A 197,994-nucleotide genomic window follows, 5' to 3' on the forward strand; every position below is an offset into this window, starting at 1 on the left:
CGGGCTGTGCGGCCGGGCTGTGCGGCCGGGCTGTGCGGCCGGGCTGTGCGGCCGGGCTGTGCGGCCGGGCTGTGCGGCCGGGCTGTGCGGCCGGGCTGTGCGGCCGGGCGGGGGTACGGGCGGGGGTACGGGCGCGGGGGGCGCCGCCTGCGGGTTACCGCGACCGCAACGACGTCGCCACCGCACGCACCAGGGCCTGGGCCCTCGGGTCGGCTGTCACGCCGGTGCGGAAGCCGTTGGTGACGTAACCGAAGGCGATGCCCGACTCCGGGTCGGCCAGGCCGAGGGAGCCGCCGCGGCCGGGGTGGCCGAAGGAGCCGGGGGCCAGGAGCGGGGACGCGCTGCCGTGCAGCATGTAGCCGAGGCCGAACCGGGTGCTGACCACGAGCACGCGGTCCGCTCCCGCGGAGTGCTCCGCGCGGGCCAGTTCCATCGTCTGCGGGGTGAACAGGCGCCTGCCGCCGTCCACTTCGCCGATCAGCGCGGCGTAGAAGCGGGCCAGGCCGTCGGCCGTGGCGATGCCGTTGGAGGCGGGCAGGACCGCGGCCCGGTAGGCGGGGTCGTTCTCGTCGGGCAGCGGGGTGATCGCGGCGAAGGCGCGCCGGGTGAGGGAGTCCGGGTCCGCGTACGCCTCGGCCACCGACCGCTTCGGGCGCAGCTTCAGGCCGTTCGCGGGGTGCGAGGACTCGACCGGGCCCACCCTGCCCACGCGTCCGGCCTCGCCCGCCGGCAGCCCCACCCACAGGTCCGCGCCGACCGGCCCGGCGATCTCGCGCGCGATCCACTCGCCGACCGACCGGCCCGTGACCCGCCGGACCAGTTCGCCCGTCAGCCAGCTGTACGTCTGGGCGTGGTAGCCGTGGGCCGTGCCCGGCTCCCAGGCCGGTGCCTGCGCGGCGACCGCCTCGGCGCCGAGCACCGGATTGGCGGCCTGCGCCGGTGTCAGCGGCCGGTCCAGCACCGGTACGCCCGCGCGGTGGGCCAGCAGATGCCGGACCGGGGTGTGCTCCTTGCCCGCCGTCTTGTACTCCGGCCAGTAGGCCCCCACCGGCGTGTCCAGGTCCAGCTCGCCGCGCTGGTGCAGCAGGAGGAGTACGGCGGCGGCGACGCCCTTGGTCGCCGAGCGCACGATCTGCGCGGTGCCGCGCTCCCAGGGCGCCGAGGCGGCCGCGACGCCGACGTCCTCGCCGTCGGTGTACTTGTGGTCGGGGTCCGTGTGGTCGGTGTCCGTGCCCGCGGTGTCCGTGCGGTCGGCGTCCTTCGTACCGGCCCACAGGTCGACGACCTTGTGTCCGTCCCGGTAGACGGCCACCGCCGCGCCCCGCTCGCCCCGCATCGCGAAGTTCGCCGCGAACGCCTCCCCGACCGGCTCGAAGCCCTCGGCCACTGTGCCGTGCACGTCCACGTCCACGTCCGTATCCTCTCCGCCTCGCCTGCGACGGCGGGTGCAACAAGCACCTTTGGCCTGCGATTCCTGGGTGCGGCTACCCCAGCACGATCGTTACGTCGATGTTGCCGCGCGTCGCGTTCGAGTACGGGCACACCTCGTGGGCCGCGTCCACCAGCTTGGCCGCCACGTCCGGGTCGAGGACCGGCAGTGAGACGCTGAGGGCGACCGCGAGGCCGTAGCCGCGGTGCTTGTTGGGCCCGATGCCGACTTTCGCGGCCACCGTCGAGCCGGCCAGATCGTAGCCCTCGCGGTTGCCCACCAGGATCAGCGCGTTGTGGAAGCAGGAGCTGTAGCCGGCGGCGAACAACTGCTCGGGGTTGGTGCCGTGGCCGCCGCCGCCCAGCTCCGGCGGCATGGCGACCTTGAGGTCGATGTGTCCGTCCTGGCTGGTGACGTAGCCGTCGCGGCCGCCGTGAGCGGTGGCCTCGGCGACGTACATGATCTTCGTCGGACGGGTGTCGGCGGCGGTGCCGTCAGTCATGGTCGGCCTTCCACGAAACTGGTGCGCGCAAGTGGATCGTGCACAAGGTACTGGCCGGTATGTCGGTTGTCGCCACCAGGGGGCCCCAACCGCGGGTAAGTGCGGGTGGGGCTGGGTCAGCGGCGCTCCGCGGCCGTGCCCGCCCGTTCCGCGAGCCGCCACAGCTCCTCGCGCAGTCGCGCGACCTCCGCCGCGCCGAGCCCTGTCGTCGTGAGGAGCGCGCCGGGCACGCGGGCGGCGCGCTCCCTGAGTTCCTCGCCGCGCCCGGTGCACGCCACGAGCACCGAGCGCTCGTCCCGCATCGAGCGCTCCCGGCGCACCAGTCCCGCCGCCTCCAGCCGCTTCAGCAGCGGCGACACCGTCCCGTAGTCCAGCCGCAGCGCGGCGGCCAGCTCCTTCACCGTGGTCTCGCCACGCTCCCAGAGGACCAGCAACACCAGGTACTGCGGATAGGTGAGCCCGAGCTCGTCGAGGAGCGGGCGGTACGCGGCCGTCACCGCGCGCTGGGCGGCGTACAGCGCGAAGCACAGCTGGTCGTCCAACAGTGGCGACCCGGCGGCCCCTTCTTCCTCTTGATGCGTCACGCGCCCATTGTCACGGACCGCGGGTCCGGGCGGGTCCGGCCGTAGGGCGGTGCCGGGCGGTGGGCGCGCATCGGCCGGCCGCGCAGAGCGGTTCGCCGGTCGTGGGGCGTCGATGAATCCGACCGTGTGCGGGCCGGAGGGTTCGAGAGGCGCAATACGGGAAATATGCGACATTGAAAGGAAAGTGGATGCTCAGCTTTCGCAGAGGTGACATGGCGTAAGGGGTCGTCCGATGTCGGTAGTCGAACAGTACGCACGGGCCCACATAGTCACGGACCACGACATCCAGGACGACGGCGCCGTCCCGGTCGTCCTGCGCTACGACCCGCAGGACGACCGGGACTCGGTGCGGGTCGGCCTCCCCGGAGCCCATGAGTGGACCTTCTCGCGGTCGCTGCTGGAGCAGGGGCTGCGCGCCCCGACCGGCACCGGCGAGGTGCGGGTGTGGCCGTGCGGCCGGGTCCAGGCCGTGGTCGAGTTCCACTCCGCGCAGGGTGTCTCGGTGGTGCAGTTCGAGAGCAGGGCGTTGCTCAGATTCCTGCGCCGCACCTACATGGCCGCGGCGACGACCGCGGCCGTGGCTCACCGGTGAGACGGTGCCCCGCGGACCGGCCTCAGCCGCCCATCTTCAGCAGTGACGCCACGATGGGGCCGGCCGTGTCGCCGCCGTGTCCGCCCGCCTGGACGACACCCGCGGCCGCGAGGTCGCCGCGGTAGGCGGTGAACCAGCCGTTGGGCTTCTTCTGGCCGTCGACCTCGGCGGAGCCCGTCTTCGCGCCGTAGTCCGGGCCGAGGCCGGACATGGCCTGGGCGGCGGTACCGTACGCGGCGGTGTACCTCATCAGTTCGCGCAGCTGGGACAGCGTGTCCGCGGACAGGGTGCGGGAGGCCGTGGCGAGACTGCGGTGGTCGACGGACGGGGACACCAGGTACGGCTGGTGGAAGCTGCCCGACTTGACCGTGGCGGCCACCGACGCCATGTTCAGCGGGTTCATCCGTACCCCGCCCTGGCCGATGAGCGAGGCCGCCATCTGGGCCGCCGACTGCACCGGCACCGAGCCGTCGAAGGACGGGACGCCGATCGCCCAGTTGTCCATGGACAGACCGAAGACCTGCTGGGCCTGCCGGGTCAGGTCGGCGTTCTTCAGCTTCGTCGCCTGGCTGATGAAGGCGGTGTTGCAGGAGCGGGCGAAACTCGCCTTGAAGGTGCCGCCCTTGATCTCGAAGTCGTCGTCGTTGTGGAACTTCCACCCGCCGTAGGTGAACGTCTTCGGGCACGGGTGCTGCTTGTCCACCGACGCCAGCTTCTTCTCGATCAGCAGCGAGGAGGTGATGACCTTCATCGTCGAGCCGGGCGCGAGCGAGCCCTGGAAGGCGGTGTTGAAGCCGTGGTTGGTGTTCGCCACCGCCAGGATCTCGCCGGTCGACGGGCGCACCACCACGACCGACGCCCGGTCCTGCTTGGCGACCTGCTTCTCGGCGGCCGCCTGGAGGGCGGGGTTCAGGGTCGTCCGCACCGTGCCCGGAGTGCCCTTGCTCAGCTCGACGAGGGTCTTGTCGGACAGCTCGGCCTTCTTCGAGGCCGAGCCGCGCACCACGCGCAGTTCGACGCCCGCCTTGCCGCCGGCCGTCTTGCCGTACTTCTCGCGCAGCCCGTCCAGCACGGGGCCCAGCGAGGGGTACTCGGCCGCGGTCACCTCGCCGCCGTCCCGGTCCAGGGCCTTCACCGGCGGGGTGCCGGACTCGCCGGTGACCAGGGTGTCGCCGTCCTTGAGATCGGGGTGGACGACGGAGGCGTGCCAGTCGACGACCGGCTTTCCGTCCGTGGCACGGCGTACGACGGTCAGCGCGCTGTCGTACGTGAGCGGCTTGGCCATGCCCCTGTACGACACGGTCGCCCTGACGGAGAACGGGACCCTGGCGCCACTGCGGGCGCCCGCGGTGAGCGTGACGTCCTTGAGGTGGGCGTCCTTGGTGTAGCCGGTGAGCAGGGCGGTGGCGGCCGCGGAGTCGCTCGTCGCGGTCGCCGCCTCGGCCGGCCTGCCCTCCTGCCAGGCCGTCAGGAACCGCTGAGCCGTGCTCTGCACCTCGGTGGCCGACAGGGGGCCGGCAGGCACGGCCTTGTGCGCGCCGCCCGCGGACGTCGTCCGCGTCCCGTCCTCGGCCGCGGCACCGCCGCCGTACAGGGCGTAGACGCCGATGGCGGAGCCGCCGACGACCGCGGCGATCATTCCGCCGACCACGGCGGGAGACGTCTTCCGTCGCTCGGCGACGCGCCTTCTCTTGCCCACTGCCTTCCGTCCTTCGCAATCCCCAGGGCCCAGCTGCCCCCCCCGCCGCCCTCGTAGCCCTCACGCTCCCCAACGACGGCACCCACCCTAGAGTCCCGTCCTGAGCGGGTGACATCAGCCACCTGTCCGTAGCCAAGCTGCGACAATCGGCCGTACGGCGCGACGGCGGAACCCGGCGGGCCCGGCTGCCGGTCAGCCACCCGTGCGTAGCACGGCCGCCACGATAGGGCCGGCCGCTTCGCCGCCGTGGCCTCCCTCCTGGGTCATGGCCGCGGCCGCCATGTCACCCCGGTAGCCGGTGAACCAGCTGTTGGACCTGGCCTGCCCGTCGACCTCGGCCGAGCCGGTCTTCGCGCCGATGCTGCCGCTCAGCCCGGACATCGCGGCGGCGGCGGTGCCGCTGGTGGCGGTGCGGTTCATCATCTGCCGCAGCTGGGCGACCGTACCCGCGGGCAGGCCCTTGGCGTCGGCCAGCTCGCGGTCGTCGAGGCCGGACGGGACGATGACCGGCTGCCGGAACCGGCCCGTCATCGCGGTGGCCGTCACCGACGCCATGTCCAGCGGGCTCATCTGGACCTGGCCCTGCCCGATCAGGTTGGCCGCCTTGTCCGGGCCGTCGACGGCGGGCACCGAACCGTCGAAGGACGGGATGCCCGTCTTCCAGTTGTCCCGTCCGAGCCCGAAGCGGTCCTGTGCCTCCCGGGCGAGGGAGTCCGTCCTGATGTCGTCGGTGAACTTGATGAAGGCGGTGTTGCAGGAACGGGCGAAGCTCTCGGAGAGGGTGGCGTGCTTGTTCGGCGTCATGTCCTTGAGGTTGTGGAAGGTCTGCCCCTCCCACATGGCGTCCGGGGTGCAGGGCGCGGGCCCGGCGGCCGTCGTGATGCCGTCGTCGATGAGGGTGGCCGCGCTGATGATCTTCATCGTCGAACCGGGGGCGAGCCGCCCCAGGAATGCCGCGTTGAAGGCGTCGTCGCGGTGGTTGGCCACCGCCAGCACCTCACCGGTGGACGCCTTCACGGCCACGACGGAGGACTCGGCGAACTTCTGCACCGCCCGCTCGGCCGCCGCCTGCGCGCTCGCGCTGAGGGTGGTGTGCAGCTTGCCCGCCCGGCCCTTGGCGAGGGTGATGAGCGGGGTCTCGGCGGCGTTGGTGTCCGTGTGCCGGATGCTCAGCTCGACGGCCGGTGTGCCGCCCGACTTGTCGCCGTACTTCGCCCGCAGCTCGTCCAGGACCGGCCCGAGCGAGGGGTACTTCTCCTTGGTCAGCACGGCGCCGTGGCGGTCGACGGCCTCGATCGGCGGGGCCGCGGACTCGCCGGTGACCAGTGTGTCGCCCTTCTTGAGCCCGGGATGGACGACGGAGGGCTGCCAGTCGACCAGCGGGCGGTGCGTGTTGGTGCCGCGCACCACGGTCAGCCGGGAGCTGTAGGCGAGCGGCTCGGACCTCCCGCCGTAGGAGACGGTGGCCCTGACCGAAAAGGGCACGGTGGTACCGGCGGCGGCCCCGGGCGTGATCCTCACGTCCGTGATGTGGGCGTCGTGCCCGTAGGCCGACAGCAGCTCCCGCGCCGCGTCGGGGAAGTTGGTGTACGAGGCGGCCGTCGACGCCTGGTCCTTCTCCCAGGCCGCGAAGAACTTCGCCGAGGTCTCCTTCACCTCGTCCCGGCCGGGCGGCCCGGTCCTCACCGGCGCGTCGGCGCCCGCCGTCGAGTTCAGCGCGGACACGAAGGTGTACCCCCCGTACGCCGCCCCGCCCACCAGCACGACGAACACACCGCCGACCACGGCGGCCTTGCCCCCCTTGCGCATGAAAGCGCTCCCTCCCCGCTTCGTCCTTCGACTGTAAGTGGCGTGAGGGGACACTGTGAGGGCTGTTTCCGGATGTTGTCCGAAGAGAGATCGGTGGCCGAATCGCCCGCCACCGCCCGGCCACGCGCCGGTGGCGGACCCGCGATTCCCGCGGTCGCAGCACTAGACCCAAGTGTCCAGCCACATCCGCGCCCGCCAGTCGTCGATCGGGATGGCGGTGCCGGTGTACAGGGGCCAGAAGTAGATGAAGTTCCAGGCGATCAGCAGGACCAGGACGCCCGCGCCCGTGGCGCCGAGGACGCGGCGGGTGTCCTTGGCGCCGGGTGGGCCGACGAGCGCGCCGATCAGCATGGTGACGGCCAGGCAGAGGAACGGGACGAAGACGACGGCGTAGAAGAAGAAGATCGTGCGCTCCTGGTAGAGGAACCAGGGCAGGTAGCCGGCCGCGACACCGCAGGCGATGGCGCCGGCGCGCCAGTCACGGCGGAAGAACCAGCGCCACAGGACGTACAGGAGCGCCGCGCACGCCACCCACCACAGCATCGGCGTGCCGATGGCGAGGACCTCGCGGGCGCACTTCTCGCCGGCGTTCGCCGGGCAGCCCGCCGTGCCGGGGGACGGGGACTCGTAGAAGTACGACACCGGGCGGCCGTCGACGATCCAGCTCCAGGGGTTGGACTGGTAGGTGTGCGGCGAGGACAGGCCGACGTGGAACTTGTAGACCTCGTGCTCGTAGTGCCACAGGCTGCGCAGCCAGTCCGGCAGGAAGGTCCAGCTGCCGCCCTTGCCGTCGGTGGCGGCCCAGTTGCGGAAGTAGCCGCCGGTGCCGTCGGTGGGGGAGAGGATCCAGCCGATCCAGGAGACCAGGTAGACCGCGATCGCGACCGGGACCGTGGCCAGGAAGGTGATGCCCACGTCCCGCTTCAGGACGGCCGCGTACGGGTGCCGGGCGCCGGCCACCCGGCGGGAGCCGACGTCCCACAGCACGGCCATCACGCAGAACGCGGCCAGGATGTACAGGCCGTTCCACTTGGTGCCGATCGCCAGGCCGAGCAGCAGGCCGGCCGCCCAGCGCCACGGCCGCAGGCCCAGGCGGGTCGTTTCCGCAGTGTGCGCGTCCGGGCGGACCCGGGCGTCCGCGTCCACCGGGAGCGCGGCGGCGAGTTTCTCCCGGGCCCGGTCGCGGTCGATCAGGAGGCAGCCGAAGGCCGCCAGCACGAAGAACATCAGCACGCCGTCGAGCAGCGAGGTGCGGCTCATCACGAAGTGCAGGCCGTCGACCGCCATCAGCGCGCCCGCCAGGCAGCCCAGGAAGGTGGAGCGGAACAGCCGGCGGCCGATCCGGCACAGCAGGAGCACCGAGAGCGTGCCGAGCAGGGCGGTCATGAAACGCCAGCCGAACGGGTCGAACCCGAAGACCAGCTCGCCCAGGCCGATCACGTACTTGCCCACCGGCGGATGCACGACGTACGCCGCGTCCGACGGGATCGTGACGTGGCCGCCCGTCTTCAGGATCAGGTCGTTGGCGTTCTTGTCCCAGTTGACCTCGAAGCCGCGGTGGACGATCGCCCACGCGTCCTTGGCGTAGTACGTCTCGTCGAATATCACCGCCTTCGGGCTGCCCAGGTGCCAGAACCGCATCACGCCGGCCAGCAGCGTGATCAGCAGCGGGCCGCCCCAGCCCGACCAGCGGGCGAGACGGTCGCCGAACGTCCGCGGGATGCCGAGGGCCGCCCACAGACGCGGGCTGGGCTGCGCATACGGCGGAGCCAGACGTTCGATGACACCGCTGGCGTCGCTTGCGGGCCCCGCCGGGTCGGCCGAGTAGCCGTAACGGCGCAGCCGCTGCTGCCACGACGGCCGCTGGTCGTGCGGGGCCAGGTCCTGCCGGGTGTCCGTGGAGGACGCGGTACTGGTCACCGCGCCATCGTAGGGAACGGGGCTGTGTGAGTCCCGTGCATGGGTGGTACCGGCCGGGATGCGCCTGCCCCGGGCGGCGCTTGAGAGGATGGGGCGCGTGACTGGAACCCTTGTTTTGGCGGGCACTCCCATCGGCGACGTCCAGGACGCACCGCCCCGGCTCGCCGCGGAGCTGGCCGGCGCGGACGTGGTCGCCGCCGAGGACACCCGGCGGCTGCGCAGGCTGACCCAGGCGCTGGGCGTCACGCCCAGGGGCCGGATCGTGTCGTACTTCGAGGGCAACGAGTCCGCCCGTACACCGGAGCTGGTCGAGGAGCTGCTCGGCGGCGCGCGGGTGCTGCTGGTGACGGACGCGGGGATGCCGTCCGTGTCCGACCCGGGCTACCGGCTGGTCGCGGCCGCCGTCGAGAAGGACGTCCGGGTGACGGCCGTGCCCGGGCCGTCCGCCGTGCTCACCGCGCTGGCGCTGTCGGGGCTGCCGGTCGACCGGTTCTGCTTCGAGGGGTTCCTGCCGCGCAAGGCGGGCGAGCGGCTGTCGCGGCTGCGCGAGGCCGCGGGCGAGCGGCGCACGCTGGTCTACTTCGAGGCCCCGCACCGGCTGGACGACACCCTCGCGGCGATGGCCGAGGTGTTCGGCGCGGACCGGCGGGCCGCGGTGTGCCGCGAGCTGACCAAGACGTACGAGGAGGTACGGCGCGGCGGGCTGGGCGAGCTGGCCGCGTGGGCCGCCGAGGGAGTGCGCGGCGAGATCACGGTCGTGGTCGAGGGGGCGCCCGAGAAGGGGCCCGAGGAGGTCGGCGCCGAGGAGCTGGTGCGGCGGGTGCGGCTGCGCGAGGAGGCCGGGGAGCGGCGCAAGGAGGCCATCGCGGCGGTCGCGGCGGAGGCCGGGGTGCCCAAGCGCGAGGTGTTCGACGCGGTGGTCGCCGCCAAGCGCGCGGGGGCGTGAGACACCGCTCACACCGCCTCTGAGCAGGTCGTATCTCTCATGAGCGTGCGCCCCATGAGGGGGCAAAGGGCTGTCCGGAAAGGCAAAGCAACACCTGCCGTCCGGGGGACCGTTTGGCAAGCAACGCCCAAATCGCCTCCAACACTCGGCAGGCCCGGTGCGTTCGGGCAGGTGAAGGCGTCCACTGGGGAAAGGGACGTACCCGTCCCTACGTCCAGCGGACACGAGGAGCTGGCATGAGCGAGATCGCAGGGCAGACCGGCCACCGCGGTGCGGCCACCGCCGTCGTCAACGAGTCGTACTCCTTCGCCTGCATGCGATGCGGGCACGGATGGGAGCAGTCGTACGAGATAGAGCACCACACGGACGGCGACGGGAACGAGTTCGTGCGGTACGTGGCGGAGGGCAGGGTCGTTCCGTCCCCGCTGAGCCGGCCCAGCTGCCAGAACTGCGACGGTCACGTCGTCCGGATCATGGCGGCCGGACAGGTGTCCTCCGTGCAGAGCCATCTGCACGAGGCGGAGCACCGGCAGCAGCGTCCGGCGGGGCCCGCGGTGGACCCGGCGTCCGAGTCCCCGTCCGGGGAGGAGGCGGCGGCCAGGAAGCCGGGGGACCACCACTGGCACCTTGCGGACCTGCTGCACCCGTTCCAGCGCAAGGCCGGCTGACGCCCGGCCGCACCGGCGCCGGTACGCCCCTTTCGTAGGATCGGGGCATGCCTTCGAACGCCGACAGGGCCGACAAGAACGCGGCGCCCCCGCTCCCGGAGCCCCTCCGGATACCGGTCGCCGACTCCCACACCCACCTCGACATGCAGTCCGGCACGGTCGCGGAAGGCCTGGCCAAGGCCGCCTCGGTGGGGGTGACGACGGTCGTCCAGGTCGGCTGCGACATCAAGGGCTCGCGCTGGGCCGCCGAGACGGCCGCCGCGTACGACAACGTCCACGCGGCGGTCGCGCTGCACCCGAACGAGGCCCCGCGCATCGTGCACGGCGACCCCGACGGATGGTCGCGGCAGGGCGCCCGGGAGCCGGGCGGGGACGCGGCCCTGGACGAGGCGCTCGCCGAGATCGACCGGCTGGCCGCGCTGCCCCACGTCAAGGGCGTGGGCGAGACGGGACTGGACTACTTCCGCACCGGGCCCGAGGGCAAGGCGGCCCAGGAACGGTCCTTCCGCGCCCACATCGAGATCGCCAAGCGGCACGGCAAGGCCCTCGTCATCCACGACCGGGAGGCCCACGCCGACGTGCTGCGGGTCCTCAAGGAAGAGGGCGCCCCGGAGCGGACGGTGTTCCACTGCTACTCCGGCGACGCGGAGATGGCCGAGATCTGTGCCCGGGCCGGCTACCACATGTCCTTCGCCGGCAACATCACCTTCAAGAACGCCGGGAACCTGCGGGACGCCCTCGCCGCGGCCCCGCTGGAACTGGTCCTGGTGGAGACCGACGCGCCCTTCCTGACCCCGGCGCCGTACCGCGGACGGCCCAACGCCCCGTACCTCGTTCCGGTCACGGTGCGCGCGATGGCCGCCGTGCGGGGCATCGACGAGGACGCCCTGGCGACGGCCCTGGCGGCGAACACCGCACGGGCCTTCGGGTACTGATCCGCCACTGATCCGAGGGCCAGGGGTCCCGTGACGGTGCGTGGTCGTGCGGCTTTGGAGAGTGACGGTTGCTCCGCTAGGTTCTGGGGGCCCGATCCGGGCCCCCGGACTCCTCGGCCCTCTGGAGCGTGTCGGTGTGAGCAACTCGCCGTACGAGACGTACGCGACGTACCAGACCCGTGAGCCGTACGGCGGCGGTGTGCGCGGCGGTGTGCGCGGTGACTTGCGCGAAGACGTGCACACCGCCGACACGCTGCCGCACGGCGACACCTACCGGCCCGCCTACGAACTCGCCGGAAACGGAGACCGGGCGGGGTACCGGGAGCACGGCGGGTACGGCGGGTACGGGAGGCACGGCGAGTACGGCGCATCCGGACCCACCGAGCCCGTGCTGCTGCCCCGCCAGGCGGCCGGCGGCGGGCGGCGGGGCGCGCGTCGGCGCCGGGCGCGGTACACCCGGCGGCCGGAGGCGAACGTGCGGCGGCTGCTGCCGCGGGCGCTGGTCGTCGCCTTCCTGGCGGGGGGGACCACCGCCTTCGTCGTCAAGGACAAGGCGATCGAGCTGAGTGTCGAGGGCAGGCCGCGCACCCTGCACACCTTCGCCGACGACGTCTCCGAGCTGCTCGCCGAGGAGGGCGTGCGGACCGGGGCGCACGACGTGGTGGCACCCGCCCCCGGCACGGCGCTCGCCAGCGGCGACGAGGTCGCGGTGCGCTACGCGCGGCCGGTGCGGCTCACCCTCGACGGACACCGGCGCGAGGTGTGGACGACGGCGCGCACGGTGGAAGGGGCACTCAGGCAACTGGGGGTGCGCGCGGAGGGCGCGTACCTGTCGACTTCGCGCTCCCAGCCCATCGGGCGCGCCGGGCTCGCGCTCGACGTGCGCACCGAGCGCTCGGTGACGGTCATGGCGGACGGCCGTGCACGCGCCATCCGCACCAACGCGGCCACCGTGCGGGACGCGGTCGAGGAGGCCGGAATCACCCTGGAGGGCCAGGACACCACCTCCGTGCCGCCCGACAGCTTCCCGCGCGACGGGCAGACGGTCACCGTGCTGCGGATCACCGGGTCGCGGGAGGTCCGCGAGGAGCCGATCCCCTTCGCCGTACGGCGCACCGCGGACCCCACGCTGTTCAAGGGCACGGAGGTCGTGGAGCAGGCCGGGCAGCCGGGGGTGCGCCAGGTCATGTACGCCCTGCGCACGGTCAACGGCGTCCGGCAGCGGCCGCGGCGGCTCGGGTCGGAGGTGGTGCGCGAGCCGCGCCCGCAGATCGTCAAGGTCGGTACCAAGCCGCATCTGCCCTCGGTGCGGGGCGCGGACCACCTCGACTGGAAGGGGCTAGCGGAGTGCGAGTCCGGGGGCCGGGCGGACGCGGTCGATCCCTCTGGGACGTACGGGGGCCTGTACCAGTTCGACACGGACACCTGGCACAGCCTCGGCGGCACGGGCCGCCCCCAGGACGCTTCGGCGGAGGAACAGACCTACCGCGCGAAGAAGCTGTACGTACGGCGGGGGACGAGCCCCTGGCCGCACTGCGGCGGGCGGTTGCATTCGTAGCAGTGGGACGGACGCGTTCGCAGCAGTGGGACGGGGCGCGTTCCTGGCCGTGGGACGGGGCGCGTGCGCAACCCGGTCCCGCCGCGTGCGCGCCCCGGGCCCGGCCGCTGTCCGCTGCCACCGTGCTCCGGGCGCGGCCGGCGGCCCGCGGCGGCCGTGCTTCGGCGCGCCCGTACCCTTGTGCCGTGAGCAGCCCCACCCCCGACGCCCTCCTGGGCCCCGCCGACGTCCGTGAGCTGGCGGCGGCCCTCGGTGTGCGTCCCACCAAGCAGCGCGGCCAGAACTTCGTGATCGACGCGAACACCGTCCGCCGTATCGTCCGCACCGCCGACGTCCATCCCGAGGACACGGTCGTCGAGGTCGGGCCGGGACTCGGCTCCCTCACCCTGGCGCTGCTGGAGGTCGCCGACCGGGTCACCGCCGTCGAGATCGACGACGTGCTGGCCGCCGCGCTGCCCGCGACCGTCGCCGCCCGTATGCCCGACCGCGCCGGCCGGTTCGCCCTCGTCCACTGCGACGCGATGCACGTCACCGAACTGCCGGGCCCCGCCCCGACCGCGCTGGTGGCGAACCTGCCGTACAACGTCGCCGTCCCCGTGCTGCTGCACATGCTCGACACCTTCCCGAGCATCGAGCGCACCCTCGTCATGGTGCAGGCCGAGGTCGCCGACCGGCTCGCGGCCGCGCCCGGCTCGAAGGTGTACGGCGTGCCGTCCGTGAAGGCGAACTGGTACGCCGAGGTCAAGCGGGCCGGCGCCATCGGCCGCAACGTCTTCTGGCCCGCGCCGAACGTCGACAGCGGACTGGTGTCGCTGGTCCGGCGGAGCGAGCCGATCAGGACCACGGCCACCAAGGCCGAGGTCTTCGCCGTCATCGACGCCGCCTTCGCCCAGCGGCGCAAGACCCTGCGGGCCGCGCTCGCCGGATGGGCCGGGTCGGCGGCGGCGGCGGAGACGGCGCTGGTCGCCGCCGGGGTCTCGCCCCAGGCACGAGGCGAGTCGCTCACCGTCGAGGAGTTCGCGCGTATCGCAGAGGCCGCATCAACGCGGGAGAAGACCCCCGCACCCCCGACACAGGAGCCCGGCAACCAGTGAGCGCCGCCACCGTCACCGTCACCGTCCGCGTCCCGGCCAAGGTCAACGTCCAGCTCGCGGTGGGCGCCGCCCGCCCCGACGGCTTCCACGACCTGGCGAACGTCTTCCTGGCCGTGGGCCTGTACGACGAGGTCACCGTCACCCCGTCCGCGGACGGGCTGCGCGTCACCTGCGAGGGTCCCGACGCCGGACAGGTCCCCCTGGACCACACCAACCTGGCCGCCCGCGCCGCCCTCGCGCTCGCCGAGCGCCGTGGCATCGAGCCGGCCGTGCACATCCACATCGCCAAGGACATCCCGGTCGCCGGCGGCATGGCGGGCGGCAGCGCGGACGGCGCGGGGGCGCTGCTCGCCTGCAACGAGCTGTGGCAGGCCGGCGCCTCCCGCGCCGAACTCCTCGCCATCTGCGCCGAGTTGGGCAGCGACGTACCGTTCGGCCTGGTCGGCGGGGCGGCCCTGGGCACCGGGCGGGGTGAGCAGCTGCGGGCGCTGGAGGTGGGCGGCACCTTCCACTGGGTGTTCGCGGTCGCAGACGGCGGGCTGTCGACCCCGGCGGTCTACCGCGAGTTCGACCGGCTGAACGAAGGCGTGCGCATCCCCGAACCGGCCGCCTCCGACGACCTGCTGGCCGCCCTGGCCAAGGGGGACGCCGCGGCCCTCGCCGCGACCGTCTCCAACGACCTCCAGCCCGCCGCGCTGTCCCTGCGTCCGTCCCTCGCGGACACCCTCGCGACGGGCCGCGCCGCCGGCGCCCTGGCGGGCCTGGTCTCCGGCTCGGGGCCCACGACGGCGTTCCTCGCCCCCGACGCGGAGGCGGCGACGACCCTGGCCCGGGCCCTGGTCGCGTCGGGGACCTGCCGTGCGGCCCGGATCGCCGAGTCCGCGGCACCGGGGGCGAAGGTGCTGTGAAGGCGGACCCCGGCGCGCTACAACTCGTCGATCGCGGTGAGGCCGATGTCGATGTCGTACGGCACGCCGACCTTGACGCGGTCGTGGTAGATGCCGGTCGGAGCGTACGTACCGGTCGCCTGCCCGCGTTCGTGGACCTGGACGACCGGGTGTCGTCCTGGCCGGTCATGTCCACGAGCCAGTAGTGGGGATCCCCGCCGCGGCGTACTTGTGCGGCTTGGTGCCGCGGTCACGAGCCTCGGAGTCCGGTGACACGACCTCGACGGCGAGCCGGACATCGGCGACGGTGAAGTATGTCTGATCACGGCTCTTGACGGCTTCCCCGCGGACCACCGGGACATCGGGCTCGGGGCCGTTGCGGCGGTCGATGACCACGGTCGTCTCCCGGCGGACCCGCAGTTCCGGCGGCACGGTGCGGCGCAGCTCGCTCACCAGCAGGTCGATCACGACGCTGTGGAAATCCCGCTGCGGACTCGCGAAGAGCAGGCTCCCGTCGATCACTCGGTGTGCGGCGGGAGATCCGGCAGAGTGAACAGGTCGTCCACGGTGCAGCCGTCCAGCGGCGGCACCGGCCACTGGACGCGGTGCTCTGCGGACTCGGCGGTCGTGGTTCCTCCCATGACGGGATCCTGCTGCCTGCCATCCACGGGGGCGGCACGTTCCCGATCAGGTCATCACAAAGAGTGACCATTCCCTCGCCCCCCGCTCCCAACCCCCGAGGCCCTACGCTTGAAGGCTGATCCATCCCCCCGGGCAGGAGTGAAATGGCCGTCAATCTGGTCAATGTCGAGAACGTCAGCAAGGTGTACGGCACGCGTGCGCTGCTCGACGGTGTGTCGCTCGGCGTGTCCGAAGGGGACCGGATCGGGGTCGTCGGGCGGAACGGGGACGGGAAGACCACGCTGATCCGGATGCTGGCCAAGCTGGAGGAGGCCGACACCGGGCGGGTCACGCATTCCGGCGGGCTGCGGCTCGGGGTGCTCACCCAGCACGACTCCCTCGACCCCGAGGCGACCGTGCGGCACGAGGTCATCGGGGATCTGGCCGACCACGAGTGGGCGGGCAACGCCAAGATCCGGGACGTGCTGACCGGGCTGTTCGGCGGGCTCGACCTGCCCGGTTTCCCCAAGGGGCTGGACACCGTCATCGGGCCGCTGTCCGGCGGTGAGCGGCGGCGGATCGCGCTGGCCAAGCTGCTCATCGACGAGCAGGACCTGATCGTCCTCGACGAGCCCACCAACCACCTCGACGTCGAGGGCATCGCCTGGCTCGCCCGGCACCTGCGCGAGCGGCGCTCGGCACTGGTGTGCGTGACGCACGACCGGTGGTTCCTGGACCAGGTCTGCTCCCGCATGTGGGACGTGCAGCGCGGCACGGTCCACGAGTACGAGGGCGGCTACTCCGACTACGTCTTCGCCCGCGCCGAGCGTGAGCGCATCGCCGCCACCGAGGAGGTCAAGCGGCAGAACCTGGTCAGGAAGGAGCTGGCCTGGCTGCGGCGCGGCGCGCCCGCCCGGACGTCCAAGCCGCGCTTCCGCGTCGAGGCCGCCAACGAGCTGATCAAGGACGTGCCGCCGCCGCGGGACAGCTCCGAGCTGATGAAGTTCGCCTCCTCGCGGCTCGGCAGGACCGTCTTCGACCTGGAGGACGTCACGGTCCAGGCCGGGCCCAAGGTCCTGCTCAAGCATGTGACCTGGCAGCTCGGGCCCGGTGACCGCATCGGTCTGGTCGGTGTGAACGGGGCCGGCAAGACGTCCCTGCTGCGGGCCATGGCCGAGGCCGCGCGGACCGGGGGCGAGACGCAGCCCGTGGGTGGCCGGATCGCCGTCGGCAGGACGGTGAAGCTGGCGTACCTGTCCCAGGAGGTCGCCGAACTCGACCCGGACTGGCGGGTGCTGGAGGCCGTGCAGCGGGTGCGCGAGCGTGTCGACCTCGGCAAGGGCCGGGAGATGACCGCCGGTCAGCTGTGCGAGACGTTCGGCTTCGGCAAGGAGAAGCAGTGGACGCCGGTGGGCGACCTGTCCGGCGGTGAGCGGCGGCGGCTGCAGCTGCTGCGGCTGCTCATGAGCGAGCCCAACGTCCTCTTCCTCGACGAGCCCACCAACGACCTCGACATCGAGACCCTCACCCAGCTCGAGGACGTCCTCGACGCCTGGCCCGGTTCGATGATCGTCATCTCCCACGACCGGTTCTTCGTCGAGCGCACCACCGACACGGTGTACGCCCTCCTCGGCGACGGCACGCTGCGGATGCTGCCGCGCGGCATCGACGAGTACCTGGAGCGGCGCCGGCGCATGGAGGAGCGGGCCGCGGCGGCCGCCCCGTCCCCCGCGCCCGCCCCGGAGGGGGCCGCGCCCGAGAAGAGCGCGGCCGAGCTGCGCGCCGCGAAGAAGGAACTGCAGAAGATCGAGCGGCAGTTGGACCGCATCTCCGAGAAGGAGTCCAAGCTGCACGGCCAGATCGCCGAGCACGCAACCGACTTCGGGAAGGTCGCCGAACTCGACGCCGAGCTGCGGGAGCTGGCGGGCGAGCGCGAGGAGCTGGAGATGCGCTGGCTCGAACTCGCCGAGGACGCCCAGGGCGTGTGAAACGGGGCGCGTGCGCCGCGTGAAGGGGGCGTGAAGGCTCGTAACGGCGACATCACGGCCCGGTCCTCCCTTGGGAACAGGGGCGGGCACGGGCCGGTGGGTCGTCGGTGCCGGGTGATAGAAAGAGCCGTCTGAGAACCGTCTGAGTACGACTCTGGGTCCATCGCGTGCCTCAGGGCGTGGCTAAAAATCAGTGAACGAGGGGGAGAGGCGCTGATGACTCAGCCGCCCAACCAGCCGCCGCAGGGCGGCTTCGGAGCGCCGCAGGACCAGCCTTCGCAGTCTCCGCAGCCGCCTGCGCAGCCCGGCGGTGGCTTCGGGGCCCCTCAAACCCCGCCCGCGCAGGGCGGTTTCGGCGCCCCCCAGGACCCGCGCCTGACCCCGCCCCAGTCTCAGCCCCAGCGACCGGGCACACCCCCGCCCCCGGCCCAGCCGCCGGCCCCGCAGCAGCCCCAGCCCGGGTACGGCCACCCGCAGCAGTCCCAGCCCGGGTACGGCCACCCGCAGCAGCCCGGTCCCTACGGCGCTCCCACCGCGCCCGGCCCCTACGGGCAGCCGCCGCAGCCGGGGCCGTACGGGCAGCCCGGACCGCAGCAGCCCGGATACGGCTACCCGCAGCCGCAGTTCCCGGGCGCTCCCGGCACACCGCCGCCCAGCGGCTCGCGCAACCCCTTCAAGGGCAGGCCCGCGGTCGTCATCGGCGCCGCGGTGGCCGCGCTGCTCGTCGTCGGCGGCACCGTGTGGGCCGTCACCAGTGGTGACGGCGGCGGGAAGAAGCCGGTCGCCGGGAAGAGCGGCGACGCCAAGGACTCCGCCTCGGACGCCCCCGTCAACCCCGGTGACGGCAGCGGCGACGGCGGCAAGGACCCGGACAACCTCAATGCGGGCCGCAAGCCCGGCGAGGCGAAGGTGCTCTGGTACAAGGAGGCGCCCGACGCGCCCGGTTCCGGTGCCGACGCCCCCGGAATGTGGATCACCGGCAAGACCGCGGTGAAGGCGGCGTACAAGCAGCTCTTCGCCTACAACGTCGGTGACGGCAACCCCACATGGGCCCCACTGGCCTTCCCGCAGAAGATCTGCGCGGTGACCGCGCAGAAGTCCGCCGACGACAAGGTCGTGGTGGCGTACATGAGCGGCAGCAGCGACCGCGCCAAGTGCAACCGGCTCCAGCAGATCGACCTGAACACCGGCAAGAAGGGCTGGAGCGCCGAGGTCCCCGACGGCGAGCTCTTCGACAGCACGATCAGCATCGAGCTGTCGCTCACCGGCAAGACGCTGATGGTGGGCCGCTCGCAGTCGGGCACGGCGTACGACATCGACAGCGGCAAGCACCTCTTCGACAAGCAGCACTACGGCCAGGCCTGCTACCCGGCCGGGTTCGCGGGCGGCGCGCGGCTGATCGTGGTCTCCTGGTGCAGCGCCGGAGGCACCAACGAGCACGACGAGGTCCAGGAGCTCGACCCCGCCACCGGCAAGGCCAGGTGGACCAGGAAGATACCCAAGGGCTGGTCGGTCGAGCGCGCCTACTCCGTCGACCCGGTGATCCTGTACTCGACCGACAAGAACAAGAAGCACTGGAACATCTCGACCCTGAACAACGACGGGTCGATCCGTTCCCAGGCCGACACCAAGGCGACCTTCAACGCCCAGTGCGGGTTCGCCGTCCTCGACCGCGACCTCCAGGGCTGCCAGGCGGTCGCCGCCGACGCGGCCACCCTCTACCTGCCCACCGAGACCACCACCGGCCCCAACGAGATCGTCGCGATCAACCTCGCCACCGGCAAGGAGAAGTGGCGCGCCAAGTCCCCGCAGGACACCTCGATGACGCCCGTCAAGGTGGAGAACGGCAAGCTCATCGCCTACGTCGCGCCGTCGTACGACACGGGGGGCCAGATCGTCTCCGTACCGACCGCCGGAACGAGCCACACGGCGACGAAGCTGCTGCAGAACCCGCACGGCACCGCGGAGATCGAGAACGGCTTCTACTCGAAGGACGTCGACTGGGTCGACGGGCGCTTCTACATCTCCACCACCCGGCTGAACGGCAATGACAAGTCGAAGGAGAAGTTGATGCTCGCCTTCGGCAGGTGACGCCGGCGGCCGCCGAGCGCGGCCGGCCCCGCCGCGCCGTTTCGAACAGCCCACTTCTCCTTCGTCCCCGTCCCCACGAGGTGCAGCCGTCATGACCCAGCCGCCGTCCCCGCCCCCCAACCAGCCCCCGCAGCAAGGCGGTTTCGGCCCGCCCGAGGACCAGCCGCCCCAGCCGTCGCAGCAACCCCAGCCACCGCAGCAACCCCAGCCACCGCAGCAACCCCCGTCGCCTGCACCGCCCAGCGGGCCCCCGCAGCCGGCACCGGGCTACGGCTACCCGCAGGCCCCCCGGCCCCCGCAGCAGCCACAGCCTCAACCGCCCCGGACGGCCCCGCAGCCGCCCGCCGGTTACGGCTACCCCGCCCAGCAGCCGGGCCCGTACGGCGCCCAGCAGCCCGGTTACGGCTACCCGGGGCAGCCCGGCCAGCAGGGATACCCGAGTCAGCCGGGTTACCCGGGCCACCCGGGCCACCCGGGTCAGCCGACCGTGCCGATGCAGCCGCAGGCCGGACAGCCGGGTGGCGGCGGGCGGAAGGTGAACACCCAGCTGTTGATCATCGTCGCGGCCGTCGTCGCGATCGCGCTGATCATCGGCGGCGGCGTCCTGTACGCGAAGTCCTCCGGCGGCGGCAAGAAGGACACCGCGAGCTCCAGCGGCGGTACCGGCGGCCAGAACGGCAAGGACGGCGGCGGCACCGGCGGCACCTCCTCCGGCGGCAAGGAGAAGGTGCCCTCCGACCCGGCCGCCAAGGTCCTCTTCCAGGTGCCGATGCCCGCCGTGAGCGACACCGTCTCCACCCCCGGCTCCTGGCTCACCGGCAAGGTGTACGCCAAGACCGGTGTCGCCGAGATCGTCGGCTACGACCCCGACAAGGGCACCAAGCTGTGGACGGTCAAGCTGCCCGGCCCGGTGTGCCAGGCCTCCCGCCAGACCACCTCGGACGACCGGACGGCGATCGTCTACGAGCCCGCCATGCCGACCAAGGCCAAGCCCTCGCACGGCTGCAGCCAGGTCGCGGCGATCGACCTCGACGCCGGCAGGAAGCTGTGGACGCAGACCGTCAAGTCCGGTGACCAGCTGATCGGCCTCGACAACGTCACCGTCAGCGCGAGCACGGTCGCCGTGGGCAGCACCAGCGGCGGCGCCGCCTTCGACGTCTCGAGCGGCAAGCCCCTGTGGACCCCCAAGCCGGACGACACCTGCTACGACGCCGGCTACGGCGGCGGCGCCAAGCTGGTCGCGCTGCGCAAGTGCGGCCAGTACGGCCAGCGCCAGCTGCACGTCCAGACCCTCGATGCGAAGTCCGGGAAGGTGATCTCGGACTACAAGATGTCGCCGGGCATCGAGTACGCGGCCATCGTCTCGACCGATCCGCTGGTCGTGGCGGCCGACGTCGGCGACAGCGCGGGCGACGGCAGCGGGATCTCGGACTTCTTCTCCGTCGACGGCAAGACCGGCAAGCTGCGGGCGCACATCTCGGCACCCGGCGACCAGTACGCGGCCCGCTGCGACGACATCACCCGGATCGAGTTCTGCACGGGCATCGCGGTCGGCAACGACAAGCTGTACGTGCCCACCGAGGAGCACGACGGCTCCGGCCAGAGCAGCCAGACCAACGAGATCGTGGCGTTCGACCTGGGTACCGGCCGGCAGACCGGCCAGCGCGCGGACGCCGGCGACGGCTACCAGATCTACCCGCTGCGCATGGACGGCGGCAACGTGATCGCCTACAAGCGCCCGCCCTACGACAAGGGCGGCCAGATCGTGAGCATCGACGGCGCCGGCTTCAAGGAGACCAAGCTGCTGGAGAACCCCGCCACGGAGGCGGTGCGGAACGCGGAGACCGCCATGTCCCCGGACTCCGCGGAGATCCGCTACGCCCAGGGGCACCTCTACATGTCGGCGGTGTTCGCCCACAAGTCGACGTCGGCCTTCGGCAAGGAGTACCTGGCGCTGGCCTTCGGCGCGGGTGGCTGATCCCGCCGCACGGCCGCCAACCGACACGGCCCCGCCCCTGCTCAGGGGCGGGGCCGTGCGCATCTTGCTCATCTCTGCTCGAATGTGATGATTTTCGGCGATCTGGGGCACTTCTCGCCGGTAGGGGCAGCGCGATGTCGAACTAGCGTGTAGCTTCCGGGGGCATGACGGGCGGGTGTGCCGGGGGGCCACCTCCCCGTGGGGCTGTTCGTGCGGGTGTCCGAGGGCCTGTCCGTCGGATCCGGTGGGCAGCCATAGTGGGCATCCGTTGGGGGGACTGGGGGGTTGCTCGATGGGAGTGCGGCTCATGGTGGTCGACGACCACCGACTGCTCGCGGAGGCGCTTGCCTCGGCGCTGAAACTGCGGGGGCACCGGGTGCTCGCCGCGGCGGCGCCGGCCGCGGGCGCCGCGGAGCTGGTGATCAGCAGGGCGCCGGAGGTGTGCCTGCTGGGCACGGCGACACCGGCCGAGCCGGGCACGTTCGACCCGGTGGTGCGGATCAAGCGGGAGCGTCCGCAGGTGGCGGTGGTCGTGCTGGGCCCCGTGCCCTCACCGCGCGGCATCGCGGCGGCCTTCGCCGCGGGCGCCTCCGGTTACGTACGCCACGACGAGCGCATCGAGGGTGTCGAGCGGGCGATCATGAAGGCCCGGGCGGGCGAGGCCGCGGTGGCTCCGCAGCTGCTCCAGGGCGCCTTCGGTGAACTCTTGAACCCGGCCGCGCAGCCCGACGACGAGGGCCAGCGGCTCCTGCAGATGCTCACCCCGCGGGAGGTCGAGGTCCTGGTCAGGGTGGCGGAGGGGGAGGACACCCGGCTGATCGCGGCCGGCATGGGTATCGCCCCGAGCACGGCTCGCACCCATGTCCAGCGGGTGCTGATGAAGCTCGGCGTGGGCTCGCGGCTAGAGGCCGCGGCGCTGGCGGCCCGCACCGGCCTGCTGGACCGGGCGGGCCCAATGCCGACGGCGCCCGCCGAGTGACGTGGTCGCGCCCGCCGAGTGGCGTGGCCGAGGGCGCCTGGTGGCGTGGCCGCGGGCGGTCGGCGGTGGCGCCCGCCCTGGTGCTCGATGTCCGGGGGACCCCCGGGGCGGCACGGGACCCGGGTGGGCGCTCACCCCGCGGGTGTGGTGGGCGCCCGCCCGCTCCTCGTCACTCGTTGCGCTTCTGTTCCTCCAGCAGCTCCTCCGCCGGCGGGTGAGGCACCGGCCGGAGCTTCATCCACACCAGGAAGAAGATGCCGAGGAGCAGCATCCCGATCCCGGTCCACAGATTGATGTTGACGCCCTGGGCCTTGTCGATGGCGGCCTGGGAGTCGGTGATCCCGGTGATCGTCACGATGATCCCGTACAGCACGAACAGGCCGCCGATGATCCGCCGCAGGTCGAAGAGGCGCGCGGCGCTCGCGGACTTGTGCTCCAGCTCGGTGACTTCCTGCTGGAGCTCCTTCTCGGTGAAGTGCTCGAAGCCGTCGTAGCCGTCGAATTCGGACTCTGACATGGTCTCTCAATCCTCCCGCGATCAGAACGAGAACGGGATGTAGCACAGGGCGGCGATGACGACGGCGCCCCAGCCCAGCAGCGCGGGCCTGCGGTACCAGGCCTCGTCGCCGGGGGCGGGCGGCTCGGCCATGCCGGGCGAGCGGGTGCCGTAGACCAGGCCCTGGAGCTCGTCGTCGGGCTTGGGCCGGGTGAACAGCGACACCGCGACCATGACCACCGCACCGGCGGCGAAGCCCGCGATCGCGGAGACGAAGTTGGCGCCCTGGTCGGTGGGGATGCGGATGATGCCCTGCTTGTAGATGACGAAGTAGTTCACCATCGCCGCCGTGGTGCCGGCGAGCAGGCCCCAGAAGCCGGACTTCATGGACGCCCGCTTCCAGAACATGCCGACGATGAAGACCACGAACATCGGCACGTTGAAGAAGGAGAACAGCGTCTGCAGGTAGGCCATGATGTTGGAGAACGACGACGCGAGGAACGCCGTGCCGATCGAGGCGAGCACGCCGACCGCCGTGATGAGCCGGCCGAAGCGGACGTAGTAGCCGTCCTCGCGGTGCCTGATCACGTACTTGGCCCAGATGTCGTTGGTGAACACGGTGTTGAAGGACGACACGTTGGCCGCCATGCCCGCCATGAACGCGGCGAGCAGACCGGTCACCGCGATGCCGAGCACGCCGTTGGGCAGCAGCTCCTGCATCAGGTAGGGGATGGCGTCGTTGTACTGCAGGCCCGAGGCGGAGCTGCCGAGGTTGGGCACCAGCGCGGCGGCGACCAGGCCCGGGATCATCACCAGGAAGACGATGAAGATCTTGGGGTAGGCCGCGATCAGCGGGGTGCGCTGGGCGGCGGAGAGGTTCCTCGCGGACAGCGCGCGCTGCACCTCGGCGAAGTTGGTCGTCCAGTAGCCGAAGGAGAGCACGAAGCCGAGGCCGAGCACGATGGTCAGCCAGTTGGCGCCCAGCGGGTTGGCGTGGCCGATGCCGGTGCCGCCCCAGGCGGTGGTGAAGTCCGCGCCGTGGGCGCGGGTGAGCTTGTCGGTCAGGCCGCCCCAGCCGCCCACCCGCTTCAGGCTCAGCGCCACCAGCGGGATGAGGGCCGCGAGGATCACGAAGAACTGCAGCACCTCGTTGTAGATCGCGGACGACAGACCGCCCAGGGTGATGTAGGCCAGCACGAAGAAGCCCGCGACCACGATCGCGACCCACTGCGGCCAGCCCAGCAGCGCCTCGACGACGATCGCGAGGGCGTAGAGGTTCACCCCGGCGATCAGGATGGCCGCGAAGGCGAACAGGATCGAACTGAGCACATGGGCTCCCCGGTCGAAGCGCATCAGCAGGAACTCGGGGACGGACCGGACCTTGGAGCCGTAGTAGAAGGGCATCATCACCAGGCCGAGGAAGACCATGGCCGGGATGGCGCCGATCCAGTACCAGTGCACGGTGTAGGCGCCGTACTGGGCGCTGTTGGCGGCCATGCCGAGGATCTCGGTGGCGGCCAGGTTGGCGGAGATGAACGCCAGACCGGTGATCCAGGCGGGCAGGGAGCGCCCGGACAGGAAGAAGTCGAGGCTGGTCTTCACCGAGCGGCGGGCCGCGAAGCCGATGCCCAGGACCACGACGAAGTAGATGCCGAGGATCGTGTAGTCGAGCCCGTTCGTGGGGAGCCGTAGCCCCGCCGCCAGCTCCGCGGGGGCATATGTGGGGGTTTGCATGAGAACTCGCTTCGTTGCGCGAACTGATCCAGCGGGGAACCTACGCCTCCGCGTTCAGCAATTGAACACTTATGTTGGTCGCCTTTGTTTGATTGTGATGCGGACGGTCGATGGTGAGTTGTGATGTGTTATGTTTGATTGTGTTGGGTGTTTGGTGATTGAGTGCGGGCCCGGGCGTGCGTGCGGACCGTGGGGCCGGTAGGACCAGTAGGGAGTCCGACAGTGAAGAAGACCTCGACCCGGCTGGCCGACGGTCGTGAGCTCATCTACTACGACCTGCGCGACGACACCGTGCGCGACGCGGTCGACCGGCGCCCGCTGGAGCGGACCGTCACCACCTCCGGGATCCGCCGGGACGTGCTGCTCGGCGACTCGGTCGCCGTCGCCTCGCACCGACAGGGCCGCACCTACCATCCGCCGGCCGACGAGTGCCCCCTGTGCCCGTCCCGGGACGGGCGGCTGAGCGAGATCCCGGACTCGTCGTACGACGTGGTGGTCTTCGAGAACCGCTTCCCGTCGCTGGCCGGCGACTCGGGCCGCTGCGAGGTCGTCTGCTTCACCTCCGACCACGACGCCTCCTTCGCCGACCTGAGCGAGGTGCAGGCGCGGCTCGTCCTGGACGCGTGGACGGACCGGACGTCGGAGCTGTCGCATCTGCCCTCCGTCGAGCAGGTGTTCTGTTTCGAGAACCGTGGGGCGGAGATCGGCGTCACGCTGGGTCATCCGCACGGTCAGATCTACGCCTACCCCTTCACCACCCCCCGCACCGCGCTGATGCTGCGCTCTCTGGCGGCCCACAGGGACGCGACCGGTGGAGAGAACCTGTTCGACGCCGTCCTGGAGCGTGAACTGGCCGGCGAGCGCATCGTCCTGGAGGGTGACCACTGGGCGGCCTTCGTGCCGTACGCGGCGCACTGGCCCTACGAGGTCCACCTGTACCCCAAGCGCCGTGTCCCCGACCTGCTCGCGCTCGACGAGGCGGCGCGCACAGAGTTCCCCAAGGTGTATCTGGAACTGTTGAGGCGCTTCGACCGGATCTTCGGCGGAGGGGACGGAGGAGACGGAGGGGAGACCGGTGTGCGGGACGGAGGGAGGAGCTGTACGGGTGAGTCCCCCACGCCCTACATCGCCGCCTGGCACCAGGCCCCGTTCGGCCGGCCGACGGGGTTCGACGGTGTGACCCGGGACGACTTCGCGCTCCACCTCGAGCTTTTCACCATCCGCCGTACTTCCGGCAAGCTGAAGTTTCTCGCGGGTTCCGAGTCCGGCATGAACGTGTTCATCAACGACGTGCCGCCGGAGCGCGCGGCCGAGCGACTGCGAGAGGTAGCGAGTTCATGAGCGGGAAGTACCTGGTGACGGGCGGGGCGGGTTACGTCGGCAGCGTGGTCGCCCAGCACCTGCTGGAGGCCGGCCACGAGGTCACCGTCCTCGACAACCTCTCCACCGGCTTCCGCGAGGGCGTGCCGGCGGGCGCCTCCTTCATCGAGGGCGACATCCGCGACGCCGCCAAGTGGCTGGACGCTCCCGCCGGCTCCGCCGGGGGGACCCCCACCTACGACGCGGTGCTGCACTTCGCCGCCTTCTCGCAGGTCGGCGAGTCGGTGGTCAAGCCGGAGAAGTACTGGGACAACAACGTCGGCGGCACCATGGCGCTGCTCACCGCCATGCGCGAGGCGGGCGTGCGCACGCTGGTCTTCTCCTCCACGGCGGCGACGTACGGCGAGCCCGAGCAGGTGCCGATCCCGGAGACCGCCCCGACCAGGCCCACCAACCCCTACGGCGCCTCCAAGCTCGCCGTCGACCACATGATCACCGGCGAGGCGTCGGCCCACGGCCTCGCCGCGGTCTCGCTGCGCTACTTCAACGTGGCCGGCGCCTACGGCACCTGCGGCGAGCGCCACGACCCCGAGTCGCACCTGATCCCCCTCGTCCTCCAGGTCGCCCAGGGCCGCCGGGACGCGATCTCCGTCTACGGAGACGACTACCCGACCCCGGACGGCACCTGCGTGCGCGACTACATCCACGTGGCCGACCTGGCCGAGGCCCACCTGCTGGCCCTCGAGGCCGCCCGGGCCGGCGAGCACCTGATCTGCAACCTCGGCAACGGCAACGGCTTCTCCGTGCGTGAGGTCGTCGAGACCGTCCGGCAGGTCACCGGCCACCCCGTACCGGAGGTCGTCGCCCCGCGCCGCGGCGGCGACCCGGCGGTACTGGTCGCCTCCGCCGACACCGCCCGCGAGCGGCTCGGCTGGAACCCGTCCCGCGCGGGCCTCGCGGGTATCGTCGCGGACGCCTGGGAGTTCGCGCAGCACATCGCAAGGGAGCACTAGTGGGGGCACAGCAGGTCAGGGACGGCTTCGCCGAGCTGTACGGTGCCGAACCGGAGGGAGTCTGGGCGGCGCCGGGCCGCGTCAACCTCATCGGCGAGCACACCGACTACAACGACGGCTTCGTGATGCCGTTCGCGCTGCCGCACGTCACGGTCGCCGCGGTCGCCCGCCGCACGGACGGCGTCCTGCGGCTGCACTCGGCGGACGTGCCGGGCGAGCCCGTCGAACTGCGTGCCGACGAACTGACCCCCGAGTCCGACAAGGGCTGGACCGCCTACCCGGCGGGTGTGGTGTGGGCGCTGCGCGAGGCCGGCCACGCGGTGACCGGCGCGGACGTGCACCTGTCCTCGACGGTCCCCCCGGGCGCCGGCCTGTCGTCCTCGGCCGCCCTCGAGGTGGTCGTCGCCCTCGCTCTGAACGACCTGTTCGAACTGGGTCTGAGGGGCTGGCAGCTGGCCCGTCTGTGCCGGCGCGCCGAGAACGTCTACGTCGGCGCACCCACCGGCATCATGGACCAGACGGCCTCGGCCTGCTGCGTGGCCGGCCACGCCCTCTTCCTCGACACCCGTGACCTGTCCCAGCGCCAGATCCCCTTCGACCTGGCGGCCGAGGGCCTGCGCCTGCTGGTCGTCGACACCCGCGTCAAGCACGCCCACAGCGACGGCGAGTACGGCAAGCGCCGGGCCGGCTGCGAGAAGGGCGCGGCCCTGCTCGGCGTGGACGCCCTGCGGGACGTGCGGTACGGGGAACTGGACGCGGCGCTGGCGCGGCTGGGTGACGAGGAGGAGGAGGTCCGCCGCCTCGTCCGGCACGTGGTCACCGAGGACGAGCGGGTGGAACGGGTGGTGTCGCTGCTCGGCAGGGGCGACCCGCGCGCCATCGGCCCCGTCCTGACGGAGGGCCATGTCTCGCTGCGGGACGACTTCCGCATCTCCTGCCCGGAGCTGGACCTGGTCGTCGACACCGCGAACGCCTCCGGCGCGCTCGGCGCCCGGATGACCGGCGGCGGTTTCGGCGGCTCGGCGATCGTCCTGGCCGAGGAGGCCGACGTGCCGGCGATCACCAAGGCGGTCGAGGAGGCCTTCGCAGCGGCCGGCTTCACGGCCCCGCGCGTGTTCGAGGCGGTGCCGTCGGCGGGGGCGCGGCGGCTCAGCGAAGGGGTTTGATCAGGGTGTACTCGGTGATCCCCGGCGGGTAGTCGGGGATCGCGCACACCACCTTGTAGCCGTGCGAGCGGTAGAACTCCGGTGCTTGGAAGTCCCAGGTCTCCAGGCGGGCGCCACGGCAGCGGCGTTCCTCGCGGGCCAGCCGCTCCGCCCGGGCCAGGAGCCGGGAGCCGAGGCCGGCGCCGCGGTGCCGTTCGTCGACCCAGAGGTACGCCACGTGCAGCCAGGTCGTCCAGGTGTGCCCCACCAGCCCGCCCGCGAGGGCGCCGGCGTCGTCCAGGGCCCAGACGTGCAGGGGGAGTTCGCGCTCGGCGGGGGTTCCGCGCAGCGCGGCGAGCACCGGGGAGGCCGCCGTGTTCGTGTCGCGGAGGCGGGAGCGGAGCAGATCGCGCCGCTCTTTGTCGACTTCTGCCTCAATACGAAACATGCGGCACACCCTAAACGCGCTCGACGGCCAGTTCTGCGAATTGCCTTCCCCTCCGGGCCCCCGTCCGTACTCTGAGGAACGGTGCCGGTGGGGGCCGGTGCCGTTCAGGGGGCGAGACAACCGGGTACGACGCCCGAAGTGGGGGTAGCAGTTCCGCATGGCGGCGGCCGTGCGGTCGGGCCGCCCCGGGCGTCGTGCCCGTGCCGGCCGGTGTCTCCGGACAATGGGGAATCCCCTGCTCCGCGAGGAGCCTGGGGAAGGGGGTTTTCAGTGGTTCGCATCCGAGTCCTGGTCGTCGACGACCACCGCATCTTCGCCGAGTCGCTCGCCGCGGCCCTGGCCGCCGAGCCCGACGTCGACGTCTCCGCGGCCGGCTCCGGCCCGGCGGCGCTGCGCTGTCTGGAGCGGGCGGCCGCGGAGGGCCGCCGCTTCGACGTGCTGCTCGTCGACGCGGACCTCGGTGGCAACGTCATGGGCGGCCGGGCCGCCGTGCCGGTGCAGGAGGGCAACGCGGACGGTCTGGTCGACGGCATCTCCCTGGTCGTCGGGGTGCGCGGTGCCCAGCCGGGGGTGCGGACCGTCGTACTCGCCGAGAAGGACGACCCGCGGCGGGCCGCGCTCGCCCTGCAGGCCGGCGCCTCGGGCTGGGTGGCCAAGGACTGCTCGCTGTCCCGGCTGCTCACCGTCATCCGGGGCGTGCTGCGCGACGAGACCCATCTCCCGCCCGCCCTGCTCACCGGCGTACTGCGCGAACTGACCGCCGCCCGCAAGCACCGCACCGAGAGCGAGCGGCTGGTGGAGTCGCTGACCCCGCGCGAGCGCGAGGTGCTGCGCTGCATGGTCGCGGGACTCGGCCGCAAGGCCGTCGCCGAACGCCTCTACCTCTCCCCGCACACCGTCCGCACGCACATGCAGAACGTCCTGGGCAAGCTGGGCGTGCACTCCACCCTGGCCGCCGTGGCCCTGGCCAGGCGGGCCGGAGTCGGACCGGTGGACCTAGCCGGGGATGTTGTCGAACGGGGCGGTCAACTGGCGTAGCAGTCCGGCCAGTTCGGCGCGCTGGGCGGACGACAGCTCCGCGAGGATCGCCCGCTCCTGGTCGAGCAGCCCCGCCAGGGACTGGTCCGCGCGGTCCCGGCCCTCCTCCGTCAGCCGGACCAGCACACCACGCCGGTCACTGGGATCGGGGAGGCGCTCCACCAGGCCCTTCTTCGCCAGCCGGTCGATGCGGTTGGTCATCGTGCCCGAGGTGACCAGGGTCTGGGTCAGCAACTGTCCGGGCGAGAGCTGATAGGGCGATCCGGCGCGCCTGAGCGCGGTCAGGACGTCGAACTCCCAGGGCTCCAGGCTGTGCTCGGAGAAGGCCAGCCGGCGTGCGCGGTCCAGGTGCCGGGCCAGCCTGCTCACCCGGCTCAGCACCTCGAGCGGTTCCACGTCGAGGTCCGGGCGCTCCCGGCGCCACGACGCGACCAGCCGATCGACCTCGTCCTCCATGACGATCAGTGTAGTGGTTGTGTCGACGTGAAGTCTCTTGATGTCGACTCTCTTGACATCGAGATATCCTCCCGGGGAGAGTGGCGATCACAGAGGTGTACGACGTCCGCGACGTCTTTACGTCCACGAGTGTGCGAGGAGGCCACCATGCCCGCCCCCACCCCCGCCTGGGACCCGGCCCAGTACCTGCGCCACGCCGGCCACCGCGCCCGCCCCTTCACCGACCTCCTCGCGCGTGTCCCAGAGCTGCCCGGTGCGCCGCCCCGCATCGCAGACCTCGGCTGCGGCCCCGGCAACGTCACCGTCCTCCTCGCCGGCCGCTGGCCCACCGCGCACATCACCGGCTACGACAACTCCACCGAGATGCTCGACAAGGCGGCGGTGGACCACGAGGGCGGCACCCCGGGCGGCGGCCGTCTGGACTTCGCCCACGCCGACGCCCGCACCTGGACGCCCGCCGGGCCGCAGGACCTGATCGTCAGCAACGCCACGCTGCAGTGGGTGCCGGGGCACGTGGAGAGGTTCGCCGACTGGGTCACGGCCCTGAGGCCGGGCGGCACCTTCGCCTTCCAGGTCCCCGGCAACTTCTCGGCCCCCAGCCACCGGCTGATGCGCGACCTCGCGGGCTCCGCCCGCTGGAAGCACCGCCTCGCGGACGTTCTGCGCCACGACGACGCGGTCCTGACCCCCGAGGCGTATCTGGAGCGGCTGACGGCCCTCGGCTGCGCGGCGGACGTCTGGGAGACGACGTACGTCCATCTGCTGCAGGGCGAGGACCCGGTTCTGGACTGGGTGAAGGGCACGGGCCTGCGACCGGTCCTCACGGCGCTGGCCGACGACCCGGAGGCCCGCGACGGCTTCCTGGCCGAGTACCGGGCGGCCCTCCGCCGGGCCTACCCGGCCGGCCCGCACGGCACCGCGTTCCCGTTCCGCCGCGTCTTCGCGGTGGCCACGAAGGGGGTGTAGGAGATGCTGACCGCCGTCGACCACGTGCAGCTGGCGGCCCCGCCGGGCTCGGAGGACGACCTCCGGGCGTACTACATCGGCGTCCTCGGTATGACGGAGATCCCCAAGCCGCCGGTCCTGGCCGAGCGCGGGGGCTGCTGGTTCCGGGCGGGCGCCGTCCAGCTCCACCTGGGCATCGAGGACGCCCCCGCCGGAGGCGGAGAATGTCACTTTCGCCCCGCCCGGAAGGCCCATCCGGGCCTGCGGGTGACGGACATCGGGGCGTACGCCGCCCGGCTGGAGGCGTGTGGCGCGAAGGTCACCTGGGACGCCCACCTTCCGGGCCACCGGCGCTTCTACTCCGAGGATCCGGTCGGCAACCGGCTGGAGTTCCTGGAGCCGGTCAGGATGGCCGGCCGAGGCGGGTGACGAGGATGTGGATGACGTCGTTGCCGATGACATGCAGAACGCGGTACCCGCCGACACGGAGCCGGCGGATGTCCGGACCGTACGGCGCCGACCCTGCTGGGCGCGGATCACGGGCCGGCTCGTCGATGGCGTCCAGGACCACCGAGAGGCCGTTCGGGTCCTCCTTCGGGAACCGTGCCGGGGCGTCGAAGGCATGTGGTTCGAAGATGATCTCGTGGGTCACGGCTTTTCGAGCCCCAGCCGCCTGCGTACCTCCGTCATGGGGACGCCCTCCCCGAGCGTGCCCTCGGCCTTGCGCCGCCGGTTTTCACTCCTTGGAGTGATCTCAGCTCTTCCGGTGCCCGATCAACCGCGGCTTCGGCTCCAGTCCGTCCAGGCCGTGCCAGGCCAGGTTCACCAGGTGGGCCGCCACCTCCGCCTTCTTCGGGCGGCGGACGTCCAGCCACCACTGGCCGGTCAGGGCGACCATGCCGACCAGGGCCTGGGCGTAGAGCGGGGCCAGCTTCGGGTCGAACCCGCGGGACTTGAACTCGCGGCCCAGGATGTCCTCCACCTGGGTGGCGATGTCGGAGATGAGGGAGGCGAAGGATCCCGTGGACTGGGGGATGGGGGAGTCGCGGACCAGGATGCGGAAGCCGTCCGTGTACTCCTCGATGTAGTCCAGGAGCGCGAAGGCCGCCTGCTCGCACAGCTCGCGGGGGTGGCCGGCCGTCAGCGAGCTGGTCACCATGTCCAGCAGCCGCCGCATCTCGCGGTCCACCACCACCGCGTACAGGCCCTCCTTGCCGCCGAAGTGCTCGTACACCACCGGCTTGGACACCCCGGCCTTCGCCGCGATCTCCTCCACCGAGGTGCCCTCGAAGCCCTTCGCGGCGAACAGGGTGCGACCGATCTCCAGCAGCTGCTGGCGGCGCTCGGCACCGGTCATACGGGTGCGGCGCGCACGCCGCGGCTTGTCATTGCTCTGGGTGCTGTTGGAGTCGGTCGCCACGGCGTCAATCATGCCGCCTCGGCGGTCTCCTTCCGGCGCCGGGCGCCGCCTTCGCCGGTGTTCCGGCGGGAATCGATACGCGAGCGTGACGGCCAGCGCACGTCGTACGCCCAGCCGAGCTGCTCGAACCAGCGGATGATCCGGGCGGAGGAGTCCAGCTGGCCGCGCTCCACACCGTGCCGGGCGGAGGTCGGGTCGGCGTGGTGCAGGTTGTGCCAGGACTCGCCGCAGGACAGGATCGCCAGCCACCACACGTTGCCCGAGCGGTCCCGCGACTTGAACGGGCGCTTGCCGACCGCGTGGCAGATCGAGTTGATCGACCAGGTCACGTGGTGCAGCAGGGCCACCCGGACCAGCGAACCCCAGAAGAACCCGGTGAACACGCCCCACCACGACATCGTGACCAGACCGCCGATCAGCGCCGGCAGCCCCAGCGAGACGGCCGTCCACAGCACGAACTGGCGGGAGATCGCCCGGAGCGTCCGGTCCTTGATCAGATCCGGCGCGTACTTGTCCTGCGGGGTCTGCTCCTCGTCGAACATCCAGCCGACGTGGGCCCACCACAGGCCCTTCATCAGCGCCGGAACCGTCTCGCCGTAGCGCCACGGGGAGTGCGGATCGCCCTGGTGGTCGGAGAACCTGTGGTGCCTGCGATGGTCGGCGACCCACCGGACCAGCGGGCCCTCGACCGCCATCGAGCCCGCGATCGCCAGCGCGATCTTCAGGGGCCGCCTGGCCTTGAACGAACTGTGGGTGAAGTGCCGGTGGAAACCGATCGTGATGCCGTGACAGCCGAGGAAGTAGAAGAACACCAGCAGGCCGAGGTCGAGCCAGCTCACCCCCCAGCCCCACGCCAGCGGCACCGCCGCCAGCAGCGCGAGGAACGGAACGGTGATGAAGAGCAGCAGCGTGATCTGCTCGATCGAACGCTTCTGCTCGCCGCCCAGAGTGGCCGAGGGCACTGCGGTGTCGCTCGCCTTCGGGGCGTCGTCGATCACATCGGAGCTTGTGGTCATGGGCGTCCCCTGTGGGGTCTGAGGTTTGAGACAGGTGCCGCAGGCACCGGGAACCGGCCGATTCCCTACGGTTCCGTAACCTACGGCGTCGTAAGTATGGCAGCGCGTCGCCCCGCGGCAAGAGCCCGTGGCCTGCGCGTCCCGCCCGACAACTAGACTCGGTATCGGTCGGACAGCGCGGTCCGCTCTGAAGATTCCTTCCCGGATGCCCGGCCCGTATGCGGCACCCGCCGCGCGGCACCCGTCCGGGTTCCCTCCCAGACGAGCTCAACACTGCAAGGAGCCGCACCTGTGAGCAGTGCCGACGACCAGACGACGACCAGCAGCGAGCTGCGCGCCGACATCCGCCGACTGGGCGACCTCCTCGGAGAGACCCTGGTGAGACAGGAGGGCCCCGAGCTCCTCGACCTGGTCGAGAAGGTCCGCCGTCTCACTCGCGAGGACGGCGAGGCCGCCGCCGAGCTGCTGCGCGGCACCGAACTGGAGACCGCGGCCAAGCTGGTCCGCGCCTTCTCGACCTACTTCCACCTCGCCAACGTCACCGAACAGGTGCACCGCGGCCGCGAGCTGCGCGCCAAGCGCGCCGCCGAGGGCGGCCTCATCGCCCGCACCGCCGACCGGCTCAAGGACGCCGACCCCGAGCACCTGCGCCAGACCGTCGAGCACCTCAACGTCCGCCCGGTGTTCACGGCGCACCCCACCGAGGCCGCCCGCCGCTCGGTCCTCAACAAGCTCCGGCGCATCGCCGCGCTCCTGGAGACCCCGGTCATCGAGTCCGACCGCCGCCGCCACGACACCCGGCTGGCCGAGAACATCGACCTCGTGTGGCAGACCGACGAACTCCGCGTCGTCCGCCCCGAGCCCGCCGACGAGGCCCGCAACGCCATCTACTACCTCGACGAGCTCCACGCGGGCGCCGTCGGCGACGTCCTGGAGGACCTCACCGCCGAACTGGAGCGCGTCGGCGTCAGGCTGCCCGACGACACCCGCCCCGTCACCTTCGGCACCTGGATCGGCGGCGACCGCGACGGCAACCCCAACGTGACCCCCGAGGTCACCTGGGACGTGCTGATCCTCCAGCACGAGCACGGCATCAACGACGCCCTCGACATGATCGACGAGCTGCGCGGCTTCCTGTCCAACTCGATCCGCTACACCGGCGCCACCGAGGAACTGCTCGCCTCCCTCCAGGCCGACCTGGAGAAGCTGCCCGAGATCAGCCCCCGCTACAAGCGGCTCAACGCCGAGGAGCCCTACCGGCTCAAGGCCACCTGCATCCGGCAGAAGCTCGTCAACACCAAGCGGCGCCTGGCCAAGGGCACCCCGCACGAGGCGGGCCACGACTACCTCGGCACCGCCGAGCTCCTCGCCGACCTGCGCATCGTCCAGGACTCCCTGCGCGCGCACCGCGGCGAGCTGTTCGCCGACGGCCGGCTGAACCGCACCATCCGCACCCTGGCCGCCTTCGGCCTCCAGCTGGCCACCATGGACGTCCGCGAGCACGCCGACGTCCACCACCACGCCCTCGGCCAGCTCTTCGACCGGCTCGGCGAGGAGTCCTGGCGCTACGCGGACATGCCGCGCGAGTACCGCGCCAGGCTGCTCGCCAAGGAGCTGCGCTCGCGCAGGCCGCTGGCCCCCACGCCGGCCCCGGTCGACGCGGCCGGCGCCAAGACCCTCGGCGTCTTCGAGACGGTCAAGCGGGCCCTGAAGGTCTTCGGGCCCGAGGTCATCGAGTCCTACATCATCTCCATGTGCCAGGGCGCCGACGACGTCTTCGCCGCCGCCGTCCTCGCCCGCGAGGCCGGACTGCTCGACCTGCACGCCGGCTGGGCGAAGATCGGCATCGTGCCGCTCCTGGAGACCACCGACGAGCTCAAGGCCGCCGACACCATCCTGGAGGACATGCTCTCCGACCCGTCCTACCGGCGCCTGGTCGCGCTCCGGGGCGACGTCCAGGAGGTCATGCTCGGCTACTCCGACTCCTCCAAGTTCGGCGGCATCACCACCTCCCAGTGGGAGATCCACCGCGCCCAGCGCCGTCTGCGCGACGTCGCCCACCGCTACGGCGTACGGCTGCGCCTCTTCCACGGCCGCGGCGGCACCGTCGGCCGCGGCGGCGGCCCCACCCACGACGCCATCCTCGCCCAGCCCTGGGGCACCCTGGAGGGCGAGATCAAGGTCACCGAGCAGGGCGAGGTCATCTCCGACAAGTACCTCGTCCCGTCGCTGGCCCGGGAGAACCTGGAACTGACGGTCGCGGCCACCCTGCAGGCCTCCGCCCTGCACACCGCCCCCCGCCAGTCCGACGAGGCGCTGGCCCGCTGGGACGCGGCGATGGACGTGGTGTCGGACGCCGCCCACGCGGCCTACCGCCGCCTGGTGGAGGACCCCGACCTGCCGGCGTACTTCTTCGCCTCCACCCCCGTGGACCAGCTCGCCGACCTCCACCTCGGCTCCCGCCCCTCCCGCCGGCCCGACTCCGGCGCGGGCCTGGACGGCCTGCGCGCCATTCCGTGGGTGTTCGGCTGGACCCAGTCCCGGCAGATCGTGCCCGGCTGGTTCGGCGTGGGCTCCGGACTGAAGGCGCTGCGCGAGGCGGGCCTGCGGCAGGAAGGTGACGCCGTGCTCGACGAGATGCACGAGCAGTGGCACTTCTTCCGCAACTTCATCTCCAACGTCGAGATGACGCTCGCGAAGACCGACCTGCGCATCGCCCGGCACTACGTGGACACGCTCGTCCCGGACAACCTCAAGCACATCTTCGAGGTCATCCAGGCCGAGCACGAACTCACCGTGCGCGAGGTGCTGCGCGTCACCGGAGAGAGCGAACTGCTCGACGCCCAGCCCGTGCTGAAGCAGACCTTCGCCATCCGCGACGCCTACCTGGACCCGATCTCCTACCTCCAGGTCACCCTGCTCAAGCGGCAGCGCGACGCGGCGGCCGCGGGCGAGGAGGCCGACCCGCTGCTCTCCCGGGCCCTGCTCCTCACGGTCAACGGCGTGGCGGCCGGTCTGCGCAACACCGGCTGACCGCCTGCCCGCCCGGACATCGCAAAAAAAAGGGGGGTGCCCCCGAGCCGCGCCACGGCTCGGGGGCACCCCCCTTTGACATGTCCCGCGGGGCGTCAGCCCCGTCGGGTCGTACGGCGGCGGAGGACCAGGTAGCCGCCGGCGGCCACCAGCGCCGCCGCCGCACCCGACAGCAGACCGACCGGGGCGCCGTTGCCGGTCTCGGCCAGACCGCCCGAGCCGCCCGGGGACGAGGGCGAGGGCGAGGGGGCCGAGCCGGTCCCGGAGGATGCCGTGGCCGTCGGCCCGGTCGTCGGGGAGCCGGACGGACCCGACCCGGCCGACTCGCTCGGCGAGGCGGACGGCGAGGCGGAGGCGGAGGCGGACGGCGAGGCGGACGGCGACGACGTCGAACCGCCGCCCTGCTCGTCCGCGCAGTCCGACCAGAACACCTTGTGCTTGGCGGCGCCCTTCTCACCGTCGAAGTTCCAGAACAGCTTGTAGTGCCCGTCGGGCAGCGACATGTCCTGGGTACGGCCGTGACCCTCGGCGTCCAGCGTGATGGCGCCCGACTTCGCGGTGGCGCCCTTCTTGCCGGTGGTCGGAGCCCACACCTCGATGTGCCAGGCCACCTGCTGGACGCCGTCGAAGCCGAAGGCGTCCAGATAGAACGAGCACACGTGCGGTTCGTTGCGGCGCAGCTCCGCACCCGTCTTGGCGTCATGGATCTTCACCGTGCCGTTGTCGCCGGGCGGCGCGGTGTGAGGGGCGGCGTGCGCCACCGGGGCGACCAGGAGCGCCGCCGAGACACCGGCGGCCAGCGCGCCGGCACGGAGAGAGGTACGCATGGGGCGGTCCATCTTCGAGAAGGGAACAGGAAGATGTGGAGGGGGCGGCTCAGCTTCCAGCCGCAGCCCTGGCCCGGTCAATCACGAACAAGGAACGAACGGATATCCCACAGAAACGGAGTCGCCCCGAACCGGTTCAGAGCACGACGAATGCAGCCGTCAGCAGGGCCACACCGGACCCCGCCAGCACCCAGGCCGCACGCGTGCGCCGCAGACCACCCGCCACCACCACGGAAGACAGCAACAGCGCGCCCCCCAGCGGAGCCCAGGCATACAGGATCCCCGCCGGACCCGAACGCACCACCTCGTCCGTCCCCGGCTTCACGACGACCGTGTACGTCCGCCCCTTCTTCACCGCGACCGTGTGCGCGATGACCACCCGGCCCCGCGACGCCGACCCCTGCGAGATCGGCGTGTACGGCCCGCTGCACGTCGCGCCGCCGCACCGCACCACCTCGATCGTCCCGCGCTCACGCCCCTTGGTCAGCATCACGTACGGCGCGGTCTCCCAGGACGCCCACACACCGGCGATCAGGATCAGCGCGGCGACCGTACCCATCGCCGCGACCCGCCCGAAGCGGAGCGCGACGGACGAGGCCCGGCCGGCGGACGAGGCCTGGCGGGACCGGCGGGACTGGCGGGCCTGGCGGGAGCGACGGGCGGTGGCGGCGGCAGGCATGGCCGGGATCATTGGCCATACCCCCGCGGCCGGTCAACTCCGCGGAGCCCGGCCGGGCGGACAAGTCAGGAGTTGTACGAGCTTTGCGCCCGCTCGAGACCCTCCTCCAGCAGACACTCCACCGAGTCCGCCGCCCGGTCCACGAAGTAGTCCAGCTCCTTGCGCTCCGCCGGCGAGAAGTCCTTCAGCACGTAGTCCGCCACCTGCATCCGGCCCGGCGGACGCCCGATCCCGAACCGCACCCGGTGATAGTCCGAACCCATCGCCTTCGTCATCGACTTCAGCCCGTTGTGCCCGTTGTCGCCGCCGCCCAGCTTCAGCCGCAGCACGCCGTAGTCGATGTCCAACTCGTCATGCACCGCGACGATGTTCGCCACCGGCACCCTGTAGAAGTCCCGCAGCGCGTTCACCGGACCACCGGAGAGGTTCATGTACGACATCGGCTTCGCCAGGACCACCCGGCGGCTGGCCGGCCCCGGCGGACCGATCCGCCCCTCCACCACCTGGGCCTGCGCCTTGCCCGCCCGCTTGAAGCGCCCGCCGATCCGCTCGGCCAGCAGATCCACCACCATGAACCCGACGTTGTGCCGGTTCATGGCGTACTCCGGTCCGGGATTGCCGAGGCCGACGATCAGCCAGGGGGCGTTCGCGGGGGTGGTCACGGCAGTGTCTCCTTGGTGTCCTTGATACGCACCGGCCGCTGCCCCCGTACCCGAGTACGGAGACAGCGGCCGGCGAAACGACGAGCGGAAGGCGCGGGGATCAGGCCTCCGCGACCCCTTCGCCCTCGGTCTCCTCGCCCTCGGCAACCTCCTCCGCCTGGGCGGCGAGGACCTGCAGGACCACCGCGTCCTCCTCGACGGCCAGCGTGACACCGTTCGGCAGGGTGATGTCCTTGGCGTGGATGGAGGCACCGGCCGACAGACCCTCGACGGAGACGGTGACGGCCTCCGGGATGTGCGTGGCCTCGGCCTCGACCGGCAGCGCGTTCAGCACGTGCTCCAGCAGGTTGCCACCCGGGGCCAGCTCGCCCTCGGCGTGCACCGGGATCTCGACCGTGACCTTCTCGCCGCGCTTGACCAGCAGCAGGTCCACGTGCTCCAGGAAGCCCTTCAGCGGGTCGCGCTGCACGGACTTCGGGATCGCCAGCTCGTTGGACTTGCCGTCGATGTCCAGGGAGATCAGGACGTTCGGCGTACGCAGCGCCAGCAGCAGGTCGTGGCCCGGCAGGGTCAGGTGCAGCGGGTCCGAACCGTGCCCGTACAGGACACCCGGAACCTTGTTGTCACGGCGGATACGGCGCGCGGCACCCTTGCCGAACTCGGTACGCGTCGCGGCGGTGATCTTCACCTCGGACATGCTCTTCACTCCTCGCAGTAGTAAGGGAACTGGTCACCCGGCCACACGAACGGCCTGCTACGAAGAGCGCGTCGATTACGGACCGCCGGACCCGCGCAAACGGATACGGCCTCCCTCGCCGAGCAACTGCAGCAGTCTACTCGGCGAGGGAGGCCGAACCCAAAACGATCTACGACGGTCGGCAACGACCAGCGAGGGTGGTCGTCACTGCTCGTCGAACAGGCTGGTCACCGAACCGTCCTCGAACACCTCGCGCACCGCGGACGCGATCGTCGGCGCGATCGACAGCACCGTGATCTTGTCGAGCTCCAGCTCGCCCGGAGTCGGCAGCGTGTTCGTGAACACGAACTCGCTCACCTTCGAGTTCTTCAGCCGGTCGGCCGCCGGACCGGACAGCACACCGTGCGTCGCGGTCACGATGACATCCTCCGCACCGTGCGCGAACAGCGCGTCCGCCGCGGCACAGATCGTGCCACCGGTGTCGATCATGTCGTCCACCAGCACACAGATCCGGCCCTCCACATCACCGACGACCTCGTGCACCGTGACCTGGTTCGCAACGTCCTTGTCCCGGCGCTTGTGCACGATCGCCAGCGGCGCGCCCAGCCGGTCGCACCAGCGGTCCGCCACCCGCACCCGGCCGGCGTCCGGAGAGACCACCGTCAGCTTCGAACGGTCCACCTTGCTGCCCACGTAGTCCGCGAGCAGCGGCAGCGCGAACAGGTGGTCCACCGGCCCGTCGAAGAAGCCCTGGATCTGGTCGGTGTGCAGATCCACGGCCAGAATCCGGTCCGCACCCGCCGTCTTCATCAGATCGGCGACCAGACGCGCCGAGATCGGTTCACGTCCCCGGTGCTTCTTGTCCTGCCGCGCGTAACCGTAGAACGGCACGATGACCGTGATGGAGCGGGCCGACGCACGCTTCAGCGCGTCGATCATGATCAGCTGCTCCATGATCCACTTGTTGATCGGAGCGGTGTGGCTCTGGATCAGGAAGCAGTCCGCACCGCGGGCCGACTCCTGATAACGCACGTAGATCTCGCCGTTCGCGAAGTCGAAGGCCTTCGTCGGGACGACCCCGACACCCAGCTCGTGGGCGATTTCCTCGGCAAGCTCGGGGTGGGCGCGGCCGGAGAAGAACATCATCTTCTTCTCGCCGGTCGTCTTGATCCCGGTCACAGCAGTGTCTCCTCAGAGGGTGTTCGCAGCTGGATGTCGAGATGACCTCGTCAACCGTGTCAACCGTGCGCGAGAGGCCGTCTCAGCTGGTGGGGGTGCGGTGTGCACTTATCACGGTACGCCGTGTCCGGCGCACCCGTTCCCCCTCACGCTCCCTCGCCCGGCTCCCGGGACGTCGCCTCGGCCGCCTTCGCCGCCGCGCTCCCCGGCCGCTTGCGAGCCACCCAGCCCTCGATATTCCGCTGCTGGCCACGGGCCACGGCCAGCGAACCGGGCGGCACATCCCTCGTGATCACCGACCCGGCGGCGGTGTAGGCACCGTCCCCGATCGTGACAGGAGCCACAAACATGTTGTCCGAACCGGTACGGCAGTGCGACCCCACCGTCGTGTGGTGCTTGTCCTGCCCGTCGTAGTTCACGAACACACTGGCCGCACCGATGTTGGTGTGCTCCCCGATCGTCGCGTCACCGACATAGGACAGGTGCGGCACCTTCGTCCCCTCGCCGATCGAGGCGTTCTTCGTCTCCACATACGTACCGACCTTGGACTTGGTCCCAAGCCGCGTCCCCGGCCGCAGGTACGCGTACGGCCCCACCGACGCCTCCGGACCCACCACGGCACCGATCGAGACGGTGTTGTCCACCCGCGCACCCGCCCCGACCCGGGTGTCGGTCAGCCGGCTGTTGGGCCCGACCTCGCAGCCCTCCCCGAGGTGCGTGCGCCCGTGCAGCTGGGTCCCCGGATGCAAGACGACGTCCTGCTCGAAGGTGACCGTCACATCGACCCACGTCGTCGCCGGATCCACCACCGTCACCCCGCCGAGCATCGCGGCGGTCAGCAGCCGGTCGTTGAGGATCCGCCGCGCCTCGGACAGCTGCACACGGTTGTTGATCCCGGCGATCTCCCGGTGATCACCCGCCACACACGCCCCGACCCGGTGACCGGCCTCACGCAGGATCCCCAGCACATCGGTCAGGTACTCCTCACCCTGGCTGTTGTCGGTCCGCACCTTGCCCAGCGCATCGGTGAGCAGCCGCCCGTCGAACGCGAACACCCCGGAGTTGATCTCCCGGATCGCCCGCTCCGCCTCCGTCGCGTCCTTGTGCTCCACGATCGCCGTCACGGCCCCCGACGCACCGTCGCGCACGATCCGGCCGTACCCGGTCGCGTCCGGCACCTCGGCGGTCAGCACGGTCACCGCGTTGCCGTCCTCGCGGTGCGTGGTGGCCAGCCGCTGCAGCGTCTCACCGGTGAGGAGGGGAGTGTCCCCGCACACCACGACCACGGTCCCGTCCACGGACCCGCCGAGCTCCTCCAGCCCCATGCGCACCGCGTGCCCGGTGCCCTTCTGCTTCTCCTGCACGGCGGTACGCACCTGGGAGTCGACCTCGGCGAGATGCCCGGTCACCTTCTCCCGCGCGTGCCCGACCACGACGACCAGGTTCTCCGGCTTCAACTCGCGTGCTGCCGCCAGCACATGACCGACCAGGGAACGGCCACAGATCTCGTGCAGGACCTTCGGTGTGGCCGACTTCATACGGGTGCCCTCACCCGCTGCGAGAACGACGACGGCTGCCGGGCGAATGGCGCTCACAGGATGCCCTTCGGCTTTTGGGTGGGGTGGACATCCGCAGGATACCGGGGCGGTTCGAGGGGGAGACGAGAGCGGGCCCCGACCCATGAGGGCGGGGCCCGAACACAGGTGTGCCGTGCGGTGGCTCCCGGAGAAGGATTCGAACCCTCATTCAACGGACCAAAACCGTTTGTCCTGCCCTTAGACGATCCGGGATGGTTTGTGGGCTATGTCCGATTTCGTTGATCGGCTTCGCGCACGGACACCACTATGCCGTACGGGGGCGCCTCGATGCGACGGTACAAGGCGGCGCTCCGACGCCGCCTGCTTCCCGGCGCGTTCGAGGGATATCGGCGGGTTTTGCTGTTATTCGATTACGGAGGGTGGTGTAGGGCGGTAGCGGAAACTCGCCGGAAAAGCCGGAGGGGGCGCCCGTAGGCTGGAGGCATGACCAGGACGGGGGAAGACCACTCGGCGGCCGTGACCGGGCCGTGGTGGTGGGTGCGGTGGCGCAGTGCGGTGCTGGACGGGAGCCTTGCGCTGGTGTCCGCGGTGGAGTGCGGGGCGGAGGGGGTGCCGTTCGCGCGGGACGCCGGGATTCCGGTGGCGGTGGGGGTGGTTTTCGGCCTGCTGGCCGGGTCGGTGCTGTTGATCCGGCGGCGGTGGCCGATTGCCGTCGTGCTCGTCGCCATCGCCGTCACGCCGGCCCAGATGGGCTTCCTGATGGGCATCGTCGGGCTGTACACGCTCGCCGCGTGCGAGTTGCCGCGGCGGATCATCGTGGCGCTGGCCGGAATGTCGTTGTTCGGGACGATGATCGTGACGTTCGTGCGGGTGCGGCAGGACATGGCGCGGGGGGATCTGACCCTCGGGGACTGGTTCGTGCCCTTCGCCGCCGTCACCACGTCGCTCGGGCTCACCGCTCCTCCGATTCTCCTCGGCCTGTATGTCGGGGCGCGGCGGCGGCTCATGGAGTCGCTGCGGGAGCGGGCGGACAGCCTGGAGCGGGAGTTGCAGCTGCTGGCCGAGCGGGCCGAGGAGCGGGCCGAGTGGGCGCGCAGCGAGGAGCGGACGCGGATCGCGCGGGAGATGCATGACGTCGTCGCGCATCGGGTGAGCCTGATGGTGGTGCATGCCGCCGCGCTTCAGGCCGTGGCCCGCAAGGACCCGGAGAAGGCCGTCAGGAACGCCGCTCTGGTCGGGGACATGGGCCGGCAGGCGCTGACCGAGCTGCGGGAGATGCTCGGGGTGCTGCGCAGTGGTGAGGGGCAGGAGCTGCAGCGCCGGGAGCGGGCTGCTGAGCGGGCTGCTGAGCGGGCTTCTTCGGTGCCGTTGGCCGCGGTGGGTGCGGCGGCGGCCGCTGCCGCGTCCCGGGTGGCCGGCGTTGAGGGGTTCTCCTCGGCGGAGGGGCCGTATCTGTCCGAGCTGGAGGAGCTGATCGGGCAGTCGGCGGCCGCCGGGATGGTCGTGAACCTGTCGGTGGAGGGGGAGGTCCGGTCGTATGCGGCGGCGGTCGAGCAGACCGCGTATCGCGTGGTGCAGGAGGCGCTGACGAACGTCCACAAGCACGCGGCGGGTGCGAAGACCCATGTGCGGCTGGCGCACCGGGCGTCGGAGATCGCGATGCAGGTGGAGAACGAGCCGCCGCCGGAGCCCGCGTCGGCGTCGGCGGCGCGGCTGCCGTCCGGCGGAAACGGCTTGCTCGGGATGAGGGAGCGGGTCGCCGCGCTGGGCGGTGTGTTCGTGTCGGGGCCGACGGATGCGGGGGGTTTCCGGGTGTCGGCGGTGATTCCGGCGTCGTAGGGGCCGGGCCGGGTTTGGGCCTGGTGTGATCCGGTTTGGCCCTGGTGTGGCCCTGGTGTGGTCCGGTGTGGTCCGGTGTGGTCAGGTGTGTCCGGGCTGGGGCCGGCGGTGGCCCGGGGCGCGTGTTCAGCCTGCTGTGAGGCGTACCGGTTCTATGCCGGTGATGAGGGCGGACAGGGCCCGGTCGATGTCGGGGCCGAGGTACCAGTCGCCGGTGTGGTCGAGGGCGTAGACGCGGCCGTCGGTGTCGATGGCGAGCAGGGATTCGGTGCCGGTCTCGGTGCCGACGGGGCAGACCTCGGTGTCGAGGGCGCGGCCGAGGTCGCCGAGGGTGCGGGCCATGTGGAGGCCGTGCAGCGGGTCGAGGTGGAGCGCGGCGGGGGCGATCTGCCGGCCGGGGACGGTGGGCGAGACGCGCAGGCCGCCGAATTCGGCCCAGGCCTCGACGGCGGCGGGGAAGACGGCGTGGCGGTGTCCGGCGGGGGAGGCGTGGTCGCGGAGGGTGTCGGCCCATACTTCGGCCTGCTTTATGTTCCACCGCCCGGGTTGCCAGCCGGCGGCGCGCAGTGCGGCGTCGACCGGTACGGCGAAGCGGGACGGGGGTCCCCCCTGCTCGAGCGGAGCCGAGGGCTTGGGGGAGAAGGTGCGGTCGGGGTGCATCTGCCCTTCGATCGTTCGTGCGTGCCGTTCGGTGGTGGTGCGGGGGGTGGGGGTGTGCGGCCGTCAGCTGCCGCCGGCCGCCGGGTCGACGATGCGGACGCCGAAGTGGGCGCTGAGCGCGGTGCAGGCACGGCAGGGGGCGGCGAAGCCGCCGTGCAGGGGGTCGCCGTCCTCGCGGATGCGGCGGGCGGTGAGCTTGGCCTGCTTGAGCGCTTTGCGGGCCTCGCCGTTGGTCATGGGTTTGCGCGCGGCGCGTTTGCTGCGGGCGGTGTCGGCGGCGGCGATGTGCCGGGAGATGAGGATGGTCTCGGCGCAGCGGCCGGTGAAGCGGTCGCGCTGGGCGCTGGTGAGGGTGTCGAGGAAGTCCTGCACGAGGGGGTGCAGCGCCGGGGGTTCCTCGCCGCGGGCGGCGGTGCCGGTGAGGGTGGCGCCGCGGACGGAGAGGGCGGCGGCGACGGTGGGGAGTATGCCGTCACGGCGGTGGCGGAGGGCGGGCGCATGGGCCGTTTCGATGTCGCTCCAGCCGATTCGCGGGTCGCCGGAGGCGCTGGTGTGCGGTCCCGTCTGCGTCACGTTCATGATCGTCGTCCCCTCCCGGGCGTCCCCCCGAAGGACACAGAGTGCCAAATGCCGTGGCTGGTACGGAAGCTGGGGCGGTGCGACACGCCCGGGTCGGGGCAGTGCGTCACGGTGGGGTGACGGCTGGTCACGGCGGGGTTGGCGGCTGGTCACGGCGGGGCGGGGCCGGTGGGCGGTGGCCCGGTGACCGGTGTCGGTGTACCGCATAGGCTGTCGGCACGCCGCGATGCGCGCGGCCGACGCGTTGGAGAGAAGTAGTCGATACGGGCCTTGGTGAGCCGGAGCGGAATGCCGGCTCCCCGTGGGCCGTACAGAGTGCCGCAGGGGGCAACCGCCATGACGACAGGTCGGCTCGGGCTCGGGGTACCACCCGGCCGCCAGGCCGGAGGACAGGCCGCGCCGCCGAACGCGGCCTATGCCGGACAGGTCGTGCACTTCCCGGATCCGGTCCGGGCCGCCCGTCACCCGAGAGGGGTACGGATGGACGAGCACGGTCACCCCGACTTCTCGCCCTACGCGCGGGCGGCCGCGGAGATCGCGGAACCCCCGGAGGGTTTCGGTGTCGACGAGTTGCGGCTGACGGACTACGTCTCGGCGAACGCGGCGCTGGCGGCCTCCGGGCACGAGTTGTGGGACACGGTGCCGAGCGTGGCGACGCCGCACGGCTGGACCTGGCACCACGTGGCGGGCGCCCGGCGCCTGGAGCTGGTCCCGGTGGAGGTGAAGGCGCTGCTGCGCCATCACGGCGGGATCGCGACCGCGAACGTCGACCAGGGCAAGCGGGGCACGCGGCCGTTGCAGGAGACGCGGCCGGCGCACTTCGGCCTGCCGAAGTCGGGTGTCGCGGTGTCGGAGCAGCAGGTGCAGGGCGTCGAGGAGGACCTGGGGTACCGGCTTCCCGGCGCGTACCGGTCGTTCCTGAAGGCGGCCGGTGGTTGCGCGCCGGTCGGGACCGCGCTGGACGCGGAGTTGGGGCTCCTGATCGACCAGCCGTTCTTCACGGTGCGTGAGGAGGCGGCGGTCAACGATCTCGTGTACGTCAACAAGTGTCTGCGCGACCATCTGACCAAGGACTATCTGGGCGTCGGTTTCGTCCAGGGCGGCCTGCTCGCGGTGAAGGTGAGGGGCGGCCGGCCCGGTTCGGTGTGGTTCTGCGCGTACGACGACGTACGTGACGCCGATCCGTCCTGGTCGCAGGCGGAGCGCGTGGAGCGGCTGCTGCTGCCGTGCGGTGCGGACTTCGACGCGTTCCTGTCCCGGCTGGCGGGTTCTCCGCCGGAGTTGGAGACGGTGGCGAACTTGATGGTGGACGGCGGGTTCGCGAAGGCCGTCCCGGTTTCTTCCGGCTCGTCGGTGGGGGAGTGAGCTGAGCGATGGTGACGTTCGCGCAGGCGCAGGAGCGCGCGGAAGAGTGGATCAACGGGGACGTACCGGCGTATCAGCACCGTGAGGTGCGGGTGCGGGAGTTCGAGCTCGGCTTCGTCGTCTGGGCGGAGGACCGCGAGGGCGGGCCGCGCTCGGAGGGCGGTGCGCAGCGGCTGGTCATCGCCCGTGACAGCGGGGAGGCCACGCTGTGGCCCGCGCTGCCGGTGGGTGAGGTGATCCGCCGGTACGAGGAGGAGTACGGCCGCCCGGAGCCGGTCGAGGACGCCATTGCGGCGCCGCCGGCCCGGGTGGACCTGAACCAGACGTCGTTCCTGCTGAGTCCGCCCGAGTGGCTGCAGGAGGCGGCGGACAAGTTGGGGATCCCGGATCGGCGCGCCGGGGCCGGGGCCGGTGCCGAGGCCGGGAGCGGGGCTCCCGCGGCCGGTGCCGGGTCAGGGTCCGATGCAGGGTCCGGTGCAGGGGCCGGGCTCGGTTCCGGGCTCGGTTCCGGTGGTTCCGGTACGGCTGCTGCTTCGTCCGCGGGTGCTGCGGCGGGCGCTTCGCTTCCGCAGACGCAGCCCGGGGTGCCGACGGGTACGCCGGCCGGAGCGACCCCGTGGGCCGGTACGGACACCAACGCCGATGGCGGCGAGGACCGTTCCGTACCGCTGCCCGCGACGGTGTTCGCGCCGCCGCTGAGCGACTCCGGCGACGACGCGCCGCCCGCTGCCACGCCGGACGCCAAGACGGCACTGATGGCAGGCGGCAGCCAACTCCCGCGCACGGCACTTGCACCGGTGCTGGACGACGCCAACGCCGCGGGTGGCCCCGGTTCTTCACCTGGCGCGGCTCCGGGTGTCCACGGCGCGCCCGGGGGCACCACACCGCCGCCTCCGCCGGGCGGGCCGTCGTACGGGTATCCGCAGGGGCCGGATGCCCCGGGTGCCATGGGCGTCCCGGGGACTCCGTCTCCGCCACCGGTTCCTGGCGGTCCGGGGACTCCGCCTCCGCCGCCGTTCCCGGGTGGCCCGGGGACTCCGCCTGCGCCGCCGGGCGGGCCGTCGTACGGGTATCCGCAAGGGCCCGGTCCGGCCGGTTCCGGTGTTCCGGGTGGCGCGGCGGTCCCCGGCACTCCGCCGGCGCCGGCTGCCCCGGGCGGGCCGCAGGCTCCCGGCGGTCCCGCTGGTCCCGGGCGGCCGCTGCCGCCGAACGCCGGTGACATCGCCGACGCCGCGACGAGCAAGGCCGCGCCTCCGCCGCGCCGTGGACGGGGCGGCTCGACCGCGCCTCCGCCGCCGGGTGCCCCCGGGGCACCGGGCGCGCGGCCGGGCGGCGCCCCCCTCTCGCCGCCGCCCGGTGCGCCGGGTGCCGGGGCGGGCGGATACGTGCCGACCCAGCTCGTCTCATCGCTCGGTCCCGACGGCCCCGAAGGTCCTGCCGGTCCGGGCGCACCGGGAACTCCGGGCGCACCGGGAACTCCGGGCGCGCCGGGAACTCCGGGCGCGCCGGGAACTCCGGGCGCGCCGGGAACTCCGGGCGCGCCGGGAACTCCGGGCGTGCCGAACCCGCCCGGCGGTACGCCCCCGGGTGGCGTCCACCACGCCGCCACGATGCTTGCCGACCCGAGCCGGCTCGGCGGCGCACCGCAGCCCCCGGGTGCCCCCGGTGCCCCCGGCGGTCCCGCTGCGCCAGGAGCCGCCCAGGGCGCCGTGCATCACGCGGAGACCATGCTGGCGGCACCGCCGTCGGGCGGTCCCGGCGCGCCCCTGCCGCCGCAGGCTCCTGGCGTGCCCGCCCCTCCGGGCGTCCCCGGCATGCCTCCGGGGGCTCCGCAGCCGATGCCGCCCGGTGCGCAGCCCCCGCCGCCGATGCCCCTCGGCGCGATGCCGCCGCCCGGTCACCCGGTATCCGGACCGCCCGCGCCGGTGCCCGGACCGCCCGCCCCCGGCCTGCAGCCGCCCGTACCGGGTCAGCCCGTGCCCGGCCTGCAGCCGCCCGTACCGGGTCAGCCCGTGCCCGGGCAGCAGCCTCCGGCCTACGGCTACCCCCAGCAGGGGCAGCCCACCGTCGGTCCCGGCTACCAGGCCGTGCTGCGCTACCGCGCGCAGGACGGTTCCGAACAGCAGTTGATCCGGCGTTCCGCGCCGGGCACCCCGCACCCGGAGTGGCAGATCTTCCACGAGCTGCGCGCGATGAACGTGCCGCCGGACCAGGTGCTGGAGCTGCACACGGAGCTGGAGTCGTGTCAGCTGCCGGGCGCGTACTGCGCGCGGATGATCCGTGAGCAGTGGCCGCAGGCGCGGATCACCTCGATCGCGCCGTACGGCACCGACCATGCGAGCCGTCAGCAGGGCATGCGGCAACTCCTCGTCCACCAGGGCGAGTTGCACCAGGTCGCCGATGGGCCGGCCCGCCCGGCGCCGGTGCGTGCGCCGCTGCCGCCGGTGCAGGCCGCGCCGCCGGTTCCCCCGGAGGCGATCGCGCAGGAGCTGGCGGCCGCCTTCGGGCCGGGGGTGTTCCGGTTCGAGCAGGCGGCGGTCTCCCGGCAGGGCGTGCCGCCGGTCGTGGCGCACACGCTGGTGGTCGCGGGGCTGCCGATGGACCTGGGCCCGTTCTTCTGGGCGCAGGCCCAGCCGGGGCGCCCGGTGCCGACGCTGGCGGAGCTGGCGGCCGAGCGCGGGGTGCAGCCGGCGCCGGACGCGGGTTCGTACCTGGTGATGGGCAGCGACTTCGGCAAGGCGATCTGTGTGCAGTACGGCACGGCGCACATCGTGGCGGTGCCCGTGGAGGCGGGGCCGGGCGGTACGTCCGTGCCGCCGCAGTTCGTGAACACCGGGCTGCCGGAGTTCGCCCGCTGCCTGGCCCTGCTCGGGCGGATGTGGCGGCTGCGGTACGGCCTGAACCAGGAGCAGGCGGGCCGCTGGACCGTCGACTTCCAGGCCCAGCTCGCCGCGCTCGACCCGGCGGCGCTCGGTTCGCCCGAGAGCTGGTGGTCGGTGCTGCTGGAGCAGATGTGGGACGGGCTGCTGTGAGGGTCTGACGAAGTTCCGCCGCCGCGGGTGTCCGCCGCCGCGGGTGTCCGCGCGGTATGGGGCCGGGCCCGGTCATATGACCGGGCCCGGCCTTTTTGCGCTCGTCCGCCGAGCGAGAGCGAATCGCGTGTCCGGAGTGTCGCGTTATGAACATTTCTGGTCAATAGCCCAAGATATGCGCCAAATCATCATGTCGCATCCGTTCGGCTGGGTTCCGGCGGAGAGGGGTTCAGGATGAGCAGCGCATCGGTGTCGCCCCAGGAGTTCGTGGTCGTACGGGGGCGTGGCTACCGGCCCGGCCAGGTGGACGCGTACGTGGCGGCCCTCTCCGACGACCGGGACGCCGCCTGGGAGCGTGCCGCCCGGCTGACCGTCCTGGCCAGGAACATGGAGGCCGAGCTGGCCCAACTCCGGGAGGCCGTCGCACAGCTCGGCGAGCAGACCTACGAGCCGCTCGGCGAGGGTGCCCGGCGGCTCTACGAGATGGGGCGGCAGGAGGCGCGGGCCGTACGGGAGGGCGCGCGGCTGGAGGCGGAGCGCCTGGTGGAGGGAGCGCGGGCGCACGCGGACAGCACGCTCGAGGCCGCGCGGGAGTACGCCGACGCCGTACGCGCCGAAGCCGAAGAACGCGCCCGCCAGCGACTCCTCGCGGCTCAGGCGGAGGCCGACGAGCTGCGGATCTCGGTCCGGCGTGAGGCGAAGGCGTCCCGCGGCGAGGCGCTGGCCGCGCTGCGGGAGATGCGGCAGCGGACCTTCGGGATGCTCGGCGAGCAGGCGCGGGAGCATGCCGAGCGGTTGGCCGAGGCCGAGCGGGAGGAGGCCGAGTGCGAAGCTGCCGCCGACGCGGAGCAGGCCGCCCGGATCGAGGCCGCCGAGGCGGCGCTGGCCGAGGCTGCGCGGGCGCTCACCGACGCGGAGGCCGCCGCGCGCCGGGTGCCGGACGAGGCGAGGGTGCGGGCGGCGGAGGTGCTCGCCGCGGCGAGGGTGCGGGCGGAGCGGATCGCGGGGGACACCGAGCGGGTGCTGCAGGAGCACGGCGAGGTGTGGGACGACGTGCGGGCTCAGATGGACACGGTGCAGAGCAGCATCACGGCGCTGACCGGGAGGTCCTGGGCGGAGTAGCGGCCGGGCGACGGCGGTCCGGTCGTACGCGGTCGCCGGGCGGCGGCGGTCCGGTCGTACGCGGTCGCCGGGTCCGGCGCCGCGGCGGCCGCAGGGACGACGGCCACGCGCTCCGGCGCGGGCGCCGCTCAGCTGCTCCTGCGGACCGCCCCCGCCAGGATCCAGCCCTCCACCGCCTCGTACTGATGGCGCTGTTCCTCCGCCTTCTGCCGGCCGGAGGCCAGGGTGCCCAGCCAGCCGAAGAGGAAGCCGAGGGGGATGGAGGCAAGGCCGGTGGTGGTGAAGGGGAAGAAGTTGAAGTCGGCGTGCGGGAAGGCCGCGACCGGGGAGCCGGACACCAGGTTGGTGCCCGGCATCAGCAGCAGGACCGCCAGCGTGCCGCCGATCAGGGTGCACAGCAGGCCCGTTCGGGTGTAGCGGCGCCAGAAGAGGCTGTAGACCAGGGCGGGTGCGATGGCGGAGGCGCCGAGGCAGAAGCTCAGGGTCACCAGCGGCTGGAGGCTGCGGTGCTGGACCAGCGTGGCCAGCAGGATCGTCGGGATGCCCACCGCCAGTGCGGAGAGGCGGGCCAGGGTCATCTCCCGGCGCGCCGGCATCTCCCGCACGCGGGTCGCGAGGACGTCGTGGGCCAGGGAGTTGGCGCAGGCGAGGATCATCCCGGCGACCGAGGCGAGCAGGGTGAGGAAGAGGGCGGTGGTGACGGTGGTGAAGAGGAAGGTGCCGCCCGCCGAGATGTCCGTCCCGAACGCCGCTCGCGAGCCCAGCAGGTACGCCGTGTTGCCCTGCGGGTCGGCCTGCGCGATCACCGCCCGTCCGATGAGCGCCGTGGCGCCGAACCCGACGGCCGTGACGACCAGTACGAACAGCGCCACGCTGGACACCGCCCAGGACATCGAGCGCCGTACCTGCCGTGCGCTGGAGGCGGTATAGGTGCGCATCGTGATGTGCGGCAGGCACGCGCCGCCCAGGACGACCGTCAGCTCGGACGTGATCATGTCCAGGCGGGGGTTGGCGCCGCCCGCGAACTCCAGCCCCGGGTGCAGGAAGGCGGGCCCGACCCCACTCTGCCGCGCGGCCGTGTCGAACAGCGTGCCCGGGTCCCAGTCGAACCGCCGCAGGATCAGTACGGCGACCACCGCACCGGACCCCAGCAGCATCACGATCTTCACGATCTGGATGAGGGCCGTCCCCTTCATCCCGCCGATCGCCGCATAGCTGATCATCAGCACGCCCAGGCCGATCACGCAGCCGGTCTTCAGCGAGTCGCTGGAGAAGCCGAGGACGAAGGCAAGCAGCTGGCCGGTGCCGGCCAGCTGCACCAGCATCAGGGGCACCAGCGCCGCGATGGTCACCGCGCACGCCGTGACCCGCACCGCCCGTCCCGGCATCCGCCGGGCCAGCGCGTCCCCCATGGTGAACCGGCCGGCGTTGCGCAGGGGTTCGGCCAGCAGGAACATCATCAGCATCAGCGACAGCGCCGTACTGAGCGCCAGCACGATCCCGTCGTACCCGCACAGTGCGATCACCCCGCCGGTGCCCAGCACGCTGGCGGCGGAGATGTAGTCGCCCGCGATGGCCAGGCCGTTGCGCATGGGGGACAGGGAGCTGTAGCCGGTGTAGAACTCGTCGAGGTCGTCCCGGTCCGGTCCCGTCATCACGCACAGCAGCAGCGTGACGGTGGCGACGCTCGTGAACGCCAGCAGGGACATCGTCTGCGCCGACCCGCTGAACTGCGTCGTCATCGCGCCGCCTCCCGCTTGGCGTCCAGCTCGGCCTGCTTGCGGATGCGGTCCGCGATCGGGTCGACGTACCGGCGCGCGGTGTGCTCGTAGAGGGCTATCGCCAGCCAGGTGACCGGCAGTTGGGCCAGCGCGAGCAGCAGCCCGGTGGGCAGTCCGTCGGTGGCCTCGCCCGTCATGAAGTCCGGTGCGAAGGCGGAGAGGACGAGGAAGAGGGTGAAGTATCCGAGCGCGGTGAGCGTGGCCACGCGCCGCTGCCGGCGGTAGGCGCTGCGCAGGATCCGCAGGTCGCTGTGGTGGCCGAGCGCGGGCCGCCGCGGCAACCGCTGCCGGGCGGGCTCGGATTCCGGTCCGGGGGGCCGTGGCTGCCAGGGATAGGTCGCGTACGACGGCGACGAAGTGTGCCGGGGGTAGGGGTACGAGGGGGACGAGCCCATTGGGGAGTGGGGGTACGACGGGGACGAGCCGGTCGGGGGGCAGGGGTACGACGGGGACGAACCCGTTGGAGGAGGCGGGTACGGCGGGGACGAACTGGGTGGGGAGTAGGGGTACGGCGGGTGTGATGCGAGCGGCTCGTACGACATCCCAGGCTCCTCGAGTGGCGGCTCTGGCAGGGAGTTGGGGGGTGCGAGTCACGCACGCTACTCGGCGGTGCGGGGATACGCGGCGTTTTGGCCAAACTGGTCGGTCGGTATGCGCTTGTCGCCCCGGAGCGTGCCCGACCTCGGGTGTTACCCGCGTTAACTCGGACTTGTGGCGGGCGTTGCCCCGTCCTTGACCCTGACGCGGCGTGAGGGTGGAGGGTGAGTGGGCCGGAGGGTGGAGGCAACCCTGAGAAGACGTCCACCCTCCGGTGGACGGCCCCTAGGGGTAGCTCCGTACTGAGGGTCGGGGAGGGTTCGTACCGACGGAGGACGAGAGGGCGGGCCGGTCCTCCTTAACCTGGTTTTACGCCGCGGGGGGCGGTGGACGCACCGACGGGGGGTGGGGTTTTCCCCAGCGCAGGACTGCGACGGGCACCAGCGCGCCGCAGGCTCTTGCCGACCACACTCGTCACCGGCAGCACATGACCGGCAGCACATCACCAGCGGCACGTAACGCAACCACTCATCGACATAGGAGACATACCGTGACATCGGCTGTGACCATTCCCAGGCACGGGGGTACTGGAGGGCCTACGGCCGTTGCCGCGCGGGCGCGGCAGGTCGTGAAGGCGTACGGGACCGGGGAGACCCGTGTCGTCGCCCTCGACCACGTCGACGTGGACATCGCCCGCGGCCAGTTCACCGCGATCATGGGCCCCTCGGGGTCCGGCAAGTCCACGCTGATGCACTGCCTCGCCGGGCTCGACACCGTGACGAGCGGCCAGATCTACCTGGACGAGACCGAGATCACCGGCCTGAAGGACAAGAAGCTCACGCAGCTGCGCCGGGACCGGATCGGCTTCATCTTCCAGGCGTTCAACCTGCTCCCGACGCTCAACGCGATCGAGAACATAACCCTGCCCATGGACATCGCCGGGCGGAAGCCGGACAAGGCGTGGCTGGACCGGGTGGTGGAGACCGTGGGGCTCGCCGGCCGGCTCAAGCACCGGCCGAACCAGCTCTCCGGCGGCCAGCAGCAGCGCGTCGCCGTGGCCCGGGCCCTGGCCGCCCGCCCCGAGATCATCTTCGGTGACGAGCCGACCGGAAACCTCGACTCCCGCGCGGGCGCCGAAGTGCTGGGCTTCCTGCGCCGGTCGGTCGACGAGCTGGGCCAGACCATCGTGATGGTCACCCACGACCCGGTGGCCGCCTCCTACGCGGACCGGGTGCTGTACCTCGCCGACGGCCGGATCGTCGACGAGATGTACCAGCCGACGGCCGACCAGGTCCTGGACCGCATGAAGGACTTCGACGCCCGGGGGCGTACGTCATGACCGTCCTGAAGACCTCGCTGCGCAACTTCTTCGCGCACAAGGGACGCATGGCGCTCTCGGCGATCGCGGTGCTGCTGTCGGTGGCGTTCGTGTGCGGCACGCTGGTGTTCACCGACACCATGAACACGACGTTCGACAAGCTGTTCGCGGTGACCGCCTCCGACGTGACGGTCTCGCCGAAGGCCGCCAAGAGCGAGGAGTCCCCGCAGAACGGCGTGCCCGAGTCCCTGCCGGCCGCCGCGCTGACCAGGGCCCGGCAGGCCGAGGGCGTCAAGTCGGTCGAGGGCGGCGTCAGTTCGGTGAACGTGACCGTCGTCAACGACGCCAACAAGAACATGGGTTCCTCGACCGGCGCCCCGACCATCGCCGCGAACTGGACCAGCAACGACCTGAAGTCGATGGAGATCACCTCGGGCCACGCCCCGCGCGGGCCGACCGAGATGCTCGTCGACGCCGACACCGCCGACAAGCACCACCTCAGGATCGGCGACGAGCTGCGCACCATCGCGCAGACCGGTGACTTCAAGGCGCGGATCGTCGGCATCGCCACCTTCAAGGTGACCAACCCCGGTGCCGCCATCGTATGGTTCGACACCCCCACCGCCCAGCGCGAACTGCTCGGTGTCACCGGCCGGTTCACCCACCTCAACGTCACCGCCGCGTCCGGCGTCCCGGACGAGCGGCTGAAGCAGAACGTCACCCGCGAACTCGCCGGGACCGGGTCGTACAAGATCCAGACGGCCAAGGAGAACGCCGACGAGAACCGCAAGAGCGTCGGTTCGTTCATGAACGTCATCAAGTACGCCATGCTCGGCTTCGCCGGCATCGCCTTCCTGGTCGGCATCTTCCTGATCATCAACACCTTCAGCATGCTGGTCGCCCAGCGCACCCGCGAGATCGGCCTGATGCGGGCGATCGGCTCCTCCCGCCGCCAGGTCAACCGCTCCGTGCTGGTCGAGGCGCTGCTGCTGGGCGTCGTCGGCTCGATCCTGGGGGTCGGCGCGGGCGTCGGCATCGCGATCGGGCTGATGAAGCTCATGGGCTCGATGGGCATGGACCTGTCCACCCGGGACCTGACGGTCAAGGCGACCACCCCGATCGCCGGCCTGGTGCTCGGTGTCGTCGTCACCGTCCTGGCCGCCTACCTGCCGGCCCGCCGAGCCGGCAGGGTCTCCCCGATGGCCGCGCTGCGCGACGCCGGCACGCCGGCCGACGGCAGGGCGGGCTGGGTGCGCGGCGTGATCGGCCTCGTCCTGACGGGCGCCGGCACCGCCGCCCTGTTCGCGGCGGCCACCGCGAAGAAGGCGAGCGACGGCTCGCTCGTCCTCGGCGCCGGCGTGGTCCTGACCCTGATCGGCTTCGTCGTGATCGGCCCGCTCCTGGCGGGCGGGGTGGTCCGGGTGATCAGCGCCGTGCTGCTGCGGGTCTTCGGACCCGTGGGCCGCATGGCCGAGCGTAACGCCCTGCGCAACCCGCGCCGCACCGGTGCCACCGGGGCCGCGCTGATGATCGGCCTCGCGCTGGTGGCCTGTCTGTCGGTGGTCGGTTCCTCGATGGTGGCCTCGGCCACCGCCGAGCTGGACAAGTCGGTCGGCGCGGACTTCATCGTCCAGGGCAACCAGCGGATCGTCCCGCAGGCCGAGCAGGCCATGGAGCACTCGCCGGGCCTGGCCCACGTCACCCGCTACAAGCTGCTCGACGCGGTCCTGACCTCGCCGGACGGCAGGACCGACGACCACCCGGTCACGGCCGCGGACCCCTCCTACGCCGACGATCTGCGCCGGACCACCACCGAGGGCACCCTGAGGGCCGCCTACGGCAGGGACGCCATGTCCGTCGGCTCCGACTACGCCAAGAAGCACGGCGTGCACGTCGGCGACACCGTCTCCGTCGCCTTCAAGGGCGGCAGGACGGCCAGGCTCAGGGTCGCCGCCATCACCGGCGACGACACCGCCCTCGACAAGGGCGCGCGCTACATGAGCCTGGCGACCATGGAGAAGTACGTCCCCAAGGACCGCGTCCCGCCGAACATGATCATGTTCGCCAAAGCGAAGGACGGCCAGGAGAAGGAGGCCTACGCGGCCCTGAAGAAGTCGCTGGAGCCGTACCCGCAGTACCAGGTGCGCGACCAGACCGACTACAAGCAGCAGCTGAAGGACCAGGTCGGCCAGCTGCTCAACATGGTCTACGGCCTGCTCGCCCTGGCGATCATCGTCGCGGTCCTCGGTGTCGTGAACACCCTGGCCCTGTCGGTGGTGGAGCGGACCCGGGAGATCGGTCTGCTGCGGGCGATCGGCCTGTCGCGCAGGCAGCTGCGCCGGATGATCCGCCTGGAGTCGGTGGTGATCGCCCTGTTCGGCGCGCTGCTGGGCCTGGGGCTGGGCATGGGCTGGGGCGCGACCGCCCAGAAGCTCCTCGCCCTGGAGGGGCTGAACGTCCTGCAGATCCCCTGGGCGACGATCATCGGCGTCTTCATCGGCTCGGCCTTCGTGGGCCTGTTCGCCGCCCTGATCCCGGCGTTCCGGGCAGGCCGGATGAACGTTCTGAACGCGATCGCAACGGAGTAGCGGGAGCGGCGATCACCGCATACGGGGGTTGCGGGGAGGGAGCCCGGTGTGGCGAAGTCGGCGGACTTCGCCACACCGGGCTCGTCACGTCGGCGCGGCGGCGGGACCGGGGTTGTCCACAGCCCCCACCCGGCAGGTGCCCGGCGTCGTACGCTGGAGGGACCCCCGGCCCGCGGCGCGCGCCGGGCCCTTCGCGTTGCCCACCCCCCGGACGGAAAGCCTCTCCATGAGCCTGCACGGTCTGCTCGACGCCGTCGTCAAGGACCCCGCCCTCGCGGAGGCGATCACCGCCGCCGCGGACGGCAATCGCATGCACGTCGACCTGGTCGGCCCCCCGGCGGCCCGCCCCTTCGCGATCGCCGCCCTGGCCCGCGAGGCCGCCCGTCCCGTGCTCGCCGTGACGGCGACCGGCCGTGAGGCCGAGGACCTGGCAGCGGCCCTGCGCTCGCTGCTGCCCCCGCAGGCCGTCGCGGACTACCCCTCCTGGGAGACGCTCCCGCACGAGCGGCTCAGCCCGCGCAGCGACACCGTGGGCCGTCGCCTCGCCGTGCTGCGCAGACTGGCCCACCCGAGCCCCGGCGACCCCGAGACCGGACCCGTCTCCGTCGTCGTCGCACCCGTGCGCTCGGTGCTCCAGCCGCAGGTCAAGGGGCTGGGCGACCTCGAACCGGTGGCCCTGAGAACCGGGCAGACCGCCGACCTGAACGACGTCGTCCAAGCCCTCGCCGCCGCCGCGTACTCCCGCGTGGAGCTGGTGGAGAAGCGCGGCGAGTTCGCCGTGCGCGGCGGCATCCTCGACGTCTTCCCGCCCACCGAGGAACACCCGTTGCGCGTGGAGTTCTGGGGCGACGACGTCGAGGAGATCCGCTACTTCAAGGTCGCCGACCAGCGATCCCTCGAAGTCGCCGAGCACGGCCTGTGGGCCCCGCCGTGCCGTGAGCTGCTGCTCACCGAGGACGTGCGCGGCCGCGCACGCGCCCTCGCCGAGCGCCACCCCGAGCTCGGCGAACTCCTCGGCAGGATCGCCGAGGGCATCGCGGTGGAGGGCATGGAGTCCCTGGCCCCCGTCCTGGTCGACGACATGGAGCTGCTCCTCGACGTGCTGCCCAAGGGCGCGATGGCCGTCGTCTGCGACCCGGAGCGGGTGCGCACGCGAGCGGCGGACCTGGTGGCGACCTCCCGGGAGTTCCTGCAGGCATCCTGGGCGGCCACCGCCGGTGGGGGCGAGGCGCCCATCGACGTCGGCGCGGCCTCCCTGTGGTCGATCGCGGATGTCCGGGACCGGGCGCGCGAGCTGGACATGATGTGGTGGTCCATCTCGCCCTTCGCCGCCGACGAGACGGTGTACGACGAGGAGGGCGACACCCTCAAGCTGGGCATGCACGCCCCGGAGACCTACCGCGGCGACACCGCGAAGGCGCTGGCCGACACCAAGGGCTGGCTCGCCGACGGCTGGCGGACGGTCTTCGTCACCGAGGGCCACGGCCCGGCCGCCCGTACGGTGGAGGTCCTCGGCGGGGAGGGCATCGCGGCCCGCCTCGACGCCGACCTCGGGGCGCTGTCCCCGTCGGTGGTGCACGTGGCGTGCGGCTGCATCGACCACGGCTTCGTCGATGCGGGGCTGAAGCTGGCGGTGCTCACCGAGACCGATCTGACCGGCCAGAAGGCGGCCGGCCGGGACGGCGCCCGGATGCCGGCCCGCCGCCGCAAGACCATCGACCCGCTGACCCTGGAGGCCGGCGACTACATCGTCCATGAGCAGCACGGCGTGGGCCGCTACATCGAGATGGTGCAGCGCACGGTCCAGGGCGCGACCCGTGAGTACCTGGTGGTGGAGTACGCCCCCGCCAAGCGCGGGCAGCCCGGCGACCGGCTGTACATCCCCACCGACCAGCTGGAGCAGATCACCAAGTACGTCGGCGGCGAGGCGCCCACCCTGCACCGCCTGGGCGGCGCGGACTGGACGAAGACCAAGGCGCGCGCGAAGAAGGCGGTCAAGGAGATCGCCGCGGACCTGATCAAGCTGTACTCGGCCCGTATGGCGGCTCCCGGGCACACCTTCGGCCCCGACACGCCCTGGCAGCGCGAGCTGGAGGACGCGTTCCCCTACGCGGAGACCCCCGACCAGCTGACCACGATCGCCGAGGTCAAGGAGGACATGGAGAAGTCGGTCCCGATGGACCGCCTGATCTGCGGCGATGTCGGCTACGGCAAGACGGAGATCGCGGTCCGCGCGGCCTTCAAGGCGGTGCAGGACGGCAAGCAGGTCGCGGTGCTGGTGCCCACCACCCTGCTGGTGCAGCAGCACTTCGGGACGTTCTCTGAGCGCTACGCGCAGTTCCCGGTGAACGTGCGGGCCTTGTCCCGCTTCCAGACGGACACCGAGGCGAAGGCGGTGCTGGAGGGCCTGCGCGACGGCGCGGTGGACGTGGTCATCGGCACCCACCGCCTGTTCTCCTCGGAGACGAGGTTCAAGGACCTGGGCCTGGTCATCGTCGACGAGGAGCAGCGCTTCGGTGTCGAGCACAAGGAGCAGCTGAAGAAGCTGCGCGCCAACGTCGACGTGCTGACGATGTCCGCGACCCCGATCCCCCGCACCCTGGAGATGGCGGTGACGGGCATCCGCGAGATGTCCACGATCACCACCCCGCCGGAGGAGCGCCACCCGGTGCTGACCTTCGTCGGCCCCTACGAGGAGAAGCAGATCGGCGCGGCGATCCGCCGCGAGCTGCTGCGCGAGGGCCAGGTCTTCTACATCCACAACCGGGTGGAGTCCATCGACCGCGCCGCCGCCCGGCTGCGCGAGATCGTCCCGGAGGCCCGTATCGCCACCGCCCACGGCCAGATGTCGGAGTCCTCCCTGGAACAGGTGGTGGTCGACTTCTGGGAGAAGAAGTCCGACGTGCTGGTCTCGACGACGATCGTCGAGTCGGGCATCGACATCTCCAACGCCAACACCCTGATCGTGGAGCGCGGCGACAACTTCGGCCTCTCCCAGCTGCACCAGCTGCGCGGCCGGGTGGGCCGCGGCCGTGAGCGGGGCTACGCCTACTTCCTCTACCCGCCGGAGAAGCCGCTGACGGAGACGGCCCACGAGCGCCTCGCCACGATCGCCCAGCACACCGAGATGGGCGCGGGCATGTACGTGGCGATGAAGGACCTGGAGATCCGCGGCGCCGGAAACCTCCTCGGCGGCGAGCAGTCCGGGCACATCGCGGGCGTCGGCTTCGATCTGTACGTCCGGATGGTCGGCGAGGCGGTCGCGGACTACCGGCGGCAGCTGGAGATGGGGGAGCCTTCGGCGGGAGGGGTGGAGGAGCCGCCGCTCGAGGTCAAGATCGAGCTGCCCGTCGACGCGCACGTCCCGCACGACTACGCCCCCGGCGAGCGGCTGCGTCTGCAGGCCTACCGGGCCATCGCCTCCGCCAACACGGAGGAGGACATCAAGGCCGTCCGCGAGGAACTCACCGACCGCTACGGCAAGTTGCCCGAGCCGGTCGAGAACCTTCTGCTGGTGGCCGGCCTGCGGATGCTGGCCCGCGCCTGCGGCGTCGGCGAGATCGTCCTGCAGGGCACCAACATCCGCTTCGCCCCGGTGGATCTGCGCGAGTCCCAGGAGCTGCGTGTCAAGCGCCTCTACCCTGGCTCGGTCGTCAAGCCGGCCGTGCACCAGGTGCTCGTCCCGCGCCCCAAGACCGCCAAGATCGGCGGCAAGCCGCTGGTCGGGCGGGAACTGCTGGGCTGGGTGGGCGAGTTCCTGGCGTCGATCCTGGGGTCGTAGGGCTCCTGCCGGAGGTGACGGGGCGCCGCCGGTACGCCCCGCCTGCGCCTTGTACCTCTTCGCCCCCCAAGTGGGCCGCACATCTTCCTGGTTACCGTGGGCACAGGAACGACAGGCCCCGCCCGGGGCGGGGTCGAAGAGGCAAGGGGAGGGATCATGGGCGTAGAGGCGCGCCGTGGTTTCGAGGGGCGGACCAGGCACCAGGGCGGGGTGCGCCCCCTGCTGCGCTGTGCCCTGGCGATGTGCGCCGCCGTGGCGCTCGTCGCCGGGTGCAAGGGCGGTGCCGGCGACGCCGGCCGCTCCACGGGAAGCGGGACGCCGGCACCCGCGCCGGTGTCGGACGGACACGCCGTCAGCCCGCTGAAGAACCCGGACGGGACCAGACCGGGCCTGGCGCCGCTGACGAGCGAGGCCGACAAGGCCGCGGCCCGCAGGCTCATCGGGTCGCTGTCGACGAAGGGGCGCGGGCCGAAGACGGGTTACTCCAGGGAGCGGTTCGGCTATGCCTGGATGGACACGGCGGACGGCGTCCCGTGGGCGCGCAACGGCTGTGACACCCGCAACGACCTGCTGAAACGCGACGGACAGGACGTGCGTTTCCGCAAGGGGTCGAACTGCGTGGTGGTCGCCATGACCCTGAGCGATCCGTACACGGGGCATACGATCCGCTGGGTCAAGTCGCATGCGACCACCGTCCAGATAGACCACGTGATGCCGCTGTCCTACGACTGGCAGATGGGCGCCGCGCACTGGACGAAGGACAAGCGCGAGCAGATCGCGAACGACCCCCTCAACCTCATTCCGGCGGACGGCCCCGCCAACTCCGCCAAGGGTGACTCGGGTCCGGCGACCTGGCTGCCGCCGAGCAAGGGTGTCCGGTGCGCGTACAGCGTGCGGTTCGCCCAGGTCTCCGTGAAGTACGGGCTGCCGGTGACGTCGGCGGACAAGCAGATGATGCTCCGGCAATGCGGCGGTTGACGACGGCGTGACCGCCGATGGCAAGTGAGTCGCCATCAACAAGTGCTCATTCGTGACCACATGAATAACCGTCAGATGAAGAACTGATACGGGTCCTATGACGGACCGGTAAAGACGTTCACAAGTCGCAAAGGGGCGCCGGACAGCAAATCGGTCAGGTTCAGCAAGGGGTAGTCAAGATCTACACAAGATCGCTCTTGATGGTGTCCACAGCTTGTTCACGGAGGGCAAGATCGGCGCGTTTCTGTGTCGTTCTTGATTGCTGGAGTCGAATCCGTGCCTCTGTGGCCGTTCAGCCGCCGCCCACGCCCCACGCGTCCCGTGCGGCCCCTACGTCGTGCCCGTCGCGCGCGGCGCTCCATCGCCGTGGTGGTACTCACCGCACTGGCACTGATGCTGACGACGGATCAGGCCCTCGCCGAGGGCCTGGAACTGGGCCGTGTCGAGCTGCCGAGCATGAGCCTGGCCTCGCTCGCGTCCTGGTTCACCGATCCGCACTGGGGCAAGCTGCCGCACCAGAAGTCCGGCACGGCAGGCGGTCACCGGCACCACGTCTCCGCCGCCGCCACCGCCGCGCACCGCGGCGCCGGCCACGCGCCCGGCAAGGGACGCGGCGAACTGGCCGCCTACCACCCGCACCAGAGCGCCGTGAAGCACGGCCGCAGCGGTGGCGGTGCCTTCAACGCCAGGACCAGCAGGCGTGACGCGAGCAAGTCCTCGCGCATGGCGACGGTCTACGACAACGCGGACGGCTCCACAACCCGGGACGTGTATCAGGCTCCCGTCAACTACCAGGTGTCCAAGGGGAAATGGGCGCCCATCGACGTGGACGTACGGGCCGGCCCGGACGGGCGCTGGCACGAGAAGGCCAACTCGCTCGCCGTCGACTTCGGCACCAGGGCCACCGACTCCGCCCTGGCCTCCCTCGCCCTCGACTCCGGGCACCGCATTGCCTACGCCCTCGAGGGCGCGGCCCCCGTCAAGGGCACCGCGGACGGCTCCACCGTCACCTACCGGCAGGTCCTCGACGGCACCGACCTGAAGCTCGCCCCCACCGCCACCGGCGTGAAGGAGTCGGTCGTCCTGCACTCCGCGGACGCCGGCAACTCCTGGACATTCCCCCTCTCCCTCAAGGGCCTCACCCCCGTCCAGCACAGGAACGGCTGGATCGACCTGCGCAACGGCGCGGGCAGGACCGTCGAGCGCATCCCTCCGGCGTACGCGTACGACTCGAAGGTGAACCGCCGCTCCGGTGACCCGGCCACCACCCACGACGTCACCTCCGAACTGGTCCGCGCCAAGGACGGCTACGCGCTGAAGGTAACCCTGGACAGCCGCTGGCTGCACGACTCCCACCGCGTCTTCCCGGTCACCGTCGACCCCACCGTCGACGACGGCTGGGTCACCACCTACGCCGAGTCCGGCTCCGGCAACAACGTCGACCACTCCTACGAGCAGACCATCAAGGTCGGCTCCTACGACTCGGGCACCCACTCGGCGGTCAGCTTCAACAACCACTGGGACACCGCCTGGGACGGCAGCGGCAACACCGTCACCGAGGCGCACCTGGACATCTTCGACACCTGGGCCGCCACCTGCACCCCCGAGCGCTTCGACGTCGCCCTGGTGACGCAGGCGTGGACACCGGAGTCCGTCACCAGCTACCCGGGCCCCTCGCACGGCGCGTCCATCGGCAACCTGACGCCGAGCGTCCCCACCGCGTGCGCCAACACCGCCGCCGACCGCACCGTCGGTGACTGGCTGCAGGTGCCGCTGTCCACCTCCGCCATCCAGGGCTGGTTCAACGGCACCACCCCCGACTACGGGCTCGCGATCTACGCGTCGACCACCGACAGCCTGCACTGGAAGCAGTTCGGGTCGTTCAACGACCCCGGCGACGGCCCGCACATCCGGGTCACCTACGACGGCAACACCGCACCGCAGCTGTACGAGCAGTTCCCCTCGGACAACGCGGTCGTGGGCACCACCCAGCCCGAGCTGACCGCCTGGGCGGGCGGCGCCAACTCCACCAGCGGCAGCAGCAACCAGTACCTGTTCCGCGTCTACGACGCCACCGGCACCAAGGTCGCCGATTCCGGTCTGGTGGCCACCGGCGACTGGACCGTCCCGGCCGGCAAGCTCGCCTGGGGCAAGTCCTACAGCTGGACCGTCCAGGCCTACGACTCGGCCACCAACCTGTACTCCCCGGCAGACCCCTACCAGCTGTCCGTGCAGGTGCCGCAGGCCGTGATCACCTCCGGTCTGTCGCAGAACAGCAGCGACCACGGCTTCGACGCGTCCATCGGCAACTACACCACCTCCGACACCGACGCCTCGATCTCCACCGTCGGCCCGTCGCTGGACGTCGAGCGCGACTACAACTCCCGTGACCCGCGCTGGACCGGCGCGTTCGGCGCGGGCTGGTCGAGCATCTTCGACTCCCGGGCGACCGAGCAGTACACCGCCTCCGGCGCGGTCTCCAGCGTCTCGGTCACCTACCCCGACGGCTCCCAGGTCGGCTACGGCAAGAACAGCGACGGCACCTTCACGCCCGGCAACGGACGGTTCGCCACCTTCAAGGCGGTCACCGGCGGCTACACGCTGACCGACAAGGACGACACCGTCTACACGTTCACCCAGTCCCTCGGCTCCGGTTCCTACGGTCTGACCTCGGTGACGGACGCCAACGGCCGGTCGGTGAACCTCACCTGGAGCGGCGGACACGTCTCCCAGATGAAGTCGGCGGTCTCCAGCCGCTCCTTGACCTTGACCTGGAGCACCCCCTCGGGCGCCCAGGCCGCGCACGTGGCGACCGTGGTCACCGACCCGGTCACCCCGGGCGACACCTCGACCGCCCAGACGTGGACCTACGGTTACACCGGCGACCAGCTGACCAAGGTGTGCTCGCCGCTGTCCACCACCAAGTGCACCACCTACGGCTACACCAGCGCCTCCGGCTACCGGAACGCGGCCCTCGACCTCGACCCGCACACCTTCTGGCCGCTGTCGGAGACCTCCGGCACCACCGCCAAGGACGCCGTCCTCGACAACGAGGGCACGACCGACGCGACGTACGAGAACGTCACGGTGGGCCAGGCGACCGGCCCGCTCACCGGCTCCTCGGCCAAGGCCGCCACGTTCAACGGCACCAACTCCGACGTCTCGCTGCCGAAGAACCTCGGCAACGACACCAACTCCGGCGCGATATCCCTGTGGTTCAAGACCTCGCAGGGACCCGGCGTCCTCTACTCGTACGCCTCGCAGCCGATCGGCTCCACACAGGCGGCCGGCTACTACACCCCCTCCATCTACGTCGGCACCGACGGCAAGCTGAACGCCGAGTTCTGGTACAGCGGCGGCGTCAACCCGATCGTGTCCTCCGCGTCCGTCGCCGACGGCCAGTGGCACCACGTGGTGCTGTCCGCCTCCGGCAACTCGCAGACGCTGTTCCTGGACAACGCCAAGGTCGGTTCGCGCAGCGGCTCCGTCTCCATCAAGAGCGCCGACGCCTTCGGCAAGAACCAGGTCTTCAACTACCTCGGCACCGGTTTCCTCGGCGGCGACTGGCCCGACGAGCCGCACCACTCGACCACCTCGCCGAACGGTTACCCCACCTACTTCAACGGCTCCATGGCCGACGTGGCCTGGTACAGCCAGCCGCTGGTCGCCGCCGACGTCAACGCGCTCTACACCTACGGCACGCACGGCACCAGCCTGCTCAACAACATCACCCGGCCGTCCGGCAAGACCTTCGCGGCGATGTCGTACGACCCGGACACCACCACGCTGAACCAGCTCACCGACGAGAACGGCGGCGTGTGGAGGCTCGGTACCCCGAGCGTCACCGGCTCCAGCGACACCTACCGCGGAGCCGTACTCGGCGGTGCGCCCTCGGAGTACTTCCGCCTCGGCGAGGCCGCGGGCGCCACGACGGCCGTGGACCAGGTGCGTGGCGGTGACGGCACCTACAACACCGTGACCCTCGGCGGTTCCGGTCCCTTCGGCGACGCCAAGGCCGCCTCCTTCGACGGGACGGCGTCCTCGGTGACGCTGCCCGGCGGATCGGTGCCGGGCTCGGGCGCCGAGTCGGCCGGCATGTGGTTCAAGACCTCCACCGCGGGCGGTGTACTGCTCGGGGCGTCCAAGGACCCGCTGAGCGGCGGCACCACGCCTGGCTCCTACACGCCCGTCCTCTACGTCGGCAGCAGCGGAAAGCTGTACGGCGAGTTCTACTTCTCCGGCGGCTCCACCAAGCCGCTCGCCTCCTCCGCCGCCGTCACCGACGGCAAGTGGCACCACGTGGTGCTCTCCACCTCGGCGAGCAGCCAGTCGCTCTACCTCGACGGCGCCCTGGTGGGCACCCAGAGCGGCACGGCGGCCATGGTCAACCAGCCGTACACCTATGTCGGCGCCGGCTACATCGGCGGGAACTGGCCGGACGAGGCCCACCACAACACCTCGGACAACACCGGATACGCCACCTACTTCAAGGGCTCCATCGCGGAGGTGGCCCTCTACCGCTCGCAGCTGGCCGACGCGGACGTCGCCGGGCAGTTCCAGGCGGCGAAGAACTCCACCGGTCTGCTGCCGGTGAAGACCGTCAACGTCACCTCACCGGCCAACGCCACGCTGACGTACACCTACGACGTCACCAACGGCAACCGCGCGCTGACCGAGACCGACGGCCTGGGCAACAGGACGAGCTTCGGCTACGACACCGCCGGTTTCGAGCACACGGTCACCGACCCCAACGGGGGGATGACGGTCACCGGTCACGACGTGCGCGGCAACGTGGTCTCCTCCACGTCCTGCCAGGACCAGGCCGCGAACAAGTGCAACACCGAGTACTACTCGTACTACCCGGACGACACCACGGCCCAGCTGACCACCGCCGACCCGCGCAACGACCAGCTGCTGACCGAGCGCGACGGCCGGTCCTCCTCCGCGACGGACAACACCTACCTGACGTCGTACACCTACGACTCGGCCGGCAACCAGACCGCCATCACCGGCCCGGCGGTGCCCGGCTTCCCCAGCGGCCGCACCACGACGACCGTCTACAGCGACGGCACCAGCACCTACCCGTCCGCCGACGGCGGCGTGGTGCCCAAGGGCCTGCCGGTGAAGACGATCAGCCCCGGTGGCGCCGTCAACCAGGTGTCGTACCTCAAGAACGGCGACGTGGCCTCCACCACCGACGCCATCGGCCTGGTCACCCAGTACACCTACGACGGCCTGGGCCAGGTCACCACCCAGAAGGTCGTCTCCGACACCTATCCGGGCGGCCTGGTGACGTCGTACAAGTACGACGCCGTCGGCCAGGTGGTCGAGGAGCACGACCCGCAGCTCACCGACCGTGTCACCGGCGCCACGCACGCCGCGGTCACCAGCACGGTCTACGACGAGGACGGCAACACCACCTCGCAGACCGTCTCCGACGCGAGTGGCGGCGACCGGTCGCGCACGCAGACGTGGACCTACGACGGCTACGACCACGTGCTGACCGAGGCCGACGCCAACGCGGCCGAGAACGCCCCCAACGGCAACACCACGACGTACTCCTACGACTCCTCCGGCAACAAGACCAAGGAGGTCACCAGCGCCGGCAACGAGACCCGGTACACCTACGACGACAACGGCAACCTGCTCACGCAGGGTCTGATGTACACCGGCGACCCGACCAGTCCGCAGTCGCCGACCCTGCTCACCGAGTCCTCCCGGGCCTACGACCCGGCCGGACGGCTCGCGTCGATCACCGACGCGATGGGCAACACCACGTCGTACACGTACACCGACGACGGACTGACCGCGACGGTGAAGCGGACCAGCGCCGACGGCAACAGCACCTACGTGCTGGAGTCGGACACCTACGACGCGGCCGGCAACCTGCTGCAGTCCACCACGGACAACGGCGAGACCGTCAGCAAGTACACCGTCGACGCCGCCTCCCGGACCACCTCCACCGAGCTGGACCCGACCGGTGTGGACCGGGTGACCACCGTGTCGTATTCCCCGGACGACCAGGTCGCCACCGAGAACGCCCACGACGCCTCGGGCTACGACCGGACCACCACCAACACCTACGACGACATGGGCAACCTGCTCAGCGAGACGCTGTACGGGGACGCCTCCGGTCACCCGGCGGGCTGGTGGAAGCTCGACCAGACCTCCGGCACCCATGTCACCGACGCCTCGGGCACCGGCAACTCCGCCCAGGCCACGAACGTCACCTGGAGCGACGGCGCCGCGAACTTCGACGGCACCACCTCGTCGGGCATCGCCACGAACGGTCCGGTCCTCGACACCACCGCGTCCTACACCGTCTCGGCGTGGGTCAAGATGAGCTCGCTGCCGACCCACAACGCGGCCGTCGTGGCGCAGACCGGCACCACGAACAGCGCGTTCATGCTCCAGTACAACTACACGCACACCAGTGCGCCGATGTGGAGCCTGCTGGACACCAGCAAGGACGCCGCGAGCCCCTCCTTCCCGGGGGTCTGGTCGACCGCGACGCCATCCGCCAACACCTGGACGCACCTGGTGGGCGTCTACGACGCCTCCAGCGGCGCCATCAAGCTGTACGTCAACGGCACCCTGTCCGGCTCGGGCACCAACACCACGCCCTGGAACGCCACCGGACCGCTCACCATCGGCCAGGACAAGTACGCGGGCAGCGCCGGCGACCCGCTGCCCGGCGCGGTCTCCAACGTGCAGGTCTACCAACGGGCGCTGTCCGGCTCCGAGGTGACCTCCCTGTACGGCAAGGGCCGTGGCGGCGGCACGGTCGGCTCCTCCGACGCGCAGACCACGAAGTACACCTACGACAAGCGCGGTCTGCCGACGTCCATGACGGACGCCGAGCAGCACACCACCGACTACAGCTACGACGAGGCGGGCAACCTCGCGGTCACCACCGCGCCGGCCGTCCAGGCGGAGCCGGACGGCACCACCGCCGCCACCGTCCGCCCGGTCACCACCAGCGGATTCAACACCTTCGGCGAGGGCGTCGAGGAACAGGACCCGAACGGCCTGGTCACCACCACGGCCTACGACGCCGAGGGCAACAAGGTCTCCGAGACCCTGCCGCCGTACACCCCGGCGGGCGCCTCGTCGCCCAACGCGGGCACCACCGTGTACACCTACGACAGCGAGGGCAACCAGACCTCCGTCACCACGCCCGGCGGCAGGACCACGTCGTACCTGTACGACCAGATGGGCGACCTCGCCCAGACCACCGCACCGGACGGCACCAAGACGCACGCCACCTACGACGCCGACGGCGAGCAGCTGTCGACGACGGACCCGACCGGCGCGCAGACCCAGGCCACGTACGACTTCCTGGGCCGGCCGCTGACGCAGACGACGCTGGAGCGCTACCCGTCGACGCGGACGCTGACCAGCACCAACTCCTACGCGGTCACGACCGGGAACCCCTACGGCGCGCATGTCGCCTCCACCACCTCCCCGGGCGGTGTGACGACGGCGTACGGCTACAACCGGGCAGGTGACATCACCTCGGTCACCGACGGCGCCGGCAACACCACCCGCTATGCGTACGACTTCGAGGGCAACCGCTCGAAGACGACCCTGGCGGACGGCACCTACACGACGACCGACTACAACGCCGACGGCGACCCCACGGCCACCCGGTCCTACGACGCGGGCGGCACCAAGCTCTGGGAGACCTCACAGGCCTACGACGGCGTCGGCAACATGACCGCCACCACGGACGCGAACGGCCACACCAGCCGCTTCACCTACGACGCGGCCGGCACCATCACGCAGGAGATCCAGCCGGTCGACGCCTCCACGTCGATCACCACGACCTTCGGCTACGACGCGGCCGGCAACCGCACCCGCTTCACCGACGGCCGCGGCAACTCCTGGCGCTACTCCTACACGCCGTGGGGCCAGCAGGAGAAGGTGATCGAGCCGACCACCGCGAAGTACACCTCGGCGGCGGACTCGACCACGACCTTCGCCTACGACGCGGACGGTCGGATGACGAACGCGACGCTGCCCGGCGGTGTCACGACGGCGATGACCTACGACGTCAACGGCCAGCTCAAGACGATGTCCGGCACGGGCGCCGACGCGGCCACGGCCCAGCGGAGCTTCACCTACGACGCGGACGGCCGGGTGCTCTCGGCGGACACGTCGGAGGCGGGCTCGGCCGGTGCGGTGGACCACCAGGACGCCACGCACGACGCGTTCACCTACGACGACCGCAGTGACGTGCTGACGGCGTCGGGCTCGGCGGGCTCCTCCAGCTTCGCCTACAACAACGACGGCGCGATGACCTCGCGGACGGACGCGGCGGGCACGACGACCTACGGCTACGACACGGCCGGCCGTCTGTCGTCCCTGAACGACGCGGCCACGGGCACGCAGTTGACGTACTCGTACGGGGTGCTGAACGAGGTGAGGTCGGTCAAGTACGGCTCGACCGGCCAGACCCGCACCTTCGGCTACAACAGCGCGCACGAGCTGACCAGCGACACCCTGGTGCAGGGCGCCTCGACGCTGGCGAGCTTCACCTACGGCTACGACAACAACGGCAACCTGACGTCGAAGACGACGACGGGTGTCTCGGGCGCGTCGGCGAACACGTACACCTACGACTGGGCCAACCGCCTCACGTCGTGGAACAACGGCACGAGCACGAAGACGTACGCCTACGACGCCTCCGGCAACCGCATCCGCAACGGCTCGGACGTCTACACCTACGACGAGCGGGACCAGCTGACCTCGGACGGCGTCCACTCCTACGACTACTCGGCGCGCGGCACGATGACGCAGGAGTCGTCGGCGTCCGGCACCGTGGCGTACCAGACGGACGCCTTCGGCGGCCAGGTCGTCGCCGGTGGGCAGTCGTACACGCTGGACGCGCTCGGCCGGAACATCTCCGACCGGGACACGGGGGCCAACTCCACCCGCACCTTCGCCTACTCGGGCGCGGACAACACGATCGCCTCGGACGGCGACAGCACCTACACCTATGACCCGTCGGGCGGCGTCGTCGGCATCAAGCCGCTCGGCGGCGGCAGCGGGGCGCTGGCCCTGACCGACCAGCACAACGACGTGGTCGGCACCTTCACCTCGGGGGCGACCTCGCTGGCGGGCTCGGTGTCCTACGACCCGCTGGGCAAGGTGGTCTCGCCGACGAACACGATCAGCGGCCACCTGGGCTTCCAGTCCGGCTGGACGGAGCCGGGCACGGGCGACGTCGGCACGGCCTCGCGCTGGTACAACCCGGGCACCGGCCAGTTCCTGAACAAGGACAGCGTCTCGCTGGACGCGGTGCCGAACTCGGTCGCGGCGAACCCGTTCGCCTACGTCGACGACAACCCGATGGCGGGCACCGACGAGTCGGGCAACTGCTCCTGGTACGACGTGGTGTGCGGGGCGAAGAAGGCCTACCACAAGGCCGTGCACGTGGTGAAGCACGTGGCGCACAAGGTCTACCACGCGGTCAAGCACATCGCCCGCAAGGTGGTCCACGCGGTCAAACACGCGGCCCACAAGATCGCGCACCGGGTGCGGGACTACTACCACGCCACCGTGCGGGCGGTGCGGCGCGTGTACCACTACGCGGCCAGGCACGTCAGACGCTGGTATCACCGGGTGGTACACGCGGTCCACTCCGCCTATCACCGCATCTCACGTGCGGTGCACCGGGTGGTGCACGCGGTGAAGCAGGCGGCGCACAAGGTCGCGCACGCGGTGAGGAAGGCCGCGCACGCGATCGCCCACGCGGCCAGGACGGCGTACCACGCCACGGTCAAGGCGGTGAAGTCGGCGGCGAAGTACGTCAAGCACCACGCCGCGGCGATCACCTCCTTCGTGGTCTCCACGGCGGTGTTCGCGGGCTGCGAGGCGGTCACGGCCGGCGTCGGCACCATCGGCTGCGCGGCGGCCGCGGGCGCGGCGGGCTCCCTGGTGGAGCAGGGCTTCAAGTGCGCGGAGAACGGCGGCGGCGACTGCAGCGCGGGCGCGTTCGCGGGCTCGGCGGTCGAGGGCGCGATTTCTGGCGCCGTGGGCGGCGCCCTGGGCAGCCTGGGCGGCAAGATCCTGTCGAAGGTCGCCCCGAAGGCGATGAAGGTCGTGGGCGGCCTGTTCGGCAAGGGCGCGACCGACGTCGAGGAGGCCGGGGCCAGAGATGCCACGGAGGAAGCGGCTTCGGCGGCGGAGTCGGAAGGGGCTGGGACAAGAAGCCAGCCAACGCAGTGCCACAGTTTCACCGAGGGCACCCAGGTGCTGATGGCCGACGGCACGACCAAGGCCATCGACCATGTCAAGATCGGCGACACGGTCGCCAACTCGGTGCCTGGGGTCGCCGGCACGGAGGCGCACAAGGTCACCGACGTGATCGTCACGCACACGGACCACGACTTCGTGGACGTGACCGTCAAGGGCGCAGGCAAGTCCGCCGGCAAGCGGTCTGTGACGACTAGTGCGAAGTCCGCGGCCAGGTCCGTGGCCAAGAAGGCGGCCCGCAAGGCGGCGTTCGGCCTGGCGGCCTCGGCGGCGGTGCTGGGCGCCCTGTCGGGCGGACACGGCTACGGCCACGGCCAGGGTGACGCCCATGAGCCGGCGACGGCTCCGGTGGCGGCCGTCAGCACGGCCGACGCTCAGGACGCACGGCTGACGACGACCTTCCACCACCCCTTCTACGACGAGACCCAGTCGGCCTTCGTCGAGGCGAAGGACCTGAAGCCCGGCGACGTCCTCCAGACGCCGACCGGCACTACCGAGGTCACCGATGTCCGCCTGTACCACGCGAACACCACGACTTACGACCTCACCATCGGCACCCTCCACACGTACTACGTGGAGGCTGGGGCCACGCCGGTCCTCGTCCACAACTGCGGGGACGACGACGAACTTCAGGGCGTTGCAAATGAGATGGCCAAGAGGGCCACTGCCTATCAGGCGAAGTCCGGTAGCGATTGGGCCGTCAAGAACGAGACGTCGGCTGTCGTACGTGCCCGCTTCCCCGTGGGCAACGGAAAGTGGGCGGAAGCCAACGTCGTTGCCCACAGTGGTGAGGGGATGACCCTGGAGCAGATTGGAATGGCGAACGACCTCGGGGACATTCCGGTGGAAACCAACTACGAAGGGTTCACTCACGCGGAACACAACGCCCTCAAGAAGATCGATGAACTCGGTGGTGTGCCAATAGCTGGTGGTGCCTCGAGGAGTGTCTGCGACGAGGTCTGTGCTCCATTTATTCGCACCACGGGTGGTAGGATTTCTGGCCAGGTGTATCAACGGGAACGTGGAACAAAGATCAGGACGTTCTTTTGGCCAGGATCGAGACTGTAGAGGAATTCGCTGCAGGTGCCACGCCCGCGCAGGCCGCTGTTTTTGCGGTGGCCTGCGCGGAGCGAGCCGCAGCCATTCTGTTTTGGGTTGTTTCCCAGGATGACCGAGCGGACGACTTGGATGTCTACAAAAGTGCCCTTGACGTCCTCTGGGGCTCGGGAGAACCCATGCCCGAACAGGCTGCGGCAGCCCGTGAGCGGATCGTTGGGCTCCAAGAGCTGACTGTCGGTGATGAGGCAACCGGTGCACGTGCCTTTGCCTACCAAGCTGCAGTGGCCCTGTATACGGCGTTGGGCGTGTATGCAGAGGGCAGGGAGCGGACAATTATGGGCTGCTCGTCAACGCTGAGAAATTTCGCATTCCGGCTTGGTCGACGTTGCGGTGCAGACCTGTTGACGGACGAGAGCGAGTCGCAGCTCCGCGACGTAGCCGACCTGACGAAAACGGTCGATCAGGGATTGCGGCAGGCTGAACTCGTCCGTGAGAGGTCGGTGGTAGTGGGGCGTCACTGGCTGGCTCTGGCGAGCGAGCGGTTCGGCCGAAATCCGGCTTGAATGCCTGAGTCGTTGGTACCTGTTGGCAGACCTGTGCTGAGGAAGGAGCCAGACGGGCGTGGGTGACGAGTAGTGGATTGCAGTGCCCGCCTCGCGTGCGACAGCCTCTCACCTTGCGCCAGACGTTCATCCTTAGCCTCGATCTTTCGTGAGGGTCCGTCGACGGAGTCGGCGGACCCTTTCGATTTTCGGGGTGGGTGGTGAGCAGGTCGGTGGCCCGACTGTCGCGTCGGGTGGGCGCCGGTTCCACTGCCTGCGTCGGGTGGTGCTGTCGTCGGGGCGGGAAGTTTGCTGGTCAGCCCAGGTTGGGCAGGAGGGCGAGGCGTTCGAGGGCGGCCGCGATCTCGTGGGTCCAGGGTCAGTGGCGGGCCAGGCGGAGAATCCTGCGGCGGCCGGTGGTGACGAACTGGGCGGCCGCGGAGAACAGGCGGAACCGCAGGCGGCGGGGTTCCCAGAGCCGGGCCTTGCCGGTCAGGGCGACGATGGGCATCCAGGCCAGCAGGTCGAGTGCGATCTAAACGATCTCCAGCCAGACCTTGTTCTGCGTGGTGTGGTGCAGGGGCAGGTTGCGCGGGCCGGTGGACCGGGCGGCGCGGATCCGGTCCTCCGCCCGGGCCCGCAGCCGGTGACGGAGCTCGAGCTCGGCGATCGGCCGACCGGTGGTGTTGGTGGCGAAGCACGTGAGCCGCATGCCGTCCGCCTCGGTGATCCTCAATTGGGCGCCGGGATGGGATCGTTCCTTGCGGACGATCAGCCGCATGCCGCTGGGCCAGCCGTCCAACAGCTTGCCCGTGAACTCGGCGACCCAGGCGCCGTCGCGGACGTGGCCGTCGGCCTCGACGGCCGGCGTCCAGGCCGGGCCCGGGATCTTCAGCACATTATCTGGCGGGGGCGGGCCGGGACTGGGACCTGCGCTGGTACCGGATCGGCATCCTCACCCACGGGGCCGTACAGGACGACACCTGGATCAAGGCCTGGCGCGCCGAGTACCCGCACGACCCGGTCGCCGCCCTGGTCCACGCCGATGCGCTGGTCGTGCTCGCCGGCGAGGTGCGCGGCGCCAAGCGCGCGAAGCACACCACGGCCGAGCAGTTCGATGGCTTCCACCGGCTGGTGGCCGAGGCGCTGCCCGCCTGCCAGGAGGCCGCGCGGATGGCACCCGAGGATCCCAGCCCTGGGTCGCGCAGATCTCCATCGCCCTGGGACTGGGCTGGTCGCACGAGGCCTTCCGGGCGCTGTGGGCGGAGATCCTGGCGCGCGACCCGTACCACTTCGGCGCCCACTCGGGCGCTCTGCAGTACTGGTGCGCCAAGTGGCGGGGCTCCGACGATCTGATGTTCGCCTTCGCCGAGCAGGCCGCGGCCTCCGCCCCGCCCGGAAGCCTGCTGCCCGTGTTGTGGCTGTACGCGGTCCCGTCTTCGAGCACGAGCACCGGGAGAACGACCGGGCGGTCTACCAGTGGCCGTTCGTGGGCCCGGCCATCGACGCCACGCTGGACGCGGTCGTCCAGGTGCCGCCCGGGCACCACCGGCTGCCCTTTGTGCGGGACCTGCTGGCCAACGCACTGTTCCGGACGGAGCGGTACGCGGAGGCCGTCGAGCAGTTCCAGACGGTCGGCGGCTGCATCGGCAGCGTCCCGTGGAGCTACTCCGTGGACCCCGCCAAGGAGTTCATCCACACCCGCACCAACACCTTCGTGGAATGGGAGAAGGCCGGCCGCCCGGCGCCGCCGTCGCGGGTCGGTCAGCCGCGGAACCCGGCGTAGCCCTTGAGGGCTTGGACGAAGCTGCTGAAGGATCCGGCCGGGAAGGTGAGGGTGGCCCTGGCCGGGGCCTTTGAGTCGCGGACGGCTGTGCGGGTGGGCAGGCTCGCTATCTCGACGCAGTTGTTGCCGTCGCCCTCGCCGGAGTAGGACGACTTCCGCCAGTTGTCGGGAGTGGACATGGGGTGCCTCACAGCTCTTTCGTCAGCCTGTGGATGAAGTCGCGCGAGCGATCGGGGTCGAGTGATACGGCCTCCACTTTACGGAAGCGCGTTCGATAGGCCTTCAGTTGAGCTTCGGAATCGATGAAGACCGAGCCGTGAGGCGCGTCACGCACCACCGTGTCCAGCTTGCGCAGAGGGCCGCCCACATACGTCATGGTGCTTGAGGCTCTGGAGAAGTTGTCCAGGTCGAAGGGGATGACGCGCAGCGTGACGTGGTCCGCTTCGGAGAGCTCAACGAGACGGCCGAGCTGGGCCCGTGACGCGGCGCGGTCACTGACCCTGATCCGCAACGCCGCCTCGTGGATCACCACCTCGTACGGGACGGTGATCTCCTGGCGCGCCAATCGGTGGCGGACGCGCAGCTCAAGCTCCTCAGGTGCGAGTTCGGGCACCCTGGAGGAGAAGATGGCTCGAGCGTAGTCCTCCGTCTGCAGAAGGCCCGGTACGAACAGGACGGATACCTCACGCAGGAACAAGCTGTGGTGATCCAGCTCCGACAGGTCCAGGAACGATGTGGGCAGCAGGCCTCGGAACTCCTCCCACCAACCGCGAGTCCGGTCGGTGGCCATCGCCACCAGGGCGTCGATGAACTCGTCGTCCGTACAGGCGTAGTGGGAGGCGAGGCGGCGGAGTCGCTGCTCGCTCACGCCTGCGAGCCCGGACTCGATATGGGTGATCTGGGCGGGGTTCACACCGAGCAGCGCTGCCGCCTGGCGGGACGTGAGGCCTGCCGCTTCGCGGAGCCTGCGCAGTTCGGTCGCCAGACGCATCTGGCGTGCCGTTGGTTCGCTCCTCAAGGCCCTCGACGCTCCTAGGTTCAACGCGCCCACGAGCGCGACTCTTTCGGCGTCAGATTACGGGATCGACTTGCTGCGTCTCTAGATTTATATCTACCTTCGGTGACGCGACGCACACGCTGCGGAACCCCGGGACCCCGGAAGCGCACCGCTCCGTCCTGCCACGACGGCTGCGGCAGGCCACCGCCCGCATCCGCCGCCCATCAACCGCCAACCCCCGCGCTCATCTTGTGGAGTCGACCCATGCCCGAAACCCCCCAAGCTCCCACCGACCCCTGGGAGTACTGCCTCTACATCCCCAACGACCCCCGCGCCGTCACCGTGAGCCGCCGTACCCTCCGCCTGATCCTCACCATGCACGGTCTGATCCGCCTGACCGACGTGGCCGAACTGCTCGCCACCGAGCTGGTTTCCAACGCCGTACGACACACCAAGGGGCCCGCCGCGCTGCGGGTGCGGTGGGCCGCGGGTGTGCTGCGGATCGGGGCGTGGGACGCCGACCCCGCGCCGCCGGAGCCACCAGTGCCGCTGGAGCAGCTCGCGGACCTGGAGGAGGGGCGGGGTCTGGCGCTGGTCCGGGCGTGCGCCGATCTGTGGGGATGGCAGCCGCTCGCGAGGGAGGGCAACCGGGGCAAGGTCGTCTGGTGCGAACTGGCCGCGGTCTGACCTCGCCGGTTCCTACCGCCCGTACGGGTATCCGTACGCCTGTCCCTGAGCGGGTGCCTGCGGTGCCCCGTACATCGGCTGCGGCGCCCGCGCCCCCTGCGCCGACCGCTGGTCGAAGACTGCGAACAGCAGCAGCGCCGTCGCGACCAGAAAGCAGAGTACGGCGACGGCACCCAGGATCGGGTCGCCGTCGCCGCCGGACGTCATGGCCGCCCACGGGAGTGTCACGCACTCGTAGAAGGCGAACGCGGCGAACGCGCCCCAGTCCGAGCCCCGGCCGCGGCGGATCGCCACGTAGAGGAACGGGACCCAGATCAGCAGGCCCAGCGAGCACCACGGCAGGACCGACCAGGCGATCCGCTGGAACCAGCCGGCCTCCAGACGCTTTTCCATCTCTACCCCCCAAGGCAGTGCAGGGGGCAAGACTAGGCCACGGGGCGCGGTGTGCAGAGACCCGTCAGGACGTCTTCTTCAGGGACGCGACGATCCGCTGCGTCAGCTTCTTCGCCGTCGCCGACCCGTTGTCGTGGCCGTCCGTCGACATCACGCTGACGACGTTCGTGCCGACGCGGGCGGCGACGAGCGTGGTGCCGTTCTGCCAGGCGGTGTCCGTCAGGGTGACGGTGTAGGCCGCGTCGCCCAGGCCGGGTGTCGCCTTCGCGGTGACCTTCACCTTGGAGTGGGTCTGGGAGTCGGTGAAGCCCGAGCAGGCCGAGGCCGTCTTCGCCACGTCCGTCAGGACGCTCGCCGCCGTCGTGCCCCGGTAGGCGTCGATCTCCTGGCCGATGTCCTCGGAGGTGTTCTTGCTGACGTAGTCGTTCTGCGCGAAGGACACCCCGTTGACCCCGGTGATGCCGATCCAGGCGGTGCCGCTCAGCCTGGCGCAGTCGGGCTTGGCCGCGGGGGCCGTCGACGGGGGCGTGTAGGTGCCGCCGGAGTCCCTGGCCCCGCTCGGGTCCACCGCGAAGCCGGAGGCGAAGAAGGACGCCGGGGCGAGCGCCTTCTTCAGCTGGGTGCCGGTGAGCAGGCCGGCGTTGGGGTCCTTGGAGGTGGCCGGGGACGCCGGGTCCTTGGCCGACGTGGCCTCGGTGGAGCCGCAGGCCGCCAGGACCAGGGGGAGCGCGGCCACGGCGAGGACACGGGTGGCGCGGGCGGTGCGGGACGGGATGTGCATCTGAGTCCTTTGAGTCCTTCTGAAGAGGCAAATGAGCCGCGGGTGCGGCTGATCGAGTCAGAGGGGTGGCCAGCGGACCATACGCCGCCCAGTGGTTGCATCGTTCACGTACAGGTATGGCCTTGATCAACAGCCGGTCAAGAGCGGCGAGTTGACGTGCGGAACCGGCGGGTACCCGCCCTCGGTGGTACGAATCTTTTTGCCGATGCTTGAGGGAATCATGGGTTGATCAAGGGGCTCCGTTTTCCGTTCACGGGGGCGCCATCGGTTAGTTTGCGATCCGCTTCGGGCGCCGGGGCGAGGTGTCGGCAGACGGACTCGCGCGCCCGCATCAGGGGGCCAAGCAACGATTTCCAGCGGACGTACGTCGCCCGACCGCCGTCGTACGCCGCTCCACACGCGTGTGCGCACGCGCGCACGCACAGAACATAGGGGTGGGGATGGCCGAGCACCGGCAGTCCAAGAAGCGCAGGTACGTCACGTGGGCGGTGGCCGGGGCGGCCGTCGTCGCGGGTGGCGGGATCGCGGCGCAGACCTCGATGGCCGCCACCACCTGGCCCGCCCAGAAGACCTTCACCGGCCACGCCTTCGACACCTGCACCGCCCCCTCGCTCAGCGCCATGAAGGCCTGGCACACCGGCTTCTACGGCGCCGCCGCGGTCTACGTCGGCGGCAAGAACCGCGGCTGTTCCCAGCCCAACCTCACCGCCTCCTGGGTGAAGTCGGTCAGCACGCTCGGCTACAAGCTCATCCCGATCTACGTCGGCGCGCAGCCGCCGTGCCAGACCAGCTCCAACCCGGAGAAGCTGACCGCCTCCACCGCCGCCACCCTCGGCACCAGCGACGCCAACGACGCGGTCGCCAAGGCGTCGGCGCTCGGCATGAAGGCCGGCAGCGCCGTCTACCTCGACATGGAGCCGTACGACATCACCAACAAGTCGTGCAACGACGCCGTACTGACGTACGTCCGCGCCTTCGACAAGCAGCTGCACGCCAAGACGTACCGGGCCGGTTTCTACGGCTTCACCAGCTCCAGCGCCAAGGCCATCGCCACCGCGACCGACAAGACCGACCTGCCGGGCAACCTCTGGTACGCGCTGTGGGACAAGCAGTACACGACGACCACGGACTGGCCCTGGGGCTCCACGCAGTACACCGACCACAGCCGCGGCCACCAGTACATGGTCAACAGCAAGGAGACGAGGAACGGTTACACCATCACCGTCGACCGCGACGCCTGGGACGGTCCGGTGGCGATCACCGGCTGAACCGGCAGAAGGCAGACAGCGTCGGACGAGAGGGGCGGGACATGAGGATCGGCAGGCCGACGGCGGTTCGGCCGTACGTCGTGCGCGCCGTGCTGGCGGCGCTGCCCGTGGTCAGCCTCGGTCTGCTGTGTCCTGTACCGTCCCTGCTGATCGCGCTGCGGCGGCGCGGCCGGGCCGACTGGTGGGCCTTCGTGGCGTTCAGCGCGGTGCTGGCGGCCTGGGTCGCCGAGCTTGCGCTGACGCCGGAGGACACCCACGGTCTGCTGTTCGCGACCGACCTGCTGCTGATCCTGCTGTCGATGGCCGGGGCTTCGGTGCACGCGTGGAAGGTGTGGCCCCGGCGGACCGGGCGGGGCCGGCTCGGCTGAGACCGCCGCGCAGGCAAAAAGGCGCGGGTGCCTCGAAAGTACCGAGGCATCCAGGCAGGAAGCACGAAAGCAGGGAATCCGTGAGCAAGCAGGTCAGGCAGGTGACCCAGGCGCGTCCGGCGAAGGCCGCGCAGCCGTCCGCGGGAGGGCGGCTCGCCGTGGTGGGGCGGGCCGCAGCCACATGGCTGCGCTCGCTGCGCGGGCGCACCATCGCGCTCGCGGCGGGCGCGGTGGCCGTGGTCGCCGCGCTGGTCGTGGCCGGCGTCCTGCTCTTCCGGCACGACGACCGGCCGCCGATCCCCGACACCCGGGCCCGGCACTACACCGAGACCGACGCCTGCCTGCTCACCGGCAAGGACGGCATCACCGGCCCCACCGCCGCCGACGTCTGGCAGGGCATGCAGGACGCCTCCCGCACGACCCACGCCCGGGTCAGCTACGCCCAGGTGACCGGCGAGCAGAGCGTCGGCAACGCGCGGCCCTTCCTCAACGGGATGCTGCAACGCTCCTGCGACGTCGTCCTGGCCGTCGGACGGCCCGAGGTCACGGCGGCGGCCCAGACGGCACCGCGGTACGCGAAGGTCGGTTTCGTGCTGGTCGGCGGCGGTCGCGGCGGCGGGAACGTGACCGCGGTCGGCACGGGGGACGGACTGCGCGCCGATGTGGCCGCGGCCGTCGAGCGGGCGGTGCGCGAACGGAGCTGAGCGGCCGGGCGAGGGGCCGGGCCGGGCAGGTCGAGGGGCCGGTCGAATGCCTGGTCGAGCGGCCGGTCGAATGGCTGGTCGAGCGGCCGGTCGAATGGCTGGGCGCGGGCGCGCCGGACGGCGGTACCGGAACACCTGGGGAATCGTTGGTCCAATGGGTTGGCCAGAGCTCGGCCGCTGCCTACCATCGATCACCGCAAGACTTTGTGCACCGCCGCACAATCTCGCCTCGGGAGGCTTCCTTGCACCGCCGCCGTCGCACCGCGCTCGTCCTGTCCGCCGCGATCGCCGCGGCGGCCCCCCTCCTCACCGCCTGCGGAAGCGGCGCGCATCCCGGCGCGGCGGCCGTCGTCGGCGGGCAGCGGATCACCCTCGCGCAGTTGCAGAGCAGGGTGAACGAGGTGCGCCAGGCGCAGCGGGCCGCCGTGCCCGACGCGGCGCAGTACGAACAGGCCGTCGCCCGGACCGGCACGCTCACCCGGGACACCCTGCACCAGATGGTTCTCGACCGGGTGCTGGACCGCGCCGCGAGCGACGCCGGCATCACCGTCAGCCGCCGTGAGGTCCAGCAGATGCGCTCCGGCCTGGAGCAGCAGGCGGGCGGCGCGAAGGGGCTGGAGACGGCCTGGCTGCAGCAGTACGGGGTGCCGCCGCAGCGCCTCGACGACAATCTGCGCCTGCAGCTGGAGGCGCAGAAGCTGGCTGCCAGGCTGCACACCGACACCAGCCAGCCGGCCTTCTGGAAGGCCCTGTCCACGGCCTCCGGCGAGCTCCGCATCGACCTCAACCCGCGCTACGGCAGCTGGGACGTCGAGAAGAGCAGCCGCGTCGACGCCAGGACCCCGTGGCTCAGGGACGTCTCGGCGGCGGGCACCCAGCAGCCGGCATAGCGGCGGCCGGCCGGCGGCCCACGCCCTGTGGACAACCGTCGGCCCACGCCCTGTGGACAACTCGTGGGGCCGTCGGCCCCGTGGGTTACGTTCGGAGCGTGAACACCACCAGCTCGACCGCCGCCACCGAAGCCGACGCCCCCGGCCGCATCGTCCTGCTCACCACCAGCCACCGGGTCGCCCCCGGGCTGCTGTCCTGGCCCGCCTGGCAGGCGCTGCGCTCGGCCGGCCGGGTGCTGTGCGCGGACGGGGCGCACCCGCAGCTGCCGTATCTGCGCGAGGCCGGGATAGCCGTGGACGAGGCCGCGCCCACCGCCCGGGAACTGGTCGAGGCGTGCGCCGGCGGGCGCACGGTGGTGGTCGTGGCCACCGGCGAGGGCGAGCCCGCCCTGACCGACGGCCTCGCCCGGCTGGCCGGCTCCGGCCGCGTCGCCATGCCGGAGCTGGAGCTGCTCCCCGCCTCCTACGACCTGCCCGGGGCCCGGCTGCTCGACCTCGTCCAGGTCATGGACCGCATCCGCGCCGAGTGCCCCTGGTCGTCCCGGCAGACCCACGAGGGCCTGGCGAAGTACGGCATCGAGGAGGCGTACGAGCTGGTCGAGGCGATCGAGGACGGCGACCGGGAGGAGCTGTGCGAGGAGCTGGGCGACGTGCTGCTCCAGGTCGTCTTCCACGCCCGTATCGCCGAGGAGGACCCGGAGGAACCCTTCTCCATCGACGACGTGGCCGGCGGCATCGTCACCAAGCTGATCCACCGCCACCCGCACGTCTTCGGCGACGAGACGGCCACCACCCCGGACGAGGTCAAGGAGCACTGGCTGCGCACCAAGGCCCAGGAGAAGCGGCGCACCTCGGTCACGGAGGGCGTCCCCCTCGGTCAGCCCGGCCTCGCCCTCGCCGCCAAGCTGGCGTCCCGGGTCCGCACGGCGGGCCTGGAGGTGCCGCTGCCGAAGGCGGAGGGCGTCGGCTACGAACTGCTGGCCCTGGCCGCCCGCGCAGAGGCGGAGGGCGTCGACCCGGAGGCGGCGCTGCGGGCGGCGGCCCGCACCTACCGGGACGCGATCAGGAAGACGGAGGGCGTGTAACGGAGGGGACTGCAAGGGGCCCGGGCCGTACGGACACACGGCTCCACCGCGCGGGCGCTCCCGGCCCCACCGGCCGGTGCCCCACCGGCCACCGGCCGGCACCGGCAACGCTCCGGGGACGGCGGGTCCCTGGGCCGCGGCCCCGCAGGGACGGGAAGGGCAGGGGCGGCGAGGGCGAGCCCCTCGGTGGGCGACCCGGCGGCTATGGTCGGCCCCATGCATGACCAGCCCCCCACCCCATCCGCCTCCGCCGGCACCCCGCCCGCCCTGTTCACCTGGGAGTTCGCGAGCAACCCCTACCCCGCGTACGCCTGGCTCCGCGAGCACGCCCCCGTGCATCGCACCCGGCTGCCCAGCGGTGTGGAGGCATGGCTGGTCACGCGTTACGCCGACGCCAAGCAGGCCCTGGCCGACCAGCGGCTGAGCAAGAACCCCGCGCACCACGACGAGCCCGCGCACGCCAAGGGCAAGACGGGCATCCCCGGCGAGCGCAAGGCCGAACTGATGACGCATCTGCTCAACATCGACCCGCCGGACCACACCCGGCTGCGCCGCCTGGTCAGCAAGGCGTTCACCCCCCGCCGCGTCGCCGAGTTCGCGCCCCGCGTGCAGGAGCTGGCCGACGACCTCATCGACCGGTTCGCCGGGCGCGGCACCGCCGACCTCATCCACGAGTTCGCCTTCCCGCTGCCCATCTACGCCATCTGCGACCTGCTCGGCGTCCCGCGCGAGGACCAGGACGACTTCCGGGACTGGGCGGGCATGATGATCCGGCACGGCGGGGGGCCGCGCGGCGGGGTCGCCCGGTCGGTGAAGAAGATGCGCGGCTACCTCGCCGACCTCATCCACCGCAAGCGCGAGGCGCTCACGGCCGAGCCCGGCCCGGGCGAGGACCTCATCTCCGGCCTGATCCGCGCCTCCGACCACGGCGAGCACCTCACCGAGAACGAGGCCGCCGCCATGGCCTTCATCCTCTTGTTCGCCGGTTTCGAGACCACCGTCAACCTCATCGGCAACGGCACCTACGCCCTCCTCACCCACCCCGGACAGCGGCAGCGGCTGCAGACCTCCCTCGCGGCCGGGGAACGCGGCCTGCTGGAGACCGGGGTGGAGGAACTCCTGCGCTACGACGGCCCCGTGGAGCTGGCCACCTGGCGGTTCGCCACCCGCCCGCTCACCATCGGCGGGCAGGACATCGCCGCCGGCGATCCGGTCCTGGTCGTCCTGGCCGCCGCCGACCGGGACCCGGCGCGGTTCGCCGACCCGGACACCCTCGACCTCGCCCGGCGCGACAACCAGCACCTGGGATACGGCCACGGCATCCACTACTGCCTGGGCGCCCCGCTCGCCCGCCTGGAGGGCCAGACCGCGCTGGCCACCCTGCTCACCCGGCTGCCGGACCTTCAGCTCGGCGCCGAACCGGCCGACCTGCGCTGGCGTGGCGGACTCATCATGCGCGGACTGCGTACGCTGCCCGTCCGGTTCACCCCGGCGGTATGAGTCCCCGGCGGGCGCAAAGATGACACGCGTTCAACTACGTGATCTTCACGTGATCTGCGCGGCATTAACTTGTGACAAGTGATCGTCACCCGATACGTTCACGCATCAGCGTGGCGCTGAGCTGTACCCGCCGCGCAGGTCACCGCTGTCGCACGAAAGGTCTCCGCATGCTCTCCGGGAACGGTCGTCACCGTCGCCCCCGTCAGGCTCCGGCCCTCCTCGTCGCCGCCGGAGTGACCGGATCCGCCATCGCCATCCCGCTCCTCGGCGCCGGCGCCGCGAGCGCTGCCGACGGCACCACGTGGGACAAGGTGGCGGAGTGCGAGAGCGGCGGCTCCTGGAGCGCCGACAACGGCAACGGCTACTACGGCGGCCTGCAGTTGACGCAGGAGGACTGGGAGAAGTACGGCGGCCTCGACTACGCCCCGAGTGCCGACCAGGCCAGCCGGTCCCAGCAGATAGCCGTGGCCGAGAAGATACTCGACGACCGCGGTCCTGGCGCCTGGCCGACCTGCGGTCTGCTCTCCGGGCTCCGCAAGGACTCCGGCGCGGCGAACGTCGACACCGGCGTGGGGAATGACTCGTCCGGCTCGTCCGGATCGTCGAACTCGTCCGGGTCATCCGGATCGTCCAACCCGTCCGGTGTGAAGGACCCCGGCCTGTCGGACGGCTCGCAGGGCTCCTCCAAATCATCCGGTTCGCCCGGCTCTTCGGCGAACACTTCCGGTTTGCCCGGTTCATCTGGTTCTTCGGGTTCTTCCGGGTCATCCGGATCGCCGACCGGGCCCTCCGGCAAGCCCTCCTCCTCGGCCTCTTCGCCCACAACGGACAACTCGACCAAGTCCGACTCGTCCTCCACTGCGGGTGCGAGCGACTCCGGAACGCCCGGCGCCTCGCCCTCGATGAGCCCCGGGTCCGGCGACTCGGACAACTTGGGGCAGAGTGGTGGTTCTTCGGCGCTGGTGGACACCGGGGCGCTGGGTGGCGGCCGGCATCGGGGCGGCAGTGCCGCCGAGGACCCGGCCGGCAGCCGTACGGCCGCCTCCGCGGGCCGTCACGCCTCGCGCGGCGACGAGGACGCGCGCGCGTCGGTGGAGAGCTCCTACACCGTCCGCTCCGGCGACTCCCTCGCCTCCATCGCCGACTCCCTTGCCGTCCAAGGCGGGTGGCGTGCGCTCTACGCCGCGAACGAGCAGGCCATCGGTGCCGACCCGAACCACATCGTCGCCGGTCAGAGTCTGGATGTCCCGGTCGAAACGACCGCAAAGTAGCGCGAGTTCGCGTCACACTTCGCGCCGAATGTCCCATTCGGTGAAAGTGTGGGATGAGTCTCAGAAGCCCTGATCGTCTTTGAAATTCGGCGGATCGCGTGCCTACGGTCATGACCGCTCGCCACCGCGAGCCCCGGCTGCCGCAACGCCGAATCCTGCCAGCGGCCGTACGGGAACAGTCGTCGCGTCAAGCGCCGCAGGCAGGAGCGGGGGACCCAAGGTAAGTGCCGTGCCGGGCAGTTCGCCGGAGCGGCTAGGGGTGGAGCCGTGCCTCACAAAAGGGGCACGGCCGGGCAACTCAACCGGCCCGAACCCGACAGCTCACCTCGCAGGCGTCGGTGAGGGGATCCATCCATGCTGTTTTCCGGCAAGGGCAAGCACCGCCGTCCCACCGTCCTTCAGCGGTCCACCCGCACCCTCGCGCTCGCCGGTGTCACCGGCGCCGTCGCCGCCGCCCCGCTGATGGCGGCCGGCAACGCCTCCGCCGCCACCGCCTCCGAGTGGGACGCGGTCGCCCAGTGCGAGTCCGGCGGCAACTGGTCCATCAACACGGGCAACGGCTTCTACGGCGGTCTGCAGTTCACCAACTCCACCTGGGCCGCGTACGGCGGCACCGCCTACGCCTCGCGCGCCGACCTGGCCTCCAAGTCGCAGCAGATAGCAGTCGCCGAGAAGGTCCTCGCGGGCCAGGGCAAGGGCGCCTGGCCGGTCTGCGGCAAGGGCCTGTCCGGCGCCGCGTACACCGGCGGCGCCCCCTCCGCCCCGAAGAACTCCACCAAGAGCACCACCACCCGCTCGGGCGGGCAGCAGGCCGCGAACCGCTCCGCCACGCGTCCGGCCCCCAAGAAGACCGTCACCACCCCGACCGGCAAGAAGGTCAAGAAGGGCGACGGCGAGTACAAGGTGGTCTCCGGCGACACCCTCAGCGCCATCGCCGCCAAGCGCCACGTCCAGGGCGGCTGGAAGAAGCTGTTCGAGCTGAACAAGGACATCGTCCAGGACGCCAATCTCATCTACCCGGGCCAGCAGCTGCACCTGAAGTGACAGCCTGCCGGTAGCCCGGCCACAGGCCCCTCGTAGAGGTGGCCTCCGGTTGCGGAGGCCACGTGGGGCTCCCCCCAATCCCCACGGGCTCCCCGCCCCGGTGCGTGTTCCCCCGTACGCACCGGGGCGGGGCTTTTTCATCCCCTCCTGGTCCCGGTTTCCCCCTCTCCCTTTGTTCCGTGCAGGAACAATGTGTACGGTCACCCTGTCCACGGGACGGTCGGTCGGTCGGCCGACGCCCCGCGGCGGTTAGGCTCTAGTCGCAAGGCACACCAGCCCCGCACAACCAGCGTCACATCCACGAAGGAGATGCTCGTGCCGTCCATCGACGTCGTCGTAGCCCGGGAAATCCTGGACTCCCGAGGCAACCCCACGGTCGAGGTCGAGGTCGGCCTCGACGACGGCAGCACGGGTCGTGCCGCCGTCCCGTCCGGCGCTTCCACCGGCGCCTTCGAGGCCATCGAGCTCCGCGACGGTGACCCCAACCGCTACCAGGGCAAGGGCGTGGAGAAGGCCGTCCTCGCCGTCATCGAGCAGATCGGCCCGGAGCTGGTCGGCTACGACGCCACCGAGCAGCGCCTGATCGACCAGGCCATGTTCGACCTGGACGCCACCGACAACAAGGGCTCGCTGGGCGCCAACGCCATCCTCGGCGTCTCCCTCGCCGTCGCCCACGCCGCCTCCGAGGCCAGCGACCTGCCCCTGTTCCGCTACCTGGGCGGCCCGAACGCGCACCTGCTGCCGGTGCCGATGATGAACATCCTGAACGGCGGCTCGCACGCCGACTCCAACGTGGACATCCAGGAGTTCATGATCGCCCCGATCGGCGCGGAGTCCTTCTCCGAGGCCCTGCGCTGGGGCACCGAGGTCTACCACACCCTGAAGAAGGTCCTGAAGAGCAAGGGCCTGGCCACCGGCCTCGGCGACGAGGGCGGCTTCGCCCCGAACCTCGGCTCCAACCGCGAGGCCCTCGACCTCATCCTCGAGGCCGTCAAGGAAGCCGGCTACGCCCCCGGCGAGCAGATCGCCCTCGCCCTCGACGTCGCCGCCTCCGAGTTCTACAAGGACGGCAAGTACCTCTTCGAGGGCAAGGAGCGCTCCGCCGCCGAGATGACGGAGTACTACGAGGAGCTCGTCGCGGCCTACCCGCTGGTCTCCATCGAGGACCCGCTGTTCGAGGACGACTGGGCCGGCTGGAAGGTCATCACCGACAAGCTCGGCGACAAGGTCCAGCTGGTCGGCGACGACCTGTTCGTCACCAACCCCGAGCGGCTGGCCCGCGGCATCGAGGAGGGCACCGCCAACGCGCTGCTCGTCAAGGTCAACCAGATCGGCTCGCTGACCGAGACCCTGGACGCCGTCGAACTGGCCCAGCGCAACGGCTTCAAGTGCATGATGTCCCACCGCTCCGGCGAGACCGAGGACGTCACCATCGCCGACCTGGCCGTCGCCACCAACTGCGGCCAGATCAAGACCGGCGCCCCGGCCCGCTCCGAGCGCGTCGCCAAGTACAACCAGCTGCTGCGCATCGAGGAGATCCTCGACGACGCCGCGGTGTACGCCGGCCGCTCGGCCTTCCCCCGCTTCAAGGGCTGAGCCGCTCAGCCGCCCGGCCGCCGGGCCGCTGAGCCGTTGAGGGTCAAGGCTTAGCCAGTCGTACGTACGTCCCCGTACTCGGTCCCGTACCGTGTCCGGGGACGTACGCACGTGTGAAGGTGGACCCACGGGAGGCGGGGACGATGAGCGTGAAGGACCGCGACCGGTTCTCCACCGCGACCAGGCTCAGGCTGCTCGGCGAGCAGACCGCGGCCCGCGTCTACCGTTCCCAGACCCGTCGGCAGGCCCGCCGTTCCCGCCTCACCGGGCGCGCCGCGCTGCTCGCGCTGGTGCTGTGCTCGATGGTGGTCGCCCTGGCGTACCCGATGCGGCAGTACGTCTCCCAGCGCGCCGAGATCGCCGACCTGCGGCGGCAGAAGCAGCAGGCGCAGGAGCGGGTGGAGCAGCTGCGCGACCTCAAGGCACGCTGGCAGGACGACGCGTACGCCGAGCAGCAGATCCGGCAGCGGCTGCACTACGTGCTGCCCGGGGAGACCGGGTACACCGTGGTCGACCCGGGCGCCGCCAAGCAGACGCGCGCGGAGCTGGGGACGGCCCGCCGGCCCTGGTACGCCAACGTCTGGGACGGGGTCGACAAGTCCGACGCCTCCGACCAGTGAACCCGACAGAGCCACCGCAGAGACACCAGAGAGATCTTCGTAAAGGCATGGAAACTCCCCCGCCGCCCACCACGCGCACCGAACCCACCGACGCGGACGTGGAGGCCTTCAGGCAGCAGCTCGGGCGGCCGCCGCGCGGCCTGCGCGCGATCGCGCACCGGTGCCCCTGCGGGCAGCCGGACGTCGTGGAGACGGCCCCGCGGCTGCCCGACGGCACCCCCTTCCCGACGCTGTACTACCTGACCTGCCCGCGCGCCGCGTCGGCCATCGGCACCCTGGAGGCCGAGGGCGTGATGAAGGAGATGACCGAGCGGCTGGCCTGCGACCCGGAGCTGGCGGCCGCCTACCGCGCCGCGCACGAGGACTACATCCGGCGCCGGGACGAGATCGAGGAGCTGACGGGCTTCCCGAGCGCGGGCGGGATGCCCGACCGGGTCAAGTGCCTGCACGTCCTGGTCGCCCACTCGCTGGCCGCCGGGCCGGGCGTGAACCCGCTGGGCGACGAGGCGATCGCCATGCTGCCCGAGTGGTGGCGCAAGGGCCCGTGCGTGACGGTGCCGGAGGACCACGAGGACCACGAGGACCACGAGGAGGGGGGCCGGTGACCCGGGTCGCCGCCGTCGACTGCGGTACGAACTCCATCCGTCTGCTCGTCGCGGACGCGAACCCGAGGACGGGCGAACTCCTCGAGCTGGACCGGCGCATGACCATCGTGCGGCTCGGGCAGGGCGTCGACCGCACCGGCCGGCTCGCCCCCGAGGCGCTGGAGCGGACCTTCGCGGCCTGCCGTGAGTACGCCGACGTCATCAAGGAGCACGGTGCGGAGCGGCTGCGCTTCGTGGCCACCTCCGCCTCCCGGGACGCCGAGAACCGCGACGAGTTCGTGCGCGGGGTGATGGACGTCCTGGGTGTCGAGCCCGAGGTCATCACCGGCGACCAGGAGGCGGAGTTCTCCTTCACCGGAGCGACGAAGGAGCTGACGGGTCGTGCGGACCTGGTCAGGCCCTTCCTGGTGGTGGACATCGGCGGCGGCTCGACGGAGTTCGTCGTGGGCGACGACCATGTGCGCGCCGCGCGCTCGGTGGACGTGGGCTGCGTCCGGATGACCGAGCGTCACCTCGTGCGCGACGGGGTGGGGAGCGACCCGCCGGCCGAGGAGCAGATCGCGGCGATAAGGGCCGACGTCGAGGCGGCCCTCGACCTCGTCGAGGAGACGGTCCCGCTGCGCGAGGCGCACACCCTGGTGGGCCTGGCCGGGTCGGTGACGACGGTGTCGGCGATCGCGCAGGACCTGCCCGAGTACGACTCGGCGGCCATCCATCACTCCCGCATCTCCCACGACCGCGTCCGCGAGATCACCGAACGCCTGCTGCACTCCACGCACGCCGAGCGGGCGACGATCCCGTCCATGCATCCGGGCCGGGTCGACGTGATCGGCGCCGGCGCCCTGGTCCTGCTGGCGATCATGGAGCGGATCGGTGCACGGGAGGTCGTCGTCAGCGAGCACGACATCCTCGACGGCATCGCGTGGTCGGTGGCGTAGCTCTCCTTTACTACCGATCAGTAGCATTCGGCTGAGCAGGCCGGATAACGTATGAGCGCGTCCCGGGGGCCTTCCGTGGCCCCTCGGTGACGCTCCGCCGGAAAACTTCGTGAAGTTCTTCACAAGGAATTCGGCCCGGTCGTGGGATCGGAAGGGCCCTGTTGGTCCGTTCGGGGGCCCAATGGCCCTTGACGGGGGGTCGGCGAACAGCTCGGCAGGCGTTCCGCAAGGGGCCTTCGGGGTCTTGCCGGGGACCCCCGGGGGATGCGGAGGAGCAGCTCACGCGGCCTTGACAACGGTCCGAACCGGGCGCCGGTTCCCCTCCGTCGCCGTGGCCTCCGTCACTCGGGCCGCGGAGTTTAACACAGGGGCTGCCGGAGCTTGTGAAGGGGCGCACGAGCGACCCCCCTGAGGCGGGTGGATACTCGATGCCATGAGCACCACGGAGCGTCCCAGGATCCTCGTAGTAGGCGGTGGGTACGTAGGCCTGTACGCAGCTCGGCGCATTCTCAAGAAGATGCGCTACGGCGAGGCGACCGTCACGGTCGTCGACCCCCGGTCGTACATGACCTACCAGCCCTTCCTCCCCGAAGCCGCCGCCGGCAGCATCTCCCCGCGTCACGTCGTCGTCCCGCTGCGACGCGTGCTTCCCAAGGCGGAGGTCCTCACCGGCCGGGTCACCACCATCGACCAGGACCGCAAGGTCGCCACGATCGCCCCGCTGGTCGGCGAGGCGTACGAGCTGCCCTTCGACTACCTGGTCATCGCGATGGGCGCGGTCTCCCGCACCTTCCCGATCCCCGGCCTCGCCGAGCAGGGCATCGGCATGAAGGGCATCGAGGAGTCCATCGGCCTGCGCAACCACGTCCTCGAGCAGCTCGACAAGGCCGACTCCACCACCGACGAGGAGATCCGCCGCAAGGCACTCACCTTCGTATTCGTCGGCGGCGGCTTCGCCGGCGCCGAGACCATCGGTGAGGTCGAGGACATGGCCCGGGACGCGGCCAAGTACTACAACAACGTGTCCCGCGAGGACATGCGCTTCATCCTCGTCGACGCCGCCGACAAGATCCTCCCCGAGGTCGGCCCGAAGCTCGGCCAGTACGGCAAGGAGCACCTCGAGAGCCGCGGTGTGGAGGTCTACCTCTCCACCTCCATGGACTCCTGCGTCGACGGCCACGTGGTGCTGAAGAACGGCCTGGAGGTCGACTCCAACACCATCGTGTGGACGGCCGGCGTCAAGCCGAACCCGGCCCTCGCCCGCTTCGGTCTGCCGCTCGGCCCCCGCGGCCACGTGGACTGCGAGCCCACGCTCCAGGTCAAGGGCACGGACTACATCTGGGCCGCCGGTGACAACGCCCAGGTCCCCGACCTCGTCGGCCGCAAGGCGGGCAACGAGAACGCCTGGTGCCCGCCCAACGCCCAGCACGCGCTGCGCCAGGCCAGGGCCCTCGGCGACAACGTGGTCTCCGGTATGCGGGGCTTCCCGCAGAAGGAGTACAGCCACGCCAACAAGGGCGCGGTCGCGGGTCTCGGCCTGCACAAGGGCGTCGCGATGATCGTCATGGGCAAGATGAAGATCAAGCTCAAGGGTCGTCTCGCCTGGTACATGCACCGTGGCTACCACGGTATGGCCATGCCGACCTGGAACCGCAAGATCCGCATCTTCGCCGACTGGACCCTCGGCATGTTCCTCAAGCGCGAGGTCGTCTCCCTGGGCGCCATGGAGAACCCCCGCGAGGAGTTCTACGAGGCCGCCAAGCCCGCCCCGGTCGCCGCCGCGAGCAAGGCGGGCGAGAAGGCCAAGGCCTCCTGACCCCCACCGGTCGCTGAACCAACCGAAGCCCGATTCGGGATCGACCCAGGATCCAACCCAGGACCGATCCGAGACCGATGAAGGTCGACCGAAGGTCAACCGAAGGGCCTCCCGCCATCCGTGGTGCGGGAGGCCCTTCGGCGTTCCCCCGGCCCCGCGGCGGAGAGGGGATGTTTGCCCAGCTGTAACCCCATTGCGGGACTGCGCCGAGGGCGCCTTGGTGTTTACGTGGTGGATGACATTCCGGCGTTCGTCGTCACGGAGGTGTGCGCCATGCCCGACGCCGCGCTGCGGCTCACGAGACTCCTCGAACAGTTGCTGGGAACCCCGCTCGAGGTGCGCATCCGCGCCTGGGACGGCTCCGAGGCGGGTCCGCCCGGGGCGCCGGTGCTGGTCGCGCACAACCGCCGCGCCCTGCGACGGCTGCTGTTCAAACCCGGCGAACTGGGCCTCGCCCGTGCCTGGGTGGCCGGGGACCTGACCGTCGAGGGCGACTTCTACGCCGCCCTGGAACTGCTCTCCGGCCTCATCTGGGAGCGCGGGGAGGACGCCCGCGGCCTCGCCCGGGCCCTGCGCGACCCGGAGGTCCGCTCCGCCGTCCGCGGCCTGGTCAGGCTGGCAGGACCACCGCTGCCGCCCGCCCCGCCCCCCGAGGAGGTGCGCCGCGCCGGCCACCTCCACACCCGGCGCAGCGACAGGCGCGCCATCAGCCACCACTACGACGTCGGCAACGACTTCTACGAACTCGTCCTCGGCCCGTCCATGGTGTACTCCTGCGCCTACTGGCCGGCCCCGGAACCCGGCGCCACCCTCGAACAGGCCCAGCGCGACAAGCTCGAACTCATCTCCCGCAAACTCGCCCTGAGGCCCGGTCAGCGCCTGCTCGACGTCGGCTGCGGCTGGGGCTCGATGGCCATCCACGCGGCCCGTGAGCACGGCGTGGGCGTCGTGGGCGTCACCCTGTCCCAGGAGCAGGCGGCCTACGCGCGCAAACGCGTCGCCGACGAGGGCCTCACCGACAAGGTGGAGATCCGCGTACAGGACTACCGGGACGTCGGCGACGGCCCCTACGACGCCATCTCCTCCATCGGCATGGCCGAACACGTCGGCGCCGCCCGCTACCTGGACTACGCAAGCGACCTGTACGCCCTGCTCAAGCCCGGCGGGCGGCTGCTCAACCACCAGATCGGCCGCCGCCCGCAGCGCGACGAGTCGGCGTACCACGTGGACGAGTTCATCGACGCCTACGTCTTCCCGGACGGCGAACTCGCCCCGCTCGGCACCACCGTCACCCAGCTGGAGCGGGCCGGGTTCGAGGTGCGCGACGTGGAGTCGATCCGCGAGCACTACGCCCTCACCCTGCGCCGCTGGGTCGCCAACCTGGAGGCGAACTGGTCCCGCGCGGTGCGGCTCGCCAGCCCCGGCCGGGCCCGTGTCTGGAAGCTGTACATGGCGGCCTCGGCCCTCGCCTTCGAACGCAACCGCATCGGCGTCAACCAGGTGCTGGCCGTGCGGACTCCCGAATCCGGTGACTCGGGAATGCCGCTGCGCGCCCGTACGTGGGGCGCGACACCGGCCGCATAGCGATATGCCGAAGGGGCCCCGTTCCGCGGCGGAACGGGGCCCCTTCGCCTGCGCCGTCACTCCGACTTGATGGCCTGCAGCATGTTCAGCCGCGCCGCCCGCCGGGCCGGCCACAGCGCCGCCAGGACACCGACCGTCGCCGCCAGCAGCAGGAAGACGGCCATCCGCGCCCAGGGCAGGACGAGTTCGTACGTCGCCATCTTGGTGCCGAGCAGCTCACCGGCCGCCCAGCCGAAGAACACGCCGAGCCCGATGCCGAGGACACCGCCGAAGAGGCAGATCACCAGGGACTCCAGGCGGACCATCCGCTTGACGCCCTTGCGGTCCAGGCCGATCGCACGGAGCATGCCGATCTCCTGGGAGCGCTCGAAGACCGACATCGCCAGGGTGTTGATGACACCGAGGACCGCGACGATCACCGCCATGGCGAGCAGGCCGTAGAGCATGTTCAGCATCAGCGTGAACATCTGCGCGATGCCGTTGGAGATGTCCTCCTTGTCCTGGACCTTGATCGCCGGGTTGGAGCCGAGCGCCTCGACCAGCCTGTCCTTGGTGGTGGCGGAGGCGCCGTCGGCCGTCTTGACCATGACCTGCAGGTCACTCGGGTCGCTCTGGTGCGGGGCGAGGGCGGCGTTGTCGAGCATGATGCCGCGGATCATGTCGTTGCCCTCGTAGACCCCGGCGACCGTCAGACGCTGCTTCTTCCCGTCCTCGTAGGCGACGGTGAAGCCCGAGCCGGCCGTCCAGTGGTGCGACCTTGCGGTCTTGTCGTCCACGACGACCCGGGTGCCGCCGACCGTGAAGGAGCCGTCGTCGACCATCAGGTCGGTGAGCCTGCCGATCGCGCCGCCGTTGACCCCGGTGAGGTACTCGGTCTCGCCCTCGATGCGGGAGGGCGCGTTGCGCAGGGGACTGATGACCGTGACGCCCTCGGCGGCCGCCAGCTTCCGTTCGACGCCGGGGGAGAGGGAGTTGCCGTTCGCCATCGACACCACGTAGTCGGCGCGGATCGCGGCGGAGGCCATCTTGTCGATCGAGTGCTGCAGACTGCCCGCCATCACCGTCATGCCGGTGATCAGTGTCAGACCGATCATCAGCGCGGACGCGGTGGCCGCCGTACGCCGCGGATTGCGCACCGAGTTCTGCCGGGCCAGCTTGCCCGAGACCCCGAAGGCGCGCAGAACCGGTGCGGCGGCCGCGATCAGCGGACGGGACAGCAGCGGGGTCAGCACGAACACGCCGGTGATCAGCAGGACGGCGCCCAGGCCCATGGGAGCCTGCCCGTCGGAGCCGTCCATCGTCGTGGCCGTCAGGACCACGGCGACACCGGCCGCCGAGAACAGCGCGCCCAGTGTGTTGCGCAGCACCAGCGACTTGGTGGACGCCTTCGCGTGCACGCTGCTCATCGCCGCGACCGGCGGGATCCTGGCGGCCCGGCGGCCCGGCAGCCACGCCGCCAGCATGGTGACGAGAACACCGACCGCGAGAGCCGCGGCGACCGTACCGGGCGTGATGACCAGCGGCCCGTCGGGCACGGTTGCGCCCAGGGACCCCATCAGCGACCGCAGCCCCGCACCGATCCCGATGCCCGCGACCAGGCCGGTCACGGCGGCCACCACGCCCACCACGAACGCCTCGATCAGCACGGACCGGGTGACCTGCCGGCGCGAGGCACCGACCGCGCGCAGCAGCGCCAGCTCCTTGGTGCGCTGGGCGACCAGCATGGTGAAGGTGTTGGCGATGATGAACGTCCCCACGAACAGCGCGATGCCGGCGAAGACCAGCAGTCCCTGGCGCAGTCCGCTCATCGACGAGGAGATCATCCGCGCCTGGTCGCCGGCGAGTTGCTGCCCGGTGGTGGTCTCGGTCGTGTCCTTGGGCAGTGCCTGGTCCAGCTGGGCCTTCAGTGCCGCCTGACTGGTGCCGGCCCTGGCCTTGACGTCGATCTCGTCGTACGCACCCGGCTTGCCGAACAGCTTCTGGGCGGTGGCCGTGTCGAACAGGGCGAGGCTGCCGCCGGCGGCGACGTTGCCGTCGTCGGTGGTGAAGATGCCGGTGATCCTCGGGGTCAGGACGGGTCCGTCGACGGAGATGCGCACGGTGTCGCCGACCTGGTACCCGGCCCGCCGGGCGGTCTCGGAGTCGATGGCGACCTGGTCCCGGCCGTGCGGGGCGGATCCGCTCTTCAGCGGGTACCGGGGGTCATTGGTGCCCCAGTAGTTGCCGCCCTGCGACCGGAAGCCGCCGCCGATCAGCTTGCCGTCCTTGTCGGCGATCGCGGTGAAGCCGCTCACGACACCGACGGCGGAGGCGGCCCCCGGCACGCGGGCGCTCTTCTGCAGCACCGACCGGGTCAGTTCGGGAGTCTTGCCGACGCGGTCGCCCCTGCCCTCCTGGTACTTGGCCCCGACGGCCACGTCGACCTGGTCGAAGCCCTTGGCGGAACTCTTCTGGTAGGCGTCGGAGATGGTGTTGGTGAAGACCAGGGTCCCCGACACGAAGGCGACGCCGAGCATCACGGCGAGCACGGTCATGAGGAGCCGGGCCTTGTGCGCGAGTACGTTGCGCAAGGCAGTGCGGAACATGGGTTGTCTCAGTCCAGGTGTACGAGGTGGGGGGTGATCAGCTGGTGCGGCCCTTGGCGTCGAACTGCTTCATCAGGTCGAGGACCGACTCCGCCGTCGGCCGGTGCACCTCGTCCACGATCCGGCCGTCCGCGAGGAAGACCACGCGGTCCGCGTACGCCGCCGCCACCGGGTCGTGGGTCACCATCACCACCGTCTGGCCCAGCTCCCGCACGGAGTTGCGCAGGAAGCCGAGCACCTCGGCGCCCGAGCGAGAGTCGAGGTTTCCGGTCGGTTCGTCACCGAAGATGATGTCCGGCCTGGACGCCAGCGCCCGGGCGACGGCCACGCGCTGCTGCTGACCGCCGGACAGCTGGGAGGGCCGGTGGCTCAGCCGGTCGGCGAGCCCGACCATGCGGATCACGGTGTCCAGCCACTGCTTGTCCGGCTTGCGGCCCGCGATGTCCATGGGGAGGGTGATGTTCTCCAGGGCCGTCAGCGTCGGCAGCAGGTTGAACGCCTGGAAGATGAAGCCGATCTTGTCCCGGCGCAACTTGGTGAGCTGCTTGTCCTTCAGCGAACCGAGCTCGGTGTCGCCGATGCGCACGGATCCGGAGGAGAAGGTGTCCAGGCCGGCCACGCAGTGCATCAGCGTGGACTTGCCGGATCCGGAGGGGCCCATGATCGCGGTGAACTCGGCCTGCTGGAAGTCGACGGAGACCCGGTCGAGGGCGACCACCTGGGTCTCGCCCTGTCCGTAGATCTTCGACAGATCCGTGGCGCGCGCGGCCACGGTGGTGGTCCGGCCGGCGATGGAAGAGGTGGTCACGGGTGGATGCTCCTGACGGGACGACGACGTTCTCGGGGACGCTCTCCATCGTGGTCGCCGATCGGGCCCGTGTAGTCAGCCGCTGTTCCGGTTCCGGGGGCCGACTCGGGTCGGACCGCACCGGCCGGCGTCATACCTGGGGATGACGGCCGTCCCCGAGAGTTGCCGAGGAACGTCCCCTGGAAGAGGGACATCGGGAACAGGTGGAGCCCCCTGGTTCGGACGGTGAAATTCCGTCATTCCGTATACGCGGCCGGCCGCCGCCCGCAAGGCTACTGGCAAGTGCCCACGGCCTCTCCGGCGTCCTGATGCCCCCTCAAGCGCCAATAAAATAAGACAACATGAGTCCACCCGGCCGCGGTCAGGGGCATGCATCCCGATAGGCTCGGAACCTCAGCGCGGAGCCCATGGCCTGCCCGGATGGTGGAATGCAGACACGGCGAGCTTAAACCTCGCTGCCCCTCGCGGGCGTACCGGTTCAAGTCCGGTTCCGGGCACCACTTCGCCTGCACCGCATGGCGCGGGCCACCGTCGGGGGGTACCCCTGCAGTGGCCCGCTGGTTGCAACCCCGGTCGCAGTTCACGGTCGTACGCGGTCATGCAGAACCGAACCTCGCCGCCCCTCGCGGGCGTACCGGCTCAAGTCCGGTTCCGGGCGCGAATCGGCACCTGCGACCCAGGGCGCGGGCCACCGTCGAAAGCGCACGACGATGGCCCGCTGGTTGAGGTTCTGCTTGCTGCCGCCGCCCTCCCCACATCGCATCGCCCAGCCGGTTCGCGGCATCCTTCGTCGGCCTGCGGGTCGCGCCCGTGCGAGGCTTGACCGCCGATCCCGGCGTCGTACACCACGTGATCGCCGGCCGTTCCCGCGGCGGCCTTCCATGGTCGCCCGCTCGACCGCGGACTCGGTGACCGCCACCGGGTGAAGCCTGGTCGGCCTGTGCCCGCTCGGCGCCCAGCGGTGCTGAAAGGTGATTCTGGTGGTGCTGAGGAGTGCCCGCGCGGTCAGCCCTCGTAGACGGTCAGTACCGCGCCGTCGACCTCGATGCGGCGGCCTGCTCGCATGCCGTTGCGGCGGAGTGTCTGCAGGCACTTGTGGAACAGGGCCAGTTCGTCCGCCTCCAGGATGGCGGCGGCCAGGTCGAGGAGTTCGGCGAGGGCCTGGTCGGTGAGTACCTCGGGCAGCTCACCGGACAGCAGGACCACCGCGTCTCCGGCGGGATTGCGGACCACGGCCGTGGTCGGACCGCCATGCACTAACAACACATGTCCCCCCTGGGAGCCCGGGGTCGTGCGGCTCTCGCGCCTCGGGCAGTCGAGAGACTAGCGGCGGATCTCTGCGGTTTTCGGGCCGTCTGGATTCTTTTTCCGAGTTGACGGGAGATCGGGCATCCGGTGTCACCGGACGGTCGGATCGGTCATCCGCTCGGTCACTTGTCCGGTCATTCGCCCGGCCGGTTGCCGGATCGGCCGTCGGGTGATGGCTCCCCGGCCGGGCGCCGTGTCACTTCTCGGGCGAGGAGCGGTCCAGGAGGGACTCCACCAGGGCGGCGACGTGGCGGCGGTCGTCGGCGGAGAGCTTCTGGACACTGGCGATCAGCAGGTCCACCTCGGGATCGGTGGGGCGGGGGGCCTCGCCCCCGGCGTTCGTGGCGGGGCCGTAGACATGGATGCCGCAGGCCTCGGCGGCGGCGCGGCGCACGGTGTCCAACGGAAGCTCCAGCCCCTTGGACAGTCCTTCCAGCGTGGCCGGCTGGGGCATGCGCACCACGCGGTCGGCCGTGGCCAGGTGGTGGACGGTGGAGCGGGGGACACCGCCGCGACGCGCGACGTCGCCGTAGGACCAGCCCTTGCGGTCGAGGCGCTCACGGATCAACTGCTGCAGTGCGTTGGCCACTGGTGGTCACTTCCTGCTCGCCGCCTGGCAATACCCGCGGTAGTCCTCCACGTAGCGCCCGATTCTACGGGCGTCCGCCCCGGCGGCCGAGAGGGGATTTGCGGATGGGGTTGCGCGAGGGGTTCGCGAGGCCCTAGTGTCCAATCTCGTTGGACAGCTCGTCCGACCAAGTTGGACGGAGTCCGGGGGGAACCTGACTCGGTCCGACCGGAAATGCCTATCCCTGAGGGGGAATTGATCATGATGGACGCACACGAGCTCGAGGCCGAGTCCGCGGAGCTGCTGCCGGGTCGCGAGGCCCTCGGTCGCCTGAAGTTCAGCTTCGGCAAGACCGTCAACGTCACCAAGCACGTCGCGAACATCGCGGCCAGCAACCAGTCCGCCGCCCTGAACGACCACTCGCTGTTCTCCGCGGCCGACTCCGGCGCCGGCCAGAGCATCAACGTCGTCCAGTAACACCCGCCGTCACCCGAAGCCACACCTGAACCACCGAAAGGACATCCGTCATGAGCATGGACATGCACGAGCTGGACACCGAGTCCGCGGAGCTGCTGCCGGGCCGTGAGGCCCTCGGTCGCCTGAAGTTCAGCTTCGGCAAGACCGTCAACGTCACCAAGCACGTGGCCAACATCTCGGCGCACAACGAGTCCGCCGCGCTCAACGACCACTCGGCGTTCTCCGTCGCCGAGTCGCAGGCCGTCCAGAGCATCAACGTCACGCAGTAACAGCGGCAGCGCTCGAGGCAGCGCCAGGACGACGCCACGGGGGCGGACCGCGCGGGGGGTACGGCGCGGTCCGCCCCCGGAGGCGACCCCGGGCCCGGGCAACCGGCCGGTTGCCCGGCCCCGGGGTCGCGGGGGGAGAGCGGGGAGGACGGGGGAAGACGTGGGGGGAGACCACATATGACGGTGCTCGGAGACGGGGCGCCGACGCTGCACGACACGGGCCCGGTTCCCGGGCCCGGTGGCTGGCCGGTGACCTACGAGCAGGTGGCGACGGGCACCCTGCCGGTCGTCGAACAGCGGCCGGCACCGCTCGTCCCGCGACTGAGTGCGGGACTGCGGCTGCACGGCGAGTACCAGGGGTCGGGCTTCACCGACCCCAAGTACATCGCCCGCCGGGGGGATGGGCAGGTCGTGCAGCTGTCCCGGCTGCTGTACCTCGTCGCGTCGTCCATCGACGGCGTCCGCGACGCCGAGGTCATCGCCCACCGGGTCAGCGCGCGGTTCGGGCGGGAGGTCAGCGGCGAGAACGTCCGCTATCTGGTCGAGAACAAGCTCGAACCACTCGGTGTGACGGTCCCCGAGGGCCAGGAGAGCGAGGAGGTGGACGCCCCGCGCTCCGACCTCCTGCTCGCCCTCAAGGGCCACCGGGTGATCTTCAACGAGCGCCGCACGGCGAAGATCGCCCAGATGTTCGCCTGGCTGCACCGGCCGGCCGTGGTCGTGCTGGTGCTGGCCTCGGCGGTCGTCATGGACGTCTGGCTGTTCGGCTTCTTCGGGGCGATCGAGCCGGTTCTGGAAGTCCTCGACCAGCCCGTCCTCATCCTCATCGTCTTCGTCCTCACCGTGGCCTCCCTCGTCTTCCACGAGTTCGGCCACGCCTCCGCCTGCAGATACGGCGGCGCCCACCCCGGGTGCATCGGCTGCGGGCTCTTCCTCATCTGGCCGTCGATGTACACCGACGTCACCGACGTCTACCGGATCGGGCGCGGCGGCCGGCTGCGCACCGACCTGGGCGGGGTGTACTTCAACGTCGTCTTCATGCTGGCCATGACCGGGGCGTACTTCGCCACCGGGGCGCAGTTCTTCCTGGCCACGGTCTACCTCGGGCACTTCGAGATCCTCGAGCAGCTGATGCCGGCGGTCCGGCTGGACGGCTACTACATCCTCGGCGACCTGGCCGGGGTCCCCGACCTGTACGGCAAGATCAAGCCGATCCTGCTGGGCCTGGTACCGGGGGCCAGGGGCCGGGCCGCCCGCGAGGAGGTCGCGGGGCTGAAGAAGTCGGCCCGCACGATCGTCGCCACCTGGGTGCTGACGATGGTGCCGCTGCTCGTCGGTGAACTCGGGTACGCGCTGTGGAACCTCCCGCGCATCATCGCCACCATGACGCGGTCGCTGACCGAGCAGGTCGTCGGCACCGGCTCGGCGTTCATGCACGGGCAGGTCGTCGAGGGCCTGGTCGGCCTCATCGGCTGCGTCATGCTGCTGTGTCCGATGGCGGGTGTCGTCTATCTGTCCGTGAAGCTGAGCGGGCGGATCTTCCGGGCCGCCAAGCGCTCCACGGCGGGCCGTCCGGCGCTGCGGGTGGTGGTGTGCGCGGTGGCGCTGGCCGGTCTCATGGGGCTGAGCTACGCGTGGGTCTCCGGGCTGACGCCCCGGCCGCTGCCGAAGCAGCCGCCGATCGCGCCGATTCTGCAGCCCGGGGTGTCCACGCAGGAGCCGCAGCCGCGGCAGGCGTCGACGCCGGGCGGCCCGTCGTCGGGCAACCCCTCGGACGGGGCCTCCGCGCTGCCGTCGGGGTCGGCGGGAGCGGCCGGGTCGGCGGGGCCGAGTGACGGGCCGTCGGGGAAGGCGCCGGGACTCGCGCCGGCTTCTCCGGGTGCGTCGGCCGGGGCGTCCGGGAAGCCGAGTGCCTCGCAGAAGGCGGTGCCGAGCAGCAAGGGCACGGTGGGCGAGCCGGTGCCGTCCTCGTCGTCCGGTGCGGCGGGCGGCGGGCCGGTGACGGAGCCCGTGTCCACGCCGTCGGAGAGCGTGCCGCCCTCACCCTCGGCCAGTCCTTCGCCGCCGCCGGTCAGCGAGTCACCGAGTCCGGTCGCGTCGCCCTGAGGGGCATGCCAGGTCCCCGTCCGACGGGCCACGTCCGCGGACCGGGCGCACGCCCGGCGGTGCGGGCCGGGACCGCCCGCAGCCGCGTGGCACGTACGGCCCGCGGCTACGCAACTTCTCTATCCAGCGCAGGAGATCCGATGAACAGTCATCGCAAATCACGTCCCACCGCCAGTCCGTTCACCCAACGTGCCGTCCGGATCGGGCTGTTCGCCGCCGGTGTCGCCGGGGTGGCCACCGCTGTGCCGGCGCAGGCGGCCACCGCCGCACCGCACACCGCGGTCGCCTCCGACCACGTGTTCAGCCACGCCGACCAGGCGCACCACACGCAGGCCAGGGACTCCTTCACCGTTCGCCAGTACGGCGACGTCAACGCCGCCGCAGCACGCAACCAGGCCAACGCGGTCTCCGCCGGCTGCTCGGCCGACGACGCGTGCCGTTCGGTGGCGCTGTCCTTCCAGATCGTGACGTTCGCCGGGGAGCGGACGCACCTGAACGCCGTGAACCTCAGCGACGCCGCCAACAAGCGGTGCACCGGCTGCCAGACCCTCGCCGGTGCCTACCAGTTCGTGGTGTCCACGCCCACCGCGTTCACGTTCGACGACGCCACCCAGCGGCAGCTCGCCGACATCCACAGCCGGCTCGACGAGCTGACCCGGTCCTCCCTGCCGGCCGCCGAGCTGAAGTCGCGGGTCGACGGGCTCGCCAGCGAGGTCACCGGCGTTCTGCACGACGCGGTCGCGCACGCCCCGAAGGGCGACGCGCAGCCCGCCGTTACCCTGCACCGCCACCTGGACGGCTGGCCGGGCCACTGACCGCGCCGTAGCCGTCCCTCCCCTGGGCCGGCCGCCGTGTCCGCCACCTGATCGAGCGGGCACGGCGGCCGGCCGCCTCATGGGTGGGGACACCACTGACATCGGGTGGGTGCGGGCGAAAACTCGGGGCGGGCCGGTCTGCAAGGACCTGATCGCCCGCTGCCTCGAGGAGGGCGGCCCGCTGCTGTTCCAGGCGGAGGCGCTGGCCGTGGCGGGGGCGGAGAGCGACCGCCCGTCCGTCCGGTTCCGGCACGAGGGGCGCGAGGACGTCCTCGAGTGCGACTACGTCGCCGGCTGCGACGGCTTCCGGGGCGTGTCCCGCAAGGCGGTGCCCGAGCTGGAGCGGCGCCTGGAGACCGCCGACGACTGGAGGCCTCAGCGCGGGCCCATCACCCAGAAGTCGGTGACCCCGATGCGCTCCTACGTCCACGAGCCGATGCGCCACGGCCGGCTGTTCCTCGCCGGCGACGCCGCCCACATCGTGCCGCCGACCGGGGCCAAGGGGCTGAATCTCGCCGTCGGGGACGTCGTCACCCTCGCCCCGGCGCTGGCGCACGAGAAGGAGACCGGGTCCGCCGAACTCCTGGACGCCTACTCCGCGACCTGCCTGCGGCGCGTCTGGCAGGCCGAGCGGTTCAGCCACGACATGACGACGATGCTGCACCGGGCCCCCGGGGCCACCCCCTTCGAGGAGCGCCTGCAGCTCGCTCGCCTCGACCGGATCACCTCCTCGCGGGCCGCCGAGACCGACCTCGCCGAGGGCTGCACGGGCTTCCCGATCGACTGACCGGGTGGCGGATTCGGGCCCGCTGATCTCCGGCCGGTTCCGGACGTGTCGCAGGTTGGTCATGAATGGGACCGCCCGTCGCCGGGAATCACCCGCCCGCGTAGCGTGTTCCGCAGCAGGACGAGGGAAAGATCCTTCCCAGGTACTAGGATCGACCCTTTGCCTTTCCATTACTCTTGAGCCAAGGCCGCGACGCGCGGCCATGGAGGAGTGAGATGAGGAGCAGAAACCCGGTCTTCTCGCGACGGGGGTTCAGCCGCGACAACGGCTACGCGGGCTTCAACACCGCGCCGCAGGCCGGGGGCGCCGCAGTCGGCACGCAGGGCAACCCGTACGCGCAGGGCAACCCGTATGCCCAGCCGAGTGGCAACCCCTACGCGCAGAACCCTTACGCTCAGAATGCCCACGCCCAGCAGGACCTGCAGTACGGCGCGCCGCCGCAGGCCCCGGCCACCACCGGCCGGATGACGATGGACGACGTCGTCATGCGCACCGCGTCCACGCTCGGCACGCTGATCGTCACGGCCGCGCTGGCCTGGGCGCTGCTGCCGGTGGACGACGCCCACATCAACAGGTCGTACGGCATCGGCATCGGCGCCGCGCTGATCGGCATGGTGCTGGCCTTCGTGCAGTCCTTCAAGCGCAAGGCCTCGCCCGCGCTGATCCTGACCTACGCGGCGTTCGAGGGCGTCTTCCTCGGCGTCGTCTCCAGCATCGTCGACACCCGCATCGCCAGCGGCGCGGCCATGCAGGCCGTGATCGGCACGATGGCGGTCTTCGCCGCCGTGCTGCTCGCCTACAAGGCCGGCTGGATCCGCGTCAACCGACGCTTCTACGGCTTCGTGATGGCCGCCGCGCTCGGCTTCGTCCTGCTCATGGCGGTGAACCTGCTGTTCGCGGTGTTCGGCGGCGGTGACGGCCTCGGCTTCCGCAGCGGTGGCCTCGGCATCTTCTTCGGCGTCGTCGGCATCATCCTCGGCGCCTGCTTCCTCGCCCTGGACTTCAAGCAGGTCGAGGACGGCATCGCCTACGGCGCGCCGCGCGAGGAGGCCTGGCTCGCCGCCTTCGGCCTCACGCTGACGCTGGTGTGGATCTACATGGAGTTCCTGCGGATCATCGCGATCCTCAACCAGAGCGACTGACCCACCGGCGCCGGCCGAACGGACCATATGCAAGGGCCCCGGGTTCCACCCGGGGCCCTTGCATACGCTCGGCGCTGCTCCACGCCTAGAGCAGCTTGCGCGCGGCCCTCCTCAGGTCGTACTCGTGGATGATCGCTTTGGCGTGGCCGTACGCAAGGTTGTGCTCATGGCGGAGCCAGCTGAGCCTCTCCTCGAAGCAGAGTGCGGGGCCTTCCTCTACGGTGCGCAACCAGTCGGCGACCTCACGACCGGTGCAGTGGGGGATGCGGGCGAGCAGATTGCGATGGGTCTCTTCGGAGAAGACTTGGGACATCGGCGCCTCCGGACGCGATCGATGAAGCCGGTCCTTCACGTCACCGTGCCTGAGGGTTGGCGTATTGGCAACAGTCCTGCTGCGACGCGTAGTCTCGCGGCGTGGTTGACACGACATCTCTGACCCGGGCAGTGGATCACTTCGCCGACCGTCTCAGGGCGGCGCCGCAGAGCCGGCTGCAGCGGGCGGCCGCTGCGGAGGCGCTGGCGCTGGCCAGGGAGTTCGCCCGGCGGGCCCAGTTGCTGGAGACACCCGGGGCCGAGCCGCGCGAGATGCCGGACGCCGGAATGTTCGCCGCAGCCGACCAGGTCACCGTGGCAGGGCACGACCTGGCGCTCGTACTGAAGAGCGAGGCCGAGGTGGAGGAGGCGGTCCGGCTCGTGGAGGAGGCGCAGAAGCGCGCCGGGGTGTGAGACCCGGTCCGTTCACCACCGTCCGGCGCGTGCGCCGCTCCGTCCGGGCGTGACCCTTCGCTAGAGCGAGGCGATGACCCGGTCCGCCAGGATGTACACGTTCTCCTCGCCGCAGGCGAAGGTGAGCGTGTAGGCGCCGGAGATGCCCGAGCCGCCCAGCAGCACCGGGGACTCGCCCGCACGCAGGGCGGCGGTCAGGCGCTCCGCGGTCTCGCGGTGGCCCGGGGTCATGCACAGGGTCGTGCCGTCGGCGAAGACGTAGACGTCGAGGGTGCCTAGCGGGCCCGGACGGACGTCGGCCAGCTCCACGCGGGACTCGGCCAGCTCCTCCAGTGCGGCGACCGTGCGCTCGTGGTCGCCCACGACCGGGGACGGGTGCGGGGTGAAGTCCGGGTGCGAGGGGTGGCGGCGGCGGGCCGCGGCCAGCTCCGGGGACTCACCGGCGGCGTTGCCCTGGACGCAGTCCTTGCCGGAGAACTCGTCGGCCTCCGGGCCGGGCTCGGTCACCGGCTCCAGGGGCTCCAGGCCGGCGAAGTCGGCCTGGCGGGGCAGGAAGAGCTCACTGTCGGGCAGACCGAGCAGGGAGGGTGCGTCGGCGGCGTCCCGGGCCTCCTGGGCGGCCCAGAACGCCCGGGCCTCGGCGAGCTCCCGCTCCCGCTCCTCGGCGAGTGCCTGGACCACGGCCGCGCGTATCTGGTCGGCGTCCGCATGGCTGCGGGCGGCGGGCAGCAGGGCGCGCGCGGTGGCGGCGTTGTTCTCGGCGAGCTGGGTGTGCAGGGCCGCGACCTGGCGCCGCAGCACCAGGAGGGTGCGCAGGACGGCGACGCCCACGGCGCCGGTGGCGGCCGTGGTGAGCAGCAAAGCGATGGGCATGGCGCTCACTGACGTACTCCCGGGTTCAAGGTCGACCCCCGACTTCCTACATCAGCTTGAAGGGCGGACTATCCAGCTGTCAGTGCGTAACGTCACGAAACGGACAGGAAAGTTGCCCCGGGGCTTCCTGGTGAATCAGTTCTGACCTGCGTAAATCCCCTCCCGAAGGAGATAGGTCACATCCTGGGGGAGATTGGATCACAAAACGGCCCGGAAGCCAGGTGTTTCTTGGATTCCGGGCCGTTCGCTCACACTGCGTGGTAAAGCGGACACTGACGGTCCCTCAAGTCGCCTCAGTGGCGGGGTGTGTCAGCTGTGGCGAGACGGGACAACTGTGACGAAACGCGTCAGCTGAGGCGCTCGATGACCATCGCCATGCCCTGACCGCCGCCGACACACATCGTCTCCAGGCCGAACTGCTTGTCGTGGAACTGGAGGGAGTTGATCAGCGTGCCGGTGATGCGGGCGCCGGTCATGCCGAAGGGGTGCCCCACGGCGATGGCGCCGCCGTTGACGTTCAGCTTGTCGAGGTCGATGCCGAGGTCGCGGTAGGAGGGGATCACCTGGGCGGCGAACGCCTCGTTGATCTCGACCAGGTCGATGTCCTCGATCGTCAGGCCGGCGCGGCGCAGCGCCTGCTGGGACGCCTCGACCGGGCCGAGGCCCATGATCTCCGGGGAGAGGCCGGAGACGCCGGTGGAGACGATCCGGGCGAGCGGGGTCAGGCCGAGCTCGCGGGCCTTGGTGTCGGACATGATGACGACCGCGGCGGCGCCGTCGTTGAGCGGGCAGCAGTTGGCGGCGGTCACCATGCCGTCGGGGCGGAAGACCGGCTTGAGCCCGGCGACGCCCTCCATGCTCACGCCGGCGCGCGGGCCGTCGTCCTTGGCGACGACGGAGCCGTCGGGCAGCGTCACCGGGGTGATCTCCCGCTCCCAGAAGCCGTTCTTGATGGCCTCCTCGGCGAGGTTCTGCGAGCGGACGCCGAATTCGTCCATCTCCTGGCGGGTGACGCCCTTCCAGCGGGCGAGGTTCTCGGCGGTCTGGCCCATCGCGATGTAGGCGTCGGGGATCAGGCCGTCCTCGCGCGGGTCGTGCCAGGTGCTGCCCTCCTGCTCGGCGACGGCGGCGGTACGGGCCTCCGCCTCGGCGAACAGCGGGTTGTGCGTGTCCGGGAGGCTGTCGGAGTTGCCCTTGACGAAGCGCGAGACCGTCTCGACACCGGCCGAGATGAACACGTCGCCCTCGCCGGCCTTGATGGCGTGCAGGGCCATGCGGGAGGTCTGGAGCGAGGAGGAGCAGTAACGGGTGATCGTGCAGCCGGGCAGGTGGTCCATGCCCATCTGCACGGCGACGACGCGGCCGAGGTTGTTGCCCTGCTCGCCGCCGGGGAGGCCGCAGCCGAGCATCAGGTCGTCGATGTCCCGCGGGTCCAGCTCGGGAACCTTGGCGAGCGCCGCCTGGATGATGGTGGCGGTGAGATCGTCCGGGCGAAGGTCCTTGAGGGAGCCCTTGAAGGCGCGGCCGATGGGGGAGCGGGCGGTCGAGACGATGACGGCTTCGGGCATCACGGCTCCAGTGGCGAACGGTCGAGACGGGTGAGCAGGACTCCTTGGGAAGTTACCCGTACGTATGAGCGGGGTCACGGGTATGGCGGTGTGATCCTGACCGCAACTTTCTAAGCGCTTGCTTTGTCCTCCCCGGTGGGCTGCGGCCGGGCCCGCCCACCCCTACGCCGACGGAGTCGCCGGCGCCGGCTGAGGCTCCGGCACCCGGCGCCGCCGCCGCCGCTTGAGCAGTGCCCACGGCCCCCGCGGCCCCGTCGGCATCGCGGCCGTGACCTCCGTACCCGCCTCCGAAGCGGCCTCCGCCGCCGCCCGCGCCACCGGCAGGAACCCCTCCCGCCGCGACACGTCCGGACGCTCCTCCTCCGCCGGCCACAGCCCCAGCGCCGCGCACACCGTCGGCAGCACCGCCATCGCCGCCGTGGCGTAACCCTCCGCGGAGGGGTGGTAGTTGTCCGGGCCGAACAGCTCCCGCGGATTCGCCGCGAACTCCGGGCCCAGCAGGTCCCCCAGCGACACCGTGCGGCCCCCCTGCTCCACCACCCCGATCGTCTGTGCGGCCGCCAGCTGCCGCGAGGCCCGCCGGGCCAGCCACCGCAACGGCTGCTGGACCGGCTCGATCGTGCCCAGGTCCGGACAGGTCCCGACCACCACCTCCGCACCCGCCGTACGCAGCCGGCGCACCGCCGCCGACAGATGGCGCACCGAGCGGGTCGGCGGCATCCGGTGCGTCACGTCGTTCGCGCCGATCATGATCACGCAGATGTCCGGCGGCTGCGCCGGATCGGCGAGCACCAGCGCCAACTGGCGGTCCAGATCGTCGGACTGCGCGCCGGGCAGCGCCACGTTCCGCAGCCGCACCGGACGCTCCGCCACCGCGGCCAGCCCCGACGCGAGCAGCGCCCCCGGAGTCTGCCCGGCCCGGTGCACGCCCTGCCCCGCGGCCGTGGAGTCGCCGAGCAGCATCAGCCGCAGGGCGGGCTCGCCGGGGGTCTCGTACCCATGGCCGTACAGTCCATTGGCGAGCGGCACATGGTTGTCCGTGCCGTTGCCCACATGACGTTTGGCCATCTGCACCTCGGCCAGCAGCAGACCGACGGCGGCCGCTCCGGCCAAGCCGAGCCCCCCGCCCCCGTACGCGGCGCCGGCCGCGATCCGCCGGGCCACCCGCGCCCTCGACATGCTCGTCATGCCCGCCGCCACCTCCTCGTAGCCGTACATCCACTCCTTGCCCCGTACCGACCGTCGTCCAATCTCGACGGGGAGTGAACACCCGGCCCCGGCGCCCCCCTGGCCTTAGGCTGGCGGAACCACCACGACCACCCCTTTTGCAGCAACCGGAGACAACGGTGCAATTCCACGACTCGATGATCAGCCTCGTCGGCAACACCCCGCTGGTGCGGCTCAACAACGTCACCAAGGGCATCAAGGCGACCGTCCTGGCCAAGGTCGAGTACTTCAACCCCGGCGGCTCCGTGAAGGACCGCATCGCCCTGCGCATGATCGAGGCGGCGGAGCAGAGCGGGGAGCTCGAGCCGGGCGGGACGATCGTCGAGCCGACCAGTGGCAACACCGGCGTCGGCCTGGCCATCGTGGCCCAGCAGAAGGGCTACAAGTGCATCTTCGTGTGCCCGGACAAGGTCTCCACCGACAAGATCAACGTGCTGCGCGCGTACGGGGCGGAAGTGGTGGTGTGCCCGACGGCCGTGGCGCCGGAGCACCCGGACTCGTACTACAACGTCTCCGACCGCCTGGTCCGTGAGACGCCGGGCGCCTGGAAGCCCGACCAGTACTCCAACCCCAACAACCCCCTGTCGCACTATCACTCCACCGGTCCCGAGCTGTGGGAGCAGACCGAGGGGAAGATCACCCACTTCGTGGCGGGCGTCGGCACCGGCGGCACCATCTCCGGCACCGGCCGCTACCTGAAGGACGTCAGCGACGGCAGGGTCAGGGTCGTCGGCGCCGATCCCGAGGGGTCGGTCTACTCCGGCGGTTCCGGCCGCCCCTACCTCGTCGAGGGCGTCGGCGAGGACTTCTGGCCGACCGCCTACGACCGGACGGTCGCCGACGAGATCGTCGCCGTCTCCGACAAGGACTCCTTCCAGATGACCCGCCGCCTGGCCAAGGAGGAGGGCCTCCTGGTCGGCGGCTCCTGCGGCATGGCCGTCGTCGCCGCCCTGCGGGTCGCCGAACGTCTCGGCCCGGACGACGTCGTGGTGGTCCTGCTGCCGGACAGCGGGCGCGGCTACCTCAGCAAGATCTTCAACGACGAGTGGATGGCCGACTACGGCTTCCTCGAGGACGAGGGCCCCAGCGCCCGCGTCGCCGACGTGCTGAACGACAAGGAGGGCGGCTCCATCCCCTCCCTCGTCCACATGCACCCGGACGAGACCGTCGGCGAGGCCATCGAGGTGCTGCGCGAGTACGGCGTCTCGCAGATGCCGATCGTGAAGCCGGGCGCCGGCCACCCGGACGTCATGGCGGCCGAGGTCGTCGGGTCCGTGGTCGAACGGGAGCTGCTGGACGCGCTGTTCACCAAGCGGGCCTCGCTGGAGGACCCGCTGGAGAAGCACATGTCCGCCCCGCTGCCGCAGGTCGGCTCGGGCGAGCCGGTCGCCGACCTCATGTCCGTGCTCGGTGTGGCGGACGCGGCGATCGTGCTGGTGGAGGGCAAGCCGACCGGTGTGGTCAGCCGGCAGGACCTGCTCGCCTTCCTGGCCAAGGGCGGAAAGCAGTAGAGCCGTGGCGGACATGCGCCGAACCCGGTGTGTCCGCGGGGAACTTGCGGTGACCTCCGGCTGAGGAGGAGACACGGAAGTGGTACGAGCGTGTCACGTTGCCGCAGCACCCGCTTAACACGGGTCCGGCACATTGGTGGGTGTCGGAAGGGGTGTTGGGGTACCTCCCAGGCGTCAAGCACTGGGGGAGGCTCCCCGCCCCGGCCGGCGCCGAACGGCGCCAAGGACCTCCGGAGCGGCTCCCGGACCTCCATGGACGCCACGGACGCGCAAGCCCGGCCCTGACCCGGCCCGCGTCCCTCGCGGGGACCGCCGTCGTCCCGCCCCCCGGCAACGGGGGTGCGGCGGTCCCCGCGCACACCCTTTCGCGCCATGAGCCGGCGCCGCTCTCGCGGACACGGCTGCCCGCCGTCCTGGTTCCCCGGTCGGCGGTGGCGGCAGTCGCCGTCTTCGTTTCAGCTCTCCCGGTCGCCGTCCTGAGCGGAACGGCGGCGCCGGCCGGTGAAGAGGTCCGGGTTGGCGCGTGCGGCCTGGACGACGTTGACACCGACGATGCCGGCCCAGGCGGCGAAGAGGCCGGGCAGGTGGCACAGGGCGCCGCCGATCGCGGACAGCGGGACGGCCAGCACCAGCGAGACGATGCCGAAGCCGAAGCGCTCCCCCCAGGAGTCGGTGGCCCTCGGCGAGCGGGCGTCCCGGGCAACCGTCATCTGCTGCTCGGCCAGCTGCCGGCGCACCCGGCGCTCGACGGTGCCGTCGATGCGCTGGTCGATCCGCTCCAGGAACGAGTCGACCAGCGAGGACTCGTACTCCTCGCCCAGTTCCCTGCGAGCCTGCAGGGTGGCGTCGAGTTCCTTCTTCAGGTCGGCATCTGGCGCGTTCATACCCGTCATGCCGACCAGGCTAGGGAGCGGGGGAGCCGGCCGCACTGGGGACAGCCCCCCTGTTCCGCGGGGGCGGGCCCGCGCCGGCCCTCGTCGGCGTCACCGGGGCGGCGGTCCGCGACACCCGGCTGTGCCCTTGCCCCGCCTGCATGACTTCATGCAGAGTTCATAGTGACTGAATAGGAACTGGTCGGGGGGTACTCTCCCGGGGCGTCGACGACTTCTGGAGGGGGAGCACGTCATGAGCCTGACCGACAGCCCTGCCGCCCGGCTGCAGGAGCTCTTCGAGGGGCACCGGCTCACGCCGACCCAGCGGCGCATCGCGCACAGCATGGTGCGGCGGGCCGCCGACGTGCCCTTCCTGTCGAGCGTGGAGCTGGCCGAGCTGGCCGGGGTCAGCCAGCCGTCGGTGACCCGCTTCGCGGTCGCGCTGGGCTTCGACGGCTATCCGGCGCTGCGCCGGCACCTGCGCGAGGTCGCGCCCGCCGAACCGGCGGCCCAGGCGGCCTCGTACAACGAGTACCAGCAGGCCGTCGAGGCCGAGATCGAGAACCTCAGGCATCTGGCGGAGGCGCTCGCCGACCCGCGGCCGGTGCAGAGGGCGGGCCGGGTCCTGGCCGCCTCCCGTCCGCTGCCCGTGCTGGGCCTGCGGGCCGCGGCCTCCCAGGCGTACGGCTTCGCGTACTTCGCGGGCAAGGTCCACCCGGACGTACGGCTGCTCAACGAGGGCGGCACGATGATCCAGGACCGCATCGACGGCGCCGTACGGGCCGGTGCCTCGGCGCTGCTGTGCTTCGCGCTGCCGCGGCACCCGCGCGAGGTCGTCGACACGCTCGGCTATGCCCGGGACGCGGGGCTGACCGTCGTCACGGTCGCGGACTCGGCCTTCGCGCCGGTCGCCAAGTGCTCGGACCTGCTGCTGCCCGCGGCCGTGGGCACCGGGCTGGCCTTCGACACCGCCTGTGCGCCGATGCTGCTGGGGCGGGTGCTTCTGGAGGCCATGTGCGACCACCTGCCGGACGCGCAGGCACGGCTGGAGGAGTTCGACGTCACGGCGGCCGCCCGGGGGCTGTTCGTGGAGTGAGCGCCCGTGCCCGCCGCACCAGGTGCGCCGGCCCCGCCGGATGCGCGTGCCGCGCCGCGTGTTCTCAGACTCGTCTCACCAACGCTCGCTAGCCTGCCCGCCCGGACGCAGGTGTGCCGAAGTGATGAGGAGGCGGTCGTGGCACGCGGAGGGCGCGGAGGTCAGGGGCTGGCCCGGGTGGCCGTGGTCGTACGGGCCGGAGCGGCGCCGCTGTGGTGGCTCGGGGTGCTCGCGGCGGGGATCGGTGTGCTGGTGCCGGGGCTGACCGGGCGCCGGATCGGGGTCCTGGCGGGGGCCGCGCTGTTCCTGGTGACCGCGGCCGGCGTGGCGTGCGTGCGCCGCCGGCGCTATGCCGCCCTCGCGCACGGGGCCGCCCGCGCCGGACGGCACGACGTCCTCCAGGACCGCGCGGTCAGTGTCCGCGCCTGGCGCCGGGGGCACCGCTGGTGGCTGCTGCTGGCCTTCGTGGCGGCGCTGGGCGGTTCCTTCGCGCTGCCGGCGGCCGGTGGCATGCTGCTGGCCGGCGCCGGGACCGGGCTGCGGCTGAAGGCCGCCTGGCTGGGGCGGCGGGAGCGGGCCGGTGACGCGCTGCTGTGGGTGCGGGTGGACTGGCTGGACGGGCGCGGCGGACGTCCAGCGGGCAGGCCGGTGAAGGCCTTCCGCAGCACGGGCATCGCGGCAGGCGACGCGGCCCCGGGCGGGGCGCGTCGCCGTACCGCGGCGCTCGTCTAGCGCTGCGACCGGAAGGGTTCACCGGCTCGCGACGCCCGGCACGGCACCTCGCCGCGTTGTCGGCTCACCCGAGTACGTCCAGTACGCGGGCGACGCTCCGCCTTGCGATGCACCGCACCGGACGCCGCGGGCTCTCCGGCAAACCCTTCCGGCCACAGCACTGGCGGGGCCGGCCGACGGGGGTGGAAAGCCGGCCCGGGGAGGGGATCAGACCTCCAGGTCCTCCTCGATCTTCTTGAGCTGGTGGCGGGCCATGGCCAGGTTGGCCCGTTTGGCGTCCAGCGCGAGGTAGAGGAAGAGGCCGTTGCCGCCGCGGCCGCTGATCAGGCGGATCAGGTGGTACTGGTCGGACAGGGTGATCAGGATGTCCTCGATCTGTCCCTTCAGGCCGAGGTGTTCCATGGTGCGCATCTTGGACCTGACGACGTCGGTGTTGCCGGCGGCGGCGACGTTCAGGTCGAATGTCTTGCTGCCGCCCATCGTGCCCAGCGCCATGCCGCTGGTGTAGTCGACGAGCGCGACGCCGGTCGCGCCCTCGATGGAGGCGAGGCATTCCTTCAAGCATGTCTCGGTGTTGGCCATGGCCGGGTCTCCTTGTTCTCTCAACTTTCGGTGGTGGAAGGCGCGTTGGTGCCCGTAGGGCGGGGCGCGCGCGTGGTTCTGGTCCGTGGGGTGGTGGTCCTGGCCGCCGGTTTCGCGGCCCTCGCCGACGCCCTGCCAAGGCCCCGGTCCGTCGCATCGGCGTCGACCAGCTCGCCGATGCGGGTGCCGGCCCGGCGGCCCTCCAGGTGCAGACGGCCGACGTTGACGCGGTCCTGGGCGAGCAGCGTCAGCACGGCGGTACGGCCCGCCGCGTAGGTGGCGACATAGCCGTAGACGCCGCGCACCAGCAGTTCGCGCAGCTCGCCCTGGCCGGTCACGTCCGCCATGCGTACCGCGACGCCGAGTGCGGTCGCGGTGAGGGCCGCCACGCTCTCCGGCTCCACGCCAGGGGTGTCGTGGGCCAGGACGAGGCCGTCGACACTCGCGGCGAGTGCGCCGGTGAGCTGCGGGACGCGGGCCCGCAGCCGGCGGAGCTCGTCGAGGATTTCGGGCTCGGCTGCCATCCGGTGTCTCCTCTCAAAGGGCCTCCAGCGCATCCCTGAGCCTCTTCAGCAACGTGACGTGGGGGTCGGTGGTGTGTGCCAGCCGGTCGGCCAGGCTGGGGGCCGGTGCGGTCTCCACGTACACCGGTTCGGGCGCCCGCTGTGGTGCCACGAGGCCCGCGGCCACCAGGCGCCGGACGTCCACCAGGGTGTGGAACGCCTGGCGGCCCAGGTCGCGGGCCAGTTCCGTGGCCGTGCTCATGCCGTCGATCCGGTCAAGGAGCGTGAGCTGGCGGACCGTGAGCTTCGGCGCCGCCGTCGCGTACGTCCGTACCAGCGGGGCGCTGTCCGGTGCCGGGTCGGGCCAGATGCGGTCCAGCAGGTCGCGGCGGCGGATTGTCTCGCGCTCCAGGACGGAGACCGGGACCGGCAGTACGGGGCCGAGCCGGTGGGCGACGCCGTAGCGGAAGCGGCCCGGGGTGCTGCTCGGGGCGAGCGCGAAGTAGGCGGCGTCGTAGAGTGCGCCCAGGTGGCTCAGCTGGAGCGCGCCCTCGGTCAGATGGCCGCCGTCCAGCAGGAGGCGCGCGGCGCCGTGCCGGTCGTCGGCGCGCAGGACGGCGTCCTGCCAGAGCTCGGCGCGCAGCGTGCCGTGCGCGGTCAGCAGGATGTCCAGGCCGGGGGCCAGCGGGCTCTCGGCGTGCACCACGTGGCCCTCGTCCAGGTAGAGGGTGCCGCGCTCGCGGACCAGGACGCCGGTGGCCTCTTCGGCGGCGAGCCGGGTCAGCATCGGCGAGACGCCGCCCCAGGTCCGCTCCGCGGCGGCCGCTCTGTTCCGCACCGGCAGCTGGGGCGGGGGAGGGGTGTCGACCACGGTCATCCCAGCACCAGCCGCTCGGCCATCTCGCCCATCCGTATCCGGGCCAGGGCGAGGTTGCCCTCCGCGCGGGCCAGCCACAGGTGCAGGAAGACGCTGCTGTCGAAGGAGGTGTCCACGAACCGCAGCAGATGGTAGCTGTCCCGGTTGCTGACGATCAGGTCCTCCACCGGGGGCCGCTCGCCGCCGGGGTCGTCGGCGGAGGCGAACGCCCCGTGCTCGGCGGCCAGCCGGGCCAGTTCGGCAGCCTCCGCCGCGGTGGTCTCGTGGTCGCCGCCCGGGGACTCCCCGACAGTGCCCAGGGCAAGTCCGCTCGTCCAGTCGACCAGCGCGGCGCCTCTCGCACCGGGCAGCCGCATGGCTTCCAGTAGGCACTCGTCGATTCCGGGCACCGTTGTTCCCCTCCCGCCTGGGGTTCGGCTGAGTGATGCCGACGCTACGCACCGTGTGCGCAAGGAGCGAGGGTTACGGCATTTTCCGGTGGAACATGCGACCGAGGGGCTAATGTGGGTCAACTGACTCGGGTTTCACACCAGTTGCACTGGGTGTTCCCGGCGTGCCTCAAGGGCGCTCAGGCGTCCGCAGGGTGGTGAGCGCCGACGCGTGCGCCCCTCCGGCCTCTGCCACGATCTCCTCGGGCGGCTGCGGCTCGCGTACGGTCGCGAAGGCGACCCCGCCCGAACGGTCCGGGACGTAGCCGTAAATGCCGGGCCTCGGCAGGGAGTTGTAGGCGTAGTGGTGCGCGAAGTAGTACGCGCCGGTGTCCAGCGCCGCCGCGTGGTCGCCCGGTTCGAGCAACGGAAGCGCGCGGGCCTCGGCGAGCAGGTCGCCCGCGAAACAGGCCGGCCCGGCGACGTCCTGCACCACCTCGGGCCCGGCCTTGGGCCGGCCCTTCGCGTCGTACGCGGCCAGCCGCAGCGGCCATGCGCCGGGTGCGTAGACCGTGCGCGTGGCGACCTGCACGCCCGCGTGCGTCACGGCCACCGGCCGCCCGCCGGCGCTCTTGGTGTACTCCACCCGCGCCACCACGGTGCCCTGCTTGGCCAGCAGCGACCTGCCGAATTCGGTCACCAGCCCGTACCGCCCGTCGAACAGTCCCGGCACCACCTCGCGCAGCAGCCGCGCGTACTGCGCGTAGGTCGGCGTGGTCGCCTCCGAGGCGAAGTTCACCGGCAGCCCGCCGCCGATGTCGAGGGTGTCGACCTGCCGCCGCCCGGCACGCGCGTTGATCTCCTCGGCGAGCGCGTACGTCCGGGCCACGCCCTGCGCCATCAGGGACAGAGGGACGCCCTGCGAGCCGGAGTGGGCGTGCAGCCGGGTCAGCCACGGCCGGTCGAGGTACGCCCGTACGACCCACTCGCGCGCCCCCTCGTCACCGAGCGCCACCCCGAACTTCGAGGTCGCCGTCGCCGTCGACAGTGCCTCGATGGCACCCGCGCCGACCTGCGGATTGACCCTGATGCCGAGCGGCGAGCGGGGACGGGCGCGCCCCACGAGGGCGTCGATGCGGTCCAGCTCCTGCGGGTTGTCCGCGTTGATCGCGATGCCCAGCGCCAGCGCCTCGCGCAGTTCGGCCGGCGTCTTGGCGGGCGAGTCCAGCACCGTACGGGCCGGCGGCACCCCGGCCGCCCGGGCCAGCGCCAGCTCGCCCGGGCTCGCCACCTCCGCGCCGATGCCCTCCTGGTGCAGCAGCCGCAGCACGGGCACGAGCGGGGTCGCCTTCACCGCGAAGGCGTGCAGCACCGGCGTCCCCGGCGCCACCACCGCGTCGAACCCCGCCCTGAGTGCCGCCGCCGACTCCCGGATGCCCATGACGTCGAGCAGGCCCACGATGGGGGTCTCGGGTCCGAGCAGCCCCTGCTCGACCGCGGCCCGCACCGCTTCGTCCCGCCGGGCGGCCCGCTCGCCGTCCGCCCCGCCCGGCCGGTGCCCGGCCGTTCCGGCCGTCCTGTCTGTCCTGTCCGTCCTGCCCATCCCGTCGCCGTAACCGTTGCCCATCCCGTCGTCCCTCGTCCCGTCGCCGCCGGCAGCCATGCATCCAGCCAAACACCCACCGGGGACGTGTGTCGGCCCGCCGACGTATTGACTAGTTCTATTCAGCGGTCCAGGATGTGAATAACCGCAACAACATTCCGCCGGGAGCAATCCGCTAGGAGGCAGACCATGTCAGGACCCCGCCCCGTACGAGCGCCGCGCGGTACGGAACTGAGCGCCCTGGGATGGCAGCAGGAAGCCGCCCTGCGGATGCTCCAGAACAACCTCGACCCCGAGGTCGCCGAGCACCCCGACAAGCTCGTCGTCTACGGCGGCACCGGCAGGGCCGCCCGCGACTGGCGCTCCTTCGACGCCATGGTCCGCACGCTGAAGACCCTCAAGGCCGACGAGACGATGCTCGTCCAGTCCGGCCGCCCGGTCGGCGTCATGCAGACCCACGAGTGGGCCCCGCGCGTACTCCTGGCCAACTCCAACCTCGTCGGCGACTGGGCCAACTGGGAGGAGTTCCGCCGCCTGGAGGCCCTCGGCCTGACCATGTACGGCCAGATGACCGCCGGCTCCTGGATCTACATCGGCACCCAGGGCATCCTGCAGGGCACCTACGAGACCTTCGCCGCCGTCGCCGCGAAGAAGTTCGGCGGCACCCTCGCCGGGACCATCACCCTGACCGCCGGCCTCGGCGGCATGGGCGGCGCCCAGCCGCTCGCCGTCACCATGAACGACGGCGTCGCCATCTGCATCGACTGCGACCCGCGCGCCATCGAGCGGCGCATCGAGCACCGCTACCTGGACGTGAAGGCCGACTCCCTGGAGCACGCCCTCCAGCTGGCCACCGAGGCGCGCGACCAGCGCAGGCCGCTGTCCATCGGCGTGCTCGGCAACGCCGCCGAGCTGGTCCCGCAGCTGCTCGCCATGAGCGCCCCCATCGACATCGTGACCGACCAGACCTCCGCCCACGACCCGCTGTCGTACCTCCCGCTCGGCGTCGACTTCCAGGACATGGCCGCGGCCGCCGCCAAGGACCCGGCCGGATTCACCACCCGGGCCCGCGAGTCCATGGCCCGGCACGTCGAGGCCATGGTCGGCTTCATGGACGCCGGAGCCGAGGTCTTCGACTACGGAAACTCCATCCGCGGCGAGGCGCAACTGGCCGGTTACGACCGGGCGTTCGCCTTCCCCGGCTTCGTCCCCGCCTACATCCGGCCGCTGTTCTGCGAGGGCAAGGGCCCGTTCCGCTGGGCCGCGCTGTCGGGCGACCCGGCCGACATCGCCAAGACCGACAAGGCGATCCTGGAACTGTTCCCCGAGAACGAGTCCCTGGCCCGCTGGATCAAGATGGCCGGCGAGCGGGTCCACTTCCAGGGTCTGCCCGCGCGCATCTGCTGGCTCGGCTACGGCGAGCGCGACAAGGCGGGCGAGCGCTTCAACGACATGGTCGCGAGCGGTGAGCTGGCCGCGCCGATCGTCATCGGCCGCGACCACCTCGACTGCGGCTCCGTCGCCTCCCCGTACCGCGAGACCGAGGCCATGCTCGACGGCTCCGACGCGATCGCCGACTGGCCGCTGCTGAACGCCATGGTGAACGTGGCCTCGGGTGCCTCCTGGGTGTCGATCCACCACGGCGGCGGGGTCGGCATGGGACGGTCCATCCACGCCGGGCAGGTGACGGTGGCCGACGGCACGCAGCTGGCCGGGGAGAAGATCCGGCGAGTGCTCACCAACGACCCAGGCATGGGCGTGATCCGGCACGTGGACGCCGGGTACGACATCGCGGAGTCGGTGGCGGGCGAGCGGGGGGTTCGGGTGCCCATGCGCGAGGGTGACGAGGCGTGACCTTCCACAGCATGTGGGCGGAGCTGCTGCCGATCGGCCGCAGCTCCGCCTCCGGCGGCTACCGCCGCTTCGCCTGGACCGGCGCCGATGCCGAGTGCCGGGTCTGGTTCCGGGAGCAGGCCGAAGCCCGCGGGCTGGCGTACGAGGTGGACCGGAACGGGAACCAGTGGGCCTGGCTCGGGGACCCGGCCGCCGGGGATGCCGTGGTGGCCGGGTCGCATCTCGACTCCGTGCCGGACGGCGGGGCCTTCGACGGGCCCCTCGGGGTGGTGTCCTCCTTCGCCGCGCTCGATGAACTGCGCCGCAGGGGAGCGCGGTTCACCAAGCCCCTCGCGGTCGTCAACTTCGGCGACGAGGAAGGCGCCCGGTTCGGACTCGCCTGCGTCGGATCCCGGCTGACCGCCGGGCAGCTCACCCTCGAGCAGGCGCACCGGCTGACCGACGGCGACGGGGTCACGCTGCCCAAGGCCATGGAGGCCGCCGGGTACGACCCCGAGGCGATCGGGCCCGACCCCGAGCGGCTGGCGCGGATCGGGGCCTTCGTCGAACTGCACGTCGAGCAGGGGCGTGCCCTCGACCTCACCGGTGACGCGGTGGGGATCGCGAGCGCCATCTGGCCGCACGGACGGTGGCGGTTCGACTTCCGCGGCGAGGCCAACCACGCCGGCACCACCCGGCTGGCCGACCGGCGCGACCCGATGCTGTCGTACGCCGAGACCGTCCTCGCCGCCCGGCGCGAGGCCGAACTCGCCGGTGCCGTCGCCACCTTCGGCAAGATCGCCGTCGAGCCGAACGGCGTCAACGCGATCCCCTCCCTGGTACGCGGCTGGCTCGACTCCCGCGCCGCCGACCAGCAGACCCTCGACACGGTGGTCACCGGCATCGAGAAGGCGGCCCGCGAGTACGCCGCGGCGCACGGCATCGACCTCGACATGGTCCGCGAGTCCTTCACACCCGTCGTCGAGTTCGACCACGCCCTGCGGGACGAACTCGCCCGCATTCTGGGCACGGACACCGATCTGAGGGTGCCGGTGCTCGGTACCGGAGCGGGACACGACGCCGGAATCCTGTCCGGGAGCGTCCCGACCGCCATGCTGTTCGTGCGCAACCCCACCGGTGTCTCGCACTCCCCGGCCGAGTTCGCGGCCGAGGACGACTGCGTGGCCGGGGTGCGCGCACTCGCCGACGTACTGGAAGGGCTGGCCTGCACGTGACCTCCACCGAGCGGACGCGGACGTACTGGCTGGAGCATGCCTGGCTCGGCACGAACGTCGAGCCAGGCGTGGCGCTCGATGTGCGCGACGGCCGTATCGCGGCCGTCCGCACCGGCGTGCCCGCCCCGCAGCCCGGAGCCGAACCCCTGCGCGGCCTCACGGTCCCCGGCCTCGCCAACGCCCACAGCCACGCCTTCCACCGGGCGCTGCGCGGCACCGTCCAGGTGGGCTCCGGCACCTTCTGGACCTGGCGCGAGGTCATGTACGCCACGGCCGACCGGCTCACCCCGGAGAGCTACCACGCGCTCGCCCGCGCGGTGTACGCCGAGATGGCGCTGGCCGGGATCACGGCGGTGGGCGAGTTCCACTACCTCCACCACGCCCCGGGCGGCTCCCGGTACGCCGACCCGAACGCGATGGGCGAGGCCCTGATCGAGGCCGCCGCCGAAGCCGGCATCCGCATCACCCTCCTCGACACCTGCTACCTGTCCGCCGGCTTCGGACAGCCGCCCAACACCCACCAGCTCCGCTTCTCCGACGGGACGGCCGAGGCCTGGGCCGAACGCTGTTCAGTTCTCAAGGAACGGGATCACGCGCGGATCGGCGCCGCCGTCCACTCCGTACGGGCCGTGCCAGCGCGGGAGCTGGCGACGGTGGCGCGGTGGGCCGAGGAGCGGCGGGCCCCACTGCATGTGCACCTGTCCGAGCAGACCGCCGAGAACGACGCCTGCCAGGAGGCCCACGGGTGCACCCCGGCCCGGCTGCTGGCCGACCACGGCGTCCTCGGCCCGCGCACCACCGGCGTGCACAACACCCACCTCACCGACGAGGACATCGCCCTGCTCGGCCGCTCCGGCACCGGGACGTGCATGTGCCCGACCACCGAACGGGACCTGGCCGACGGCATCGGACCCGCCGTCGCCCTCCAGCGCGCCGGCTCCCCGCTCAGCCTCGGCTCCGACAGCCACGCCGTCATCGACCTGCTCGAGGAGGCCCGCGCGATGGAGCTGAACGAGCGGCTGCGCACCCGCGCCCGCGGGCACTGGACGGCCGCCGCCCTGCTGCGGGCCGCCACCGCCGACGGTCACGCGGCCCTCGGCTGGAGCGACGCGGGGAGCCTGGCCGCCGGCGCCCTGGCCGACTTCACGACGATCGCGCTGGACTCGGTCAGAACTGCGGGAACGCTGCCGCGACTCGGTGCCGAGACGGCCGTATTCGCCGCCTGCGCGGCGGACGTGCGCCATACGGTCGTGGGTGGCCGGCATGTCGTACGAGACGGCGTCCACGCCCTCGTACCCGATGTGCCGTCAGCGCTGTCGGACGCCATCGGAGCCCTGCGCGGCTGAAGCCCGCCGTCATCCCTGAGGACACGGACACCATGAGCAGCACCGTCATCACCAACATCGCGACGCTGGTCACCAACGACCCCTCCCTCGGCTGGAGGTCCCCCCGCTCGAGCAAATTCGAGAGTGCCGGAGGATCCCCGCTCGGCCTGATCCGGGACGCGGCCGTCGTCATCGACGGCGACCGCGTCGCGTGGACCGGTGAATCAAGCAAAGCACCCGCCACTGACAATCGGGTCGACGCCGCCGGCCGGGCGGTGATCCCGGGCTTCGTGGACTCCCACTCCCACCTGGTCTTCGCGGGCGACCGCACCGAGGAGTTCAACGCCCGCATGTCCGGCCGGGCCTACAGCGCGGGCGGCATCCGCACCACCGTCGCCGCCACCCGCGCCGCCTCCGACGAGGAGCTGGAGGCCAACCTCACCCGTCACCTGGCCGAGGCGCTCCGCCAGGGCACGACCACGTTCGAGACGAAGTCCGGCTACGGCCTCACCGTCGCGGACGAGTCCCGCGCCCTGCGCATCGCCGCCCGCCACACCGACGAGGTCACCTACCTCGGCGCCCACATCGTCCCCCCGGACTTCGCCGAGGACCCGGCCGGCTACGTGGCCCTGGTCACCGGCGAGATGCTGGACGCCTGCGCCCCGCACGCCCGCTGGATCGACGTCTTCTGCGAGAAGGGCGCCTTCGACGGCGACCAGGCCCGTGCCATCCTCACCGCGGGCCGGGCCAGGGGCCTGCACCCGCGCATCCACGCCAACCAGCTCTCCTACGGCCCCGGCGTCCAGCTCGCCGTCGAACTCGACGCGGCCAGCGCCGACCACTGCACCCACCTGACGGACGCCGACGTGGACGCCCTGGCAAGCGGCGACACGGTCGCCACGCTCCTGCCCGGCGCCGAGTTCTCCACCCGCGCCGAATGGCCGGACGCCCGCCGTCTCCTCGACGCCGGTGTCACCGTGGCCCTGTCCACCGACTGCAACCCGGGCTCGTCCTACACCTCGTCCGTGCCGTTCTGTATCGCGCTGGCCGTGCGGGACATGGGGATGACCCCCGACGAGGCGCTCTGGTCGGCCACCGCCGGGGGAGCGGCGGCGCTGCGCCGCACCGACATCGGCCGCCTCACCCCGGGCACCCGCGCCGACCTCGCCGTCCTCGACGCCCCCAGCCATGTCCACCTGGCCTACCGCCCGGGCGTCCCCCTGGTGACGCAGGTCTGGCGACGCGGCGTGCGCGAGGTGTGATCCAGGGGCCGTCCCGCCCCTGACCTCCGGCCCCACCCGGCCAGGGGTCAGACGGCCCCCGCCCGCCACCGCTGCTCAGTCCCGCCGGTCAGCGGCTCCAGGGACAGCGAGCCGTCGGAGTGCGGGGTGAGGGCGGTCTCGATCGCGATGGCCGGGCGGATCACGCCGTCCGGGTCGACGGTGAACGTCAGGTTCTCGCCGTTCCTGCTGTACACCGAGTCGCAGCTCCAGATGCCGACGCCGTTGTCCACCGAACCGCGGCTGTCCAGACAGAAGTCCGGGTCCGCGGCCGACTGCACCACCCCGCGCGCGGAGTCGACCCGCCAGCGCTGGGTGGCCGCGGAGCCGCAGGGCGCGGTGACGACGTCCGTGCCGTTGTCGAAGTCGCCGGCCACGTCCAGGCAGCGGCCCGAGGCGACGTTCACCACCTGTGCGTAGGCCGCGCCCGGCGGATACGTGGGGGACGGGCTGGGGGTGGGCGCCGGCTCCGGCCGCGCCGTCCGGGTGGGACGCGGCGTCGGCCTGGGGGACGGCGGCCGGGAGGTCGCGGACGGTGAGGGCGCCGGCGGGGAGGGCGCCGGCGGGGTGCCCGGCACCGTCGCCGTCACCGTGACCCGCGGGGGCGCCGAGGGCGTGGCCACCGCGCCCGCCGAACGCTGGTGCTGCCCGCCGCCCCCCGAGGTGAGCAGGAAGAGCAGCAGCGGCGCGAGCGCCGTGCCGAGCGCTGCCGAGGCCAGCACATAGCGGCGCGACGGGGGCCAGGCGACGGCCCGCACGCCGGTGCGGCGCGTGCCGCCTTCCGGACGCGGGGCGGCCGGCTGCTGTGTGATGTACGCCATGCCGCCCCAGGGCAGCAGGCCCTCGGCGAGCGCGGCGCGCGGGTGGTCGCGCAGGGCGGACTGCTCCTCGAACGCGGCCGTGCAGTGCGCGCAGTGCGCCATGTGGGCGTGCAGGTCGGCGCTGGAGCGCCGGTTGCCCGGTCGTACCGACTCCTCGATCAGCCGGCGGAAGTCGCCGCAGTGCGGGTCGTCGGAGGCGGCCAGGCGGGTCCGCAGACAGGCCTGGGCCATCACCTGGAGGGCCTGCGCAGTGCCGTGGACCACGTCCTCGCGGGTGAGGCCGAGGTAGACGGCCGTCCGCTCCTCGGGCTCCTGCTCCACGACGCCGTACCAGATGAGGCCCTGGGCCCGGACCGGCAGCGACTGGAAGGCCGCGAGCAGGGGCGGTACGGGGCCCTTCACGCCCGCCGTGTTCAGGACCAGCAACAGCCCTGGGTCCAGGCCGCCGGACCGCTCGTCGCGGGCCCAGGACGCGGCCAGCCGCGTGGTGAGCAGCAGTAGTTGCAGCCGCACCGGGACACCCGGGTCCACGCCGCGCGCCGTCTCTCGGGCGGCGTGGGTGAAGGACTGCGCCGCGAGCTGCCGGGCCGCCGACTCGCCCGGCGCGCACTGGCGTGCGTAGGCGAGCACAAAGGGGTGATGGCGGGCGCGCAGTTCCTGCAGCGCCGGATAGACGGTCGGCGTGTCGGCGCGCAGCAGCGAGGTCAGCCGCGTGTCGGACGCGCTTGCGTACGCCCCGCCGCCCGCATACGCCCCGCCGCCCGCGTCCCCGGTCTCGACGTCGTCGTCGGTCCCGTCGGCCCGCGCCATCCACCCGCCTCCTCGCACCCCCGGCCGGTCACAGGGAGTTCTGACGTACCGGTCAGTTCGGGGGGTGACCCTAGTGGCGGACGGGGGAGCGGGAAAGAGGTTTCCCCGGGTAACCAGGTGTGCGTCCGGCTCCTGTCAGGGCCCCGGACGGACACCTCGTGTCACACCGGTCATTCCTCGGCCGCCCACGGTCACTCCTCGACCGTCAGCCCCTTGCGCAGCCGCACCAGCGTTTTGGACAGCAGCCGTGAGACGTGCATCTGGGAGATGCCGAGCTCCTCGCCAATCTCCGACTGGGTCATGTTGGCGACGAACCGCAGGGACAGGATCTGCCGGTCCCGCGAGGAGAGTTCGGCGATCAGCGGCTTCAGCGACTCGACGTACTCGATGCCTTCGAGCCCGTGGTCCTCGTAGCCGATGCGGTCCGCGAGGGCGCCCTCGGAGTCGTCCTCCTCGGGCTGGGCGTCCAGCGAGGACGCGGTGTACGCGTTGGAGGCCGCCATGCCCTCCACCACTTCGTCCCTGGACAGGCCGAGGTGCTCGGCGAGTTCCGTCACCGTCGGGGCGCGATCCAGCCGCTGGGCCAGTTCGTCGCCTGCCTTGGCGAGGTCGAGCCGCAGCTCCTGCAGCCGGCGCGGGACGCGCACGGACCACGAGGTGTCGCGGAAGAAGCGCTTGATCTCGCCGACGATGGTTGGCATCGCGAAGGTGGGGAACTCCACACCACGCGAGAGCTCGAAGCGGTCGATGGCCTTGATGAGACCGATCGTGCCGACCTGGATGATGTCCTCCAGCGGCTCGCTGCGGGAGCGGAAGCGGGAGGCGGCGAACTTGACCAGGGCGAGGTTCAGTTCGACGAGCGTGTTGCGGACGTACGAGTACTCGTGGGTGCCTTCCTCGAGGGACTCCAGCCGCTCGAAGAGGGTCTTGGACAGGGCCCGGGCGTCGTCCGGGGCCACTTCGTCGTACGGGGGGATGTCCGGAAGTCCGGCCAGTGCGGCGGCCCGACCGGCCCGCTCGGCGTGTACGTCGCGCAGCTCGATGGGATCCAGGTGCTCCGTGGGGGATGCCGACGTCGCCCTCTGGGTATGCGATGCGTCGAGCCGGGGTGACATGATGTCCTCCATCGTTCTCGGCATATGGCTGCCGAAGCCAGTTCGTGCACTGCGGTGTGCGGCGCCTCCAAAGCCGGCCGTGTCGGGTACGTGTCTCTACTAGCCCTACCCGCTTTCCCACAGCCACCGCAAGTGCGTTATGTGGGAGTATGTCCGATTGTGTGCGGTTGTTCGGGTGTCGGAGTGGTGAGGGAAGGCGTAGTGTTCGAGGTCGTCAATCAGCAGCCAAGACCCCGGGAGAGAGAGACGGCATGGACCGCGGGACGGTCGGCAGCGCACAGTCGGGCCGGCTTCTGGTGGAGGTGCGGCAAGAGGGCTCCAGTGCCGTCGTGACGCCGGCGGGTGAGCTCGATCACCACACGGCCGACCTGCTGCGCGAGCCGCTGGAGGAGTGCCTCGACAAGGGGCGCTCGCGACTGGTGGTGGACTGCTCGCGCCTGGAGTTCTGCGACTCCACGGGGCTGAACGTGCTGCTGGGCGCGCGGCTGAAGGCGGAGGCGGCCGGGGGTGGCGTGCATCTCGCCGGAATGCTGCCGGTGGTGGCGCGAGTGTTTGAGATCACAGGGGCGGACGCGGTCTTCAGTGTGCACGACACACTCGAGGACGCACTGGCCGACGAGACCGGCTGAGCCGGGCCCCGGGCCGACGACGTGTCTCCTCCCTGTTTCCGTGACCGGCACGCGCCGGGCGTCGCGCCCGGTGTGCCGAAAACAGTGGTGTTCCGCCGGATCGGTCGGGCAGGAGACATCCTGAACGGAACGGCCGTCGAACCGGGAGCCGGAGACCCCTTGAACGACGTCTGTGCGGGTGTACCGACCCTGTACGCATGTAGTGACTTCTGAATCGTGAATTGGTGAATCGGTGAGGTGAAGCGCTGATGAGCACCACCCGGCCTTACTCGCCGGGCGACCGCGGCCCGGAGCCCAGCGGCGCTTCCGGGGCGTCCGAGGGGGGCGTGCCTGCGGCCGGGGCGTCCGCGGGGGAAGCGGCAGCCGTGCCGGCGGCTGCGTCGGGGGGTCGTCAGGTCCGCAGGCTGAGCTTCGACGGCGAGAGCGGCGTCGTGCCGCTCGCCCGCGACTTCGCCCGCCAGGCGCTGTACGCGTGGGGCTGGCTGCCCGCCGCGACCGCCGACCAGCGGGCCGCCGCCGAGGACGTCCTCCTCGTCGTCTCCGAGCTGGTCACCAACGCCTGTCTGCACGCCGAGGGCCCCGACCGGCTGGAGATCACCTGCGACAACAAGGTGATCCACATCGAGGTCTCCGACCGCGGCACCGGCCAGCCCGCCCCGCGCACCCCGCACCGCGCCGGCCGTCCCGGCGGCCACGGCATGTTCATCGTCCAGCGCCTGTGTCTCGACTGGGGTGTGATCCGCACCCCCGGCGTCGCCGGCAAGAAGGTCTGGGCGGAACTGGGAGCGCCGGCCTAGTCCAGGGCGGCACGGCAACCGACCGGTTGAAGAACTCTTCCATCGTGGGCGAGGCCGTCGCAAGGAGCGGCTGAGGCTGCCCGGTGCGTGTGTACGCGGGGCGCGTCGAGCAGACGGCCTCCTGCGGCTGCGGCAAGGCCGGGAAACCACCCGGCTGGGCGACCAGCGAGGCCGGCTTCCTGGCCTTGCCGGTCACTGAAGGGCCGACGAGGACCTGCTACGGCGCGGCGGTCTTGTTGAAGCCCTTGTCGAGGTAGGGGTACTGGTCCACGACGAAGTCGTCGTGGCGCAGACGGGCGATGCCGCCCTTGTCACGCCAGACCTCCTCGGAGGAGCCGAAGGAGAATCCGCCGAACTCCTGGTGGGTCTCGTTTGTGTAGACCCGATAGCGCTGGCCGGGCTGGATGACCGTCCCCGGGGGGAAGGCGTAGACGTGCCCGGTGGTCTTGCACTCCACGACCCAGCCGGTCAGGTCCTGGGGCGCGCCGCCCTTGTTGAAGATCTCGACGTATTCGTCGGGCTGACCCGGGCCGGTTCCCAGGTAGCGCAGGTCGGAGATGATCACGTCCGGCTCGTCGACGGTGAACATGCAGACGACCTCGGCGTAGTTGACTCCGCCCTCGGGGCTGCGGAACTGCCGGACGATCCGGCCGTTGCGCTTGAACCCGCTCAGGACCGCCCGGTACTGCTTCCCGTCGACCGTGACGGGCCGGGGGTGGACGAAGGTCTCCAGGTCGACCAGATCATCATCCGCGGGACTGCTGTTGGTGCTGTTGGGTGTCTCGTAGTGATGGAAGGTGAAGTCGAGATCGGTCGTACTGCCGTCCTGGAACACGATGTTGATGGCGAGCTTGACGTCGAACCGGTTCGGGTTGACGTGGATGGGGAAGTTGCGGTGCACGAAGGTGCCGATGACGAACTCGGTGCCGTCGAGTTGGACGTCCGCGGCCGAACCGCGGAACTGGTACCCGCTCTGGTTGCCGCTGGTGCCCCACCTGATGTCCGGGGTGCCCGCCCCGGTGATCTGGGAGGGGTCCAGGGTGGTGGAGGGGAAGACGCCGGAGGTGACGACGGTGTTCATGGTGTCCGACTCCTGCTCTTTCAGTCCTCGTCCTCGATGACCTCGGCCTTGAGCCTGGCCGGGGGCGCGGTGCCGATTTGGGCGACGCCGTCGGTGCGGCGGCCGGGCCTGGCACCGTCGACCGCCTGGAGACCGCAGGTGTAGACGATGAGGTCCTTGTCCTCGTCGCTCGTGTTCAGGTGCACGTGGTAGGTGAAGGTCAGCGTGCGCCCGTCCTCGCTGACCTTGGTCTGCACGGGCGGCAGGTTGCCGCCCGTGGTCTGGTCCATGCGCTTGTACTGGGCACCCACCGTGCCGTTCCAGCGGAATCCGGTGGGGGCGGTGAAGACGTGCTCCCGTTCGCCGGCGTCGACGGTTTCGCTCCAGTTCGGCGTACGGACGCAGATGTTGATGGTGGTGCCGAGGCCACCGGGGGCGTCCTCGACCCCGCCTTCCTGCCACACCACGAGGTCCAGCTTCTGCGCCCGGCCCTGTTCGTAGCCCCAGTCGTAGCCGTTCGCATACTGGTCCTTCTCACCGCGTGTGCCGTCGCGCGGCGGATCGGCGTAGGGGCGTCCGGCGAGCGCGTCGGCGCGTCCCTGTTCCTCTCCCTGTTTGTAGGCTTCCTTCTTCGCGGACTGCACGTCAGTGGCCATCTCCGAGTCCTCCTGGGGCTGTGGTCGAAGCGTGCGGTGAAAGGGACGTCCTGGCGAGGATCACCCGGCCCGCAGGCGACGGGCAGGTCCTGGCGCCGGATGCCGCCCGGGTTACGGAGCACGGGACGCCATGGGAGCGGTGTCCGGGAGGCGGAACGCAGGATGCCGCCGGCGGCTTCGGCCGGGGCGTTGCGCAGCCAAGTGGCATGCACCGGGCCGTCATCCGCGTCCATGGTTAGCCCGGACCTGTGGGCGGTATGCCGCTATTGCACCATTTGGGAATGCGGGATCGATTCTGCGTCATCTGTTCGAGTGAAGCTGAGGTATGCGGGGGCGCACAGATGCGGAGCGCACCAGCCCCGTGCGTGCTGAAGTAGTCGGCGCCCGCGGCCGTCTGCCACGGCCGGACACCGCCGCCCGTCCCCAGTGGCTCCTTCACGGGGCGTTCCCGGCGGCTCCTCCCTCGTGCGAGTGGAGCGCTCGGTGCGCTGCTCCTGAGGGTGTGGCCCGGCCGGTATGCAGGGGGTGTCAGCGACGGCTCGGAAAGGAGACGGACATGCGGGTGACGATGCCGTGGAAGGTGAGAGACGCCGGCCAGACGCCGCTGCGGCGGTGCCGGGTGGTGACGGCGTGACGGCGCAGGCCGCGGCCCGGACGCGGGAGCCGGTCTCCCCGGACGGGCACGACCCGCTGGTCACCGTGGCGGGAAACGGCACCGCCGGATTCTCCGGGGACGGGCGGGCGGCGCCGGAAGCGCAGTTGGCGTTCCCCGCGGATGTGGCCGTGGGGCAAGGGGCCGTCTTCATCGCCGACCATGCCAACCACCGGGTCCGCCGGATCGACGGCTCCGGCGTGCTGACGACGGTCGCCGGGGACGGAACGCGGGGCTTCGCCGGGGACGGCGCGGACGCGGTGCGGGCCCGCCTGGGCTTCCCGGCCGCCCTCGCGGTCGACGCTGACGGGGGTGTGTTCATCGCCGACGAGGTGAACCACCGGATTCGCCGGATCGGCCCCTCGGGCGTCATCGACACCGTTGCGGGAGACGGCTCCCGCGGCGGCGGCGACGACGACGGCGACGGCGGCCCCGCGGACCGGGCCCGGCTGGACGCCCCCTGTGCCCTGGCCGTGGACGGCGCCGGATCGCTGTACGTCGGCGAAGCGGGCACTCCCAGGGTGCGCAGGGTCGGCGGGGACGGTGTCATCAGCACGGTCGTCGAGGCATCCGGACGACGGTCCGGACGATCCGGTGTGGCCGACGCGGGCGGGGCGTTCCTGCCCGCGGGTCTGGCGGCCGACCCGTCGGGGCAGCTGTATATCGCCGACCCGGTGGGCCGTCGGGTGCTGTTGCTGGGCACGGACGGGACTCTTCGGGTGCTGGCGGGACCGCCGTGCGGGAACACCGGCACCACGGCGGTCGACTGGAGTGCCCCGTGCGCCGTGGCGGTCGACGCCCGGGGAGCCGTCTACGTCGCCGACATGAACGGACACCGAGTATGGCGGCTGGCCGGCGGAGTGGCCCGCGTCGTCGCGGGGCCGGACCCGGCTGCCGGTGCGGCGGCGGAGGCCGGTGAGGCGGCAGAGACCGCCGGCGACGTCTCGCCGGCCTATCCGTGCGGTCTGGCCGTGGACCCGGCCGGGCGACTGCTCGTGGCGGACAACTTCCACCACCGGATCGCCGCCCTGCCCCTCACCGCCGCTCCCTCCCAGGCCGCCGAGCCGGAACCGGACGAGGAGCCGGAGCAGGGCGAGGAGCCGGAGCAGGGCGAGGAGCCGGAACCGGGCGAGGAGCCGGAACCGGGCGAGAAGCCGGAACCGGGCGGCGAAGCCGAAGGCGCTCAGGACGCAGACCGGGCTGCCGCCGCGGCGACGGCCGCGCGACTGCTGGTACGCCAGGAAGTCGGGGTGGAAATCCCGCGCGGCGGCAGCGAGTTGGTCCACGTACGGGTCTCGTCCACCGATGCCTGGGCCCCCGGGCGGGTGGAGCACCGCTTCACCGCTCCGACGGGTCTCGTCTTCGACGGCCGGGTGACGTGCGCGTACTACCGCGTTGACGGCTCCGTGGTCGCCGCTCCGGAGCCGACGGCAGCGGTGCGGGAGGCGGGCAAGTCGCTGTCCGTGACGGACGAACCCCGATTGAACACTCCCGGCAATCCGGCGGCGGCCCTGGTGTACACCCTCGGCGTACGGGCCGGGACGGATGCCGAGCCGGGCCGGTACACCGACGGACGAGCGGTGATCGCGGGCCAGCCGGAAGTGCGACTGAAAGCAAGCGTTCTCGGGGACGACGAGGACTGACGAGAAGGCCGGCGCGAGACCTTGAGCCGTCTGTGGCGGAGTGTCCGCCACAGACAGCCCTTTGCGATTTCAAACCTCGAATACGGAGGTGAACGTTTCTGTGCTCCCAGGTCACTCCCTTGAACGTCGCGAAGTGTGATAGCTGGGGAACCGTGCGTTAGCTTTCGAAACGTGTCCACGCCGACCCTCACGAGGCTCGGGCCCCCGGGCCCCTTCCCTCACGCCCCGCTCACCCATCCACTCGACCGCAAATGGCTGCACTACGCGTTCCTGTCCCGGTGCGGCCGGCAAGCCCTGATCGCCAACCTGTCCGTCCTGGGGTCCGCCAGCGGCGTGGTCTTCGCGGATCCGGGCGGTCCGGCCACCGGGCGGCGCAGCGGCACCGGCACGGCGGCCGAGGGGCAGCACATGGCGATCCTTCTCGTCTACGAGGAGGGGCACGGCTGGAGTTCGACGCAGTTCAACGCCGAACAGCCCGAACTGCCCTGGTCCGCGTTCCGGTTACCGCATCCGCGCGGTGAGTCCGGCGCGTTCCGGGTGGCGGCCCGGTCGGCGGCGCCGGCGGCCGATGTGCGGCTGACCCGGACCAGCAGGCCGTGCACCTCGCAGTGCGCGCCCTTCGGCGAGGACGAGCACCTGCGGTGGCAGTCGGAGCCCGGCGTCCTGGGCGAGGGCACCCTGCGGCACGGCGACGGCACGGTCACGGCGACGGACCTGCTGGGCTACCACGAACGGGTGCGCGGCCGGTGGTCCTGGCCCACGCTGGGGGGCTGGGTGTTCGGGTTCGTCAACGACCCCTCCGGCCCTTCCGGTGCCGCTCCGCCCTCGGCGGTGGTCTTCACCCTGATCCAGCCCGCGCGGCCGGCGGACGAGGCCAACGGATCGGTGATGCTGTGGCGCGACGGGCGCATGGTGCGTCACTTTCCACGCCGCAACCTGCGGGTCGCGGTCAGCGGCAGCCTGGACCGCGACCGGGTGGTGATGGTGCCGCCGCTCGCGGAGGTGCTGGACACCCCGCCGATGGCGGCGGTCCCCGGCCGGTTGCTGATCACCGCCCGGCTCGGCGACGACCGTCTCGTCCTCGACTTCCGCTCGTACACGGCGGGACGCATCGCCAATCCGTCCGAGACGAGCCTGCACCCGTTCAGCGTGCACGAGACCCTCGGCCCGTGCACGGTGGAGGGCCGGGTCGGCGGACGCCGTATCGGCTTTCGCACGGAGGGCATCGTGGAGTTCGCCGGTGGTGCCCATGACTGAGACCGTGCCCGCGTTCACGGGTGCCCGGCTGCTGGACGAGACCGTCGCCGCCTTGTCCGACCGGGCGCCGGCCATCCTCGCCGCCGCCGCCGACCAGCTGCGCGGCATCCGGCTCGGCCTGCACTTCAACGACGGCAGCCACGCCACGCTCGCCGCGCAGCACAGCCGTCTCGTCGTACACCGGGACCGTTGCCCGGATCCCGACGTCGAGGTCGCCTTCGACAACCGGGCCATGAACCTGCTGTTCGACCTCCAGCGACCACCCGTCGACCAGGTACTGCCCGACAGCCTCGACGTCCGCGGCTCCCAGGAGCACACCCTCGCCGTGTGGCGCGCCTTCACGCTGTTGTCCCAGCGCGCGGCGGGCCTGCGCAGCATGCAGGAACTCTGGGGCACCTACCGCGAACAGGCCCCCCAGCTGTGGGGCAGTGCGGCACCCGCCGCCCAGGAGCCGGCCGCCGCGCCGGTCGACTGGACTGCGCTGGACTTCCTGGCCCGGCGCTCCCCCGAGGACGCCCACGCACCGCCCGCGCTGATCGGCGGCACCACCGTCAGGGCCCCGCGCCTGCTGTGGGACGGCCGCACCAGCACCAGCTGGTCGCTGGAGGACACCGTCCGCGACGCGGACCTGATGGAGACCATGCGCCGGTGCCGGGCCCGCACCAACGAGGAGATCGAACGGCTGCTGCCGGACCGCGAGCCGCGCGCCGAACTGTACGACCTCATGCGCTCCTACCCCGCGCGGCAGGGCAAGGGCCTGCGGCCCACCCTGACCATCGCGGCCTGCGCCGCCTTCGGCGGACGCCCCGAGGACGCCGTACGCGCCGCCGCCGCGCTGGAGCTGTTCCACAACGGCTTCCTCGTCCACGACGACATCGCCGACGAGTCCACCCATCGGCGCGGCCTGCCGACCATGCACGAGGAACACGGCCCGGGCCTGGCCGTCAACGTCGGCGACGGGCTGAACCTGCTCGCCGTCGACGCCGTCCTGTCCAACCTCGAAACACTCGGCCTGGCCCGCACCCTCGGCCTCATCCACGAGGCGATGCACATGTGCCGGGAGTCCATCGAGGGCCAGGCCATGGAACTGGGCTGGATCCGCCACGAGACCGTCCCCGGGGCCGACGACGCCTACTTCACGATGAGCACGAAGAAGACCGGCTGGTACACCTGCATCAGCCCGTGCCGCATCGGCGCCGTCTGCGCAGGCGTCACCGACCCGGCCGTACTGGGCCGGTTCGACGAGGCGTTCCGCCTGATCGGCATCGCCTTCCAGATCCAGGACGACATCCTGAACCTGGTCGGCGAGGAGGCTCTCTACGGCAAGGAGCCCCTCGGGGACCTGCTCGAAGGCAAGCGCACGGTGATGCTGATCCACCTCTTCCGCACCGCGTACGCCCACGAGCGGCCCCGCCTCCTCGACGTCCTGCGTCAGCGCCGAACCGACAAGACACAGCAGCACGCCGAGGAACTCCTCGCCGCCATGCGGCGGCACGGCTCCATCGAGTACGCCACCGACCTCGCCGACCGGCTCGCCGCCGAAGGCATCGCGCGCTTCGAAGAAGACCTGCGCGTCATCCCCGAGAACGAAGGCAAAGCCGTCCTGCGGCAGATCGCCCACTACGTCACCTCAAGGCCACTGTGACCACCACCACGACCACCCCACCACCGGCCGACCCCACCGCCGCCGGCCCGCTGACCCCGACCGACCAACGGGCCTTCGCCTTCCTCGGTCAGGTCAACAGCTGTCTGCGCCAGTGCCTGTGCACCCTGGCGCGGCACGGCGTGGCCCTGCGCGGGCGCGAGCCCGCACGCGCACGCGTCCTGCTCGACATGGTCCGGCCCTGGCCCCTCTGCAAGGGCGGCCAGTTCCTCTTCGACCTCATGGAGTGGGAGGACCTCATGGTCGACGGCGACCCCCCGCCTCTGATGTCCGCCGAGCGGGTCGTCTCCGCCTGCTCCCTGCCCGTGCAGTGGCTCGCCGCCTTCACCGGGCAGGCCCCCACCGCGACGAAACTTATCCCCGGCCAGCGCACCGCCGCCGCCCTCGACCTCCCCCTGCGCCTGCTGGCCACCACCGCCCGCGCCGCCCTCCAGGGCGCCGCGCAGGACCTCACGGACCTGCTCGGCACGCCCGCTCCCCAGGACAAGACCGACGACGACCCCGGACACGCCGCCGCCCCGGACGCCGACCCCGAGGGCACCGATGACGAACTGCCGCCCCTGGAAGCGGGGTTCTACCTCTACGAGGACATCGTTCTCGGCGCCCTCGTCGTCCTCGGCCCGCTCCTGGCCGAGCACGCGCCCATCGCCACCGCTCCCCCGACCCAGCTCAAGGCGTCCGTCTTCGGCACCGACGGCCCATGAGCGAGCCCACCCCCCGAGCCCGCCACCGGCGGATCCGCCCGGGCGGACACACCCACCCACGGAAGGCAATCCATGGCCACGCAGACCCAGGCACCCGTTGAGCCGGGAGCCGAGAACAAGCTGTACATCCTCCAGCAGGGCATCGTCGAGGACGCGCCGGGAGGGGTTCCGGCCCACCTCAGCTTCGGCATCCTCAGCACCGTCCCGTCCCCGGTGAACCCCGGCGACGTCACCTTCACCCTCAAGGCACCCACGGGCTTCGTGTTCACCGGCTGGCTGTCCTGGGCCTACCACGACGTCAGCACGCTCCAGGCGAAGGGCAACCTCAAGACCACCCAGGGCACCCTCGCCGACACCGGCCGCACGCTGACCTTCACCCACAACCCGTACCTGTCCACCAACCAGGAGGCTCTCGGCTTCGCGGCCCAGGTCACCGCCGTCGACGGCGCGACGCCGGGCCGCTACACCGACGGCGAGCTCCGGGTCGGCGCCGCCAACCCCGTCAAGCTCAAGGGCCGCGTCCTCGACCCCGACGAGGACTGATCCTCCACTGACGAACCAGCCCATCGGTGGCTCCGGCGCTCGGTTGCAACCGCGTGTGCGTGACGATCACGGATTTCGTGCGTTGGCACGACTGTGCGCTGATGGGCTGACGGTTGGGCGGGTCGAGTCGTGATCCGAGGGGACAGCCGGTCTCCATTCCCGGTTCGCCCACCGTTTCGGCAGGTCGGAGCCCCGTGAGCGGGCGCTGGACTACCTGACCGGGCTGCTCGCGCCGCTGGAGAGGAAGAACGGGTGGACACCGGCCGGGCAGGCCGGGCAGCAGCGCCCGGACGGTGTTCGGCGCCCGCTCGACCACTGCGAGTGGGACGACGTTCGCAAACCGAGGCCACAACCCACATGTGCGGTTGCGGTACTGCGCACCCTGGGGATACCCACGGTCACCCTTTCGCCCGGACTTCCCCTGCCCCCCGTCCACGCGTCGGCTCCCATGGGCGGTCCCCGCGGATCGGGTGTGTCCCGTGTCTTCCCTCGGCAAGGCCCCGGGCGTACCTTGACGGCCGATCTGATGTGCCGTCAGGAACGAGGTGGACCGTGTCGTACCAGAAACGAACCGCCGTGCTCGCGTCCGCCGCGGCCCTGGCGGCCGGTTCGGCGGTGCTGCTGGCCGCCCCCGCGGCGCGGGCCGACGTCGTGAACGTCGACTACCGCTGCCAGACGCCGATCGGCGTCAAGAGCGCCGTCTCGCCCATCGACATCAAGGGCGTTCGAAGCGGCACCGGCTACCGGATCACCATGTCCTGGCAGAAGGGCGTCTCCTCCAGCCCGGTCGAGCTGGGCAAGGGCGCGATGAACCCGAGCGCCACCATCGGGCTGGGCGGCGCGGACGGCGGCACCGTGTCGGTGACGGGCCCGGCGAACCAGGCCGCCATCCCCGCCAACACCCCCATCAAGATCAATGACTTGAGCGGCACCTACACCCCGCGGAAGACCGGCAAGGTCACCTTCACGGCGGGGATCCTCACCATCAAGGCCCTCGGTACGACGACCACGTGCACCCCCACCAACAACCCCGGACCGTCCCTCACCCTCGCCGTCACGGCAGCGGGCGGCGCGGGTGCCCGGGGCACCTCCGGCGGCTCGTCCGGAACCACCCGGAACGGCGCCGACTCCGGCGGCAGGCTGCCGCAGACCGGCCCCGGGGACTCGGCCGTCGCCCTCGGCACCCTCGGCGGCACCGTGCTGCTCGTGGGCGCGGCGGGCGCGCTGTGGCTGAACCGGCGCAACCAGGCGGCCCGCGTGCGCCGCTGACAGCCGTAGGTACGACCGCCGGAGCCGCCGATGCCGTCCACCGCCCGCGCCCTTTCCCACCTGTCGCACCTGTCCCTCCAGCCCTCTGCGTCCTCCCGGTCCCACCTGTCTCTCCGGTCCTTCCGGTCCTTCCGGTCCTTCCTGCCCTTCCTGATCCTGCTGACCGCCGCCCCGGACGCGACCGCCGCCCCGGCCGCGACGGCCGCCCCGGCCGCCCCGGCCGCCTGGGGGTCACCCCTGCCCGGACCGCACGGTGGATGGTCCCTGGCGCCCTCGGGCGGCGGACGCCCGTCCTTCTACGCCGAGGGCACGCCCGGCACGGTCCTGCGGGACACGGTGTCCGTGACCAACCGGGGGACGCGACCGGTCACCGTACGGCTGCGTGGCACCGGTGTGCCGGTCGCCTTCGCCCGGACCGAGGTACGGGTGCCCGCCCGCACCCGCGCCGAGGTCCCCTTCACGGTGACCGTCCCGGCGAGCGCCGCGCCCGGCGACCGGTCCGGCGCGATCATCGCGTGTGACGGTGACGGTGACGGTGACGGCACCGCCGGGGGTCTTGGCCGGGAGGCGAGCGTGCGGCTCCGGCTGCGGGTCGGCGGACCGGCGCTGGCCGCGCTGACCGTCGAGCACCTGGCCGTGCGGGGCGACCGCATCACCTACGAGCTGGTCAACCGGGGCACCACGGTCCTCGCCCCCCGCCTGGCCGTGCACGCGGACGGCGTCCTCGGCACGGTCCTGGACCGCGCGCCGCGCGCCCTGCCCGTCACCCTGCCGCCGGGCCGCCGTCTGGGGCTGAGCGAGCCGTGGCCGGACCGGCCCGCGCTGGACGCGGTCGCCGTACGGCTGACGGTGACCGCCCCGGGCGGGGCGCACGACACTGCGGGCGTATCGGCACGGTTCGTGCCGTGGGGGCCGGTGGCCGCGGGCAGTGGCGGGGGCGCGGCGCTGGCCGGCGGCGCCCTGTTCGCCGTACGACGGCGCAGGCGTCGCGGCGCGAAGGGCGACGGCATCGGCGGACCCCCGTGCACGGAGGCCGAGTTGACGGGAGCTCCGACGTGAGCGGCAGGCCGCGGAGTCCGGCGCTCGGGGCGCTGCTCATGCTGTTCGCACTGTTCGGGCTGCTCGTGCCGCCCCTCGCGGGCAGCGCGGCGGCCGCCGGCGGGCCGAGTGTGACGCTGTCCAGGTCCCAGGCGGGAACCGGCGGTTCGATCACCGTCACCGGCACCGGCTGGCGGCCGCGCACGCTGCTGATGCTGCTGATCTGCGGGCAGTCCGTGCCGTCCCGGGGCGTCATCGGCGGCACCAACTCCTGCGCCAACGCCGACGGCCGGGCCGTCACCACCGACGCCCGGGGCCGCTTCGCCCGCAGACTGCCGGTGGCCGAGCCGCCGGTGCCGTGTCCGTGCGTGGTGCACGTGGCCACGGTGACCGGCGCGAAGGCCGGCGCCGACGCGATCTTCCAGGTCGCCGGGCACGCCGTCGAACCGCTGCCCGCCGAGCCGGCCGGCGGCGGACGGCTGTCGGTCCTCAGCGACGCGAACCTCGACGGCTCCAGCGGGCTGCTGACATGGTTCGGGGCGCCGCCCGCCCGCACCCTGGTCCTCACCGTCGGCAACGTCGGCTCCGGGACCGTGCACAACCCCGTCTTCCAGATCGGCACCTCCCACGGCGTGTTCGCCCCGCAGTGGGAGGACCAGCAGTGGCGCGGCACGATCGCCCCCGGCCACAAGGCCGAGATCAGACTCCCCGTCGAGCTCTCCGCGGGGGCGCACGGCGACTACACCGTCTCCCTCGAGTACGGCGGGAGGGTCCTGGTCGAGCAGCCGTGGGGTGTGGGCCGGCCCTGGGGCGTGACGCTGTTCTGGGTCCTGGCGGCTCTGGTCGTGCCGGCCGCGCTGTTCCGCGCCGGGATGGCTCTCGTGGACCACGTCCGCCCGCATCGCCGACACCGCCCGCACCTGCCGGGTGGTGCGCGGCAGCGCGCCCCGCGCCGGCCCGGCCTCGCCCTGCGCCTGCCGCGGTTCCGTGGCACCGAGAACGGCTCCACGACGACTTCGACCCTGCCGTGGTTCACCCCGGACTCCGATCCGGGCGCGGCCGGTCGGCTCTCCGCACCGCACGACGACACCCCGACGAGTCGTACGGGTCCCACGGGTCCTGCGACTCCGACCAGGAAGGGACCCACGTGAGAACGCGAAGGAGAGTCACCCCGCCCGGCGGAGCGCCCCGGGGGCGCAGAGCGGGCGCGGCGGGCGTCGCGCTGGTGCTCGGCGGGGCGGGCGCCCTGCTCGCCCTGGCCGCCGGGCCCGCCCAGGCCGCCGAGGTCTCGTACCGGACCGAGTGCATCCCGCCGCCCATCTCGGGGCTGCCGCCGGTCGAGGGCACCACGAAGGTGCAGATCACGGCGCCCGCCGAGGCGAAGGTGGGCGACGAGGTCACGATCACCTGGAAGTTCCTCCAGGCCGCGTCCAGGAACCCGGACGTCCTCGATCTCGGCAAGGACACCGTCAAGCCGACCGGCACCCTCAAGGCGGCCGGCGCGCAGACGACGGCCGTCGCGATGGAGGGCCCCCGCTCCAACCCGCCCATCCCCAAGAACAGCGACATGAAGCTGTCCGACATGACGGGCAAGCTGAAGCTGACCGCCGCGGGCGAGGTGACGCTGACGCCGGACGCGTACGGCATCAACGTCAACAAGCCGATCTCGACCGACACCAAGTGCTCCCCGAAGGAGACCGTGCAGCCCGCCGCGACGATCAAGGTGACGGACGGAAGTGGGGGACCGGGCGGGCCGACCGGATCGCCGAACCCGACCTCGACGCCCACCCCGACACCGACATCCACGCCGTCACCGAACCCCACCGGGACATCCGGCGGCAGCGGCGGAACGGGTACCGGCGGCGGTACCGGCACGGGAGGCACCGGCGGCCGGACGGACTTCACCGGCAAGGAGGTCCAGGTGCCGTACCAGTGCAAGACGCCCATCGGCGACAAGAACGCGACCTCGCCCGTGCAGATCGACGCCCGCAGGACCGGCGGCGCCTTCGACCTCACGGTCCAGTTCAAGAAGTCGGTGATGAACAGCCCCGCCGACATCCCCAAGGGCTCGGTGAAACCGTCCATGGAGGTAGTCCTGGGCGGCGCCGACAAGGGCACGGTCCATGTGGAGGGCCCGGCCAACGCCAAGGCCATCAAGTCGGGCGAACCCATCGAGATCCCGGATCTGACGGGCACCTACAAACCCGGCGCGAGCGGGAAGTCCACCCTCTCGCCCGGCGTCCTGACGATCAACGCCCTCGGCACGACGACGACATGCACACCCGCCAGGTCCGAGGTCTCCCTCACCCTGGACACCACCCAGCAGGCGGGCGGTGCCTCGGGCGGGGGATCGAGCGGCGGTACGTCGTCCACGCCCGGCAGCGGCGGTACGGCTCCGGGCGGCGGCCTCGCCCAGACCGGCGCCGACGGCCACGGCGCCCTGAAGGCCCTGGGCCTGGTGGCCGGCACGGCCATCCTGCTCGGCGGCGCGGTGTTCACGCTGCTGCCGGGACGGCGGACCCGGTAGTCCGGCACCCGGGAGAACGCCGGAGGGCCATCGCACCCGCACGGGATGCGATGGCCCTCCGTCAAGCCGGGGGTCGTACGTCAGTGCACGTCGCCCATGAGCTCCCGGACCTTGCGCCGGTACATCCACACCGCCGCGCCGGCGAGCACGGCGAGGCCGGCCTGAAGGGCCACGATGCCGGTCTTGTTGAGGTCGACGCCGGCGATGGAGAGCAGGCCGGTCGTGGCGTCACCGGCGGTGACGGCCAGGAACCAGACGCCCATCATCTGCGAGGCGTACTTCGCCGGCGCCATCTTCGTGGTGACCGACAGACCCACCGGGGAGAGGGTCAGCTCACCGACGGTCTGCACGAAGTAGATCGCCACCAGCCACATCGCGGCCGCCTTGTGACCGCCGTCGGCGATCCCCAGCGGGGCGAGGAAGAGGAAGAAGGACGCGCCGATCAGCACCAGGCCCATCGCGAACTTCACCGCGGTGCTGGGCTCCTTGCCACGCCGGGCCAGCGCCAGCCACGCCCAGGCGAAGACCGGGGCCAGGGCCATGATCATGACCGGGTTGACCGACTGGTACCAGGAGACCGGGAAGTTCCAGCCGAAGATCGTGTTCTTCGCCGAGGAGTCGGCGAACAGCGACACCGTCGAGCCGCCCTGGTCGTAGATCATCCAGAACACGGCCGCCGCGACGAAGAACCAGATGTACGCGGTCATCTTCGACTGCTCCGCGCGGTCCAGCTCCCTGTCCCGCTTGATCCGGGCGATGACCAGGACCGGGATGACCAGACCGGCGATGGTGATCGGAACCAGCAGCCAGTTCAGGGTGTAGACGCCGGAGAAGCCGACGATCGCGTAGAAGACGACCGCGACGCCCGCCCACAGGGCGGCCTTCATCAGGGTGGCGCGCTTCTCCCCGGCCGACAGCGGGGTCGGCACGATGTCGGAACGGGAGTCCAGGTGGCGGGTGCCGAGCAGGAACTGGGCCAGACCCAGCGCCATGCCGACCGCGGCGAGCGCGAAGCCGAAGTGCCAGTTGACGTTCTCACCGACGGTGCCGATGACCAGCGGGGCGGCGAAGGCGCCCAGGTTGATGCCGATGTAGAAGAGGGTGAAGCCACCGTCGCGGCGCGGGTCGTCCGGGCCGTCGTAGAGGTGGCCGACCATCGTGGAGATGTTGGCCTTCAGCAGACCGGAGCCGATCGCGACCAGGCCGAGACCCGCGAAGAACGTGCCGGCGCTGGGCAGGGCCAGGGTGAGGTGGCCCAGCATGATGATGGTGCCCGCGACGGCGACCGTCTTGCGGGGGCCGAGGACACGGTCGGCGAACCAGCCGCCCGGCAGGGCGAGCAGGTACACCAGGGAGAGGTACACCGAGTAGATCGCGGTCGCGGTGGCCGCGTTCATGTGCAGGCCGCCCGGTGCCACCAGGTACAGCGGGAGCAGGGCCTTCATGCCGTAGTAGGAGAAGCGCTCCCACATCTCGGTCATGAAGAGGGTGGCCAGGCCGCGGGGGTGGCCGAAGAAGGTCTTCTCGGAACCGGGGGTGCCCGGGTGGACCGAGTCCTTCGTCAGGCTGGACGCCATGGTCGTTCCTTGCTGGTCGGGACGCGCTGCGATGAGCGGGTACGCGCCCGGTGGGGGAGGCGGCCGGGCACCGGCAGGACCGGACGTCCACCCCACGCCCAGGGGGAGTCCGCTCCGGGTCACGGAGCGGCGGACGGCGGTCACCGGGATCCACGCCCCCACCCGCGTCGTCGCGCGAACGGGGCCCGGCCCTAGGTCGTTCCTTGCAAGGCCGGTCACGACCGGCCTCGCACACAAAAGGGACCCTCAGCGTCAAGTGAGCGCCGAAGGTCCGCTGTGTGCTACAGGCGTTCAGGTCACCATACGGCAGGACAGTGCCGGATATGGAAGGACTTGAGACACGGATCACAGGGAGAGGGGGAACCGGGGCCGACCCTTCGAAGGTCCATTCAAGGATCGCACCCCCTGGTCATTGGTCCGGACCACAGCGTGGGGAAGGCCGGTGAAAGTTCCGTGGCCGCGGGCCGGAAGGTAAGAGCGCCCGTCGTCGATCACACCGCAGCACCCCCCGGCAGGCGGCACGGGCGGACTACCATCAGCTCATGACCCGTGTACTGCTCGCCGAGGACGACGCGTCCATCTCGGAGCCGCTGGCCCGCGCACTGCGCCGGGAAGGTTACGAGGTCGAGGTGCGTGAGGACGGACCCACTGCGCTCGACGCCGGAATGCAGGGCGGCGTCGACCTGGTCGTGCTGGACCTCGGCCTGCCCGGCATGGACGGCCTGGAGGTCGCCCGCCGGCTGCGCGCCGACGGCCACACCGTGCCCATCCTCATCCTGACCGCGCGCGCCGACGAGGTGGACACCGTCGTAGGACTGGACGCGGGCGCCGACGACTACGTCACCAAGCCCTTCCGTCTCGCCGAACTCCTCGCCCGCGTCCGGGCCCTGCTGCGGCGCGGCGCCGCCGAGCCGCAGCAGCCGCCCGCCACGCACGGTGTGCGCATCGACGTCGAGTCCCACCGCGCCTGGATGGGCGAGGAGGAACTCCAGCTCACCGCCAAGGAGTTCGACCTGCTCCGGGTGCTGGTGCGGGACGCGGGCCGGGTCGTCACCCGCGACCAGCTGATGCGCGAGGTCTGGGACACCACCTGGTGGTCGTCCACCAAGACCCTCGACATGCACATCTCCTGGCTGCGCAAGAAGCTCGGCGACGACGCGGCGAACCCCCGGTACATCGCGACCGTGCGCGGCGTGGGCTTCCGCTTCGAGAAGAGCTGAGCAGGAGCGAGCAGCCCCGCCGCCCGGGCCTTCGTCAGGTAAGAGGACATGCGCCGTCGACTGATCCAGTCCACGCTCTCCGTGGTACTCGTCGTGATCGCCGTCTTCGGCGTCTCCCTGGTGATCGTCGAGACCCGCACGATCAGCAACAGTGCCCAGGAACGGGTCGACTCCGAGGCGCTCAGGCTGGCCAGCATCGTCGACAGCCGGCTGCTCGGCGCGGAGACCGTCAACGCGGAGATCCTGCACGATCAGGTCGCCCCGGGTCAGTACGCCGTGGTCGGCATCCCCGGGCAGAAGCCCATCGAGGTCGGCACCAAACCGGCCGGCGACGTGATCCACTCCACCGCCAGGGGCGAACAGGGCGAGACCGTCCGGATGGAGGAGCCCCGCTCCTCGGTGACCCGGGAGGTCGGCCGCACGCTGCTGATCATCGGGCTGGTGGCGCTGCTCGCGGTGGTGGCCGCGGTGCTGCTCGCGATCCGCCAGGCCAACCGGCTCGCGTCCCCGCTCACCGACCTCGCCGAGACCGCCGAACGCCTCGGCTCGGGCGACCCGCGCCCCCGTCACAAGCGGTACGGCGTCCCGGAGCTGGACCGGGTCGCGGACGTGCTGGACGGCTCCGCCGAGCGCATCGCCCGCATGCTGACCGCGGAGCGACGGCTGGCCGCCGACGCCTCCCACCAGCTGCGTACACCGCTGACCGCGCTGTCCATGCGGCTGGAGGAGATCACCCTCACCGACGACCCGGAAACGGTGAAGGAGGAGGCGAACGTCGCGCTCACCCAGGTCGAGCGTCTGACGGACGTGGTGGAACGACTGCTGACGAACTCCCGCGACCCGCGCACCGGCTCCGCCGTCTCCTTCGACCTCGACGAGGTCATCCAGCAGCAGATCGCGGAGTGGCGCCCCGCCTACCGCAGCTCCGGCCGGGCGATCGTCAGCTCCGGCAAGCGGCATCTGCAGGCCGTGGGCACGCCGGGCGCGGTCGCGCAGGTGCTGGCCGCGCTGATCGAGAACTCCCTCATGCACGGTGGCGGCACCGTGGCGCTGCGCACGCGCGTGACCGGCAACCAGGCGGTCGTGGAGGTCACCGACGAGGGCCCCGGCGTCCCCGCCGACCTGGGCGCCCGCATCTTCGAGCGCACGATCAGCGGCCGCAACTCCACCGGCATCGGCCTCGCCGTCGCCCGCGACCTCGCCGAGGCCGACGGCGGGCGCCTGGAGCTGCTCCAGGCCCAGCCCCCCGTCTTCGGCCTGTTCCTGTCCCGCACCCCACCCCTGAAGAAGCCGGCCGACGACGAGCCGACGGTCCGCTGACCGCCACCCGCGGAACACGGCAGGTCAACCAGGTGAGGACGGCCTCGACCGGATCCTGGCGACGCGTCTTCCCGAGGGCGTCCCGCCCCGGCGGCCGGCCGGGGACGTGACGGAGCCGCCGGGCGTCACGTCCGAGCCGTCAGCGGAAGACCTTGGGGCGCGGCTTCTTGGACTCCGCCGCCAGGATCGACTCCGCGTTCGCCAGGGCGTCACGGACCGGCAGGGTGCGGAAGACCCAGGTGCGGTACGACCAGAAGCGGAACAGGGTCGCCACGGCGATGCCGAGGAACTTGAAGACGTTGCTCTGCAGCGGGCTGTCCCAGCCGAAGCCGTACGTCGCCAGGTACAGCACGCCGTTCTCGATCACCAGGCCGACCACGCTGAACAGCAGGAACAGGGTCAGTTCCTTGGTGCGGCCGCTCTTGTCGCGGTCCCGGTAGGTGAAGTAGCGGAAGCCGATGTAGTTGAAGATGATCGCGACGACGGTCGCGATGACGCTCGCCCGCACGACCTGGAGGCCGGTCACATGCCGTACCAGGTTGAACACCAGCAGGTTGACCAGGAGCCCCGCCCCGCCCACCGCACCGAACTTGGCGATCTCGCGCCAGAGCTGCCTGATACGGCGGCGCAGCGCGCCGCCCGGCGCCGAGTCAGGCGCCGATCGAGGCCCCGAGGAACCCTGTCCCATGGCCGTTCAGGCCCCCGTCCGGTCGGTTTCGTCAACCACGCCATGCTAACCAGCGCCCCGCGCCCGCGCCCGTGGACGGGCCATGAGGTGCGCAACAGGTCGGAAAGAGTCCTGGAAAAGGCGGGAAAGAGACATCGAAACGGCCGGTGGGAATCCCCGGTGGGAGCGTCGCGGAGGCGCGCGATCCGGCCGCGGTGGCTCGGCCGATACCCTAGGAGCGTGACGTTTCCGGTAGTCGGCATGGTCGGCGGTGGCCAGCTCGCTCGTATGACACACGAGGCGGGCATCCCGCTGGGCATCAGGTTCAAGCTCCTCAGTGACACCCCTCAGGACTCCGCGGCGCAGGTCGTACGTGACGTCGTCATCGGCGACTACCGCGACCTCGAGACGCTGCGCGCCTTCGCACGGGGCTGTGACGTGATCACCTTCGATCACGAGCACGTCCCCACCGAGCTCCTGCGGGCCCTGGAGGCGGACGGCATCCCCGTGCGCCCCGGTTCCGACGCGCTCGTGCACGCCCAGGACAAGGGGGTGATGCGCGCGAAGCTCGACGCGATCGGCGTGCCGTGCCCGCGGCACCGGATCGTCACCGATCCGGCCGATGTCGCTGCGTTCGCGGCGGAGGGCGACGGCTTCCCCGTCGTCCTCAAGACCGTGCGCGGCGGCTACGACGGCAAGGGCGTGTGGGTGGTGGACTCCGTGGAGGAGGCCGCCGAGCCCTTCCGCGCCGGGGTTCCCGTCCTGGCCGAGGAGAAGGTCGACTTCGTCCGGGAGCTGGCCGCCAACGTCGTACGCTCCCCGCACGGTCAGGCCGTGGCCTACCCGGTCGTGGAGTCGCGGCAGGTGAACGGCGTCTGCGACACCGTGATAGCCCCGGCCCCCGACCTGGCCGAGGAGCTGGCGCTGCAGGCCGAGCAGCTGGCCCTGAGCATCGCCAAGGAACTGGGCGTCGTCGGCCACCTCGCCGTCGAGCTGTTCCAGACCCGCGACGGCCGCGTCCTCGTCAACGAACTGGCGATGCGCCCGCACAACTCCGGCCACTGGTCGATGGACGGCGCGATCACCTCCCAGTTCGCCAACCACGTCCGCGCCGTCCTGGACCTCCCGCTGGGCGACCCGCGCCCGCGCGCGAAGTGGACGGTCATGGTGAACGTCCTCGGCGGCGACTACCCGGACATGTACTCCGCGTACCTGCACTGCATGGCCCGCGACCCCCAGCTGAAGATCCATATGTACGGCAAGGACGTGAAGCCCGGCCGCAAGGTCGGACACGTGAACACCTACGGCGACGACCTGGACGACGCGCTGGAGCGCGCGCGTCACGCAGCCGGCTACCTGAGAGGCACGATCACCGAATGAGCCCCGCCCCCCCGTCGCCCGGCCACCACCCCGCAACGAGCGCTGACGCGCGCCCCTTTCCTCTGGTGGGCATCGTCATGGGGTCGGACTCCGACTGGCCCGTCATGGAGGCGGCCGCCAAGGCCCTGGACGAGTTCGAGATCCCGTACGAGGTCGACGTCGTCTCCGCGCACCGCATGCCCCACGAGATGATCTCGTACGGCGAGCACGCGGCCGAGCGCGGACTGAAGGTGATCATCGCGGGCGCGGGCGGCGCCGCCCACCTGCCCGGCATGCTCGCCTCCGTCACCGCGCTGCCCGTGATCGGTGTGCCCGTCCCGCTGAAGTACCTGGACGGCATGGACTCGCTGCTGTCGATCGTGCAGATGCCGGCCGGGGTTCCGGTGGCGACGGTCTCCGTCGGCGGTGCGCGCAACGCCGGTCTGCTCGCCGCCCGCATCCTCGCCGCCCACGACGAGGAACTCCTCGGCCGGATGCGGGAGTTCCAGCAGGACCTGAACGACCAGGCCACCGAGAAGGGCAAGCGGCTGCGGGCCAAGGTCGAGGGCGCGGGCGGCTTCGGCTTCGGCGCCGGGAAGTGATGCCGATGGCCTCGTCGTCCGCTCTGGACGCGGCCCGGGAACTGCTGCGTGAGTTCCCGGTCGTGGACGGTCACAACGACCTGCCGTGGGCCCTGCGCAAGCAGGCCCGCTACGACCTCGACGCGCTCGACATCGCCGCCCACCAGAACGCCCGCCTGCACACCGACCTGCCCCGCCTGCGCGAGGGCGGCGTCGGCGCGCAGTACTGGTCGGTGTACGTGCCGGCGGACCTGCCCGAGCCGGTGCCGGCGACGCTGGAACAGATCGACTGCGTACGGCAGTTGCTCGCCCGTTACCCGTCGGACCTGGCCCCCGCCCTGACCGCCGCGGACATGGAGGCGGCGCGCGGGGAGGGCCGTATCGCCTCCCTGATGGGCGCCGAGGGCGGCCATTCCATCGCCAACTCGCTGGGCACCCTGCGCGGGCTGTACGCGCTCGGCGTCCGCTACCTGACCCTCACCCACAACGACAACGTGGCGTGGGCGGACTCGGCGACGGACGGGCCGGGCGTGGGCGGCCTGTCGGCCTTCGGCCGTGAGGTGGTGCGGGAGATGAACCGCCTTGGCATGCTGGTGGACCTCTCCCACGTGGCCGCGACGACCATGCGGGACGCCCTGGACGCCACCGGCGCTCCGGTGGTCTTCTCCCACTCCTCCTCCCGGGCGGTCTGCGACCACCCCCGCAACATCCCGGACGACGTGCTGGAGCGGCTGCCCGCCAACGGCGGCATGGCGATGGTGACGTTCGTGCCGAAGTTCGTCCTGCAGGCGGCGGTGGACTGGACGGCCGCCGCCGACGAGAACATGCGCGCGCACGGTCTCCACCACCTCGACACCACCCCCGAGGCCATGAAGGTCCACCGCGCCTTCGAGGAGCGCACCCCGCGCCCGATCGCGACCGTGGCCACCGTCGCCGACCACCTCGACCACATGCGCGAGGTCGCCGGTGTCGACCACCTCGGCATCGGCGGCGACTACGACGGCACGGCCTTCACCCCCGACGGCCTCGGCGACGTCTCCGGCTATCCCAACCTGATCGCCGAACTCCTGGACCGCGGCTGGTCGAAGACCGACCTCGCCAAGCTGACCTGGCAGAACGCGGTACGGGTGCTGGGCGCGGCGGAGGACGTGGCTCGCGACCTGCAGGCCACGCGGGCGCCGTCCAACGCCACCATCGAGGAACTCGACGGCTGACCCCGCCGAGACGGGTCCGGCACTCAGCAGGCGCAGAGGCAGAACGGGTGCCCGGCGGGGTCCGCGTAGACCCGGAAGCTGCTGCCGCCCTGCTCGGCAAGTGGCTTCGCCCCGAGGGCGAGCACGCCCTGCTCCGCGGCGTCCAGGTCCTCCACGACCAGGTCCAGGTGGAACTGCTGCGAGTGGTCGGCCGCCGGCCACTTCGGCGGCACGAATCCCGGTGCCGCCTGGAACGCCAGCGACTGTCCGCCCGGCACCTTCAGATCCACCCAGTCGCCCTCGCCCTCGACGGCCCCGCCCAGCACCCCGGCGTAGAAACCGGCGAGCGCGCGCGGGTCCGGACAGTCCAGGACGACGACACCCAGCTTGGCCAGTGCCATGACTTCCTCCCAGTGACGGATACGGTTACCGATAGGAGCGGATAACCAGTAACGGTTACTGCATGCTCCCGTATAGGAGGTAACCACGCAACCGGATTCGCGAGGTACCGTCGCTGGCATGAGTGAGAGATCGCCCGCGCCCGGGGGCCTGGCTCTGGTGGAGTCCCTGGTCAACACGCTGGACCTGGAGACGCGCGCGGACTCGCTCGGCACCGCTGACGGCCGTGCGCGCTTCGGGATCACCGAGGCGGAACTGCCTCAGGCGCGCGAGCTGCGCGAGTCACTGCGGGCGACGCTGCTCGCCCACGCCGGCCACCCGCCGCACCGCGCGGTCACGCCCCTGGGCGACCTGCTGGCCGGGGCCCCGCTGCTGGTCGCCGTCGACGAGGCGGACGGCTCCGCGACACTCGCCCCCGCCGACACCGGTCCCCTGCTCTCCCGCGTCGCGGCGGCCGTCGCCCGGGCGCTCGTCGAGGGCACCTGGACCCGGCTGAAGGCCTGCGAGGCGGTCACCTGCCACTGGGCCTACTACGACCGCAGCCCGGCCGGCCGCGGCCGCTGGTGCTCGATGCAGGTGTGCGGGGCGCGCGCGAAGATGCGGCGGTACCGGGCGAAGGACGCGTGATCCACAGCGGGTTCATCGGCGCGCGACCCGCGCGGTGGTGCAGAATGCGTGCAGGCGCCGGTTCGGCCGACTGAGCCTCGGCCGAACCGGCGTCACCCGTCCCATCGCCGCGCGCGGGCGGCCTACGCGGTCGGACGCCCCATCGCCCGGTACGTCCAGCCGGCCCGCCGCCACAGCTCCGGGTCCAGCGCGTTGCGCCCGTCCAGCACGGCCCGTGCCGCCACGACCTCGCCGAGCTGTGCGGGGTCCAGCTCGCGGAACTCCCGCCACTCGGTCAGATGCAGCACCACGTCCGCACCCCTGACCGCCTCCAGCGCGGTGCCGGCGTACCCGAGCGTCGGGAAGACCCGGCGGGCGTTGTCCATCCCCTTGGGGTCGTAGACCGTCACCTGGCCGCCCTGCAGGTGGATCTGGCCCGCCACGTTGAGCGCGGGCGAGTCCCGTACGTCGTCCGAGTCCGGCTTGAAGGTCGCGCCGAGCACCGCGACCCGCTTGCCGAGGAACGGCCCGCCGCCCAGCGCCTGCCGGGCCAGCTCCACCATCTGACCGCGCTGGCGCATGTTGATGGAGTCGATCTCGCGCAGGAAGGTCAGCGCCTGGTCGGCGCCCAGCTCACCGGCGCGCGCCATGAACGCCCTGATGTCCTTCGGCAGGCAGCCGCCGCCGAAGCCGATCCCGGCGCGCAGGAACTTCTTGCCGATCCGGTCGTCGTACCCGATCGCCTCCGCCAGCCTGGCGACGTCGCCGCCCGCCGCCTCGCACACCTCCGCCATCGCGTTGATGAAGGAGATCTTCGTGGCGAGGAAGGAGTTCGCGGAGGTCTTCACCAGCTCGGCGGTGGGGAAGTCGGTGACGACGAAGGGGGAGCCCTCGGAGACCGGCGTGGTGTACACCTCGCGCAGCAGCTTCTCGGCCCGCTCGCTGCGCACGCCGACCACGATCCGGTCCGGGTGCAGGGTGTCCTGCACGGCGAAGCCCTCGCGCAGGAACTCCGGGTTCCAGGCCAGCTCCGCGTCCTCGCCCGCGGGCGCCAGCTCCGCGATCGTCCGGGCCAGGCGGTCGGCGGAGCCCACGGGCACGGTCGACTTGCCGACGACGAGCGCGGGAGCGGTCAGGTGCGGGGCCAGCGAGGTGATCGCGGACTCGACGTACGACATGTCGCAGGCGTACTCGCCGTGCTTCTGCGGGGTGTTCACACAGACGAAGTGGACATCGCCGAACGCGGCCGCCTCGGCGAAGTCCATGGTGAAGCGCAGCCGCCCGGTCGAGCCGTCGATCCCGGCCACGTGCCGGCGCAGCAGCTCCTCCAGACCGGGCTCGTACATCGGGACCTCGCCCCGCTGCAGCATCTCGATCTTCTCGGGGACGACGTCGAGACCCAGTACCTCGAACCCCAGCTCGGCCATGGCCGCGGCGTGCGTCGCGCCGAGATAGCCGGTGCCGATCACTGTGATCTTGAGGCTCATGGGTGCTCCAGGGGGGATGATGGTAATGCGCTGCCCGAGCATATCCGGGGCACGCGGGGGTCCTTCGCCGGGCGATGTCCCCGCTGTCGCCAAGCTCACGTATCACCGGCCTGGGCGGCCCTCTAAAATTTGAGTTACTTAACGGTAATTAGCGTCAGTGCGTCTTCTTTGGAGTGAGAGACCTTGGCCGGATCGGCTGACTTCGACCTGTACCGCCCGTCCGAGGAGCACGACATGCTCCGCGACGCCGTCCGCTCGCTGGCCGAGGCGAAGATCGCGCCGTACGCCGCCGCGGTGGACGAGGAGGCGCGCTTCCCGCAGGAGGCCCTCGACGCCCTGGTCGCCAACGACCTGCACGCCGTGCACGTGCCCGAGGAGTACGGCGGCGCGGGCGCGGACGCCCTCGCCACCGTCATCGTGATCGAGGAGGTGGCCCGCGTCTGCGCGTCCTCCTCCCTGATCCCCGCCGTGAACAAGCTGGGCTCGCTCCCGGTCATCCTCTCCGGCTCCGAGGAGCTGAAGAAGAAGTACATGACCCCGCTCGCCAAGGGCGACGCGATGTTCTCGTACTGCCTGTCCGAGCCCGACGCCGGCTCCGACGCGGCCGGCATGAAGACCAAGGCGGTCCGCGACGGCGACCACTACGTCCTCAACGGCGTCAAGCGCTGGATCACCAACGCGGGCGTCTCGGAGTACTACACGGTGATGGCCGTCACCGACCCCGACAAGCGCAGCAAGGGCATCTCGGCGTTCGTCGTCGAGAAGTCCGACCCGGGCGTCTCCTTCGGCGCCCCGGAGAAGAAGCTCGGCATCAAGGGCTCGCCGACCCGCGAGGTCTACCTCGACAACGTCCGCATCCCCGCCGACCGCATGATCGGCGCCGAGGGCACCGGCTTCGCCACCGCGATGAAGACCCTCGACCACACCCGCATCACCATCGCCGCCCAGGCCCTGGGCATCGCCCAGGGCGCCCTGGACTACGCCAAGGGCTACGTCCAGGAGCGCAAGCAGTTCGGCAAGCCGATCGCCGACTTCCAGGGTGTCCAGTTCATGCTCGCCGACATGGCCATGAAGATCGAGGCCGCCCGCCAGCTGACGTACGCGGCGGCGGCGAAGTCGGAGCGTGTCGCCGGCGGAGCTGGAGAAGGGGGCCTGACCTTCCAGGGCGCCGCCGCCAAGTGCTTCGCCTCCGACGTCGCCATGGAGGTCACCACGGACGCCGTCCAGCTCCTCGGCGGCTACGGCTACACCCGCGACTACCCGGTGGAGCGCATGATGCGCGACGCCAAGATCACGCAGATTTATGAGGGCACGAACCAAGTTCAGCGGATCGTGATGGCAAGGAACCTTCCCTAGCAGGGTTTTTGCAGGTCAGGAGCTGTTTCGAAGCTCCGGTGGGACGCCCCTGGCTTTCTGTCCGTTGCGGCCTGATCAGGGCCGTTCCTGGGCGTCGTGCTGGGGGAATCCTGGGCAGATGCCGGGCTGAAAACGCTACTGACCTGCACAAACAACACAGCCCCCGGCGCGACGCCGGGGGCTGTTGTCGTACGCGGATCAGGCGACCTCTGATGCCTCCGTCGGGTCGTCGGCGCCGGGCGTCAACATCGTCGCGATGGCCGCCCGGCCACGCTGCTCGGCCCCTTCGAAGACGTAGTGGTAGTGCTCCCTCAGCACGTCCGTACTACTGTGGCCCATCCAGTCGGCCACGTCGTTCTCGGGGACTCCGGCGTACAGCAGTCGCGACCCGTAGTAGTGCCGGAGTGAGTGCGCCTTGCAGTACTTCACCTGTCCCTTGCCCAGAGCCTCCATCCAGATCTTCGGGTAGAAGTACGACGCGTAGAGGTAGCCAGTCCGCGTGACGTTGGGGAAGAGAAGTCGCTCCGGCCCCCATACGCCGTGGTTCTTGATGTGCCGCCGTAGCTCGAAGGCGACGTTCGGCGGGAGGGGGACGGTACGCCCTGGCTCACCTTCATCACGAGCCTTGATGTGCCGACGCTGGATCGCGCTGTTCTTGCCCGACTCGGTGTCTCCGTCCTCCGCAATCTGGAAGTCGACGCGAAGCGTCTCGGTCTTGAAGTCGATCTGATCACGGGACACCGCCATGGCCTCACCCAGCCGCAGGCCGCACCCGGCCATGAGCCACAGCATCGCGCGGTATCGCGGAGGAGCGGCATCCAGCATCGCAAGAACTTCCCGCGTCGTGAGCCGCCTTGCGGTGCTCTTCTGCTCCCGGATCTCCTTGGCGCGGCTGCCCGCGCCCTTGACCTTCTTGCACGGGTTCCGGCCGACGATCTCGTTGACGACAGCCCAGTCCATCATCCCGGAGAAGAACGAGAACCGCTGACGCCGTGTGCGGGCGGACAGCTTCCGGTCCTGCTCCATCCACAAGAGCCACTGCTCAACATCAGCGACCTTCAGGGACACGATGGAACGGGCCTTGAAGAACGGCTCAATGGTCGTGTTGAGGATCGACCGGTACTGCTTCTTGGTGCTGTTCTCCAGCTTCCTTTGATTCGTCCACTGCTCCCACACGGCCGTCACGGGTTGCTTGCCCAAGCGGTCGTCCAGGTAGGTCCCGGCGTCGAGTTCCTGTTCCTTGCGCTTGCGCTGGTCATCAGCCCGCTTCTCGGTCTCGAACGTCTTCTGCCGTTGCTTGCCGTCCGGGTCGTACCAGAACGTCGTTCACTTCTTCGGGTCGTCCTTTGACCGCGCGACCCATGCCCTTGCCACTGAAGCGGCCCCCCTCCTGCTGCTGTCGACGTACGGGCCCACCCCGCCGTCGCGCCGGTCACTCCCCGACGTTTCAAGTTTGCGCACTGACCACCCTGGGTTGTCAACACAGGGTGGAACACCCTGGGTGTGCTAACTTGAGTGATATGGAAGCGGATGACAGCGGGTTCGAGATCACCCAGAGGCAAGGCGCCTGGGTGGTCCACATGTGGTGGCCCGTAGGGCCGATCAGCGGGGGGCCGCAGCGGATCACCATCGAGCCGGCCGAAGATGCCCCTGCTCGTGAGGTGGCACGGGGTATCTCGACCACTGTCCTGCGGAGGCTCGACGTGGTCGCCGCGTTGGAATTGGCCAAGCAGGCTCCCGAAGCTCAGCGGACGTTGGAGGAACTGTCAGGGAAGGTGAATGAGATGGGAGAGGCGGCGGGGCTCGCCCTGGAGGGCGAGGGCGTCTCAGAGCGGTACTTGACCTTGCTTGTAGCCACGTACACCGTCATGGCGGATTTTGGGGCTCCTGCGCCCATTCCATGGCTAGCCCGGCTCATCGGCCGCCGACCTGAGACGGTGAAGGATCACCTGAAGCGGGCCAGAAGGGACGGCTTCCTGACCACAGTTGCCGGTAAGGCGGGTGGAGAGTTGACGGACAAGGCCAAAGCCATACTTGAGAAAATGGCTGAAGCAGGTAGCCAACACGGCTGAACGCACTTCATACGCATTGAGCCCCCGAGGGTCTTCGGGGGCTTTCTTGTTTCTTGGAGGATGAATGGCGCAACTGAGATTGATGACCGTTGACGACGTGGCCAACTACCTGAGTAAGCCACGCTCCTGAGTGTACGGCAACTGGAAAGCCGAACAGATTCCGTTCCGGAAGGTGGGCCAGTCCCTCCGGTGCCGACCCGCCGACTTGGAAAAGTGGCTGGACGACCAGAGCTGAATAATTGCAATACGCGAACGCCCCCGAGGAATTTCGGGGGCTTTTTGATTGCTGAGAGGACTACGTGACTAGAACGATCCCGCCCCACAGCGACTCAGCCAGACGGAAACTGGAGTGTCAGGCGGATGCACTTCTGGAAGCGGCAGGAGAAGAGAAGTGGGGGGCGTGGCCGGCACTCTGGCCGCAGCGGGAGGAGGCGGAGTTCGAGCGAATAGCGGCGGCGCATACCGGGATGGTTCCTTTGCGGTGGGTTCCCGTGGTCGCGGCATTGCCCAACTTCGACCCAGAGTCGATACGTCGAGACCTGGAATGCCTCATGCAGGAACGCCCAGGCGCGGAGGAACCCGACCACTATGGCGAACTGCTCTCACTTCTCTCCCAAGCCGAGGATGCCGGTGCACAATACGGTTCAGGCTTCACTGTGGAGCGCCGGAGCGACCCCCCTGATTCCTGCCAATGGCCCGGATGCCGTGAACCTCTGTATGCCTCGCAGGCACCACGGAAGCGTGGGCGCCCGCGTAAGTACTGTCAGGCTCATCAGAAGGACGCCAGGGCCCGTACACGGCGTTCGCGATATGCCGGAATCCAAGTGGGGCTGAACAGGAACCTCGTGTACGGCTTCGACGGCCTGGAGGAACAGGATCTCTCGGGCTACCGGGAGCTGTGGGGCCAGATCAACACCACCGGAAGGTGACCGCATCAGGGCGGCCCCCGTCTGTGTCGCATTTATTCAGAACAGTGGAGGAGCGATCCTCTGGGGCCATGCACACTCGGCGGTGTGCCTCTGGCACGGCCTACACGGCCGGGCAGTTCCCAAGTCGTTACGGGGCTCTAAGGAACCCAACTTTCAGACCAAGGACGGAGGCCGGTGGCGACCCGTCGCCTCCCTCCGCAACCGAACCAACTCTCAGGAAGTGAACGCAGCATGAGCGCCCCCCATTTCCGCGCGATGAGCACTGGCCGACTCAGGGACGTTGTGGCCTCTCTCGCTCCTCATGTGGAGTGGTCTCCGATCGGTCTGCTCGGTGGCCTCCTGTGCGTGTTCTCCGCCATGCTGCCGGAGACCCGAGTTCAGCGCGGTTCCGGTTCCATGCCGCTCATGCTTCACGTCCTGCTGTGCGGTGGCACCGGTGAGGGCAAGGGGCAGTCGTGGGGTATCGCCTCAGCAGTGGCCAAGGACGCGAACAGTTCTTTCATGAGCGGGCACGTCATCAATGGTGTGGTCGGCGGAGCCGGTCTCATCCAAGCCGTGGCCGACCGCGACGGACATGCGCTCATCGTGGACACCGAATACGCCCGCGTCCTGCGGGCGGGGCGTCGGCAGGCGAACCTCTCTCAGGTGCTCCGTGATCTGTGGGACGGGGCAACGGTCGCCACTTCTAGGGCCAAGGAACCGGTACAGGTCGATGATCCGCGTGTGGCAATCATGGGTCACATCACGCCCGAAGAGTTCCGGGCCAGCATGAGCACAACGGAACGCGACGGCGGGTCGTACAACCGGCTGTTGATCCTGCCCGTTGCCCAGGTCCAGTGGCTGAGCGAGCGCGAGCAGATGCCCCGGCATCTGACCCCGGAAGCTGGGGAAGCGATGGCCCGCGCAGTGCGGCACAGTCAGCGGGCCGGTCTGGTCACCCTCTCCGAGGATGCGTACGAGGTAGCCGACATCATCCGGCGGGACCTGCTCACAAAGGCCCGTGAGTCCGAGGGGTTGAAGGCGTTCGCTGCCCGCTGCAACGAACAGGTACGCCGCATCGCAGCACTGTTCGCGCTCTTCGATCTGCGGTCGCAGATCACGGCGACCGACCTGGAAGCGGCGGCGTCACTTGTCACGTACACCATGGACTCGGTGGAAGAGATCGCCGGGGGCGAGTCTCCGAAGGGGAAGCGTCAGCCGCTCAGCCTTGCTGAGAAGGTCCGGGCCAGGATCGAACTTCATGGAGGATCGGCCACGTCCTCGCAGGTGCTCCCGTACGTGGGAGCGACGGCCGCTGAGGTCCGAGCACTTCCGGAAGTTGTGGTGACTGTAGAACGGTCAGGCAAGACGGGTCGGCCGGCCACCGTTTTCACACTCCGCGGTGACGATTCCGAGTCCGAGCCAGAACCGGTTTCCCATTCTTCCGCCCCCATGCCGGCCGCAGCAGATCGGGAGGCGCAGCGGCCCACCGTGGTCCGCCTGGACGTCTACCGTCCGGAGCCGAACCGTGCCCCGGAGCCTGCGCCGGAACCGAAGCGGTCGGTTCGCCCACCGGTTTCCGTGGCCGAGCGGCCCGAACCGCTCGAAGAGAACCCGTTCCGCGCACTGCTCTAGCAAACAAAGTCAGCCCTCGGAACCACTTCCGGGGGCTTCGTCCGGCATCTGGCAGGTGGCGCCAGTCGACGTCTACACCGGCTGGATGGGTGCCCTGGTGAGCGAGTACGTGGTGAAACCGCACCGATGAGAGGGCGCAAGCGTCCTGCGAGCAACCGCGCGGTCCGGGCAGGGACTGAGAGTCCGGTGTTTATACCTTGCTCGCGACCACCATGTAGTTCTCGGCCTCCAGATCGAACGTGCTCAGTTCCGTCTGGAGCCCGACCCGGTGCAGCTCGACTTCGAGTTCCTCGTACCGGTAGGGCCAGCAGGACAGCAGTTCCGAGCGGACATGAACCAACCCGGTCGTATCAACTTGCGCGATCGCAATCTCGATGTGGTGCTCCGCCTCCCAATGCGGCGCAATCTCCCAGCGGTAGACCACGATGGCATCGCGACCGTTCCGGCGGACGAGTCGGTCACTGATGTCCAGCCGGGAGCCTCTGGCCCTCACGAGTTCCCAAGTACGGGAGGTGAGTACCAAGCGCCCGCCGGGACGCAGAAGCCGTGACATCGACTCCAGAGCAGCAACCCTGCCTCTCGCGCCCACGGCATGGTGCAGCGAGTTGCCAACGCAGAACACCATGTCGAACGTGTTGTCCTGGAAATGGTCGGGCAACTCTTCCCAGTTCGCCCGTACGGCCCGGATGGATGCCCCGAACTCCTCAGACAACTCTGCAGTCCGACGAACCATCGTTTCGCTGGCGTCAGTTGCGACAACCCGCATGCCACGACCGGCGAGGCCAACCGCCAACTGTCCGGTTCCGCACGAACAGTCGAGGACGTGAGCGTTCGACGGCAGGAGATTGAGGACGTCATCGAACGACGCAGCGAACTCGGCTGGAGCCAGCTTTGCATCCGAGATGAGCCACTCGTACACCTCGGCAAGCGCGTTATAACCCGTCACAACTACTACCTCCGTCACGCGGCAGACTCACGGCAGGACGTCAGTTCATCAGCGGAGCAAGCCGGGCACCAATGGTTTTCGCAAGGATGGCTCTGACGGTGTTTGTGGGTTGTCAGTTGTCCGTCTGAGTGGATGTCATCGGCTGGTTAGCTGAGAAGTTGTTCGTGAGGTAACTCTGCGCCGCAGCCGGCCAGCACGGACAGCAACAGGAACCGGGACACTCCCCGTCACGCTGAGCTGCAGCCGGCCAGCGCGGAGCGTGAACAGAACCGCGCAACGGGTGTCCAGCTTGACGCTTACCGACCAGCACCCAAGCCTGCGCCGGAACCGAAGCGACCGGAACCGCTCGGGGACACGAATCCCTTCCTTGCGCTGCTCTAGGCAAACCAAGCAGGCCCCGTCCATTCGGACGGGGCCTTTCACTGTTTCGACTACGCGACTGGGCAGGCCGCTCCAGGAAGCGCACGATTCGGGGAGCACGTCACCACTGCCAGGGACAGATACGAGGGACGTTCCAGATAGAAGCCGTACGACACATCAGCGCCCGAGTGCAGGTGTTCGGCAGCAGAGACCACCAGGCGGGCTAGGCGGGTGGTGTCTCGGTCCCGTTCCGCCGCGAACCGGGGCGCGTACTCGGCCAGCCGCTCACCGAGCCAGGTTGCAGCCTCCTTGGCTTCCTCCCATGTGCCACGAACGATGGAACGGGGCTTGATCAGCCAGTACGCCGTTTCAAGGGGCGGCAGGTCGACGGTCGGGAACTCCGCCGCGACCTCCCGGTAACGCTGGATCAGTTCTGGCCTGCTTCCGGCCGGGGGCGGCTCAGGATGTGGAGGTCGCCGCAGGGCCTCATTGTCGAAACGCTCTTTCGGGCCGGTCCATAGATAGCCGTGGTGGTGCACCAGTCGTTCCGTTCCGAGGAGTGCCAGCCGGGCCCGACCCAGGGACAGGAGGACCCGGCCCGGCTGGCGGGAGGGGGAGGCTCAGACGTTCAGGCCGAAGCGCGCCAGGTCGATACCGGCCGCGTCCAGTTCCTCCGTGGTGAACCGCAGCGGTTGGGCGTCCGGCCGCTTGCTGTCACCCAGAGCCCAGGCGTCGTCACCGATCCGCGCCAGGGTCACGCACCCTTCGGTGCAGGGGCCGCCGCATGCCTTCACGAACGACGCCCCGTTGATGTCGAGCGCGTACAGATCACTTCCGTCCAGCATCACTGCACCTTCCTGCTCAACTGATCACGGCCATGACTGACCGTCGCCGCCCATACCGGGCGGGAGTTCAGGGATTCCACCGCAGGGGTGGTGTCTCACTCGGCGCGAACGACCATGGCGAACGAGGTCCGGATGCGCCGGAAACCGGCGTGCCCGGACCGGCCCGTGTGGCTCATGCACTCCACGTCGACGGAGGCCGAGTCATCGGCGGGAGTCGCTTTCCAACCGCAGTGCAGACACTCGGCCTCGAACGTCACGTCCGTGTCGGGATGCTCGGTGATCCGGTGCATGACGTACCGCATGGCCGCTCTGACGCTCACAGCCCACCCCTACGGCTCCGCGCGTTGGCTGCGGCGACTCTGCCGCTCAGTCCCGCTGACGGGCTATTCGGCGGGGGCTTGTAGTCAGGACACTTCGGGCTCCCGCACTCACACCGAGGCCAGTGCAAAGCCGAACTCGGCGCCAGGTCCGCGCCTTCGGGGCCAGGGTCGCTCTTCTGCACCATGAGCACGCCGCCGACGCCGAACGCTCCGGAGAGACGGGAGAGGAACTGTCGGGCCTCACTGCTGCCCAGATGATCAGCCGCTTCGGTCCTATGTGCCTTGCTGTCGCTCACCATGGCCCCCATCTTCGGCGGCCCACGATTGCGCCTCTAGCCTGTTTCCTGTTCCCGCAAAAAGTCGTTGCGGATGCTTTCGATCAGATCCCGCATTTCGTCTCCGGCCAGCGCGGCTCGCGCGAATCCTTCGAACTTATCAACGTAGAGACTCACATCTCGCGGGTCCGTAACGACGACTTCGGCATGGACGGTTTCAACTGTCACCATGCGGTCGTCACGGATGACGAAGGCATGATTTGCTATGTCATGTTGCTGAATTCGCAGAGGGACTATCCGGATGTCCACGTGGGAGAGCCGCGAAATGGAGACGATGCGATCAAGCTGAGCGGCCATCATCTGCGGTCGCACGATGCGCCAGCGCAGAACAGGTTCGGTGATGATGAACCGGAGCGACTTTGCGTTGTCGTAGAGAACCGCTTGCCGTTCGAGTCGCCCATTGATCGTTCGCGTGAGTGCGTCTTCACTCAGATTGTGCCGTTGCAGAATGGCCCTGATGTACTCGGGCGTCTGGAGCAGGCCCGGAACGAGCGCGGGTTGAAACAGCCGCAGTACAGACATCTGGGCTTCCAGAGCCTTGGCGGCCTGCTGGCCCTTGTGGACCCCGATTCGCTTGAGCAGGCGCCACGCCGTCGCTTCCGTCGCTGACGCGCGTGCGGCTTCCGCGTACTCCGCTTTGACCTCGTCCGAGACACCGATGGCGGTCAGGATGCGCTCTACGTCCGTCGCGCTGGGTGCCAGCTTCGCATTCTCGATCTTGGACAGCTTGGACGGAGACATGAGGGCGCTGCGGGCCACCGCTTTGGCTTCCTTGCCGGACGCCACTCGCAGCGCCCGCAGCGCGGCTCCAAGCTGTGCTCTGTTCACGTCCCGTACTTGGCCCACCATTCGGTGAACGGTTCCGCGTGCGCGAGAGCCGCATCACGGTACCGCGTGAATTCCGCTGTCCGTTCCGGCGGTAGCACTTCCGATCCCAGGTACTTTCCGCTTCCGTCGTAGTTCATCACGGCCACGGATTCGGAGTCGAAGAACCAGAAATCCGGAACGTTCTCCAGGGGGTTGGGTTTGTCGGTGATGTCGAGGATGAAGAACTCTTCACCCCCGCTCACATTCTTGTGGTAGCCCCAGCCGAGTTCGAACCTGAGATAGTCCGTGAGCGGGCGGGACAGGATATGGACCCGGTATACCCGCTTCCCCTTCTCGGTGTGCGAGCGTAGTTCTTCGATCCAGCCTGCGTTGTAGTCGTCTGGCTGTGTCTCCCCGGCCAGGAATGCCTGATAGGCGTCGACGCTCCCGGACTTGCTGTAGTCGTCCAGGGTCTCCAGCCGGAATGCCTCGCGTTCGAATGCCTCGAAGAGGTCGCCGAGGGTCCTAGATGAGGTTGTCACGGATGGCCTTCTGGATCAGTTCCATCGGGATCTCGACCAGGGTTTCGTGCGCGGGAATCTGAAGCCCGTGGTCGGTCGGCGTCTCGCCCTGTACCAGGAAGGTGCCACGATCCGTGGCGTAGATCGTCGGGCAGTCCTTGATGTCGCACGTGCTGACCAGCTTGGTGACCTTCATGGTCTGGGTTCCCCTCTCCCGTGCCGCTGCCAGTACCCCGCCTCTGGGTTGATGCTCCCGAGGGCTGTGCGCACCGGTCAAGCGATCACGGTTGACGGAACGGGAAACCGCGTAACTTGCGTCGGGCTTGCTCGTATACCGCGCGACTGGCGGCGGAGCCTCCAGCGCGTCTCGGGCCTGCGCAGACTGTTGACGATCATGGGGAAATGCTGGGGAGACCCCCTCTGGGAGGGGTCTTCGTGCAGGTCAGGGTCGTATGACCTGTAAAGCACCCAGATTTATGAAGGCACGAACCAGGTCCAGCGCATCGTGATGGCCAGGAACCTGCCGTAACCGGCGCGAGGTACGACCGACGCGGCCCCCGGCGTGATGCCGGGGGCCGCTGTCGTCAGCCGGTCCCGTGCTCGGCCGTGGGCAGCGCGGGGCGGTCGCAGCGGCGTCCGGTGCCACTCGAACGGACGTAGCGGATTCTGTGCTTCCGTCCGATGGCGCGGGGCGGCGGGCGGGCGTACGACGGTATGGCGCGGGGCCGCCCCGAGGCCCCGGTGTCCACCAGGAGGAGCCATGACCCAGCCCGGAACCATGACCGCCATGAGCAAGGAGATGCAGGACTGCGTCGAGGCCTGCATGAGCTGCCACAACATCTGCGAGGAGGCCATGAGCTCCTGCATGCAGATGGGCGGCCAGGCGCAGATGCAGATCATGCGCGCGCTCATGGACTGCTCCGAGATGACCCGCATGTGCGCGGACATGATGATGCGCCGCTCGCCCATGGCGCCGGAGTTGTGCGCGATGTGCGCCAAGGCCTGTGACATGTGCGCGGAGGCGTGTATGTCCATGCCCGACGACAAGATCATGATGCGTTGCGCCGAGGCGTGTCGCCGCTGTGCGGACATGTGCCGCACGATGGCGGGCGCCAGGACGTGATCCGAGCCCGGCGGCACACGGCGGAGCCCCGCGGTGCGTGAGCGGCCGCGGGGCTCCGTTGCGGTGCTGTGTGTCGCCGGTCCGGTCAGTTGCCCGTGACCGTGACCTTCTGGTCGTTCTTCAGCTCGTCCACCAGCGTCTTGACCTTCGCCTTGTCCCAGACGAGGTTGCCGCCCGTGGATCCCGAGATCGGCATGTTCATGGAGACGCCGTCGCCGCCGCTGACGCCCTTCATCGCCCAGAACATGGAGGCCAGGTCCCACAGGCTCATGTCCTTGTCGACGGTGAGGGAGTCCAGGCCCGCGCTCATCGTCGGGTAGAGCTTGAACGGGTTCAGGACCGTCGAGGGGGTGGCGACCTGGTGGGCCAGGGCGGAGAGGAACTTCTGCTGGTTCTTGGTGCGCTGCAGGTCGCTCGCCGCGAAGGCGTGCCGGGTGCGGACGAAGGCCAGGGCCTGCTCGCCGTTGAGCGTCTGCTTGCCGGCCTTGAAGTCGGCGCCCGAGTACTTGTCCTTGAAGGGCTGGTCGATGGTGATGTCGACGCCGCCGACCGCGTCCACGATGTTGGCGAAGCCGGCGAAGCCGATCTCCACGTAGTGGTCGATGTGCAGGCCGGTGTTGTACTCGATGGTGCGCACGAGGAGCGTCGGGCCGTCGTAGGCGTAGGCGGCGTTCAGCTTGTTCGGGCCGAGCGGGCCGCGGATCTTGCCCGACTCCGAGCCGCGGAACTGCGGGATCGTGACGTTCGAGTCGCGCGGCAGGGAGACCAGCGTGTCGCCGTTGTCGCCGACGTGCAGGATCATCATCGAGTCCGTGCGCTTGCCCTCGGCGGACCCGGTGTGCAGCTTCTTCTTGTCCGCGTCGGACAGCCCGGCGCGGCTGTCGGAACCGACGATCAGGTAGTTGGTGCCCTTGCCGGCCTCCGGCCGGTCGATGACCTTGGACAGGTCGACGTCGCGGTGGAGCTTGGAGTCGGCCCAGAAGTAGGTCGCGACCGAGGTCACCAACAGCACGGTGATCAGGGTTATCGCGGTCCACTTGAAGCGGCGGCGCCAGTTCGGCGCGGGGCGGGCGCCGCGGGTGTACCCCTCGCCCGGTCCGGCCGGGCCGCCGGGGCCGCCGTAGACCTGTCCGGTGTTGTAGCCGCTGTCGTACGCGTCGCCGTAGCCGTCCTGGCCGCCGCCGTAGCCGCGGCCGTCGACGTACGACGGCTGCTGCGGGACTCCGTACGGCGGCGCCGAGGGGCCGGGGCCGCCCGGGCCTCCGTAGCCGCCGCCCTGCCCGGGCGGTACCGCCGGGCCGCCGCGCCGCACCTGACGCATCACGCGTGCGCCCTCCGGCTGTGCGCCGGCACTGCCGCGTCCGTACCGGGATCCGCGGTTGTTTTCGGACCACCCCTCGGGCCAATCATTCATGGGCCCCAGTGTGCCGGGCCCGACGGTGTGCCTTACAAGCCCCGTCGGAAAATAAGGTCACGGCTGTTGCCAAGCTGACACAAATTCCCCCGCTGTTGCCTCGGCATAAGGTGGAGGCCATGACAGACCAGGCCACCGCCGCGGAATCCGAAACTCCGGATATCCCGGGCAAGCCGACCTCGGCGTCCCGGACCACCCTGAGCCACATCATGACCCACAACGACACCAACCTCCTGGGGACGGTGCACGGCGGTGTGATCATGAAGCTGGTCGACGACGCGGCGGGCGCCGTGGCCGGCCGGCACAGCGGCGGGCCCGCCGTCACCGCGTCCATGGACGAGATGGCCTTCCTGGAGCCGGTCCGGGTCGGCGATCTGGTCCATGTGAAGGCCCAGGTCAACTGGACCGGCCGGACCTCCATGGAGGTCGGCGTACGAGTCCTGGCCGAACGCTGGAACGAGTCCACCCCGCCCACCCAGGTCGGCTCCGCCTACCTCGTCTTCGCCGCCGTGGACGCCGACGGCAGGCCCCGCGTCGTGCCGCCGGTGCTGCCGGAGACCGAGCGGGACGAGCGCCGCTACCAGGAGGCCCAGATCCGCCGCACCCATCGTCTGGCCCGCCGCCGCGAGATCATGGAGCTGCGGGAGAAGCGGGCGGCGGAGGGCTTCGAGGACTGAGCCGCGTCCCGGCCGGTGGCCGCCCGCGGGAGCTCAGGCGCAGAGCACCTCGTCGCCCGTCACCACCGCGGCGGCCTGCTGCGCCGGGTCCTGCACCCGCACCTTGTGCACCTGCCGGAAGTCGCTGCCCGCGACCACCCTGAGCATGGCCCCCTGTCCGGGCACCGGCCGCAGTTCACTGCCCGGCAGGGCGGCGGCGAGCGACTTCGCCGAGCGGTCCCACCGGGGGTCGTAGAGCACGGCGGTGCGCTTCACGGCGCGTTCCTCGGCGTCGACGGGTGCGCCCGTGGTGCGGAACCCCGCCGCCGCCAGCGCCTTGTCCACCCGCTTGCCGAGTCCGGCCTTGCCGGTGCCGTTCTCCACCTGGACCCTGATCTGCTGCGGGGCGACCTCCACGGCCGCCGGAAGGTCCGGTTGCCGGGGCCGGTGCACGGCCAGCGGGTGGTCGTCGCGCAGCGCGCGGAAGAGCTGGTCCGCCTTGGCCTGGTCCCACTTCACGGTCGAGCCGAGCCCCTTGACGGCGAAGGACGTCTGCGCGATCGGGACGGTGGTGAACTCGGAGGCGGAGGGGGAGAAGTTCCGCATCGCCCGCCCGAGGTCGAGCAGCTCGTCCGTGTGGAAGCCCCGGTCCGCCCGCACCGAGCCCAGCACGGTCCGGGTCACGTCCCGGAACCTCATGGGGTTCAGCAGCACCCGCGAGGAGGTCGCCCGCTCGATCAGGGCGGCCAGGAAGCGCTGCTGGCGCTTCATCCGGCCCAGGTCGCTGGCGCCATCGACGTGCCGGGAGCGGACGTACTGCAGGGCCTGCCCCCCGCTGAGCGTGTGCGTGCCGGCCGGCAGGTCCAGGCCGGTGTAGCTGTCCTTGAGCGGCTCGCTGGTGCAGATCTGCACGCCGCCCAGGACGTCGACCGTGCGCATGAACGTGGTGAAGTCCACTTCCAGGTAGTGGTCGATCTTGAGGTGGGTCATGCCCTCGACCGTGCGTACGGTCAGGTTCGGCCCGCCTTCCGCGTAGGCCGCGTTCAGCTTGATCGGGTGCGGTCCGCGCGGTTTGCCCGTGGTCCGGCCGGCCTGGGCGGGAAGCTCGGCGTAGGAGTCGCGCGGCAGGCTGACCACGGTGGCACGCTCCCGGTCCTGCGACAGATGCACGATCATCATGGTGTCGGTGCAGTGGCAGGGCTGCCCGCCCAGCCGGTACCTGCGCTTCTCCTGCTCAGTGATCCGGTCCCGGCCGTCGGTGCCGACCAGCAGGACGTTCGTGCCGTGGCCCGCCCGCGGGCGGTTCTTCATGTCCTTGAAGGGGTCGACCCGCTCGATGTCGGCGTCCAGGCTGGAGACCACCGCGTGCCCGATCCCCGCGGAGGCGAGCACCACCACCGACAGCGTGGTCGCCGCCCGCATGGCCCAGCGCGGCCTCCGGCGCGGTACGGGCGCGTACGGCACGCGGGCCGGCCGCGACGGGGCGGGGGCCTGCTGCGGCCGGCGCTGCGGCGGGGCGGGTGGCCGGGACGAGGTGGTGGACATGCAGGGACACCTCCGCATATGGCGTGGGTGGGCACCGTGAGCACCGTAGGCCCATACGATCTGCTGCCCGGTGAAGCGGCCCCCGCGGCGCGCACCGGTGTCGCCCGTTTGCGTTAACGTGAGCACCGATGAACGCCAAGCCCGACGTGCGGCTCCCCGCCGTGTCTGTGATCATGCCCGTCCTCAACGAGGAGCGGCATCTGCGCGGGGCCGTCGAAGCGATCCTCGCGCAGGAGTACGACGGCGAGATGGAGGTCGTGATCGCCCTCGGTCCATCCACGGACCGCACGGACGAGATCGCCGCCGAGCTCGTCCGCGACGACCCGCGCGTGCACACGGTCCCGAACCCCACCGGCCGCACCCCCGCCGCACTCAACGCGGCGATCAAGGCCTCGCGCCACCCGATCGTGGTGCGCGTCGACGGCCACGGGATGCTGTCGCCGAACTACATCGCCACGGCGGTCCGGCTCCTGGAGGAGACCGGCGCGCAGAACGTCGGCGGCATCATGCACGCCGAGGGCGAGAACGACTGGGAGCACGCGGTGGCGGCCGCGATGACCTCGAAGATCGGCGTCGGCAACGCAGCCTTCCACACGGGCGGCCAGGCCGGCCCGGCGGAGACGGTCTACCTGGGTGTGTTCCGCCGCGCGGCCCTCGAACAGCAGGGCGGCTACAACGAGGAGTTCGTCCGCGCCCAGGACTGGGAGCTGAACTTCCGCATCCGCGAGGCGGGCGGCCTGATCTGGTTCTCGCCCGAGCTGCGCGTCTCCTACCGCCCCCGCCCGAACATCAAGGCCCTCGCCAAGCAGTACAAGGACTACGGCCGCTGGCGGCACGTCGTCGCCCGCTACCACGAGGGCTCCATCAACCTGCGCTACCTCGCCCCGCCGACCGCCGTGTGCGCCATCGCTGCGGGCTTCGTGGTGGGCGCCGTCCTGACCCCGTGGGGCCTGCTGGTCCCCGGCGGCTATCTGGCGGCGATCGCGACCGGTTCGTTGCCCGCGGGCAAGGGGCTGCCGCTGCGGGCCCGGCTGCGCATCCCCGTGGCCCTGGCCACCATGCACATGTCGTGGGGCTGGGGCTTCCTCACCAGCCCGAGGTCGCTGGCGAGGAAGGTCATCGCGTCGCGGCGGCCGGCGGTCCTCGCCGCGGCCGACTGAGCGTCCGCACGAACGGGCCGAGCATCGCGAAGGGCCCCTCTCGCCCGGAGAGGGGCGCCTAGCGTCGCCGGTACGGCTGGTCCGGCCCGTACGGCTACCAGCGGTAGGGCGCGTACACGTCCATGCACTGCTGGGTGTCCGCGCCGTTGATGGCGTCGGAGTTCTGCGGGATGTCGCCCGCCTTCGGGGCCGTCTGCTTCGGGTAGGTGGAGCCCGTGCGCCAGTCCGCGCCCACGACGACGGTGACGCCGGAGACGTCGGTGGACTTCTCCACCGCGCTCGCCGGGATGCCCAGCACCTTGGCCACGCGTTCCGCGTCACCCTTCAGTTCGGCGCTCGGGTAGCGGACGACCGTCTCGTCCGCGGACGGTGTCACCGATGCGTCGGCGGCTGCCTTGGTGAACCCCTTCTGCACCAGCACCTGGCTGATGTCGGTCGCCCGGCGGGACACCGGGCCGAGGGTGGCCGTACGGGTGCCGTTCTGCACCGTGACGCCGATCTGGCCGTCCGGGTCGGCGGTGTCCGAGGAGGCCTGCGCCTGGTCCGTGGTCTTCTGCGCGCCGGAGCCCGAGTCCTTGCCGTTGGCGTCGAAGGGCACGTCGTCGCGGAGCATCTTCCACATCTTCTGGGCGTTGGCGGCGTCCGGCACGACGTGGTCGCGGTTCTGCGCGTCCTCGACCCACGGCATGGTCGTCATGGTGATGCGGTCCGTCGGCACCGTCTTGAGCTGCATGCCGAGGTCGTACAGCTTCTTGACCGTGCCGATCTCCTCGGACACCTGCAGCGACTTCGTGGCCGCCTCGGCCAGGTCCATCAGCCGGCCGGTGCCGGTGAAGACGTTCTGCCCCTTGAGTTCGCGGATCATCGCGTTCAGGTACATGTGCTGGGCCCTGGCCCGCAGCGGGTCGCTGCCCCAGGCGTGCCGGGTGCGCAGCCACTGCAGGGCCTGCTTGCCCTTCACCTTGTGGGTGCCGGCCGTCAGCTTCAGTCCCGAGCCACCGGGCACGCCCGGCAGCGGCCGGTCCCACACGTTCTGCTTCACGCAGACGTCGACGCCGCCGATGGCGTCCGCCATCTGCACCACGCCCGCGAAGTCGATCGTCATCCAGTGGTCGATGTACACACCGGTGAGGTTCTGCCAGGTGGCGAGCGTGCAGCCGGCGCCACCGCGGGCCAGCGACTCGTTGATGATGGTGTTGACCGGCGGATAGACCTTGCCGGTCTTGGGGTCCGTGCACTGGGGGATGTCGACCCGGGTGTCGCGGGGGATACTCACCACGGCGGCGCTCTTGCGGTCGGCCGACAGGTGGATGAGCATCTGCACGTCGCCCAGCGGCGGATTGCCGCGGTTGTCCCGGCTGCCGCCGAGGGCCACGTTCGCGTCGGAGTTACGGCTGTCGGAGCCGATCAGCAGGATGTTCATGGGCGTCTGGCCGGCCGAGTTCGGCTTCGACTTCTGCGCCTCGGAGTCGCCGCTGCTGCGCTGGCCCTTGCGTATGTTGTTGTTCAGGTGCTCGTAGTAGAGGTATCCGGCGCCGGCCGTCCCGAGTATCAGGACCGCCAGCGTCGTCGCGGACCAGCGCAGTACGCGCCGCTTGCCTCCGCCCCGGCGCCCCCCGCCGTGCCGGTGCCCGTTGCCGTCGCCTCTGCCTGGGCCGTCGCCGTCCGGTGCGGTCTCGTCCTCCTGCGGCCGTCCGTCCGTCCAGTCCACACCTCGAGTGCGCCGGACGCCCGGTCGCGTCCCCTCCCCGCGCACACTGCTCTGCGTCATGTCCCCTGCCTCCCCACCCTCGCGCCGCCAAACGGGCCTGCCATACGTCTTGTTAGACGCACAACAGGCCCGTCAGGTCACTTGGCGCACTCAACCTTGTCCGCTGTGGACTTGTCGACGTCCGGCGCCTTCGTCGGAGCGGTGAGCGGCACGCCCGCGCCCTTGAAGTCCTTGCCCAGCGTCAGCGTCATCGCGGGCAGGCCCTGGGAGTTGGTCACGCTCTTGCCCGGCTTCAGCGCGGACCCGGGCAGTCCCATGATCGCGGCGAGTTTGCGCGCCTGGGCGGCCTGGTCGGGCGCGTACTCCAGCGTGGTCCTACCGAGTTCCTGAGGCGCGTTGCCTGCGTTCTCCGACTTGAGCACGCCCTCATCGTTCTGCAGCCAGGTAAGAGTTTCCTGTGCGCTGCCGGCGGCCGCCCCCCCGTTCATGACGCGGACCCGCACCTCGGAAGCGGCCGACTGGGTGCCCTTGAGACGGGCCGCCTCGGCGTCCTTCTCCTTCTTCTTGTCGTTCTTGACCTTGGTGAAGGAGACGTCGTTCCGCACCGCCTGGAAGACCTGCTCGGCCGGCGTCCTGTTGAGGACGACCGTCGCGTGGACCTTCTCCGCCGGGTTGTCGACCACCGGCACGGTGGTGAAGGTCAGGTTCTTGGGATCGAGCTTGCCGAGCTCCAGACCGAGGTCCTTCAGCTTGCCGATGCTCTTGATCTTCGAGTCCACGGTCAGCGCCTTGGTGGCCGCCTCGGCCACGTCCACCATCTTCGCGGGGTTGGAGAGCGTGGAGTTGGACTTCAGCTTCCGCATCAGCGCGCTGAGGAACTGCTGTTGCAGCGTGATCCGGCTCAGGTCGCCGCCGAAACCGACCGCGTGCCGGGTGCGTACGAAGGCCAGCGCGGTCTCGCCCTGGATGTGCTGCATGCCCTTCTTCAGATTGAGGTGCGAGTCCTTGTCCTTTATGTCCTTGCCCAGACACACGTCGACCCCGCCGACCGCCGTGGTCAGTGTCTTGACCGCGTTGAAGTCGGCGACCATGAAGTCGTCCGGGGTGATGCCGGTCAGCTCGGTGACCGTGCGCATGGTGCAGCTCGGCGTACGGCCGTCCTGGCCGAGGCTGGTGTTGAAGCGGACGTTCGGCGTGCCGGGGATGACCTTGGTGCTGCCGTCGGGCTGCTGGGTCGGGCAGTCCGGGACGTTGACGATCAGGTCACGCGGGATGCTCAGCGCGGTCGCGTTGGAGCGGTCCTTGGAGACGTGCAGCAGGATGTTGGTGTCGGCGTGACCGACGCTGCCGGAGTCGCCGTAGCCGGTGTTGCCCTTGCCGGTGCGCTTGTCCGTGCCGATCAGCAGGATGTTGATGGCCTTGTCCTTCTGGAAGCCACCGGTGCTCGCGCCGTCGTCGGAGACGGCGGTGATGTTGTCGTTGAGGTGCTTGATGTAGAGATAGCCGGCCGTCGCCGCCGCGAGCACGACGAAGGCCATGGACCCGCCGGTCCACAGCAGCACCTTCTTCGCCCTCGACTTCTTCTTGACCGGCCGGCGCCCACGCCGTCCCGGCAGCGGCTCCTCGGGCGCGGCGCGCCTGCGGCGGGGGTGCGGGACCTCGGGGCCGGGCGCTCCGGGGGCGCCGGGCGCTCCGGGGGCGCCGGGCGAGCCGGGCGACCGGCGGCCCGGCGTGGCGGCCCGGTACGGCGCGGCACCGTCGGCGCGCGTGGCGCCGCCCGTGCCGCCGTTGCCCCGTGGGGGCCGCGGGCCCGGTCTGCGCGGCCCCGGGACCGCCGACTGCGGAGCGGAAGGAGCCAGTCGCAGCTCGTATTCGCCGGTGTTCGGATTGAGCACCCACTGGTCTGCGGGATCGATGTTGTCCGCCCGCCCACGGCCTTGCGCGTCCACGGTTTACCGAATCCTCCGTCGGGGCCACGCGGCGCCTTCCCCCCCAGGCGCTCAGATCTGGTTCACGCAGTGCACGACCCAAGGGTCCTCGCGGTCGGGTGCACCGGGTCGCTCACACTATCCGGCCGGTTCGGCATTGAGCGACGCCGGTGACAAATTCCACGTCCCTACAACTGGGCAATCCGCCCATTTCTTTGGACAAAAGTTCGCCTTTGGCCGCGGCTTTACCCGCAGAAGTCCTCGGCGGCGGTGTTGCCGCGGTACGTGGGGGTGGGGGAGGGCGGGTTCCCGGAGCCCCGGACCCGCTCGCCGTCGTCGTACGCGCCCGGAAAAAGGTACCGAACGTAGTCGTGCGACTGCGCAGACGAATCATCTCCCGGCCCCGATTCGGGCCCTGAATCGGGACGCGTGGAACCCGCGTAAGCCGAATTGCCGCCGTTTGCTCCCAAATCCCGTGGAACTTCGCCGGCGACCTCCACCGGCTGGTCCCTGCGCAGCCGGGCGAACAGTTTCTCGGCCTCCGGTTCCACCAGCTGGTCGCGGTTGGCGTTGTAGACGTACGACTCCCGCGGAACCGTCAGGAACCGCACCCGTTCGGTGGGGATGTCGCGCAGCCCGCGCACGAGTTGGTAGAGACCGCGCAGACTCGCCAGGTCCGGGTCGGTGGTCAGGGAGGACGTGGCCGCGTCCAGGACCGGATACAGCTTCACCGGGTTCAGCAGGACGTCGTCGCTGCGCACCTTGTTGACGAGGGCGCCGAGGAACCGCTGCTGGCGCTCCATCCGGTCGGTGTCGCTGCCGTTGCCCAGCGACTTGCGGGCCCGGACGTAGCCGAGGGCCTGCTCACCGTCGAGCGTCACCCGGCCCGCGGGCAGCCGCAGCTTGGCGGCCTTGTCGTCGACGGGTTCCTTCAGGCACACCTCGACGCCGTCGACCGCGTCGACCATCTCCTTGAACCCGCTGAAGTCGACGACCACGTGGTGGTCGACCCGGACACCGGTGAGCTTCTCGACGGTACGGATCGTGCAGGCCGAACCGCCCATCGCGTAGGCGTAGTTGAACATCGCGAACATCGGCTCGGTGCGGCTGCCGTCCGGGCGGCGGCAGCTCGGCACGTCCACCATCAGATCGCGGGGCAGGGACACGGCGGTGGCGCTGCGCCGGTCGGCGGCCAGGTGCAGCAGGATCACGGTGTCGGACCGCTCGGTCCCCGAGTCCCGCCCGTACTGCCCGTTGTCGTCCCCCGCGCGCGTGTCCGAGCCGATCAGCAGGATGTTCTGCGCGCCCTTGACCAGTGCGGTGGGCCGCTCCTTCTCGTACCGCCTCAGCTCGGCCGCGGCCGCCTCGTCGGCGGTGATGTTGCCGCTGAGCTTGGCGTAGACCGCCCACCCGATCCCCGCGGCCCCCAGGACCAGGACGCCCATCCCGAGCGCGGTGCCCCGCAGCCAGCGGCGGCGCCGGCGTATGCGTCCGGTCGCGACGGCCGACGAGCCCAGGCCCGGCCCCATGGCCCCGGCACGGTCCTCGGCCGGTCCGTCCGGGACGTCGCCTGCCCTGCGGGTCACGTCTGAGACCACCCCTCATGCCGTACGAGCCTGCGGTGCTGCTCCTACGACCATGGCCCGGAGGGGGCCAGGGGGGTGGGTGGTGCTGGGCCGAACGGGTGAGAACGGGGGAGTGGGCCGGCCGCGGTGGCCTGCGGGCCTGGGCACACCCGCGCCGCTCACCTCGCCGTCGCCGTGACCCGTTCGGTCTCGATGCGCTTGGCCAGGGCGTCCGCGCCCAGCTGGTCCAGGTTCCGGCACAGGACCACCGAGCCGCCGGCGGCCAGCGGTGCGTAGAGCCCGGCGCTGAGCCCTTCCCAGGTGTCGTACGGCAGCGCCGACAGCAGCCGGGAGCCCGGGCCCGTCAGGTCCAGCGCCGGCGCCTCCGCCCGGGCCCGCTCCACGACCTCCGCCGCCGTGTACTCCGCGCCGGCCACGATCAGCGCCGAATCCTCCGGGTCCACCGGGGCGAACGGCGCGAACCGGTCGCCCTGCCCCGGCACCTCGACGGCGTAGTCGGCGAAACCCTGCGGCGGCTCGGGGAACCGCCCGCCCAGGGGCCGCAGCGCCAGCGCGATGCGCTCCCCTGAGCAGGCGCGCGCCACCTCCAGCATGTCCGGCCCGCTGACCACGACGTCGGCCGCCCCCGGGTCCCCGCCGACGTCCGCGACCACGCCCACCGACGCGCACGCCAGCAGCCACACCGCCGTCTGCCAGTGGGCGGGCAGCAGCAGCGCGACCCGGTCGCCGGGGCCGGTCGCGAGGTCCCCCTGAAGGAGGTTGGCGGTCTTGGCCACCCAATTGGCGAAGGTGGCCACGGACAATTCGACGCGTTCGCCCGTGGCGTCGTCGTAGAAGGTCACCAGCGGGCGTCCGGGATCCGCGGCGAGCGCGGAACGCAGCAGGTCGGCAGGGGTGCGGTCGGTGGCGTTCACCCGGGCCAGGGTACGCGCAGCCGCACTCGGGCACCGCGCGGCGCCGCCGCCGGGCCTCCGGACGTCCACCGGACAGCGATCGGAAGGCCACCGGTTCGGCGGAACGGAAGCCGACGGACCGTCAATTTCCCAATGGACAGATATGTATGAGTATGTCCAAGATCAGGGGCATGCGTCGATACGGATTCCTTGCTTCCTCGATCGGTGTCAGCTGCGCGGCCGCCCTCGCCTTCGCGCCGGGCCTCCCCGCAGCCGCGGCGACGGCGGCGGGAGCGGAGCCGGCGAGCGTGGCGTCTGCGTCAGGGGCGTGGGCCGCCGGGCAGGCGCCCGTCCCCGGCGGCACCCAGTCCCTGCCCCTCGTTCCCCTCAACCGCGACAACCCCGCCGACGGCGCCGTCCCCGAACAGGGCCTGTACCGCCCGGACGTACGGCGCTTCTCGCTGGTCGGCGTCATCTGGGACGACCCCGACACCGAACTGCATGGCAGCGTCCGGATCCGTACCCGCTCCGCCACCACCGGCGCCTGGTCCGGCTGGCAGGACGTCGACACCCACAACGCCGACCACGGAGCCGACCCCGGCACGGCCGAGCGGATCTCCGGGCACGTCCGCGGCGCCACCGCACCGCTGTGGGTGGGCGACTGTGACGGCGTCGACCTGCGCGTCCGCGCCGACGCCGGGGACCGCGGCCGGGGCGCCGCGCCGGTCGCGCTGCCCTCTGGCCTGCGCCTCGAACTCGTCGACCCCGGCGAGCAGCCGCCGGGGGCCGGTCCGCAGCCCGGCCAGTCGGCAACCGGTGACCTGGACGAGGAGGCTTCCGCAGCCTCCGCCGCCACCTCCGCCGCCACCTCCGCCTCCGCCGTCAACGCCGGCCTCGCCCCGCTCGGCTCCACCGAGATGCCGGCGCTCGACCGCGAGGACAGCGAGCGCGAGCTGCTCGCCCTGCGCGGCGCCGAACTGACGGCAGGACAGCGCGCAAAGCCGTACATCGGCCCGCGCCCGCGCATCGTCACGCGCCGCGGCTGGGGCGCGGACGAGTCACTGCGCGACCCGGGGTTCGTCTACACGAAGAAGGTCAGGGCGGCCTTCGTCCACCACACCGCCTCGGGCAACAACTACAGCTGCTCGCAGGCCCCCTCGGTCATCCGCGGTATTTACCGCTATCACGTCAAGAGCATGGGCTGGCGGGACATCGGCTACAACTTCCTCGTCGACAAGTGCGGGAACATCTACGAGGGCCGGGCCGGCGGCGTGGCGAAGCCGGTACTGGGTGCCCACACCCTCGGGTTCAACAGCGACACCGTGGGAATCGCGGTCATCGGCTCCTACGGCAACTCCAAGCCCGCCGCGGCCGCCGTGACGGCCATCGCACGGCTGACCGCGTGGAAGTTGGGCCTCTACGGCATGAATCCGCTCGGAAAGACATATCTGAAGTCCGGCGGTGGCAACCTCTACCAAAAAGGAAAGAACGTACGTCTGAACGTGATCTCCGGCCATCGGGACGGCTATGCCACCGACTGCCCCGGACGGCAGCTCTACGGCAAGCTCGGCTCGGCCCGCTCGGCCGCGGCGCGCTACCAGGGCCGCTGAGGACGGAGCCGGACACAGCCGCACGCAGCTGCACGAGGGCTGCATACACTGGCCGGCCGAAGGAAAGATCGGCCGGTCCCGGCAGGAAGCAGAGACGACAGGTGACAGAAGCGATCCTCCTGGTCGGCGGCAAGGGCACCCGGCTGCGCCCGCTCACGGTGCACACCCCCAAGCCCATGGTGCGGGCGGCGGGTGTGCCGTTCCTCACGCATCAGCTGGCGCGGGCGAGAGCGGCGGGCGTGGAACACATCGTGCTCGCCACGTCCTATCTGGCCGAGGTCTTCGAGCCGTACTTCGGCGACGGCTCCGCGCTCGGGCTCCACCTCGAGTACGTCACCGAGGAGGAGCCCCTGGGCACCGGGGGCGCCATCCGCAACGTCGCCCCGCGCCTGCACTCCGGCCCCGACGAGCCGGTCCTGATCTTCAACGGCGACATCCTGACCGGGCTGGACATCCGGGCGCTGGTGCGCACGCACGAGACGACGGGCGCGGACGTCTCGCTGCACCTGACGAAGGTGACGGACCCGAGGGCCTACGGCCTGGTCCCCACCGACGGCACCGGCCGCGTCCTCGCCTTCCTGGAGAAGCCGCAGACCCCGGAGGAGATCGTCACCGACCAGATCAACGCGGGGGCGTACGTCTTCCGCCGCTCGGTCATCGACTCGATCCCGCAGGGCCGCCCGGTGTCGGTCGAGCGCGAGACCTTCCCGGACCTCCTCGCGGCCGGCGCCCATCTGCAGGGCATGGTCGACTCGACCTACTGGCTGGACCTCGGCACCCCGGCCGCCTTCGTGCGCGGCTCGGCGGACCTGGTCCTCGGCCGTGCCCCGTCCCCGGCCGTCCCCGGTCGCTGCGGCGACCGCCTGGTCCTGCCCACGGCGGTCGTCGCCCCCGACGCCAAGCTGACCGGCGGCACGGTGGTGGGCGAGGGGGCGTTCGTCGCCGAGGGCGCGCGGGTCTCCGGCAGCACGATCCTGCCCGGCGCCGTCATCGAGCCCGGCGCGGTCATCACCGACTCCCTCATCGGCACCCGCGCCCGTATCGGCACCCGCTCCGTCCTCACCGGCACGGTCATCGGCGACGGCGCGGTGGTCGGCGCCGACAACGAGCTGCGGGACGGCGTGAGGGTCTGGTGCGACGCGCAGATCCCCGCGGGGGCGGTCCGGTTCTCCTCGGACCAGTAGCGGTGCGGTGGGCACGGGGCACCGTCCGCGGAACTGCCGCCCACCCACCTGAAGGCCGGGCGTGCCGGGCACGGCCGGCGCCGGTGAGCCGTCCCGGCCGCCCGGCTCGACGCGGCCCGCCTCACAGCCGTCCGATGTTCCCCTTCGGCATCCGCGGCGCGCGCCTGGGCGGAACCCGCCCGCTCAGCAGGATCAACCGGGCGGCCCGATGCCGCTGGCCCGCATACGGCTCGAGCAGGCGCAGCATCTCCGCATCGTCCGCGTCCCGGTCCCCGGCCAGGGCGAACCCCACGATCCCCGGCAGATGCAGATCCCCGACCGTCACCGCGTCCGCCGCCCCGTGGCTGCGCTGCACGGTCTCCGCCGAAGTCCACGGCCCGATCCCGGACACCAGCTCCAACCGTTCCTGCGCCGCCGCCGGAGACATCCGCACCGCCTCCTCCAGCCGCGCCGCGACCCGCACGGCCCGCAGCACCGTGGAGGCCCGCTTGTCGTCGACCCCGGCCCGGTGCCACTCCCACGACGGGATCAGCGCCCACGTCCGTGGCGCCGGCATCACGTACATCCGCCCGGGCGCGGGCCCGGGCGCGGGTTCCCCGTACTTCCGTACGAGTACCCGCCAGGCCGCGTACGCCTCGACCGTCGTGACCTTCTGCTCCAGGACCGACGGGATCAGCGACTCCAGCACCAGCCCGGTCCGGGTCAGCCGAAGTCCCGGCCGCCGGTGCCGCGTCATCGCCAGCAGCCGGTGCCGCGGCCGGAACGCGGACGGATCGTCGGCGGCGCCGAGCAGGTCGGGCAGCTGCTCCAGCAGCCACTCGGCCCCCGGCCCCCAGGCCTGGCCGCACACCTCCCCGCCGCGCGCGAACACCCGTAGCGTCCCGGGCCCGAGCGGCGTGCGGCTGGCCCGCCACACCGACCCGTCGGGCATCACCCGGAACGTCGGATCGCCCGGCCCCCGCCGCAGCGGCCCGAGCACCAGCCCCAGGTCGAGCGGCTCCTCCGGTGCCCACGTCCGGGCCCGCCCGGGCGCGGCGGCCTGCCGCGGCACACCCGCGGCGGGCACGGGGAGATGACCACCGCGCACGGTTGCACGTGTGGGCCGTGGAGCGAAGCGTCCTGCCACGAACGAGATCCCAGGAGTGTCGGAAGTACCAACGGGGCCCTACGAGCGTAGGCGGTCGCCCCGCGCGAGGGGCCGTATCACCGCACCTCGATGAACGCCCCCGCCTCCCGCTCCGGCCGCGGCCCCGGCGACTCCGCCGGGTGCCCGACCGCCACCGCCCCCATCGGATCCCAGGTCTCCGGCAGCTCCAGCACCTCGCGCACCACGTCCCGGCAGAACATCGTCGAGGACACCCATGCCGACCCGAGCCGCTCCCCGGCCAGCGCGACCAGGAAGTTCTGCACCCCCGCCCCGGCGGCGACCACGAACATCTCCCGCTCGGCACCGTCCCGCCGCGCGTCGCCGTAGGTGTGGGAGCCGTCCATGACCAGGCACGGCACCACCAGATACGGCGCGCTGCGCAGCACGTCGCCGCGCCGGATCCGCCTGGCGACGGACTCCTCGCTCTTGCCGTCCCGGCGCAGGTCCGCGACCCAGGCGTCCCGCATGGCGTCGAGCAACCGCGTCCGCGACCCGGCGGACTCCAGCAGTACGAACCGCCACGGCGTGGTGTGGTGCGGCGCCGGCGCGGTCACCGCCGCGGCCACCGCGCGCCGTACCGCGCCGGGGTCGACGGGCTCGCCGGTGAAGGACCGTACGGTGCGCCGCTGGGTCACCGCCTCCCGCACGGCCTCTGAGGTGCCGAGCCGGAACATGTCGTCGTGCGCGTCACGCACCATGGCCCTCGCGCCCTCCCCACGGTCCGCCGCCACCAGGTGCGCCAGCCCGCGCACCACGGCGACGGGCAGTCCGGCCGCCTTGCCCTTGACCAGGTCGCCGGCGGCGGCGAGCTCGTCGGCGGTGGCGACGACGGTCGCGCCGAGCGGGTTGCCGTGCGCGTCCGTGCCGCCGCGCAGGTCGTCCAGCACACGCAGGCCGGCGGCGCCGATGGCGACGTCCGTGAGGCCCGCGCGCCAGGGCCGCCCGAAGGTGTCGGTGACGATCACCCCGACGGTGACGCCGAGTGCGTCCCGCAGGCCGTCGCGGATCGCCCGCGCGGAGGCGTCCGGGTCCTCGGGCAGCAACAGGACGGTGCCGGAAGGGGTGTTGGAAGCGTCGACGCCGGCGGCCGCCATGACGAGCCCCTGCCGGTTCTCCACGATCCGCAGGGGTCCGCGCCGGGCCACCACCCGCACGGTCTCGGCGTCGATCGCGGCCTCCCGGTCGGCCGCCTCGACGACCCGCCCCTCCGCCTTGGAGACGATCTTCGACGTGACGAGCAGGACGTCCCCGTCGGCCAGGCCGGGTTCGGCACCGGCGATCAGCTTGGCCAGGTCGTCGCCCGGCGCGACCTCGGGAATCCCGGGCACGGCCCAGACCCGCAACGCGGGCGCGGCCCCGTCACCCGGGGCGTCCGTGGACGGCGTGCCGGTCACGCTCCCCGCACCTCCTCGGCCAGCGCGAGCGCCTCGCGCGCCATCTCGGCGGCCGCGTCGACGTCGGTCATCATCAGCGGCACCGCCCGGCACCGGATGCCCGCCGCCTCCACCCGCTCCACGGAGCCGGCGTCCACCGTGTCGACGAGCCAGCCGTCGAGCAGCCCGGAGCCGTAGTGCTCGGCCACCGCGGCGGCCGTGGACTCCACGCCCACCGCCGCCAGGACCTTGTCCGCCATCCCGCGCACGGGCGCGTCCCCGACGATGGGGGACAGACCGATCACCGGCACCCCGGCGTCGGCGATCGCCTCCCTTATACCGGGCACGGCCAGGATGGTGCCGACGGAGACGACGGGGTTGGACGGCGGGAAGAGGATGACGTCCGCCTCGGCGATCGCCTCCAGCACTCCCGGCGCCGGCTTCGCCTGCTCCGCGCCGACCGGCACGATGGCCTCGGCCGGCACCGACGCCCGCAGCCGCACCCAGTACTCCTGGAAGTGGACCACCTTGCGCTCGCCGGAGCCCGCGGCGGAGCCGCTGTCGGGGACTGTGACGGCGACATGGGTCTCCACGCGGTCGTCGGTCATCGGGATCAGCCGCACACCGGGCTTCCACCGGTCGCACAGCGCCTCGGTGACCGCGCTCAGCGGGTATCCCGCGCCGATCATCTGGGAGCGCACGATGTGTGTGGCGAAGTCCCGGTCGCCGAGCCCGAACCACCCCGGTCCGACGCCGTACGCCGCGAGCTCCTCCTTGAGGTGGAAGGTCTCGTCGGCCCGGCCCCAGCCCTGCTCCTCGTTGATGCCGCCGCCGAGCGTGTACATCACCGTGTCCAGGTCCGGGCAGACCTTCAGCCCGAAGAGGTGTATGTCGTCGCCGGTGTTGCCGATGACCGTGACGTCCGCGTCCGGCACGGCCCGCTTCAGACCGCGCAGGAACCGGGCACCACCGATGCCGCCTGCCAGAACCACAATCCGCATGGAAACAGTCTTGCAGGCGGGTACGACACCGCGGCACACGATTGTCCGCGTACGACGTACGTCCTCGCGGGCGGGCCTCACGCGCTGACGGCGTCCACCGGGTCGTGCGGGGCGCCCGCGCACCGGGCGGCGGTCGCGGCACGCCCGGTCGCCGACCGGGGGTGCATGGGCATCTGGGTCAGGCCGGGGAAGTACACGTGCAGGGTGACCGCCGGCTCGAGTGCGTCGTTGACGACCTCGTGCACGTACCCCGGCGCGAACACCCGCTGCGCGCCCGCCTCCAGCGCCCGCGTGCCCTGCTCCGTGCGCTCGGTCAGCGTGCCGTCCAGGACGGTCAGCACGCCGGAGGACGGGCCGTGGTCGTGCCGCCCGCTGCCCTGCCCGGGCACCCAGGACAGCAGCCACACCTCGTAGCCCGGGCCGGTGCGCAGCCGGTGGTACCAGCGGGTCGTCGCGTCGTAGCGGACCAGGTGCTGCCACTGGGCGCGGTCGGCTGCGATGGAGCGGGCCAGGCCCACGAACTCGGCCACGGTGGCCGGGTGCTCGCGCGGGGTCTGGAGGAGGTGCGGGACCTCGAGGATGTCGCCGGCGATCTGGAGGTCGCTGTCGCTGTTCATGGGCGGGGTGGTTCCTCAGTGAAAGAAGGTCAGAGGGGAACGGGGCCCGGACCCCGAGGGCCCGGACGGCGGCTGGAGCGCGCGTGTGCGCGTGGCTCAACAGCGGCCGGAACAGCAACAGCTACAGCGAGCGCGGGCAGCACCGTGGGACCCGGCGGTGCGGGTCGTGGTGGATGCCGAGTTCGCGAGCATGCCCACAAGGACACCGGTTCACACCTTCAGTGTCAACTCGGCGCCCGGAATGTGGGACACGTTTCACCTCATCCGGTTCACCTCCCAGATGAAAGGTTTGCTCATGGGGAGACCGGGACACATGGCGCACATGCCGGGCGCGCAACCCCCGTTGCGATCTCGTGATCCGACTGTGATCCGGTTCGTTTCGGTGCGCGTGTCGGAACGAGATCGAAGCCCTGGGCGTCCTTCCCTGTGGGGGCTCCGTGGGGGGCTCCGTGAGGGGCTGGAGGTCCTGGGGCCCCGCGTGCGTGTCAAGGTTTATGCCGATTTGAACACTTTCCGCATGGCCTTGGTTCCGCAGAGTGAATAAGGGGCCCAATAGCAGATCTCGGCTTGACTCGCCCGGAGCAGCACACTTGTAATTTCACTCGTGTCGTTCAGCCGGAATCGGTAACGGCTACATCACGGGGACGCGAAAGACAGACGAGGGGCGCACATGACCGAGCTGGTGCAGCAACTGCTGGTCGACGACGCGGACGAGGAACTCGGCTGGCAGGAGCGCGCGCTGTGCGCCCAGACCGACCCCGAGTCCTTCTTTCCCGAGAAGGGCGGCTCCACCCGCGAGGCCAAGAAGGTCTGCCTCGCCTGTGAGGTCCGCTCCGAGTGCCTCGAGTACGCCCTGGCCAACGACGAGCGCTTCGGCATCTGGGGCGGTCTGTCCGAGCGCGAGCGACGCCGGCTGAAGAAGGCGGCCGTCTGACCCGGCACCGCACCCGGACGCCCGGCACGATCCCCCCACGCAAACGTCACGAACGGCCCGTCGCAGGTGGGTTATCCACAGGCGACGGGCCGCTGTGCTGGCCAGCCAGTAGTGTGGTCGCTCGTCCGAGACGCCCCGCTGCCCCCACGGGGCACAGGCGTCGACAGCCATCCACCGAACCGGGGCCGTATCTCGATGTCCGTGCCCAGCCATACGGCAGCCCACTACGGCGTCGCCGCCGCAGCGCCGTCCGACCACGCGCGCGCGACGGAGTTCGACCCGACCCGCCCGCCGGAGTTCCCACGGCATGTGGTCACCGCCGTCCTCGTCTCGCACGACGGCGCCCGCTGGCTGCCCGACGCACTGGCCGGCCTGCTCGGCCAGGAGCGCCCGGTGCAGTACGTTGTGGCGGCCGACACCGGCAGCGCCGACGACTCCGCCCAGGTGATCACCGACGCCCTCGGCGCCGACCGCGTGCTGCACCTCGCCCGGCGCACCGGCTTCGGCCAGGCCGTCGAGGAGGCCACCCGCACCGCCCCGGTCCTCACTCCGGACGATCTGCCGTACCTCAAGCGCCCCAGTGGCTGGGACCCCGTCACGCGCTCCTGGCGCGACGACGCCTACGACCTGCCCGAGCTCCCGCACGGCGAGCCCGTGCAGTGGCTCTGGCTGCTGCACGACGACTGCGCTCCCGAACCCGACGCCCTGGCCCAGCTGTTGCGGGTCGTCGACGACGAGCACGAACTCGGCCGCGACGACGTGGCGGTCGTCGGCCCCAAGCTCCGCGGCTGGTACGACCGCCGCCAGCTTCTCGAGGTGGGCGTCAGCATCGCCAACTCCGGCCGCCGCTGGACCGGCCTGGACCGCCGCGAACAGGACCAGGGCCAGCACGACCACGTGCGGCCCGTGCTGTCGGTGTCCACCGCGGGCATGCTGATCCGGCGCGACGTCTTCGAGCAGCTCGGCGGGTTCGACCGCCGGCTGCCCCTGATGCGCGACGACGTCGACCTGTGCTGGCGCGCGTCCGCCGCCGGCCACCGCGTCCTGGTCGCCCCCGAGGCCGTCGTACGACACGCGGAGGCGGCCTCCCGCGAGCGCCGCACCGTCGACTGCGTGGGCCGCACGGCCGCATCCCCGCACAAGGTCGACAAGGCCGGTGCCGTCTACACCCTCCTGGTCAACACCCGTACGGCCGCGCTGCCCTGGGTGCTGCTCCGCCTCGTCCTCGGCACGCTGCTGCGCACCGTCGCCTACCTCGTCGGCAAGGTCCCCGGACAGGCCGTCGACGAGATCCGCGGTCTGATGGGCACGCTGCTGCGCCCCGAGCGGATCATCGCCGCCCGCAGCCGGCGAGGCCGCCCCCAGATCGACAAGGCCGAGCTGCGAGCCCTGTTCCCGCCGCCGGGCGCCACCATCCGCGCCACCGTGGAACAGGTCGCGAGCAACCTCGTCGGGCGCTCCGACCCCGAGGTCTCCTCCGCCGGCCGGCACGGCGGCGCCGTCGAGTCCGGGCCCGGCGGTGACGACGCCGACTATCTGGAGATCGAGCAGTTCGCCCGCCTCAAGCGCATCGCCCGCAAGCCCGGCCCGGTGCTCTTCCTGGTGCTGCTGGCCGTCTCCCTGGTCGCCTGCCGGGGCCTGCTGGGCGGTGGCGCGCTCGCGGGCGGCGCCCTGCTGCCCGCCCCGGCCGACTCCTCCGAACTGTGGTCGCGCTATCTCGACGCCTGGCACCCGGTCGGCGCCGGCGGCACCCCGTCCGCGCCGCCGTACCTGGCCATGGTGGCGATGCTGGCCTCCCTGCTGTTCGGCTCCACCGGCCTCGCGGTCACCGCGCTGCTGGTCGGCTCCGTGCCGCTGGCCGGGTTCACGGCGTACTTCGCCTCCCGCCCGCTCGTCGAGTCCCGCCTGCTGCGCGCGTGGGTGGCCGTCGTCTACGCCTTCCTGCCCGCCACCACCGGCGCGCTGGCCGGCGGCCGGATCGGCACCTCGGTGCTGGCCGTGCTGCTGCCGCTCATCGCCCGCGCGGGCATCGCGGCCGGCGGCCTGGCCCATGCCCCCGGCGCCCGCGGCAGCTGGCGCGCCACCTGGGCGTACGCGCTGCTGCTGACCGTCACCACCGCCTTCACGCCCATCGTCTGGCCCGTCGCGCTCGTCCTGGGCGCCGGCGTGCTGGCCGTGCGCCGGGGCGACATCGTGGCCTACGGGCTGCGGTTCCTGGTCCAGCTGGGCACCCCGCTGCTGGTGCTGGCGCCCTGGTCGCTTTCACTGCTGCCGTTCGGTTTCTTCAAGGAGGCCGGGCTGCAGTACGGCTCCTCGGCCGCCTCGGCCCTGGACCTGCTCGGCGCCGGTCCGGGCGGCCCCGGCACGGTGCACGGGCTGATGCTCATCGGCATCGTCCTGGCCGCGCTGGCCGCCCTGCTGCGCTCGGAGCGCCGGCCCGGGATCTGGGCCGCCTGGTCGGTCGCCCTGGTCGGCCTGCTCTTCGCCGCCCTGTCCAACGGCTCCACCTGGGCCGGCCCCGCCACCCTCGTCTACGGCATCGGCCTCCTGGCCGCCGCCGCGGTCGGCGCCGACGGGGCACGCGCGCGCGTGGCCGAGCAGAGCTTCGGCTGGCGCCAGCCGGTCGCCGCGCTGATCGCCTTCGCCTCGGTCGCGGGCCCCCTGCTCGCCGCCGCAGGATGGATGATCCGCGGTGCCGACGGCCCCCTGGAGCGGCGCGACCCGGTGCAGGTGCCCGCGTTCGTCGCCGAGGAGAGCGGCACCCGCGACCAGGCCCGCACCCTGGTCCTCGACAGCGACTCCACCAGCCATGTCGGCTATGTGCTGGTCCGCGGCTCCGGCGCCCGCATGGGCGACGCCGAACTGGCCGCGGCGGACGGGGAGAACGGCAGGCTCGACAAGGTCGTCGCCAATCTCGTCGCCGGTTCCGGCGCCGACCAGGCCGGCCAGCTCGGCGGCTTCGCCGTGCGCTACGTCCTGGTCCACAAGGGCGCGCCCCGCGAGGTCGGCCGCGTCCTGGACGCCACGCCCGGGCTGACCCGGCTCAGCCAGCAGGACGGCAGCGCCCTGTGGCGGGTGGACCAGGAGGTCTCGCGCGCCGCCGTCGTGCCCGCCTCCGGCTCCGGCACCGCCCTGCCCATCGCCGCCGGCCCCGTCGAGATCCACACCACGATCCCGGCCGGCCCGGCGGGCCGCGTGCTGCGCCTGGCCGACTCGGCCGCCGCCGGGTGGACGGCCACCCTGGACGGCAGGCCCCTCACCCGCACCACGGTCGACGGCTGGGCCCAGGGCTTCCAGCTTCCCGCCACCGGCGGGAGGCTGGACGTCGCCTTCGACGACCCGGCCGGCCACACCGCCTGGCTGTGGACCCAGGGCGCCCTGGCCGTCGTCCTCGTCGTGCTCGCGCTGCCCGGCCGGCGCCGCGACATCGACGACGACCTGCCCGAGGAGCAGCCCGTCCCCGCGCAGGCGGTGGCCGGCGAGGGCCGCCGGGCCCGCCGGCTGCGCGCCCAGGCGGAGGCCGAGGAGGCCGGTCAGCAGGCCGGTCAGGAGGGGCCGCCGCCGGGAGAGGACACCGGGCGTCCCCCTGCGGAGGCGGACCCGGCCGCCGTACCGCAGCAGCAGTCCTACGGGGAGTGGGACACCACCGCGTACGCGGGAGCGGGCGCCGAGTACGGCGGCTACGGCACCGACCAGTACCAGGGCGCCCAGCCCCAGCAGTACCCGCAGGGTGCCTACGACCAGGCGTACCAGGCCGACCCGTACCAGGGCGGCCAGTACGACCCTTACGCGTACGGCGGCCAGGCGCCGACGGCCCCCTACGACCAGACGTACCACCAGGGGTACGAGGAGCCGTACGACCCGGCACAGCACCACCCGCACGGCATCGGCAGTGAGCGCCCCGACGGGAGCCAGCAGTGAACCGCACGACCCTGTCCCTGATGGCCGGCGCGACCGCGCTGGCCGCCGTCACCGGATTCGCCGCGCTGAACACCCCGCACGCGGCGGGTGCCGGCACCACCAAGGCGGCCGCCCAACTGCCCGTCGAGCGCACCACCCTGGTGTGCCCGGCACCGAGCAGCTCCGACATAGCCGACACCTCGTACACGTCCTTCACACCCGTGACGAAGGGCACCGACAACACGGGGAAGGCCCAACTCCAGGCGGCCGCACCGGAGTCGGCCACCTCGAACACCCCGGGCACGGGCAAGGGCAGGACAGGCGGCGACGCGAAGAAGAAGGCCGCCAAGCCCGTACTGGAGCCCAAGGTCCCCGGTACCCCGGTCACCGGCGAAACCTCCGGCGCGGACGCGCCCGCGCTGCTGGGCACCGCCGAGGGCAAGTTCGCGCCCGGCTGGACGATGCAGGCCACCACCGAGGTCGCCGCGGGCACCGGCCGCGGGCTGCTGGGCGTCAACTGCACCGCTCCGGACACCGAGTTCTGGTTCCCCGGCGCGAGCACCGCCACCGGCCGCTCCGACTACGTCCACCTGACCAACCCCGACGACTCCGCCGCGGTCGTGGACATTGAGCTCTACGGCAAGGACGGCGCCGTGAAGTCGTCGGTGGGGGAGGGCATCACGGTCGCTCCGCACTCCAGCGAGCCGATCCTGCTGTCCACGCTCGCCGACGCGGCACAGGACGACCTCACGGTGCATGTGACCGTGCGCAGCGGCCGGGTCGGGGCGACGGTGCAGGCCCTCGACGACAAGCTCGGCGGGGACTGGCTGGCGGCGTCCACGGACCCGGCGGCCGGCCTGGTGCTGCCGGGCATCCCCAAGGACGCCACCTCGGTACGGCTGATCGCCTTCACGCCGGCCGACACGGACGCCGACCTGAAGGTGCGGCTGGCCTCCCCGTCCGGGCTGATCACTCCCGCGGGACACGAGACGGTGCATGTCAAGGGCGGTATGACGACCGCCGTGGACCTGGGCGACGTCACGCGCGGGGAGCCGGGTTCGCTGGTGCTGACATCGACGTCCCAGTCGGTGCCGGTGGTCGCGGCCGTGCGGGTCGTACGGGGCAGGGGCGACAAGCAGGAGACGGCGTTCGTGCCGGCGACGAGCCCCGTCGGGACGCGGGCGACGTCGGCCGACAACAGTGCGAAGGGCTCCACGCTGTCGCTGACGGCTCCCACGGCCGCCGCGCAGGTCAAGGTCACCGCGTCGGCGGGCAGCGGGGGCGGCACGGCGGTGTCGAAGACGTACACGATCAAGGCGGGCACGACCCAGGACATCGCCCCGCCGGTCCCGGCCGGCCTGAAGGGCACCTACGCCCTGACGGTGGAGCGCCTGTCCGGCGGCCCGGTGTACGCGGCTCGCACTCTCACGGCGACGCAGGAGGGCGTGCCGGGCTTCACCATCCAGACGCTTCCGGACGACCGGGGCACGGTGTCGGTGCCCGAGGCGGACGAGGAACTGTCGGTGCTGCAGAAGTAGCGCGGGTCCGCCCGCCCGGGTCCGCTCGCCCCGGGCCTGCCTCGGGGGTCCGGTCGCCCTGGGCCTGCCTCGGGGGGGGCCGGTCGTCCCGGGCCTGCCTCGGGGGTCCGGTCGTCCCCGCTCGGTCCTGGTCCCCTGGCAGTTCCCGGCCGGTCCCGGGTCCCCCGGTCAGTCCTCCCCGTACCGGGGGTCCACCGTCTCCGGGGTCAGCCCCAGCAGCTCGGCCACCTGCTCGACCACGATCTCGTGCACCAGGGCGGCGCGTTCGTCGCGCCCCTTGGTGCGGATCTCGACCGGCCGCCGGTAGACGACGACCCGTGCGCGGCGGCCGTCCCGCGCGGGAACCGTCCCGCCGAGCGGAACGGCCTCGTCGCTCCACGCCGGCCCCGGCCCGTCCAGTCGCGGCACCTCCAGCACGAGGAAGTCGATCTCGGCCAGCTGCGGCCACCGGCGCTCCAGACGCTCCACGGAGTCCTGCACCAGGTCCGCGAACGCCTCGGCGCGGCTCGCGGCGAGGGGCACCTGGGGCGGTGCGATCGGGCCGCGCATGCCCCGGCCGTGGCGATCACGACGGCGGGGCCCGGGGCCGGCGGCACGGGGCGGTACACGGTTGTCCATCACTGGTGAAGGGTAGTCCTCGCCGCCTCCGCCTGCCCGGTCCCGTGGGGCATCCCGGACACCGTGCCGTGGCATGCGCGCGTGTGTCGATCGATGACCATTCCAGCCAAGCTCGGGCTCGATTGCGTATCTCTCCGAGACTGTCGATATCAAGGTGTTTGACGTTGTTTGTACCCAGTCGTGACCTGAGCAAGAGCTGTCCAAGATCTCGGCAGCTTGCGTCCCTGCAGGTCAGCAAGGTGTGTCAGAAGGGGTGTGTGGGCCGTTTCACAGCACGACACGGTGGAGTGACCTGGTGGAGAGTCGTCGCGGCCCGCTCAAGAGTGCGGTACCGTCCAACGTCGTGAGCCCTGTACGTCGCTGTTCGCGCACCGCTTGCGGCCGTCCCGCCGTAGCGACGCTGACGTACGTCTACGCCGACTCGACCGCCGTCCTCGGCCCGCTCGCCACCTATGCCGAACCCCACTGCTACGACCTGTGCGCCGAGCACTCCGAGCGCCTCACCGCGCCGCGCGGCTGGGAGGTCGTCCGGCTCCTCGACGGCTCGGCCCCCGCCCGCCCCAGCGGCGACGACCTTGAAGCGCTTGCCAACGCCGTGCGCGAGGCGGCCCGGCCCCAGAAGCGGGCAGCCGAGGCCGGTGGCGGCGGGGTGCGCGGGGCGGACCCCATGGAGGTCGCCCGCCGCGGTCATCTGCGGGTGCTCCGCTCTCCGGACAACTGACAAAACCGTTCGCCACACCCGCTCCGGCGGACGTCGTCCCGGCCCGGGAGTCACGGAGTGCCGAAGGCTCGGTTGCCGCGCAGCGCACCGCAGGCAGAAACGGGTAGTTTGGCGTCACCGCACAGGACATTCAGGAAGGTTGGCCGTGGCTGCTGATCTGTCGCAGATCGTGAAGGCGTACGACGTACGCGGGGTGGTCCCGGACCAGTGGGACGAGTCGCTTGCCGAGCTCTTCGGTGCGGCCTTCGCCGAGGTGACCGGTGCCGGCGCCATCGTGGTCGGGCACGACATGCGGCCCTCCTCGCCCGGCCTTTCGGGTGCCTTCGCGCGCGGGGCGGCCCGGCACGGCGTCGACGTCACCGAGATCGGGCTGTGCTCCACGGACCAGCTGTACTACGCCTCGGGCGCGTTGAACCTGCCCGGCGCGATGTTCACGGCCTCGCACAACCCGGCGAAGTACAACGGCATCAAGATGTGCCGGGCCGGCGCGGCCCCCGTCGGCCAGGACTCGGGCCTGGCGCAGATCCGTGAACTCGTGGAGCGCTGGCGCGAGTCGGGCGCCCCGGAGCCGGCGGCCGAGCCGGGAACGCTCACGCGGCGCGACACGTTGGAGGACTACGCGGCGCATCTGCGCTCCCTCGTCGACGTGGCCTCCATCCGCCCCCTGAAGGTCGTCGTCGACGCGGGCAACGGCATGGGCGGCCACACCGTTCCGACGGTCTTCGCCGGCCTGCCCCTCGACCTCGTCCCGATGTACTTCGAACTGGACGGCACCTTCCCCAACCACGAGGCCAACCCGCTCGACCCGGCCAACATCGTCGACCTGCAGAAGCGGGTCCGCGAGGAGGGCGCCGACCTCGGTATCGCCTTCGACGGCGACGCCGACCGCTGCTTCGTGGTCGACGAGCGGGGCGAGCCGGTTCCGCCGTCCGCGATCACCGCGCTGGTCGCCGCCCGCGAGCTGGCCAGGCACGGCGGCAAGGGCGTGATCATCCACAACCTCATCACCTCGTGGTCGGTCCCGGAGGTGGTGAAGGAGAACGGCGGCACCCCGGTCCGCACCCGCGTGGGTCACTCCTTCATCAAGGCGGAGATGGCGAAGTCGGGCGCGATCTTCGGCGGCGAGCACTCCGCGCACTACTACTTCAAGGACTTCTGGAACGCCGACACGGGCATGCTGGCCGCCCTGCACGTCCTCGCGGCCCTGGGCGGCCAGGAGCGCCCGCTGTCGGCCCTGGTGGCCCAGTACGACCGCTACGTGGGCTCCGGCGAGATCAACTCCACCGTCGACGACCAGAGGGCCCGCCTCGCCGCGATCAGGTCCGCCTACGTGGACCGCGCGGACGTCACCCTCGACGAACTCGACGGCCTCACCGTCACGGCCGCCGACTGGTGGTTCAACGTCCGCCCCTCCAACACCGAACCGCTGCTCCGGCTGAACGCGGAGGCGCGCGACGAGGCGACGATGACCAAGGTGCGGGACGAGGCCCTGGCGATCATCCGAGGCTGAGGGTTCAAGGCTTCAACCACCCGGTGGGGCCACCGCGGCGGGACGGCGGACGACTCCGGCCCGGCACCGCCACCCGGCCCCCACCGGCGGTACCCTGACCAGGCACGTCCGAACACCGCCCACGCACCCCGTCCGCCCCGAAGGGAACGCCCATGCCGCTCGAAGCCGGCCTCCTGGAGATCCTCGCCTGCCCGGCCTGCCACGCCCCCCTCAAGGAGCAGGACACCGAGCTGATCTGCACCGGCCAGGACTGCGGCCTGGCATACCCCGTGCGTGACGGCATCCCCGTCCTGCTCGTCGACGAGGCCCGCCGCCCCGAGTAGACGAGGTCCGCCGCCCACACGACCGCCGCGCCGCACGACCGAGACCCGGCGACCGGACCCCGATCGGAGGCTGCCGCCCATGCTCGACGAATCGCTGCTCGACGCCCCGGAGAGGCTCGCCCAGGCCGACCGCCGCGGACTGCTCCGCGGCGCCGCCGAGGCCGGCGCCCGCGTCAGAACCGCCGCCCGGCACGCCGCGGAGGCCGGCGTGGGCGACCTCAAGCCCGACGGCCGCCCCCGCGCCGTACTGATCGCGGGACCCGGCGCCGCCGCCACCCACGCCGCCGACCTGCTCGGCACGCTCGCCGGTGCCGGCAGCCCCGTCATCCGGCTGGCCCCCACCGGCGTCGCCTCCGCCTCCGGCGCGCTGCGCTGGGAGCTGCCCGGCTGGGCCGGATCCGTGGACCTGCTGCTGATCGCGACCCCGGACGGCACCGAGCCGAGCCTGTCCCTGCTCGCCGAGCAGGCCTATCGCCGCGGCTGCACGGTCGTCGCCGTCGCCCCGGCCCGCACCCCGCTGGCCGAGGCCGTCGAGGGCGCCCACGGCCTGTTCATCCCGATGGCGACGGCCCCCTACGACCACGACGAACCCCTCGCCGGGTCCGCCCCCGGCGTCCTGTGGGCGCTGCTCACCCCGCTGCTCGCGCTCCTCGACCGCATCGGCCTGCTCACCGCCCCGCCCGACGCCCTGGAGGCGGCCGCCGACCGGCTGGACCACATCGCCGAGCGCTGCGGACCGGCGATCGCCACCTACAGCAACCCCGCCAAGACACTCGCCGCCGAGCTCGCCGACGCGCTGCCGGTGATCTGGACCGAGGGTGTCTCGGCCGGTCCCGCCGGCCGCCGTTTCGCCGCCGGGCTCGCCGAACTGGCCGGCGCCCCCGCGGTCGTCGCCGAACTTCCCGAGGCGCTCGCCGCGCACAGCGCCCTGCTCGCCGGCCCGCTGGCCGCCAGCGCCGACCCGGACGACTTCTTCCGCGACCGCGTCGAAGAGGCACCCGCCATGCACGCGCGCGTGGTGCTGCTCCGCGACCGCCCGCTCGGCGGCCTCACCGCCGCCCCCGCCGCCCGTGACCTCGCTCTCAGCCACGACACGCCGATCAGCGAGCTGGAGCCGGAGCCCGGCGGCGAGATCGAGACCCTCGCGGAACTGATCGCCGTCACCGATTTCACCGCCGTTTACCTGGCGCTCGCCTCGGGGGCCTGATCTGTTCCCGACGCCCCGGCCGCCGGTGCAACGGCGTACGGCGCCCTCCGCCAGGAACCGTCCGGAACAGCAGAGAGAAGCGTATGGACCGCCTCGACAACACCGTCCGCCCCTACGCCTGGGGTTCCACCACCGCCATCCCGCACCTGCTCGGTACCGAACCGAGCGGTGAGCCGCAGGCGGAGATGTGGATGGGCGCCCATCCGGGCGCGCCCTCGCGCACCGGCGGGCGCGGCACCCTCGCCGACGTCATCGACGCCGACCCGGAGCGGGAACTGGGCGCCAAGGCGGTCGCGAAGTTCGGCCCGAAGCTGCCCTTCCTGCTCAAGATCCTCGCCGCCGGCGCTCCGCTCTCCCTCCAGGTGCACCCCAACCTCCAGCAGGCCAAGGAGGGTTACGCCGACGAGGAGAGCCGGGGCATCCCGGCCGACGCCCCGCACCGCAACTACAAGGACGCCAACCACAAGCCCGAACTGATCTGCGCCCTCACCGAGTTCGACGGCCTGTGCGGCTTCCGCGCCCCGGGCGAGGCCGCCGAGCTGCTCGCCGCCCTCGGCGTGGACTCCCTCAAGCCGTACGCCGACCTGCTGCGCGCCCACCCCGAGGACGCGGCCCTGCGCGAGGTCCTCACCGCGATCCTCACCGCCGACCGCGAGGAGATCTCCCACACGGTCACCGAGGCCGCGGCCGCCTGCGACCGCCTGGGCGGCGACTACGCCCCCTACGCCGGCCTCGCCCACCACTTCCCAGGCGACCCCGGCGTCCTCGCCGCCATGCTCCTCAACCGCGTCCGCCTCCAGCCCGGCGAGGCCCTCTTCCTCGGCGCCGGCATCCCGCACGCCTACATCAGCGGCCTCGGCGTCGAGATCATGGCGAACTCCGACAACGTCCTGCGCTGTGGCCTGACCCCCAAGCACGTCGACGTCCCCGAACTCCTGCGCGTCGTCCGCTTCGAGGCCGGTGACCCCGGCGTCCTGCGCCCCGAGGCCGCCCCGGACGGCGAGGAGGTCTACGAGACCCCCATCGACGAGTTCCGTCTGTCCCGCTACGTCCTTCCCGAGGGTGCCGCCCCCCACGACCTCACCCTCGGCACCCCACAGATCCTGCTCTGCACGGCCGGTTCGGTACGGGCGGGCGAGCACCTGCTGACCCCGGGGCGGTCCGTGTTCGTCCCGGCGGGTGAGCAGGCCGAAGTCGCCGGGGCCGGCACGGTCTTCCGGGCCACGGTCGTCGTGTGACGTCCACCGGACCGCCGTTGCGGTGACCTGACGTACCGCCGCCGGGCCGGGCTGCGACAATGGCCCACCGGCAAAGGACGGGCAAAGGCCGGGACCGGAACGGGTACCTGGGACACGGGTACGGACGAACGGTACGGACGAAGGCGAAGGGACAACGCGAACACATGAGCGCGTCAGGCGGCACCAGGGCGATCGTGGCGGCACTCGGCGCCAACCTCGCGATCGCGGCATCGAAGTTCGTGGCGTTCGCCTTCAGCGGCTCGTCGTCGATGCTCGCCGAGGGCGTGCACTCGGTCGCCGACTCCGGCAACCAGTTCCTGCTGCTGATCGGCGGCAAGAAGGCCGAGCGCGAGGCGACGCCGCAGCACCCCTTCGGGTACGGCCGTGAGCGCTACATCTACGCCTTCCTCGTCTCGATCGTGCTGTTCTCCATCGGCGGCATGTTCGCCATCTACGAGGGTTCCGAGAAGATCCGCCACCCGCACGAGATCGAGCACTGGTACTGGCCGGTGGGCGTGCTCGTCTTCGCGCTCATCGCCGAGGGCTTCTCCTTCCGCACCGCCATCAAGGAGTCCAACGAACTGCGCGGCAAGCTGTCCTGGGCGCAGTTCATCCGCCGTGCCAAGGCGCCCGAGCTGCCGGTCGTCCTCCTGGAGGACTTCGGCGCGCTGATCGGTCTGGTCCTCGCGCTCGGCGGCGTCGGGCTGGCCCTGCTCACCGGCGACGGCGTGTGGGACGGCATCGGCACCGTCTGCATCGGTGTCCTGCTCGTCCTGATCGCCCTGGTGCTGGCCGCCGAGACCAAGTCGCTGCTGCTCGGCGAGGCCGCCGGCGCGGACGTGGTCCAGCAGATCGAGGCCGCCACGGTCGACGGCGACTCGGTCACCGGCATCATCCACATGCGCACCCTCCACCTCGGCCCCGAGGAACTGCTCGTCGCCGCCAAGATCGCCGTCCGGCACGACGACACGGCCGCCGAGGTCGCCGCCGCGATCGACGCCGCCGAGGACCGCATCCGCACCGCCGTCCCCATCGCCCGCGTCATCTACCTCGAACCGGACATCTACAACGAGGCCGAGGCCGCCAAGGGCCCGGACCGCGAGGCGACGCCGGGCGGACCGGCCCCGCGCGCCGGCGGCCACTGACCCGCCACGACCACGGCCGACGGGGCCCGCCGATCGCTCGGCGGGCCCCGTCCTCGTTCACACCGCCGTGGGCCACGGCGGCACGGGCGGCGCCGCCTTCCTCGGCCGCGTGGCCACCGCCCCGACCCCCAGGCCGAGCCCGACCAGCACCGCGACGGCCCCGGCGAACACCGCGGCGCCGATCAGGAACGGCACGGCGCGGCTGCCGAGGACCCAGCCCCGGACGGCCGAGACGGGCACCGTCCCGCCGTGGTCGTCGGCGAAGAAGCGCGAGTCCCTCGAGTTGGCCCGGTGGTCGCCCAGCAGAAACAGCCGGCCCTGCGGCACCCGCACGTCGTACGCCTTGTGCGCCCCGTCGGCGTCGCCGTCCTTCACATACGGCTCCTGAAGCGGCCTGCCGTTCACGGTGATCCGCGCCCGCGTCCCCTCATCGGTGCAGCACACGACGTGGTCGCCGCCCACCGCGACGACCCGCTCCATCACGTCGGTGCCCAAGGCGTAGCGGTCCGGCGCGGAGAACATGACGACATCGCCGCGCCGCACCTGCGTACCGTCCACACGTTCGAAAAAGACCCGGTCCCCCGGCTCGTACGTCGGCGACATGCTGGAACTGCGCACGACCGCCCCACCGTAGGCCTCCTTGCCGTACACGAACGCGCCGAGCCCCAACAGCAGCCCCGCAAGTCCCACCACCAGCGCCGCCCTCGTAAGTGCCCGCACTCCGCCTGCCCTCCGTCCCTCCCCGCGCGGCCCGTCCGCGGCGCAGAGGGTAGCGAAGTGTCCGGAGGCGGACTGGGGCACCCGCCACCCTCCGGTGTAGCTTGGGACGGAGCCAGACGTCGCTGCTGATGGCGGTCGGGCGGCCCCACGACGGGCCGACCGAGGGAGAGAGGGCCTCCGACGGACTGCGCTGCGCGTACGCGGGCATGCCTGTGTCCTCCTCGGGCACCCCTGTGTCCGCCGCCGCGCAGGTCAGCCGTACCCACCTCGACCCAACCCCGAGGAGCAGCCCGTAATGACGACTGTCGAGAACCGACAGGACTTCAAGGTCGCCGACCTGTCCCTGGCCGAGTTCGGCCGCAAGGAGATCACCCTCGCCGAGCACGAGATGCCTGGCCTGATGGCGATCCGCGAGGAGTACGCCGAGCGGCAGCCGCTGCGCGGCGCCCGGATCACCGGCTCCCTGCACATGACCGTCCAGACCGCCGTCCTGATCGAGACCCTGGTGGCCCTGGGCGCGCAGGTCCGCTGGGCCTCCTGCAACATCTTCTCCACCCAGGACCACGCGGCCGCCGCCATCGCCGTCGGAGCGAACGGCACCCCCGACAGCCCGCAGGGCATCCCGGTCTTCGCCTGGAAGGGCGAGACCCTGGAGGAGTACTGGTGGTGCACCGAGCAGGCGCTGACCTGGCCGGGCACCGCCACCGGCGGCCCGAACATGATCCTGGACGACGGCGGTGACGCCACCCTCCTCGTCCACAAGGGCGTCGAGTACGAGAAGGACGGCAAGGTCCCCTCGCCCGACACGGCCGAGTCCGACGAGCACCGCGTCATCCTCCAGCTGCTGACCCGCACGCTCGCGGAGAACCCGCAGAAGTGGACCCAGCTGGCGTCCGAGATCCGCGGCGTCACCGAGGAGACCACCACCGGCGTGCACCGCCTGTACGAGATGCAGCGCGACGGCACCCTCCTCTTCCCGGCGATCAACGTCAACGACTCCGTCACCAAGTCGAAGTTCGACAACAAGTACGGCTGCCGGCACTCCCTGGTGGACGGCATCAACCGCGCCACCGACGTCCTGATCGGCGGCAAGACCGCCGTCGTCTGCGGCTACGGCGACGTGGGCAAGGGCTGCGCGGAGTCCCTGCGCGGCCAGGGCGCCCGCGTGATCATCACCGAGATCGACCCGATCTGCGCCCTGCAGGCGGCGATGGACGGCTACCAGGTCACCACGCTGGACGAGGTCGTCGAGACCGCCGACATCTTCGTCACCACCACCGGCAACAAGGACATCATCCTTGCCGCGGACATGGCGAAGATGAAGCACCAGGCGATCGTCGGCAACATCGGCCACTTCGACAACGAGATCGACATGGCCGGCCTCGCCAAGATCCCCGGCATCGTCAAGGACGAGGTCAAGCCGCAGGTCCACACCTGGACCTTCCCTGACGGCAAGAAGATCATCGTGCTGTCCGAGGGCCGCCTGCTGAACCTGGGCAACGCCACCGGTCACCCGTCGTTCGTGATGTCCAACTCCTTCGCGGACCAGACCCTGGCCCAGATCGAGCTGTTCACCAAGCCCGACGAGTACCCGACCGGCGTCTACGTCCTGCCCAAGCACCTCGACGAGAAGGTCGCCCGTCTCCACCTGGACGCGCTCGGCGTGAAGCTGACCAAGCTCCGCCCCGAGCAGGCCGCGTACATCGGCGTGGAGGTCGACGGCCCGTTCAAGGCGGACCACTACCGCTACTGACCGGCCACCGAGTCGCACCCCGCGTCTCGCCCAGGTCCTCAGAGGCAGGCCCCCGCACCCCCGTGGCGGGGGCCTGCCCCTTTGGCCGGACCGGCGGCCGTCACGCACGCCGGACCCACTCGCCGAGGCGACCGGACGAGCCCGGACCAGCCCCTCAGAACCCAGGACCCCAATGCCCCGCGGCCGTTATTCGCTGCACGATCCGCACGATCACACCCCCTTCGCGGAAGAGCACTTCCAGTGCGCCCCCGGACCCTCCGGCTGGCGCTATGTCTCCCAGGTGACCACGGTCTCGGGCGACCACCGCGGCAGCGTCGATCTCGCCCTCGACGAGCTCGGCCGCCCGATCCGCCTCGAACTGCACGCGGGAGGCTGGCAGGTGCGCGGTGCCGCCCTCGACGGCGTCACCTGGGTCCGCACCGACCCCGCCGGTGCCCATGCCACCGAAGGCAATGTGCGCGCCCACGCCTTCACCGGCACGTCCCCCGCGTTCCTCGTCGCCACCGCCCGTCTCCTGCGCCTCACCCCCTCCGCCTCCGCAACACGCGTACGACTCGTCGCCCTCACTGATCCGGTCCTCGCTCCGCGCACCGTTGACCAGTCCTGGGCCCTGGTGAAAAGAGAAGCACACGGCACTGACAACGGCCCCCTGACCGTGGACGAATACCAGGTCACAGCCCTGGACACGGGAGAACAGCACGCCGTGCACATCGCCGGGGACGTGGTCCTGTCCGCGCCCGGAATCGAGCTCGAGGAGCTCCGGTCGCCGCCGTCGGACTTCGGCTCCTGACCCCGGCTCCGGCGGGGGAGGCCGGCCGGTCTACGCCGGCGGAACGAACCCGGTGGCGGGCCGCTCGGCCGGCCCCGGGTCCCGGGGAGCCGGGTGGTGCGTGCCGCTGCCGCCCCCGTACGCCGGCGATTCGGGCCGGGCCGCGGCCCCCGGACCGGTGACCGGCGGCACACCCGGTGCCTGCGGCGCCGGGAAGCCGTGGTCCGCGGCCACACCGACCGCCGGACCACCGTCGTTGTGAGTGCTGGTGCTGGTGCTGGTGCTGGTGCTGGTGCTGGTGCTGGTGCTGGTGCTGGTGCCGTTCCCGAAGGCCCGCCGGGCCTCTCGCGCCTGCCGCTCCTGCAGCACCGCCGCCAGGTACATGGCCGGCGGAACCCCGGGCGGCACCGGAGTCCCGGTACGGGCCGAGAGATCGGCGGCCAGCCGCTGCGCCATGCCCCAGCCGACCTGCGGATCCAGCTGCTGCATCCGCGTCAGGTACTGCCGGACCGCCAGCCACAGCCGGTCGGGCACCGCCGACAGGTCCAGAGCCGTGAAGCGTCCGGCCAGCCAGGGTGGCGGCGGAGGCACGAAGCCAGCCTGCCCGGTCGGTATCCGTTCCCGCACGACCAGGGTCCCCGCGAAGACGTCACCCAGCCGACGCCCCCGCGCCGACACCAGCGAGGCGATGCAGGCGACCACCCCGAACGTCATCAGGATCTCGACCACGCCGATCGCACCGCGCACCAGCGCGTGCCGGAAACGGATCGGCCCGCCGTCGTCCCGCACCACCCGCAGCCCGCAGGCCAGCTTCCCGAGCGACCGCCCGTGGCTGAGCGTCTCCACCGCGATCGGTCCGCCCACCAGCACGAGCAGGAAGGTGGCGATCGACAGCGCGATCTGCGCCGCCTCGTCCAGCGAGGCCGTGGCGGCCACCAGAGCCACGGTCACGGCGATATAGACCGCCATGGCCACGGCAAGGTCCAGCAGCACGGCCAATGCCCTGCTGGGCACCCTCGCCGGGCGCAACTCCAGCGCCACCGCCTCGCCCGTCACCAGCTCACTCACGCCGCCGTCCTTCCCCTGGCCTGCCCCGAGAACGGCCAGTCTGCCAAGCTGAGGGCATTCGCGCCGCAGTACGACAAGCTGACACCGCCAACGAGCAGTCGCACCAGTCGAATCAACAGCCGAGGAGCAGGCAGACACGATGGACCTGGACGTCTTCGTCTCCGCCCACCGAGCCGAGTGGGACCGCCTCGACGCCCTGCTCCGCCGCCAGCGCCGCCTCACCGGCACGGAGGCCGACGAACTCGTCGCCCTCTACCAGCGCACCGCCACCCACCTCTCGCTGATCCAGTCCAGCGCGCCGGACCCCCAGCTCACCGGAAGGCTCAGCCAACTCGTGGCACGCGCGCGCAGCGCCGTCACGGGAACCCGCCGCGCCTCATGGCGCGATGTCACGCGGTTCCTGCTGGAGGGCTTCCCCGCCGCGGTCTACCGGGCCCGCCACTGGTGGGTACCCACGGCACTGCTCTCCACCGTCATCGCCGCTCTCCTGGGATGGTGGATCGGCACACACCCCGAAGTGCAGGCCACGATCGCCGCCCCCGGCGAACTGCGGCAGCTCACCCGCCCCGGCGGCGAGTACGAGACCTACTACTCCAGCCACCCCGCGGCCGCCTTCGCCGCCCAGGTGTGGACGAACAACGCCCAGGCCGCCGCCATGTGCCTGGTCCTGGGCATCTTCCTGGGGCTGCCGGTGCTGTGGATCCTCTTCGAGAACATGCTCAACCTCGGGGTCGGCATCGGGCTGATGTCCTCGGCCGGGCGGCTCGACACGTTCCTCGGTCTCGTCCTCCCGCACGGCCTGCTCGAACTGACCGCGGTCTTCGTCGCCGCCGGTACGGGACTGCGCCTCGGCTGGACCCTCGTCGACCCGGGCCCGCGCTCCCGCCGCACGGCGCTCGCAGAAGAGGGCAGGGCCGCGGTGGGCATGGCGATAGGCCTCGCGCTCGTGCTCTTCGTGTCCGGCGCGATCGAAGGCTTCGTCACCCCGTCCGGCCTGCCCACTTGGGCCCGCATAGGGGTCGGGATCCTCGCCGAGCTGACCTTCCTCACCTACGTCTACGTCCTCGGAGGCCGCGCGGTACGCGCCGGCGACACGGGTGACGTGGCGGCGGTCGAACGCAGCGCGACCGTGCCGACCGCCGCCTGATGTGCGTTCGGGGTCGCTGAGCTGCTAGTCTCCTCTTCGCCCCACCGGAGCCGTTGACACGGAGCGGGTGGGGAGGTAGATTCGAACAGTTGCCTGGAACTGGGGTTAGTCCAGATGGGCGACAGAGAGCATCTATCCGCTTCCAGAAACGTTGATTTCTGAGAAGCCCCTCCCGATGAATCGGAAACCACGGCCGGTCGGACCGGCTCCAGGGTTCTGATAAAGTCGGAGCCGCCGGAAAGGTAAACGCGAAAGCGGAAACCTGGAAAGCGCCGAGGAAATCGGATCGGAAAAGATCTGATAGAGTCGGAAACACCGAAGGGAAGCGCCCGGAGGAAAGCCCGAGAGGGTGAGTACGAAGGAAGCGTCCGTTCCTTGAGAACT

Annotated in this window: 164 protein-coding genes, 2 tRNA genes, 3 pseudogenes and 1 riboswitch; of the genes and pseudogenes, 96 read left to right on the forward strand and 73 right to left on the reverse strand. The window is 71.3% G+C overall.

Annotation, left to right across the window (positions count from 1 at the left end):
- Nucleotides 1-154 precede the first annotated feature (154 nt).
- The 3 genes from ACH4UM_RS26495 to ACH4UM_RS26505 form a co-directional block, all read right to left on the reverse strand.
- Nucleotides 155-1,405 (reverse strand): serine hydrolase domain-containing protein, encoded by a 1,251-nt coding sequence (locus ACH4UM_RS26495; RefSeq protein WP_398184525.1) that lies wholly within the window; start codon nucleotides 1,403-1,405, stop codon nucleotides 155-157.
- A 79-nt stretch (nucleotides 1,406-1,484) separates the two neighbouring features.
- Nucleotides 1,485-1,931 carry an organic hydroperoxide resistance protein gene (locus ACH4UM_RS26500; protein ID WP_398184115.1) on the reverse strand — a complete coding sequence of 149 codons (447 nt, stop codon included), beginning with the start codon at nucleotides 1,929-1,931 and terminating at the stop codon, nucleotides 1,485-1,487.
- Nucleotides 1,932-2,047: 116 nt separating this feature from the next.
- Nucleotides 2,048-2,515 carry a MarR family winged helix-turn-helix transcriptional regulator gene (locus ACH4UM_RS26505; RefSeq protein ID WP_398184118.1) on the reverse strand — a complete coding sequence of 156 codons (468 nt, stop codon included), beginning with the start codon at nucleotides 2,513-2,515 and terminating at the stop codon, nucleotides 2,048-2,050.
- Between the two features lie 232 nt (nucleotides 2,516-2,747).
- Here ACH4UM_RS26505 and ACH4UM_RS26510 point away from each other — a divergent pair, with 232 nt between their 5' ends.
- Nucleotides 2,748-3,107, forward strand: coding sequence for an SsgA family sporulation/cell division regulator (locus tag ACH4UM_RS26510; protein WP_398184121.1), 360 nt, complete (start codon nucleotides 2,748-2,750; stop codon nucleotides 3,105-3,107).
- A gap of 22 nt (nucleotides 3,108-3,129) precedes the next feature.
- On the opposite strand, the gene ACH4UM_RS26515 is transcribed toward ACH4UM_RS26510, so the two are convergent.
- From ACH4UM_RS26515 to ACH4UM_RS26525, 3 genes are all read right to left on the reverse strand, one after another.
- Nucleotides 3,130-4,806 carry a penicillin-binding transpeptidase domain-containing protein gene (locus ACH4UM_RS26515; protein ID WP_398184124.1) on the reverse strand — a complete coding sequence of 559 codons (1,677 nt, stop codon included), beginning with the start codon at nucleotides 4,804-4,806 and terminating at the stop codon, nucleotides 3,130-3,132.
- 192 nt (nucleotides 4,807-4,998) lie between these two features.
- Nucleotides 4,999-6,615, reverse strand: coding sequence for a penicillin-binding transpeptidase domain-containing protein (locus ACH4UM_RS26520; RefSeq protein ID WP_398184128.1), 1,617 nt, complete (start codon nucleotides 6,613-6,615; stop codon nucleotides 4,999-5,001).
- Nucleotides 6,616-6,777: 162 nt separating this feature from the next.
- The gene (locus ACH4UM_RS26525; RefSeq protein ID WP_398184130.1) at nucleotides 6,778-8,535 is read right to left on the reverse strand and encodes a dolichyl-phosphate-mannose--protein mannosyltransferase; all 1,758 of its coding nucleotides are present in this window, start codon (nucleotides 8,533-8,535) and stop codon (nucleotides 6,778-6,780) included.
- 97 nt (nucleotides 8,536-8,632) lie between these two features.
- Between ACH4UM_RS26525 and rsmI the strand changes: the two genes are divergently transcribed.
- The 6 genes from rsmI (at nucleotide 8,633) to ACH4UM_RS26555 (ending at nucleotide 14,644) form a co-directional block, all read left to right on the forward strand.
- Nucleotides 8,633-9,481, forward strand: coding sequence for a 16S rRNA (cytidine(1402)-2'-O)-methyltransferase (rsmI, locus tag ACH4UM_RS26530; protein ID WP_398184133.1), 849 nt, complete (start codon nucleotides 8,633-8,635; stop codon nucleotides 9,479-9,481).
- 236 nt (nucleotides 9,482-9,717) lie between these two features.
- Nucleotides 9,718-10,149: a hypothetical protein gene (locus ACH4UM_RS26535; protein ID WP_398184136.1), complete on the forward strand. Its 432-nt coding sequence runs from the start codon at nucleotides 9,718-9,720 to the stop codon at nucleotides 10,147-10,149.
- 47 nt (nucleotides 10,150-10,196) lie between these two features.
- Nucleotides 10,197-11,084: a TatD family hydrolase gene (locus ACH4UM_RS26540; RefSeq protein ID WP_398184139.1), complete on the forward strand. Its 888-nt coding sequence runs from the start codon at nucleotides 10,197-10,199 to the stop codon at nucleotides 11,082-11,084.
- A 136-nt stretch (nucleotides 11,085-11,220) separates the two neighbouring features.
- Nucleotides 11,221-12,642, forward strand: a complete 1,422-nt coding sequence (locus ACH4UM_RS26545; protein ID WP_398184142.1) for a ubiquitin-like domain-containing protein — start codon at nucleotides 11,221-11,223, stop codon at nucleotides 12,640-12,642.
- 185 nt (nucleotides 12,643-12,827) lie between these two features.
- Entirely contained in the window at nucleotides 12,828-13,736 is a 909-nt protein-coding gene (gene rsmA, locus ACH4UM_RS26550; RefSeq protein ID WP_398184145.1) for a 16S rRNA (adenine(1518)-N(6)/adenine(1519)-N(6))-dimethyltransferase RsmA, read from the forward strand.
- Nucleotides 13,733-14,644 (forward strand): 4-(cytidine 5'-diphospho)-2-C-methyl-D-erythritol kinase, encoded by a 912-nt coding sequence (locus ACH4UM_RS26555; protein ID WP_398184148.1) that lies wholly within the window; start codon nucleotides 13,733-13,735, stop codon nucleotides 14,642-14,644. Before rsmA ends, ACH4UM_RS26555 begins: the two co-directional genes overlap by 4 nt.
- A 17-nt stretch (nucleotides 14,645-14,661) precedes the next feature.
- Here the strand turns inward: ACH4UM_RS26555 and ACH4UM_RS26560 are convergent.
- A pseudogene (locus ACH4UM_RS26560) lies at nucleotides 14,662-15,264 on the reverse strand (Uma2 family endonuclease).
- A 144-nt stretch (nucleotides 15,265-15,408) separates the two neighbouring features.
- Here ACH4UM_RS26560 and ACH4UM_RS26565 point away from each other — a divergent pair.
- The 4 genes from ACH4UM_RS26565 to ACH4UM_RS26580 all read left to right on the forward strand — a co-directional run bounded on the left by ACH4UM_RS26565 (nucleotide 15,409) and on the right by ACH4UM_RS26580 (nucleotide 22,280).
- Nucleotides 15,409-17,232, forward strand: a complete 1,824-nt coding sequence (locus ACH4UM_RS26565; RefSeq protein WP_398184150.1) for an ABC-F family ATP-binding cassette domain-containing protein — start codon at nucleotides 15,409-15,411, stop codon at nucleotides 17,230-17,232.
- A gap of 216 nt (nucleotides 17,233-17,448) precedes the next feature.
- Nucleotides 17,449-19,323: a PQQ-binding-like beta-propeller repeat protein gene (locus ACH4UM_RS26570; protein ID WP_398184152.1), complete on the forward strand. Its 1,875-nt coding sequence runs from the start codon at nucleotides 17,449-17,451 to the stop codon at nucleotides 19,321-19,323.
- Between the two features lie 91 nt (nucleotides 19,324-19,414).
- Nucleotides 19,415-21,301, forward strand: a complete 1,887-nt coding sequence (locus ACH4UM_RS26575; protein ID WP_398184155.1) for a PQQ-binding-like beta-propeller repeat protein — start codon at nucleotides 19,415-19,417, stop codon at nucleotides 21,299-21,301.
- 292 nt (nucleotides 21,302-21,593) lie between these two features.
- Entirely contained in the window at nucleotides 21,594-22,280 is a 687-nt protein-coding gene (locus ACH4UM_RS26580) for a LuxR C-terminal-related transcriptional regulator (protein WP_398184158.1), read from the forward strand.
- Between the two features lie 169 nt (nucleotides 22,281-22,449).
- Here ACH4UM_RS26580 and ACH4UM_RS26585 read toward each other — a convergent pair whose 3' ends face one another.
- Nucleotides 22,450-22,797, reverse strand: coding sequence for a hypothetical protein (locus ACH4UM_RS26585; RefSeq protein ID WP_398184160.1), 348 nt, complete (start codon nucleotides 22,795-22,797; stop codon nucleotides 22,450-22,452).
- Between the two features lie 21 nt (nucleotides 22,798-22,818).
- A complete protein-coding gene (locus ACH4UM_RS26590) occupies nucleotides 22,819-24,510 on the reverse strand; it encodes a sodium:solute symporter family protein (RefSeq protein ID WP_398184162.1) in 1,692 nt (563 codons plus the stop codon).
- A gap of 222 nt (nucleotides 24,511-24,732) precedes the next feature.
- Here ACH4UM_RS26590 and ACH4UM_RS26595 point away from each other — a divergent pair, with 222 nt between their 5' ends.
- The 3 genes from ACH4UM_RS26595 to galK are packed head-to-tail and all read left to right on the forward strand — an operon-like array spanning nucleotide 24,733 to nucleotide 28,009.
- The gene (locus tag ACH4UM_RS26595) at nucleotides 24,733-25,851 is read left to right on the forward strand and encodes a galactose-1-phosphate uridylyltransferase (RefSeq protein ID WP_398184164.1); all 1,119 of its coding nucleotides are present in this window, start codon (nucleotides 24,733-24,735) and stop codon (nucleotides 25,849-25,851) included.
- Complete coding sequence (galE, locus tag ACH4UM_RS26600; RefSeq protein ID WP_398184166.1) at nucleotides 25,848-26,843, forward strand: UDP-glucose 4-epimerase GalE; 996 nt, start codon at nucleotides 25,848-25,850, stop codon at nucleotides 26,841-26,843. Before ACH4UM_RS26595 ends, galE begins: the two co-directional genes overlap by 4 nt.
- Nucleotides 26,843-28,009: a galactokinase gene (gene galK / locus ACH4UM_RS26605; RefSeq protein ID WP_398184168.1), complete on the forward strand. Its 1,167-nt coding sequence runs from the start codon at nucleotides 26,843-26,845 to the stop codon at nucleotides 28,007-28,009. Before galE ends, galK begins: the two co-directional genes overlap by 1 nt.
- Here galK and ACH4UM_RS26610 read toward each other — a convergent pair.
- Nucleotides 27,993-28,436 (reverse strand): GNAT family N-acetyltransferase, encoded by a 444-nt coding sequence (locus tag ACH4UM_RS26610; RefSeq protein ID WP_398184170.1) that lies wholly within the window; start codon nucleotides 28,434-28,436, stop codon nucleotides 27,993-27,995. The genes galK and ACH4UM_RS26610 overlap by 17 nt on opposite strands.
- Nucleotides 28,437-28,706: 270 nt before the next feature.
- On the opposite strand from ACH4UM_RS26610, the gene ACH4UM_RS26615 reads away from it, so the two are divergent.
- Nucleotides 28,707-29,474 (forward strand): LuxR C-terminal-related transcriptional regulator, encoded by a 768-nt coding sequence (locus tag ACH4UM_RS26615; protein WP_398184172.1) that lies wholly within the window; start codon nucleotides 28,707-28,709, stop codon nucleotides 29,472-29,474.
- Here ACH4UM_RS26615 and tamR read toward each other — a convergent pair.
- Nucleotides 29,433-29,930, reverse strand: a complete 498-nt coding sequence (gene tamR / locus ACH4UM_RS26620) for a MarR family transcriptional regulator TamR (RefSeq protein ID WP_398184173.1) — start codon at nucleotides 29,928-29,930, stop codon at nucleotides 29,433-29,435. The two genes, ACH4UM_RS26615 and tamR, sit on opposite strands and share 42 nt — an antisense overlap.
- Nucleotides 29,931-30,077: 147 nt before the next feature.
- Between tamR and ACH4UM_RS26625 the strand changes: the two genes are divergently transcribed.
- Nucleotides 30,078-30,896, forward strand: a complete 819-nt coding sequence (locus tag ACH4UM_RS26625) for a trans-aconitate 2-methyltransferase (protein ID WP_398184176.1) — start codon at nucleotides 30,078-30,080, stop codon at nucleotides 30,894-30,896.
- A 3-nt stretch (nucleotides 30,897-30,899) separates the two neighbouring features.
- Entirely contained in the window at nucleotides 30,900-31,304 is a 405-nt protein-coding gene (locus tag ACH4UM_RS26630) for a VOC family protein (protein WP_398184179.1), read from the forward strand.
- Here the strand turns inward: ACH4UM_RS26630 and ACH4UM_RS26635 are convergent.
- The 3 genes from ACH4UM_RS26635 to ACH4UM_RS26645 form a co-directional block, all read right to left on the reverse strand.
- A complete protein-coding gene (locus tag ACH4UM_RS26635; protein WP_398184182.1) occupies nucleotides 31,279-31,527 on the reverse strand; it encodes a type II toxin-antitoxin system RelE/ParE family toxin in 249 nt (82 codons plus the stop codon). The genes ACH4UM_RS26630 and ACH4UM_RS26635 overlap by 26 nt on opposite strands.
- Before the next feature lie 102 nt (nucleotides 31,528-31,629).
- Nucleotides 31,630-32,307, reverse strand: a complete 678-nt coding sequence (locus ACH4UM_RS26640) for a TetR family transcriptional regulator (protein WP_398184185.1) — start codon at nucleotides 32,305-32,307, stop codon at nucleotides 31,630-31,632.
- Complete coding sequence (locus ACH4UM_RS26645) at nucleotides 32,304-33,311, reverse strand: acyl-CoA desaturase (protein WP_398184187.1); 1,008 nt, start codon at nucleotides 33,309-33,311, stop codon at nucleotides 32,304-32,306. Before ACH4UM_RS26645 ends, ACH4UM_RS26640 begins: the two co-directional genes overlap by 4 nt.
- A gap of 291 nt (nucleotides 33,312-33,602) precedes the next feature.
- Here ACH4UM_RS26645 and ppc point away from each other — a divergent pair, with 291 nt between their 5' ends.
- On the forward strand, nucleotides 33,603-36,344 hold the full coding sequence (gene ppc, locus ACH4UM_RS26650; protein ID WP_398184190.1) for a phosphoenolpyruvate carboxylase: 2,742 nt from the start codon (nucleotides 33,603-33,605) through the stop codon (nucleotides 36,342-36,344).
- A 95-nt stretch (nucleotides 36,345-36,439) separates the two neighbouring features.
- Here ppc and ACH4UM_RS26655 read toward each other — a convergent pair whose 3' ends face one another.
- The 7 genes from ACH4UM_RS26655 to ACH4UM_RS26685 all read right to left on the reverse strand — a co-directional run bounded on the left by ACH4UM_RS26655 (nucleotide 36,440) and on the right by ACH4UM_RS26685 (nucleotide 42,178).
- Complete coding sequence (locus ACH4UM_RS26655) at nucleotides 36,440-37,171, reverse strand: LPXTG cell wall anchor domain-containing protein (RefSeq protein WP_398184193.1); 732 nt, start codon at nucleotides 37,169-37,171, stop codon at nucleotides 36,440-36,442.
- 136 nt (nucleotides 37,172-37,307) lie between these two features.
- Entirely contained in the window at nucleotides 37,308-37,862 is a 555-nt protein-coding gene (locus ACH4UM_RS26660; RefSeq protein WP_398184196.1) for a hypothetical protein, read from the reverse strand.
- Between the two features lie 53 nt (nucleotides 37,863-37,915).
- Complete coding sequence (gene pth, locus ACH4UM_RS26665; protein WP_398184199.1) at nucleotides 37,916-38,512, reverse strand: aminoacyl-tRNA hydrolase; 597 nt, start codon at nucleotides 38,510-38,512, stop codon at nucleotides 37,916-37,918.
- A 100-nt stretch (nucleotides 38,513-38,612) separates the two neighbouring features.
- Nucleotides 38,613-39,209 (reverse strand): 50S ribosomal protein L25/general stress protein Ctc, encoded by a 597-nt coding sequence (locus tag ACH4UM_RS26670; protein WP_398184201.1) that lies wholly within the window; start codon nucleotides 39,207-39,209, stop codon nucleotides 38,613-38,615.
- A 204-nt stretch (nucleotides 39,210-39,413) separates the two neighbouring features.
- Nucleotides 39,414-40,388 carry a ribose-phosphate diphosphokinase gene (locus ACH4UM_RS26675; protein WP_398184204.1) on the reverse strand — a complete coding sequence of 325 codons (975 nt, stop codon included), beginning with the start codon at nucleotides 40,386-40,388 and terminating at the stop codon, nucleotides 39,414-39,416.
- Between the two features lie 146 nt (nucleotides 40,389-40,534).
- Entirely contained in the window at nucleotides 40,535-41,983 is a 1,449-nt protein-coding gene (gene glmU / locus ACH4UM_RS26680; RefSeq protein ID WP_398184206.1) for a bifunctional UDP-N-acetylglucosamine diphosphorylase/glucosamine-1-phosphate N-acetyltransferase GlmU, read from the reverse strand.
- Nucleotides 41,984-42,104: 121 nt separating this feature from the next.
- Nucleotides 42,105-42,178: transfer RNA gene (locus ACH4UM_RS26685), tRNA-Gln, on the reverse strand.
- Nucleotides 42,179-42,409: 231 nt separating this feature from the next.
- Between ACH4UM_RS26685 and ACH4UM_RS26690 the strand changes: the two genes are divergently transcribed.
- Entirely contained in the window at nucleotides 42,410-43,765 is a 1,356-nt protein-coding gene (locus ACH4UM_RS26690) for a sensor histidine kinase (RefSeq protein WP_398184209.1), read from the forward strand.
- A gap of 126 nt (nucleotides 43,766-43,891) precedes the next feature.
- On the opposite strand, the gene ACH4UM_RS26695 is transcribed toward ACH4UM_RS26690, so the two are convergent.
- Both ACH4UM_RS26695 and ACH4UM_RS26700 read right to left on the reverse strand, forming a co-directional pair.
- Complete coding sequence (locus ACH4UM_RS26695; RefSeq protein WP_398184212.1) at nucleotides 43,892-44,425, reverse strand: SUKH-3 domain-containing protein; 534 nt, start codon at nucleotides 44,423-44,425, stop codon at nucleotides 43,892-43,894.
- A gap of 63 nt (nucleotides 44,426-44,488) precedes the next feature.
- Nucleotides 44,489-45,004: a YwqJ-related putative deaminase gene (locus ACH4UM_RS26700; RefSeq protein WP_398184215.1), complete on the reverse strand. Its 516-nt coding sequence runs from the start codon at nucleotides 45,002-45,004 to the stop codon at nucleotides 44,489-44,491.
- Nucleotides 45,005-45,340: 336 nt separating this feature from the next.
- On the opposite strand from ACH4UM_RS26700, the gene ACH4UM_RS26705 reads away from it, so the two are divergent.
- From ACH4UM_RS26705 to ACH4UM_RS26715, 3 genes are all read left to right on the forward strand, one after another.
- On the forward strand, nucleotides 45,341-46,369 hold the full coding sequence (locus tag ACH4UM_RS26705) for an SMI1/KNR4 family protein (RefSeq protein ID WP_398184218.1): 1,029 nt from the start codon (nucleotides 45,341-45,343) through the stop codon (nucleotides 46,367-46,369).
- An 8-nt stretch (nucleotides 46,370-46,377) separates the two neighbouring features.
- A complete protein-coding gene (locus ACH4UM_RS26710; protein ID WP_398184221.1) occupies nucleotides 46,378-49,401 on the forward strand; it encodes an SUKH-4 family immunity protein in 3,024 nt (1,007 codons plus the stop codon).
- Between the two features lie 234 nt (nucleotides 49,402-49,635).
- Nucleotides 49,636-50,523 carry a cellulose-binding protein gene (locus ACH4UM_RS26715; RefSeq protein ID WP_398184224.1) on the forward strand — a complete coding sequence of 296 codons (888 nt, stop codon included), beginning with the start codon at nucleotides 49,636-49,638 and terminating at the stop codon, nucleotides 50,521-50,523.
- A gap of 128 nt (nucleotides 50,524-50,651) precedes the next feature.
- Here ACH4UM_RS26715 and ACH4UM_RS26720 read toward each other — a convergent pair whose 3' ends face one another.
- Both ACH4UM_RS26720 and ACH4UM_RS26725 read right to left on the reverse strand, forming a co-directional pair.
- Nucleotides 50,652-52,265, reverse strand: a complete 1,614-nt coding sequence (locus tag ACH4UM_RS26720; protein ID WP_398184227.1) for a cation acetate symporter — start codon at nucleotides 52,263-52,265, stop codon at nucleotides 50,652-50,654.
- Nucleotides 52,262-52,699, reverse strand: coding sequence for a DUF485 domain-containing protein (locus ACH4UM_RS26725; RefSeq protein ID WP_398184229.1), 438 nt, complete (start codon nucleotides 52,697-52,699; stop codon nucleotides 52,262-52,264). The genes ACH4UM_RS26720 and ACH4UM_RS26725 overlap by 4 nt, the downstream gene beginning before the upstream one ends.
- A gap of 692 nt (nucleotides 52,700-53,391) precedes the next feature.
- On the opposite strand from ACH4UM_RS26725, the gene ACH4UM_RS26730 reads away from it, so the two are divergent.
- From ACH4UM_RS26730 to ACH4UM_RS26755, 6 genes are all read left to right on the forward strand, one after another.
- A complete protein-coding gene (locus ACH4UM_RS26730) occupies nucleotides 53,392-54,180 on the forward strand; it encodes an ABC transporter ATP-binding protein (RefSeq protein ID WP_398184232.1) in 789 nt (262 codons plus the stop codon).
- The gene (locus tag ACH4UM_RS26735) at nucleotides 54,177-56,747 is read left to right on the forward strand and encodes an ABC transporter permease (protein ID WP_398184235.1); all 2,571 of its coding nucleotides are present in this window, start codon (nucleotides 54,177-54,179) and stop codon (nucleotides 56,745-56,747) included. Before ACH4UM_RS26730 ends, ACH4UM_RS26735 begins: the two co-directional genes overlap by 4 nt.
- 226 nt (nucleotides 56,748-56,973) lie before the next feature.
- The gene (gene mfd / locus ACH4UM_RS26740) at nucleotides 56,974-60,528 is read left to right on the forward strand and encodes a transcription-repair coupling factor (protein WP_398184238.1); all 3,555 of its coding nucleotides are present in this window, start codon (nucleotides 56,974-56,976) and stop codon (nucleotides 60,526-60,528) included.
- Between the two features lie 156 nt (nucleotides 60,529-60,684).
- A complete protein-coding gene (locus ACH4UM_RS26745) occupies nucleotides 60,685-61,506 on the forward strand; it encodes an HNH endonuclease family protein (RefSeq protein ID WP_398184240.1) in 822 nt (273 codons plus the stop codon).
- A gap of 393 nt (nucleotides 61,507-61,899) precedes the next feature.
- The gene (locus tag ACH4UM_RS26750) at nucleotides 61,900-72,831 is read left to right on the forward strand and encodes a LamG-like jellyroll fold domain-containing protein (RefSeq protein ID WP_398184242.1); all 10,932 of its coding nucleotides are present in this window, start codon (nucleotides 61,900-61,902) and stop codon (nucleotides 72,829-72,831) included.
- Nucleotides 72,810-73,385, forward strand: a complete 576-nt coding sequence (locus tag ACH4UM_RS26755) for a hypothetical protein (RefSeq protein ID WP_398184245.1) — start codon at nucleotides 72,810-72,812, stop codon at nucleotides 73,383-73,385. Before ACH4UM_RS26750 ends, ACH4UM_RS26755 begins: the two co-directional genes overlap by 22 nt.
- A 295-nt stretch (nucleotides 73,386-73,680) precedes the next feature.
- Here the strand turns inward: ACH4UM_RS26755 and ACH4UM_RS26760 are convergent.
- Nucleotides 73,681-74,268 (reverse strand): annotated as a pseudogene (locus ACH4UM_RS26760) (transposase); the annotation flags it as partial.
- 513 nt (nucleotides 74,269-74,781) lie between these two features.
- Here ACH4UM_RS26760 and ACH4UM_RS26765 point away from each other — a divergent pair.
- Nucleotides 74,782-75,150 carry a hypothetical protein gene (locus tag ACH4UM_RS26765; RefSeq protein WP_398184248.1) on the forward strand — a complete coding sequence of 123 codons (369 nt, stop codon included), beginning with the start codon at nucleotides 74,782-74,784 and terminating at the stop codon, nucleotides 75,148-75,150.
- On the opposite strand, the gene ACH4UM_RS26770 is transcribed toward ACH4UM_RS26765, so the two are convergent.
- The gene (locus ACH4UM_RS26770; protein ID WP_398184251.1) at nucleotides 75,129-75,329 is read right to left on the reverse strand and encodes a DUF397 domain-containing protein; all 201 of its coding nucleotides are present in this window, start codon (nucleotides 75,327-75,329) and stop codon (nucleotides 75,129-75,131) included. The genes ACH4UM_RS26765 and ACH4UM_RS26770 overlap by 22 nt on opposite strands.
- Before the next feature lie 8 nt (nucleotides 75,330-75,337).
- Nucleotides 75,338-76,141: a helix-turn-helix domain-containing protein gene (locus tag ACH4UM_RS26775; protein WP_398184254.1), complete on the reverse strand. Its 804-nt coding sequence runs from the start codon at nucleotides 76,139-76,141 to the stop codon at nucleotides 75,338-75,340.
- A gap of 270 nt (nucleotides 76,142-76,411) precedes the next feature.
- On the opposite strand from ACH4UM_RS26775, the gene ACH4UM_RS26780 reads away from it, so the two are divergent.
- Nucleotides 76,412-76,834 carry an ATP-binding protein gene (locus tag ACH4UM_RS26780; RefSeq protein WP_398184257.1) on the forward strand — a complete coding sequence of 141 codons (423 nt, stop codon included), beginning with the start codon at nucleotides 76,412-76,414 and terminating at the stop codon, nucleotides 76,832-76,834.
- Nucleotides 76,835-76,846: 12 nt separating this feature from the next.
- Here the strand turns inward: ACH4UM_RS26780 and ACH4UM_RS26785 are convergent, their stop codons facing one another.
- Nucleotides 76,847-77,227 (reverse strand): hypothetical protein, encoded by a 381-nt coding sequence (locus ACH4UM_RS26785; RefSeq protein WP_398184260.1) that lies wholly within the window; start codon nucleotides 77,225-77,227, stop codon nucleotides 76,847-76,849.
- A 64-nt stretch (nucleotides 77,228-77,291) separates the two neighbouring features.
- On the reverse strand, nucleotides 77,292-78,008 hold the full coding sequence (locus ACH4UM_RS26790; protein ID WP_398184263.1) for a hypothetical protein: 717 nt from the start codon (nucleotides 78,006-78,008) through the stop codon (nucleotides 77,292-77,294).
- 440 nt (nucleotides 78,009-78,448) lie between these two features.
- Between ACH4UM_RS26790 and ACH4UM_RS26795 the strand changes: the two genes are divergently transcribed.
- The 14 genes from ACH4UM_RS26795 (at nucleotide 78,449) to ACH4UM_RS26860 (ending at nucleotide 93,297) form a co-directional block, all read left to right on the forward strand.
- Nucleotides 78,449-79,276, forward strand: a complete 828-nt coding sequence (locus ACH4UM_RS26795; protein ID WP_398184266.1) for a glycoside hydrolase domain-containing protein — start codon at nucleotides 78,449-78,451, stop codon at nucleotides 79,274-79,276.
- A gap of 41 nt (nucleotides 79,277-79,317) precedes the next feature.
- Entirely contained in the window at nucleotides 79,318-79,644 is a 327-nt protein-coding gene (locus ACH4UM_RS26800; protein ID WP_398184269.1) for a hypothetical protein, read from the forward strand.
- A gap of 80 nt (nucleotides 79,645-79,724) precedes the next feature.
- Nucleotides 79,725-80,348 (forward strand): hypothetical protein, encoded by a 624-nt coding sequence (locus ACH4UM_RS26805; RefSeq protein ID WP_398184271.1) that lies wholly within the window; start codon nucleotides 79,725-79,727, stop codon nucleotides 80,346-80,348.
- 242 nt (nucleotides 80,349-80,590) lie between these two features.
- Nucleotides 80,591-81,238 (forward strand): SurA N-terminal domain-containing protein, encoded by a 648-nt coding sequence (locus tag ACH4UM_RS26810; protein ID WP_398184274.1) that lies wholly within the window; start codon nucleotides 80,591-80,593, stop codon nucleotides 81,236-81,238.
- Between the two features lie 98 nt (nucleotides 81,239-81,336).
- Nucleotides 81,337-82,323, forward strand: a complete 987-nt coding sequence (locus ACH4UM_RS26815) for a nucleoside triphosphate pyrophosphohydrolase (RefSeq protein ID WP_398184277.1) — start codon at nucleotides 81,337-81,339, stop codon at nucleotides 82,321-82,323.
- Between the two features lie 216 nt (nucleotides 82,324-82,539).
- Nucleotides 82,540-83,823 (forward strand): cytochrome P450, encoded by a 1,284-nt coding sequence (locus ACH4UM_RS26820; protein ID WP_398184280.1) that lies wholly within the window; start codon nucleotides 82,540-82,542, stop codon nucleotides 83,821-83,823.
- Between the two features lie 167 nt (nucleotides 83,824-83,990).
- Nucleotides 83,991-85,094, forward strand: a complete 1,104-nt coding sequence (locus tag ACH4UM_RS26825) for a transglycosylase family protein (protein WP_398184283.1) — start codon at nucleotides 83,991-83,993, stop codon at nucleotides 85,092-85,094.
- Between the two features lie 182 nt (nucleotides 85,095-85,276).
- Nucleotides 85,277-85,444: riboswitch (cyclic di-AMP (ydaO/yuaA leader) on the forward strand.
- Between the two features lie 4 nt (nucleotides 85,445-85,448).
- The gene (locus ACH4UM_RS26830) at nucleotides 85,449-86,138 is read left to right on the forward strand and encodes a transglycosylase family protein (protein WP_398184286.1); all 690 of its coding nucleotides are present in this window, start codon (nucleotides 85,449-85,451) and stop codon (nucleotides 86,136-86,138) included.
- 309 nt (nucleotides 86,139-86,447) lie between these two features.
- Entirely contained in the window at nucleotides 86,448-87,734 is a 1,287-nt protein-coding gene (gene eno, locus ACH4UM_RS26835; RefSeq protein WP_398184289.1) for a phosphopyruvate hydratase, read from the forward strand.
- A gap of 143 nt (nucleotides 87,735-87,877) precedes the next feature.
- Nucleotides 87,878-88,354, forward strand: a complete 477-nt coding sequence (locus ACH4UM_RS26840; protein WP_398184292.1) for a septum formation initiator family protein — start codon at nucleotides 87,878-87,880, stop codon at nucleotides 88,352-88,354.
- Nucleotides 88,355-88,401: 47 nt separating this feature from the next.
- Nucleotides 88,402-88,959, forward strand: a complete 558-nt coding sequence (locus ACH4UM_RS26845; RefSeq protein WP_398184295.1) for a DUF501 domain-containing protein — start codon at nucleotides 88,402-88,404, stop codon at nucleotides 88,957-88,959.
- Nucleotides 88,956-89,897, forward strand: a complete 942-nt coding sequence (locus ACH4UM_RS26850) for an exopolyphosphatase (protein WP_398184298.1) — start codon at nucleotides 88,956-88,958, stop codon at nucleotides 89,895-89,897. The genes ACH4UM_RS26845 and ACH4UM_RS26850 overlap by 4 nt, the downstream gene beginning before the upstream one ends.
- A 433-nt stretch (nucleotides 89,898-90,330) precedes the next feature.
- A complete protein-coding gene (locus tag ACH4UM_RS26855) occupies nucleotides 90,331-91,713 on the forward strand; it encodes an NAD(P)/FAD-dependent oxidoreductase (RefSeq protein ID WP_398184300.1) in 1,383 nt (460 codons plus the stop codon).
- A gap of 273 nt (nucleotides 91,714-91,986) precedes the next feature.
- Nucleotides 91,987-93,297 carry a class I SAM-dependent methyltransferase gene (locus tag ACH4UM_RS26860; protein ID WP_398184528.1) on the forward strand — a complete coding sequence of 437 codons (1,311 nt, stop codon included), beginning with the start codon at nucleotides 91,987-91,989 and terminating at the stop codon, nucleotides 93,295-93,297.
- A 56-nt stretch (nucleotides 93,298-93,353) separates the two neighbouring features.
- On the opposite strand, the gene ACH4UM_RS26865 is transcribed toward ACH4UM_RS26860, so the two are convergent.
- Together ACH4UM_RS26865 and ACH4UM_RS26870 are read right to left on the reverse strand one after the other, a co-directional pair.
- Nucleotides 93,354-95,882, reverse strand: a complete 2,529-nt coding sequence (locus tag ACH4UM_RS26865) for an ABC transporter permease (RefSeq protein WP_398184303.1) — start codon at nucleotides 95,880-95,882, stop codon at nucleotides 93,354-93,356.
- A 37-nt stretch (nucleotides 95,883-95,919) separates the two neighbouring features.
- On the reverse strand, nucleotides 95,920-96,690 hold the full coding sequence (locus ACH4UM_RS26870; protein ID WP_398184306.1) for an ABC transporter ATP-binding protein: 771 nt from the start codon (nucleotides 96,688-96,690) through the stop codon (nucleotides 95,920-95,922).
- A gap of 414 nt (nucleotides 96,691-97,104) precedes the next feature.
- Between ACH4UM_RS26870 and ACH4UM_RS26875 the strand changes: the two genes are divergently transcribed.
- Nucleotides 97,105-97,190, forward strand: a tRNA-Leu gene (locus tag ACH4UM_RS26875).
- A gap of 505 nt (nucleotides 97,191-97,695) precedes the next feature.
- On the opposite strand, the gene ACH4UM_RS26880 is transcribed toward ACH4UM_RS26875, so the two are convergent.
- Both ACH4UM_RS26880 and ACH4UM_RS26885 read right to left on the reverse strand, forming a co-directional pair.
- Nucleotides 97,696-97,923 carry a hypothetical protein gene (locus ACH4UM_RS26880; RefSeq protein ID WP_398184308.1) on the reverse strand — a complete coding sequence of 76 codons (228 nt, stop codon included), beginning with the start codon at nucleotides 97,921-97,923 and terminating at the stop codon, nucleotides 97,696-97,698.
- 271 nt (nucleotides 97,924-98,194) lie between these two features.
- Nucleotides 98,195-98,587, reverse strand: a complete 393-nt coding sequence (locus ACH4UM_RS26885) for a helix-turn-helix domain-containing protein (RefSeq protein ID WP_398184311.1) — start codon at nucleotides 98,585-98,587, stop codon at nucleotides 98,195-98,197.
- Between the two features lie 240 nt (nucleotides 98,588-98,827).
- Between ACH4UM_RS26885 and ACH4UM_RS26890 the strand changes: the two genes are divergently transcribed.
- The 6 genes and pseudogenes from ACH4UM_RS26890 to ACH4UM_RS26915 all read left to right on the forward strand — a co-directional run bounded on the left by ACH4UM_RS26890 (nucleotide 98,828) and on the right by ACH4UM_RS26915 (nucleotide 104,162).
- On the forward strand, nucleotides 98,828-99,043 hold the full coding sequence (locus tag ACH4UM_RS26890; RefSeq protein WP_398184314.1) for a hypothetical protein: 216 nt from the start codon (nucleotides 98,828-98,830) through the stop codon (nucleotides 99,041-99,043).
- 50 nt (nucleotides 99,044-99,093) lie between these two features.
- Nucleotides 99,094-99,312: a hypothetical protein gene (locus tag ACH4UM_RS26895; protein ID WP_398184317.1), complete on the forward strand. Its 219-nt coding sequence runs from the start codon at nucleotides 99,094-99,096 to the stop codon at nucleotides 99,310-99,312.
- A gap of 177 nt (nucleotides 99,313-99,489) precedes the next feature.
- Entirely contained in the window at nucleotides 99,490-101,418 is a 1,929-nt protein-coding gene (locus ACH4UM_RS26900) for a hypothetical protein (protein WP_398184320.1), read from the forward strand.
- Between the two features lie 140 nt (nucleotides 101,419-101,558).
- Nucleotides 101,559-102,233, forward strand: coding sequence for a hypothetical protein (locus ACH4UM_RS26905; RefSeq protein WP_398184323.1), 675 nt, complete (start codon nucleotides 101,559-101,561; stop codon nucleotides 102,231-102,233).
- 136 nt (nucleotides 102,234-102,369) lie between these two features.
- A pseudogene (locus ACH4UM_RS26910) lies at nucleotides 102,370-103,020 on the forward strand (FAD-dependent monooxygenase); the annotation flags it as partial.
- A 215-nt stretch (nucleotides 103,021-103,235) separates the two neighbouring features.
- Complete coding sequence (locus ACH4UM_RS26915) at nucleotides 103,236-104,162, forward strand: Bax inhibitor-1/YccA family protein (protein WP_398184326.1); 927 nt, start codon at nucleotides 103,236-103,238, stop codon at nucleotides 104,160-104,162.
- Nucleotides 104,163-104,247: 85 nt separating this feature from the next.
- Here the strand turns inward: ACH4UM_RS26915 and ACH4UM_RS26920 are convergent, their stop codons facing one another.
- Complete coding sequence (locus ACH4UM_RS26920) at nucleotides 104,248-104,475, reverse strand: DUF4287 domain-containing protein (protein ID WP_189708080.1); 228 nt, start codon at nucleotides 104,473-104,475, stop codon at nucleotides 104,248-104,250.
- A gap of 101 nt (nucleotides 104,476-104,576) precedes the next feature.
- On the opposite strand from ACH4UM_RS26920, the gene ACH4UM_RS26925 reads away from it, so the two are divergent.
- Nucleotides 104,577-104,888 (forward strand): hypothetical protein, encoded by a 312-nt coding sequence (locus ACH4UM_RS26925; protein WP_398184329.1) that lies wholly within the window; start codon nucleotides 104,577-104,579, stop codon nucleotides 104,886-104,888.
- A 60-nt stretch (nucleotides 104,889-104,948) separates the two neighbouring features.
- On the opposite strand, the gene ACH4UM_RS26930 is transcribed toward ACH4UM_RS26925, so the two are convergent.
- From ACH4UM_RS26930 to ACH4UM_RS26940, 3 genes are all read right to left on the reverse strand, one after another.
- Complete coding sequence (locus ACH4UM_RS26930) at nucleotides 104,949-105,761, reverse strand: hypothetical protein (protein WP_398184331.1); 813 nt, start codon at nucleotides 105,759-105,761, stop codon at nucleotides 104,949-104,951.
- Nucleotides 105,762-106,108: 347 nt separating this feature from the next.
- On the reverse strand, nucleotides 106,109-107,329 hold the full coding sequence (locus ACH4UM_RS26935) for an acetyl-CoA C-acetyltransferase (protein ID WP_398184334.1): 1,221 nt from the start codon (nucleotides 107,327-107,329) through the stop codon (nucleotides 106,109-106,111).
- A 162-nt stretch (nucleotides 107,330-107,491) separates the two neighbouring features.
- Complete coding sequence (locus ACH4UM_RS26940) at nucleotides 107,492-108,517, reverse strand: SGNH/GDSL hydrolase family protein (RefSeq protein ID WP_398184531.1); 1,026 nt, start codon at nucleotides 108,515-108,517, stop codon at nucleotides 107,492-107,494.
- Between the two features lie 158 nt (nucleotides 108,518-108,675).
- On the opposite strand from ACH4UM_RS26940, the gene ACH4UM_RS26945 reads away from it, so the two are divergent.
- The gene (locus ACH4UM_RS26945; protein ID WP_398184337.1) at nucleotides 108,676-110,067 is read left to right on the forward strand and encodes a cystathionine beta-synthase; all 1,392 of its coding nucleotides are present in this window, start codon (nucleotides 108,676-108,678) and stop codon (nucleotides 110,065-110,067) included.
- A gap of 455 nt (nucleotides 110,068-110,522) precedes the next feature.
- On the opposite strand, the gene ACH4UM_RS26950 is transcribed toward ACH4UM_RS26945, so the two are convergent.
- On the reverse strand, nucleotides 110,523-110,951 hold the full coding sequence (locus ACH4UM_RS26950; protein WP_398184534.1) for a hypothetical protein: 429 nt from the start codon (nucleotides 110,949-110,951) through the stop codon (nucleotides 110,523-110,525).
- A gap of 241 nt (nucleotides 110,952-111,192) precedes the next feature.
- On the opposite strand from ACH4UM_RS26950, the gene ACH4UM_RS26955 reads away from it, so the two are divergent.
- Nucleotides 111,193-112,035: a MurR/RpiR family transcriptional regulator gene (locus ACH4UM_RS26955; protein ID WP_398184340.1), complete on the forward strand. Its 843-nt coding sequence runs from the start codon at nucleotides 111,193-111,195 to the stop codon at nucleotides 112,033-112,035.
- A gap of 138 nt (nucleotides 112,036-112,173) precedes the next feature.
- Entirely contained in the window at nucleotides 112,174-112,767 is a 594-nt protein-coding gene (locus tag ACH4UM_RS26960) for a hypothetical protein (RefSeq protein ID WP_398184342.1), read from the forward strand.
- Between the two features lie 207 nt (nucleotides 112,768-112,974).
- Here ACH4UM_RS26960 and ACH4UM_RS26965 read toward each other — a convergent pair whose 3' ends face one another.
- From ACH4UM_RS26965 to ACH4UM_RS26985, 5 genes are all read right to left on the reverse strand, one after another.
- Nucleotides 112,975-113,349, reverse strand: coding sequence for a hypothetical protein (locus ACH4UM_RS26965; protein ID WP_398184344.1), 375 nt, complete (start codon nucleotides 113,347-113,349; stop codon nucleotides 112,975-112,977).
- Between the two features lie 20 nt (nucleotides 113,350-113,369).
- The gene (locus ACH4UM_RS26970; protein WP_398184347.1) at nucleotides 113,370-113,873 is read right to left on the reverse strand and encodes a roadblock/LC7 domain-containing protein; all 504 of its coding nucleotides are present in this window, start codon (nucleotides 113,871-113,873) and stop codon (nucleotides 113,370-113,372) included.
- Nucleotides 113,874-113,886: 13 nt separating this feature from the next.
- Nucleotides 113,887-114,729, reverse strand: coding sequence for a transcriptional regulator (locus ACH4UM_RS26975; protein ID WP_398184350.1), 843 nt, complete (start codon nucleotides 114,727-114,729; stop codon nucleotides 113,887-113,889).
- Nucleotides 114,726-115,118, reverse strand: coding sequence for a hypothetical protein (locus ACH4UM_RS26980; RefSeq protein ID WP_398184353.1), 393 nt, complete (start codon nucleotides 115,116-115,118; stop codon nucleotides 114,726-114,728). Before ACH4UM_RS26980 ends, ACH4UM_RS26975 begins: the two co-directional genes overlap by 4 nt.
- 169 nt (nucleotides 115,119-115,287) lie before the next feature.
- A complete protein-coding gene (locus tag ACH4UM_RS26985) occupies nucleotides 115,288-116,700 on the reverse strand; it encodes a diaminopimelate decarboxylase (protein ID WP_398184536.1) in 1,413 nt (470 codons plus the stop codon).
- A gap of 189 nt (nucleotides 116,701-116,889) precedes the next feature.
- Here ACH4UM_RS26985 and hutU point away from each other — a divergent pair, with 189 nt between their 5' ends.
- The 4 genes from hutU to hutI are packed head-to-tail and all read left to right on the forward strand — an operon-like array spanning nucleotide 116,890 to nucleotide 122,355.
- Complete coding sequence (gene hutU, locus ACH4UM_RS26990; RefSeq protein WP_398184356.1) at nucleotides 116,890-118,554, forward strand: urocanate hydratase; 1,665 nt, start codon at nucleotides 116,890-116,892, stop codon at nucleotides 118,552-118,554.
- On the forward strand, nucleotides 118,551-119,768 hold the full coding sequence (locus ACH4UM_RS26995) for an allantoate amidohydrolase (protein WP_398184359.1): 1,218 nt from the start codon (nucleotides 118,551-118,553) through the stop codon (nucleotides 119,766-119,768). The genes hutU and ACH4UM_RS26995 overlap by 4 nt, the downstream gene beginning before the upstream one ends.
- Nucleotides 119,765-121,114: a formimidoylglutamate deiminase gene (locus tag ACH4UM_RS27000; RefSeq protein WP_398184361.1), complete on the forward strand. Its 1,350-nt coding sequence runs from the start codon at nucleotides 119,765-119,767 to the stop codon at nucleotides 121,112-121,114. Before ACH4UM_RS26995 ends, ACH4UM_RS27000 begins: the two co-directional genes overlap by 4 nt.
- Nucleotides 121,115-121,146: 32 nt before the next feature.
- Entirely contained in the window at nucleotides 121,147-122,355 is a 1,209-nt protein-coding gene (gene hutI / locus ACH4UM_RS27005) for an imidazolonepropionase (RefSeq protein ID WP_398184363.1), read from the forward strand.
- Nucleotides 122,356-122,402: 47 nt separating this feature from the next.
- On the opposite strand, the gene ACH4UM_RS27010 is transcribed toward hutI, so the two are convergent.
- Both ACH4UM_RS27010 and ACH4UM_RS27015 read right to left on the reverse strand, forming a co-directional pair.
- Nucleotides 122,403-124,004 (reverse strand): ricin-type beta-trefoil lectin domain protein, encoded by a 1,602-nt coding sequence (locus tag ACH4UM_RS27010; protein ID WP_398184366.1) that lies wholly within the window; start codon nucleotides 124,002-124,004, stop codon nucleotides 122,403-122,405.
- Nucleotides 124,005-124,195: 191 nt separating this feature from the next.
- Nucleotides 124,196-125,119 carry an RNA polymerase sigma factor SigF gene (locus tag ACH4UM_RS27015; RefSeq protein WP_398184369.1) on the reverse strand — a complete coding sequence of 308 codons (924 nt, stop codon included), beginning with the start codon at nucleotides 125,117-125,119 and terminating at the stop codon, nucleotides 124,196-124,198.
- Between the two features lie 251 nt (nucleotides 125,120-125,370).
- Here ACH4UM_RS27015 and ACH4UM_RS27020 point away from each other — a divergent pair, with 251 nt between their 5' ends.
- Nucleotides 125,371-125,748, forward strand: coding sequence for an STAS domain-containing protein (locus ACH4UM_RS27020; RefSeq protein ID WP_030164158.1), 378 nt, complete (start codon nucleotides 125,371-125,373; stop codon nucleotides 125,746-125,748).
- 248 nt (nucleotides 125,749-125,996) lie between these two features.
- Nucleotides 125,997-126,545 (forward strand): ATP-binding protein, encoded by a 549-nt coding sequence (locus ACH4UM_RS27025; protein ID WP_398184372.1) that lies wholly within the window; start codon nucleotides 125,997-125,999, stop codon nucleotides 126,543-126,545.
- A gap of 217 nt (nucleotides 126,546-126,762) precedes the next feature.
- Here ACH4UM_RS27025 and ACH4UM_RS27030 read toward each other — a convergent pair whose 3' ends face one another.
- Entirely contained in the window at nucleotides 126,763-127,626 is an 864-nt protein-coding gene (locus tag ACH4UM_RS27030) for a choice-of-anchor K domain-containing protein (protein ID WP_398184375.1), read from the reverse strand.
- A 20-nt stretch (nucleotides 127,627-127,646) separates the two neighbouring features.
- The gene (locus tag ACH4UM_RS27035) at nucleotides 127,647-128,261 is read right to left on the reverse strand and encodes a hypothetical protein (RefSeq protein ID WP_398184378.1); all 615 of its coding nucleotides are present in this window, start codon (nucleotides 128,259-128,261) and stop codon (nucleotides 127,647-127,649) included.
- Between the two features lie 630 nt (nucleotides 128,262-128,891).
- Between ACH4UM_RS27035 and ACH4UM_RS27040 the strand changes: the two genes are divergently transcribed.
- The 9 genes from ACH4UM_RS27040 to ACH4UM_RS27080 all read left to right on the forward strand — a co-directional run bounded on the left by ACH4UM_RS27040 (nucleotide 128,892) and on the right by ACH4UM_RS27080 (nucleotide 139,557).
- On the forward strand, nucleotides 128,892-130,556 hold the full coding sequence (locus tag ACH4UM_RS27040; RefSeq protein WP_398184381.1) for a serine/threonine protein kinase: 1,665 nt from the start codon (nucleotides 128,892-128,894) through the stop codon (nucleotides 130,554-130,556).
- A gap of 171 nt (nucleotides 130,557-130,727) precedes the next feature.
- The gene (locus tag ACH4UM_RS27045) at nucleotides 130,728-131,813 is read left to right on the forward strand and encodes a hypothetical protein (RefSeq protein WP_398184385.1); all 1,086 of its coding nucleotides are present in this window, start codon (nucleotides 130,728-130,730) and stop codon (nucleotides 131,811-131,813) included.
- Nucleotides 131,806-133,458, forward strand: coding sequence for a polyprenyl synthetase family protein (locus tag ACH4UM_RS27050; RefSeq protein ID WP_398184388.1), 1,653 nt, complete (start codon nucleotides 131,806-131,808; stop codon nucleotides 133,456-133,458). The genes ACH4UM_RS27045 and ACH4UM_RS27050 overlap by 8 nt, the downstream gene beginning before the upstream one ends.
- Nucleotides 133,455-134,180 (forward strand): hypothetical protein, encoded by a 726-nt coding sequence (locus ACH4UM_RS27055; protein WP_398184391.1) that lies wholly within the window; start codon nucleotides 133,455-133,457, stop codon nucleotides 134,178-134,180. Before ACH4UM_RS27050 ends, ACH4UM_RS27055 begins: the two co-directional genes overlap by 4 nt.
- Nucleotides 134,181-134,252: 72 nt before the next feature.
- Nucleotides 134,253-134,723, forward strand: a complete 471-nt coding sequence (locus ACH4UM_RS27060; protein WP_398184394.1) for a hypothetical protein — start codon at nucleotides 134,253-134,255, stop codon at nucleotides 134,721-134,723.
- A gap of 552 nt (nucleotides 134,724-135,275) precedes the next feature.
- Complete coding sequence (locus ACH4UM_RS27065; RefSeq protein WP_398184397.1) at nucleotides 135,276-135,992, forward strand: LPXTG cell wall anchor domain-containing protein; 717 nt, start codon at nucleotides 135,276-135,278, stop codon at nucleotides 135,990-135,992.
- Nucleotides 135,993-136,022: 30 nt separating this feature from the next.
- Nucleotides 136,023-137,051: a hypothetical protein gene (locus ACH4UM_RS27070; RefSeq protein WP_398184400.1), complete on the forward strand. Its 1,029-nt coding sequence runs from the start codon at nucleotides 136,023-136,025 to the stop codon at nucleotides 137,049-137,051.
- A gap of 38 nt (nucleotides 137,052-137,089) precedes the next feature.
- Complete coding sequence (locus ACH4UM_RS27075; RefSeq protein WP_398184539.1) at nucleotides 137,090-138,181, forward strand: hypothetical protein; 1,092 nt, start codon at nucleotides 137,090-137,092, stop codon at nucleotides 138,179-138,181.
- On the forward strand, nucleotides 138,178-139,557 hold the full coding sequence (locus ACH4UM_RS27080; RefSeq protein WP_398184403.1) for a hypothetical protein: 1,380 nt from the start codon (nucleotides 138,178-138,180) through the stop codon (nucleotides 139,555-139,557). The genes ACH4UM_RS27075 and ACH4UM_RS27080 overlap by 4 nt, the downstream gene beginning before the upstream one ends.
- A gap of 80 nt (nucleotides 139,558-139,637) precedes the next feature.
- Here ACH4UM_RS27080 and ACH4UM_RS27085 read toward each other — a convergent pair whose 3' ends face one another.
- On the reverse strand, nucleotides 139,638-141,134 hold the full coding sequence (locus ACH4UM_RS27085; RefSeq protein ID WP_398184405.1) for an oligopeptide:H+ symporter: 1,497 nt from the start codon (nucleotides 141,132-141,134) through the stop codon (nucleotides 139,638-139,640).
- 542 nt (nucleotides 141,135-141,676) lie between these two features.
- Here ACH4UM_RS27085 and ACH4UM_RS27090 point away from each other — a divergent pair.
- Together ACH4UM_RS27090 and ACH4UM_RS27095 are read left to right on the forward strand one after the other, a co-directional pair.
- Nucleotides 141,677-142,354, forward strand: coding sequence for a response regulator transcription factor (locus tag ACH4UM_RS27090; protein WP_053661516.1), 678 nt, complete (start codon nucleotides 141,677-141,679; stop codon nucleotides 142,352-142,354).
- Nucleotides 142,355-142,402: 48 nt separating this feature from the next.
- Nucleotides 142,403-143,674 carry an ATP-binding protein gene (locus ACH4UM_RS27095; RefSeq protein WP_398184408.1) on the forward strand — a complete coding sequence of 424 codons (1,272 nt, stop codon included), beginning with the start codon at nucleotides 142,403-142,405 and terminating at the stop codon, nucleotides 143,672-143,674.
- A 139-nt stretch (nucleotides 143,675-143,813) separates the two neighbouring features.
- Here the strand turns inward: ACH4UM_RS27095 and ACH4UM_RS27100 are convergent, their stop codons facing one another.
- The gene (locus ACH4UM_RS27100) at nucleotides 143,814-144,362 is read right to left on the reverse strand and encodes a GtrA family protein (protein WP_398184411.1); all 549 of its coding nucleotides are present in this window, start codon (nucleotides 144,360-144,362) and stop codon (nucleotides 143,814-143,816) included.
- A gap of 219 nt (nucleotides 144,363-144,581) precedes the next feature.
- Here ACH4UM_RS27100 and ACH4UM_RS27105 point away from each other — a divergent pair, with 219 nt between their 5' ends.
- The 3 genes from ACH4UM_RS27105 to ACH4UM_RS27115 all read left to right on the forward strand — a co-directional run bounded on the left by ACH4UM_RS27105 (nucleotide 144,582) and on the right by ACH4UM_RS27115 (nucleotide 147,495).
- Nucleotides 144,582-145,721, forward strand: a complete 1,140-nt coding sequence (locus tag ACH4UM_RS27105) for a 5-(carboxyamino)imidazole ribonucleotide synthase (protein ID WP_398184414.1) — start codon at nucleotides 144,582-144,584, stop codon at nucleotides 145,719-145,721.
- A gap of 77 nt (nucleotides 145,722-145,798) precedes the next feature.
- Nucleotides 145,799-146,302, forward strand: coding sequence for a 5-(carboxyamino)imidazole ribonucleotide mutase (purE, locus tag ACH4UM_RS27110; RefSeq protein WP_398184542.1), 504 nt, complete (start codon nucleotides 145,799-145,801; stop codon nucleotides 146,300-146,302).
- 5 nt (nucleotides 146,303-146,307) lie between these two features.
- Nucleotides 146,308-147,495, forward strand: a complete 1,188-nt coding sequence (locus tag ACH4UM_RS27115) for a dipeptidase (protein ID WP_398184418.1) — start codon at nucleotides 146,308-146,310, stop codon at nucleotides 147,493-147,495.
- A gap of 23 nt (nucleotides 147,496-147,518) precedes the next feature.
- On the opposite strand, the gene ACH4UM_RS27120 is transcribed toward ACH4UM_RS27115, so the two are convergent.
- Nucleotides 147,519-147,875 carry a VOC family protein gene (locus ACH4UM_RS27120; RefSeq protein ID WP_398184421.1) on the reverse strand — a complete coding sequence of 119 codons (357 nt, stop codon included), beginning with the start codon at nucleotides 147,873-147,875 and terminating at the stop codon, nucleotides 147,519-147,521.
- A gap of 118 nt (nucleotides 147,876-147,993) precedes the next feature.
- Between ACH4UM_RS27120 and ACH4UM_RS27125 the strand changes: the two genes are divergently transcribed.
- Entirely contained in the window at nucleotides 147,994-148,500 is a 507-nt protein-coding gene (locus ACH4UM_RS27125; protein ID WP_398184424.1) for a CGNR zinc finger domain-containing protein, read from the forward strand.
- Nucleotides 148,501-148,622: 122 nt separating this feature from the next.
- Here the strand turns inward: ACH4UM_RS27125 and ACH4UM_RS27130 are convergent, their stop codons facing one another.
- Nucleotides 148,623-149,966, reverse strand: coding sequence for a UDP-glucose dehydrogenase family protein (locus ACH4UM_RS27130; RefSeq protein WP_398184427.1), 1,344 nt, complete (start codon nucleotides 149,964-149,966; stop codon nucleotides 148,623-148,625).
- Between the two features lie 183 nt (nucleotides 149,967-150,149).
- Here ACH4UM_RS27130 and ACH4UM_RS27135 point away from each other — a divergent pair, with 183 nt between their 5' ends.
- On the forward strand, nucleotides 150,150-151,322 hold the full coding sequence (locus ACH4UM_RS27135; RefSeq protein WP_398184430.1) for an acyl-CoA dehydrogenase: 1,173 nt from the start codon (nucleotides 150,150-150,152) through the stop codon (nucleotides 151,320-151,322).
- A gap of 198 nt (nucleotides 151,323-151,520) precedes the next feature.
- Here the strand turns inward: ACH4UM_RS27135 and ACH4UM_RS27140 are convergent, their stop codons facing one another.
- Entirely contained in the window at nucleotides 151,521-152,498 is a 978-nt protein-coding gene (locus ACH4UM_RS27140) for a tyrosine-type recombinase/integrase (RefSeq protein WP_398184433.1), read from the reverse strand.
- 344 nt (nucleotides 152,499-152,842) lie between these two features.
- On the opposite strand from ACH4UM_RS27140, the gene ACH4UM_RS27145 reads away from it, so the two are divergent.
- Nucleotides 152,843-153,394 carry a hypothetical protein gene (locus ACH4UM_RS27145; protein WP_398184436.1) on the forward strand — a complete coding sequence of 184 codons (552 nt, stop codon included), beginning with the start codon at nucleotides 152,843-152,845 and terminating at the stop codon, nucleotides 153,392-153,394.
- A 1,274-nt stretch (nucleotides 153,395-154,668) separates the two neighbouring features.
- Nucleotides 154,669-155,937 carry a DUF3987 domain-containing protein gene (locus ACH4UM_RS27150; protein WP_398184439.1) on the forward strand — a complete coding sequence of 423 codons (1,269 nt, stop codon included), beginning with the start codon at nucleotides 154,669-154,671 and terminating at the stop codon, nucleotides 155,935-155,937.
- Between the two features lie 190 nt (nucleotides 155,938-156,127).
- Here the strand turns inward: ACH4UM_RS27150 and ACH4UM_RS27155 are convergent, their stop codons facing one another.
- From ACH4UM_RS27155 to ACH4UM_RS27185, 7 genes are all read right to left on the reverse strand, one after another.
- Complete coding sequence (locus ACH4UM_RS27155) at nucleotides 156,128-156,883, reverse strand: class I SAM-dependent methyltransferase (protein ID WP_398184442.1); 756 nt, start codon at nucleotides 156,881-156,883, stop codon at nucleotides 156,128-156,130.
- Nucleotides 156,884-157,314: 431 nt separating this feature from the next.
- The gene (locus ACH4UM_RS27160) at nucleotides 157,315-157,782 is read right to left on the reverse strand and encodes a hypothetical protein (protein ID WP_250404820.1); all 468 of its coding nucleotides are present in this window, start codon (nucleotides 157,780-157,782) and stop codon (nucleotides 157,315-157,317) included.
- 81 nt (nucleotides 157,783-157,863) lie between these two features.
- Nucleotides 157,864-158,088, reverse strand: coding sequence for a DUF397 domain-containing protein (locus tag ACH4UM_RS27165; protein WP_398184445.1), 225 nt, complete (start codon nucleotides 158,086-158,088; stop codon nucleotides 157,864-157,866).
- A 95-nt stretch (nucleotides 158,089-158,183) separates the two neighbouring features.
- On the reverse strand, nucleotides 158,184-158,408 hold the full coding sequence (locus ACH4UM_RS27170) for a hypothetical protein (protein WP_069780475.1): 225 nt from the start codon (nucleotides 158,406-158,408) through the stop codon (nucleotides 158,184-158,186).
- A 332-nt stretch (nucleotides 158,409-158,740) separates the two neighbouring features.
- Complete coding sequence (locus ACH4UM_RS27175) at nucleotides 158,741-159,571, reverse strand: helix-turn-helix transcriptional regulator (protein WP_362612624.1); 831 nt, start codon at nucleotides 159,569-159,571, stop codon at nucleotides 158,741-158,743.
- A complete protein-coding gene (locus tag ACH4UM_RS27180) occupies nucleotides 159,568-160,092 on the reverse strand; it encodes a DUF6879 family protein (RefSeq protein ID WP_393742766.1) in 525 nt (174 codons plus the stop codon). Before ACH4UM_RS27180 ends, ACH4UM_RS27175 begins: the two co-directional genes overlap by 4 nt.
- Nucleotides 160,076-160,267, reverse strand: coding sequence for a hypothetical protein (locus tag ACH4UM_RS27185; RefSeq protein WP_030115393.1), 192 nt, complete (start codon nucleotides 160,265-160,267; stop codon nucleotides 160,076-160,078). The genes ACH4UM_RS27180 and ACH4UM_RS27185 overlap by 17 nt, the downstream gene beginning before the upstream one ends.
- 564 nt (nucleotides 160,268-160,831) lie before the next feature.
- Here ACH4UM_RS27185 and ACH4UM_RS27190 point away from each other — a divergent pair.
- Nucleotides 160,832-161,194, forward strand: a complete 363-nt coding sequence (locus ACH4UM_RS27190) for a four-helix bundle copper-binding protein (protein ID WP_398184448.1) — start codon at nucleotides 160,832-160,834, stop codon at nucleotides 161,192-161,194.
- 85 nt (nucleotides 161,195-161,279) lie between these two features.
- On the opposite strand, the gene ACH4UM_RS27195 is transcribed toward ACH4UM_RS27190, so the two are convergent.
- Nucleotides 161,280-162,608, reverse strand: a complete 1,329-nt coding sequence (locus tag ACH4UM_RS27195) for an LCP family protein (protein WP_398184451.1) — start codon at nucleotides 162,606-162,608, stop codon at nucleotides 161,280-161,282.
- Between the two features lie 119 nt (nucleotides 162,609-162,727).
- Between ACH4UM_RS27195 and ACH4UM_RS27200 the strand changes: the two genes are divergently transcribed.
- Complete coding sequence (locus ACH4UM_RS27200; protein WP_398184454.1) at nucleotides 162,728-163,285, forward strand: acyl-CoA thioesterase; 558 nt, start codon at nucleotides 162,728-162,730, stop codon at nucleotides 163,283-163,285.
- Nucleotides 163,286-163,318: 33 nt separating this feature from the next.
- On the opposite strand, the gene ACH4UM_RS27205 is transcribed toward ACH4UM_RS27200, so the two are convergent.
- Nucleotides 163,319-164,809: an LCP family protein gene (locus tag ACH4UM_RS27205; RefSeq protein ID WP_398184457.1), complete on the reverse strand. Its 1,491-nt coding sequence runs from the start codon at nucleotides 164,807-164,809 to the stop codon at nucleotides 163,319-163,321.
- A 128-nt stretch (nucleotides 164,810-164,937) separates the two neighbouring features.
- Between ACH4UM_RS27205 and ACH4UM_RS27210 the strand changes: the two genes are divergently transcribed.
- Nucleotides 164,938-165,969, forward strand: a complete 1,032-nt coding sequence (locus tag ACH4UM_RS27210) for a glycosyltransferase family 2 protein (RefSeq protein WP_398184460.1) — start codon at nucleotides 164,938-164,940, stop codon at nucleotides 165,967-165,969.
- A 94-nt stretch (nucleotides 165,970-166,063) separates the two neighbouring features.
- On the opposite strand, the gene ACH4UM_RS27215 is transcribed toward ACH4UM_RS27210, so the two are convergent.
- From ACH4UM_RS27215 to ACH4UM_RS27230, 4 genes are all read right to left on the reverse strand, one after another.
- Nucleotides 166,064-167,740 carry an LCP family protein gene (locus ACH4UM_RS27215; RefSeq protein ID WP_398184463.1) on the reverse strand — a complete coding sequence of 559 codons (1,677 nt, stop codon included), beginning with the start codon at nucleotides 167,738-167,740 and terminating at the stop codon, nucleotides 166,064-166,066.
- Between the two features lie 77 nt (nucleotides 167,741-167,817).
- Nucleotides 167,818-169,629 (reverse strand): LCP family protein, encoded by a 1,812-nt coding sequence (locus ACH4UM_RS27220; protein WP_398184466.1) that lies wholly within the window; start codon nucleotides 169,627-169,629, stop codon nucleotides 167,818-167,820.
- A gap of 224 nt (nucleotides 169,630-169,853) precedes the next feature.
- Complete coding sequence (locus ACH4UM_RS27225; protein WP_398184545.1) at nucleotides 169,854-171,137, reverse strand: LCP family protein; 1,284 nt, start codon at nucleotides 171,135-171,137, stop codon at nucleotides 169,854-169,856.
- A 215-nt stretch (nucleotides 171,138-171,352) separates the two neighbouring features.
- The gene (locus ACH4UM_RS27230) at nucleotides 171,353-172,108 is read right to left on the reverse strand and encodes a TIGR03089 family protein (protein WP_398184469.1); all 756 of its coding nucleotides are present in this window, start codon (nucleotides 172,106-172,108) and stop codon (nucleotides 171,353-171,355) included.
- 152 nt (nucleotides 172,109-172,260) lie between these two features.
- Between ACH4UM_RS27230 and ACH4UM_RS27235 the strand changes: the two genes are divergently transcribed.
- Nucleotides 172,261-173,697: a peptidoglycan recognition protein gene (locus ACH4UM_RS27235; RefSeq protein ID WP_398184548.1), complete on the forward strand. Its 1,437-nt coding sequence runs from the start codon at nucleotides 172,261-172,263 to the stop codon at nucleotides 173,695-173,697.
- A 101-nt stretch (nucleotides 173,698-173,798) separates the two neighbouring features.
- Nucleotides 173,799-174,881 carry a sugar phosphate nucleotidyltransferase gene (locus tag ACH4UM_RS27240; protein WP_398184472.1) on the forward strand — a complete coding sequence of 361 codons (1,083 nt, stop codon included), beginning with the start codon at nucleotides 173,799-173,801 and terminating at the stop codon, nucleotides 174,879-174,881.
- A 121-nt stretch (nucleotides 174,882-175,002) separates the two neighbouring features.
- On the opposite strand, the gene ACH4UM_RS27245 is transcribed toward ACH4UM_RS27240, so the two are convergent.
- The 4 genes from ACH4UM_RS27245 to ACH4UM_RS27260 form a co-directional block, all read right to left on the reverse strand.
- Complete coding sequence (locus ACH4UM_RS27245; RefSeq protein WP_398184475.1) at nucleotides 175,003-176,007, reverse strand: DNA-3-methyladenine glycosylase family protein; 1,005 nt, start codon at nucleotides 176,005-176,007, stop codon at nucleotides 175,003-175,005.
- Between the two features lie 77 nt (nucleotides 176,008-176,084).
- Nucleotides 176,085-177,422 carry a coenzyme F420-0:L-glutamate ligase gene (locus tag ACH4UM_RS27250; protein WP_398184478.1) on the reverse strand — a complete coding sequence of 446 codons (1,338 nt, stop codon included), beginning with the start codon at nucleotides 177,420-177,422 and terminating at the stop codon, nucleotides 176,085-176,087.
- On the reverse strand, nucleotides 177,419-178,402 hold the full coding sequence (gene cofD, locus ACH4UM_RS27255) for a 2-phospho-L-lactate transferase (RefSeq protein ID WP_398184481.1): 984 nt from the start codon (nucleotides 178,400-178,402) through the stop codon (nucleotides 177,419-177,421). The genes ACH4UM_RS27250 and cofD overlap by 4 nt, the downstream gene beginning before the upstream one ends.
- Nucleotides 178,403-178,479: 77 nt before the next feature.
- Entirely contained in the window at nucleotides 178,480-179,019 is a 540-nt protein-coding gene (locus ACH4UM_RS27260; RefSeq protein ID WP_398184484.1) for a cysteine dioxygenase, read from the reverse strand.
- 670 nt (nucleotides 179,020-179,689) lie between these two features.
- Between ACH4UM_RS27260 and ACH4UM_RS27265 the strand changes: the two genes are divergently transcribed.
- From ACH4UM_RS27265 to ACH4UM_RS27275, 3 genes are all read left to right on the forward strand, one after another.
- On the forward strand, nucleotides 179,690-179,953 hold the full coding sequence (locus tag ACH4UM_RS27265) for a WhiB family transcriptional regulator (RefSeq protein WP_003975777.1): 264 nt from the start codon (nucleotides 179,690-179,692) through the stop codon (nucleotides 179,951-179,953).
- A 195-nt stretch (nucleotides 179,954-180,148) separates the two neighbouring features.
- Complete coding sequence (locus ACH4UM_RS27270) at nucleotides 180,149-183,874, forward strand: glycosyltransferase (RefSeq protein ID WP_398184487.1); 3,726 nt, start codon at nucleotides 180,149-180,151, stop codon at nucleotides 183,872-183,874.
- Entirely contained in the window at nucleotides 183,871-185,391 is a 1,521-nt protein-coding gene (locus ACH4UM_RS27275) for a DUF5719 family protein (RefSeq protein ID WP_398184490.1), read from the forward strand. Before ACH4UM_RS27270 ends, ACH4UM_RS27275 begins: the two co-directional genes overlap by 4 nt.
- A 168-nt stretch (nucleotides 185,392-185,559) precedes the next feature.
- Here the strand turns inward: ACH4UM_RS27275 and ACH4UM_RS27280 are convergent, their stop codons facing one another.
- The gene (locus ACH4UM_RS27280; protein ID WP_398184551.1) at nucleotides 185,560-186,009 is read right to left on the reverse strand and encodes a metallopeptidase family protein; all 450 of its coding nucleotides are present in this window, start codon (nucleotides 186,007-186,009) and stop codon (nucleotides 185,560-185,562) included.
- A gap of 295 nt (nucleotides 186,010-186,304) precedes the next feature.
- On the opposite strand from ACH4UM_RS27280, the gene ACH4UM_RS27285 reads away from it, so the two are divergent.
- The 6 genes from ACH4UM_RS27285 (at nucleotide 186,305) to ACH4UM_RS27310 (ending at nucleotide 192,153) form a co-directional block, all read left to right on the forward strand.
- The gene (locus ACH4UM_RS27285; protein WP_398184493.1) at nucleotides 186,305-186,730 is read left to right on the forward strand and encodes a DUF3499 domain-containing protein; all 426 of its coding nucleotides are present in this window, start codon (nucleotides 186,305-186,307) and stop codon (nucleotides 186,728-186,730) included.
- Between the two features lie 145 nt (nucleotides 186,731-186,875).
- Nucleotides 186,876-188,240, forward strand: a complete 1,365-nt coding sequence (locus ACH4UM_RS27290) for a phosphomannomutase/phosphoglucomutase (RefSeq protein ID WP_398184496.1) — start codon at nucleotides 186,876-186,878, stop codon at nucleotides 188,238-188,240.
- Between the two features lie 152 nt (nucleotides 188,241-188,392).
- Nucleotides 188,393-188,563: a Trm112 family protein gene (locus ACH4UM_RS27295; protein ID WP_014673093.1), complete on the forward strand. Its 171-nt coding sequence runs from the start codon at nucleotides 188,393-188,395 to the stop codon at nucleotides 188,561-188,563.
- 79 nt (nucleotides 188,564-188,642) lie between these two features.
- Nucleotides 188,643-189,770, forward strand: coding sequence for an SIS domain-containing protein (locus tag ACH4UM_RS27300; RefSeq protein WP_398184499.1), 1,128 nt, complete (start codon nucleotides 188,643-188,645; stop codon nucleotides 189,768-189,770).
- An 83-nt stretch (nucleotides 189,771-189,853) separates the two neighbouring features.
- Complete coding sequence (manA, locus tag ACH4UM_RS27305) at nucleotides 189,854-191,008, forward strand: mannose-6-phosphate isomerase, class I (RefSeq protein WP_398184502.1); 1,155 nt, start codon at nucleotides 189,854-189,856, stop codon at nucleotides 191,006-191,008.
- Nucleotides 191,009-191,172: 164 nt separating this feature from the next.
- Complete coding sequence (locus ACH4UM_RS27310) at nucleotides 191,173-192,153, forward strand: cation diffusion facilitator family transporter (RefSeq protein WP_398184505.1); 981 nt, start codon at nucleotides 191,173-191,175, stop codon at nucleotides 192,151-192,153.
- 57 nt (nucleotides 192,154-192,210) lie between these two features.
- Here the strand turns inward: ACH4UM_RS27310 and lepB are convergent, their stop codons facing one another.
- Complete coding sequence (lepB, locus tag ACH4UM_RS27315; protein WP_398184508.1) at nucleotides 192,211-192,873, reverse strand: signal peptidase I; 663 nt, start codon at nucleotides 192,871-192,873, stop codon at nucleotides 192,211-192,213.
- Nucleotides 192,874-193,168: 295 nt separating this feature from the next.
- Between lepB and ahcY the strand changes: the two genes are divergently transcribed.
- A complete protein-coding gene (gene ahcY, locus ACH4UM_RS27320) occupies nucleotides 193,169-194,626 on the forward strand; it encodes an adenosylhomocysteinase (protein ID WP_398184510.1) in 1,458 nt (485 codons plus the stop codon).
- A 172-nt stretch (nucleotides 194,627-194,798) separates the two neighbouring features.
- Nucleotides 194,799-195,416 (forward strand): hypothetical protein, encoded by a 618-nt coding sequence (locus ACH4UM_RS27325; RefSeq protein WP_398184513.1) that lies wholly within the window; start codon nucleotides 194,799-194,801, stop codon nucleotides 195,414-195,416.
- A gap of 30 nt (nucleotides 195,417-195,446) precedes the next feature.
- Here ACH4UM_RS27325 and ACH4UM_RS27330 read toward each other — a convergent pair whose 3' ends face one another.
- Nucleotides 195,447-196,463, reverse strand: a complete 1,017-nt coding sequence (locus ACH4UM_RS27330; RefSeq protein WP_398184516.1) for an RDD family protein — start codon at nucleotides 196,461-196,463, stop codon at nucleotides 195,447-195,449.
- A gap of 139 nt (nucleotides 196,464-196,602) precedes the next feature.
- On the opposite strand from ACH4UM_RS27330, the gene ACH4UM_RS27335 reads away from it, so the two are divergent.
- Complete coding sequence (locus ACH4UM_RS27335) at nucleotides 196,603-197,610, forward strand: stage II sporulation protein M (RefSeq protein ID WP_398184519.1); 1,008 nt, start codon at nucleotides 196,603-196,605, stop codon at nucleotides 197,608-197,610.
- The last annotated feature ends 384 nt before the right edge of the window (nucleotides 197,611-197,994 follow it).

It is taken from the genome of Streptomyces sp. NPDC020801 (assembly GCF_044334385.1).
Taxonomy (GTDB): Bacteria; Actinomycetota; Actinomycetes; order Streptomycetales; family Streptomycetaceae; genus Streptomyces.

Bases quoted from the DNA above. Each gene is read 5' to 3' on its own strand.
- ACH4UM_RS26795 (WP_398184266.1), top strand. From the start codon at position 78,449: ATGGCCGAGCACCGGCAGTCCAAGAAGCGCAGGTACGTCACGTGGGCG.
- ACH4UM_RS26865 (WP_398184303.1), bottom strand. From the start codon at position 95,882: ATGTTCCGCACTGCCTTGCGCAACGTACTCGCGCACAAGGCCCGGCTC.
- ACH4UM_RS26565 (WP_398184150.1), top strand. From the start codon at position 15,409: ATGGCCGTCAATCTGGTCAATGTCGAGAACGTCAGCAAGGTGTACGGC.
- ACH4UM_RS26715 (WP_398184224.1), top strand. From the start codon at position 49,636: ATGAGCAGCGCATCGGTGTCGCCCCAGGAGTTCGTGGTCGTACGGGGG.
- ACH4UM_RS27235 (WP_398184548.1), top strand. From the start codon at position 172,261: ATGTCCAAGATCAGGGGCATGCGTCGATACGGATTCCTTGCTTCCTCG.
- eno (WP_398184289.1), top strand. From the start codon at position 86,448: ATGCTCGTGCCGTCCATCGACGTCGTCGTAGCCCGGGAAATCCTGGAC.
- ACH4UM_RS26705 (WP_398184218.1), top strand. From the start codon at position 45,341: ATGACGACAGGTCGGCTCGGGCTCGGGGTACCACCCGGCCGCCAGGCC.
- ACH4UM_RS27130 (WP_398184427.1), bottom strand. From the start codon at position 149,966: ATGAGCCTCAAGATCACAGTGATCGGCACCGGCTATCTCGGCGCGACG.
- ACH4UM_RS27120 (WP_398184421.1), bottom strand. From the start codon at position 147,875: ATGGCACTGGCCAAGCTGGGTGTCGTCGTCCTGGACTGTCCGGACCCG.
- ACH4UM_RS26975 (WP_398184350.1), bottom strand. From the start codon at position 114,729: ATGACCGTGGTCGACACCCCTCCCCCGCCCCAGCTGCCGGTGCGGAAC.
- ACH4UM_RS27300 (WP_398184499.1), top strand. From the start codon at position 188,643: ATGCTCGACGAATCGCTGCTCGACGCCCCGGAGAGGCTCGCCCAGGCC.
- ACH4UM_RS27145 (WP_398184436.1), top strand. From the start codon at position 152,843: ATGGAAGCGGATGACAGCGGGTTCGAGATCACCCAGAGGCAAGGCGCC.
- ACH4UM_RS26920 (WP_189708080.1), bottom strand. From the start codon at position 104,475: ATGTCCCAAGTCTTCTCCGAAGAGACCCATCGCAATCTGCTCGCCCGC.
- ACH4UM_RS26790 (WP_398184263.1), bottom strand. From the start codon at position 78,008: ATGCACATCCCGTCCCGCACCGCCCGCGCCACCCGTGTCCTCGCCGTG.
- purE (WP_398184542.1), top strand. From the start codon at position 145,799: ATGGGGTCGGACTCCGACTGGCCCGTCATGGAGGCGGCCGCCAAGGCC.
- ACH4UM_RS26750 (WP_398184242.1), top strand. From the start codon at position 61,900: ATGCTGACGACGGATCAGGCCCTCGCCGAGGGCCTGGAACTGGGCCGT.
- ACH4UM_RS26735 (WP_398184235.1), top strand. From the start codon at position 54,177: ATGACCGTCCTGAAGACCTCGCTGCGCAACTTCTTCGCGCACAAGGGA.
- ACH4UM_RS27165 (WP_398184445.1), bottom strand. From the start codon at position 158,088: ATGCTGGACGGAAGTGATCTGTACGCGCTCGACATCAACGGGGCGTCG.
- ACH4UM_RS27075 (WP_398184539.1), top strand. From the start codon at position 137,090: ATGCTGTTCGCACTGTTCGGGCTGCTCGTGCCGCCCCTCGCGGGCAGC.
- ACH4UM_RS26775 (WP_398184254.1), bottom strand. From the start codon at position 76,141: ATGCGTCTGGCGACCGAACTGCGCAGGCTCCGCGAAGCGGCAGGCCTC.
- ACH4UM_RS27100 (WP_398184411.1), bottom strand. From the start codon at position 144,362: ATGGGACAGGGTTCCTCGGGGCCTCGATCGGCGCCTGACTCGGCGCCG.
- ACH4UM_RS26860 (WP_398184528.1), top strand. From the start codon at position 91,987: ATGCCCGACGCCGCGCTGCGGCTCACGAGACTCCTCGAACAGTTGCTG.
- ACH4UM_RS26785 (WP_398184260.1), bottom strand. From the start codon at position 77,227: ATGGAAAAGCGTCTGGAGGCCGGCTGGTTCCAGCGGATCGCCTGGTCG.
- ACH4UM_RS26965 (WP_398184344.1), bottom strand. From the start codon at position 113,349: ATGGCCAACACCGAGACATGCTTGAAGGAATGCCTCGCCTCCATCGAG.
- galE (WP_398184166.1), top strand. From the start codon at position 25,848: ATGAGCGGGAAGTACCTGGTGACGGGCGGGGCGGGTTACGTCGGCAGC.
- ACH4UM_RS26825 (WP_398184283.1), top strand. From the start codon at position 83,991: ATGCTCTCCGGGAACGGTCGTCACCGTCGCCCCCGTCAGGCTCCGGCC.
- ACH4UM_RS27070 (WP_398184400.1), top strand. From the start codon at position 136,023: ATGCCGTCCACCGCCCGCGCCCTTTCCCACCTGTCGCACCTGTCCCTC.
- ACH4UM_RS26930 (WP_398184331.1), bottom strand. From the start codon at position 105,761: ATGCCCATCGCTTTGCTGCTCACCACGGCCGCCACCGGCGCCGTGGGC.
- ACH4UM_RS27035 (WP_398184378.1), bottom strand. From the start codon at position 128,261: ATGGCCACTGACGTGCAGTCCGCGAAGAAGGAAGCCTACAAACAGGGA.
- ACH4UM_RS26575 (WP_398184155.1), top strand. From the start codon at position 19,415: ATGACCCAGCCGCCGTCCCCGCCCCCCAACCAGCCCCCGCAGCAAGGC.
- ACH4UM_RS26890 (WP_398184314.1), top strand. From the start codon at position 98,828: ATGATGGACGCACACGAGCTCGAGGCCGAGTCCGCGGAGCTGCTGCCG.
- ACH4UM_RS26745 (WP_398184240.1), top strand. From the start codon at position 60,685: ATGGGCGTAGAGGCGCGCCGTGGTTTCGAGGGGCGGACCAGGCACCAG.
- ACH4UM_RS27125 (WP_398184424.1), top strand. From the start codon at position 147,994: ATGAGTGAGAGATCGCCCGCGCCCGGGGGCCTGGCTCTGGTGGAGTCC.
- ACH4UM_RS26670 (WP_398184201.1), bottom strand. From the start codon at position 39,209: ATGTCCGAGGTGAAGATCACCGCCGCGACGCGTACCGAGTTCGGCAAG.
- ACH4UM_RS27200 (WP_398184454.1), top strand. From the start codon at position 162,728: ATGACAGACCAGGCCACCGCCGCGGAATCCGAAACTCCGGATATCCCG.
- ACH4UM_RS27260 (WP_398184484.1), bottom strand. From the start codon at position 179,019: ATGAACAGCGACAGCGACCTCCAGATCGCCGGCGACATCCTCGAGGTC.
- ACH4UM_RS26935 (WP_398184334.1), bottom strand. From the start codon at position 107,329: ATGCCCGAAGCCGTCATCGTCTCGACCGCCCGCTCCCCCATCGGCCGC.
- ACH4UM_RS26985 (WP_398184536.1), bottom strand. From the start codon at position 116,700: ATGGGCAGGACGGACAGGACAGACAGGACGGCCGGAACGGCCGGGCAC.
- ACH4UM_RS27010 (WP_398184366.1), bottom strand. From the start codon at position 124,004: ATGGCGCGGGCCGACGGGACCGACGACGACGTCGAGACCGGGGACGCG.
- ACH4UM_RS26895 (WP_398184317.1), top strand. From the start codon at position 99,094: ATGAGCATGGACATGCACGAGCTGGACACCGAGTCCGCGGAGCTGCTG.
- ACH4UM_RS27190 (WP_398184448.1), top strand. From the start codon at position 160,832: ATGACCCAGCCCGGAACCATGACCGCCATGAGCAAGGAGATGCAGGAC.
- ACH4UM_RS27335 (WP_398184519.1), top strand. From the start codon at position 196,603: ATGGACCTGGACGTCTTCGTCTCCGCCCACCGAGCCGAGTGGGACCGC.
- cofD (WP_398184481.1), bottom strand. From the start codon at position 178,402: ATGCGGATTGTGGTTCTGGCAGGCGGCATCGGTGGTGCCCGGTTCCTG.
- ACH4UM_RS27215 (WP_398184463.1), bottom strand. From the start codon at position 167,740: ATGACGCAGAGCAGTGTGCGCGGGGAGGGGACGCGACCGGGCGTCCGG.
- ahcY (WP_398184510.1), top strand. From the start codon at position 193,169: ATGACGACTGTCGAGAACCGACAGGACTTCAAGGTCGCCGACCTGTCC.
- ACH4UM_RS27210 (WP_398184460.1), top strand. From the start codon at position 164,938: ATGAACGCCAAGCCCGACGTGCGGCTCCCCGCCGTGTCTGTGATCATG.
- ACH4UM_RS26970 (WP_398184347.1), bottom strand. From the start codon at position 113,873: ATGGCAGCCGAGCCCGAAATCCTCGACGAGCTCCGCCGGCTGCGGGCC.
- ACH4UM_RS27185 (WP_030115393.1), bottom strand. From the start codon at position 160,267: ATGAAGGTCACCAAGCTGGTCAGCACGTGCGACATCAAGGACTGCCCG.
- ACH4UM_RS27060 (WP_398184394.1), top strand. From the start codon at position 134,253: ATGGCCACGCAGACCCAGGCACCCGTTGAGCCGGGAGCCGAGAACAAG.
- ACH4UM_RS26630 (WP_398184179.1), top strand. From the start codon at position 30,900: ATGCTGACCGCCGTCGACCACGTGCAGCTGGCGGCCCCGCCGGGCTCG.
- ACH4UM_RS27030 (WP_398184375.1), bottom strand. From the start codon at position 127,626: ATGAACACCGTCGTCACCTCCGGCGTCTTCCCCTCCACCACCCTGGAC.
- ACH4UM_RS27015 (WP_398184369.1), bottom strand. From the start codon at position 125,119: ATGTCACCCCGGCTCGACGCATCGCATACCCAGAGGGCGACGTCGGCA.
- ACH4UM_RS26955 (WP_398184340.1), top strand. From the start codon at position 111,193: ATGAGCCTGACCGACAGCCCTGCCGCCCGGCTGCAGGAGCTCTTCGAG.
- ACH4UM_RS27090 (WP_053661516.1), top strand. From the start codon at position 141,677: ATGACCCGTGTACTGCTCGCCGAGGACGACGCGTCCATCTCGGAGCCG.
- ACH4UM_RS26915 (WP_398184326.1), top strand. From the start codon at position 103,236: ATGAGGAGCAGAAACCCGGTCTTCTCGCGACGGGGGTTCAGCCGCGAC.
- ACH4UM_RS26820 (WP_398184280.1), top strand. From the start codon at position 82,540: ATGCATGACCAGCCCCCCACCCCATCCGCCTCCGCCGGCACCCCGCCC.
- ACH4UM_RS26770 (WP_398184251.1), bottom strand. From the start codon at position 75,329: ATGTCCACTCCCGACAACTGGCGGAAGTCGTCCTACTCCGGCGAGGGC.
- ACH4UM_RS26645 (WP_398184187.1), bottom strand. From the start codon at position 33,311: ATGACCACAAGCTCCGATGTGATCGACGACGCCCCGAAGGCGAGCGAC.
- ACH4UM_RS27020 (WP_030164158.1), top strand. From the start codon at position 125,371: ATGGACCGCGGGACGGTCGGCAGCGCACAGTCGGGCCGGCTTCTGGTG.
- ACH4UM_RS26840 (WP_398184292.1), top strand. From the start codon at position 87,878: ATGAGCGTGAAGGACCGCGACCGGTTCTCCACCGCGACCAGGCTCAGG.
- ACH4UM_RS26725 (WP_398184229.1), bottom strand. From the start codon at position 52,699: ATGGGCTCGTCCCCCTCGTACCCCTACCCCCGGCACACTTCGTCGCCG.
- ACH4UM_RS26855 (WP_398184300.1), top strand. From the start codon at position 90,331: ATGAGCACCACGGAGCGTCCCAGGATCCTCGTAGTAGGCGGTGGGTAC.
- ACH4UM_RS26700 (WP_398184215.1), bottom strand. From the start codon at position 45,004: ATGAACGTGACGCAGACGGGACCGCACACCAGCGCCTCCGGCGACCCG.
- ACH4UM_RS27310 (WP_398184505.1), top strand. From the start codon at position 191,173: ATGAGCGCGTCAGGCGGCACCAGGGCGATCGTGGCGGCACTCGGCGCC.
- hutU (WP_398184356.1), top strand. From the start codon at position 116,890: ATGTCAGGACCCCGCCCCGTACGAGCGCCGCGCGGTACGGAACTGAGC.
- ACH4UM_RS26695 (WP_398184212.1), bottom strand. From the start codon at position 44,425: ATGCACCCCGACCGCACCTTCTCCCCCAAGCCCTCGGCTCCGCTCGAG.
- ACH4UM_RS26590 (WP_398184162.1), bottom strand. From the start codon at position 24,510: ATGCAAACCCCCACATATGCCCCCGCGGAGCTGGCGGCGGGGCTACGG.
- ACH4UM_RS26800 (WP_398184269.1), top strand. From the start codon at position 79,318: ATGAGGATCGGCAGGCCGACGGCGGTTCGGCCGTACGTCGTGCGCGCC.
- ACH4UM_RS27225 (WP_398184545.1), bottom strand. From the start codon at position 171,137: ATGGGGCCGGGCCTGGGCTCGTCGGCCGTCGCGACCGGACGCATACGC.
- ACH4UM_RS26540 (WP_398184139.1), top strand. From the start codon at position 10,197: ATGCCTTCGAACGCCGACAGGGCCGACAAGAACGCGGCGCCCCCGCTC.
- ACH4UM_RS26570 (WP_398184152.1), top strand. From the start codon at position 17,449: ATGACTCAGCCGCCCAACCAGCCGCCGCAGGGCGGCTTCGGAGCGCCG.
- ACH4UM_RS27270 (WP_398184487.1), top strand. From the start codon at position 180,149: ATGTCCGTGCCCAGCCATACGGCAGCCCACTACGGCGTCGCCGCCGCA.
- ACH4UM_RS27050 (WP_398184388.1), top strand. From the start codon at position 131,806: ATGACTGAGACCGTGCCCGCGTTCACGGGTGCCCGGCTGCTGGACGAG.
- ACH4UM_RS27205 (WP_398184457.1), bottom strand. From the start codon at position 164,809: ATGTCCACCACCTCGTCCCGGCCACCCGCCCCGCCGCAGCGCCGGCCG.
- ACH4UM_RS26520 (WP_398184128.1), bottom strand. From the start codon at position 6,615: ATGCGCAAGGGGGGCAAGGCCGCCGTGGTCGGCGGTGTGTTCGTCGTG.
- ACH4UM_RS26780 (WP_398184257.1), top strand. From the start codon at position 76,412: ATGCCCGAAACCCCCCAAGCTCCCACCGACCCCTGGGAGTACTGCCTC.
- ACH4UM_RS27115 (WP_398184418.1), top strand. From the start codon at position 146,308: ATGGCCTCGTCGTCCGCTCTGGACGCGGCCCGGGAACTGCTGCGTGAG.
- ACH4UM_RS26610 (WP_398184170.1), bottom strand. From the start codon at position 28,436: ATGTTTCGTATTGAGGCAGAAGTCGACAAAGAGCGGCGCGATCTGCTC.
- mfd (WP_398184238.1), top strand. From the start codon at position 56,974: ATGAGCCTGCACGGTCTGCTCGACGCCGTCGTCAAGGACCCCGCCCTC.
- ACH4UM_RS26710 (WP_398184221.1), top strand. From the start codon at position 46,378: ATGGTGACGTTCGCGCAGGCGCAGGAGCGCGCGGAAGAGTGGATCAAC.
- ACH4UM_RS26655 (WP_398184193.1), bottom strand. From the start codon at position 37,171: ATGCGTACCTCTCTCCGTGCCGGCGCGCTGGCCGCCGGTGTCTCGGCG.
- ACH4UM_RS26585 (WP_398184160.1), bottom strand. From the start codon at position 22,797: ATGTCAGAGTCCGAATTCGACGGCTACGACGGCTTCGAGCACTTCACC.
- ACH4UM_RS27280 (WP_398184551.1), bottom strand. From the start codon at position 186,009: ATGGACAACCGTGTACCGCCCCGTGCCGCCGGCCCCGGGCCCCGCCGT.
- ACH4UM_RS27095 (WP_398184408.1), top strand. From the start codon at position 142,403: ATGCGCCGTCGACTGATCCAGTCCACGCTCTCCGTGGTACTCGTCGTG.
- ACH4UM_RS26830 (WP_398184286.1), top strand. From the start codon at position 85,449: ATGCTGTTTTCCGGCAAGGGCAAGCACCGCCGTCCCACCGTCCTTCAG.
- ACH4UM_RS26510 (WP_398184121.1), top strand. From the start codon at position 2,748: ATGTCGGTAGTCGAACAGTACGCACGGGCCCACATAGTCACGGACCAC.
- ACH4UM_RS27025 (WP_398184372.1), top strand. From the start codon at position 125,997: ATGAGCACCACCCGGCCTTACTCGCCGGGCGACCGCGGCCCGGAGCCC.
- ACH4UM_RS27295 (WP_014673093.1), top strand. From the start codon at position 188,393: ATGCCGCTCGAAGCCGGCCTCCTGGAGATCCTCGCCTGCCCGGCCTGC.
- ACH4UM_RS26900 (WP_398184320.1), top strand. From the start codon at position 99,490: ATGACGGTGCTCGGAGACGGGGCGCCGACGCTGCACGACACGGGCCCG.
- ACH4UM_RS26905 (WP_398184323.1), top strand. From the start codon at position 101,559: ATGAACAGTCATCGCAAATCACGTCCCACCGCCAGTCCGTTCACCCAA.
- manA (WP_398184502.1), top strand. From the start codon at position 189,854: ATGGACCGCCTCGACAACACCGTCCGCCCCTACGCCTGGGGTTCCACC.
- ACH4UM_RS26720 (WP_398184227.1), bottom strand. From the start codon at position 52,265: ATGACGACGCAGTTCAGCGGGTCGGCGCAGACGATGTCCCTGCTGGCG.
- hutI (WP_398184363.1), top strand. From the start codon at position 121,147: ATGAGCAGCACCGTCATCACCAACATCGCGACGCTGGTCACCAACGAC.
- ACH4UM_RS27325 (WP_398184513.1), top strand. From the start codon at position 194,799: ATGCCCCGCGGCCGTTATTCGCTGCACGATCCGCACGATCACACCCCC.
- ACH4UM_RS26500 (WP_398184115.1), bottom strand. From the start codon at position 1,931: ATGACTGACGGCACCGCCGCCGACACCCGTCCGACGAAGATCATGTAC.
- ACH4UM_RS26690 (WP_398184209.1), top strand. From the start codon at position 42,410: ATGACCAGGACGGGGGAAGACCACTCGGCGGCCGTGACCGGGCCGTGG.
- ACH4UM_RS26640 (WP_398184185.1), bottom strand. From the start codon at position 32,307: ATGATTGACGCCGTGGCGACCGACTCCAACAGCACCCAGAGCAATGAC.
- ACH4UM_RS26940 (WP_398184531.1), bottom strand. From the start codon at position 108,517: ATGACGAGCATGTCGAGGGCGCGGGTGGCCCGGCGGATCGCGGCCGGC.
- ACH4UM_RS26535 (WP_398184136.1), top strand. From the start codon at position 9,718: ATGAGCGAGATCGCAGGGCAGACCGGCCACCGCGGTGCGGCCACCGCC.
- ACH4UM_RS26580 (WP_398184158.1), top strand. From the start codon at position 21,594: ATGGGAGTGCGGCTCATGGTGGTCGACGACCACCGACTGCTCGCGGAG.
- ACH4UM_RS26950 (WP_398184534.1), bottom strand. From the start codon at position 110,951: ATGAACGCGCCAGATGCCGACCTGAAGAAGGAACTCGACGCCACCCTG.
- ACH4UM_RS27265 (WP_003975777.1), top strand. From the start codon at position 179,690: ATGACCGAGCTGGTGCAGCAACTGCTGGTCGACGACGCGGACGAGGAA.
- ACH4UM_RS27085 (WP_398184405.1), bottom strand. From the start codon at position 141,134: ATGGCGTCCAGCCTGACGAAGGACTCGGTCCACCCGGGCACCCCCGGT.
- ACH4UM_RS26845 (WP_398184295.1), top strand. From the start codon at position 88,402: ATGGAAACTCCCCCGCCGCCCACCACGCGCACCGAACCCACCGACGCG.
- ACH4UM_RS26625 (WP_398184176.1), top strand. From the start codon at position 30,078: ATGCCCGCCCCCACCCCCGCCTGGGACCCGGCCCAGTACCTGCGCCAC.
- ACH4UM_RS27195 (WP_398184451.1), bottom strand. From the start codon at position 162,608: ATGAATGATTGGCCCGAGGGGTGGTCCGAAAACAACCGCGGATCCCGG.
- tamR (WP_398184173.1), bottom strand. From the start codon at position 29,930: ATGGAGGACGAGGTCGATCGGCTGGTCGCGTCGTGGCGCCGGGAGCGC.
- ACH4UM_RS26660 (WP_398184196.1), bottom strand. From the start codon at position 37,862: ATGATCCCGGCCATGCCTGCCGCCGCCACCGCCCGTCGCTCCCGCCAG.